Below are 225418 nucleotides of genomic sequence, written 5' to 3'. Positions count from 1 at the left end.
CGGGCGCGTGGTGGCGTCCGGGGCCGGCGACAGGTCGTCGGTGTTGGTCTCGCCCGGCACCTTGAAGACGGTGATCGTCAGCGATTGCGGCAGTTCCGGACGGCTCGTGAACCACTCGGCGTCGGCCCAGCTCTGCAGCACGGCCTTTGCGTTGGCGTTGCCCTTGTCGGCCTTTTCCTTCACGTCATGGAAGGCGTCAAACATCAGCAGCGTCTTCTTCAGCGCGTCGGCGGCCACGGCGCCCACTTCGGCGTCGTCCAGCAGTTCGATCAGCGGCGAGATGTTGTAGCCGCCCAGCATCGTGCCGAGCAGTTCGGTGGCGCGGGCGCGCGAGATCAGGGCGGTCTTTTCCGAACCCAGGGCCACGGCGGCCAGGTACGAAGCCTTGACCTTGGCAGCGTCGTCCACGCCGGCCGGCACGCGGTACGTAATCAGGTCCACCAGGGTCTGCTCTTCACCCGCCGGCGGGTTCTTGATCAGTTCGATCAGCTCGGCCGTCTGCTTGGCGGTCAGCGGCAGAGGAGGAATGCCAAGCGCAGCGCGTTCGGCGACATGGGCGCGATAGGTATCAAGCATGGGAACCTGCTGTTAATAGGGTTGTAACGGGTACTGCCTTGTCTCTTGTGGGCCGGCGGCGCAATACCGCCAGCGGCCGCGTGATTGTAATCCGAAGTCCGCCGGAGATCAAATGTCTTATATCTTATATAAGAGTTAAATTGGCCGAAACACGATACGACAAGGGTTCGCGGGTGCAGGACTGTTGCAAAGCTGCAGATTAGAACGGTTCCCGCTGCATGCAAGGCCGTTCAGCATCGCCGGAGTAAAAGCGGCTCATGCATTACATTTACGTCAGGATCCACAGGAATCCCGGCACGCACGTCTTAAGTTCCGCGCCCCGTTATCGTTAACCAGCGTAGCAGGCGCAAATGGCGCGCCAATGCGCCCCTGCGCCCGATGCCCGCTGGCTCAAACGGCCAAGCTAAGCGGGTTTCCCCCTTTTTATCGGCCCTTTGCTTACCTGCGATTCAGGAAGAATGGCAGGCATTCCGACACAGGCATCTCATGGCGAACACGCTTTCCCCCTCCCAGACTGGCGGCACTTCGAGCAAGCGCGGCCGACTGCTGCTGATTGGCGGCGGCGTGCTGGTAGTGGTGCTGGCTGCTGGCGGCTTTTTCCTGGGCAGCATCCTCAGCAGCAATCACCAGCCGGCAGCTCCGGCTGCCCCGGTGGTGCCGCCGCCGATCTTCGTGCCGCTGGATGCGTTCACCGTCAACCTTAAGAGCGAGGACGGCGACCGCTTCCTGCACACCGGCCTGTCGCTGAAGGTGGCGGATGCCGACACCCAGGGACGTCTGGCCCAGTATCAGCCGGAAGCACGCAGCCGCATCCTGCTGCTGCTCTCTGCACGCCAGCCGGCCGATCTGGCCACGGTGGAAGGCAAGCGCAAGCTGGCCCAGGACATTCAGGCGGCAATCAGCCAGCCGTTTGCCCCGGGTCTGCCGCCGCAGAAGATCCTGGATGTCTTGTTTACTTCGTTCGTGGTGCAGTAACACTGCTGTCCGCACCGCGAACCCTGAGCCAAACCGATAGATATGAAACTGCCCGCCGAACTTCTTTCCTGCCGTCGCGTGACGCGCGACGTCTGAAGCCGGGCATGGACAGTTTCATCCTCACAGCCGTTCACGGGGCAGGACACTAGATGGCCTACGACAAGTTCCTCTCGCAGGACGAGGTAGACGAACTACTGAAAGGCGTATCCGGCGAAGCCGATACGCCAGCGGCCAGCGCACCGGTCGTCGAAGAAGGCGGTGTGCGGCCGTACAACCTGGCCAACCAGGAACGTATCGTCCGCGGCCGCCTGCACACGCTCGAAATCATCAACGAGCGTTTTGCCCGGGCACTGCGCACCGCGCTGTTCAACTTCATCCGCCGCGGCGCCGACATCTCGGTGGGCACGGTCAGGATCGAAAAGTACGGCGACTTCGTGCGCAACCTGCCGGTGCCGACCAACCTGAACCTGGTTCACATGAAGCCGCTGCGGGGCACCGCACTGTTCGTGTACGACCCGAACCTGGTGTTCCTGGTGGTCGACAACCTGTTCGGCGGCGACGGACGCTTCCACACCCGCGTGGAAGGCCGCGACTTCACCCAGACCGAGCAGCGCATCATCCGCCGCATGCTCGACCTGACGCTGAACAGCTACAGCCAGGCGTGGCGCACCGTGCATCCGATCGAGTTCGACTATGTCCGCTCGGAGATGCACACCAAGTTCGCCAACGTGGCCGGCCCGAACGATGCCGTGGTCACCACCGCGTTCCACATCGAACTGGGCGCCGTGGGCGGGCAACTGCATATCTGTATCCCCTTCTCGATGATCGAGCCGCTGCGCGATCTGCTGATGAATCCGCTGCAGGACGAAGTCGAGGTGGACAAGCGCTGGCTGGGCCAGCTTTCCAACCAGCTGCGTGCCGCCGAAGTGGAACTGGTGGCCGAATTCGCGCACCTGCGCAGCACCGTGGCCGAGGTTCTGGCCATGCGTGAAGGCGACGTGCTGCCGATCGAACTGCCGGAAAAGATCTTCGGCAAGGTTGACGGCGTGCCCGTCATGCAGTGCGGTTTCGGCTCGATGAACGGCCAGTACGCACTGCGCGTGGAACGAATGATCAATTACCAAGACAGCGATCCCAACAAGGAAACCGATCATGACTGACGGCACTCAGGACAAGCCGGTCGATCCGATGGACGATTGGGCCAGCGCCCTGGCGGAGCAGACCAGCGTCGAACAGGCTGCGCCCGCTGCCGAAGCGGCCGCTACCACGGCGCCGGCAGCCCCGGCCATGCCGACCGCCACGCCCGCGGCTTCCACCGTATTCCCGCCCCTGGCACAAGATGCGCCGAGCGGCTTCCACAACGATATCGGGATGATTCTCGATATCCCGGTGCAGCTGACCGTGGAACTGGGCCGCACCAAGGTGCCCATCAAGAACCTGCTGCAACTGGCGCAGGGCTCGGTGGTGGAACTCGACGGCCTGGCCGGCGAACCGATGGACGTGCTCGTGAACGGCTACCTGATCGCCCAGGGCGAAGTGGTGGTGGTGAACGACAAGTTCGGCATTCGCCTGACGGACATCATCACGCCGTCCGAACGTATCCGGAAGCTCAACAAATGACAGCCGCCTCGCGCCGGTCAGCAGCTGCCGTGCGCATCGCCTCGGGCATGGTCCTCTCGGGCCTTGCCGTGACCAGCGCGCAGGCCGCTGATGCCGTGCCCGGCACTGTCCAGGCGGGCACCCCCGCCAGCAGTGCCGCCGCCAGCCACACGTTCGCCAGCAACGCGCCGGCGATCAGCAGCGGCGGCAGCCTGGCCCAGGCGGGTCTGGGCCTCTTCGCGGTCATTGCGCTGATCCTGGGCATGGCCTGGCTCGCCCGCCGCGTGGGCCTGGTGCGCCACGGTGCCGGCAACGCCTCGATCAAGGTCGTGAACAGCCTGACGCTCAGCACGCGCCAGAAGGTCGTGACCGTGGAAGTGGGCGATACGTGGCTCGTGCTCGGTGTCTCGCCCAACGAAATCCGCCCGCTCCATACGCTTCCGGCACAGCCGGACAGCGGCGCGCCCACCGGCATGCCGCCGACCCCGCCCATGCAGGGCGGCTTCGGCGAACGCCTGATGCGCGCCATGCAGGAAAACCTCAAGAAATGAACTCGCCGCGTGCCGCCGCTGTCCAGCGGCTACCCGTGAAGCCCTTCGTGCGCCCGTCGCGCGTGGCGGCCGCCCTGCTGGCCCTGCTGCCCCTGGCGCTGTGGCTCGCGCCCGACGCCGCGCTGGCGCAGTCGCTGCCGGGCGTCACCAGCCGCGCCGCCGCCGGTGGCGGCCAGGTCTGGTCGCTGTCGATCCAGACGCTGGTCCTGCTCACGTCGCTGTCGTTCCTGCCGGCGGCCATGCTGATGATGACGGGCTTCACGCGCATCATCATCGTGCTGGGCCTGCTGCGCAACGCGCTGGGCACGGCGTCGTCGCCGCCCAACCAGGTGCTGGTGGGCCTGTCGCTGTTCCTGACGTTCTTCGTGATGTCGCCGGTGCTCGACAAGGTCTACGCCGACGCCTACAAGCCGCTGTCCGAAAACCGCATCAGCCTGGAAACCGCCGCGCAGCGCGCCGCGGTGCCGGTACGTGCCTTCATGCTGCGCCAGACGCGCGAGAAAGACCTGGCGCTGTTCGCCCAGATGGCCAAGACACCTGAAATGCAGGGCCCGGACGACGTGCCGTTCTCGGTGCTGGTGCCCGCCTTCGTCACCAGCGAGCTGAAGACCGCGTTCCAGATTGGCTTCACGATCTTCATTCCGTTCCTGATCATCGACCTGGTCGTGGCCAGCGTGCTGATGGCGATGGGCATGATGATGGTGCCACCCGCCACCATTTCGCTGCCGTTCAAGCTGATGCTGTTCGTGCTGGTCGATGGCTGGCAACTGCTGCTGGGGTCCCTGGCGCAGAGCTTCATGAATTGATGGGAGCTTGAGATGACACCCGAGATGGTCATGACGATCGCCACGCAGGCGATGAAGATGACACTGATGCTGTCCGCCCCGCTGCTGCTGGTGGCGCTGGCGGCCGGTCTGGTGGTGAGCCTGTTCCAGGCCGCCACGCAGATCAATGAAATGACGCTGACGTTCATTCCGAAGCTGGTCGCGTTGTTCGTGACGATGGTGCTGGTCGGCCCGTGGATGATCAACACGTTCGTCGACTACATGCGCGAAGTGTTCCAGGGCATCCCCGCCCTGGCGCACTGATCCTCCGCCGCTTCCCCGCAGGACCCAGGCACCGTGTTCGAGGTCACCACCGACCAGATGTACGGGTGGATCGCCGCCTTCCTCTGGCCGATGTTCCGGCTGATGGCACTGATCTCGACCGCGCCCCTGTTCAGCGAATCCACCATTCCGCGCCGCGCGAAGATCCTGCTGGCGGCCGCGCTGGCCACGATCGTGTCGCCCACGATCGGGCACATCCCCAGCGCACCGATCTATTCGTACGAGGGTCTGCTGGTCGTCATGAACGAAGTGGGCATTGGCGTGGCCATGGGCTTCTCGATGCGGCTGATCTTTGCCGCCGTGCAGATGGCCGGCGAAATCATCGGCCTGCAGATGGGCCTGTCGTTCGCGGCCTTCTACGACCGGTCGTCGGGCGGGCAGACGATGGTGCTGTCGCGCTTTCTCAATATCGTGGCCACGCTGATGTTCCTGTCGCTGGACGGGCACCTGATGATGCTGGCCGCCCTGGTGGACAGCTTCCAGGGCGTGCCGATTGCCGCCGTGCCGCTGTCCGGGCACGGATGGGGCGTGGTGGCCCGTGCCGGCTCGATGGTCTTTTCCTCCAGCATGCTGCTGGCGCTGCCGATGATTGCCGCGCTGCTGACGCTGAACCTGGCCATGGGTATCCTGAACCGGGCGTCGCCGCAGCTGTCGATCTTCGCGGTCGGCTTCCCGGTGACCCTGCTCGGTGGCATGCTCGTGATGGCGCTGTGCATGCCGGAGATGGGCGTCTACATGCAGCACCTGGTCGACACCGGCCTGCAGACCGCGGCCCAGGTACTGGACCAGCTGGCGCCCTGATCCCCCGGCCGCCGCCATCCCTTCAGGGCAGCGCGCCCACCTGCCTGAGCACTGCGCGGGCAATCTCCTGCCGCTTCGCACCCACTTCGGGGCGCGGCATGTCCAGGTTCATCGCGAATACATAGGTATCGCTCCCGCGCGTGACCCAGCCCACCCACCAGCCCACATCGACCTTGCCCGATGTAGCCCAGCCCGTCTTGGCGCGTAGCGTATAGGCGGGCGTGCTTTCGATGGTCAGGATGTCGTCAAGCGCCGCGAAGCTCTGCTCCGAGATCAGCGGCACCTTGTGCGCGGCGGCGTTGCCGAGGAAATCGATCTGCTGGTACGTGGTGATCTGCAGACGGCCATTGAGCCAGAAGCGGTCCACCGGGCCATCGACAGCGGCATTGCCGAAATGCGCGGCGCGCAGGTACTTGCGGTACTGCGCTGTCCCCACGCGGCGCGCCAGCGCCTGGTAGGCCGGCACGCAGGAGTTCTTCAGCGCCGCGCGCAGCGCCACATCGCCATTGCAGACCTCCGGCAGGATCGGCTTGCCATGGTGCAGCCACACCTTGCCGTCCCATGGCAGCTTGTCGTTGTCGACATCGGCCACGGCGCCGGTCTCGAGCCCGATCAACGAATTGAAGATCTTGAAGGTCGACGCCGGCGAGTAGGCGGTGGCCGCGCGCTTCGGGTTGTAGGTCAGCATGCGCTGCTGGCGCACGTCGTAGACCACCATGGTGCCGTCCACGCCGGCGGCGTCGAACAGCGGTTTGGCATCGATCGGGACTTCGGCGGCCTGCACGGCCATGGCCGTGCAGGCCAGCCACAGCGGCATCAGGAAAAATCGGGCAAGTCTGTTTCGCATATCAACACGCTATGAGTTTTGTGGTTATCGGGGTTGTCGTCATGCAGACGGTCGGCAATCCAGGCCCGGATCGTGGTGCGGAGCATAGGCGCAGTCCTGTACGTCGCCAACCTTCTCGTCTGTAACACGCGTAACATGGCGGCCATGCACGCCCCCGCATCCTCCCGCTCCATCGTCGCCATCGACCTCCGATCCTTACCGGGTGGGCCAACACGCTGCGCGCTACCAGTCGGTCTGGTTGCTCGCGCGGATCTGGCTGGCCGCCTCGCGCGATCGCGAAGACCTGGGCGCGGCCACCGTGCGCGCCCGTTTTGCCGATGCCGCCAACGTGCGCATGATCGTCTCGCGCGCGTTCGGCGACTTCGCCCGGTGGGGTGTGCCAGTGGGCTGGGGCCACGACAAGGCGATCGGCATTTCCGCGTTGCGTGCCGACGGCCGCAGCCGTGGCCGTTCTGGATGTCGGCCGCCACGGCGGGACGGCTGCGCTTCACGGCGCACGGCAAGCCGCTGGGCACCGCAGGCGTGGCGCGCTGGCTGGGGCAGTCGCCGGCAGGCGATGCCACGCCGGCCGCCGAAGCCGCCGGCGAGGGGCTGCAATACGTGATGCGCGACATGGCGTTCTGGCGCCATCTGACCCAGGCGATGCGCGGCGCGCAGGATGGCTTCGCGGGCGTGCTCGACCACGGCGTTGCCGAGTCGTTCCGGGCCGCGCAGCGCACCGCGGCCGACGACTTCCAGCAGGCGCTGTCGCTGCTCAAGGAAAGCCTGGCCTGGCGCCGCAGCGATCGCCTGGACAAGAGCCGCGCGGCATTGCGCCGCTTCGAGCGGATCGTGGTGGCCGGCGGCGTCAACGCGGCGCTGCCCACGTTCGCGGCCATGGCGCACGTGGTGCGCGCCTGGGAACACTACGCGCAGGGAGAACTCGATGCGGCGCAGCGCGAACTGGGGCGCCTGTCAGGCGATGCGGAGCTGCGTCCCGTCGTCCGCTATAACCCGCGCATCCGGTTCGAGACGCTGAACCTGGAAGCCCTCATCCACAAGAGCATCGCGCTGCGGCCGGATTCGCCGAACGGACCATCGAGGCCGGATCGGGCCGGGCCAGCGACCGCACAGACCAGCGCGTCGCTGCGCCAGGACGCCGCACGTCAGGCACTCGATGCCTTCGCGGGCGCATTGCAGGCCGCCTACGAGGCCGACTCGGTCGACGCGGTACAGCACGCGGCGGCCAATATCGGCTGGTCCCTATGGCTGTTCTGGCTCTATCGGCTGGTCGATGTTGCGCGGGAGATGGCGCCTGGCGATGTCCAGCGGCAGGCCATGCGCTGGCTGGGCCTGTCGGAATGGATCTGCGACCGTTTCGGGGTGGGCGGCGGGTCCGCGTGGAACACGATCTTCCTGCTGCGCGTGGCGCGCGGCAGCGTCAGTGGCGGCGCGCCGGCGTCGCTCGCCGGGTTCCGCGCCCTGCAGCCTCTGACCGTTGCGGCGGCTATCGACGCCCTGCGACCGTTTCACGCGCCGTTCGCGCCGGCCAAGGGCTTTGTGCGCTGGTCGTCCGTGGCGGCGTTCGCGCTGGAAGAGCACGACACCGGCCACGTCTGCTACAACGCGCTGCAGTTGGCGAACCTCCTGCTGGAATCGGCCTGGTACCTGACCCACGAGCAGGGCGCGTCGGCACAGGCGTACGACGCCATGGAGCGGTTGGCGACGCAACTCGGCGTACTGCGCGCCGCCGAACGCGGCTTCTTCCACTCGGAAATCCGTGCCTTCCCGCCCGAACTGCGCGCGGCTGCTGCAGAGGCAGCGGCGCGCGCCAGGCGTTCCCGCTGAACTTCCGGGGGGATCGCGGGCGTCATATTTCTTTCACACCGCGCAGGTACGGTGTCGCCCCACACAGGGGAGAAACCACAATGCGCTCACACAAGACCTTCGGCTTGATGGCCGGAGTGGCGGCGCTCGCCACCGTGGCGGCTTTGCACGGCTGCGGCAGCGACGACAACAACAGCAATAGCGGCACCAACAATCCGCCCGCCACCACACCCGCGCCGACTCCCGCGCCCGATGCGGCCACGGCCAGCGCCAACATTCAGGCTGCGTGGGTCGAGATCGGCGATGGGAACCAGGCCATTGCCCGCGTGGTAACCAGCTACACGGCCCCGGCCGGCGGCGCCGCGAATGCGCAGTGCCCGCTGCTGACCATCGATGGCATCGCGGCACGCATGACGCTGCGCGTGGGCCCGGCCACCGTGCCGCTACGTACCACGGCCAGCGCGGCAGCCGACTCGAAGCCGTCCGAATTTCCCGTTTCCGTTTGCGAAGCCACGTTGCCCGCCACGGCCACCAGCGCCGCCATCGGCACGCAGGCGCTGCCGCTCCCGAAGGCCACGCCGCAGCGTATCGTGGTGCTGGCGGACACCGGCTGCCGCCTGAAGAAGGCCGACAACGCCTGGCAGTCCTGTACCGACACCGAAGCCTGGCCGCTGGCGTCGCTGGCCGCGACGGCGGCGGGGTTCAATCCTGACCTCGTGCTGCACATCGGCGACTACCACTACCGCGAGAACGCATGCCCGCCCGACGTCGCCGGCTGCCAGGGCAGCCCGTGGGGCTATGGCTGGGACACGTGGCAGGCAGACCTCTTCAAGCCGGCGGCGCCGTTGCTGGCCAAGGCGCCCTGGGTCGTCGTGCGCGGCAACCACGAGGAATGCGCGCGTGCCGGCCAGGGCTGGGCCCGCTTCCTGGATACCCGCCCCTACGATGCAACGCGTTCCTGCGACGATCCGGCCAACGACGCCATCGCCAACTACGCGGACCCGTATGCGGTGTCGCTGGGCGGCGGCTCGCAGGTGATCGTGTTCGACTCGGCCAAGGCCGGCAAGACCGCACTGGCTACCAGCGATCCGCAGTTCATTGCCTACCAGAAACAGTTCCAGACCGTGGCGACACTGGCCGCGAAGACGGGCATGACCACCACGATCTTCACGAACCATCACCCGATCCTGGGCTTCGCCCCGGTGGCCGGCGCAAATCCGGCGCCGGGCAATCTGGCGCTGCAATCGGTGATGTCGAACCTGAACGCGCAGGCGTACTACCCGACGGGTATCCAGCTTGCACTGCATGGCCACGTGCATGACTTCCAGGCCATCAACTTCGCGTCGGCGCATCCGGCGACCATCGTCTCGGGCAACGGCGGCGACAACCTGGATGTCGCCCTGCCGGATCCGCTGCCCGCTGGCAGTGTCCCCGCACCCGGCACCACGATCGACCGCATTACCCATCACGCGAGCTTCGGCTTCCTGGTGATGGACCGTCATGCTTCGCCGGCCACGGGCTGGCAGTTCAAGGCCTACACCAAGGCCGGCAAGCTGCTGGCCACCTGCGACCAGACCGGCAGCACACTTGCCTGCGACAAGACCGGCTTCCTGACGCCCTGATGCGGTATCTGCTTCGCCGAAGTGTCATGCCTGCCGTCCAAGCCATGCTGCTGGCATGGGCGGTGGCATCGCCCGTGCTGGCCGCGGAAACGGTGCTGCTGCCGGGCGCGCCGCCCGCCACGGTGGTGGCGACGATCGGCAGCGGCACACCCAGGGTGGCCGCGAAGGTGGATGCCACCGCTGCCGTATTTCGTCCGGACCCCGCCCTGGTGACGCTGGGTCGGCGCGCGTTCTTCGATGGGCGCCTGTCGATGCCGCGCGGGCAGTCGTGCGCCAGTTGCCACGATCCCGCTCGCGCGTTCTCGGCCACGCTGCCGGCCAATACACCGGGCGTGACGCAAGGCAGCCGCCCCGGTCGTTTCAGCCTGCGCAATCCGCCTTCGCTGCTGTACGTACGCTACGTGCCGCGCCGCCATTTCTACCAGGACGACGATGCGCCCGCCGCCTCGCCGTTCGGCGGGCTGTTTGCCGATGGCCGCGCCGATACACTTGCCGAGCAGGTGCGCGGGCCACTGCTGGACCCCAATGAAATGAACAACGGCACGCCTGCCGGCCTGCTGCGCAATGTCAATGGCACCGAACTGGCGCCCGCCCTGGCCGCGCAGTTCGGACCCGAAGTGCGGCGCGACCCGGAGGCAATGCTGCGCGCGCTGGGCGCCGCGCTGCAGGCCTACATGCAGAGCGAAGAGATGGCGCCGTTCACGTCGCGCTTCGATGACTACCTGCGTCGCCGCGCGCCGCTCACCGTTCAGGAAACCCGCGGGCTGGCGCTGTTCAAGAACCCGGACAAGGGCAACTGCATGAGCTGCCACACGTTGTCCGATACGGCGAGCCGCCCCGAGCGTTCCTTGTTCACCGACTTCGGCTACGACGCGATTGCCGTGCCACGCAACCGCGCGCTGCCCGCCAACCGCGACCCGAAGCGTTTCGACAACGGCCTGTGCGACACCGCGCGGCGCCTGCGCTGGCCCGAGCCCACGCAGTGGTGCGGCTATCTGCGTACGCCCGGCCTGCGCAACGTGGCGGTGCGCCAGCGTTTCATGCATAACGGCGTATTCACCACGCTACGCGACGCCGTGGCGTTCTACAACACACGCTCGATCGATCCCGGCAATTGGTATCGCGACGGCAAGGTCTTCGACGACGTTCCTGCCGCCTACCGCGACAACATCAACGTGAATTCCCCGCCGATGAACCGCAAGCCGGGCATGCCGGCCGCACTCACCGACGGCGAGATCGATGACATCGTGGCATTCCTGCGTACCCTGACCGATGCCGCTTACGTCAACGCGATGCCGCCCGTCGACGCCAGGCGCTGACCTGCCGCCCGGGCGGCCTGGGCGCGCTGAACGCCGCTGCCCGGCAGCTTGAAGAAAGCCACGGCATCGGTGAGCATCTTGCCCTGCTCTTCGAGGGACTTCGACGCAACGGCCGCTTCATGCACCAGCGACGCGTTCTGCTGCGTCACCTGGTCGATCTGCACGATGGCCTGGTTCACCTGCTCGATGCCACGGTTCTGCTCGGCCGACGCCGCCGCGATTTCGCCGACGATATGGGTCACCCGCGCCACGGCCTCGGTGACTTCGACCATGGTCTGGCCTGCCTCGCTGGCCAGCGTCGAACCGGCCCGCACCTGCGCCACCGAGGCGTCGATGAGTTCCTTGATCTCCTTGGCGGCGTTCGACGACCGCTGCGCCAGACTGCGCACCTCGCTGGCCACCACCGCAAAGCCACGGCCCTGCTCGCCCGCGCGCGCAGCCTCCACCGCCGCGTTGAGCGCGAGGATGTTGGTCTGGAACGCGATGCTTTCGATAATCCCGGTGATGTCGGCGATCTTCGACGAACTGGCGCTGATGCCCTCCATCGTATCGACCACGAGCCCCACCCTGCCGCTGCCCTGCTGCGCCACTGCGGCGGCATTGCGCGCCAGTTCGCTGGCCTGCCGGGCGTTCTCGGTGTTGTGGCGTACCGTGGCGGTCAGCTCCTCGATGCTTGCCGCCGTTTCTTCCAGCGACGCCGCCTGCTGTTCGGTACGGCTGGACAGGTCCATGTTGCCGCTGGCGATCTCGCCGGTGGCAACCGCGATACTGCCGCTGCTTTCGCGCACGCGCACGACCGTTTCGGCCAGCCGGTCGTTCATGTCGCGCAGCGCGGCCAGCAGGCGGCCCGGCTCGTCCTGCGAATTCACCTCGATCCGCATGCCCACCTCGCCCCGGGCCACCGTGCGCGCCACCTCGACCGCGCGCTGGATCGGGCCGGTAATGGCCCGCGTCAGCAGCAGCCCGCCGAAGATGCCGAACGCCACGGCCGCGATCGCCACCACGATCAGGAACGCGCGTTGCCGCGCGTAGTCGTCGTCGAGGTTGCGGATCATCTCCTGCTGGCGCTCGTGCGTGAAGTCCGCATAGTCGCGCGTCGCCTTGACCAGCGCGGCCAGCAGCGGCCGGCATTCGGCATTCATCTTGGCGATAGCGGCGTCCTTCTTGCCATCCAGCGCCAGCCCCACGATGTCGGTCGCCACGGGGCCGTAGCGCGACTCGATGCGGTCGATCTCGGTCACCAGGTTGCGCGCGCCTTCGGCGACTCCTTCGGCCGTGATCATCTGCTTGAGCTTGCCCAGGCGCGCCACCACATCGCCGTGGGCCTTGAGTACCTCGGCCCTTTCCACGTCGAGATCGGCCTGCGTCGTCACCAGCACGAGGTTACGCGCGGCAATGGCCCGACGGTCCACGGCGGTGCGCACCTGCGCCGCCACTTCGGCCCGTGCATTGAGTCCGTTGATATAGGCAGCAAAGCCTTCGGTAGACCGGCTGAGCGCACGTAGCGACAACCCGGAGACCACCAGCACGACGAGCGCCAGCGTGCCAAACCCCGCGAGGAGCTTGGTCTTGATCGAAACATCTCTGAATTTCACGGTCCTTCTCCCTCTTTCCCGATTCAGCGGCCCAATGGCAGGCCAAAACACGATTGGAGCCACGGCGTGCGCCATGACCGGCATCGCTGAGAGAACCCGTTCTTTTGGTATTGGCGGGCGTCGTGGCGCACCGCTCTGTTTCATGTCTGCCTTGTCTGGCTAACGGGTAGACAAGGCATCGATTGACCCCTACGCGAGGAGGGGTTGAGGGGCAAATCGCATCGGTGTTTTCACTTACGCAACGGATTGCATGCGGCATCGCATCAATAAATTGCATTTCACATGCATCTTTCCTAGAATCGATTCCGCCACACCGCACGTTCTTGCACGCCTTCACGCCTTCACGCCACGCCTTCACGCTTCTCACCATGTCCGTCCTGCTGCAGATCTCCCCACCGTCGCGCGCGCCCGCCTATCGCGGCCTGCCCATCCTGGCGCTTGGTTTCCGCCCCTTCTACCTGTTGGCGGCGGCATTCGGCGCGATGGCCATGGCGGCCTGGGTGGCGATGTATCTGGGTTGGTGGATACCGGCCACGCAACCGTGGCTGGGCAGCATGGCGTGGCACGCCCACGAGATGGTGTTCGGCTTCTCGGCCGCCGTCGTGGTGGGATTCCTCTTTACGGCGGGCAAGAACTGGACTGGCCTGCAAACCCCGCAGGGTGCATGGCTTGGCGCGCTGGCGGGCATCTGGCTGCTCGCCCGCGTGCTGATGTGGACCGGGCCGGACTGGGCGGCCCTTGCGGCCGATGTGGCCTTCCTGCCGCTGTGCAGCCTGAGCTTCTACAGCATCCTGCGCCGGGCCGGGAGCCAGCGAAACTACGGGCTGGCTATCGCTCTGGGCATCATGGGGGCGCTCAACATCGGGTTTCACGCCGCCATACTGGCAGGCCGCATCGATTGGGCACTGCGTGCGGTCGAAGCGGCCACCGGTCTGGTGGCGATTTTCGTGACCGTGATCGGCGGACGCGTGATTCCGATGTTCACCGCCAATGCGATTGCCGGCGTGCGCATCCGACGGTGGCAGACGGTGGAACGCGGCGTGATCGCGCTGACCCTGCTGGCCACGGTCGCCGCCGCACTGCAGGCGCCCGCGGCGCTGACAGGCGTGCTGGCACTGGGGGCGGCGGTTGCCCATGGCGTCCGGCTATATGGATGGGATTCGCATCGCGCACTGCGCAAGCCCATTGTCAGCATCCTGCACGTCGCCTACGCGTTCCTGCCAATCGGCTTCGTCCTGATCGCCGCAGCCGCTGCCGGCTGGCTCGACCGCTCCACGGCACTGCATGCACTGACTGTCGGCGTGATCGGCTGCGCCATCATCGCGATGGTCACCCGTACCGCCCTCGGCCATACCGGCCGCCGGCTCGAAACTGGGCGCATGGAGCACCTGGCCTACCTGTCCATGGCACTGGCCGCCGTGTTCCGGGTGGCTGGCCCGCTTGCGCTGCCACAACTGAAGGCACCTGCTGTCGCACTCGCTGGCGCACTGTGGGTGCTGTCACTGATCCTGTATCTCATCAAGTACACCCCCTTCCTGGTTCGCCCGCGCCTGGATGGCAAGGAGGGCTGACCCGATGTCCCTCCGCCGCAACCCCGCGTTGCGGTTTCGGCGCGCTGTGATACGATGACTTACAACCGTCAGCGGTGCGATGCCAGACGGCGGTTGCCTTATCGACCCACCATCCACAACAGAACAAACGGGAGACATCATGCGTAAATTCACCGCGGCGCTGGGCGCCGCCATCTTGCTGGGCATCGCCGCCACGCCGGTTCTGGCGCAGTCGGCCGACCAGGCCGTCACCTCTGCTGCAGAGAAGCTGCGCGTGGCCATGGTCGACCCCGACCAGGCAACGCTGTCGGGGCTGGTGGCCGATTCGCTGAGCTATGGCCACTCGGGCGGCCGTATCGACACCAAAAGCAGCTTTATCGGCGACCTGCTGGACAAGAAGTCGGACTTCGTCAGCATCAACATTACCGACCAGACCGTGCATGTGTCGGGCGACGTCGCGGTGATTCGCCATACGCTGTCCGGCGAGACGCTCGACAACGGCAAGCAGGGTACCGTGCTGCTCAAGGTGCTGCAGGTATGGCAGAAGCAGGGCGGTCACTGGAAGCTGATTGCCCGCCAGGCGGTGAAGGCGACTGCCTGAGCCGGACGCTACCTGTCTGGAAGTCCGAACATTGATAGGATGTCTGACATCCTCTGCTAGTATCCGGATGATGGCAAAGGGGCGCACCCGCAAGGAGTAGCGCCCTTTTTCATTGCGGGTCGGCGTGCAAATGCGCAGAACGCCGCAGCATCCGTGCGTTGGAGGACTTCCTGTACCATGTGGGCTCGCATCCTAATGCATCGCTCCATGGCTACGCCGGGCGGTGCGCTCGCCGCGCCTTTCGGGACCATCGGATCATCACCCGCGTGACTGAACACTCGACCCCATCCAGCCTTGCCTCCGAATCGCCCCCTTCGCGTGACGTGCTGGCTGCACTGCGCGCCGCCACTTCGGCGCAGCACGCCCGGCTGGATCAGGCCATGCCACTCTCCCGGGCCAATCCCACGCTCGAAGATTACCGGGATCATCTGCTGATCCTGCGCGCGTCGCTGGCGCCGCTGGAGCACTGGCTGGCGCGCTTCGACGATGGCCCGCAAGATGCCGCCCGCCTGGCGCCGGTGGTCCGCATGCCAATTCTCGAACACGATCTGGCCCACCCCGCCACGCCGCCGGGCGGCCTTGTCGTTGACGATATCGATGTGGCCACCCTGCAACACGACGCCGCCTACCGCTGGGGCCTCTGCTACGTCATCGAAGGTTCACAGCTTGGCGGTGCTGTGCTGTACCGGCAGTTGTCCGGCCACTTCGCGCCGCATCCGCTGGCATACCTTGGCGCGGGCAAGACGCCTGGCCCGCGCTGGCAGCAGTTCCTGCACGCGCTGCGGGCCAGCGTGCGCGAGCCGGCCGACATCGCGCTGGCTTGCGCCGGGGCGCGGCGGGCGTTTAACGATCTGTTGGCCCGCGTTCCCGCGCACGCCGAGTCCGGCGCGCAGTAGACGCGCGAGACGCTCATGCCTGACGCCCTCGAACAACGGCCACCCCTCCAACGTGCGTTTGATACGGGGGCGCTGTTCGACGCCCTGCCCGAGTCCTATCTGGTGCTCAATGCGGCGTTCGAAGTCGTGGCCGTCAATGCCCGCTATCTGGCCATGGCTGGCCGCACGCGCAACGATGTCATGGGCAAATCGGTGTTCGACATCAATCCTTCGCTATCCGAACCCCAGATGGCGGCACGCCGGGACTGGCTTGCCAGCACACTCGACAACCTGCTGGAAGGCGAGTCGCGCCTGTCGCCGCTGATCCGCTACGACGGCCACCCTGCCGGCACCGGCAATACCGAACGATACTGGCAGGCCAAGGCGACGCGGCTGGACAGCGTATCCGATGCGGCATTCGTGCTGCAGGTCATGGACGTGACCGATCAGATCGTCAAGACCGAACAGACCCGCCGCGAGCACGCCAAGCTGCGGTCGCAGGCGCGACTGCGCCAGGTACTGGTGGAAGAAGCCAATGCGGCACTGCAAACCCACCGCAAGCAACTCGAAGAACTGCTCTCGTTTGCCAAGGTCGGCGCGTGGGAACTCGACGTCGCCACCGGGTTCATGGCCTGCACCGACCAGTGCAAGGCCAACATGGGGCTGCAACCGGACGACACCATCAACGAGGTGCGGGTCTTTGGCGAACTGATGCACGTCGACGACCGCGAGATGGTACGTACCGCCATGGCAGCGGCCATCGCCAGCCACGCACATTTCGAGGTGGAGTACCGCGTACTCTGGCAGGACGGCACCATGCGTTGGCTGATGTCGCGCGGCGCCGCACGCTATCTCGAAGACGGCTCGGCCCAGTCACTGATCGGCTTCACGATCGACATCACGGCGCGCAAGGCGTCGGAACTGCACTACCAGGCAGTGGCCCAGGAAGAACAGCGCGCCCGCGAAGTGAGCGAGCGCGGTGCCCGCGCCATGGACCATTTCGTGGCGGCGGTCAGCCACGAGCTGCGCTCGCCGCTGCACGCCATCCTGTGGTGGACCACGCTGCTGGAGCGCGGCACCGACCCTGCCCATGTGCGGCGCGCCGGGGAAGTCATCGAACGCAATACCCGCCAGCTGGCCCGCATGGTGGACGATCTGCTCGACAGCGGTGCCATCGCCACCGGCAAGCTGTCGGTGGATCTGCGCCTGCTGGACATGTCGGCCCTGGCGGCCACCGTGGCCGAGGATCTGCGTCTCGATGCGGAGTCGCGGGACGTGACGCTGGTCGTGGCGCCAGCGCTGCCCTGCCTGGTGATGGCCGATGAGCACCGGATCAAGCAGGTGGTGCTGAACCTGCTGACCAATGCGCTGAAGTTCGCGGAGCGTGGCACCGTGGAACTGGCCGTCGCGTCGGACGGCGCGGACGTCGTGCTGTCCGTGCGCGATTCCGGCGTGGGTATCGCGCCCGAAGCACTGGAGCGCATCTTCGAGCGGTTCGAACAGGCACATCGCGAACACGCCAATCGCGCGCCTGGCCTGGGCCTGGGGCTGTGGATGGTGAAGAATCTGGTGCTGATGCACAACGGCAGCGTAAGCGCGCACAGCGACGGACTGGGCAAGGGCTCGATGTTCCGCGTGCAACTGCCGCTGGCGCAACTGGCTGGCGGCACGCGCTAGCGGCGGGCAGCCGCGCAGGCTAGCGCGAGTACGGTGGCGGCTCGTTCAGCACCGCCCAGAATACGCCCAGGTCGTTGATGGCGGCCATGAAGTCGTCGAACTCGACCGGCTTCACCACATAGGCATTCACGCCCAGGTCGTAGCTCCTGAGCAGGTCGCGTTCCTCGCGCGACGATGTCAGCATCACGACCGGCACGCGACGCAGACGGTCGTCGGCGCGCACCTCGCGCAGTACCTCGTGGCCATCCACCTTCGGCAGCTTCTTGTCCAGCAGGATCACCGCCGGATTCTCTTCCGGCCGATCGGCATAGGCGCCTTCGCGGCGCAGGAAATCCAGCGCCTCGGCACCGTCGCGCACCGACACCACCGGGTTGGCAAGGCGGGTTCTCTGCAGCGCGATCAATGTCAGCTCGATGTCGTCAGGATTGTCTTCCACCAGCAGGATCGGCCTCAGCACGCTCGTTCTCCAGGATTCTTGCATCTTTCAACACGGGCCGGTACGGCTGGCCCGACGACACGGCCGCCAGCCGGGCTGCCGCCTCGGCGGCCGTTTCATTGACACCCGCGGTGCCCTCCGGCACGAAATCGCGCGGCAGCGAAAACCAGATGGTGGCCCCGCGATCGATCTCGCCTTCGGCCCAGGCCTTGCCGCCGTGACGCTCGACAATGCGCCGCACGCTGGCCAGCCCGATGCCGGTGCCGGGAAATTCCTCCACGCGATGCAGGCGCTGGAACACGCCGAACAGCTTTTCGGCGTAGCGCATGTCGAAGCCCACACCGTTGTCGCGCACGAAGAACAGGTCCTGGCCTTCGAACGCTGCCTCGCCAGGCATCGTGCCCACCTCGACCATCGCGGCAGGGCCCTCGGCACCGACGCCGCGCGTGCCGGTGAATTTTATCGCGTTGGCGATCAGATTCCGCAGCACCACGTCCATCAGCACCGGATCCGCCGTCACGTGGCCGAGCCCGCCGACCTTGTATTGCAGGCGCCGCGTGCCAAGCTCCTTCGTTTCCTCGGCCAGCAGGCGCTCCGCCAGCACCCGCAGGTCCACGCGCTGCGGACGCAGGGCGGCGCGCCCCATCTGCGAGAACGCCAGCAGGTCATCCACGAGCTTGCCGCCGAAACGTGCCTGCGCAATGATGCGCTCGACAAAATGCCGGCCGCGGTCCGACAGCCGGTCCTGGTCCATCTCGCGCAGCAGATCGGCGAAACCGACGATATGACGGAGCGGCGCGCGCAGGTCATGCGACACAGAATACGAGAACCCTTCGAGCTCGCGGTTCACGCGGCCAAGCTCCAGCGCCAAATGGGCCAGTTCCTCGGCACGCCGCAGCACGATGCCCAGCAGCGCGCCGCGAAATTCGGTGGCAATCTCCAGTTCTGCCGCCCGCCACGGTTCGCTGCGGCCGCGCACCGTCTGCGTCCACACTTCGAAGCTCTCGCGCGGCGACAGCGACGCCGACAGGCCCGCCAGCTTGGCGCGCGGGTCGCCCGCCCAGCGGAGCGTACGCACCACCTCGGCCCGGAACCAGATCACGTAGTTGCGGAACATGCGCGACAGCGGCACCACCAGCATGCCGGCAGCCTCGGGGCCCACGCCTTGCGCGGCGGCATCGGTCCACTCGGCCGCAAGCTGGTCGGTGGCATAGACGTCTTCGCCGCGCGTGTCGAGCCACGCCAGCAGCCCTTCGATGGCCGCGTCGGTCGGGGCATCGCCGATCCGGACGATACGCCCCTCGAACACAGCCGCCGCGCCGGTGGCGCCCACCAGCGCCAGCAGGTCATCGGCATCGCCCGAGATGGCCTCGATGAAGTCGTCGGTATTGGCCATCGAGGCCAGCAGCCCGGTCTGCCGCCGGCGCAGCGCCAGGCGGTAGCTGGCCTCGTCGTGATCCTCCTTGGCTTCCACCTGCAGCGAGAGCACCTGTGCGATGTGCTCGCACGCCGTGCGCACTTCGAAAGACGGCACGCGTGCCGTGGCGTGATGGCAAGAAATCAGGCCCCATAACCGCCCGCGCACGACGATCGACATCGACATCGACGCCCAGGTCCCCATGTTCTTCATGTACTGCACGTGCACGGGCGAAATGCTGCGCAGCGATGCATAGGTCAGGTCGGTGGGCTGGCCCGTGGCGGGATGCAGCGTCGGCACCAGCGGGGCCGCCGCGTAGTCGGCATCGGCGATCAGGCGAATGCGGTTGCGCACGTACAGCGCGCGCGCCTGCGGTGGGATGTCCGAAGCCGGAAACCGCTGCCCCAGATAACTGGCGTAGCCGGCATCCATCGACTCGGCCAGCACATGGCCGTGCCCCTCGTCGTCGAACGCATACACCAAGGTGCGGCCGAAACCCGTGATGCGATGCACTTCTTCTGCGGCAAGGCGCGCCAGCCCCTGGACGTTAGCCACGTCCTGCAGGCTGTTGATGAAGGTCCGGACCAAGGGATAGATCGATGCGAAGACGTCGGCGGTGCCACGGGCAGGCTCGAATTCGACGATGCGCACGCCCTGCCAGATGTGGACGGTGATGGCCAGCGGCGAATACAACGCAGCCGCCGCGCCGTCGCGCACGCTGCGCGGATCCGCCACCGATCCGGCATAGAGCGGGATGCCTTCGGCTTTCAGGGTGGCCAGCGCATCGAGCGCCAGCGCGGCACCGTCACCGACAAGCGCCGCCAGCGGCTGGCCCAGCAACGGGTCGATCTCGCCGGGCGCCCTGCCAACCAACAACGCCGTATTGGCGCTGGCCTGCACGACATTGCCCACGTTGTCGACACTGACCAGAAAGCCATGCGGCTGGATGCCGCCAGGAATATGAATCGGTTCCTTGGCGCAACCCTCGGCCGCTGCCGCCGCCGTGGAATTGGAGTGGTGAACCATGCTTGCTCCGCCTTGAGGCATGGCGCCGATTTTGGCACAGGCACGCGCCCGGCGCCGGCTTTGTGCGGAATTGACAGCACATTGGGGCGCCGCCGGTAAAAACTGCAAGCGCCGTGGGCGGCGCCTAAGGCAGCCGCCCGCTCGGTGTCTACCCGCATTCGGCCGGCGTTATGTTGACAATCATAATCCGGTGACCTACAACTCCGTACACAAACAAAAACGATTTTGTAGACAATTTTGTCGTCACATCGAAATCAGTGATGACCTGCGCACGCACGCAAGGCCACCAACGGAGACCCGAAATGCCAGTGACAGCTTCGCCCGCCGTCGATACCATCGGCACGCACGCCCCCGAAAGCAACGCCGTGATCAAGCCAGGCTACGACGAGCGGCTGACCAATGAGGACCTTGCCCCGCTGCGCAAGCAGACCTGGGGCACGTACAACATTTTTGCGTTCTGGATGTCCGACGTGCACAGCGTGGGCGGCTACATCACCGCCGGCAGCCTGTTCGCGCTGGGGCTGTCCAGCTGGCAGGTGCTGGTGGCACTGCTCATCGGCATCCTGATCGTGCAGTTCTTCTGCAACCTGGTGGCCAAACCCAGCCAGCTCACCGGCACGCCCTATCCCGTCATCTGCCGCGCGTCGTTCGGCGTGCTGGGCGCCAATATCCCCGCCATCATCCGTGGCCTGATCGCCGTGGCCTGGTATGGCATACAGACCTACCTGGCCTCCAGCGCGTTCCTGGTGCTGGCGCTGCATTTCTTCCCGCAGCTGGCGCCCTACGCCGACCTGAAGCAGCATGGCTTTGCCGGGCTGTCCTCGCTGGGCTGGGCCGCCTTCATGACGCTCTGGGTGCTGCAGGCGCTGGTGTTCTGGACGGGCATGGAGACCATCCGCAAGTTCATCGACTGGGCCGGCCCCGCCGTGTACGTGGTGATGATCGCGCTCGCCATCTGGCTGATCAACAAGGCCGGCATCGAGAACGTCAATTTCACGCTGAGCTTCCTGAAGTACCAGGGCTGGGACTCGGTGCCCGTGATGCTCAGCGCCATCGCACTGGTGGTGTCGTACTTCTCGGGTCCGATGCTGAACTTCGGCGACTTCTCGCGCTACGCCAAGGACTTCCGGTCCGTGAAGCGCGGCAACTTCTGGGGCCTGCCGGTCAACTTCCTGGGCTTCTCGCTGCTGGTGGTGGTAACCACGTCGGCCACGCTGCCCGTGTTCGGCAAGCTGATCACCGACCCCGTGGAGACCGTCAGCCATATCGACAGCACCTTTGCGATGCTGCTGGGCGCGTTCACGTTCATGACCGCCACCATCGGCATCAACATCGTGGCCAACTTCGTGTCCCCGGCCTTCGACTTCTCGAACGTCTCGCCAAAGTACATCAGCTGGCGGACTGGCGGCATGATCGCGGCGGTGGCATCGATCTTCATCACGCCGTGGAACCTGTACAACCACCCGACGATGATCCACTACACGCTCGACGTGCTGGGCGCCTTCATCGGACCGCTGTTCGGCATCCTGATCTCCGACTTCTTTCTGGTGCGCCGCCAGCGCGTGGTGGTGGACGACCTCTACACGCTGCGCAAGACCGGCACCTACTGGTACCGCCGCGGCTACAACCCCACCGCCGTCGCCACCATGATCCCCTCGGCCATCGTCCCGGTGCTGTGCGTGGTGATTCCGTCGTGGCAGTGGCTGGCCAGCTACAGCTGGTTCATTGGCATGGGCATTGCTCTGGTGCTGTACCGCGCGCTCGCGCCGCGGCTGATGCCGGCCCACCTTGCCGATGCCCGCCAGGCCTGATTTCCCTGTGAACGACACCATGAAAATCAAGATCATCAATCCGAATACCACGCAGAGCATGACCGACAAGATCGGCCAGTGCGCCCGGGCCGTGGCCCACGGCGACACCCGCATCGTGGCGGTCAGTCCCCGCATGGGGCCGGCCTCGATCGAGAGCCACTACGACGAGGCGCTAAGCGTGCCGGGCATACTGGACGAAATCCTGATTGGCGAGCGCGAAGGCATCGACGGCTACGTGATCGCCTGCTTCGGCGACCCCGGCCTGTTCGCCGCGCGCGAACTGGCACGCGGGCCCGTGATCGGGGTAGCTGAAGCGGCCATGCATGCGGCAAGCTTCATCGGCACCAGCTTCAGCGTGGTCACGACGCTGTCGCGTACGTGCAATATCGCCTGGCACCTGGCCGAACGCTACGGCATGGCGCGATTCTGCCGCAACGTCCGCGCCAGCGACCTGCCCGTGCTGGACCTGGAAAAGCCGGGCTCCGACGCACGCCGCATCATCACCGAAGCGTGCCGCCAGGCGCTGGCCGAAGACCGCAGCGACTGCATCGTGCTGGGCTGCGCCGGCATGACCGACCTCTGCGACGAGATTGCCGACGCGATCGGCGCGCCCGTCATCGACGGCGTCACCTGCGCCGTGAAGATGGCCGAGGCGCTGGTCTCGGTACGTCTGGCCACCAGCAAGCGGGGGGATTGGGCGCGCCCGCTGCCCAAGGCCTACGCCGGGATGTTGTCGCATTACGCCCTGAACGCGTGATCCCGCCGCACCGGCCTGGTGCCATCCGGCCCGGTGCATCGCCATTTTTGTGTACGATATGCGTAATTTTTGTCTTCATTCGCTGCATCTGCAGCGGGATATCGTCCCCGACATGGCAACCCGACGCAAAAAATCCGCGGATTCCGAGCCGCCCGCCGCGCAGGATGGCGGCGAGCCCGCGGCGTCCGAAGCCGCCGAATCTTCCGTCAATGAAGGTATCTACCAGGATCTGCTGAACGCGATCATGGAGCATCGGCTGCTGGCCGGCACCAAGCTTGTGGAAGAGCGGCTGTGCGAGGTCACCGGCGCCAGCCGCGCCAGGATCCGACAGGTATTCGCCCGTCTGGCGCATGAGAAGCTCGTCACCCTGGTACCCAATCGCGGCGCGTTTATCTCCAGCCCCAGCATCGAGGAAGCGCGTCAGGTCTTCCAGGCGCGCCGGCTGGTGGAACCGGAGCTTGCCGGCCTGCTGGCCACCACGGCCAGTGCCACGCAGATCCGCAGCCTGCGCCGGCATATCAGGCAGGAAGACGACGCCCGCACGCGGGGCGACCGCGCCGCCGTGATCCGGCTGTCGGGCGAATTCCACATCGTGTTGGCCGAGATGGCCGGCAATGCGATCCTGGAAAAGCTGATTCGCGAGATGGTGTCGCTGACGTGCCTGATCATCACGCTGTATGACCGCCCCGGCGCACCGGCCTGCCCCGAGGACGAGCATCGCGTGCTGGTGGACGCCATCGAGCAGCGCAATGCCGCGCAGGCGCAGTCAGTGATGGCCGAGCACCTGGCCCATATCGAGGGCTCGCTGGACCTGACCGTGCGCGATACCGGCGCCCCCGATTTCTACAGCATCTTCAGCAAGGGCTGACCGCCCGCTCCGCTGCCCATGGACAAGCTGCTCGCTCTGAAGATGTACGTCGAGACCGTCGATGCGAAGGGCTTCTCGGCCGCCGCGCGACGCATGAACCTGGCCACCTCGTCGGTCACGCGCACGCTGGACGGCCTGGAGGCCTCGCTGGGTACGGTGCTGCTCAACCGTTCCACGCGGCAGGTCACGGTGACGGAGGCCGGCGCCAGCTACTACCAGCAGGCGCGCCGGATCCTCGAAGCCGTGGCCGAAGCCGATGCCTCGATCGCCGATCATGGGGACCAGCCCGTGGGACAGTTGCGCGTATCGCTGCCGGTGGCGTTCGGGCGCTGCTGCATTTCGCCCCATCTGGGCGCATGGCTGGCGCGCTATCCGCAGCTCGAACTCGATGTCGAACTGACCGACAGCATCGTCGACCTGCTTGGCGCCCGCGTGGATGTCTCCGTGCGGCTTGGCAGCGCGGCGGCCTATGACAACGTGATCGCGCGCGAGATCGGCCGGTTCCGCCGCCTGGTGGTGGCCAGCCCTGCCTGTCTCGACCAGCACGGCACGCCCGCCGAGCCGGCCGATCTGGTCAACCATCGCTGCCTGCGCTTCAGCTTTGGCGCGCGCGACCAGGTCTGGCGGTTCCGCCCCGAGGCCATTGACGGCGGCGAGGCCAGCGAGCCGATCACCGTGCCCATTGGCGGGCCGTTCCGCAGCAACAATATCGAAGTGTTGCGCGACATGGCGCTGGCCGGCAGCGGCATCGCCCTGCTGCCGGACTGGCTCGTCGATGCCGATATCGCGGCGGGCCGGCTGACCGTACTGTTCGACGACTGGTCGGTCACGCCGAACCAGTCCAGTTCGGTGGTCACCGCGCTTTACCTGCCAAGCCAGCGCGGCTCGCGGCGCATCGCGGCCTTTCTGGACTTCCTGGCGACGTTGCCCGGACCGACACGCCGGCGCGACTGATTACGCAGACAGATTTCGGTTTGGCCCGCTTTGCTTGCGGCGCAACGCTGAGTTGCGCCACATTGTGATTCCCGCAACGCCCCCGGGCGCCTACGCTCTGGACATCGCAACCCGATCTCCATCCAGAGCCATGCAAGTCCAAACTTCTCCCAATGCCGGCGCTTCCAGCGCCGCACCCATGTCCGGCACGCTGGTCGCGCTGTTCTCGCTATGCGCCGGCGTGCTGGTGGCCAACCTGTACTACGCCCAGCCGATCATCGAACTGATCGCGCCTGCCGTGGGCCTGTCCGCGCAGAGCGCCAGCGTGATCGTGTCGCTGACCCAGATCGGCTATGCCATCGGCCTGTTCTTTCTCGTGCCGCTGGCCGACCTGCTCGAAAACCGCCGGCTGCTGATGGTCAGCGGCGTGGCCGCGGCGGCCAGCCTGGTGGGCGCGGCGCTGTCTTCGCAACCGGGCGTGTTCCTGCTGGTGTCGCTGCTGCTGGGCCTGAGCTCGGTCAGCGTGCAGATCCTGATTCCGCTCGCGGCGCATCTGGCGCCCGAGGCGCTGCGCGGCCGTACCGTCGGCACCATCATGGGCGGCCTGCTGTCGGGCATCCTGCTGTCGCGGCCACTGTCGAGCATGGCGGCGCAGTGGTTCGGCTGGCGCGCGGTATTCTTCATCGCCGCCGCCATGACGCTGGGCACCGTGGCCATCATCGCGATGACGCTGCCGCGCCGCGTGCCCCAGCACCGTGCCAGCTACGGCAGCCTGCTGGCCTCGCTGTGGCACCTGTTCGCACGCTTCGCGGTGCTGCGCCAGCGCGCGCTGCTGCAAGCCCTGCTGTTTGCCGCGTTCAGCCTGTTCTGGACCGCCGCGCCGCTGGAACTGGCCGCGCGCTATGGGCTGTCGCAATCGCAGATCGGCCTGTTCGCCCTGGTGGGCGCGCTCGGCGCCGTGCCCGCGCCCATTGCCGGCCGCCTGGCCGACGCCGGCCACACCCGCGTGGCATCGTTCGCGGCGCTGATCGTCGCCGCGCTGGCGTTCGTCCCGGGCCTGATCCATGGCCACGCCGGCCTGTACGGCCTGGCACTGACCGGCATCGTGCTCGACTTCGCGGTGCAGATGAACATGGTGCTGGGCCAGCGTGCGGTCTACGCGCTCGATGCCCACAGCCGGGCGCGCCTGAACGCGCTGTACATGACCGCGATCTTCGCGGGCGGTGCGGCGGGCTCGGCCATCGCCAGCGCGCTGTACACGCATGCGGGCTGGCACGGCGTGGTGGCGGCAGGCAGCGGGCTGGCAGTCGTGGCGCTGGGCGCGCTGGCCGTCTCCGCCCGCCGCTGAGCGCGGGATTCCTCTGCGCCCCTGCGCCTCCGGTCCGCGTCCGGGGCAGTGGGCGCAGAGCCGTCAGCACCTGCGCAGACAGTGGCTTTGCAGTGGATCAGGCCTCAATTGAACTTTGCGCGGGCGTTTCATAGAATCCAGCGCGATGCCGTTCCGGCCGTGTTGCACGTCCCCTTGCAACCCCCGCGCGGAGATTGCCGATGAAAGCCGTGCTTGCCCACATCATGCGGAGAAAAGTGGCGTATGCGGACTTGCCGCTGTTCGTGCATATGCGCGACGAAAGCCTGCCCCCGCAGATCCGGCTCAGCTTCATGCGCGGCTTCGCGTTCTTCGTCATGGCCTTCGGCGACCTCAACCGCCACGTGCTGCGCCGGACGCCGCCACGCGACGCCTGGCAGGAACAGGTCAACCGTCATACCTTCGAAGACGACCATCACTGGCCGTGGTATCTGGAGGATTTCGAGACGCTCGGCTGGGATCGCGTCACCACCACCACCGACGCCATGCGCGAGCTCTGGAGCGACGATACCTGCCGCTGCCGCGTCCTGATGTACGACCTCTGCGCCATCGTGGCCGATGCCCACGGGCCCGAGCGCCTGGCCGTGATCGAAGCCATCGAGGAAACCGGCAATGTCCTGTTCTCGCTTACGACGCCGCTGGCAGACGCGCTCCAGGCACGCCTGGGCGCCGAACTGCGCTATCTGGGCGCTTACCACTTCGCGCTCGAATCCGGCCATATGCAGCACGCCGACCATCGGGCGCTGGCGGCCATCGCGCTGTCAGCCGCGCAGCGGCAGCACTGCGTGGCGCTGGTGGACAGGGTGTTCGACGCCTTCACCCTGTGGACGCACGAGGCCGACGACCAGATCCACCGGGCGGCTGCCCTTGCCGCCTAGCCGCCGTCGCGGCCGAATGCGCTGAACTGCTTCGCCAGGAAATCCACGAACAGCCGGATGCGCGAGGACAGCTGGTGCCGCTGCTGGTACACGGCGTAGATATTGGCTTCGGGCGTCGCATACTGCGGCAGCACCTGCACCAGCCGGCCGCTGCGCAGGTAGCGATCGACATCCCACTCCGCGCGCAGCACGATGCCGTGCCCCTCCAGCGCCCAGTTCACGGCGATCTCGCCGTCGTTGGTCGTCAGGTTGCCCCGCACGTGGATCGATTCGGCGCGCGCCTTCGCCCCCTTGACCGGCGCCAGCCGCCATACCCCGTAGGCGTCGCTGCCCTGCCGGATGCCGATGCAGTTGTGGCGCGGCAGTTCGCCCGGCGTCTGCGGCGTGCCGTGCTCGCGCAGGTAGCGCGGCGATGCGCACAGCAGCCGGCGGTTCGGTGCCAGCAGCCGTGCCACGATCCGCGCATCGGGCGGCTCGCCAAACCGCACGCAGACATCGAAAGCGTCCTCGGTCAGCGGCGGCGGATCGGCCGAAAGCTGCAACTGGACATCCACGTCCGGGTACATCCGGCTGTACTCGGAGATCACCGGCGCCACGTGCATGCGACCGAAGCCGAGCGTGGCGTTTACACGCAGCAGGCCGCTGGGCCGGCCCCGGGCACTGGTCAGCAGTTGCTCCAGGTCGTCCAGCTCGCCCAGGATGCGGCGCGCGTGCTCCAGCAGGACCTCGCCCTCCGGGGTCAGGCTCATGCGCCGTGTGGTGCGTGTGACCAGCGGCATGCCGATCCGCGTTTCCATCTGGCCGAGCCGCTTGCTGACCGCCGCCGTGGTGATGCCCAGATCCCGCGCCGCCGCGCTGAGGCTGCCGGCCGTCGCCAGGGCCGTGAAAAAGCCCAGCTCGGCCGGCTGGATCGCGCTGTTCGATGCCATGCCGCACCTTTAACCAGAAAGTTAAGAATGGTTTAACTTTAGTGCCGATCCAAAACTTCGTCCACCGTCCAGAATCGTTCCAACGCTCAACGCAGCGGTGTGCAGTGGTGAACCGATTCCCAGACCAGACAGGAGACGAAAGATGAAGACCTACAAGATCGCAACCATCCCGGGCGACGGCATTGGCAAGGAAGTGGTGCCCGCCGGCCGCGAAGTCATGGAAGCCCTGGCCGCCGCCGGCGGCGGCTTCCGCTTCGAGTTCGAGAACTTCGACTGGGGCGGCGACTACTACCGCCAGCACGGCGTGATGATGCCGGCCGACGGCCTCGACGCGCTGCGCGACAAGGACGCGATCCTGTTCGGCTCGGCCGGCGACAACCAGATTCCCGACCACATCACGCTCTGGGGCCTGCGCCTGAAGATCTGCCAGGGCTTCGACCAGTACGCCAACGTGCGCCCGACGCGCATCCTGCCCGGCATCGACGGCCCGCTCAAGCGTTGCGCGCCCGAAGACCTGAACTGGGTCATCGTGCGCGAGAACTCCGAGGGCGAATACTCGGGCGTGGGCGGCCGCGTCCATCAGGGCCATCCGATCGAGGCCGCCACCGATGTGTCGATGATGACCCGCGTCGGCGTGGAACGCATCCTGCGCTTCGCCTTCAGGCTGGCGCAATCGCGCCCCCGCAAGCAGCTGACCGTCATCACCAAGTCGAATGCCCAGCGCCATGCCATGGTGATGTGGGACGAGGTGGCCGTTCAGGTAGCCAAGGACTTCCCCGATGTCACGTGGGACAAGGAACTGGTCGATGCCGCCACCGCGCGCATGGTGAACCGCCCCAAGACGCTGGACACCATCGTCGCCACCAACCTGCACGCCGACATCCTGAGCGACCTGGCCGCCGCGCTGGCCGGCAGCCTGGGCATCGCCCCAACCGGCAATATCGACCCCGAACGCCGCTATCCATCGATGTTCGAGCCGATCCACGGCTCCGCGTTCGACATCATGGGCAAGGGCCTGGCCAACCCGGTGGGCACGTTCTGGTCGGTGGTCATGCTGCTGGAACACCTTGGCGAGAACGAGGCCGCGCAGCGCGTGATGGCCGCCATCGAGGCCGTGACAGCCAACCCGGCCCTGCACACGGGGGACCTGGGCGGCAAGGCAAAGACGATCGACGTCACCAAGGCCGTGTGCGACTTCCTGGCCGGGAACAAGCAGCCCAAGGCCGCGTAAAGCCCACCCTGAGCCCCCCGCGCCCGGCGGCATGCCGGGCTCCCAGCAGGCGCCCGCCGCACGCGTGCGCCTGCTCCCTTGCGGTGCAAGACAACGGCCACCAGAGCCCCGACCGCAGGCGAATCACCTCGAATCAGCAGGAGACAGCCATGATTCAAAGGCTATTGGGCAAGCTGTATGTGCAGGTATTGCTCGGCGTATCGGCCGGCATTGCGCTCGGCGTGTTCTACCCGGACCTCGGCAGCAGCCTCAAGCCATTCGGCGACGTGTTCATCAAGCTCATCAAGATGGTCTTCGCGCCGATCATCTTCGCCACCGTGGTGCTGGGCATCGCGCGCATGGAGAACATGAAGGAACTGGGCCGCGTCGGCGTGCGTGCCCTGCTCTATTTCGAAGTGCTGTCCACGTTCGCGCTGGCCCTGGGCCTGATCGTCGTGAACGTGGTGCAACCGGGTGCGGGCATGAACGTCGACCCCGCGCACCTCGACGCCAAGGCCATCGCCGCCTACACCCATGCTGCCGAAAAGCCCCACTCGTTCATCGACTTCCTGCTGAACATGGTGCCCACCAGCGTGATCGATGCGCTGGCCCGCAACGACATCCTCCAGATCCTGGTCTTCGCCACGCTGTTCGGCATCGCGCTGTCGCATATCGGCCCGCGCGCCCGGCCGGTGGTCGATTTCCTGGATTCGTTCACGCACGGCATCTTCTCGGTGGTCGGCATGATCATGCGCCTGGCCCCGCTGGCGGCCTTCGGCGCCATGGCCTTCACGGTGGGCAAGTACGGACTGGGCTCGGTGGTATCGCTGGGCAAGCTGATGGCCACGATGTACCTCACGTGCCTGCTGTTCGTGGTCATCGTGCTGGGCGGCGTGGCGCGGATGTCGGGCTTCAACTTGTGGAAATTCCTGCGCTTTATCCGCGACGAGCTGTTCACGGTGCTGGGCACCAGTTCGTCGGAATCGGTGGTGCCGCAGTTGATGCGCAAGCTGGAGAACGCGGGCGTGTCGAAGCCGGTGGTGGGCCTGGTGGTGCCGTCCGGCCTGACGTTCAACCCCGACGGCCAGTGCATCTACTACACGATGGCCGCCATCTTCATCGCCCAGGCCACCAACACCCCGCTGACGCTGACCGACCAGCTCGTGGTGCTGGGCGTGCTGCTGCTGACGTCGAAGGGATCAGCTGGCGTGACCGGCTCGGGCTTCATCACGCTTGCGGCGACGCTGGCTTCGATGGGCAAGATTCCGGTGGCCGGCATGGTGCTGCTGCTCGGCGTGGACCGCTTCATGTCCGAGGCCCGCGCCATCACCAACACCATCGGCAACGCCGTGGGCACGCTGGCCATCGCCCGATGGGTGGGCGCCATCGACCAGCAGCGGCTTGACGACGCACTCGACGGCAAGCTGCAGGACGACCCGGAGGTGCTGGCCGATCCGGACCCGACTGCCGCGCCGGCCCCTGCGCCGTCGATCGGCACGCATCTGACCCGCGCCGCCAATGCCCACGCCAGCCTGATGCACTGAGAGAGACAACGTCGCCATGGAAACCTCACAGGCAAACGCGCTGCTGCGCCGGATGTTCGATGCCGCCATCTCGGCGGCGCAACCGTCGCTCACGCTGGCCCGCCACCTGCCCGAACCACCAAGGGGGCGCACCATCGTGATCGGTGCCGGCAAGGCATCTGCGGCGATGGCCCAGGCCTTCGAAGCCGCCTGGACAGGGCCGCTCGAAGGGCTGGTGGTCACGCGCTACGGCTACGCGGTGCCTTGCCAGCACATAGAGATCGTCGAAGCCGCGCATCCGGTGCCCGACACCGCCGGGCACGACGCCGCGCGTCGCATGCTGGAACTGGTTTCCGGGCTGACCGAGGATGACCTCGTGGTCAGCCTGATCTCGGGCGGCGGATCGTCATTGCTGCCGCTGCCGCTGGCCGGCGTGACGCTCGAAGACAAGCAGGCCGTGAATCGCGCGTTGCTGAAGTCCGGTGCCACCATCACCGAGATGAACTGCGTGCGCCGCCACCTGTCGGCCATCAAGGGTGGCCGGTTGTCGGCGGCGTGCTATCCGGCGCGCGTCTGCAACCTGCTGCTGTCCGATGTGCCGGGCGACGACCCGATCGACATTGCGTCGGGGCCTACGGTGGCCGATCCCACCACGCGGCACGATGCGCTGGAGATCATCCGCCGCTACGGCCTGGACCTCCCCGCGCACGTCCTGCGCGTGCTCGGCTCCGAGGCGGCCGAATCCGTCAAGCCGGGCGACCCGCGCCTGCCACGTATCGACACCACGCTGATCGCCACGCCGCGCATGGCGCTGGAAGCGGCGGCGGCGGTGGCGCGCGACGCCGGGCTGTCCGTTCACCTGCTCGGCGATGCCATCGAAGGCGAGGCCCGTGACGTAGGCCTGGTGCTGGGCGGCATCGCGCTCGAAGCGGCCGACCACCGGCTGTTTCCGCCGCCCTGCGTGCTGCTGTCCGGCGGCGAGACCACGGTCACCCTGCGCGGCAACGGGCGCGGCGGCCGCAACGTCGAATTCCTGCTGGCGCTGGCCATGACGCTACGCGGCCACGCCGGCATCCATGCACTGGCCGGCGATACCGATGGCGTCGATGGCCAGGAAGAGATCGCCGGCGCCGTCATCGGCCCCGACACGCTGCGGCGCGCGTGGGCGCTTGGCGTCCGGCCACAGGACGCGCTGGCCAACAACGACGGACACGGCTTCTTTGCAACACTGGGCGATGCCGTCATCACCGGCCCCACCCTCACCAACGTCAACGACTTCCGCGCGATCCTGATCGCGCCCTGATGGAGCAACACCATGAGACGCCTTCGCAATGCGAAGATCGTGGCCACGCTGGGCCCCGCCAGCACGTCACCCGAGATCATCGATGCCTTGTTCGAAGCGGGCGCCGATGTCTTCCGCCTGAACTTCAGCCACGGCAGTCATGACGACCACCGGCTGCGGCTCGACAGGATTCGCGCCATCGAACAGCAGCGTGGGCGCCCCATTGGCGTGCTGCTAGACCTGCAGGGCCCAAAGCTGCGCATCGGCACGTTTGCCGATGGTCCGGTCCAGCTCGCAGCCCAGGCAAGGTTCCGGCTTGACCTGGACCGCGATAACCCGGGGTCGGCCACGCGCGTCAGCCTGCCGCATCCCGAGATTTTCGCCGCGCTGCGCGAAGGCGCGGAATTGTTGCTCGACGACGGCAAGGTCCGCCTGCGCGTGGACCGCTGCGGCGCCGAGTTCGCCGAGACCACGGTCATCAACGGCGGGCCGCTGTCCGACCGCAAGGGCGTCAATGTGCCCGGCGTAGTGCTGCCGCTGTCGGCGATGACCGAAAAAGACCGTCGCGATCTCGAATTCGGCCTGACACTGGGGGTCGACTGGATTGCCCTGTCGTTCGTCCAGCGCGCCGAGGACATCCAGGAGATCAAGGCCATCGTGCAGGGCCGTGCCGGCATCGTCGCCAAGCTGGAAAAGCCCGCCGCCATCCAGAGCCTGGAGGCCATCGTGGCCGAGGCTGACGCCGTGATGGTGGCGCGAGGCGACCTCGGCGTGGAAATGCCGGCCGAACAGGTGCCCTCGCTGCAGAAGCAGATCGTGCGCGCCTGCCGCAAGGCAGGGAAGCCCGTGATCGTGGCCACGCAGATGCTGGAGTCGATGATTGCCGCGCCGGTGCCTACCCGCGCCGAGGCCTCCGACGTGGCCACCGCCGTCTACGACGGTGCCGATGCCGTGATGCTGTCGGCCGAGTCGGCATCGGGCCGCTATCCGGTGGAGGCCGTGAAGATGATGGACAGCATCATCACGCGTACCGAGTCGGACCCGCTCTATCACGACGCAATCCAGGCATCGCATACGCCGCCGCGCGCCGAGGCCGCCGACGCCATCGGCCATGCCGTGCGCCATGTGGCAGGGCTGCTCAAGGTGCCGGCCACCGTGGCCTACACCAGCTCGGGCTACTCCGCGCTGCGCATGGCGCGCGAACGCCCCGAGGTGCCGATCCTCGGCATGACGCCGCGCATGGCAACCGCGCGCCGGCTGGCGCTGGCCTGGGGCGTCCATGCGGTGCTGTGCCATGAAGTGGTCGACGTGCTGGAGATGACCGAACTGGCCAGCCGCACCGTGCTCGATGAATGTTTCGGCGAACGCGGCCAGTCCATCGTGATTTCCGCCGGCTTGCCGTTCACGGTGGCCGGCACCACCAATCTGCTCCGCATCGCGCAGGTGCAATGACCCCAACCGAGCCCACAACTGCAACAAGGACAATCCTATGTCAGTGATCCAGGAAGTGCGCGGCTACGAGATCCTCGATTCGCGCGGCAATCCCACCGTGGCGGCGCAAGTGCTGCTGGCCGATGGTAGCGATGGGTTCGCGGCTGCGCCGTCGGGCGCCTCGACCGGCTCCCGCGAGGCCGTCGAACTGCGCGACGGCGACGCGCATCGCTACGGCGGCAAGGGCGTGCGCCGCGCCGTCGGCCATATCAACGTCGATATCGCCCGCACGCTGGCCGGCATGCCAGCCGCGGACCAGGCAGACATCGACCAATGCCTGATCCGGCTCGATGGTACTGCGGACAAATCGCGCCTGGGCGCCAACGCGCTGCTGGCCGTCTCGCTGGCCACCGCGCGCGCAGCCGCCGCATCGGCGGGCATGCCCCTGTACCGGACCATCGGTGCCGCCACGTGTAATAGCGGCGCGTTGCGCCTTCCCATGCCGATGATGAACATCATCAACGGCGGCGCGCACGCGGACAACAGCGTGGACATGCAGGAATTCATGATACTGCCCGTGGGTGCGCCGTCGTTCTCCGAGGCGGTGCGCTGGGGTGCGGAGGTGTTCCACACGCTCAAGTCGCTGCTCAGGCAGCGCGGCTTTTCCACGGCGGTGGGCGACGAAGGCGGCTTTGCCCCGGACCTGAAATCGAACGAACAGGCGCTCGAAATCATCATGCAGGCCATCGGCGCCGCCGGATTCCACGCCGGCCGCGATATCGCGCTGGGCCTGGATGTGGCCAGTTCGGAGCTCTACCGCGACGGCAGCTACGTGCTGCATTCGGAGCACCGCCGTCATGACGCGGCTGGCTTTGTCGACCTGCTGGCCGGCTGGGTGTCGCAGTATCCGATCGTCACCATCGAGGACGGCATGGCCGAAGGCGACTGGATGGGCTGGAAGCTGCTGACAGAGCGCCTCGGCAGGCAGGTGCAGCTGGTTGGCGACGACCTCTTCGTCACCAACACGGCGATCCTCAAGGAAGGCATCGACTGCGGCGTGGCCAACGCGATCCTGATCAAGCCGAACCAGATCGGCACGCTGACCGAGACGCTGGCCGCAATCGACATGGCCCACCGCGCCGGCTATGCCTCGGTGATCTCGCATCGCTCGGGCGAGACCGAGGACACCACGATTGCCGACCTGAGCGTCTGCACCGCCGCCACGCAGATCAAGACCGGCTCGCTGTCGCGCTCCGACCGCGTGGCCAAGTACAACCGCCTGCTCTACATCGAAGCCGAGCTGGGCTGCGCGGCCACGTTCGCGGGCCGCCAGGCGCTCTCCGTATCGATCTGATATCCGCATTTTTTCCCAACCACCACTACAAGAAGAGGAGACAACCATGCGCAACTTCAACCTTCGGACGATCCGCCGGGTCTGCGGCCTGTCGCTGTACGCCATCGGGCTGGGCGGTGCGTCAATGGCCACGGCGCAGGAATGGCCCGCCAAGCCGATCAGCCTCGTGGTGCCCTTCCCGTCGGGCGGCACCACCGACATCCTGGCGCGCGCGCTGGGCGACCAGCTGTCGAAGAACCTCGGCCAGCCCGTGATCGTCGAGAACCGGCCCGGCGCAGGCGCCACGGTGGGGGCCGACTACGTGGCCAAGGCCAAACCCGACGGCTACACGCTGCTGATGGGCGCCGTGCATCACACGATTGCCACCTCGGTCTATCGCAAGCTGCCCTATAGCTTCCAGAAGGACCTGACGCCCGTGTCGACGCTGGCCATGGTGCCCAACGTGCTGGTCATCAACAGCGCGAAGACGCCCGCGAAGAACGTGGCCGATCTGGTGGCGCTGGCAAAGAAGGCGTCGCCGGAGCTGTCGTACGGCTCGAACGGCAACGGCACCGCGCAGCACCTGATCGGCACGCAGTTCCAGGCGGCCACGGGCACCCAGTTGCTGCACGTGCCTTACAAGGGCAGCGGCCCGCTCACCACCGACCTGCTGGGCGGGCAGGTCACGATGTCGTTCGACACGCTGACCACGGTGCTGCCGCATATCAAGGCTGGCAAGCTCAAGGCGCTGGCGGTGACCACGGCCAAACGGTCCAGCGTGTTGCCCGACGTGCCTACGCTGGAGGAAGCCGGCCTCAAGGGTTTCGATATCGGCACCTGGTTCGGCGTGCTGGCGCCGGCTGCCACGCCCAAACCGATCGTCACGCGCCTTAACGCCGAGATCGTGAAGATCGTGAACTCGCCCGACTTCCAGCAGCGCATGGCCGCAGCCGGCGCGGAGCCCATGGCAAGCGCGCCCGAGGCGTTCGCAAAGCGCATCAACGACGAGACATCGAAGTTCGCCGTGCTGGTCAAGGAAGGCAAGGTGACGATCGAGTAACCGGGCACGGGCACAGGCAAGCGGCGGCTCCGCAGCAACCCGAAGCGGGTTTTCCCGCACTGTCCCGTCAAGCAAAACGGATGTCCCGATAAGTCAAACCGTGAACCGTCATTCCCCGATACTTCGCTGGGTCGCGGCCACTCCGCGACAAGCCAGCGGGCCCCCGGCATTGTGCGGGGCGCGGCTGAGAATATCAGGAGACGGTTCATGTCGGGACTTCGTATTTCACGTCCTCAAATTTTTGCCGGCGCCCCGAGCGTCCGGGCTTCGCGCTACTACCCGTGGCTGGTCTTCGCGCTGAGCTTTGGCCTGCTGCTGTCCGACTACATGTCGCGGCAGGTACTCAACGCACTCTTTCCGCTGCTGAAGGCGGAATGGGCCCTCACCGACGCCAATCTTGGCGCGCTGGGCGGCGTCGTGGCGCTGATGGTGGGCGTGCTCACCCTGCCGCTTTCGATCCTGGCTGACCGCTGGGGCCGCGTGCGCAGCCTGACGCTGATGGCCGCGCTCTGGAGCCTGGCAACGCTGGGCTGCGCCATCGCCAACTCGTTCGGCGAAATGTTCATCGCCCGGCTCTTCGTCGGGATCGGCGAGGCCGCCTACGGCAGCGTCGGCATCGCACTGGTGCTGTCGGTCTTTCCGCGCCATCTGCGCGCCAGCCTTAGCGCCGCGTTCATTGCCGGCGGCGCATTCGGGTCGGTGCTGGGCATGGCGCTCGGCGGCGTGATCTCGGCACATTTCGGCTGGCGTATCGCGTTTGTCAGCATGGCCCTGTTCGGCCTGGTGATGGTGGGCTTCTACCGCCTGCTGGTCACCGAGGAGCGCCTGAAGATCCAACGCGAGGCGCTCAATGAACAGGCGGCCGAGGCACCGCGCCTGGGACCGATGCCGCTGCGCGCCCTGTGCAGCGCCCTGGTGGCGTCGCGGTCGATCATCTGCGCCTATGTCGGCAGCGCCCTGCAGCTGTTCGTGATGGGTTCGCTGCTGGCGTGGATGCCCAGCTTCCTGGGCCGCTACTACGGCCTGGCCACCGCGCAAGCCGGCCTGGGCGCCGCGTGCTTCGTCCTGGTGGGTGGTGCCGGCATGATCATGTGCGGCGCGCTGACCGACCGCGTGGCCCGCCACGCCCCGGCACGCAAGTGGCTGATGGCCGTCACATACAGCGTGCTGTGCTTCGCACTGCTTGGCACCGCGTTCCACCTGCAGGCAGGGACCGCGCAACTGGCCCTGATCGCCGCCGGCATGATGCTGGCGGGCGGCAGCGCCGGCCCGGCCAGCGCCGCCGTCGCCAACCTGACCGATCCCCGCATCCATGCCAGCGCGTTCGCCACGCTGACGCTGGTGAACAACCTGCTTGGCCTGGCGCCGGGCCCGTTCTTCACCGGCCTGATGGCTGACCACATCGGTCTGGCAGGCGCCCTGCAGTGGATGCCCGTCGCCGGCCTGATCGCCGCGGTCTGCTTCCTGCTCGGCCGCCGCACCTATACCGCGGATCTGCAGCGCCTGGCTCAACGCCGCGCCGCAGCGTGACGCGCATTCCCCAACACGCAAGCGATTCAACGATGTTCTTGTCCCCCGAAATCACCGTGCTGCTGGTGCCCGGGCTGCGCGACCACGTAGCCGACCACTGGCAGACCCTGCTGCAAGCCGAACTGGAGGCCCAGGGCCAGAAAGTGGCATCCGTGCAGCCGCTGGAACACGAGAAGCTCAGCTGCGCCGCGCGCATCGTCGCCCTCGACGAGGCCATCGCGGCCATCGACGGCCCGGTCGTGCTGGGCGCTCACAGCGCCGGTGTGATGATCAGCGTGCACTGGGCCCGGCACCTGCACAGCCGAGTGCCGGCCGGCAAGATCCTTGGCGCGCTGCTGGCCACGCCTGCCGACCTGGAAACGCCGCTGCCGCCCGGATATCCGGAAGTGGCCACGCTCGACCAGCACGGCTGGCTGCCGGTGCCGCGCCAGGCGCTGCCGTTCCCGACGTTGCTGGCGGCCAGCCGCAACGATCCGCTGGCCTCGTTCAAGCGCGCCACCGCCATGGCGCAGGACTGGGGCAGCGAACTGGTCGATCTGGGCCACGTTGGCCACCTGAACCCTGCGGCCGGCTTCGGCCCGTGGCCCGAAGCGATGGCGCTGCTGGCACGGCTGGCACGCTGAACCGCAGGGCCACAGCAGGAAGCGGCTCCGGGCCGCGACACAACAACATTTTCACAACACCGTAGTACCCATTCCGACGGGAACCCCCACTACACAAGACGTAAAAAAGGAGACTGTTTCATGAAGCTCAAGGGCATGGCCTTAGCCGCGTTGTTCGCCTGTACCGGCAGCGCATTCGCGCAATCCACCGTCACGCTGTACGGCGTGATCGACGCCAGCGTGGAATACGCGAACCACGTTGCCCCGTACTCGGCGGCAGGCTTTACCCCGAATCCGGGCGCCGGCGATACCGTGTATCGCATGAACTCGGGCGGCCTGTCCGGTTCGCGCTGGGGTCTGCGCGGCACCGAGGACCTGGGCAACGGCCTGAAGAGCCTGTTCGTGCTGGAAAGCGGTTTCAGCGGCGACAACGGCACGATGCAGCAGAGCGGCCGTCTGTTCGGTCGTCAGGCATTCGTCGGCCTGCAGCACCAGACCTTCGGGCAGATCACGCTGGGTCGCCAGTACACGTCGCTGTTCGCGGCGATGGCCAACTTCATGCCGACGGCCTACGCCACACAGTACGAGCCGGCAGCCCTCATGGCAGGCAACAACTTCCGCGAGGACAACGTGCTGGCCTACAACGGCACGTTCGGCCCGCTGACGGCCATGGCCCACTTTTCGTTTGGCGCGGGCGTGCCCAACCTGCCGGCCGGCACGATCGCGTTCGGCGGCAACGGCGAGGTGCCCGGTGCCTTCCGCCGCGACAATGCCTACGGCGCAGGCCTGGTGTACTCGGCCGGACCGTTCGGCGCGGCCATCGCCTATGACCAGTGGAACCCGTCGATCAACAACGTGGCGGGCATCTACCAGGGCAACACCGCGACGCTGAAGAAGGCTTCGGTGGCGGCCAGCTACACGATCGGCGCGGTCGCCAAGATCATGGGCGGCTACCGCTGGGGCAAGGCCGAGAACAACGGCACGAACGCCCAGATCCAGCGTGACGACTACTACTGGATCGGTGTGAACTATCAGGTGACACCGGCCATCGGCCTGACGCTGGAGTACGACTACGACGACCTCAAGCGCGACTACTTCAACCGCACCAATGCGCCGAATCCGTGGCAGGTCGCCTTTGTGGCCAACTACGCGTTCTCGAAGCGCACCGATCTGTACCTGAGCACGGCCTACGCCAAGCATGCCGGCCTGACGCTCGATGGCGCCAGCACGAACCAGCTGGCATCGACCGGTGCCACGGGCAACAGCTACATCCTGGGCAACGGCCAGAGCAGCATGGTCGGCGTCAGCCTCGGCATCCGGCACAAGTTCTGATCATGTAGGGATCGGCACAGCCGGACGGGATACTCCTGCACCCCGCCGTCCGGTCGTGTCGAGCTTCGTTTGGCCACCCCGGCGTGCGCGCTGGCGTGGCCATTTTTTATGGCGCCGACGCCTCGTCCGCCCGTACCTGCCGCGCGCGCCACTTCGATACGCTGCAGCCGTACTGCGCGCCGAACCAGCGCGAGAACGCGCTCAGCGACGAGAAGCCCAGCAGCGTGGCCACCTCGGACAGCGGCCGTGCGCGGTTTTCGATATAGCGCGTGGCCAGGCTGGCGCGGGCGTCGTTGAGGATGTCCGAATAGGTGACGCCGTCCTGTGCCAGCCAGCGATGTACGGTGCGCCGGTCCACGTTGAGCTGCTGGGCCACACGGTCGACCGAGCACATGCCACTGGGCAGCAGCGCATGCACCAGCTTGCGGACCTTGTCGGTCATGCTGGTGTCGGACTGCGCCAGCAGCGTGCCCAGGTAGAGCTTGACCTGCTGGGCCATGACCGGATCGTAGGACGGCAACGGCGCTTCCAGGTCCCTGGCCACGCAGACGATGCCGTCGAAATCCTGCCCGTAAAGCGCCGGCATGCCGAACACGCGCATGCAGGCGGCCTGGCTGTCGGGCGCCGCATGCGTGAAGCAGATGCTGCGCGGACGCCAGGCCGGGCCCAGGAACAGCGTCAGCATGCGGAACATCACGCCTGCCGCCAGTTCGGTGGCCTGGCGCAGGCTGCCGGGGGTATCGCTGAGGATGTGCAGGCGGATCAGCACCACGTCGTCGGCATCTTCCACGCGCATGACCAGCGCCTCGTTCTGCAGGCCCATGTAGCGCACCATCGACTCCAGCGCGCGGCGAAGCGTGGGTTCCTCCCGCACTACGAAGGCGAGCGGCCCCAGGTTCGCGAACGGGCGCAGTTCGGCCATGCGCAAGCCGAAATCGTCCACCTGTGCGGCGCTGGCCGACGCCTCCAGCAGCTTGCCCACCAGCGCCGCGGGAATGCGGATGTCGGGATCCAGCAACGCGTTACGGCTGATGCGTGCGGCACGCAGCATCTGGTGTGGATCGAGCCCCACGGCCCGTGCCACATCAACGTAGTTGGTAAGGCTGGCACTGCGCAGAAAGTAGGACATCGCGTTTTCCCTGACTGTCCCCAAATGTAAATCGAGCGTCCCCGATCGTCAAATTGCGGCACACCGTTCGCCGATACTTCCGTCACCGCAGCACGCACCCTACACAGGAGACCAACATGCAATTCCTCGACGATTCCCTGCACCCCGAAAACATGGACAAGGTGGTCATCACCGTGGCCCCGTACGGTCCCGAGTGGATGCCCGAAGATTTCCCGGAAGACATTCCGGTCACCATGGAAGAGCAGATCCAGAAGGCCGTTGACTGCTACAACGCCGGCGCCACCGTGCTGCACCTGCACGTGCGCGAACTGGACGGCAAGGGATCGAAGCGCCTGTCCAAGTTCAACGAGCTGATTGCCGGCGTGCGCGCCGCGGTACCCGACATGATCATCCAGGTGGGCGGCTCGATCTCGTTCGCCCCGGAAGACGAAGGCCAGGCCGCCGTGTGGCTGTCGGACGATACGCGCCACATGCTGGCCGATCTGACTCCGGCCCCCGACCAGGTTACCGTGGCGATCAACACCACGCAGATGAACATCATGGAATTGCTGTACCCCGAGTACCTGGCCGGCACGTCGCTGTCGAACCCGGCGTATATCGAGGCGTACCGCGAGATGACCGTGCCGGCCGGCCCGGGCTGGGTGGAAGAACACCTGCGCCGCCTGTCGAACGCAGGCATCCAGCCGCACTTCCAGCTGACCGGCATGCATGCCCTGGAAACGCTCGAACGCATGGTGCGTGCCGGCGCGTACAAGGGCCCGCTGAACCTGACCTGGATCGGTATCGGCGGCGGCTTTGACGGCCCGAATCCGTTCAACTTCTTCAACTTCATCCACCGCGCGCCGGACGGCTGCACGCTGACCGCCGAGTCGCTGCTCAAGAACGTGCTGCCGTTCAACATGATGGCGATGGCCATGGGCCTGCACCCGCGATGCGGCATCGAAGACACCATCATCGACCAGCACGGCAACCGCATGACGTCTGTGCAGCAGATCGAGCAGTGCGTGCGCGTGGCGCACGAGCTGGGCCGCGAGATCGCCACGGGCAAGGAAGCGCGCGAGATCTATCGCATCGGCACCTGGTACGACAGCGTGGACGAAACGCTGGCGGCCCACGGCATGCTGCCGAACCGCCAGTCGGGCCAGAAGAACCTGCCGCTGCGCCGCGCAGCCTGATCCACCCCTGAGCCCGCGACCGCCATGTCAAAGTCCACGGATACCCGGCCCGCCAATCCCTGCATCAATATCTGCCGCATGGACAGTGCGCGACGTTACTGCCAGGGATGCGGCCGGACCTCGACCGAAATCGGCCTGTGGGACGGCATGACCGCCGCACAGCGCGCCTTCATCATGGAGGCGCTGCCTGCGCGGCGCGGTCGACCGGCGGCAGGCAAGGCCTGACCGCCCCAGCATTCCCGGCGATGCGCCGCACGACGTATGCGGCGCGCGCCAGCTGTTTCACCGGGTCTGCCGATTCCAACGCGAAGACACGTTCCTCTACAGCCCAACGCGGGCGGGTCCGGCTTTCTATACCTACAAGACCTATCATGGAGACAAAGATGCCGAACCAACCTGCCCCCCTCCGCATGCGCCGTGCGATCCTTGCGGCCATCATGACGCTGGCGATGCCGGCCGCCATGGCCTGGACCAGCAAGCCCGTGCGCGTGCTCGTGCCCGCGCCTGCGGGCGGCACCATGGACGTCATGGCGCGCGTGCTGGCCGAACAGCTGGCCGCCGACCTTGGGCAGTCCGTAGTGGTCGACAACAAGCCGGGCGGTGGCGGTGCCATCGCCATCAACACGATGCTGGCCGCGCCCGCCGATGGCCAGACCATCATGGTGACGGCCACCAATGTGCTGACCGAAGTGCCGCAGGTGCAGAAAACGCCGTACGACACCATGAAGGACGTTCGTCCGCTGGCGGCGGTGGGCCGTTCGCGGATGGTACTGGTCGGCGCGCCGAACCTGCCGGCCAAGGATCTCAAAAGCCTGATTGCGTACGCCAAGGCCAATCCGGGCAAGCTCAGCTTTGCCTCGTACAGCGCTGGCACCGCATCGCACTACGCCGGCGCCATCATGAACCAGGAAGCCGGCATGGACCTGCAGCACGTGCCGTTCGCCGGCTCGGGCCCCGCACTGGCCCAGGTGATGGGCGGCCAGATCCCGCTGATGTATGACGGCATGGTGACCTCGCTGCCCATGATCCGCGCCGGCAAGCTGCAGCCCTACGCCGTGGCGTCCCGGACGCGCTCGCCGCTGTTGCCGCAGGTGCCGACGTTTGCCGAGCAGGGCTATCCCGATATCGACTTCAGCAACTGGGTGGGCGTGATCGCGTCCGCGCAGATGCCGGCCGACGTGGCGCAGAAGATCCAGAGCGCGGTGTACAAGGCCGCGGCCAATCCCAAGGTGCGTGAGCGCCTGGAGGCGCTGGGCTACGAACCGATGCCGGCGCAGTCGCTGCAGGACCTGAGCCAGTCGCTGCACGCCGAATACGACCGCAACGCCGGCATCGTCAAGACGTTCAACATCAAGCCCTGACCCCATCTCCTCATTACCCGCAACCACAAGCCGTCATTGCCACGGCCTGCGTCTTGCCCTATAGTTAGCTGCATGGCTAACTATCAAGTCTCGGTGAGCGACGTATTCCATGCGCTTGCCGATCCCACGCGCTGCGCCATTGTCTGCGCGCTGGTTGGCGGCGCGCAGACCGTGTCGTCGCTGGCGGCGCCGTTCGACATGGCGCTGCCGTCATTCATGAAGCACGTGACGGTGCTGGAACGCAGTGGCCTGATCCGCACCAGCAAGGCCGGGCGCACCCGCACCTGCGAACTCGTGCCGGAAACGCTGTCGCAAGCCGAGCAATGGCTGGCCGAGCAGCGCGCCGTGTGGGAAGCCAGGTCCGACCGCATGGTCGATTTCGTCGAGCGACTGCATCAAGAGGAGCAAGCCCATGCCGGAAAACGCCGCTGAATCCCGCGATCTCGTGATTTCCCGCGTGCTGCGCGCGCCGCGGTCCGTACTCTGGCGCGCCTGGTCGGATCCCGCCCTGCTCAAGGAATGGTGGTGCCCCAAGCCATGGACCACGCAGGTGCGCGACTTCGACCTGCGGCCGGGCGGCAACTTCCATACCTTCATGCAGGGGCCGGACGGAGGCACCAGCGACAACCCCGGCTGCTTTCTCGAAGTCGTGCCACAGTCTCGCCTGGTGTTCACGTCGATGCTGACCGGCGGCTGGCGTCCGCACAAGCCGTGGCTCGGCTTCACCGCGATCATCACGATGGAAGACGACCCCGGCGGCAGCCGCTATGTCGCCCGTGTCATGCATCCCGACGACGCCACGCGCGACCAGCACGAGAAGATGGGCTTCTTCGAAGGCTGGAACACCGCCATCACCCAGCTCGACGATTTCGCCTTGACGCTGCGCTGAGGCCGTCGCGGGCTCGCGGCCCCGACAGTTGTTCAGGGCGGCAGCAGCGCCGTCCGCGCAGCGGCCAGCACTTCGGCGGTCAATCCTTCCAGCAGGCCCGAAGCGGCACGCGCATGCTGCCAGTGCAGCGGCACATCGAGCGGCGTGTCGGGCACCAGTTCCACCAGCATTCCGGCCTTCAGATAGCCATCGATCATCGACTGCGGATGCATGCCCCAACCCATGCCAGCCAGCGCCGCCGTGACAAACGCATACGATGACGGCAGCGTGTGATGGGGCAGCTGCACCTGCCGGTGGCATAGCCGGCTCACCCAACGCGCCTGGAGTTCGTCCTTGGCGTTGAAGACCAGACTCGGCGCCTGCGCAAGACTGCCCGCCCCCACCCCGGCCGCGAAATGGCGCGTCACAAACGCCGGGCTGGCCGCCGCCACATAGCGCATGGCCCCCAGCGGGCGGCTGTTGCATCCTGTCGCCGGTCGCGCGGTGGCCGTGACGGCGGCCAGCACCGCGCCGCTGCGCAGCCATTCCGTCGTATGGTCCTGATCGTCGACCGCCACTTCCATCAGCACCGGATGCCGCGCGGCAAACGCGGCAATCGGCTGCGCCAGCCAGGTGGCCAGGCTGTCGGCGTTCACGGCCACCGGCAGCGGCACGCGGGTCTCGCCCTGCGGCGCCAGGGCGGGCAAGGTGCCGTGCAGCTCCTGTTCGAGCAACCGGACGTGATCGACGTGCTGGCACAGACGGCGGCCTGTTTCGGTGGCCCGGCATGGGTTGTCGCGGATCACAAGCGCGCAGCCGACGCGCTCCTCCAGCATCCGGATGCGCTGCGAAATGGCCGATGGCGTGACATGAAGCGCGCGGGCGGCGCGCTCGAAACTGCCTTCGCGCACAACGGCGGCCAGCGCGGATAGCGCCGCGTAGTCGAGCATGCTTAAGCCTGGCTAATGTCAATGAAGATTGTTTAGTTTGGCTTCATCGCCGCACGATGGCAAGCTTGCGTCATGTACTCGACCGACCTCCTGACTTCGGGCATGCCGCCCGGTATCGCCGTCCTGCTGCAGGGCCTGGCCCTTAGCCTGGGCCTGATCGTCGCCATTGGTGCCCAGAACGCCTTCGTCCTGCGCCAGGGCCTGCGCCGCGAACACGTGGGGAGCGTGGTGCTGCTGTGCGCGCTGGCCGATGCGCTGCTCATCGCAGCCGGCGTCATGGGCATGGCCCGCGCACTGGGCGAACGGCCCGCACTGGCGACCGCGCTGGCTTTGGCCGGCGCGGTCTTCCTGGCTTGCTACGGCTGGCGGGCGTGGCGGCGCGCCCACGGGCAGCATGTGCTGCGGGCTGCCGACGGCCCGTCCAGCACCACGCGCGGCGCTGTGCTGGCGCAGGCCCTGGCCTTCACGTTGCTCAATCCCCATGTCTACCTGGACACCGTACTGCTGGTGGGCAGCATCGGCGCACAACAGCCGGCCGCCATGCGCGGCTGGTTCGTGGCCGGCGCCAGCGTCGGCAGCCTGGCCTGGTTTGGTGCCCTGGGTTTCGGTGCACGATGGCTCGCGCCGTGGTTTGCCAATCCGCGCGCCTGGCAGATGCTGGACCGCCTGGTCGGCGTGACCATGCTGGTGCTTTCGGCGCTGCTGGCGCGGCATGCCATCGGCGGATTCCGGGGAATGGACTGGCTGCCAGGGGTGCTGCCGGCGGCGTAAACGCAAAAAGGCCGCCCTCCGAGCCGGGGAGGGGCGGCCATCAGTTTTCCCTTTCGCCTCAGGCTGCCTTCTTTTCCCGCAGCAGCTTCTTGTCAATCTTGCCCACGCTCGTCTTCGGAATCGCCGTGACGAACGCGATACGGTCGCCCTCGGGCACCGCGAACTTGCTCAGCCGCTGGGCTTCGACGTGTCCAAGCAGCACCGCGCGGATCTGCTGGGCATCCACCTCGATGCCAGCCTTGCGCACCACGTAGGCCATCGGCCGCTCGCCCCAGCGCGCATCGGGCACGCCCACCACCGCGCATTCCTGCACGCCGGGTACCTGGGTGACCAGGTTCTCGATCTCGATCGACGACACCCATTCGCCGCCGGTCTTGATCACGTCCTTGAGCCGGTCCACGATCTGCACGAACCCGTCCTCGCCCATCACCGCCACGTCCTGCGTGTGCAGGTAGCCATCGGCCCACAGGTCCTCCGACGCGGACGGCTTGCGGAAGTACGACTTGGTCAGATACGGCCCGCGCAGCACGATCTCGCCCTGCGCCTTGCCGTCGTGCGGCACTTCGCGCATATCGGGGCCGACGATGCGGAAGTCGGCCAGCGGCACGGGACGGCCCGTGGCGCTGCGCATGCGCACTTCCTCCTCGCGGGTGAGCGGCACATGGCCCGGCGGCAGCTGGGCCAGCGCGACGATGGGGCCCGTCTCCGACATGCCGTAGCCGGCAAAGATGTCGATGCCGCGCGACAGCGCCGCCTCGCACAGCACCGGCGGCAACGCCGAGCCGCCGATGATCATCTTCCAGCCCCACAGGTTGTATTCCCCTTCGTCCGCCGCCTGCAGCAGCATCTGCAGGATGGTCGGCACGCAGTGCGAGAACGTGACCTTCTCGGTCTTGCGCAGTTGCAGCAGCGTGGCCGGCACATAGCGGCCCGGCAGCACGGTGCGCAGGCCCAGCATGATCGCCACGAACGGCATGCCCCATGCCATCACGTGGAACATCGGCGTGATCGGCATGTACACGTCTTCACGGTGCATGCGCTGGCCTTCGCGCGGCGAGCACAGGCTGGTGGCCGTGGTCAGCGTGTGCAGCACGATGTCGCGATGGCTGTAGCACACGCCCTTGGGGTCGCCCGTGGTGCCCGTGGTGTAGAACGTGGTGGCCTTGGTGCGCTCGTCGAAGTCCGGAAAATCGAACGCGGCCGGCGCGGCAGCCAGCAGGGCCTCGTATTCGCCATCGAACGGCACGGTGCCGGCGGGCACGTCCTGGCCGTCGGCCATCAGCACGAAACGCGGCTGGCGCACCAGGCTGTCGCGGATCTGTTCGAGCACCGGCAGGAAGTCCGGATGCACCAGCACCACGTCGGCGCCGGCGTCGTTCAGCGTGTAGAGGATCTGCTGGGGCGACAGGCGCACGTTCACCGTGAATAGCGTGGCGCCCATCATCGGCACGCCGAAGTAGCACTCCAGGTACCGATGGCTGTCCCAATCCATCACGGCCACGGTGCTGCCGTGACGCACGCCCAGCGCCCCCAGCGCATTGGCGAGCCTGCCCAGACGCTGGTGGAAATCGCGATACGTGTAGCGCATCTCGCCGCGATAGCTGATTTCCTGATCACCATACAGGCTCATCGCGTTGGTCAGCAGCTGCTTGACCAGCAGCGGGTAGGCGTATGCCGAGGGGGTGGTAACGACGAGGTTGTCCTTCATGCCAGCTCTGTCCTTCATGTCCATCATGTCTTGCGGGTTCTGCCTGATCCGCATGCGGATCAGTACGGCACGCTGCCGATGATGCCGGCGCGTTCCATCTTGCGGTGGCACGGCGCGTAGTCCATTACCGCGTAGTGCTGGGTGGCCGTGTTGTCCCAGATCGCCACGCTATTCGGTTCCCATCGCCAGCGCACCTGGAATTCCGGGATGTACGCCTGCGACACCAGGTAGCGCAGCAGATCGGCCGCGCCCGGGTTGGCATCCTGGCCGTAACGCACGCGCGCCGGGGTGTGGAAGTTGGTGAAGTGCGTGGTGAAACCGTTCACGTACAGCACCTTCTCGCCGGTATCGGGATGCGTGCGTACCACCGGATGCTCTGCGTCGGGGAACTGGGCCTTGAGCGCCAGCCGCTTTTCGATCGGCATGGCCGCCCCGAAGCTTGCCTCGATGCTGTGGCGGGCGCGCAGGTCGGCAATCTGTGCCTTGACCGTGTCGGGCAGCCGCTCATAGGCCAGCGCCATGTTGGCCCACATCGTGTCGCCGCCCACGGGCGGGCACTCGATGCAGCGCAGCACCGCGCCGAACTGCGGCGCCTCGCGCCAGGTGGTGTCCGAGTGCCAGCAGTTCTCGTAGCGGTCGTTCGGCTGGTCCGGCCGCTTGTAGATGCGCACCAGCCCCGGATGCTCGGGATCGCTGCCCGCCACCGGGTGGTCTTCCAGCGCGCCGAAGCGGCTTGCAAATGCCACGTGCTCGGCACGGCTGAACTGCTGGTTGCGCAGGAACAGTACGCGGTGCTTCAGCAGTTGCGCACGGATCTCGCCAAACAGGTCGTCGTTGCGCACCGCTTCGCCCAGATCCACGCCCACCAGTTCGGCGCCCAGCGCACAGCTTAGTTGTTGTACTTTCATCACTGTCTCCTCAAGGTCTTCAGACGACGAAGATCGACGAACCGGTGGTCTTGCGCGACTCCAGGTCGCGATGGGCCTGCACCGCGTCTTCCAGCGCATAACGCTGGTTGATCTCGATGCGGATGCGGCCCGACCCCACGTGGTCGAACAGCTCGCCTGCCAGTTCGGCCTTCTCGGCCGGGTCGGCAATGTAGTCGGCCAGCGCCGGACGCGTCACGTAGACCGAGCCCTTCATCGCCAGGAGCACCGGGTCGAACGGCGGGATCGGGCCCGAGGCCGTCCCCACGCATACCAGCAGGCCACGGCGCTTGAGCGAATCCAGCGATGCCATGAAGGTGCTCTTGCCCACGCTGTCGAACACCACGTTGGCGCCCACGCCGTCGGTCAGTTCGCGTACCCGCGCCGCCACGTCCTCGTGGCTGTAGTTGATGATGTGCTGGCAGCCGTGGGCCCGCGCGATCTCGCCCTTCTCTTCGGTCGATACCGTGCCGATCACGTTCAGCCCCAGCAGGCGCGCCCACTGCGAGACGATCAGCCCGACGCCGCCGGCCGCCGCGTGCAACAGGATCGTGTCGCCCTTGCGGAAGGTGTGGATGCGGCGCATCAGGTAAGCCGACGTCAGGCCGCGCATGGTCATGGCGGCGGCCGTCTCGAAGCCGATGCTTTCCGGCAGGCGGATCAGCGGCGCGGCCGGCACCAGGCGCTCGGTGCTGTAGGCACCCAGGGTGTTCAGGAAGCCGGTGTACGTCACACGGTCGCCCACGGCCACATTGGTCACACCGGCGCCCACCGCCTGCACCACGCCCGACGCTTCCACGCCCATGCCCGCGGGCAGCGGCACCGGGTAGGTGCCATTGCGGAAGTACGTGTCGGCGTAGTTGAGCCCCACCGCCACGTGGCGGATGCGGACCTGACCCGGACCCGGGTCGCCTACCTCGACGTCTTCGTAGCGAAGCACCTCGGGTCCGCCGGTTTCATACATACGCACTGCCTTGGCCATGGGAATCGTCTCCTGAGTTTGGGGGCGGCACCACTTGCGCCGCCATGCCCTCAATGTAGGAGTCGGAGGCTTCGGCTGCTTTGCAGCGCAATCCGGACACTTTGCATTTCATGCCATCGCCGCCTATCATCGCGCCAACGACGCGTCATGGCACCCTGCATGTGACGCGCGCAAAACGACATCGGGAGACTCGCTTGAAAACCCTGGTACGCGCTGCGGTGATGACCAATTTCTTCGACGTCGCGAATGGCCTCGGCGTCAATCCGCTGCCGCTGCTGCGCACGGCCCGCCTGAGCCAGGCGCTGCTGGCCGACCCGGAGCAGCGCATTCCGGTGCAGGCCTGCGCCACGCTGCTCGAAGCCGCTGCGGAAGCCACCAGCTGCCCCACGTTCGGCCTGCGCATGGCGGAGTCGCGGCAGTTGTCGGACTTTGGCTTGATGAGCTTGCTGATCAGCCAGCAACCCACGTTGCGCGACGCGCTGGAAACCATCATCCGCTACCGGCATCTGGTCAACGAATCGGTGGCCATCCTGCTGGAAGCGTCCGACAAGATCGTGCTGATCCGGCAGGAAGTGGTGCTCGAAGCGCCCTCGCGCCAGGCCACTGAACTGGCGCTGGGCGTGGTATTCCGGCTGTGCCGCGCACTGCTGGGGCCGCAATGGCATCCGCAAAGCGTGAATTTCACGCACGCGGCGCCGCCGGACCTGCAGGTGCATCGGCGCCTGTTCGGCTGCCCGCTGGAGTTCGGCAGCGAGTTTAACGGCATCGTCTGCCTGGCGGCCGACCTGGACACGCCGAACCCGACCGGCAACCCCGCCATGGCGCGCCACGCGGAGCGCGTGGTGGAATCGCTGCCGCGCGTGAACGACGCGTCGGTCGGGCGCGAGGTACGCAATGCCGTCTACCTGATGTTGCCGATGGGGCGCGCCACCAGCGAAGCCGTGGCGCAGGGGCTGGGCATGAGCCTGCGCACCATGCAACGCCAGCTCGACGCCTCCGGCGAGACTTTCTCGGACATCGTCAATGGCGTGCGGCGCGACCTGGCGCAGCGATACGTCGCCAACCCCGACTATTCCCTGCTGCGGGTGTCGGAACTGCTGGGCTACGGGTCGGCCGCGGCGTTCACCCGCTGGTTCTCCGCACAGTTCGGCGAGGCGCCGATCGTCTGGCGGCGACGGCACGCCAACTCGCGCTGACGGAGACGGAGGGTCTCTCATGCTGCCCTTGCGGCACGGGACGGCTGCGTCTAGGCTAAGGAAACGTCACTGCGCGTCACTACGCGTCACTACGCCACCCGAACATCCCGAAGCATCAGCTATGTATGCCACACCAACCTGAGGTCCAACGCGGAGCCCGCATGCCGAACGCCATGAAGTCGTTGCAGTGCGTGATCGCCGCCTCCGGCGCGCTGAGCATCAGTCTGGGCGCGATGCCCGCGCAGGCGCAGCAAATGCCGAGTTCGGGTGCCGCGGCCATCTCCGATGCGGTACGTGAAGGCGGCAACCCCTACCGGCCTCCTTCGGCACCGACCGCGAGTCCGGCCGACGCCAAACGCGAACGCTGCGACGCGCTGTTGCAGGAGCTGAGCGGTACGTCGAAGCAGCGCGCCTACACGTCGCCCGGCACGGCCACCCAAAGTGCGCAGGGCCGTGCCGTTCCCAAGCTTGAGCGCGACGATTCGCGCAAGCAGCTGGAAGAAACCTACCGCGCCAACTGCACCTGATCACAAACCGCGATCGATGGCCCCTGCGTCATGACGGCCCCGCCTCCCGCAGGCGGGCCATCTGGCTCTTGACCACGTCAAGTACCGCGGCCGTCATCAGCGCCGTGGACAGGCCGAACATCAGGATGCCCAGCGCCGATTCGATCGGCCCGAGCATGCGCCAGCGGGGCGACATCACGATATCGCCGTAGCCCAGGGTGGCGAAGTTCACCGCCGAGTGATACAGCGCCGCCCCGAGCGTGTCGAACTCGCCCAGCACCATGAACAGCCCCGCCCACACCACCATCTGCGCGAAGTTGCAGAACAGCGTCAGCAGCATCACGGACGTCAGCAGCACGGCGTCCATCCACAGCGGTTCGCGCCCCTGCCACTTGTTCTGGAACCTCGCATAGCGCCGCAGGCACAGTGCCACGGCCCCGCACTGCAGCAGCAGGCAAAGCAGCATCACGGGAGCGGCAACCAGCAGGTGCAATTGCATGACGGTCTCCCTCAGCTTACGCGGGCACCGGCGCGGCGCGCCGGTCCAGCAGTGCGATCATCAGCCAGGCGTACAGCGACACGCCGACAAACAGCCCCATGCGCACCATGAACGCCTGGTAGACATCCTTGCCCGCCGCGCTGTCCGCCACGGACTGCCCCAGCAGGATGATCATCGTGACAAGGCTGTTCAGCCAGAAGCCTGGCGACATGCGCCCCGGCCGCAGCCGGAACAGCCGGCGCGCCACCCATAGCCCGAACAGCAGCATCCAGAGAAAGAACATCCAGATGTGGACGAACAGCCCCAACGCCAGCCAGCACAGAATGGCCAGTGCCCCGCCCATCAGCGTGGAGCCCACCAGTTCCAGCGCCGCACCCCGCGCCGTCGTGCTGCAGCTTTGCCGCCCCAGGCTGACCGCCTTCATGATGATGGGCAGGTACGCGGCCGGGTCCGCCATCGCCAGCAGGAACGGCGGCATCACCACCAGCGTGGCGCGCAGGGCCATGGCATCCGCATCCCCGGGGGCGACGCTGGGCTTCTGCGGCATGCGCAGGCCGCCCGGTTCGGGAATCAGCTGGTAGCAGATACCCAGCATCAGCACCGCGCACAGCAGGCCGCGCACCAGCGCGCCGATCACGGTCAGCGCCAGCGCGCTGTTGGCGGTGCCCGCCGCCGAAATCAGCGTGACGCCCGCTACCAGGAACGTCGACACGAGATTGTTGCCGCCCCGCAAACCATGGCGAAATGCCAGAAACAGGCACAGGCCCGCCATCAGTACGCCGGTCAGCGGCGCATGGCGCAGGAACGGCACCAGCAGCATGCCGCTGCCGGTCGTCAGCATGACCACCAGCGCCAGGCCCACGCCTGCCTTGAACGGCAACGGACGGTCCAACGTCGCAAACAGGAAGACGGCCAGCACCGGCGCCATCACGGGCACCGCCCACTGCATGCCGAAGCTCACGGCCAGGCAGGCCGCCGTGCCCAGCGCCAGCCGCAAGGCACGGCGCGCCAGCATCGCGCGCATGGCCAACGCGGCGGCGTCAGTAGACATACGAGACCCAGCTCATGAAGCGCAGGAACGCACGGCCCAGCAGGTTCAGCGGATTGCCTTCGGTCGGAAATGCCATCACCTCGGCCTGTCCGCCCACGCGCACGCCGCGCAACGTGGACAGCTGCCCCGGGTCGATGTCGACGATCACCGGGAATCGCTGTGCGGGACGCAGCCAGTCGCGGCTGTTCTGGATCGTCGGCAGCGTGCCGGGCGGCGTACTCTGACCCGCGCTGATGCCATAGCCGATGCTGCGCACCTTGCCCGTGAGCACGGTGCCCGGCAGCGCGTCCAGCACGATGCGCACCGGCGAGCCGGGGACCAGATGACCCAGGTTGTTCTCGGTCATGTCGGCGCTTATCCAGACATCGTGGATGGCGATCAACGTCATCAACGGCGCGCCCGCCGCCGCGTACTGGCCCGCCTCGGTGCGCAGGTCCGTAATCAGGCCGGCCGTACGCGCCCGTACCTGCGCGTTGGCCAGGTCCAGCTCGGCCTTGTCGACGGCGGCGGCAGCGCTGCGAAGCTTGGCGTTGTCGTCATCGCTGCCGCCCTGCTGCTCGCGCGCACGCTCCACCTCGGCACGTGCCGCGGCAACCTGGCTGATGGCCTGCGTATGCGTGGCCCGCGCCACTTCCAGGCGGCGTACCGACACGGTGCCCGGATCCTCGCGATACAGCCGCTCCAGCCGCTCGCTGTCCTGCTGGGCCTTGAGTTCGTTGGCCTGCGCGGCGCGCAGCGACGCCCGGGCCGAATCGATGCCGGCGGTATTGGCGCCGATACCGCGCCGCGTGGTTTCCAGGTCGGCCCGAGCGCGGTCCAGCGCGATCTTGTAGTGCTGCGGATCGACATCGAACAGCACGGTGCCGGCCGTCACGTTCTGGTTGTTCTGCACGTAGACGCGCGTCACACGGCCCGGCACTTCGGAGGCCACCGGAATCACGAACGCCTGCACGCGCGCCTGCTGGGTGTAAGGCGTGAAGCGGTCGGCCAGCAGATACCACGCCAGGCTCAGCACGATCAGCGCCACCACCCAGCGCAGCGCCTTGTGCGACGGATCGGCCGCGGCCTCCTTGACAGGCGGTGCGAGGGTGCCGCCACCCTCGGCCGGCTTGTCGGCGGCGCGCTTGTCGTCGAGGGTGGAGTCGCCAGTGCGCGTATCGTTCATGGGCGTGCGCTCCCCTTCTGCGCCGGAAGGCTGGCCGCCGGCGGCGGCGACACTTCGTCGATCAGCCCACCCCAGTTGATGCGCTGCTGCATCTGGGTCCGCGTGCCGGCGTCAAGCAGCGGCGCCGTGGTGTCCCAGCCGCCCCCAAGTGCCTTGTAGAGCCCGATCAGGTAGTTCACGGCGTTGCCTCGATTCACCAGATATGCGTCCTGCTGGGCGAACAGCGCGCGCTGTGCGTCAAGCACGCGCTGGAAATCCGAATATCCTTCGCGGAACACCGTGTTCGCCAGCGAAAGCGACCGCTCGGCCGACTGGGCCGCCTGGCCCAGGATGCGCTCGCGCTGCAGCGCCTTGTCCAGCCCGCTGGCCGCATCGTCGGCTTCGCGCGCGGCCTGCCGAACCGCCGCCTGATAGTCGACGATCAACTGCTGCAGCCGCGCATCCTGTACGCGCACGTTGTTCACGATGCGGCCGTAGTCGAAGATGTTCCAGCGCACGCTGGGCCCGCCCACCAGCAGCAGGCCGTTCTGGGTGCCGGGCAGCGACGCCGCTGTCCAGCCGATGCTGCCCATCAGCGTGACGGCCGGATACAGGTCGGCCTTCGCCACGCCGATCAGCGCGGACTGGGCCGCGATGCGAAATTCGGCCGCACGGATGTCCGCCCGGCGCAACAGCAGGTTGGCCGGTACATCCTGCAGCACAGCGCGATCGATCAATGGCAGCACGCCCTCTCGCTCGGGAGCCTCCGCCAGTTCAGGCAGCGGACCCGGTGGCCGGCCCAGCAGCAGTACCAGCGCGTTGCGTGCCTGCCCGATCTGGTTTTCCAGTTCCGGAATGCTGCTCAACGTGCCCAGGTACTGGGTACGCGCCTGCTGGAAGTCCAGTTCGTCGCTCTCGCCGCCCTTGAACAACCGTTCCGTGATCTCGAAGCTCCGCTTCTGCAGCCGGGCGTTGTCGCGCGCAATGCGCAGCCGGGCCTCGGCCGTGCGTACGGCGAAGTACGTCGTGGCCAGCTGGGCATGCAGCAACACCAGCACCGACTCGCGATTGGCCTGGGCGGCAAAGTACCCGGCATCGGCCGATTCGATGGCGCGCGCAAAACGACCCCAGAAATCAAGCTCCCAGCCGACATCCACGCCCGCGCTGTATTCCCAGAGCCGCGCGCTCTGCGCCGTGGGACCGGACTGGCGGCTGTGGACATACATGGCCGACGCGCTGGCCTGCTGCATCTGCGGATAGCGGCCCGCGAGCGCAATGCCCAACTGCGCGCGCGCTTCCATCACGCGCAGGCCGGCAATCCGCACATCGGCATTGCCGGCGTCGGCTTCCGCCATCAGCGTTTCGAGTACCGGGTCGCCAAACACCTGCCACCATTGGCGCAGGTCCGGCGTCGCCTGCTGAACGCTGGCCTGCTCGATGGCATCGCTGCGCCACGTGGCGGTCCATGGCTCGGGCTGCGGCTGGAAATCGGGCCCCACCCGCGCGCATCCGCCAAGCACGGCGGCCAGGGCCAGCCAGGCACGGGCGGATGCAGCCACGGTTATCCCCTGGTGATGTCTGCACCGGTGATGTCGGGCACGCTGCGCGGCGCTTCGGTTTCCACCTCGATACGCGGCGGCGGATCTTCCACCCATTGCCAGAACAGCTGATAGCCCACCGCCAGCACGATTGGGCCGATGAACAGGCCGATCACGCCCCCGGTGACCATGCCGCCCAGCGCGCCGATCAGGATGACCGGCATCGGCACGTCCACGCCTCGCCCCAGCAGCAATGGCTTGAGCACATTGTCCGACAGCCCCGCGATGAACACGTAGATCGCAAAGACGATGTTGGCGCCGGAAGCACCCTCGGCCGCGAAAACCAGCACGATCACCGGCACCGTGATCAGCGTGGCAGGCAACTGCATGATGCCCAGCAGCAGCACGGCCAGCGCCAGCAGCCCCGCGCCCGGCACGCCCTTGATGATGAACGCGACGCCGATCAGCAGCATCTGGATGAAGGCGATGCCCACCACGCCCTGGGCCACCGCGCGCACGGTCGCCGTGCACAGCGCCGTGATGCGCGGCCCGCGTTCCGGGCTGGTGAGACGCGTGGCGATCTGCTCCGCGCTGCGCGTGCCCAGTTCGCCATAGGCCATGATGATCCCGGCGATGATCAGCGCACCGACGAAGACCAACAGCCCCACGCCCACGCCACCCATGGCCCCCAGCAGGCCCAGGCTGGCCGTCTTGATCTGCGGCCCCAGCTTCTGGATCAGGCCGCCCGCATCAGTGGATGCCATCTGCCAGGCGTCATGGAGCCGCTGTCCGATCACGGGCCAGCCGGCCACCGTCTCGGGCGGCGGCGGGATCGTGAATTCGCCGGTCTTGGCGATTGCCATGGCATGCTCGACCGATTCGATCAGCGCAATGCCCAGCAGGTAGGTCGGAACCATCACCACGGCGATCACCAGCACGATGATCAGCGTGGCGGTGCGCCCTTCGCCGTCAAAGACCTTGCCACGCAACCGCACCTGCAGCGGATACATCGTGATGGCAAGGATCACCGACCACAGCAGCAGGTTCATGAACGGCTTGAAGATCTGGAAGCAGAAGACCGAGAGCAGCGCGATCAGGCCAAAGCGGATCAGCGAGTCGATCAGCGTGCGCGACGCGGTCGCGCTGGAATACGGGGCTTGCAGCATGGGATGACCTCCCTTGTGCGGCGGATTGCGAGCGGGACAGCGGGCACGCCATCAGGCGACCTGGCGCCGGCGCGCGATCAGGAACACGACGGCACCGACGGCGAACAGCACCACGCAGCCGATCAGCCAGTCGCGGGCGAGCACGTTCACCAGGTAGCGTGGCGGGTCGCTGCCAGTCCGGAACATCTGCACCTCCAGGCCGCGCATTGCCAGCCTGAACAGGTTCAGTTTGTCCGGCATCTGTCCGCTGGGATCGCTGAAGAAGATGCCCACCACGGCCAGCCACAGCGCCCCCGCCATCAACACGACACCGCATTTATGCATGATGGCAAACTCGAACAGGTTCTCCAGTTAGAGTCAGCCAAGCACCGGCGCAAAGCAATTGGTCCTTGGGCCAAGCATTGGACCAAGGTCCATTGCCAAAGCCCGACCCAGTGTCCAGATTGATACTCGGGGGAGAGTATCCCCATCAAGACTCCGGGAGCTGACATGGCAAAACAGGCACGGCGCGCCGAAAGCGAGGCGGGGGCCAGCACCGAACTGGGCCGCAAGGACTATGACGAGGCGCTGGCCGGGCTGCATGTGGAACTGGTGCACATGCAGAACTGGATCAAGGCCAGCGGCACCAAGGTATGCATCGTTTTCGAGGGACGGGACGGCGCCGGCAAGGGCGGCACCATCAAGGCCATCACCGAGCGGGTCAGCCCGCGCGTGTTCCGGGTGGTGGCGCTGCCCGCACCCACGGAGCGCGAGAAGAGCCAGATGTACATGCAACGGTACATCCCCCATCTGCCCGCCGCCGGCGAAGTGGTGATCTTCGACCGCAGCTGGTACAACCGGGCCGGCGTGGAACGCGTGATGGGCTTTGCCAGCGAAGAACAGGTGGATGCGTTCCTGCGTGCCGTGCCGCTGATGGAACGCGCCATCGTCGGGTCCAACGTGCTGCTGCTGAAATACTGGCTCGAAGTCACGCCCGAAGAGCAGACGCGCCGGCTGCAATCGCGCATCGAGGACGGGCGCAAGACCTGGAAGCTGACGGACATGGACCTGAAGTCGTACAGCCGCTGGTATGACTACTCCCGCGCCCGGGACGCGATGTTCGCGGCCTCGGATACCGACTTTGCCCCGTGGCATGTGGTGCGCTCCGACAACAAGCGGCGCGCGCGGCTGAACATCATCAGCCATCTGCTCGCCTCCGTGCCGTACGAGCACGTCAAGAGCAAGAAGGTCACGCTGCCGGCGCGCCAGAAGGCGGGCAACTACAAGGCACCCGACTATCCGTACCGCTACATCCCCGAGAAGTTCTGAGCCCACCGCCGTGCGGCGGTGGGGCCAGGTCCGCCGCCGGGCGGCGCGCGGTCAGTCCTTGATCATCGTCTTCTTCCAGTCGCCGTCCGATTGCTGGCAATACCAGCCTGTCCAGCGTTCCGGCTGCCGGCCCGGCTGACGCAGTTCGCTGCGCACCTTGCGGCAACGCTGCCCGTTCTCCGTACGCGTCTTGAGCGGCGTGAACGTGCCATCGGTGGCTTTGCTCTTGGCGTTGCTGGTGCTGGCGTCCAGGTGGAACGGCACGCTGGCACCGTCATCGGAGTCGGTCAGCGCCTTGCCGAATGTGGTGCGCAACGCCGCCACCTGGTCCTTGTCCAGGGTGCCGATGATGGTGCCGCTGAGGAAGTGATCGTAATACGCATGCGCTGGCCAGGCCAGGCCCAGCAGCGCGGCCGCGCACAGGCCGTGCCATTTCGCAGTGAGCATCGAGGCTGCCTCCTTCACTCCTTGCCGGACTGGATCGGGAATGCCGTTACTTCGCGGCGCCCGGTGTGACAGATACCGCGACTGCCTCAGTATAGACAGCCTGCACGCGGTCCCCCTTCTTCACGGCCTTCATCTGCTCGGGGTCTTCCACCAGCAGATCCACCGTGTGGCCACGGGGCCCCTTGACCGTGACGATGTTCTTTTCCTTGTCGACCTTGACAACCTGTGCCACCACGGTTACCTCGCGCCCGAGCCGGCCACCCGGCTTGGCGCCGGGTTCGGAACGCTCCGAAATCTCGCGTTCCTGCATGGTGGACGCCCCGCTGCCCTTCTTCAGGCTTACGGTCAGGGCCTCGGTGTACTCGACGGCAACCTTGTCGCCCACGCGCAACTGGTCGAAGTTGCGCGCCTCGTCGCCCACGGTCATGTCCACCACCTTGCCGGCCTGGGTCTTGAGCGTGACCTTGCGCGACGCCGCGTCGATGGCGGTGATGGTGGCGTTGACCTTGGCCGTGCCGGTGGCCGTGGTCTGCCCGGGCGACCGTTGCACGTCCGTCTTCACGTCCGGCTGGGCGTACGACGCTGCCGACAGGCTCAGCAGCACTGCAGCTGTAATGGCGACTCGCTTGAACATATGACCTCCTTGGTTATTGGATCGTGTAACCGCGCCCCTGCATGCAGGCCGAATAGGCGCGGTAGTAGGTATTCATGGCTCCCGACTGCTGCGATTGCGCATTGGCCTGCGCATTGCGCTGGTTCTGCCTTGCCCGGTGACCGCCCGCCATCGTGCCCACGGCCGCACCGGCCGCGGCGCCCTTGCCGGCATCGCCCGCAATGGCGCCCACCACCGCGCCCCCCGCAGCGCCGCGCGCCGCACCGCCCACCCGTTCGCCGCCCCCTACGGCGGGGCCGCTGGGCGCGGGCGGGGGCGCGGCGGCCACCTGCGCCGGATCGATGCCGGTGTTCGACTTGGCCCACGAGTAGCAGTAACCGTCATCCTCCTGCTGCTTGGCCTGGCTTTGTCCCTTGGCCGGATAGGCGATCGGTTTCGATTGCGCGAGGGCGCCGGCGCTGAGGCCAACCAAAACGGTGGCGGCTAGCAGCGCGGCCGGAATGCTGGATCTGGACATGAATCACTCCTTGGCGGGGCTGGCCGGCTGGTTGACGCTGGCCTGGGGTGCGCCGTCGACGGGCCAGCCGCCGCCCAGCGCCTTGTAGAGCTGGACCAGTTGGCCGAACTCCGTGCCGCGCAACGTCGATTGTTCGAGTTGCGCGGAAAACAGCGAACGCTCGGAATCGAGCACTTCCAGGTAACTGGTGTAGCCGCCTTCGTATCGGTCGCGCGCCAGCAGCGCGTAGCGCGACAACGCATCCACCTGGTCGTTCTTGGCCAGGAGCTGGCTGCGCGTGTACTGCACGCCAGCCAGCGCATCGGCCACCTCGCGGAACGCGGTCTGCACCGCCTGCTGGTAGCCGTAGAGCGCCTGCTTCTGGCGTGCCTCGGCCTGCTTCACGTCACCGGCAATCGCACCGGCGGTGAAGATCGGCACGCTGATCAGGCCACCGTACGACCACGCCCTGGATGAACCCACCCACAGCCCGGACAGCGCGGTGCTGGCCGCGCCGAACATGCCGGTCAGCGAGATCGTCGGGAAATACTGCGCGCGCGCGGCGCCGATCTGCGCGTTGGCCGCCACCAGCGATTGTTCGGCCTGCAGAAGATCCGGGCGCTGTTCCAGCAGCGACGACGGCAATCCCACCGGCACCACCGGAAGAATCAGCTCGTCGATCGACTTGCCACGCGGCATGGCACGCGGGTTGTCGCCAACCAGCACGGCCAGCAGGTCTTCCTGCTGCGCCACCAGCTGCCGGAACTGCTCGACCGAAGCCTGCGCCGACGCATACTCGGAGCGCGACTGCGCATACTCGACCTCCGACACCACGCCACCCTGGAACCGTTCGCGGAACACCTGCAGCGCGCCCTCGCGGCTGGCCAGCGTGTCCTGCGCGATGCGCAGGCGGTTGTCGAGATCGCGCAACGTGATGTAGCCGCTGGCCACCGCCGCCACCACGCTGATCTCGGTGCTGCGGCGCGCCTGTTCGGAAGCCGCCCAATCCGCCCGGGCCGCTTCGGTCATCCGCCGGATGCGCCCGAACAGGTCGATCTCCCACGACGCGTAGACGTCGGCCTTGACCGAGTTGAACGGGTTGTCGATGGGCAGCACGGTGCCGCCGCTGGTGCTGATGCGCTGCCGCCCGCCGCCCGCCTCTGCCCCCACCTGTGGGAACAGGCCGGCCCGCGTGGTCATCACGCGTCCGTAGTATTCCTCTACGCGCGCCGTGGCAATCAGCACGTCGTAGTTGTGCGCGCGCGCCGCGGCGATCAGGTCGTCGAGCACCGGATCACCGATCTGCGACCACCAGTATTGCGTGGTGACCACGTCGGCCGCCTGCGGCGTTTCGGGCGCGAAGCGGTAGGTCTCCGGCACGGCCACGTCCGGCCGCACGTAGTCGGGTCCGACGGTACAGCCGCCGGCCAGCAGCGTCATCGCCGCCAGCCCCGGCACCAGGGCTCGCGCCCGCAAGCCGCGATGGCTCATAGCGTGCCTCCGGTGGGCGCGGCGGGGTCGGCGCCTGGCCCGGCATCCTTCTCGGCCTGCTTGGCGAGCTTCTTCTTGCTCTCGCGCTCCAGCCCCCAGAAGAACATCGGGATAAAGAAGATGGCGATCACCGTGGCGCCAAGCATCCCACCGATCACGCCCGTGCCCAGCGACTGGCGGCTGGCCGCCGACGCACCGCTTGCGATGGCCAGCGGGATGCAGCCGAGGATGAACGCCAGCGACGTCATGATGATCGGGCGCAGCCGCATCTTGGACGCCTTGACCGCCGCGTCATACGGGCTGAGTCCCTCCTTGACACGCATCTCCACCGCGAATTCGAAGATCAGGATGGCATTCTTGGCGGCCAGGGCGATCAGCACCGTCAGGCCGATCTGGAAGTACACATCGTTTTCCATGCCCCGCACCAGGATGCCCACCAGCGCGCCGAACAGCGCGAACGGCACGGCCAGCAGCACCCCGATCGGCAGCGACCATTTCTCGTACTGCGCCGCCAGGATCAGGAACACCATCAGCAATGCGAACGCGAACACCATCGCCGCCGTGGACCCGGCCTTCTTTTCCTCATAGGCCTGACCGCTCCACGCATAGCTGTAGCCTAGGCCCAGCACCTCGGCCGCCACCTCCTCCATGGCCTGCAGCGCCTGGCCCGAGCTGTACCCCGGCGCGGCGTCACCGGTGATCTTGGCCGCCGGGAAGTTGTTGAAGCGCGTCACCAGATCGGCGCCGGCCACATAACGCGCCGTGGTCACGGCCTTGATCGGCACCATTTCGTTGCGTGAATTGCGCACGTAGACCTTGTCGATATCCTCGGGCTTCGACCGGTACTCCGGTTCGGCCTGCAGGATCACCTGGAACAGCCGGCTGTTTTTCGGGAACTGGCTCACGTACAACGACCCAAACATCGTCTGCAGCGCGGAATACACCTGCTCCACGGGCACGCCCTGTGTTTCGGCGCGCTCGCGGTCGAGGTCGACCAGCAATTGCCGCGACCGCGTGTTGATCGTCGTGCTCACGCCGCGCAGTTCCGGCCGCTGCCGGGCCTTGGCAATGAACGCCCGCGTGCGTTCCTCAAGCTGCTGGTAGGTACCGTCGCCGGTGCTCTGCAGCCAGAACTCGAAGCCGCCCGTGGTGCCGAGCCCCGGTATCGACGGCGGATTCACGGGAATCACCAGCCCTTCCCGATAGGTCGAAAACTCCTTGTTGGCCTGCGCGATCAGGTCAGCCGCGCTTTCGCCCTTGCCGCGCTCATGGAAGCCCTTCAGCGTGATGAACAGCGTGCCGGCGTTCGACTTGTTCTGCGAATCGATCAGGCTGTAGCCGTCGGGCACCGCCACCGATTTCACCGCCGGCTGCTTCTCGAACCACTCGGCAGCCCGCTTCGATACCGCGCCGGTGCGGTCCAGGCTGGCCGCGTCGGGCATGATGACCGCGCCGAGCAGATAGCCCTGGTCCTCCACCGGCAGGAACGATGACGGAATGCGCATGAACATCAGCACGGCGGCCACGATCAGCGCGATGACGATGCCCACCGAGATCGCCGTGCGCCGGATCACGGCCTGCACGGTCGAGCCATAGCCTTCCACCAGCCGGTCGAAACTGCGGTTGAACCAGCGGAAGAACCGGTTCTTCTCGTGGCTGCCCGGCTTGAGCAGGATGGCCGCCAGCGCCGGCGACAGCGTCAGCGCCACCACCCCGGACAGCAGCACCGATACCGCCAGCGTGATGGCGAACTGCTTGTATAGCTGGCCCGTGATGCCCGACAGGAACGCCACCGGGATGAACACCGCCAGCAGCACCAGCACGATGGCGATCACCGGGCCGCCCACTTCGTCCATGGCGGCCTTGGCGGCCTCCTTGGGCGGCATGTGGAACTCCATCATGTTGCGTTCGACGTTCTCGATCACGACGATGGCATCGTCCACCACGATGCCGATGGCCAGCACCATCCCGAACAGCGTGAGCATGTTCACCGAGAAGCCGAACGCGGCCATGGCGGTGAACGTACCGATGATCGACACCGGCACCGCCAGGATCGGCACCAGCGTGGCGCGGAAACTCTGCAGGAACAGGTACACCACCAGAATCACCAGGATCACCGCGTCGCGCAAGGTGTGGACCACCTCGTTGATCGATTCATGCACGAACTCGGTGGTGTCGAGCGCGATCTCGTATTCCAGCCCCGGCGGAAACGTCTTCTTGGCTTCCTCCAGCGCCTTGCGGACCTGGCCGGCCACTGCCAGCGCATTGGCGCCCGGCTGCTGGTACACGGCCAGCAGCGTGGCCGTCTTGCCCTTGTAGCGGCTGCGCAGCGAGTAGTCCTTCGAACCCAGCTCGGCCCGGCCGACATCCTTGAGCCGCACCAGCGCGGCGTCGCCCGATGCCGCGCGCAGGATGATGTTCTCGAACTCGGCCGGCTCGGTCATGCGGCCCTTGGTGGTCACCGGGAACGTCTGCTTGACCGGCTCCGACGTGGGCGAACTGCCGATGCGGCCCGCCGAGAACTGCTCGTTCTGGTTGGCCACGGCGTTCTTGACATCCTCGGCCGTGATGCCCAGCTGGGCCATGCGGTCCGGCTTGAGCCAGATGCGCATCGCGTAGTCCGGCGTGCCGAAGATGGACGACTGGTTGGCACCCGGGATGCGCTTGAGCGAATCGAGGATGTAGATGCTGGTGTAGTTGTCGACGAAGGTTTGCGGGTAGCTGTTGTCAGGCGAATAGACGGCAATCACCATCATGAACGCCTGCGAACGCTTTTCCACGGTCACGCCCTGCTTGGTCACGGCGTCGGGCAGGGTCGGCAGGGCCAGGTTGACCCGATTTTGCACGTCAACCTGCGCCAGTGCCGGATCGGTGCCGATCTCGAAGTACGTGGTCAGCGTGATATTGCCCGTGGACGAACTGGTGGACGACATGTACAGCATGTTGTCCGCGCCGTTCACCTGCTGCTCGATGGGCGCCGCCACATTCTGCGCCACCACTTCCGAGCTGGCGCCCGGATACGTGGTCGACACCGTGATGCTGGGTGGCGTGATGTCGGGAAACTGCGCGATAGGCAGGTTGAACAGCGCCACCATCCCGCCCACCACGATGATGATCGACAGCACCGACGCAAAGATCGGCCGGTCGATGAAGAAGTGGGACAGTTTCATGACGCGGCACCCTTGCCGGCTTCCGCCGCACCGGGGGCGCCCGGCGCCGCTGGCCGCGCGGGCGGCGCCGACGGCGGCACCGGTGACGGCCCGTCGCTGGCCGGGCGCGGCGCAGCCGCCACCGGCTTGACCGGCGCGCCCGGCGCGAGGCGTATCGCACCATCGACGATGACGGTATCGCCCTCGCGCAGGCCCGAACGGACCACCCAGTTGCCCTGCGACCATTCGCCCACGTCGATCACGCGCGACTCGGCCTTGTTCTCCTTGCCCACCAGCCAGACGGACTGGCCGCGCTGGCCCTGCACGACGGCTTCCTGCGGCACGGTGATGGCCTTGGTACGCACCGCGCCGATCAGCCTCACGCGCACGAACTGCCCCGGCCGCAGCATGCCCTTGGTGTTCGGCATTTCGGCGCGGATCAGGTAGGTGCCGGTCTCGGAGTTGAACGACGCATCGGCGAAGGCGATACGCCCGCGCTGCGGATACGTGGTGCCGTCGGCCAGCACGATCTCGACCTCCATCGCGCCGCGCTCGGGCATGCGGAGCGTGCCGGACGCGGTCTGCGACTGGTATTGCAGCACCTCGTTCTCGGACAGGCTGAAGTTGATCCAGATCGGATCGAGCTTGGCCACATAGGTGAGCAGGCTGTTGGTGGCGTCGATGTAGGACCCCACCTGCTTCTTGGCGTAGCTGGACAGGCCATCCACCGGCGACGTGATGGTCGTGTAGCCGAGATTCAGTTTGGCGTTGGTGACGTTGGCCCTGGCCGCTTCCACGGCGGCGGCGGCGGCCTGTTCCTGCCCGGTGGCTTCATCGAGGTCCTTCTGGCTCAACGCGTTCTTGGCAGCCAGCGGCTTGACGCGTGCCAGGTTGGACCGCGCGGTGGTCAGCCGGGCCTGCTGCTGGGCCAGTTCGGCCTGCGCCGCATCGAGCGCGGCCTGGAACGGCTTCTGGTCCATGCGGAACATGACCTGGCCGGCCTTGACCATCGAGCCCTCGGTATAGAGGCGCTGCTCCAGGAAGCCGCTCACCCGGGCCCGGATTTCCACCTGCTGCGAACTCTGCGTTTCACCCACGAACTCGTAGGTGAGGGGCACGTCGTGCAGCGTCACCTTGACCACGCCCACTTCGGCCGCCGGCGGTGCCGCCGGCGCCTTGGCCTCCTGCTTGTGGCAGCCGGTCACCGCCAGTGCGGCCAGGACCAGCAATGCCCACCGACCGCGCTTGGATACCAGACCGCTTGCCATCGTCGTATCTCCTGCCCGCGCCGGCCGTGGGCCACGCGAGACTTTTGCGATTACCTGAAGTGTTCGCGCAGGATCAGCGCATTGATCTTGTGGCCATTCCAGAACACGCCGTGGATACGCGGTACGAGCTGTTGCAGCGCGCCCATGTCCACCGTCCGGAACGTCAGCGTCATCGACGGACGCGTGCCATCGCCCTCCTGCCGTTCGATCTCGTCTGCCGCCGGAAAGCCATAGCGGCCAAGGAATTCCTTGACCTGCTCCTCCGTGGTGTCCGGGTGGAGGTTGGAAATCATCAGTAGCGACATTTGCCGGTCCTCCTGTTCGGCCCGCGAAACACGCGTATGGCAGGGTGCCTGCCGCGTGCCCTGATAAGAGTGTGCCTGTTGCGGCCTGAATGACAATTGGACCAAGGACCAAAGGCATGGGGCTAAGGCATCACGCTACGTACCAGATCCACCAGCTGCGCGGCGTCGAAAGGCTTGCGCAGATAGCCGACGGCGCCGGCCGCCAATGCCTTGTCACGTGCCTCGGGCACCTCGTGCGCGGTGATGAAGATCAGGGGCAGGTCCAGGCCGGCCAGTTGCTGCTGCACTTCCAGCCCGTCAATCCCGGGCATGCAGACATCGAGGATCACGCAGAACGGCCGATAGCTCGCCTTGCCGTGGATGCGGGAAAGAAAATCGGCGCCGCTGGTGAAGGTGTCGACGGTGATCCCCGCGGCACGCAATAGCCGCGACGTGGACCGCGCCACCGACGCGTCGTCGTCGACAACCACCACGAAGTTTCCCGTCGCACCCATTTGCACGTTGCGCAGCCGATCGTAAGCACGTACTGATTAGGCTACGAGACACGCGCGGCGGGCGATATTGGCCCATGGTCCAGCGGGCATGCAGGATTTTCGCCGGACCGGCGCGGGAATGGCCCTGGGATGGTATCGGGGAGCGCGCCGCGGGATTGCGCCCCCGGGCTGACGAACCGTGTTCAGGCGGCCGGATCCGCCACCATGCCCATGCGGTCGGCAATGCGGACCAATGCCGGCAGGGAATCCACTTCGAGCTTCTGCATGACGTGGGCGCGATGAACCTTGATGGTTTTCTCCACCGTGCCAAGCCGGTTGGCCACCTGCTTGTTGCGGAAGCCCGTGACGATCCACGCCAGCACCTCGCGCTCGCGCGGCGTCAGGCGGTCGATCTTCTTTTTCAGGTCGCGCAATTCGCTGGCCTGTGCAAACAGTCGCGTGGCACAGTCGCAGCCCTTGCTGACCGCAGCCAGCAATTGCACGTCGGATACCGGCTTTTGCAGGAAGTCGATGGCGCCCGCCTGCATCGTCAGTACCGCGCTGGCCACGTCGGCATGTCCGGTCAGGATGATGACCGGAATCCGGCTGCACAGCGCCTGCTGCAGGTCGATGCCGCTGATGTCGGGCAGCTGCAGGTCCAGCAGCATGCAGCCAGGAGCGGTGTCCAGATCGGCTTCTTCCAGGAACTGGCTGGCTGACGCAAACCCGGCAGTCAGGTAGCCATGCGCGCCCAGCACACGGCCCAGCGCGCGGCGAACGCTATCGTCATCGTCAACGATGTAGAGGGTGGTCCTGGTAGCGAGCATGGAGTCCTACCTCCGGGAAAATGCAGTCCTGAACCGGGCCGCAACGACCGCAGGGCCGCGATGATGCGCCGTGGCCGAGGCGGGAAGTTCGGTGCGCAGCAGGCATTCGAACGTCATGCCCCTGTCGCTGTTTCGGATGGCGCGCAGCCGGCCGCCATTGCGTTCCATGAGCGCGCGGCTGAACGACAGGCCCAGGCCCATGCCCTTGGGCTTAGAGGAAAAGAACGGGCGGAAGATCTTGTCGAGGTCGCCCTCGGCGACGCCGCAGCCGTTGTCGCGGACGGTCAGCTTCAGCACGCCGTCCTGCGCGGACGCGCCGACCGATACCTTGCGCGCGCCACGGGCGTGCGCTGCCTCGACGGCATCCAGCGCATTGACCAGAAGGTTCAGCAGCACGAGCTGGATCTCCATCGGATCGCCCACGGCGCGCGGCAATTCGCCATCCGCCGTGCCATCCACGGTCACCTCGCGCGCCCGGGCTTCGTCGCGCACCAGTTCCAGCGCACGCGCGATCACCTCGCCAATCTGGAACGGCACCAGGTGAGGGGCCTCGCCGCGGATCAGCGCCCGCACGCCCTTGACGATATCGCTGGCGCGCGAGGCGTCGCTGACGATGTCATCGAGGATTTCGCGGATCTCGCCCTGATCCGGCGTGCCCGACATCAGGTACTCGCGCGCGGCCTGGGCGTTGCTGGTAATGGCGGTCAGCGGCTGATTGAGTTCGTGCGCCAGCGACCCAGCCAGTTCGACCATGCCGGGGCGGCTGGCGATGTCGGAGAACGGACTGGTATCGATCACGCGCAGGGTATCGCTACGGCGCCTCGGCGCGGCGCGCGGGCGCGGCAGCACGCCCGTCGCCAGCGCGACGGACGCCCCCAGCAGCAGGATCGTGACCCATCTCATGGTCGGACGCGCACGCTCAGATATCGAGCTTGCTGATCTTGGTGCCTTCGAGCGACAGGTTGGCCATCAGCCCGGCGTTGGTCAGCACGAATCCGACGATGGGCGCGCGGGCCGTGTTGGTGTCGATCTGCCCGTTCGCGCCGATGGTCGCCAGCGCAACCGATCCGTCCACGCCGGCCGTCCAGCCGCTGCTGGCCTGGAACGCCTGCAATGCGGCGTCGGTCATGAACATCAGGATGAGCGCCTTGGACTGTGCGCCGGCCAGGAAACCGAACGATGCGGTCGTGGTGCGGTAATAGCCCACCGGCGCATTGGCCACCCGGAGCGACCCCTCGCCATACTCGGCACCGACGATAAAGCCGGCGGCCAGGATCTTGGGAAAGACCAGTATGCCCTTTGCCTGCTGCGACAGCGCCTGCGCCGAACTGGCGGACGCGAACAGCTTGCTCATGGTGCCGTCCACGCCGGCATCGATCTCACGCCGCTTGGCCACGGCATCGCTGCCAGACATGTTGGTGGTACAGGCAAATAAAGCCGGTGCCAATGCCAGTGAAGGCAGGCTCATGAACAACCGTCGATTCATCATGGTCTCCCAAACAGAACGGGGAGCAAGCCAGGGCGAGCGGGCCCTACAACGGCCAGCGGCGAGTTGCGTGCCGCTGCGCCAGATCCATGGAACGTCCCTGGGCGTGCCTACCCCACGCCAATACGATTGATGCTTATTGCTTTTTCTGGATATTCCGTTAGTGCCATATCAAAGTAGGTCGATGGCCCCGCGATTGCAATCTTTACTTCCCTTGTTATGTAAAGATGAAACACGGCCGAAAAAAATATCAGCACACGGCCTGCTTGTCATTAATCAAGCGTTCATATTCAAGCGCCGCCAACGGTACCCAATCCTGCCGGGCAGCACGTTTATTCGAGGTTTTTGGCGGGATCTCGGCGCAAATTAAAAAGCCTGCTTAGCATCAGCCGCGCAATCCACACGCACCGGTGCGCACCCATTGCCAGATAAGGAAAGCCGGAAGAAAAAATGCCCTGGCCCGGTGTTCACACCGGCCAGAGCATTGTGGGGATCGCCCGCGTAAGCCGGCGCCGGCCAGCTGCCTAGTCCGCGTTGCCCGCCGTCACGGGCTGCAGCAGTTCAGGGGCCACCTTGCTCCATCCCGAGCCGGGATCGAAAGTATCGATGGCGGCAGCGCGCGCGCCGGTGTCGCGTCCGAGGTCGCGCTCGTAGACCTGGCCGTCGTGACTGACCATGAAGCTCTTGATGCCGGTATCGCCATAGCGGGCCGGCCATGCCAGCACCGCAAACCCGCCGAACAGCTTACCGTTGACCAGATACGTGTACTTGCCGCCGGGCGCGGTCGGGCCCTGGCCGTTGAGCAGCTTGTAGCGATAGCCGTTATAGCCGTCCGATGCACTGCGATGGCTCGACACGGCATCGATGAACGCCGGCCCCAGCGGACTCTCCGGTTCGCCCGGGCGGGTGGGCCAGTAGAGCCCGTCCTTCTTGCCCGGCGAACTGACCAGCTTGCGCGCATAGACCGTCAGGCCATTGCCTTCATGGTTGCCCAGCGCGTAGTCGTGCTGGGCGTCGTAGATGGCCAGCATGGTCTGGATGGTAGACAGTTCGTTCCGGCCGATGCGCCGCAAGCGGATCTCGCCGATGCCCTGCTTCGCATCGAAATGCCAGCGGCCGTTGGCTGCCTTGACCAGCGGTATCGGCAGCGTCCAGCCGTTGTTGCCCACCACCACACGCGCAGTGCCGTCTTCGCCACCTTCGATGCGGTGCGACTGGCTCCAGGCCGACAGGAAGCGATAACGCTGCTCCGCGCCCACCGGCGGGATCATGCGGCGGGCCTCCGGGCCCAGCAGCGCCGTCATGGCCGCGTCATTGCTGGTGGCCACGGCGTCACCAAAAGCATTCATGGCGGCCTCGGGCGTATCGAACGGCTTCTGGGCCTGCGCAGCCGACATCAGCGCCGCGCCCAGCACCAGCGGCAGGACGGTACGCGCGATGCGCGACGGCAGGATTGCTTTCATTGCACGCATGCCTGACACCTCGTGGTTGTCATCGCCATTTCCCGCTACCGACGGCCGCCGCCGCCCCCACGGCCACCGCCGCCGCCAAATCCGCCGCCGCCCCGGCCGCCTCCGCCACCCTGGAAGCCACCGCCGCCGCCACGGCTTGCCCCGCCGCCCTGGAAGCCGCCGCCTCCGGCACTGCGCTGGGCCGCGCCCTGTCCGCCGCCGTAGCCACCGCCCGAGCTGGCACGTCCGCGATCGAAGTCGCGCTGCGATGATGCGCCGCTGCCGCCCACGCCCTGGAAAGCGCTGTCCCGGCCGCCGCCGCTGTAGCTGGTGCGATTCGCGCCGGCGCCGCCGCGATCTCCGGCGCCCCCGCGATCCGTGGACATCCTGTCGCCGGTACTGGCGCGGTCGCCGCCCACACCCTGGCCACGATCGCCGCCACGGTTACCGCCCCGGTCAGCCGAGCGGTCTCCAGCCCGGTCTCCAGCCCGATCCCCCGCACGATCCGCACTGCGGTCGCCGGCCCGATTGCCCGAGCGATCTCCTGCACGGTCTCCCGCGCGATCACCGCCCCGGTCTCCCTCGCGGCCCCGGAAATCGTTGCGCCGGTCCGCGCCCCCAACGTTGTTGCCGAATTTCTCGCGCGTGGCGTTGTCGCGATAGGCCACACCCTTGCGGTGGCTGGAGTCGTGCTTCCACTTGCCGCCTTCGACGCTGTTGCGGTTGAAGCTGCGGTCGATGTTGGTGGCACGGTTCACGTTGACGTTCACGTCGCCGCCGCCCCAGTTGCAGTTGCCGAAGATCGCGCCGGCGGCCGCCAGCCCCACGCCCCAGGCAAACCCGGTTGCCAGCGCGGCGCCCGGATAGTAGGCCGGATACGGCGGCCAGTAGTACGGCGGATAACTCGGATAGCCCCAACTGCCGTAGACCGTGGCCGGGTTGTACGCCGGCACGTAGATCACCTGCGGATTGGCGGGCTCGATGATGATCGTCTGCTGCGAGCCGCTGCTTTGCGTGGCCGGCTGGACCGTCACGTTCTGCTGCTCGTTCGACTTCAGGTTGCCGGACTGCTGGGCCTTGTTGCGCAGCCGCTGCACGGCCGCGAGCACGTCCTTTTCCTGGGCCAGGAAGGCATCGCCAAGCTTCTGCGTCCAGTCGAGCTTGTCGTTCATCGGCTCAAGCACCTGCGGAAACGCCACCAGCGACTTCACGCTGACGTCCCACGGCTGGTCCTGCACGGCCTTCACGGCATCATCGCCCTTGAGGCTCGAATTGGATTTCTGCCAGCGCGCGGCCTGCACGATTTCCAGCGGATAGGTCGACGCCATCAGCACCTGCGACAGCACCGAATCCGGATATAGCGCGATGGGCGCCACCAGTGCCTCGATCTCCTCGGGCTTGAAGGTCTGCTGCCCCGCTGTCGCCTGCGCGCCCTGCGCGGGCGGCTGGGCCGGCTGCTGCCCGGGCGCCTGCTGCGCCAGGGCGCTGCCCGTGGAGACCAACAGGCCGGCAAGCATCCAGTGGCCGATGCATCGCATGCGCCGAATTTGTCGCCCGCTGCCACGCCTCATGGCATCCCTCCGCAAAATGGTGCCGACGTCCCCTTCTCCGGCTGTCAGCACAACATATAGATGGCAGCCAGACACGCCGCAATGGAACCTTGGGCCAATAGGCCGCTTTCCGGGCCCGGTATCGCGTGGCCCATACGGCTTTGGTCCAATTCGCAAGCCGCCCCGCGCTGGCGTACGCTTTGCAGCATTGCCGATCGCCGCCGGGCCTATCCGGCCGACCCCATGGGCCGCATGACGCTTCCAGGATCCGGTTTCGTCCGTCGGCGCTGCCTGACCGCGCTGGTGCTCGCCGTGCCCGCCGTGCTGCTATGGGGCGGCGCGGGGGCGGCGCATGCGCAGCAATCTTCCGATCTCCAGGTGGTATTCGGCCCGGCAGTGCAGCGGCAGGCCAATGCGGTGCTGACCCTGATGAGCTTTTCGGTGGTGCCCGACCTGGCGTCGAGTTCCCTGTCGATCTCGAACGGGCAGACCGCCAATCCAGGCATCATCATGTCGCAGCTGGGCGGCGGCTTCACCCTCAGCAAGACCACGCCGATCTACATGGAAGGGTCGATTGCCTACAGCCGCTACGACCCTACGTTCGTGGCCTCGAACGGCACGGAGTCGCGCGAACTGCCCACGCGCTGGAACACGGTGGCCGGCACCGTCGGCATCGGCTGGGACTTCCCGCTGACCGAAAGCAAGGAACTGGTGTTCCGCCCGATCTTCAACGCCTCGCTGGGCAATGTGTCCAGCGACCTGCGGCTGGCGCAAGGCTTCGTCAACCGCAAGACCGACCGCACCATCAACTTCCTCGATGGCGGATCGCTCAATGCCTACGGGCTGGGTGGCTCGGTGATGATCGACTGGGAACACTACCGGCCCGAGCACGACATCGACGTCGAACTGCGCTATACCAATATCCACCTGAAGAGCTTCGGCGGCTCGTCCGATGCGGTGCAGGGCTCCGCCATCGCCCAGACCGCCAACCTGTACGCGCGCTGGCGCGCCCCCACCGGCTATTTCGCGATGGATCGGCCCGTGCGCTACGTGCTGGAACTGTCGCACTCCCACTACCTCGGCGCGCAGGCTGGGGCGCTGGGCTTCAACTACCTGACAACGCTCGGGATGGGCCTGGAACTGGACACCACGGCGCACGAGGTCTTCGTCACGCGCGTGCGGGCCGTGGTGCGCTACGTCTTCGGCAACAACGTGTCCGGGGTGTCGCTGGGCCTGGCGGCAAGCTTCTGAACGCTTGCCCCTCACCTCCCACGCACCGCCTGACCGGCTCGGAAACCTCCGAGTCAGTCATTCTTTGTGAGATTTTCGAAGTTTTCCGAAATATCTCGTCCCTCCCGATCTTCGATTGACCCACCGTAGCCGGATGGCTTACGTTGGCGCCCGTTGTTGAAGAAACACAGGCGCCGGGTCGGGCCATGTCGATGCCGAAAGCGCATCCGCCCGCCCATAGCCAGCCATCGCCCCCAGCGACCAGCAAGCCTCCGCGTCACACCTACTCCGCCCCCCTTCGACCGCCCGCGCGCCTGTCGCCTGACAGGCGCAATGGATGCCTGCATCCGCCCCGATTGTTGTCGTCAACGCTGGAGTTCAGTTGTGCAGCAGAAAATCCTATCGTCTTCGATCCGCGTGCTGGTGTCCGGCGCGGCAAGCACCGGCACCGTCCTTACGATCACGGCGCTTCCACAGATCGCCCACGCCCAGCCCGCCACGGTGCTCCCGGCGGTCACCGTGACCGGCAAGGGCATCGAGAACACCAACGAAGCGCTCACCGGCATCGCGCGGCTACCCGATACCGTGAAAGAGACGCCCAAGACCATCTTCGTCATCCCGCGCGACGTGCTGGAGCAGCAGCAGGTTACCTCGCTGGAACAGGCGCTGAAGAACGTGCCCGGCATCACGGTGTCCACCGGCGAAGGCAACGGCGGCCAGAACGGCGACCAGTTCCGCATTCGCGGCCTGTCGGCCAAGGGCGATGTCTATATCGACGGCCTGCGCGACTTTGGCGCCTACCGGCGCGACATCTTCAACACCGAAAGCGTCGAAGTCATCAAGGGCCCCGCCGGCGAGAGCTTCGGCGTGGGCAACCTGGGCGGCCTGATCAACCAGACCTCGAAAAAGGCCGGCAAGGGCACGCGCACCAGCATCGACCAGAACTTCGGCTCCGGCCCTACGTACCGCACCATGCTGGATGGCAATTACCAGCTCGGCGAGACCACGGCCGTGCGCGTCAACGCCATGTTCCAGGATGGCAGGACACCTGACCGCGATCACGTCGACGATGACCGCCGCGGCCTGTCCGTGGACTTCGGCACCGGCCTGGGCACGCCCACCGAGTGGCATCTGAACTACGCCTACCTGCACCGCAGCGGGCCGCCCGACTATGGTGTGCCGATGGCGCAGGGCGCCGACGGCGTGTACCGGCCGATCACCGAGTACGACGTACCGGGCCTGTCGCGGTCCACTTCCTATGTGCGCAACACTGACCGCGACACCAGTGATGCCCATGTGGTGACTTCGCTCTTCCAGACGAAGTTCGGCAATGGCATCACCCTGAACAACGACACGCGCTTCAGCTACTACGACCGCGACTTCTCGGGCACCAACCCCGCCGGGGTGAACCAGGCCACGCTGCAGAAGCTGCTGGCTGGCGGCAACGCGCGGCTGCGGTACGGTGCGCGCGGCGGCATGACCTACATGCAGCGCGGCTGGGGCCTGCAGAACGTGCTGACCGCGAAAGGCGAGTTCCATACCGGCACCATCCGCCACCGCGCCATGGCCGGGCTGGACGTCAACTACCAGCGCGATCATCGCGACATCGGCAGCTGGACCGGCCGCCTGAACAACCAGACCATCGTCGATCCGGTCTTCGACGCCAGCAAGAATGCCAGTGTCAAGTACGTGGCCACGCGCGACGCCAATTCCACCAACGTCGGCGTGTTCGTCAACGACCGCGTCTGGCTGACGGACCAGGTCTCGCTGCTCGGCAGCCTGCGCTGGGACTACTTCCGCAGCGAATACGAGACCAGCGCCTCGGCGGCGGGTGGTACGGCGGATTCGAAAAAACTCAGTCCGGCCATCAGCGCGATCTGGGAACCGACGAAGAACGCCATGTTCTACGCGATGTTCTCGCGCTCGTACCGGCCCGTGGGCACCGACATCGCACTGGCCGTGGGCGGCGTGCAGTCCGAGGTGCCCAAGGCCGGCGCCGCCAACGAGCCGGAGCGGTCCGACACCGTGGAAGTAGGGACCAAGCTGGACTTCCTCGACAAGCGCCTGGGTGTGACGGGGTCGCTGTTCCAGATCCGCAAGTCCAACGCCTACACGGTGGACCCGGTGACGGGGGCAGTCGCCAACGGCTTCTCCGACAGCGGCGAAGGCCGTCGCATACGCGGCGCGGAGCTTGGACTGACCGGCAGGATCACCACGAACTGGTCGGCCAACTTCGCCTATGCCTATCTGGATGGTGAGGTGACATCGGCCTCCCGGCCGGCGCTGGTCGGCAACGTGGCGCCCGGCGTGCCGCATCACAACCTGACGCTGTGGACGGCGTATGACATCCCGCACGCGCTCGTGCCACTGCCGGGCAAGCTGACACTGGGCGGCGGCGTGCAATATGCGTCGGGCTACTGGGCGAATTCGGACAACACGGGCCGCGTGCCCGATACCTTCTCGTTCGATGCCATGCTGGCCTACCAGCAGGGCAAGTTCCGCGCATCGCTCAACGGCTACAACCTGACCAACAGCCTGAACTACGCGTCGGCGTTCAACGCCACGCGGGCAGTTCCGGCCTCTGGCCGCACCGTCCTGCTCAATGTTGGCATGACGTTCTGATCCTGCCGACACCGGGCCGGCTCCTTCACCGTTCGCCGGGGGCCGGCCGCCCTCCCCGAGAAATCCCCACCATGCTGATCCGCATCCCCGATGTCCTGACCCCCGACGAAGTGCGCGCGCTAAGGCGACGTCTGGAGGCGTCATCCTGGGTCGATGGCCGCGTCACGGCCGGCGACCTGGCCGCGCAGTCCAAGGCCAACCTGCAGCTGCCGACGCACACCGCCGAAGCCCTGGAACTGGCCGATTTCGTCCTGCAGGCGCTTGGCCGCAGCGCGGCCTACCATTCGGCCGCACTGCCGCTGCGCGTGCTGCCCCCGATGTTCAACCGCTACGAAGCCGGCATGACGTTCGGCACGCACGTCGACAACGCCATCCGCACCATGCCCGGCACCGGCGGCCTGCGCATGCGCGCCGACGTGTCGACTACGCTGTTCCTGTCCGATCCCGACGAGTACGACGGCGGCGAACTGGTCATCGAAGACCTGTTCGGCACCCACGCCGTCAAGCTGCCGGCCGGACATATGGTGGTGTATCCTGCCTCGTCGCTGCATCGTGTCACGCCTGTCACGCGCGGCTGCCGCTGGGCCTCGTTCTTCTGGGCCCAGTCGATGGTCAAGGACGATGGCAAGCGCACGACGCTGCACGAACTCGACATGACGATTATCGGCATCCGCACGCGGCTCGGCGACGGCGATGACGCGGTGCTGTCATTGGTAAACCACTATCACAACCTGCTGCGGCGCTGGGCCGAGCTTTGACGATGATTCCTGCCGATACCGTTTCCGCGCGCGACTACGAACGCCGTTTTCACGAACGCGTGCATCCGTCCGTTGCCGCGTATATCGCCGGTTACGCGGCAGACGGCATCACCCAGCGCGACAACCAGGCGGCCTTCGAGCGCCTGCGCCTCATGCCGCGCGCCCTGGTCGACATGTCCCAGGCGTCGGCGCGCTCGGAACTGTTCGGCCAGGTGCTCGACTATCCGGTGCTGATCGCCCCCACCGCCTATCACAAGCTCGCGCATCCCGATGGCGAGCTGGCCACGGTCCATGCAGCATCGCTGACGCGCACCTGGATGACGGTCAGCACACAGGCCAGCGTCACGCTCGAAGACATCGCCCGCACCTCCACCACCACGTTGTGGTTCCAGCTTTACCTGCAGCCGCGCCGCGAAGACACCCTGACCCTGGTGCGCCGCGCCGAGCAGGCCGGCTACCGGGCCATCGTGCTCACCATCGATGCGGTGGTCAACGGCATCCGCAATGTCGAGCAGCGCGCGGGATTCCGCCTGCCCGACGGTATCAGCGCTGTCAACCTGGCCGAATTGCCGCCGCAGTCGGCCCACGACGCCAGCCACGGCAGCCCGGTATTCCGCAGCATGCTGCGCCATGCGCCAACCTGGCAGGACGTGGCATGGCTGTGCAGCCAGACGGCGCTGCCTGTCCTGGTCAAGGGATTGCTCAATCCGGCCGATGTCCGCCCCGCCCTCGATGCCGGCGTGGCGGGCATCATCGTCTCGAACCATGGCGGTCGTACGCTGGACACGGTGCCGGCCACCATCGACGCGCTGCCGGCCGTGGCGCAGGCCGTGAACGGTGCGGTGCCGATCCTGCTCGACGGTGGTATCCGGCGCGGCACCGATATCGCAAAGGCCCTCGCGCTGGGCGCCAGGGCGGTGCTCGTCGGCCAGCCGGTGCTGCATGCGCTGGCCGTGGGCGGCATGCCCGGCGTGGCCCACCTGCTGACGATGCTGCAGACCGAACTGGAAGTGGCGATGGCCCAGTTGGGCTGTCCACGCCTCGATGCGCTGGACAGCGCCGCCGTCCAGCAGCGATAGATCAGGTTGCCACCCATGCCCCAATCCAGACCGGCGGCGCCGCTGCGCCCGCGCAAGATGCCGCGCCAGGCACGTGCCGGCGAGACCGTGGCCGCCATTGTCGAGGCCGCCGCCCAGGTGCTGGAAGCCCACGGTGTCGAAGGTTTCAACACTAACGCGGTGGCCGAGCGGGCCGGTGTCAGCATCGGCTCGCTCTACCAGTACTTTCCCGGCAAGGACGCGCTGACCGTGGCGCTGATCCAGCGCGAAACGGAGCGCTTTCGCGCCGACATGGCCTTCGCGCTGACCCGGCGCGGGGGCAAGGCCGCGCTCGAATACCTGCTGGGCGCGTGTGTGCGCCAGCAACTGCAGCGGCCCATGCTGGCCAAGCTGCTCGACATCGAGGAAGCGCGCCCGGCCTTGCGGGACGAAGTGGGCTCGGCCGAACTGCAGGCCCTGTTCACCACCATCGTGGGCCGCGTGGTTGCCGATCCGGCCCAGGTCGAAATGGTGGCGGGGGACCTCTTCGCCATGATTCGCGGCATGGTCGATGCCGCCGGCGAGCGCGGCGAACGCGATATCGAGAGCCTGGAACACCGTCTGCAGGCGGCGGTTTTCGGCTATCTGGCCCGGGTCCGCAAACGCCGAATGTGAGCACGCCCTGAACTCGGGCCTGCGCCACCAGCCGGAAATCCATGGCTGGCGCGGGTTTTGCGGCCATCCGGCGCATGCCGCCGATGCGAGTTGTGGCTGCGGGCCGCTGCCAATAATCTGAAGTCCTCGGGCGAGCCGGGCAATGGTGCCCGCCGCCAGCATGAAAGACCGACGATGACTGATGTGACCCATACCATGAAGCTCAACCACCTGAGCTTTCCCTCCGCCAACGCCGCGGCCACGGCCCGCTTCTTCGAGCAGTACCTTGGATTCACGATCGCCGGGACGTGGGACAAATCCTTCATCCTCAAGCGCGCCGGCTTCGACGTGGTGATCGACCACGCGAGCGATGACGTGCCCGCATGGCCCGGCAATTTCCACGTGGGATTCGAACTGCCGACGCTCGACGCGGTGCGTGAACTGTACGCGCGCTTCCAGAACGATGCCGTGAAGCTCGAGACTGGCGTCTTCAACAACGGGCGGGGTTCACGCTTCTTCTGCCGCGCACCGGGCGGCGTGATGTTCGAACTCAATACGCGCTCGGACGCCGCCCCCGAGTACCAGGGGACGTTCGACGACTGACCCGCGCGCGCCGTCCCGGCTTCAGTTTCCGGCCGATGCTGCCGTTATACCTACCGGGCACATGTCACCCGCGCATCCGCGCCGACCCCATGCGGAAATGTGCGCCTGATCTAGCTGAACGGAGCCAGTCGTGAGTATTGACAGCATCATGTCGAAACAGGTGGCCACCGTGGTCTTCGATGACACGTTGGCAACGGTGAAGGACATCTTTGACGCCGCGAGCTTCCACCATCTGCTGGTGGTGGAAGACGGCAGGCTGCATGGCGTGGTGTCCGATCGCGACCTGCTGCGGGCCATGAGCCCGTTCATCGGCAGCAACGTGGAATCGGCCAGGGATCTCAATACCCTGAACCGGCGCGTCCATCAGATCATGTCCCGCCAGCCGATTACCCTGCGCCCGGAAGCCGCCATCGCCGATGCGATCGACCTGTTCCTGACGCACCAGGTGTCCTGCATTCCCGTCGTGGATGCGCAGTTCCGGCCGGTCGGCATCGTGAGCTGGCGCGATATCCTGCGCGCGCTGCGCCCAGAGACACCGCAGCCCGCAGACGGCGCGGAAGCCACCGGCGCGGCCTGATCCGGGTGAAAGCGCGCCTGTCGACTAGGCGGCCGCGTACAACGGCAGGGTCACCGTCACCGTGGTCTCTCCATGGCCCGAGGCAGCGGCAATGGTGCCGCCGTGCAGTTCCACGATCGAGCGGCAGATGGCTAGCCCGATCCCCATGCCATCGTCCTTCGTGCTGAAGAACGGTTCGAAGATCCGGGCCAGTTGTCCCGATTCGATGCCACGCCCGTTGTCGATGACTTCGATCACGGCCATGCCGGCCGCGCCTTGCCGCGTGCGCAGCGTCACCCGGGCACTGCCCGGCGGGCCATCGCGCCTGGCTTCCACCGCATTGAGCAGCAGATTGAGCATGACCTGCTGGATCTGCACGCGGTCGCCATGTACCGGCGGCAGGGTCGTATCCAGATCGAGCCGCAGATCGACGCAGGCGACACTGATCCGGCAATCGGCCAGTGGCAGCACCTCGCGCAGCGCGTCGTCCAGCCGGAACGGCTGGGGCGGCAACGGCTCGCGGCGCATCAACGCGCGCAGGCTGCGGATCACGCGCTCGGCACGCTCGGATTGTTCCTGGATGCGGCGGATCCCTTCGCTGACTTCCGCGGCCATGGGCGCGTCACGCTTCATCCAGCGTTCGATGGTGCCGGCTTCGATGCGGATGGCGGTCAGCGGCTGGCGGATTTCGTGGGCGATGGACGCTGCCAGCGTGCCCAGCGTGGCCACGCGCGACAGATGGACCATCTGCTCCTGCAGGCACTGGATGATGGCCGTGTCGCTGCGGCATGCGCCAGCGTCCGCCCCGGCACCGCTGAGGTTTTCCTGAATACGCCGTTCGATGGCCTGAGCCACGTCACGCACCATGCGGATGGCGTCCAGCTGGAATGCCGCCTCCAGGGGCGGGTCGCTCTGCGGTGTCACGGCGGCATCTCCATTTGGCAACAATCAAGCACCGCCGGCGGCCGGGGCAGAAGCTCGTGGCTCCTGCTGGCGCGCCATGCGGCCGTCAGACGCAATCTACGGCATGCATCGGAAATTGACTTGTCGGTTTGTGCCGCGCCTGGAACGTCTGTGCGCCGAACTGCCGCGCTATATGTGCCTGAAATGCCACTGAGGCGACACCGATGCCGCGGGGCCCGCCCAGCGGCCCCAGCTGTCGTCAGCCCAGGCAGCGGCGACGCCAGATACCGGGTGCCATGCCCATGTGCCGCGTAAAGACGCGCGTGAAATGGCTCTGGTCGGAAAAGCCACAGGCCACGGCCACCTCGGCCAGTGGCACGGCGGCGTCCCGCAGCAGCGCGCAGGCGCGTTCCAGCCGCTGGGACTGCAGCCACTGATAAGGCGTCTGTCCGGTGGTATCGCGAAAGGCGCGCGTGAAATGGCTGCGTGACAGCTGGCAGGCGTCGGCCACGTCGGCAATCGACAGGTCGCCGTCGAGCTTGGCGGCCAATAGTTCCTTGGCCCGGGCCATGCTGCGCGGCGACAGCAGGCGGTTGACCCTGCGCGATGCCACCGGCTCCTCGCCATACTGGCTCACCAGATGCACGCCGATGGTCAGGCTCAACTGGTCGACGAACAGCCGGCAGGCATGTTCGGGGTGGCTCAGCGCAGGCACCATCGCCTGGGCCAGGTGCGCCAGCACGGGGTCGGGCTGACCGGCGGTCTCGCGCAGGGCGCGTTGACGCACCCGGCCCATCTCGCTGCTGGTGCGCTCGATGAAGCTGCGCGGCAGCTCCATCAGGATGAAATCGAAACGGGTCTGGTAATCGGCCTTGTAGTCCTCGGACAGGCTGCGGACGTAGATGTCGCCCGCCGCAAAATCGTGCGTGCGCGCGTGGCGCCCGGCAATGATGCGGCGGCGGTGGCCAGCCTCCAGGGCAATGCCCGCGACAAAGCCGCGCTCGGCCGCCGGCATGGCGATCTGGCCCGACTGCAGGCGCGAGCTCTTGCGATAGAACTGGATGTCGCCGCCGGCCAGGGCCTGGTCGGCGCCCAGCTTGTCTGCGGAGCAGCCGAACGTATCGACCAGACCTGGCTTGACCATCGGGGCGGATGTGGTTTGGGTTGTCGACATGGCGAAAGTCCGCGATGAATCACGATGATGCCGCCTGATTCTTACCAGATCCTTGCAGAAGCAGGCCGGCGCAGCATAGCACGCAGGCCGCGGCCGCCGCATGGCGCCGCCGCCGGCTATCGCACAATTCCGGGGTCCGCGCCTGGCGGCAAGATCTTCGGCATCCCGGGCGGTCCTGGTTGGAGTAGGCTTCATCCTTGACCCATTTCACAGCCCGCTCTGCCCGTGCTTTCATGAAGCCCTTTGTGCGCGTGGAAGACCGCCACGCCTTCGACACCATCATCGACGCGCGCTCGCCGGCCGAATTCGAGATCGACCATATGCCGGGCGCGATCAACTGCCCCGTGCTCGACAACGAGGAGCGGCGCATCGTCGGTACGCTGTACAAGCAGGCAGGCGCCTTCGAGGCCCGCCGGCTGGGCGGCGCCATGGTGGCCGCCAACCTGGCCCGACACCTGCGCGGCCAGTTTGCCGACCGCCCGGCTGACTGGCGGCCGCTGGTCTACTGCTGGCGCGGCGGGATGCGCAGCGGTGCGATGACCACCTGGATGCGCATGGTCGGCTGGGACGCCCAGCAGCTGGCGGGCGGCTACAAGTCGTGGCGGCGGCATGTCCTCACCACCCTGGAAACCCTGGCGCTGCAACTGCCGCTGGTGGTGATCTGTGGCGCCACGGGCAGCGGCAAGACCCGCGTATTGCAGGCCTTGGCGGCCCACGGCGAACAGGTGGTCGATATCGAAGGGCTGGCGCGGCACAAGGGATCGCTGCTGGGCGCGCTGCCGGGCGTGCCGCAGCCCTCGCAGACCCGTTTCGAGACGACACTCGCCGACGCCATCGAGCACATCGACCTGTCCCGTCCGCTGTTTGTGGAAGGCGAAGGCGCGCGCATCGGCCAGCTCAACCTGCCAGTACCGCTGGTGGCACGCATGCGCGACAGCCCGTGCCTGGAAATCGACGTGCCGATGCCTGCCCGGCTGGCCTTCCTGCTGCGTGACTACGCCTACCTGGGCGACCGTCCGGAATGGCTGGCCGCGCAGATCGGGCGGCTCAAGGCGCTGCACGGCAAGACCACCGTCGACGCCTGGCAGGGCATGGCGCTCGCCCGCAACCTGCCGGAACTGTTCGCCGGACTGGCCGCCCGGCACTACGACCCGTCGTACGCGCGCTCGCAGCGCAGGCACTTTCATCGCTGGAACGATCGCATGACGATCGCGGCGGACACCCTGTCGGCCGACGGCATCGACGCGCTGGCGGCCAGCATTGCCGAACGGGTCAACGCGCGCTGGCCGGGGTAGATACCGCCTGCATCACACCGCGCCACGGCCCGCGCCCGGAACGAAAGATGCGAGTCCTCGCCCATACGGATCAACCGGAAGGCTGTAATGGATCGCATGCGGTATAGCGACGAGGACCTGGAGGCGCAACGGCAACAGGCCCTCCTCGAACGAGAGATATTCCCGGTGGACCACCGGATACAACGCCTGCGCAGCGAGATTCGCGCACGGCTGAGGCATTTGCGAAATCTGAAGCAGAAAGGGTATCCGGTGGCGCATGCCGAGCGGCTGCTTGGACTGATGTGCCGGACGCTGGCCGTGGACCGGGCCTATCGGCGCGCAATGTTGAAGGCGATCCGGGGCCGCATCCGATAGTTCACGACCGCCTGCGGCCACGCTGCCGTCCCTTGTAAGCCCTACAACAGACCGGCAAATATGGGGGCCTGCGCCACACCGGCCGACGGCCCGTCTTCCCCCTGGCCGGCTCTGCGAATCGCGTGCCATGGGCGCTGGCAGCCCCACAGGTGCTTTGGCAGGAAACTTGCGGAGCGCCGTGCATGTGAATGCACCTTCCCGCCGCCATGGTCCCCGACGACACGCTCGGATCGCTGATCGCCCGCTTTGACACGCCAGACGGCATGCCGCCGCCCGGCCACGGCCAGACGCTCGCCCGCTGGCGAGTCTTCTCGGACGTTGCCGCGACGCACGGCGCCGTCGCCATCAAGCTCTTCGAGGCGCATGCCGATGCGCTGGCCATTCTGCTGGAGGTCGCGCAGGCCCGCCCCCCACGCGATACGCGCTGGGCCGTGTGGGCCGCCGAGCCGCCCGATGCCCGCGTGCAGGCGCGTGCCGCCATGGACACCGACATCCGCCCGCTGGCGGCGCGCACCGGGCTGGCAGGCGGCACGCCGCTGCGGCTCGATGGCCGCAAGGCTTGGTGCTCGGGCGCGCAAGCCGTGTCGCATGCACTGGTCACCTGCCACGACGGCAATGGCGGCGCGCTGATGGCGGCCATCGACCTGCACGGCCCCGGCGTGCGAATCACCGACGAGGGCTGGCATGCCGTGGGCATGCGCGACACAGGCAGCGGCGACGTCATGCTGGATAACTGCCCCGCGCTGCAAATCGGCCCGGCAGGCGCCTATCTGGACCGCCCTGGTTTCTGGCATGGCGGCGCGGGCATCGCCGCCTGCTGGTACGGCGCCGTACTGCCGTTCGAACACGCCGTGCGGCACACGGTATGCCGCCATGGCGACCCCCATGCTGCCGCCCACCTGGGCGCCATCGACAGCGACCTGCGGGCATCAGCGGCATTGCTGCGTGAAACGGCGGCCTGGATCGACGCGCATCCCAAAGACGACGCGTACGTGCCGGCCATGCGATTGCGCGCCACGGTCGAGGCCACCGTCCAGCGTGTGATGCAGCGCGCCGGCAACGTGCTGGGCGCAGGCCCGCTCTGTCGCGACGCGCGGCTGGCCGCCCTGTTCGCGGACCTGCCCGTACTCCTGCGGCAAAGCCACGCGGAGCGCGATCTGGCGTCGCTGGGGGACAGGCTGAGCCAGGGCAATCGCGGCGGCAAAGCCGGCGACGCCGGCAGCGCCAACGATGTCGGCGAGCAGGGCTACCGGCTATGACACCACCGGACGCCACCACCGACTTCAGCGCCATCTTCGAGCAGGACGACCCCTGGGGCTTCGCTTCGCTCTGGTACGAGGCGCGCAAGCGCGATCTGCTGATGGCTACCCTGCCGGAGCCGCGCTATGCCCGGGCGCTGGAAGCCGGCTGTGCCACGGGCCTGCTGACAGAGAGGCTGGCCGCACGCTGCGACGCGCTGCTTGCCATCGACATGATGCCGCGCGCCATCGAGCGTACCCGTGCGCGCGTGGCGGGCCTCCCGCAGGTCGAGACGCGCGTGGCAAGCCTGCCCGACGCGTGGCCAGGCGGCTGCTTCGACCTGATCGTGCTGAGCGAGCTTGGCTATTATTTCGATCGCGAGCCGTGGCTGCGGACCGTGGCAGACGCCGCCGGGGCGCTCACGCCTGCCGGCACCATCGTGGCCTGCCATTGGCTGCACCCGTTCTCCGAGCGGCGCCAATCCACCCGCCACGTGCACGCCGCGATTGCGCGCCGGCCGGGCCTGCATCGGCATGTGCGGCATGTCGAGCCGGACTTCCTGCTCGAAGTCTGGTCGCGCAACCCGGAACCGCTGCGCAGCCGGGAGCCCATGCGATGATCGGCGTCGTGGTGCCCGTCCACAACGAGGAAGCCAGTCTGGAGGCGTGCCTGCTTGCGCTGCGCGCCGCGGCGCTGCACCCCGGCCTGCAGGGCGAACCGGTGATGCTGGTCGTGGTACTCGACGACTGCAGCGACCGTTCGCCTGACATCGCCCGCCGCCATGCGCCCGCCCAGGTTACCTGCCTGACCATCGCCGCGCGCAACGTGGGCGTCGCCCGCCACGCCGGCGCAGAACTGCTGCTGGGGCTGGGCGCACGCTGGCTGGCCTTCACCGATGCAGACAGCCGCGTGGCACCGGACTGGCTGGTGGCGCAACTGGCGCTCGCCGCCGATGCCGTGTGCGGGCTGGTCACCGTCGACGACTGGAGCGAGCATCCTCCGCACGTCTCAGTGCGGTTTGCCGCACGGTATCAGCGTACCGACGATCATCGCCATGTTCACGGCGCCAATCTTGGCGTCTGCTCGCGGGCCTACCGCCGTGCGGGCGGATTTCCGCCCCATGCCAGCAGCGAGGATGTGGCGCTGGTGCAGCGCCTGATCGCGCTGAATGCGCAGATTGCCTGGAGCGCGCTGCCGCGCGTGGTGACCAGCGCCCGCAGCAAGGGCCGCGCGCCGGGCGGATTCGCCGATCACCTGACGATGCTGGCAAACCGCTGCAACGACCCCACACCTAGCGCGTGACGTCGCGAAATGCGGCCTGCCAGTCGGCAACAAAGCGCTCGATGCCAAAACGCTCGCGCGCCGTCCGGGCGGCCGCCTGGCCCCAGCGCGCCGCCATGCCTGGGTCTTCCAGCAATGCGCGCATGACTTCGACAAGGCCTTCGACGCGCGTATCGACATGGCCGTTGACGCCGTTGCGGATCACCGTCACCAGTTCGGTGGTGGCCAGGCCGACCACGGGCATGCCGATGGTCATGGCTTCCACTACCGCGAGTCCCAGGCTCGTATAGCGGATCGGGTGAAAGAAGAAGCGGTAGCGCGCCATGAAGGCGGCAAGCTCGTTGTTGGGCACCTCGCCGATGCCGCCGGCCGCCTGCGCGTCCATCCCCACCAGGTCCACCGGCACGCGCCGGCTGACGTGCGCGAACACATCCGCACCGAGCCGCCGGCCACGCCTGGCCAGGTGATTGACCACGCTGATGCCGCGCGCCCGATGGCCGGTGTAGCGAACCGCCGGATCGACCACCACGCCATGGTCGATCACACGCGTCGGCGTGATGCCGCTGTCCCACATCAGCGCATTGAACGGCGTGACGTGCACCAGCAACATCTTCGGGTCCTGCACCGGGTGCCGCGTGTTGGTGGGATGCTCCTGCGGCGGGTCGTGCTCAAGATAGATGGCCGGCAGCCCGCGCTGGGCGTCGGTCAGCAGGACTTCCCTGTCGCGGGCGTAGTGGTCCCGGTGCTGGTAAAGCACGCAGTCGAACGCCGTGCGCGGCACCTCGTCATAGGGCACTTCGCGCACGTTCCCGCCCCATGGCAGCTGCCCGCCCACGCCAGCGTAGCCGGGCGGATAGCCGGGCCGCGTTACCAGCAGGAAGTCGTGCGGCACCTGCGACAGGTAGTACAGGTAGTTGCCGTGGACGTGCCAGGTCAGGATGCGCAGTCGCCTAGACATATACGGTCTCCCGATCCGCGAGGCGCCGTGCCGCGGCGGCCACGCTGTCGACGTCGATGTGCATCGCACATTCATGGCCATACGGGCACGCCTGCCAGGCGCAGGGGCGGCAAGGCGGATAGTCGGCCAGCACGTGGTGCAGCGTGCGGTCGAGCGGCGCCCATCGCTCGCTGTCGCTGCCGCACGACACCACCACGCTGGGCGTGTCCATGGCCGCGGCAATATGCGACGCCCCGGTGTCATTGCAGACCAGCAACCTGGCGTGGGCGATCAACGCGGCCATCGCGCCCAGCGAGGTCTGGCCGCACAGGTTCACCACCGGCACCGCGGTCAGCGTACAAAGCCGGTCGGCCAGGTCCCTCTCGTCCGGCGCGCCCGTTACCACGATCCGCCATGGATTGCCCAGACGTTGCGCCACCTCGGCAAAGCGCTCCACCGGCCAGCGCCGCGACAGCATGCGCGCACCGGGATGGACGCAGACATAGCTGCCCGGCTCCAGCCCATGGGCATCGGCCAGCTTCCGCCAGTCACGCAGGTCGTCCGGGTGGAGGGGAAAGGAAAGATGGGTGTCCGCGTGCGGATAGCCCAGCGCGTGCATCAGGGCAAGCAGTCGCTCGATCTCGTTGCCGTCAGGCCAGGCAATCCAGAACTCGCCCGGTGCGGTGGGCTGTGCGCCGTCGGACCCGTCGCAGAATCCGGCCACGCGCTGTGCGCCCAGCTGGCGGACCAGCGGATTCGTGATCGCCCCGCTTCCATGAAGCTGAATGGCGAGATCGAATCGCCGTGTCCGCGCATCGGCGAGGAAGCGGTCCAGCGCCTGCGCATCGGCGCCCTGCTCCGGCATGCCTGGCGCGCCGGGAAAGGCCATGAAGTCGTCGATCAGCCCACAGTAGCGCGCGGCGAAATCGCGTGCCCACGGCAAGCCGACAAGGGTGATGTGCGCGTCCGGCTCGGCCGCGCGCAATGCCTTGAGCGCGGGCACGGCGCAGAGCATGTCGCCTAGTTGCAGCGCGCGAAAAACGGCGACCTTGCGCGTATTGGCCGGCATCACAGGAAGCCCGTGCGGAATGCCAGCGCCCCGCGCAGGCGCCAATAGAGCGACAGCGGCGGGATGACGATCGACGTCGCTACCATCTCGCAGACATGGCGCGGCCGCCACGACGCACCGCGCAGCCGGCGCGCACAGAAGGCCGCCGTCAGCAACGCCCATCCGGCTGCCGCGACCGCCGCCACCTGCGCGGCGCCGGCAAGCGCGCCGACCAGCGCCACACCGGCACACGCCACGATCGCGTAGTAGTGCCAGGGCGGCACCCGCCGGATACGCTGGCGATAGAGCAGCGGATGCTTCTTGTACAGCAAGGCATCGAAGAAGACCTTGGCCTGTGCCCGCGCGCTCGCGCCCCATTCGGCGGGGCGCACGGGATGCTCGACCACCGCATCGGTCGCGCGGCCCACCGGGCCGACCTGCCCTTCGAGACGGAACTGCAGGTCGGAGTCCTCCCGCCATGCGCGCGTGAAGCGTTCGTCAAAGCCACCGACCCGCTCGAACGCCGCGCGTCGCACGAAGCAGTTGGCGGTAACGAATTCCGCGCTGGCAAGCCCGGCCGTATCGCGCTCGTGGTCGGTCGGCCGTGCCGGCGTGGGCACCACGACCCGGCCCGCCGCCGCGCACCATCCGGGCGCGCCGGCCAGGGCCAGATAGCCGTTGCAGACCCAGTCGGGCGACGGGATCGTGTCGTCGTCGGTGAAGGCCAGGATCTCGCCCCGTGCAAGACGCGCGCCCGCATTGCGGGCACCGGCCGGCCCCTGCGTGGCCGGCACCGCCGTGTAACGGAACGCCACGGCGCGATACCGGGCCGCCAGCGTCGCGACCAATGCCGCGATGGCCGGCTCGCAACCGTCATCGGCCACGATGATCTCAAACGCGCGCGCGTCCATCCGCTGATGGCACAGCGCCAGCAGACAGCGTTTGAGCAGCGCCGCACGCCGGTAGGTAGCGATGACGACCGAGACCAGCGGTTCAGACGCTTGCATCGGCGGCCTCCTTGTGGCCGGCCTTCACCGCCGGCGCGGCGGCTGGCTTCTCCAGCAGGAACGAACCGATCACCAGCGCGTCCAGCGGAGACGTCCAGAAGCACTCCACGGCATCGCGCGGCGTGCAGACAATCGGCTCGCCGCGCGTGTTGAACGACGTGTTGACCAGCACGGGCACGCCGGTCAGCCGCTCGAAGGCCGCCAGCACATCGTAGTAGATGGCATTCTGGTCGCGACGGATCGTCTGCACCCGCGCCGTACCGTCCACGTGCGTCACCGCCGGGATGCGCTTAGCCTGCTGGGGAATCACGTCATAGACGAACAGCATGAACGGGGCGGCGCCGTCGCCAGGCTTCTTCGCGCGGAACCATTCGTCCAGGCGCTCCTGCATGACCACCGGCGCCACCGGCCGGAAGTCCTCCCGGTCCTTGATTTCGTTAAGTCGCTGCTGCATGCCTGGATCGATCGGCGATGCCAGGATCGACCGGGCCCCCAACGCGCGCGGGCCAAATTCCATGCGGCCCTGAAACCATCCGATGATGCGGTTCTGCGCCAGCAGCTCTGCCGCGCGTGCGGCCACGTCATCGAGCCGGCGATAGGGCAGCTTGGCCCAGTCCAGGAACGCCGCGATCTCGTCGTCGCCGAACGCGGGCCCCAGGTAGGCGTGTTCCATCTTCCAGTGCCGCGCCGGCCGGCCGCGTTCGGTGAAATCCACCCACAAGGCCGCGCCCAGCGCCGTGCCGGCGTCGCCGGCGGCCGGCTGCACCCACACCGCGTCGAACGGTGCCTGGTCGCGTACCCGCGCGTTCATCACGCAGTTGAGCGCGACACCGCCGGCCATCGCCAGATTCGCTTCGCCGGTGGTCTCGGCGAGCCAGGCCGCCATGCCGACCACGGTCTCTTCGAGCACCTGCTGCAGCGAGCGCGCAATATCGAAGTGCCGGGCATCGAAGGTATCGCCGCGCAGGCGCGCCGGACCCAGCACCGTTTCGAGATCGACATCGGCCACGTGGTAGCCGCCCTCGCCATCGCTGGTCACCATCCTGCGGAACACATCGAGATGGGTTGGCTTGCCGAATGACGCGAGCGCCATGACCTTGTACTCGTCCGACGAATGCAGGAAGCCCAGATGACGCGTCACCTTCTCGTACAGCAGTCCCAGCGAATCGGGCAGGTCGATCTGCTTGATCCGCCGGTACTCGCGCCCGTCGAACATGCCGTAGCTCGTGGTGGCCGATTCGCCGCGGCCATCCATCGTCAGCACGGCGCATCGCTCGAACGGCGCCGCCAGGAACGCGCTGGCTTCGTGCGCCATGTGGTGCTCGACGAAATGCCACCGGAACGGCCCATCGTGGCTGACCTCGCGAAAGCGGGCCGACAGATGATGCGGGGCGCCCGATGCCAGTTGCCGCGGCGCGTTGACCACGTACGACAGGAACAGCGGATCCCAGGGCGATGTGCGGGCATCGGGCTGCCGGTCGCGCGAGGGCTCCAGCGGCAGCACCACCGATTCCTCGCCGTGCAGCGCGCCAAGCAGCAGCGCCGGGTCATAGGAATACGCCACGTGATCCACGTCCGCCAGCGTGATATCGGCCTGGCGCAGGCAGTATTCGATCGCGTGCCACGGCAGCTCCCACGCGCTGAAAGGCACCGGCCGCTTGCCGTGCTTGATATGCGTGAAGCGTTCGTCTTCCGCGGCCGCCACCACCACCCCGTCATGCACGAGACAGGCGGCGGAGTCGTGATAGGCAGCGTTAATGCCGAGCGTGTACATGGACATCCTCCTTGGCGATGGCTTGCACGGGCATTTCCTGCCCGGGCGAAACGGGCGGCGGCATTGGCACCCGCCTGGCATGGCAAGCCCACGGCATCGTCGTTCGTGCGCCGGCCTCGCCGTCGAGGAGCGCCATCGATGCCTCCACCACCTGCAGCACCGACACTTCGCGCAAGCAGCGATGATGGCCTTGCGGGCATGCGCTCTTGTAGCAATAGCGGCACGGCACGTCCTGGAACAGCACACGGTGCGGCACCATCCATGGCGTGTGCTGCGGGTTGGTCAGCGCGTACAGATCCACGACCGGCGTGCCGAGCGCGGCCGCCATATGCACCGGGCCGCTGTTGTTCGAAACCAGCAGATCGCTCGCCGACAGCAGCGCACCCATTTCGCCGATGGACAGCCGGTCGGCCATCGGCACCACCGCCGGGTGACCCGCCCGCCTGCAGACTTCCTCCACCAGGCTGCGTTCGCCGCCATTGCCTGTTACGAGTACCAGCGCCCCGACGCCGATGGCCAGTTCCCGCGCCACATTGGCGAAGCGTTTCGCAGGCCAGCGCCGCGATGCGGCCGTGGCGCCGGGATGCACCACCACGCGCACGGCGGCGCGATGCTTGCCAGCCAGGTCCGTCAGCAGCCCGCCTGCCATCGCTCGGTCAGCGTCGGTCAGCAAAAACCGCAGGCGCGGATCGCCAGTGACCGCGCCCACCTGCGCCACAAGATCCAGCTGGCGCTGCGCTTCGTGCCTTGGCGGCGCCTCGGTCCTCGTGTCGGGCTCGGTGTCTGGCACCCAGTCGGTCAGCAACGCATAAGGGTTCTCGCGGCAATGGGCCAGCCGCAGCGGAATGCCCGCCATGCCGCAGAGCATGGCCGCCGGCAGCGCGCTCTGGCTGTATACGGTGAAGATCGCCGCCGCGTCGAAAGACTGCGCCGCGAGCTGTGCGACACCCTCGCCGATGGCGGCAGCCATGCCGTCGCCATCGTGCGCATGCCGGACCCACGGCGCATCCCACGCGATCACGTCGTCGATCATCGGCAGGTGCGGCGCCAGCATGGCCGATGCGCGCGATGTCAGTAGCGTCAGGCTGCGCCCGGGAACGCTTTCGGCAAGCGCCTGCATCGCCGGCGTGGTCATCAGCACGTCGCCCATGTTGTCCAGCCGGACGCAGAGCACGCGCCGGGCTTGCTGCCATGTCAGCATGGCCGCTCCGTCATCATCGGAGGCGATGGCGAAACCGGCAGACCCGCCGCAATGACCTGGGCAGCGCGATCGAGCGTCGGGACGATAAAGTCCGGCGTACGCAGCGCACCGCCAATCCACTCGGTTTCGTTGCCGCAATCGACAAGCACCGTGCCGCACCCGGCGCGGCGCCCGGCTTCCACATCGTCGAGGATGTCGCCCACCATCCATGACTTTCCCGGATCGCAGCCCAGCGCCGTGCAGGCCTGCCGCAGCAGTCCGGGCGCCGGCTTGCGGCACAGGCAATGCACCGCATAGGGCCTCACCTGGCCAGCCGGGTGATGCGGGCAATAGAAGAAGCCCGATAGCCTGGCGCCATGCAGGGCAAACAGATCGCTCAGGTGCTCACGGACGGCATCGAGCGCCTCCGCGTCGAACCGGCCCAGCGCAACGCCCGGTTGATTGCTGACCACCGCAAGCGGCAACCCCAGCCGCGAGAGCCGGCGCAGCGCATCGCCGACGGTATCGGCCAGGCGGATCTTTGCGGGGTCCACGTTGTAGGGCACGTTCTCGAGCAGCGTGCCGTCCTTGTCCAGCAGCACTGCGCCGCCACGGTCGACTATGGCCATGAGGTCTCCTTCATCGGCAGCACCATGACCTCCGGGATCACGGTTTCTTCCGGCTGCGTCAGCACGAAGCGGACGGCGCGCGCCACGTTTGCGGGGTCTTGCAGGTTCGAGGTGTCGATATCGGGAAACCTGTCGAGCAGGAAGGGGGTGCGCATGCCGCCTGCCACCACGGCGGACACCTTGATCCGATGCGCGCGCAGTTCGGCGTGCAGCGCGTGCGACAGGCCCAGCAGCCCCCACTTCGTCGCATGGTACGCCGACGCGTTCGGCCAGGCGCGCTTGGACGCCGTGGAGGCGATGTTGACGATATGCCCGCCGCCCTGGGCCTTCATCAGGGGCACCGCGGCATGCGTCAGCAGGTAGGGACCGTACAGGTTGACCATCAGCACGCGCCGCCACTGTTCGGTATCCACTTCCTCGACGGGCAACGTGATGTCGATGGCCGCGTTGTTGATCAGCCCGTCGAGCCGCCCCCCGCCATCCGCAATGCTGGCGAACAGCCGCTGTACCGCCGCCGGATCCGAGACGTCGGCACAGCGCACCGTGGCCTCGGCACCGGCTTCACGCAGCGAGGCCGCGCAACGCTCGCCAAGCGCCTCGTTGACATCGGCAACGATCACATGCGCGCCGGCTTGCGCGAGCATTCGGCAAATCTCGGCACCGAGTCCGCCCCCTCCGCCAGTCACCAGATACCGTTTGCCTTCCAGCAGTGGATGCCTGTCTTGCTCGAAGTCTCGCATGTTGCCCTCCCCCTCGCGTCGTCAATGAATGGAGCCGTCGCAGCGAATTGCATGCCACCCCGTAGTCGGCGGCTGTCATCCCTGCGTGTTGCCGTGCAGCCGTTCGCGCACCACGGCGCGAAGCAGGCTGGCAATGCAGCGCGAAAATGCCTCGTCATACCATCCGTTCGCGCCGCTGGCGGCCACGACGATGCCGTCCAGCACGATGGCGCCTGCCAGCACCGTATCGCCCGTGCAGAGCAGGTGTGGCGCGAGATCCATCAGTTGGCCGCTATCGATGGCCGTGCGCCACGTGATGCGCGCCTTCTCGCGTGCGTAATGGGCATAGTCCGCATCCCAGCGGTCGCGCGACGGCAGCGAGTGCTCGTGCAGGATCGCCTGCTCGAACGCGCACGAACCGTACGGCTTGCCCGGATCCATGATGACAATGTGCAGGCAGTGGCTCTCGCCAACGCCCTTGTCGTCGAGACTGGCCTCGAGCATGGGCAGCGCGAGCGCGATGGCGCGGCGCGCGGCGTCTGCATCGGCCAGCGGCCGGCGGCCGGCTTCGGTTTGAGCTGACATGGCATTCCCCGACAGGTATGGGTGCGTCTGGCATGCAAGCTTTGCGCCGACCCCTGACCCCGCCGCTGCAATCGACCTGCCCGGCCGCAATCGCCCTCGCTGCACGAGCGGCGGACCAACGCTTCTACACGGCGTCAGTAGAAACGGCTCTCTCGAACTGCAAATCCGGGATTGCCCGCGCCGGCGCCCCACAGGTGCGAGGTGACGCCGAGAACCGTTATAACGCTTCTCCGTAAGGACGCCGTCTCCTGACCACCGATTGGCATGCATGCTGCAGACGGCCGGTTTGAACAACGACCACAACGCGGAGTCCGCCATGCGAAGAATTGCCCTGATCAGCGAACATGCCTCGCCGCTTGCCAGCATCGGCAGCGTCGATAGCGGTGGACAGAACGTCTATGTAGCCCACCTGGCCCGGCAGCTGGGCAAGAGCGGCTACCCGGTGGACGTCTTCACGCGGCGCGACAAGGCGCTGCTGCCGGACGTCGTGGCCTTCGCGCCGAACGTACGGGTAATCCATGTCCCGGCGGGGCCCGCCATGCAAGTGCCGAAAGAATCGCTGCTGCCGCACATGCCGGCGTTTGGCGACTACATGGTGGAGTTCATGCGCCATGACGCCATCGGCTACGACGTCTTGCACGCCAACTTTTTCATGTCCGGCGTGGCGGCACTACGGGCCAGACAGGCGCTGGGCATCCCGCTGGTCATGACGTTCCACGCGCTGGGCAAGGTACGGCGGCTGCACCAGGGCAGCGCCGACGGCTTTCCCGACGCGCGTTTCGATATCGAGGACGCGCTCGCGCGCGAGTCCGATTGCGTGATTGCCGAATGCCCGCAGGATGCCGAAGACCTCGTGACCTTGTGCGGGGCGCAGCGGTCACGCATCGAAACCGTGCCGTGCGGCTTCGACGACGAAGAGTTCGCGCCGGTGGAACGCGCGCAGGCCCGCGCCACGCTGGGGTGGGACGGCGGCGAGTTCACGGTGCTGCAACTGGGCCGCCTGGTGCCGCGCAAGGGTATCGACAACGTGATCCGGGCCATCGGGTATCTGCGCCACACGCTCGGCATGCGTGCCCGGCTGTACGTGGTCGGCGGTAACGCCGAATCGCCGAGTGTCGCGGCCACACCCGAGATCGGACGCCTGCAACAGGTGGCCGACGAGGCCGGCGTGGCCGACAGCGTCACCTTCGTGGGCCGGCGGGGCCGGGAACAGTTGCGCCTGTTCTATGGCGCATCGGACGTCTTCGTCACCACGCCGTGGTACGAGCCATTCGGCATCACCCCGGTAGAAGCCATGGCCTGCGGGGTGCCGGTGGTGGGCGCCAACGTCGGCGGTATCCGCTCCACGGTGCTCGATGGCGAAACGGGCTTCCTGGTGCCGCCCAATGCACCAGAACCACTTGCCGAGCGGCTTGCGCAGCTTTGCGCCGACCCCGCCCTGATGCAACGCATGGGCGAGGCCGGCCGCCAGCGGGCGCAGGCGCTGTTCACGTGGGCGGGCGTGGCGCGGCAAATGGAGCAGGTCTACGCCCGGCTGGCGATTCGCGCCGCAGGCGCGGGCCGCGTGGCGGCCTAGGAGATGAACCATGAAGGATCCCCACCACAAGCGCATCCTGGTAACGGGCGGCGCCGGCTTCCTCGGTTCGCACCTGTGCGACCGCCTGGTGGAAGCGGGCCATGATGTACTTTGCGTCGATAACTTCTACACGGGTGGCAAGGAAAATATCGCTCACCTGCTGCCACGGCCCAATTTCGAATTGCTGCGTCACGACGTGACGTTCCCGCTCTACGTCGAGGTCGACGAGATCTACAACCTGGCCTGCCCTGCGTCGCCGGTGCATTACCAGAGCGACCCGGTGCAGACGACCAAGACCAGTGTGCATGGCGCGATCAACCTGCTGGGCCTGGCCAAGCGTGTCAAGGCCCGCATCCTGCAGGCTTCCACCAGCGAAGTCTATGGCGACCCCGACCACCATCCGCAACAGGAAAGCTACTGGGGGCACGTGAATCCCGTGGGCCGGCGGGCGTGCTACGACGAAGGCAAGCGCTGTGCGGAAACGCTGTTCATGGACTACCACCGCCAGCACGGCGTGGACGTGCGGATCGCCCGGATCTTCAATACCTACGGGCCTCGCATGCATCCGGCCGACGGCCGCGTGGTGTCGAATTTCATCTCGCAGGCGCTGGCCGGCGAGCCGCTTACGCTTTATGGCGACGGGTCGCAGACGCGCTCTTTCTGCTACGTGGACGATCTGGTCGAAGGGCTGATCCGCCTGATGGCATCGAATGCGGCCGGCACGCCGGTCAACCTGGGCAACCCGTGCGAGACCACGATGCGCGACATCGCCACAGAGATCCTCCACGCCACGGGCTCGGCCTCGACGCTGGAGCATCGACCGCTGCCGGAGGACGATCCGCGCCAGCGGTGCCCCGATATCACCCTGGCCCGCACGCTGCTGCAGTGGCAGCCGGCCGTGCCGTTGGCACAAGGATTGCGTTTGACCGTGGCCGCGTTCGTATCCCGCCGGGCGGCGCAGCAGCGCGCGCGGTCCCGCGGGAGCCTGTGGCAACCGACCGCGGGCGAGGCAACCGACGCGGCGCCCGCGCCAGACTGGCACCCGACCGACTTCCGCTGACTTGCGCTGATATCGATGCCTTTTCTTCAGATCCCCGAGCCGCTCACCGTCATCTCTCCCCACCTGGACGACGCCGTATTCAGTTGCGGTGCGCTGCTTGCCGCCGCCCCGGATGCCGTGGTCGTCACCGTGCTCGCGGGCGTGCCCGACGCTCGCGCCGACGTGCCGGACTGGGATCGGGCCGCAGGCTTCTGCAGTGTCACGCAAGCCGTTTCGCAACGGCGCCGGGAGGACGCGCGCGGCCTGAACATGCTCGGTGCCCGGCCCGAGTGGCTCGACTTTCTCGATGGACAATACGGCCGCCAGCACAGCGCGGAAGAGATCATGGCCGGGTTGGCCGCTTCGCCGGCGATGCAGCGCGGTGGCACCGTGATCGCGCCGATGGGGCTGTTCCATAGCGATCACATCCTTGTCAGCAGGGCCTGCATGCTGCTGCGTGCCACGGTATCAAGCATGCAGACGGTCGATACGGCGGAGGGCGGTACGCCAACGCCGCCCGTGCAATGGCTGTTCTATGAAGACGCGATCTACCGCAGGCTGCCTGGCATGGTGCAGAGCCGCCTGATGGGCTGGTGGCAGGCCGGCCTGATCGCCGCACCCGTGCATTTTCCACTCACACCGTGGCAGAGCATGAAGATGGCGGCCGTCGAGGCCTACGAAAGCCAGTTGCCGCTGTTCAACGCCGGCCAGCTCGCTGACATCGGCGCGCCCGAGCGGTACTGGACGCTCGACATCGTGCCGGCCAAAGGCGCGTAACCGGGCGCACAAGCCAATGCGTGGGTGGGCACCCCAGCCGACACACTGACGGTCGCGCAGATGACAATGGACGCTACCCCGTGGCACGCCGGCATCAGCGTGGTCGTGCTGACCTACAACCGCCGCGACACGCTGTGCCGGACGCTGCGCCATCTGCAGGGCTTGCCCGAACGGCCCCGTATCGTCGTGGTGGACAATGGGTCCACCGATGGTACGGTGGCCATGGTGCGAGAGGTCTTTCCGCAGGTCGTCTGCCTGCGTAGCGACACCAACCTGGGCGCGGCGGGCCGGAACCTTGGCGCGCAATGGGTGGCCCAGGTGGCCGGCACCCCATACGTGGCGTTCTGCGATGACGACTGCTGGTGGCAGCCCGGATCGCTCGCCCGGGCCTGCGCACTGCTCGACGCCTATCCCGCCGTGGCATCGTTGACCGCGCGCATCCTGGTGGGCGCTTCCGGCCGCGAAGACCCCACCAGCACCCTGATGTCCCACAGCCCGCTGCCCTCCGCGGGCCTGCCGGGTCGCGCCATTCTTGGCTTCATGGCCGGCGCAACGGCATTCCGTGTGGATGCCTTCCTGGCCGCCGGCGGTTACGACGAACGGTTCTTCATCGGGGGCGAAGAAACCGTGCTCGCCTGGAAGCTCGCCGCCCGCGGCTGGCTGATGGTCTACGCCCCGGAACTGGTGGTTCATCATCATCCCAGCCCGTTGCGCGACAGCCGCGCCCGCCGCGCGCTGCTGGCACGCAATGCCGTGTGGGCGGCATGGCTGCACCTGCCCGCCACCATGGCGATCGGCGATACCGTGCGCGCCATGCCGTCGCTCGCCATGCATCTGGGCGTGGCGGGATGGCGCGAACTGGCGCAAGGGATGCACTGGGTGCTACGTGAGCGGGCCGTGGTGAGCGACCATGTGGTGGCGGCGCTGCGGCTCACGCGCCGGCAACGCTGACGCCGGATCAGTCAGGACGACTCATTGCGCGAGCCAGGCGGCAGCCGGGAGGATCCCGCGGGAAGCGGGTCGGCCGGTGGGGCCGCCGGCCCGGTCGCGGCGTGCCGGTAGTGGGCCGATATCGCCGCAATCAGCTCTGCCATCTGCACCGGTTTCGACAGATGCAGCTGGAAGCCCGCCATCATCGCGCGGATGCGGTCCTGCGGCTGCGCGTGCCCGGACAGTGCAATGGCGGTGACGCGGCGTACCAGCGACACTTCGCGCTGGGATTCCAGGCGCCGCACGTCGCGCAGCACGGTGTAGCCGTCCTCATCGTCCAGTGCGATGTCGCAGAGCAGCACCTGGGGCCACTGGCCCGGCGCTGCTTCCGACAGGTGCTGCAACAGGTCGCGCCCGTGCGCGAATGCCAGCGCCTCGGCACCAAGATCTTCAAGCGCATCGACCAGCACGTCGCGCGTGGGCGCATCGTCGTCCAGCACCAGCACGCAGCAGCCGCGCAGCGTCTGCGGACCCAGCGCAAGCGGCGGCGCGTCTGTCAACGACACCTGGGGCGTCGCCAGCGGCTCGCCCAACGGGCGCATCGGCATGCGCAGCTGCCACATCTGCTGGGCCGTATCGGCCTTCAACGTGATACCGGCCTCGGCAAGCTCTGCCTGCAGCCGCTGGATCTCGGCGGCCGACACCGGATGACCCTGCGCCGACGCCGTAGCCGACAGCGTCAGCGCCGCGTCGCCGTTGCTGCGCTCCAGGCGCAATTCGATGCGGCCACCCGCTTCCACCGCATCGACGATGCGTTCGCAAAGCTCCCATATCACCTTCTGCAGCAACCCCGGATCGCCGGTTACACGCAGCTCTGCCTCTCCCACGACCGTGAACAGGTGGATATGGCGGGCCGCGATGCGCTCGCGCAGGCCGTCCACCACCCCCGCGACAATCGTTTCGAGCCGGATCGGTTGCAGCGCCAGGCGCTCTTCGGTGCGCTCCAGTTCGCGCTGCTGCTGCTGCAGCCGCCACATCTGCGCGTAGACGCCGCCGCGCGCCAGCAGCGCCTGGTGCGTGCCGGCCTCCACCACCCGGCCGTGTTCCATGACCAGGATATGGTCCGCATCCGTGATGGTCGATAGCCGGTGCGCGATGATGAATGCGGTACGGCCCTTCGCCACGCGCGTCAGTTCCAGCTGGATGGCGCGCTCGGTACGCGTATCGAGCGCGGACGTGGCTTCGTCGAACACCACGATCGGCGGCCGCTTGAGCATGGCGCGCGCGATGGCCACGCGCTGGCGCTCGCCGCCGGACAGGCGCACGCCGCGCTCACCCACCATGGTCTCGTAGCCGTCCGGCAGACGATCGACAAACGCATCGAGCTGGGCCGCGCGCGCGGCTTCCACCACATCGGACCGCGAGGCGCCCTCCAGGCCATAGGCGATGTTGTAGGCAATCGTGTCGTTAAAGAGAATGGTGTCCTGCGGCACGATGCCCACCGCCTCGCGCAGGCTGCGCTGGGTGACCAGCCGCAGGTCCTGTCCATCGATCAGCACGCGACCCGAGTCCGGTTGATAAAGCCGGAACAGCAGGCGCGCAAGCGTCGATTTACCGGAGCCGCTGCCGCCCACCACCGCCACGGTCTGGCCCGCGCCCACGCGGAAGCTCACGTCCCACAGCGTCTGGCGGCTGGGGTCGTAGCTGAAGTTCACGTGCTCGAACGCAATGTCGCCCTGCCTGACTACCAGCGGCCGCGCGCCGGGCGCATCGTCGTCCTCGCCGGCACGGCCCTTTGCGTCGAGCAGCGAGAACAGGCGTTCCACGTTGGTCATCGCGTCGTTCGACTCGCGAAAAATGAAGCCGAGCGTATTCAGCGGCAACACCACCTGGATGATGTACGCGTTGATCAGCACCAGGTCGCCGACCGTCAGCGTGCCCTGCGCCACCCGCTGCACGCCCAGCAGCATGACGCTGGCAACCCCGATGGCAATGCACCCGCTCTGCGCGATATGCAGCGCCGACAGCGCGTGCTGGTTTTCCACGCTGGCCTCGACCCAGCGGTCCAGCAGGCGGCCGAGGCGCCGCGACTCGAACGATTCGCGGGCGAAATACTTGACGGTGTCGTAGTTGAGCAGGCTATCCACCACCTTGCTGTTGGTCTGCGCCTCCACGGCGTTGACACGGCGCTGCACCCGCATGCGGCGCCGGGTCAGCAGTGCCGTACAGGCCGAATAGAGCACGAAGACGAGCAGGATGATCGCGGCGAACTGGCCGCCGTAGCCTGCCACCATGATGACCAGCACGGCCGCGATCTCCAGCAGCGTCGGCACGATGGTGAAGACGGCAACGCCAAGCAGGAAGCCAATGGCGGCGGTGCCCTTGTCCATGTCACGGATGATGCCGCCGGTCTCGCGCTGCGAATGGAATCGCGCACCCAGCCCGTGCAGGTGCGAGAACGCGCGGGCCGTGAAGGCGGCCACGGTGCTTTGCGCGACATGCGCAAACACCACGTCACGCAGTTCGTTGAAGGCGTTGCCGAGCAGTCGCAGGAGGGCGTAGGCCAGCACCAGGAAGACCGGGATCGTCACGATCAGACGCACCAACGGCCCCATGCTGGCGGCGCCGGCGGGGTTGACCAGCGTCTGGGCCGACGCCGCCTCGTCCACGATGAGTTTCAGGATCAGCGGGACGGACACCGTGGCGGCCTTGGCCAGCAGCAGCAGGACGACGGCCACCACGACACGGACGCGATGGCGCCAGATGGCCGTCCAGAGTTCGCCGGCAATCCGCCGGCGCGATACTGGCATCGCGGTCTGTGGCATGCGCTTGCCCTCCGCAACCGAAAGTTCGGGAACGGTATCGCCAAGCGCAAGGAGTATGCCTATCGCCACGCCAGCATTCACGCAAGGTCACAGGCAGCGGGCGGGCAAGAATTGCATCGCGCCACGCCGATCGTACATGGCGCGCGGGCGCGGCGTCACTCCGGGTGGACGTCCCGGATCCGCATGATGGTCTGGCGCGACACCTTGAAAGTGCGTGCCAGTTCGCTGACCGAGGTGCCCCGGCGCAGCGCCGCCCGGATTTCATCGTGCATGTTGGTCGCCAGCGCCGGACGCCTGCCCAGCCGGCTACCGCGCTCCACGGCCTGCTCGGCACTGGCCTTCATCCGGGCGCTGCGCGCGTCGCGTTCCAGGCTCTCCACGGCCCGCAGTGTCCGGAATGCCGTTGAGCCGGCGTCGGTCAGCATCGCTTCGCCGGTTTCGACGCAGTGAAGTTTCACACCGAGCGCCCGGAACCGCTCCACGGTGGCGACCACGTCGCGCACGGAGCTGCCAAGACTGCAGAGCCGCAGCGTTGCCACCACATCCCCGGCACGCAGACGCCGCAGAAGCTGCTGCATACGGGGGCGATCGAGCGCAGCAATCGACGCCGGGCTGCATTCCCACCAGGCCTGTCCGAAATCCACGACATAACCGGCGGCGTCAAAGCTGACGCATTCGCTTTCGAATTCGCGAAGGGTGGAAGCCTGATTGGTATAGACGTGGGTCGAGGGCATGGCGCGGCGCGTGACCGATAGTGAGTGCAAGCATATCAGGATGTCCTGAACCTGGACATTCCGGACAACGCTGCAATGTATCGCCGCTCGGGCGGTCTTCTTACAATTTTTCCACAGGCAATCGATATGCCTGGGTATCTGGAAGCAAGGAGACCGCCATGGCAATGCAACAGTACTATGGGCATACCGTCGAAGGCGCCGCGCTGTTTCTGGGCGAAAACAACTGGCAGGCATCAGGGCGCGTGGCGCAAGGCGGCGCGGTCCTGGTGCAGTCGTGCGACATTGGCGTTTTCCGAACGTGCGAACGGGCCATGGCCGAAGGGCTGGCCTGGGCCAAGGACTGGATCGACCGCAACCAGTGTCCCGGCTACGGCGAGCCGCTTCCCTCCGGGGCGGGACATCCCGCGCCACTCCATGCATGATCCGTCTCGTACCGGGCAGCGTCGCGTCTTCGACCCTGCAGCGGCGCTGGCGCAGGTAGACCGTCACATTTCCGAAGGTCGGACGATTATCCGCCGGCAGATTGGGGTGCTGCGCCAGCTGAAGCAGGACGGGCTGCCCACCCGCAATGGGCTGGAACTGCTGGATGCGCTGCGCGCGACGGTCGAGGCACTACGCCGGCACCGGCGCTTCGTGCTCGAAGCCATGCCGCCCGACCCGGCTGACCATGTGCCGCGGCCGGATGGCGCACCGGCGCCTGTCAGGCAAGCCGAAGGCGCATGAGCGTGGACAGCAGGTCATCCAGCATGACCGGCTTGGGCAGATGCGCGTCGAATCCCGCCTGCAGGGCCGCGTCGACGTCACTGTGGCGGCCATAGCCGCTCAGCGCGATAGCGGGCACTTCCTTCAGCGCGGCCTGCCCGCGCACCCGGTGGACCAGCTGATAGCCGTCCATGCCGGGCATGCCGATATCCGACAACAGCAGGTCGGGCTTGTGCATCTCCATGGAAGCCAGCGCCGACTCGCCGTCACTGGCCACATCGACCAGGGCGCCTTCGGCCTCGAGCAGCATGCGGAAGGTATCCACGGTCTGCTGGTCATCGTCCACCAGCATTACATGCATGCCGCGCAGCAACGATGCCGGCAGCGCCTCGGCCTCGTCATCGGCGGTCGCGGGCGTGCCGACCGGCAGCGTCACGGTGAAGGTACTGCCCTGACCGGGGCCGGCCGATGCGGCTTCCGCGTTGCCGCCATGCAGGGTCGTGATTTCCTTGACCAGATTCAGGCCGATGCCCAGCCCGCGGGACCGCGCCCGCATGGCGACGCCCTGACGGAACATGTCGAAGATATGGGGCAGTGTCTGGGCATCGATGCCCATCCCGGAATCTTCGACGGTCAATCGCGCAACGCTGGCATCGCTTTCCAGCACCACCTTGATGTGGTCGCCTGACTCCGTGAATTTCAGCGCATTGCTGAGCAGGTTCCAGACCACCTGCTCGATGCGCGTCACGTCGGCATGAATCCACACGGGCTGATCCGGCAATACCGCTTCGAGCGTCGTTCCCCGCTGGCCTGCCTCTTCGCGCACCGCATCGCTGACATGCCGGACGACCTCCGCGAAATCGATCGTGGCACGCGCGACCGACAGCTTGCCAGTGCGCACGCGGGACATGTCCAGCAGGTCGTCGATGATCTGGGCCTGGCCCAGCACCGTACGCCGGATCGTTTCCGTGGCGCGGGCGATCATCGGGTTGCGGCGCGCCTCGGCGGAGCGTGCGATCAGTTCGCTGCTGGCGCTGATCAGGTTCAGCGGATGCTTCAGCTCGTGCGACGCCACAGCCAGGAACTCGTCACGATGATCCTGGACGGGCGTGGAGCGGAAACCGCCATCCAGGCGCAGCGCGCCGGCAGGCAGCGCCTCGTTCATGTCGCGGCAGATCTTGGCATAGCCGCTGACGCCGGACTGTTCCAGCCGGGACAGCACCCCGGTGGAGCGGAAGCGCGTGCCGTCCTTGCGCAGGTGCCAGCGATCCTCCTCTACCCGCCCGAACTTGCGTGCCTGCGCCCTTTCCTCCGCCGGCACACCGCGATCGCGATCCTGCTGGAGGTAGAGCACATCGGCCGGCTCGCCCAGCAGTTCGGCCTCGGTGTAGCCGAAAATGCGCTCGGCGCCCATGTTCCAGCTGGTAATGCGGCCGTCGTCGTCGAAGGTGATGATGGCGTAGTCCCGCGTGCTTTCGGCCACGATGCGCATGCGCCGTTCGCCCTCGCGCAACTGGGCCTCTGCCGCCTTGCGCGACGTGATGTCGATAAACGACAGCACTGCGCCGTCGATGCGGTCTTCGGTCGTGCGATAGGGCAGAAAGCGCGCCAGATACCAGCGGCCATCGCTGCTTTGCACCTCGCGTTCGATCAGTCGCAGCAAATCGAAGGCCTCGGCCGCATCGTCGGACAGCTTGTCGTAGTCGAGCCGGTGCGTGATGTCCAGCAGCGAGCGGCCAATGTCGGACGGAATGATGCTGAACACGTCGGTGGCACGCGGCGTGTAGCGTTTGATACGGATGTTCCGGTCGACGAAGATCGTGCCAATGTCGTTGGCCATGATCAGGTTCTGCAGATCGTCGTTGATCTTGCTGGTTTCCTCGACCTTCGACTTCAGTTCGGCATTGACCGTGGTGAGTTCCTCGTTGATCGACTGCAGCTCTTCCTTGCTGGTCTCGAGTTCCTCGGTGGCCGAGCGCAGTTCCTCGTTGATGGCCTGCAGTTCCTCGTTGGACGCCTTCAGTTCCTCGGTGGACGTTTCCGACTGCTCGATCGTCGCCTGCAGTTGTTCCTTGGTGCGATGCAGTTCGCGTTCGAGCTGGCTGACGATCGGGTCGGGCTGGCGCTTCTGCGGGGTGTCGGACGACTCGCTCATGCTGTCCTCCACCTCGTGGAACAGGATCAGGACGAAGTCCGCATTGGCCTCGGCGTCATGTACCGGGCGCGCGATCATGTTGACGAAGTAGTTGCGCCCATCCCGCGTCAGCTGAACGCGTCGCGCCTCCACGCTATGGTTGGCCTGCAGGGCCTGGAAGATGGCGGTGCGCAATTCCAGACGCAACTCGGGCCGGACCGCCGCGATGACGTTGTGCGACGGCTCGCCGCCCGCATATTCCAGGAAGCGCCCGGCGCGATCCGACAGGTGAACGATGTCCGACTCGCGGCTGACCAGGACGCTCGGGGGGGCATGCTGCTCCACCAGACGCTGGTGCAGGTCGCCGAACGAGAACTTGCGTCGCCCAGGCGGCTGCATGATGGCAATCGGCATGCGCATGTTCTGCATCGCGGCCGACATCGGCACCGGCGCCTCGCCACGCACCGCCACATTGGCCCGGTAGACGCGCGCCTTCTTGTCCACCACCGAGAACAGGGAGCTGACGCTGTCTGCCGCCTCCGAACTGCCCAGGAACAGATAGCCGCCGGGACGCAGTGCAAAGTGGAAGGTGCGCAGGACATCGAGCTGCGCCTCGCGATCCAGGTAGATCAGCAGGTTGCGGCAACAGATCATGTCCAACCGCGAGAACGGCGGATCGCGCAGCACGTTGTGCAGGGCAAACAGCACGTGTTCGCGCAGTTCCTTCTTGACCCGGTAGTGGGCGGCGTCCTTCACGAGGAACTGGCGCACGCGGCCAGGATCGACATCGGCCAGGATCGATTCCGGATACAGCCCGGTGCGCGCGTAGGAGATGGCACGCTCGTCGATATCGGTGGCAAACACCTGGAATGGCACGGCTTCCGCGTTGCGCGACGAGGCCTCCGCCAGCAGCATCGCCAGCGAGTAGGCTTCCTCGCCCGTGGCACAGCCGGCAGACCAGACGCGAATCGGCTCGTTTTCGATGCGATGCTCCAGCAGCTGCGGCACGACATCGTTCTGCAACAGGTCGTAGGCGTCCTTGTCGCGGAAGAAATTGGTCACGCTGATCAGCATGTCCTGCAGCAGGTGCGGCGTCTCGTCGGGGTGGTCGTGCAGGAAGTCGCGATACTCCTGCAGTTCCGACAGCCCGCTGACCTGCATGCGGCGTTCGATGCGGCGCAGCACCGTGGCGCGCTTGTACTGGCGGAAGTCGTGGCCGGTGCGCGTGCGCAGGATGACCATGATCTCGCGCAGAATCCGCTCGTTGTCGGTGGCAACGGCGTCGTCGGCGTCGGACTCGGCCTCCACGGTGGCCCGAATGCGGCGCTTGTTGGACCACATCTCCAGCAGGCGCTGGGGCATGTCTGCCACGGGCAGCACGAAATCGACCTGCCCCGTACCGATTGCGGCGCGCGGCATGCTCGAGAACGCCGCGTCCTCGGGTTGCTGGGCCAACACGATGCCCCCCAGCTCCTTCACCCGCGTGATCCCGACGGCACCGTCGGCACCGGCGCCCGACAGTACGATACCAACCGCCCGGTCACGGTGGGCTTCCGCAAGCGAACGCAGGAACAGGTCGATGGCCATGCGCCGGTCATCATGCGACGCAGCCGGCTGTACCTGCAGGTAACCGTCCACCATCGTCAGCACCATCGACGGCGCGATCAGGTAGACGTGATTGGGCTCGATGACGATGGCTTCGTTGACCTGCTGCACCGGCATCGAAGTGACGCCGGACAGGATGCCCGGCAGCGAGCTGGCGTGATCCGGCGACAGGTGCAGCACAATGACGTATGCGGCACCCGTCCGGCCTGGGAGGGCTTCGAAGAATAACCGCAGCGCCTCGATCCCGCCGGCGGATGCGCCAATTCCCACCACAGGAAAGTGAAGTTGACTGGGAATGGATTTCACCTTGGACCGAGCCATGAACGAGGACGCGCCGATGCTGGATAGAGAGCGCAATGATACTACGCAGGAAGTTCCCCAACCCATGGCGTCCGGCTTCCCCGGCCGGAGGGTGCCGCACAAAAAAAGAAGCCGCTCTCAAAGGAGCGGCTCGAATACGAACTGACTCTCTTGCATGGCGCGAATAGTGCAAGAGCCCCCGAATATATGTCGAGCCGTGATGCAATCGATTGTACGAAATGAATGCAATTCGGACAGTCCCTGGCGGCTGTTTTGTGCCGAGTTAGGCCGCGTGCGCGCCATTCGGGCCGATATATTGAAGTGAGTCATTCCTCCATCCCCTCTGACAGCCATGCAAAAAGGAAAAACACTGCGGGATCTGGTGATTCTTGATCGCTATATCGCCGAGCGCGAGGCTGAATTGCGGCGCGCGGAAGTTGCGGCGCGGCTGGCCTCCGGCAGCGGAGAGGCCCACGCTGCAGGAACGCTCGCCGTCTTGCGCCAGTCGATCCACGTCCTGCGGGCCCGCCGCGAAGTACTCGGCGGCAACGTGAAGTAGCGCATCCGCGTACCGTCACGGTATCCGCAGCCGGATCGACAGCCGGCATCGTCACGGGAAGGGCGCCGGTTTTCCGGAGGCCTTGCGGCTCCACATGTCGGCGCGGGCGTTGGCGGCATCGGCCAGCGCGCACTCGCCGCCATCGGACACTTTCAGTTTGCCCTGACATACCCAGTCGAACAGTGTGGCCGCGCGCGAACGCAACAGGTCGGGTGTACGCACGTGGTCGGCGAACACCGCTTATCCAATGCTGATGCTCTTTGGCAGCCTGCACAGTTCTATCGTCCTGGAAGCCTCCAGCACCGGGCCCGACCAGCAGATCGTGCCGGCATAGCGCAGGACATCGACGGACGCCTGGAACGTTGCCGGGCCTGACCGTCGTACACCACAATGCCGATCCTCAGTGCTTCGCGCCGTCGGTATAGGGATCGGGCTTGCCGGTCCTGGCGCCATCCAGATACGGATCGGGCTTGCCAACCTTGGCGCCGTCCGTGTACGGGTCGGCCTTGCCGATCTTTGCGCCGTCGGTGTACGGATCGGCCTTGCGAGGGGCCAGGTCCGTGCGGGTCGATGTCTTGGCGCCGCCGGCGTACGGATCGAACTTGTCGGCCTTTGCGCCGTCCAGATACGGATCAGGCTTACCGACCTTGGCACCATCGGTATAAGGGTCCACCTTGCGCAGCGTGCGGCCCGAGTTTGTCTGCGCGTGGGCCAGTTGCACGGCGCTCACGGCCGTCAGCGCGGCAACGATCAGCATCGGTACGGTCTTCTTCAGCATCTTCATCCTCCTCAAGTAAAGGCCAGACGGGTACAGCCGGCCAGAAAAGAAACCCGCGAACCCAAAACAGGGAACGGCGGCGCGGGTGAAGCTTGAACGGTGTCGGCGCGGCACCTTGTCGATACCGCCCGCATATTTCGAAATCGCACGATGTATCGATGCCGCGGCGCCCGGCCGCCCGGCTGCCCGGCTGCCGATTGACCGCTGGGCGGAGACGGCGCGATCAGGATGGGATCACGGCGCAAGTCGCGTGAATACGTAGTCGCGGTTCTTCACGAGCGCGTTGTGGCAGGCAAAACACGTTTGATGCTGTGCCAGGTCGGCGGGCTTGCCATCGATAAAGCGCCCGTAGCCCCAGCCACCCGAGGCGGCGTATTTTTTTGAGTCCTTGACCATCACCTGCACGGTGGTGGCGTGTCCGGGCACCAGGGCAGACTTGAACTCAGGCGATTGCGTGTACTTCCAGGCCAGCTTGACCAGTACCGCGCCATCCGGAAACGGTAGCTCGCCGCGCTTGTATGCATCGATGGCGATCTTGTTGCCCACGACCGTGCGCAGTTCGTTCAGCGGCTCGCCCTCCAGGGCGGGGGCCACCAGTTGCCAGTTGCGGTAGCCCTCGGGCAGGGTTACGCCGTAGATGGGCGACGCATTGGGATTGCCAGTGGCGCCGGGATTGGGCGTCGCGCCGGACTGTGCGGCAGCAGCAGTGGCGCCCGTGAGCACGACAGTGGCGACCGCGGTCAGGGCTACGACAGACATCAGCTTCATGGTGGCTCCGCGAATTCGGTATCGGGATTCCATTAGGCGGCGAGGACGTATCGCAGGTGTGTCACCGGGGCAGCGTCCTCGTATCAGCGTGCGTCAGTCGTCTGGCTCGATACGTAGTGATACAAATCCCCGCATCCTGTCGCGGGGCCGGGCTTACTCGCTGGTGGGCTGCGCCTCCAGCGAAGCGCCCTTGGTCTCCGGCAGCAGCAAGACCGTCAGCAGCACCACGCCGTAGGCCGCGCCGGAAAAGATGGCAATGGCTGTCGCAAGACCGGCCGTATGGCTCAGTATGCCGACCAGACCCGGAAACAGTGCGCCAATGCCCCGACCGAAGTTGTAGGTGAAGCTCTGGCCGTTCGCACGCGATTCCGAGGGATACAGTTCCGTCAGGTAGGCTCCCACGCCGCTGAAGATGCCGCACGACGAAAAGCCCAGCGGAAAGCCCAGCCACAGCATCTGCTGGTTCGATAGCGGCAGCGTCAGGTACAGGTACACCGACACCATCGACAGCGCCGAGAACATGATGAAGTTGCGCCGCCGGCCCCAATAGTCGGCCAGGTACGCCCCCACGACATAGCCACAGAACGAGCCCGCGATGATCACGAAGAGGTAGGCGCCGGTGTTGAATACCGACAGATGACGCTCGAGCCGCAGATAGGCGGGCAACCACGTGGACATCGCATAAAAGCCGCCCTGGATGCCGGTACACAGCAACGCTCCCAGCAGCGTGCGGCGCAACAAGGGCGGCGCAAAGATGGCCCAGACGGAAACCGGATGGCCGCTGATCCGGCGGGCAGACTCCGCCACGAACACCTGCGGTTCCGGCACGTGCTTGCGGATATAGAGCACCAGCAGCGCAGGCAGGATGCCCACCCAGAACAGGCTGCGCCATGCGATGGTTTCGGGCAGCAGCGTGAACGCGATGCTGTAGAGGATGGCCGCCACGCCCCAGCCGATCGCCCAGCCACTCTGCACCAGACCGACGGCCTTGCCGCGATGTTGCGGCGCGATGATCTCGCCGATCAGCACGGCGCCAACCGCCCATTCGCCGCCGAAACCCAACCCCTGCAGCGCGCGCAGCACGAAGATTTGCTCGAAATTCTGCGCAAACCCGATGGCCAGCGTGCAAAACGAGAACCAGAGGATGGTCCACTGGAGCACCCTGACGCGTCCGTATCGATCGGCCAGCATGCCGGCAATCCAGCCGCCGATCGATGAAAAGATCAGGGTCACTGTGCCCAGCAGGCCTGCCTTGCTGCGGTCCAGCCCCCATAGATCGATCAGCGAGGCCAGCACGAAGCTGAACACCATGAAGTCGAACGCGTCGGTCGCCCATCCGGCAAACGACGCCTTGAAAGCGCGCTTGCCATCGGCGCCGAGTTCCGCATACCAGCCCGGGATTAACGCCGCGGGCAACGAGGTCTGACTGATGTTATTGGTGGTTGTCATCGTTCGATGCCGTCATGAAGTGACGCATTGGGCGATCGGTGATGATACAGCCAGCGGATTCTCCCCGGCAATCAGGGATGCGCTCATCTTCCCATTGGGACCGCGGCCTGGGCGCGCACATCCGCAAGATCTCCTTCGCCGGGAACAGGTCCAGGCAGTTCGGGACGCCCGGGAAAGCGGTGGAAGTCGATGCGCTGCTGCGCAGACCCGTCCTCCCGCCGGTCGGGCAGCCGATGCGCTACCGCACAATCGTGAACCCGTAAGCGCGCGGACGTGCCCGGCGCTTACGTGCATCCATCCATGCCATCACAGGGGCAACGACAGCCGCGCCTCGAGCCCGCCCTCATGCCGGTTCTGCAGCGCCAGGTCGCCGCGAATCGCCTGCGCCAGCCGCCGGGCGATGGCCAGGCCCAGGCCGCTACCCGGCCCGCGCGCCGCGGTTTCGGGCGATCGATACCAGGGCATGAACACGGCGTCCAGTTCGGCCGGCGCAATGCCGGGCCCGGAGTCGAGCACGGCCAGATGCAGGCGCCCCCCGTCGGCACGCACCCGCACGCGGACGTTGTTGCCATAGCGGAACGCGTTGTCGACCAGGTTGACGAGGATGCGGCGCAGCGCGTGCGGACATGTCACGACAGGCCGGCCCACCAGCCCATCGAGCGTCAGTGTGCAGCCGGCATCGCGATAGTTCTGCACCAGCGCGGCCAGCATGCCGTCGGCGTCGACATTCCGCAGCTTCTGCGCAAGGCCGCTTTGCATGCGGGCACAGGCCAGCCCGGCCTCTGCCAGCTCGCGCATTTCGTCGAGATCGCGTTCCATCGCCGCGCGCAGCGCCGCGTCCTCGATCAGGTCGCAACGCAGGACCATGCGCGTCAGCGGCGTGCGCAGGTCGTGCGCGCAAGATGCCTGCATCGTCAGCCATTCCGATTCGCGCTCGGCGCACCGCCGGCGGGCGCCGTTGATGGCGCGAACCAGTCTGTCCATCCCGGGGAAGCCCATCTCCGGCAATGGCTCGCTGCGGCCGGGGTCCGTGTCGGACAGCTGCTCCAGCCGGGCGGCCAGCACCACCACGGCGGCCCGCAATTTGAACATGCGGTGCACGCAGACGCCCGCCACCAGCACCACGCCGGCGCCGAAGCACAGCACGACAATCAACGGAATGCCGCTGCGTGACGGGGTAGCCAACGTGAGGCCATGTCCGCCCGCCTGCCATTCCGCGGCAAGCAACAGGAGCAGCACGGCCAGGGCCACCGCGTACCACATTCGGCCGATGCGGGACCAGTACCGGCTCCACAGGGCTATGGCGGCCCGGTGGGTCGGGCCCGCGTACAGGGAAGACTGGGAAGAAGCGTTTGGCGGCGCAGCCGTGTCCAAGGTCATGGTCATTCTCCGATTGCCGTTTCTCCGAACGGCGCGGCGGAATGACACCATGGTTTGCCTGCAACACACCATAGGCCCGGCAGGTGAGTGGGCCCATACCAGCATTTGCGCCGGCATTTACAAAATGAAGATTGGCTAAACGGCGCCGACGGCCGCGCACGCCTGCATCAGAAATACGCGCGGTGGTCCGGCCATGCCCCTGGGCGGGTCTGGCGGCGCACATGACCTGCAGGGGCCGCGCATACCGCCATAGGCGGACAGTCATACCAACGTATGGTCATATCGGCCATGACAGGAGAACGGCGCGGGATCGGCGGCATGCGGAGGTAGCATGCCGCGCGCTACGGCACTGGCCATGCACGCTCGCCGGCCTGCTGCCGGCAACCTCCCGACCGCTCGCGGCCTTTCATCCCGCACTTCATACAGGGAACACTACATGAGCGAACGGATCATACCCGGCAGGTCCGCGGTCGGCAATACGAATATACGGCCCATGTCTTTCAATGGCTGCAGCGGAATATCGCCACGCAGGAACGCGCCGGGCCAGCAAAAAACGGGGATCTTCCGATTGTCACGGCAAGGCGGCTGGCGTAGCCCCTCCGGCATCCCGTGGTTCGGCACCGTCAGGGCCTTGCCTTCAATTGATGATCGGATTTTTCTTCTGCATATCGTCCTGGATCATCTTTGACCAGGCTGCCCCCACCTGACGCTCGGTCACGTAGCCGTGCTTCCGGGTATCGATCTTGTCGAATCGCTTGTAGACCTCCGGCATGCCAGCGCGTGCCTCCTCACGGGTCAGCTTGCCGTCGTGATCGGTGTCGGCCGCCTTGAACCGTTCCATGAACCACTTCTTGCGCTCGGCCGGCGTCATGCCTTGCGGAGGCTGCGGGACTTCGTTGACATCGGTGGTGGCGGGCGCCGGCGCCGGTGCCGCAGGTTGCGAGGCCTGCGCGCTGGCGACGCCGCTCGCGATGCTGATCGACAAGGCCAAGGCAGCAGCAAGGCAGTTCATACGGTCCATTTTTTCTCCTCGATTCTCGTTGTGTGAGATGCCCGGGCCGGGAGACGCCGCCATTCGCGGAATGGCGGAATTCCACATGGGTATCCGTTGCAGTATTGGCGAAATTTCGGCCGAGCATTTGACATTTTGGGACCGTCGTTTGATGGCTGGGGACATCGTCGCGGAATCTCGCTCCCCGTCATGTGATTTGGCAATGGCTTGCGGGTTGCCGAAACGGTCCGGCGCCGTCCGCCCATAGGATCGTTCTCGACCGGACGGCTACGTTGCTTGCCCACCGGCCCAACCCATCCCATGCGACGTCCCAGGAGCCCACATGAAACGCCTGATCCTTTCCCTTGCCATCGCCGCCCTCTCCACCCCGCTCGTCGCCGCGGCTGCGACTGACGACGTCAAGACTGTGAAGCCTTTCAAGATGACCTGCGAAGAGTTCCTGTCGGTCAGCGAAACCTACAAGCCGGCGGTGATCTACTGGATCGCCAGCGTCGACAAGCTGGGCGTGCGTGAGAACGACCAGATCGTCGTCGATACCCCGCACACGGTCGCCCATGTGGTCGATGAATGCCGGAAGGCGCCCACCCGGAAGCTGTCCGACAAGGTCCGTACGTCGCTCGACAACCAGACGCTGAAGATCAACTACAACGGCGCCTGAGCACCTCCATGCCCGGCATGGCGATACCTGGCGGGCATCCCCAACTGCGTTGACAGGAGCGTTCATGTTTTCCAACCTCAATCGGATGCGCGTCACGGCGGCGCTGGTGGCCGCCGCAGGGCTCGCGTCAGCTTGCGCGAGCATCGGTCCGTCAGGCACCGTCTACGACGCCGGACAGCTGCAGCGGCCGGAGTCGGTGAGTACCGCGGTGGTCGAGCGGGTACGGTCGGTGCAGATCGACGACAGCAGTCCCACGTCCACGCTGGTCGGCGAACTCGGCGGCGGATTGCTGGGCGCCGTCGCGGGCAGCGCCATTGGCGGCGGGCACGGTTCGTGGATCACCGGTGTTGCGGGCGGACTGGCCGGCGGCGTTGCCGGGCACGAAATCGAGGATCACATCGACCGCAAGGCCGGATACGAAATCACGGTGCGCCTTCGCGATGGGCGACTGCAGGCCATCACGCAACCCGCATCCGAAGGCAACTTCTATCCGGGTGAGCACGTCAGGCTCTTGCGGTCGGACAACGGCACTGTGCGTGTCACGTTCTGATTCCGCACGCATGGCAGTGCGCTCGCCCTTCATGCCGACGGGCCAGGCCGACAAACCATCGTATAGCGCCGCCATGGTGATGGTCTGATAGGCGAGGCCCGCTGCGCTGCCTAACCTTGAATCACGGCCCGCCGTGTTTCGTGATGCCAATGCGACGGACTGTCCCATCGAAGAAAAAGGAAATCCATCATGACTGACCTGACCAGGCGAAAGGTAATGATCGGCGCGGCCACCACCGCGTTTGCAGCAGCTGCCGCGTCGGCGCACGCCGCTTCGTTCGGCAACCCCGACCGCCCGCCGGAAGGCGCGATCAATGCGCGCAACCGCCAGGGTCTCACCGATCCCGGTCCGCGCAACGATGCCCTGGCGGAGCAGTTTCCGTCGTTCCAGGATGCGCCGGCCACCGACGTCAACGGCATGCCGCTGTTCTGGTCGTCGTTCAACAATGCCCACAAGCGGATCCAGAACGGTGGCTGGGCGCGCGAAGTCACGCAGGAAGACTTTGCCATCTCCAAGGACATTTCCGGCGTGAACATGCGGCTGTCGGCCGGCGGCATTCGCGAGATGCACTGGCATCAGCAGGCCGAGTGGGCCATCATGCTCGACGGACGATGCCGCATCACGACGCTCGACGAAGAAGGGCGCCCCTCGGTGCAGGACGTCAAGGCGGGAGACCTCTGGTACTTTCCTCCGGGCCTGCCCCATTCGCTGCAGGGAACTGGCACCACGGGCGCGGAATTCCTGATCGCGTTCGATAATGGCATGGCATCCGAGTTCAACACGCTGCTGGTCACCGACTGGATCGCCCATACGCCGCCGGAAGTGCTGGCAGCGAACTTTGGCGTGCCGGTCGAATCGTTCAGGAATATTCCTGTCGACAATCTCTGGATTTTCCAGGGGAAAGATCCGGGGCCCCTGGCCGCCGCCCAACGCGCGTCGGCGTCGAAGAAGGGGCCGCCTGCGTTGCCGGTGACGTTCTCGCTGTCCGAAGCCAAGCCGGTGCGCGAGACGCGCAGCGGCCGCGTACAGATTGCCGACAGCCGGAATTTCCGCATCTCGCAGAACATTGCGGCGGCGCTGGTCACGGTGAAGCCGGGCGGTCTGCGCGAGCTGCACTGGCACCCGAACGCCGACGAATGGCAGTACTACATCAAGGGCAAGGGCCGCATGACGGTATTCGACACGGGCCCCAAGGCCATGACCGCCGACTTCAACGCCGGCGATATCGGCTACGTGAAGAAGGGGCTGGGGCACTACGTGCAGAACGTCGGCAACACGGACCTGATCATGGTCGAGGTCTTCAAGGCCGACCACTTTGCCGAGGTGTCGCTGTCCGACTGGCTTGCCCATACGCCGCCCGAGATGGTCATGCAGACGCTGAACATCAGCGCCGAAACCCTGGCGCAGTTTCCGCGCGATCGCCCCGATATCGTGCCGGAGTGAACCCGCGCCGTGCGTCGGCGGTTCGCGGGTCTGCAGCGTGGCCTATGGCAGTGGCTTGACGATGATCTTGCCGATCATCCGGCCAGTTTCCTGGGCTTCGTGCGCGTCGACAATCGCGTCGAGCGGCACCTGCATCCCGATCGTCGGCGTGTAGGCGCCGTCCTCCAGACACTGGGTGATCGCTGAAACGGCTGCGGATTTTGCGGCTGCCGGGACGGTGTAGATGTAGACGAACCGGAGCAAACAGCCGGCGATCATGGCTTTCAGCAATGGCAGCGACAACTGGTCGGCGGCCGCGCCGACGGCATAGGCGCTGATGATGCCGCCGCCAGCCAGGCTTGCCATATCGATATCGAAGTTATCCTGCAGGCTGACGTCCACGATCCGGTCGACACCGCGCTGCCCCGTATGCAACTTCACGATGGCCGCCACGTCTTCCGACCATCGATCGATCACCAGATCTGCACCCGCGCGTCGCGCGGCATCGGCCTGGTCAGGCGTTGAGACCGTTGCCGCCACCCAGGTGCCCGCCCATTTGGCCAGCAGGATCGCTGCCGTGCCGACCGCCCCCGCACCGCCCTGGACGAGAATGGCGCGGTCCTTGATGTCGCCGTCCGCAAACAGGCAGCGATGCGCGGTGAGCGCCGGAACGCCCAGACAGGCGCCGACTTCGAATGACACGTTGCCGGGTAACGGCACGGCCTGATGGGCCGGCACGACGGCATATTCCGCGGCGGTTCCGAACGGACGACGATACTGCGCCTCGAACACCCACACCCGCTCGCCAACGCGAGTGGGCGCAACGCCAGGTCCGACCGCGTCGATGACCCCGGCGCCGTCCTGATGCGGAATGACCAGCGAGAATGCGGACGGACCGGAAAAACCCGTGCGCGCCTTGATATCGCTCGGATTAAGGCCTGATGCATGGATGCACACCCGCACCTCGCCAGGCCCGGGCAGTGGAACAGGAAGGTCTCCGAGCCTCAGCACTTCCGAGGCCCTGCCCTGTCGTTCGTAATATGCGGCCTTCATCAATCAGACTCCTGGTATCGACGCGGACGTCCCCGATCGACGGCCAGCGCAACTGAGCCGAACTATCGAGGGCCGGGCGCTTTTCCACAAGAAGGCACATCTTTGATATATAGGGATAAAAAGTATCCTATTGGGACCCGCCATGACCTCTTCGGTTACCACCTACCAGTGCTCGGTCGCTGCGACAGTCGACGTCGCAGGCGGCAAATGGAAGCCTCTGATCGTCCATTACCTGATGGACGGCACCAAACGGTTCGGCGAATTGCAGCGCCTGATCGGCACCGTGACGCAACGCTCGCTGACGCTGCAGCTGCGCGAACTGGAGTCCCACGGCATCGTGACCCGCGAGGTCTTTGCCGAAGTTCCGCCTCGCGTGGAATACACGTTGACGCCGTTCGGAAAGACGCTCGCGCCGGTACTTGAGGCCATGAAGAAGTGGGGCGACGCCTATATCGAACGACTGGAACAGCCGGGCTGTCGCTGAATGCCACATCGCCGCGCGCCCTGCTCATCCTCGCCGCTGCGTCAGATCTCTCCGCCCGCTCCCGCCAGCTCCTTTCTCATCCGCCACGTTGCGCCGACCCGTTTGAGCGGGTCGGGTGGCATCCACCCGGGCCGGCTGTTGGCAAGGATGAAGTCGATGGCAGGACCCGGGATGCCGGACATGAACTCGGCCATGTAGTGGCCCAGGTAGGTGCCCTTGGCCACCCCCACGCCATTGCAGCCCACCACGCTGAACAGGCCCGGCGCTTCCTCACGAAAGATCGAATGGTGATTCAGCGTCATGCTGATCATTCCGCCCCAGGTGTATGCGAACGGCCTGGCGGCCAATGCTGGAAAGCGCGCTTCGAAGGACAAGCGATGCTGGCGCATGGCAGCGCGCAGATCCCGGTCGGACGCGCATAGCGCGGGACGGTAATGGAACGTGTTGCGCACGAAGATCCGCCGGTCGGGGGTGTAACGGACGGTCGTGCCCGCCGGATGCGCGGACGTGGTGCCCCACGGCGCTACGCCATCGAACTGGGCCGCTTCATCCTGCGTCAGCGGCTCGGTCAGACTCGCATAGGTGAAGATCGCGGCCAGGCGGTTGCGGACCTTTCCAAAGGTCTCGCTGAAGCTGCCGACCGTCAGCGCAAGCTTGTCCGCTTGCAAGGTACCTCCAGCGAAGGTCAAGGTATGCCGGCGGCCAAATTGGCAGGCCGTGACCGGACTGCGCGTGAACAACGTGACCGACTCGGGCAATGCCGATGCGAGGCCACGCACCAGCGCGGCCGGATTCACCAGCACGTTGCCGGGCGTATGGATTGCCGCCTTGTAGTAGGACGTGCCCAGCCGCTCCGCCAGCGCACTACCTTCGACAAGCTCGTAGTCGAACCCGGCCCGCTTCAGACCCTGTGCGAAATGCTCCAGCGCCCCGATGTGGCGTGCCTCGTGGGCGGCCATGTACTTGCCGGCGTCATGCCATGCGCAGTCGATGCCATGGCGATCCTTGATGGCCCGAAGCCGTTCGATGGCGAACAGGTTCAGCGCATGCAGCTGGCGGTTCGATTCCGCGTCGGCCTCGCCACCGTCCACATTGTGCGGAATGTCGATGATGAAGCCCGCGTTTCGTCCAGAAGCGCCCTGCCCCACTTCGAGCGCTTCCACGAGCGCAATGCGCGCTTGCGGATGCAGTTCGGCCAGACGCCTTGCCAGCGCGACGCCGGTAAAGCCGGCACCAACCACGGCGAAGTCGAAATGATGCTGGCCGTGCAGCGGCTGGCCAATGGCGGAGTGACGGGAAGCGGACGTTTCGAACCAGCCAAGCTGGCCGTCGATGGCGGGAAGTTTGTGAATCTGGGGCATGGCGTCGATCTGCGCATAAGGCGCACGCGGCATTTTAAGGCCTTGTTGCGCTGCAGCGTTCCGTCCGCAACATATGATGGAATGAATCCGATTGCGCTACGGTTTACAGGTCGTCGCGCGTCGTCCGTCAGCCGGGCGCGGCGGATCGCCCCGCCAGCATTGGACCCAGTCAGCCAAGCGAGGACACATCATGAACGGGCGCAGGTTTCGCAAGATCGTCCTGGCACTGGCGGCGGGCGCGGCGATGGCCATCGGCGGCCCGTCCGTTGCCGGCGGCCGAGGCGGCGTCGCGGGCGGCATGCACCGCGGGGGCATCCAAGGCGGCGTCATCCAAGGCGGGGGCTTTCATGGCGGCGGGTTTCATGGCGGAGGCTTTCATGGCGGCGGGTTTCAGGGCCACGGTGGCTTTCGTCACGGCGGGTTCCGCCCCAGCCATGGGCACGTGGTCTACTTCGCGGTAGGCACCGCATGGCCTGGCTGGTGGGAATACTCATACGACGGCGGGCCATACTACCCCGCGGACGACACCTTGTCCGGCTATGACACGCCGTCGGCGCCGGCCACCCGCCGGATGGCCGCAAATACTGACAGTGCGTCAGAGAACGGGTGGTCGTATTACTGCGACCACCCCGGCGGTTATTACCCCCATGTCAAACGCTGCCCGGGAGGCTGGCAAATGGAGCCAGCCCGGCCGCGCCCCTAGCAACAAGGCCTGGCATCGCATTAATCGACCGTTTATGCGGAGCATGACACCCGGATGCCTTGACGATCCGGCACCCTTCCTTTCATTATCGGCACCCCATGCTTGATAACCGAAGGGAATGCCATGCGTCTTGAGGATCTGAACTACTTTGTTGCGGTGGCGCAGGCCGGTCAGATCGCACGTGCGGCAGAACAGGTGGGACAAAGCCAGCCCGCATTGACCAAGGCCATTCAGCGCCTGGAGCAACAGTTGGGGATCCAGCTGTTCGTGCGCTCGTCCCGGGGCATGGATCTGACCAGCTCGGGCAATGTCTTCCTGGAACGCATCCTCACGGTCCGGAGTTCGCTGCACGATGCGATCCGGGAAGCCAACGATCTCCACCTGGGCAAGCTCGGGGTAGTCCGGGTCGGTGTGCCGTCTTCGCTTGTCGGCTCGGTTTTCTCGGACGCGTTCGCCGACCTGATCAAACAGCGTCCGGCGGCCCGGGTGCAAGTGACGATCGGCCTGAACGACCCGCTCGTCACCGGATTGCGCCGTGGCGAGCTTGACCTCTGCATCGCCACGCTGTCACGCAAGCCGGACGCCGAAATGGAACAGACGCTGCTGTTCGACGACGATCTGGTCGTGGTGGCCCGTGACCAGCATCCGCTTCATGGCAAGCGTTCATTGCGACTGGCCAGTCTCGGGGACTATCCGTGGTTGCTTCCCAATGCCGACGTCATCGCCCGCAAGCTGGTCGATGCGTCGTTTACCGATGCTGGCCTGCCGCCACCCACTGTCGCGCTCGAAACGAACTCGTCGGCAGAGGGCCTGATGGCGGCGATTCGAAAGACCGACCTGCTCACGGTAATCGGGCGCGCAACACTGGCGCAGTCCACGCGCGGGTTGCGCGCGCTCGACATGCCCAGCCTCAGGTGGCCGCGAACTGTCGGCATCCTGCGTCGCAAGGACGGCTACCACTCACCGCTTGCCGACCGTCTGGTGGAGATACTCGTCAAGCGCGCGGCCGGCTTGCGGCCAACCGGCGCCAGGCCTTGATGTCGCCTTCGCCATCCACCCCTCATCATTCACCGCAATCAATCGCCATAGACACCGACGCGCCGGACCAGCTCTCCCCAGGCCGCGGCCTCGCCCTGCATCTGGCGCGCGATCTCGTCCGGTGCCATCGGCTGCCAGCTTGACCACACTTCGGCGCGCTTGCGGCGCCATTCGTCGGTGGCGCTTGTCCTGTCCATGGACTGGTTGAGCCGTTGCACCACGTCTCGCGGCGTGCCATGGCGCGCCATCAGGGCCGTCCAGCCGGTGCGGTCGTATCCGGTGAAGCCCTGCTCCTTGAACGTGGGCACGTCGGGCAGGTACGCGGATCGTTCATTGCCGGTCACGGCCAGGAATCTGACCTGCTGCTTCGCCAGCAGGGGACGCAGGTTCACGATGTCGAGCATCATGAACGAAATCTGCCCGCGCAACAGGTCCATCAGCCCTGCGCCAGCCCCCTTGTACGGGATGTGCGTGGCATCGAAGCCAACGTCGTTGGTGAGCTGAAATCCGTACAGATGGGGAACGGTGCCGTTGCCAAGCGACGCGTAGTTCAGCGCACCACCCTGACGACGCGCCCAGGCCGCCCATTCGCGCAATGTCCGGCTCGGATTAGAAGCCGGGATGGCCAGGCCGACCGGTGCGGCGCCCGTCATGGCCACCGGCGTGAAATCCACCATCGGCCGGTATGGGAGCTTGCGGAAATAGCTTTGCGTAATGGTGAAGCTCGCGCTGGCCAGCAGCAGGTCATACCCTTCCGGCGGCGCCAGCAAGACCGACTGCGCAGCGATCTGGCCGGCTGCGCCCACCTTGTTGTCGACGATCATCGGCACGTTGCCCAGTGCAGGTGACAAGGCTTTCAGATACTCGCGCAACTGCAAATCCACCGGGTCGCCGGCACCCGATGCGGTGACGAAGCGGATCGGCCGGGAAGGCCATTTGTCCCCCAGCGCAGGACCGGCGATGGCCATCGCCATGGTGCCGCCGGCCAGCGCGAGAAAGCGGCGCCGGGTCAGGTTCGTGTCGTCTGTCACGCAATGATTTCCCACCGTCAAACTCCTTCCGTCTTGCTTCATGTTGCTGGCGACCCTTGACCGATACCCGCCGCTTGGGCAAGGCCGCCGTCGTGTTCCAGGCTTCGATGTATGGCCAGCGCGGCTGCGATCAACGCAGCGGACGTCTCCAGTGCCCGGGCAGCATCCTCACACCGCCTGATGTCGGCCGCGCTCGTGGGGCGTGCGGCGTCGTCCGGGCTTGCCGAGAACTTGACCGCGACGAGGTCCTTGTCCGGGTTGATGTAGATGCGTTGCCCGAACCGGCCGCTGGCCTCGACGCTGCCATCGCCATCGTTGCACTGGAACCAGTAGTTGCGATAGCCATAGCCATCGCGGCCCGACACAAGGTTGCCGCTGGCGAAACGCGACTGGTTGCTTGCCGGCTCGAACGCGATGCGTGCCGCCGCTGGCGGAATCGGACCCGAGAGGTCGCCCTGCATCGCGCGGCGTACCGCCTCCGCAAAGCGTGCGGCGTCGCGCAGCGTCGAATTCAGGCCGCCGCTTGCCATCTCGGTACCCAGACGGTCCACGCTGGCGTAGGCGTCGTCATCGGCCAGCCTTGACCAGATCCGGTCCGTCACCAGTTGCGACCATCGCTGGCCCGTTATCCTGCGCAGCGCCCAGGCCATCGCCTCGGCCGAACCATTCTGGTAGTACCAGACAGGCGCCTCGGCCGCGGTGCCGGTGGCATGCGCGATCTTCAGGAAGTCGTAGATATTGTCGGGGGCATCGTCCTTGCGCGGCACGATGCCGACAGCCCCAAATAGGCCCAGGTCGGGAGGCAACGCCTGCGGATAGCCGACGGGTACCTCCATGTCCAGGTTGCGTCGCACGGTGGCGTCGCCAAACGGATTGCCTTTGAGTTCCGGCACGTACTGGCTCAGCGGCGCGTGCGGGTCGAGCTTGCCTTCATGGATCAGCATCGCTGCCAGCAGCCCGGTCACCGACTTGGTCATCGACGCCCAGATATGCGGTTGATGACGATGGAAATCACCGAAGTACCGCTCATAGACCACGTTACCGCGATGCAGCACGACGAAGCCGTCCGTGTGCGTCGCACGCAGGTAGTCGTCCAGACCCAGGCTTCGGCCCGCCACCATCAGCGGCAACTCGTCGAATGGCAGGCCTGGTGCGTCTACCAGCGGCATGGGCCGTGAAGCGTGCCGGATCCCCACCGTAGGCGCCAACTCCCGGGTGTGGCTCAACGCCCATCGCATGAATGGCGGACGCAGCCCACCGCCGCGCACCACCTGCTTGTCGGGGGGCGGCGGAAAACCCTTCATGACGCCGTCGTCGGCATCCGCCGCTACGTTCGGCGCTGGCTTCGGCGCTGCGTTCAGCGCTGGCTCCGGGACCGCGCGTGTCATTGCTGGCCCACGGGGCATCGCCCGCAATGCCGGCGCAAGGAAAGTGAGTTTCATGAATGCTCCACAAGAAACAAGAGGCACGGGACAGCCGGCGCGCGACTATGCTTGTCCATGCATGTGGACATAGTGGGGGACCGGATGCCGGTTCGATATGCCGAACTGGAATGGATCGATAGATTTCCGGAAGCCCGGGCCGTTGCCTCATCAATCATCGGCGTCGGAATCGACCGCCGACGCGCCACACGTGCGTGCGCCAGCAGACAGATCGAAGCGTCAGGGTGGCATTCCATGCAAGCGAAGAGCGTGAAACCGAAACGCCAGCAGCCATGAACTACCCATAAAAACAAGGAGGAGGCGGCAGACATGAGACTGAGACTTCTTGCACTTGTGGCGTTGCAGGCTCTTGCCTGGCAGGCGCACGCGCAATCGAACGTGACGCTCTATGGCGTTGTCGACGTCAACGTTGAATACGTCAATCACCTTGGCGCCGTACCCACATCCGCAAATGGCTTCAACCCTGGCCCCTCGCACAGCCTGGTGCGGATGGACTCCGGCGGTGTATCCGGGTCGCGCTGGGGTCTACGCGGAACGGAGGCCCTGGGCATGGGCCTCAAGGCGGTCTTCGTTCTGGAAAGCGGCTTCAATGCGGACAGTGGCACCTCGCAGCAAGGTGGCCGCCTGTTTGGCCGGCAAGCGTTCGTGGGGCTGCAAAGCGAGTATGGCCAGTTGTCGATCGGCCGCCAGTACACGTCGATGTTCGAGTCGCTGGCGAACTTCGTCCCGGCTGCCTATGCCACGCAGTACGAGCCTGCGGTGGTGCTGGCCGGGGCCAATTTCCGCGAGGACAACACCATCAAGTACACCGGCAATTTCGGGCCCGTCACGGCACTGGCCCACTTTTCCTTCGGCACCGGCCTGGCGCTGCCGCCGACGGTTGGTGCACCGTTCATTCTTGGCGGCAACGGCGAAGTACCGGGCCAGTTCCGGCGCGATACCGCCTATGGTGGGTCGGTGGTCTATACGGCAGGGCCGGTGGGTCTGGTCGTCACCTATGACCAGTTCAATCCGACCATCGCACCCGCCGCAAACCCGGCCAATGCGGGCAGCGGCACGTTCAAGAAGGCTGGTGCAGGCGCCAGCTATGCATTCGGTGCCGCCAAGATCATGGGTGGCTACCGCTGGGGCCAGAACAAGAATCAGGTAGGTGCCGAATTCTTTCGCGACAATTTTTACTGGATCGGCGGGACGTATCAGCTGACACCCTCAATCGGCCTGATGCTTGAGTACAACTACGACGACGTCAAGAACCAGTTCGGCAATGCCAGCCAGCCCAATCCCTGGCAGATCGCCTTCATTTCCAACTACGCATTCTCCAAACGCACCGATGTCTATATCAGTGCCGCCTATGCAAAAAATGCCGGCCTTGGTCTGGAATCCGCCGCCATCTTCTATGCCAACAGCCTGTCGCTCGGCAACAGCTATGCCCTGGCCAACGGGCAAAGCTCCATGCTGGGCATCGCCTTGGGACTGCGCCACAAGTTCTGAGCGACAGCGCGCGGTTTAGCCGGCTCCTATACGCCGGAATAGCGACTAATATGAACGAGCGCAGGGCTGCGTGGAGTAATGGCAACACTGATGGAGACCGCAATGGCAAATAGACTAAGCCGGCTCGCAGTGACGGCTGGGGCACTCGCGACACTGGTATTGGCAACCGGCGCCCGTGGCGACGAAATTCCACTGGTTACCGGCAAGCAATGGACAGCCTCCACCGAGCAGACCAAGAAGGCCTACCTGGTAGGCATCGCCAATATGGTCCAGGTGGATATCGCCTATCACGAGGGCAAGCCGCCGCCCGACGCGCAAAGCATTCTTCCGCGCTTTGCCCAAGGGCTCAAGAGCCATTCGCTCGATTCGGTGAGCCAGGGGCTGGATCGCTGGTACGCGGCACATCCCGACCGATTGCAGCGGCCGGTCATTGAAACCATCTGGTTCGAAATGGTTGTTCCTGGGCTGAAGACCAGCAAGTGAGGTGACGCCATGAAACGACTCCATCTGGCTGGCGCGATCCTGATCGTCGTCAGCGCCGCGGGATGCACGAACATGACCCCGCAGCAGCAAGGCACCGTCACCGGCGCTGGCCTCGGTGCCGCGGCCGGTGCCGGCATCGCCGCCATTGCCGGCGGCAGTGGCTGGACAGGCGCGGCGATCGGCGCCGTGGCCGGCGGCGTGGCGGGCAACATCAAAGGCAAGCAACAGCAGCAGTGGTAGCCTCCGGGCGCCGCGCTGAAACGCCTTTCGGAAGCTGGCGGCCAGCCCCGGCGAAACGCCTGACACGTTATTGCCGAAGGCCTAGCGGCCGCTCGTGCGCACTAGGTATCCAGTTCCAGGCCGATGCCAAGTGACGTCAGCCGACTGAAACCAGCACACCGGCCTCGCTACCCAGATGCCACCGTATTCGGATAAACGGCCTTGCGCCGCGCGGCCACCCACATCGACTTTCGCTCGTGTCACGACACGGGCGCTCCTGTTCTTGCCCGGGATGGCGTACGAATCTGTCCTGGCCTGCCGGATCCGTCCGTTGGACAAAATGCCCTGCTGCCACCCGGCAATTTCATTAGTTAGCCCTTTGGGCCAATTGAGCGTCCCATCAAGACCGGCTAGCTTGGCAACTGGAGCGTGGCGTGACCGACAACCGCACGGCAGAGCGAAGGCGTGAATGATGAAGGCGATGCAAGAAGGTAGTCGCTTCGATGGGGGCGATATCAAGCTGCCTTTCTCAAGGCTTGGCGGGACGCGGCTCGGCATTGCGCTTTGCCTGGCTATCGCCGCCGGTGCCGGACATGCCGAGTCGCCCGATGCAAATAGCTGGAGGTTTGCGGTCGCGCCGTACCTGTGGCTGCCCAACGTGAGCGGGGCGTTCAGCTTCTCCGGGAACTCATCCACCGGCGGCGGCAGGCTCGACCTTGGCACCGGTCCGGACAGCTATCTCTCGAACCTGAAGTTCCTCTTCATGATGCAGGCCGAAGCCAGCAAGGGGGACTGGACGGTCATCGCCGACGCGGCCTACCTTGACTTTAGCAACCACCAGACTACGCTCAACACCGTCGGCTCGGTAGTCATTCCGCGGGAACTGGCGACCAACACAGGCAGCAGCCTTAGCGGCGGACTGCTCGGGCTCTACGCCGCCTACACGGCGGTGCGCGCGCCATGGGGAACCGTCGAGCCGCTCGGCGGGCTTCGTTACCTCAACCTCAGCGCCAGCGCCAACTGGACGCTATCCACCACGTTCACCCAACAGGGCGCCACGCTGGCCACGCAGGGAAGCGTGTCGCAGACCGAGAACATCGTCGACGCGATCATTGGCGTGCGCGGGCGAGTCCGCCTCGGCAACAGCGACAGATGGTATCTGCCGTACTACCTCGACGTGGGCACCGGCGCTTCCCGATACACGGTTCAAGCGTCGGGAGGCGCCGCCTATGCGGCCAGGTGGGGCGACATACAACTGACCTATCGCTACCTGACCTACCAGCTCGGCAGCGGCGAACTGGTTCAAAGGCTGACGCTGAAGGGCCCCATGGTTAGCGTGGCGTTCCGCTTCTGAGCGCAATGCTGATTCCTGTAGACCATCCCAAATGACGGTTTCACGATCGGTCAGCCCGCCGTCAGCCTAGCCTGGTTCCCGCCAGATTCCACAGCGTCGCCGAGCGGGTACCCGTACGGCAGTACGCGAGCACGGGCTTCGGCAGTGCTGCCACCAGCGAGCCGAAGGCTGCGGCATCCTCTGCGGTGACACTGTCCGATTTCACCGGCAGGTAGTGCGCAGCCATGCCAAGCGAACCCGCAACCTCGGCGATATTTGCAAACCGGGCCTGACCGGCAGCCTCTTCATCGGGCCGGTTGCACACGATGGAGCGGAACCCCAGTGCATGCGCGGCCCGTACGTCGGCATCGCTCAGCTGCGCCGCAACGCTGACGTCGTCCGAAAGATGCCGGATCTGCATCTCCGGTCCCCCCGCTCCCGACTCCCGGCACCGGGCAATGACTTGCTGGAAGCAGTCGACCGCAACGTCCACATCTGCCTCCGTTGTGAACCGTCCAAGGCTCAGCCGCACCGTGCGTTGCGCAGCGTCTTCATCCAGCCCGATGCATGTCAGCACGTGAGAGACTTTGCCAGCCGCCGAATTGCAGGCCGACGTGGAGGAGACCGCCAGGCGATCGGCCAGCATAAATGGGAGGAAGTCCGGCAGATTCACGGTCAGACTGAGTGTGTGTGGGATGCGGATCGCGTTGGCGACGTTCTGCGTGACGACACCCGATGCGCGTACACCATTCAGCAGGCACTCGCTCAGTTGCGCGATACGCTGATTGTCGGACGCCATTTGCAGGCGCGCCAGTTCGCACGCGGTGCCCATGCCGACAATCTGGTGCGTGGCAAGCGTGCCAGATCGTAGTCCTTGTTCGTGCCCTCCGCCGTGCATCTGACAGGCAATGCGCGACGCCACCTCGCGGCTGACATAGAGTGCGCCGATGCCTTTTGGCCCATAGAGCTTATGTGCCGACATCGACAACAGATCGATCCCCATCGCCTTGACGTCTATTTCCGTCTTGCCCGCAGCCTGTGCTGCGTCCACGTGAAGTAGCGCGCCCACAGCATGTACGACCCGCGAGATCTCGGCGATGTTGGTCAGGGTGCCAATTTCGTTATTCACCATCATCAACGAAACGAGGCCCGTACGATGGCTGCAAGCCGCTTCCACGGCGGCCACCGAAATGTCTCCCGACGCATCGGGAGCAAGGTAGGTGACCGAAACATCAAGACGCTCGAGATGCGCCGCCGTATCCAGGATCGCCTTGTGCTCCAGCTTGCTGGTAATCAGATGGCGTCGTCCCTGTTCGTAGTCGAAGAAACCCTTGAGAGCCAGGTTGTTCGACTCCGTTGCACCGGACGTCCACACAATCTCGCACGGCTCCGCGCCAATGAGATCGGCAACCTGCGCACGAGCCTGCTCGACGAGGTCCTTCGCCGATAGGCCCGCGGCGTGAGAATTCGACGCAGGGTTTCCGAAGACGCCGTCGGCCCCGAGACAGCCGAACATCGCCTCCATGACGCGAGGGTCCGCTGGTGTGGTTGCAGCGTAATCGAAGTACCGCAGGGTGGTCGCACTCATTTCCAGTCATCCTTGAATAGGAAGACCATGCTACGACGAACACTCTAAAAACTGCTTCTAAAATCCTGCTCTGGCCGCTACCTCATTAGCATCCAATGCTATCGAATCTAGTTTTGTTGAAATAATCTTCCGGAATAGGCATCCGGACAGGAAGCGCGGGTGTCCGGTTCGGACAACCCGCGAACGGGTGGTCCAGTTCCGGCTGAAATCCTGTGATCGAGACCCGGACCGCAGACAATGAGGACTTCTCCACGCCGCCGCCTCGCGTCCCCCACCCCGCGTCAGCGCGTCGAAAGTCATTTCACAAGTCGGTATGAAACTTTTCGCTCCACCCGAAGACCGGTTGTGGATGCAAGCGGCGCTCGGTAATGTGGCGAGGAGTCACCCCATTTTCTAAAGAGGGTACGCGCGATGACCGGGACTGTAATTGTTGTGGACAACGACGAAAGCATCCGCAAGGCTTTAGGGCGGCTGCTGCTTGCAAAGGGATTCTCATCAAGGACTTTTGGTTCGGCCGAAGAATGTCGGGCTGCCCTTGACGGCATCCGCGGCCCGACCTGCGTGGTGGCGGAGCTGATTCTGCCTGGCATCAGCGGTCACGAACTGCTGAAACTATTGCCGTCGCATGTGCCCTTCATCATGCTGACAGGCTGTGCAGATGTGAAGCAAACCGTCGAGACGATGACGGCTGGCGCCATCGATCTTCTTGAGAAGCCCGTGGCTGAGGACCGTCTGGTCACGGCGGTGGTCCGTGCGCTGGAGCTGGCCGCGCAACGCGGTATGGAGCGGAGCATCAAGGCAGCCCTCGATGCAAAGATGCAGCGGCTGACAAATCGCGAGCGAGAGGTCATGGCCATGGTCACGACCGGACTCCGAAACAAGGAGGTCGCCAACTTCCTCGGCATCGTCGAGAAAACCGTGAAGGTCCATCGCGCCCACATCATGGACAAACTGGAGATCGACTCGCTCGCGGAACTTGTGCGATGCGCCGACAAGTTGGGAATGACGTACATTCCACCTGCGACAAGTCGGAATGCGAGTGTGCGAAGCGCCCTGGAGGTTGGCTCCGTAAATTGACGGGCGGGTCTTCACCGTTACCCGCCGGGCGACACTCCCCATTTTTCGGCACGTCTTTCAAAAATGGGGAGTGTGATCGGTGCTATCCCGATTCATCGAATCGAGGACGCCGGCGTCGATGAGCCTTTCCCCCCGCGACACCGCTCCGACGGCTCGTCCTACCAAAGCGCGTTTTTTCCGATCCCGCGATTCTCATCGTACCGACCAGTCAACCTGCCAAGGAGACGTTTTGAGGTCCACCAAATCTGATTACGAGTGCGCAGAATCGTTGTATGCCTTGCTTAGAGGCGGAGAGTGCCTCACCCGCAAGGAAATCGTTGCACGAAACCTGCTGTCCAACCACGATTTCGGAAGAGCCCGAAAAGTCCTGGTGGCGACAGGAATGCTCCAGCATGTCCATAAATCGGGATATACATTGTCCATACATGTATTGGGCGGTCCGCCTGAAGCGTACCTGCGTGGCGCGTCGCCTGTGGAGGACGAATTCGACGCGCTGCTGTCTGTATGGAAAATCGAGCCACTCAAATCCGCTGTCGGGACGAGCAGCCGCATCAATAGGAGATTCTCGCGGGACGAGCAATCGGAAACCTGCGAACCGGTATCCGTGGCCTGAGACGGGGTCTCTATACGGTCCGGCCAGGGACATCGCCCCAAATGGCTGGAAGGCGGGGAAGATGCGTACCGCTTCGGTGGGTTCCGACGGGTCGAGACCTTGAGTTCGACACCGTTTCAAAGACGGAAGCGTTATGAAAGCCAGGGAGCCCGACCTTTCGGGGCGCCCCCTGGGCCTTGCACGACGCTGTACGGGAACGACAAGAGGTGTTGTACCGGAAGAAAGTTCTGCAAGGCTTGCAAGATTCTTGATCGGTTGGCCGGAAACCTAGAGCTGGAGCGCCATTCCGAGCAGACTCCCCCGCCCGAGTCATGCAAAGGGGCGCAGTCCTGACGGAGAAATTTTGGCCCAGATGCAAAACTCTCGCCGACGGATCAGAGTTTTGCAAATGCTCACTTAGCCTCGCAGACATCCGAGCAGCGTAGAGCGAGGCGCATCCTTCGATTCTGGCGACGAGCCGCTTCCACTATGCACTCTGGGACGCAATCGACTCTTACCGGTTGAATCCGCAGTCGGAAATGGCCTCTGGCTCCGGCAAGCGCGTGCCCGGGTTGGCCGAGGGCCGAGTTCGGCCACATTCGGTCGTTCGACATCGCCAGCAAAATCGTTGACAATGCCTTGACCTATCTCCAACCGGAAGCGTGATGAGTCCACGTGTTGTTTCCGTGAGTGCAAGCCCGACGCACTCTTTCTCGAAATTCCGGCAAGACCATATCGAGCTACTGACCGATCTTGGTGTGAAAGGGGATGCGCATTGCGGGGAGACGGTGAAGCATCGCTCCCGTGTAGCGGTTGACCCTTCGCAGCCAAACCTTAGGCAAGTTCACTTGATTCATAGCGAACTGTTTGATGAATTGGCGGACAAGGGACTTTCGGTCGGCCCCGCTGAGCTTGGTGAAAACATCACAACGGTGGGATTATCGTTACTTACTTTGCCCGTCGGAACCCGGCTTCATATAGGGTCCAATGCCGTTCTAGAACTTACCGGATTACGTAACCCGTGCTCACAGATCGATGCGTTTCAGCCTGGCTTGCTTAAGGCTGTCTTGGACCGCTCCTCGGCGGGCAAGCTAATCCGCAAGGCCGGTGTAATGGGCGTCGTCATCTCCGGTGGTGCTGTTTGTCCGGGCGATGAGATTCGTGTGTTCCTTCCTCCCGAGCCCCATAGAGAATTAGATAGGATCTAGGTCAAGTTGCAGTAAATGCCACCCGACGAATGGCTGTTAGAGGCAAGGCTTAAGGGCCGTTGGGGGTCGGGAACCGGCGGTCACGGTAGAGGCCAGCCAACGGAAGGCGTTAGTCGGCAAAAAACCGTCAGCCATGGGATGGTGCAGATCTGGGTGTATGTGATCCAGTCACGTGGCGTCATTCCAAATGCCAGAGTAGAGATCGTACACGCGTGCATGACTGAGCGCGGCTCTGATCCTCTCTTCCCCGACAGAGTCCAGCAACAACGTTGGAATGGAAACCCCAATGTTGTCCATATCGATAGCGAATACTTCGACAGCGCTGCCGCAGGACGCAGAAAGCATGGTCTCTACTTCGGCGACAGTGCCGCACTGAACGATGAGCTGAAGACTCATGATCGCTTCACCTTAACCTCAGCGAGGTCCTGAAGAGCATTAGTCAAGCGCGCTTCGAGGTCGCCCCCGACCTTTTGCCCGCGCACATCGTAGTACGCCACAAAACTCGCTGCGGGCGATGTGACGTGTTGACGCCCGTAATGGACACGAGCGCGAACGAAAGCGAGACTCAACTTGAGCGCTTCCTCCGTCTCGATAAAATGATTGACGATTAAAACATGTTCAGGTCGATCACGGGCCGAAAACTCTGGGGTGAACATGGCGTGATTATCCGTACTGTGTGCTTAAGCTATTGACCGCTTTCGAGGATTCTAACTGACCGCTTCGGGTCGGCTCCCGCCCGATGCCACCCAGCTAACGGCTCGCCGAAGCGATCGGGCACTTCCCGGCCAGAAGCCGCCGTTGGACAACGAGGCCGAGATTGTTGAGAATTCCCATTTCCCTGAACCAATCGGTACTTCTATGACGATTCGGCGACCTGTTGCGCTTATCACTGGTTCGACCTCCGGTATAGGCGCTGCCGTTGCCCGGCGACTCTCAAGCGATGGATATTCGGTTGTCTTGCATTCGCGAAGCTCCCCGGAAACAGGGCACGCGATGGCTCGTGAACTGGGCTCGGCAATCTACATTCAGGCCGACCTCGCCAATGACGCTGACAGAGTGCGACTCATCCGCGAGTCTGTCGCTCCTTGGGGACGGCTCGACGTGCTCATTAACAATGCGGGGATCAGTCGTGTCATCCCTCATGCGGACCTGATTGCGGCAACGCCAGCCATTTGGCAAGAGTTATACGAGGTCAACGTGATCGCGCCATTTCGTTTGATTGCTGAAGCGGAACCCGCATTACGTGAAGCAGCTCGGCGAGGACGCCCGGGCAGCGTCATCAACATCAGTTCGCACGCGGGTGTCCGGCCCAAGGGCGCGTCAATTCCATACTCGGCGACCAAAGCGGCACTCAACACATGACCCGACTGCTGGCGCTATCACTTGGGCCCGATATTCGAGTTAATGGAATTGCTCCAGGCCTGGTAGACACACCTTTGACCGCAGATTGGACGCAAGCACAAGATCTGTGGAAAACACGCGCTCCAATGCGGCGGTCGGCGAAACCTGAAGATATTGCACAGGCTGTTGCCGTGCTTGTCGCATCAGATTATCTGACCGGAGAAATCTTGCTATCAGACGGCGGGTTGAACCTCACGTAATGGCGCCAGGCGGAGGCCTTTTTTTGGATCGAGAGTTGTGAATCAAATCTAGCGTTCGGTCCCGGCGATGGTTGTGCCTCTGACGATCTCGCGACCGCGGCGATACGCCTCGCAAATGACCGCTCACGGGAATCGCTGTCGTCCGCTATGGGTTGCGAGCCGCCTATTGAGGTGTGCCCAGCCTGTGAACGAGGTCCGGCTTCCGACTCCGGCTATGTAGGGGCATCCGTGACTCATGTTCAACATGCCCCCAAAATCGGCGGATCGCCGTGCTTATCGTTGTTTCTTCGTCCGGTATGTCGATTTAGACGCCGCAAGGACTGTGTTGCGCGCGTGAAGCAAGACGGATTTGTGTTCGTCCGAGTCGACTTCTACGAACCCGAGTCCCTGAAGCAGAAAGATGCCTTCGACCGCCAGCAGCGCCTGACGAACCTCCTCAAACTCGCCGTGTTCCGATCGAAGCAAATCGAGCAGCGCGCGATAATGGCGTCGCACAGGCTCTAGCATCTCAGGAGCGTGCACCAAGGCAGTTACTAGGAACGCCGCCTTCTGGGTTGTGGCGTCATCCTCGTCCAACGCTTCCTCGATATACGCGAGGATCCATTCGACTGGCCCCGTTCCTCCACTCCCTAATCGCCGTCGTACCGCCTCCTGAAACCGCGACACTTCTCTTTCCAGCGCCGCAAGTATCAGTTGGTCCTTGGTCGCAAAGGTATAAACAAGACCGCCCTTACTGATTCCCGAGCGTTCCGCGACGGCATCGAGCGTGAAGTTCTTACCTCCGGATTCAAGGATGACGGCTTCGGCGGCGTCCAGGACGCGTTCCCTATCGATTTCTTTCTTGCGTGCCACACCCTCCCCCTTGATTTTCGACTGGTCAGTCGTATAGTATTTCCGACTGATCAGTCAGATTAGTGCAGAGATGCACGCGGTGCAACTTTTTTTCCAACAAGCAGGCTAGGCAAGTGATGAACGAACATGAGACCGATACCGATGACGGATTGCCGGCTGTAGCGCTCGGTCACTTCGTCATGAAGGTGCAGGATGTCGATGCCAGCTACCGCTTTTATGCCGGTCTGGGTCTGCGAGCGCTCGGTACCTTTCCCGGGATGGCGATCGTTGAAATGCGCGGCGGAACGCATCTGCTGCTGTTTAAGAAAGGTGATGATCAGGTTGGCGCGTTGCTGAACAGCCAGAGCGGTCAGAGAGCGGATTTCAGCAGCGAACGAATAGACCTGATGATCGCGGGGCATAGTAGGGCCGAGCTCGAATCGTACAGGGCCAGACTGATTGGCAAGGGATATTCGCCGTCGGCCATTGCGGATGGCGAGCTGTACGGCCACCACTATTTCTCCATGCTCGATCCCGACGGATATGGCGTCAGCTTCTACACCAGCCACTGCGGTGATCAGCCCGTTTGATGTAACAGCCGGCTAATCGCACAGCATCAGCCATTACGCTACATCGCCGTTCGGCTGGCCGCTCTTGGCAGTCAGGCTAGCGGACCGCCGGGTTGGCCGGGCGATTCTCGGCCATTTTTTGGCCCTTGGAATAGCGGCTGACAAACGACTTCTACACGGTACAGGACGGCTCTTCAATCTGTGTCGCAGTGCGACGCGTTGCGTGCAAGGGAACGCGCCAATCAGCGCTTCCTGCAGGTTCGCGCTGCTGGCTTGTGCAAGGCCTTTGGGCGCGAGCACACCCTAGTCGTGAAGCACATGTCACTCGTCTGGCGCCACAGAAGAAAGGGCTAGTCGCCAGACGATGCCAGGCCGCCGGCCATCCTCCGCAGGTCGACAAGGCGATCGTATTCGTCGCCGCTCAACAGGCCCAGGGCGATAGCGGCGGCGCGTGGCGAGGTTTGCTGCTCCCGGGCATGGCGTGTGATGGCAGCGGCTTTGTCATATCCAATTGCCGGGTTCAGCGCCGTAGCGGCCAACAGCGGGCTTTCGAGGTTGCGGGCCAGTTGATCCCGCCGCGGCTCCAGGCCGGGAACAACACGTTGCGCCACCACGCGGGCGCTGTCCGCCAGCAACCGGATCGACTGCAGCACGTTGTGGATCAGCACTGGCTTGGCCACGTTCAGCTCGAAGTTGCCGGAGGCGCCCGCCATCGTCACGGTTACGTGATTGCCGGCCACCTGCATGCCGGCCTGCACCATGACTTCGGCGATGGTCGGGTTGCGCTTACCGGGCATGATCGACGAGGTCAGGCCATCCTCCGGCATCTGCAGCTCGCCGATGCCGCTGTTGGGGCCCGAACTCATCCAGCGCAGGTCGTTGGCGATCTTGATGAACGACGCGGCGATCACGTTAAGCACGCCGGACAGCTCCAGCAGGGCGTCATGGGCGGCCATGCCCTCCACCTTGCACGGGCTGGCACGGAACGCGTGCCCGCTGAGCACGCTCACGGCTTCGCAGTACGCTTCGGCAAAGCCGGCCGGCGCATTGAGCCCCGTCCCGGCCGCCGTGCCGCCCTGGGGCAGCACCAGCAGGTGCGGCATCACGGACTGCACGCGTGCCAGGGCGTTGTCGATCTGCAGCGTGAACCCCTCGAAGGCCTGCCCCAGCCGCATCGGCACCGCATCCATCAAATGGGTGCGTGCCAGCTTCAGGATGTCGGCGAAGGCCACGGCACGTTCCTGCAGGCTATCGCGCAACGTGGTCAGCGCAGGCAACAGCCGCGACTCAAGTTCCAGCACCGCCGTGAGGTGCATCACCGACGGAAAGCTGTCGTTCGACGATTGCGACGCGTTGACGTGGTCGTTCGGATGCACGGGCAGCCGACCACCCAAGGGCTGGCCCAGCCGCTCGTTGGCACGGTTGGCGATCACCTCGTTGGCGTTCATGTTGGTCTGCGTGCCTGAACCGGTCTGCCAGACCGTCAGCGGGAAATGCGCGTCGAAAAGACCCTCGCGCACTTCGGCCGCCGCCGCGACGATAGACCCGGCGATGTCTGGCGCCAGCACCCCGCAGTGCAGGTTGGCCTGCGCTGCGGCCATCTTGTGCAGGCCGAACGCGTGGACCAGCGCCGCCGGAAAGCGTTCGTCGCCGATCTCGAAGACCGCCAGCGCGCGTTGGGTCTGCGCGCCCCAGTAGCGGTCGGCCGGAATTTCCACCGGGCCGAACGCGTCATGCTCCATCCGTACGTCTTGCATCGATTCAATCCAGCGAGATATTGGCCTTGGCGGCCAGCACTTTCCAGCGTGCCACTTCGGCGGCGGTGTGCTTGCCCAACGCACTTGCCGTGTACTGATCCGGCGGCAGCATCTGGATGGCCTGCCCCGCTAGCTTCGCGGTGAAGTCCCGGTCGCCCATCGCCTTCAGGTAGGCCTGCTGCACTTTGTCGAGAGCCGCCTGGGGGGTGCCCTTAGGTGCATAGATGCCGTACCAGGTGGCCGCTTCGAAGCCCGGCAGCACGGTCTCCGCCAAGGTCGGCACGTTCTTGAGTTGCGGCACGCGCGCGGCCGACGTTACCGCCAGCGGCCGCACCTTCGATTCGGTGATCTGCGGCAGCGCCGTATTGGTCTGGTCGAACATGCCGTCCACCTGGCCGCCGATCACGTCGATCAGTGCCGGCCCGGCGCCCTTGTACGGCACCAGCGATACCTTGATGCCTGCCGACGACGCGAACATGGCTGCCACCAAGTGCGACGTGGAACCCATGCCCGCATTGCTCAGGTTCAGCTTGCCGGGATGCTTCCTGCCGTAGTCGACGAACTCGCGCACATCGCGCGCCGGGTGGTCCTTGCGCACCATCAACACCATTGGCGTGTCCGGGAAGCGGAAGACCGGCGCGAAGTCCTTCACCGGGTCGTAGGACAGCTTCTTGTAGAGCGCCGGCGCCGCGCCCATGTAGCCCATATGCCCCACCAGCATCGTGTAGCCGTCCGGCTGCGCGCGGGCGCCCTTGGCAGCGCCGATGGTGCCGCCCGCACCGGGCGAGTTGTCGATGATGATCGACTGGCCCAGCTCGCGCGACACGCGGTCGGCGATGGTGCGCGCCAGCGCGTCGGTGGGCCCGCCAGCGGCGAACGGGACGATCCAGGTGATGGGCCGGGACGGGTAGGTCTGGGCGTGGGCCGAGGCGGCCAGTAGCGTGCCAATGGCCGCGGCGATGATGGGTTTCATGTTGTCTCCGTTGGAATTCTTGGTCTGATCCGGCCGGTGCGTATGGGGGAGGCTGGCTTCCCCGGCGCCCGTCAGGTGGCCGATGTGCGCAGCTTCATCGATTCGCGGCCTTGCACGGCAGGGTTGTCGGCCTGTTCGTCGTCGAGTGCCACACCGGGATACAGCTCGGGATACAGGTGCCGTCTGGCGGTTTCCGCATCGAACGTGCCGGACCACCTGGCCACCACGACCGTGGCCACGCTATTGCCAATGGTGTTGCAGGTGGAAATGGCCATCGACAGGAAGCGGTACACGCCGAAGATGACGGCCAGCCCTTCCACGGGCAGCAGGCCGGTGGAGGTGACCGTGGCGGCGAACACCACGAACGAACCGCCCGACACCGTGGCCGCACCCTTGGACGTCAGCAGCATGAGCACCAGGATGCCGATCTGGTGGTCCAGCGTCAGCGGCACGCCATAGGCATGGGAGATGAACATCACGCCCATCGCCATGAAGAGCGATGTGCCGTCCAGGTTGAACGCGTAGCCCGTGGGCAGCACCAGCCCCACCGTCTGCTTGGCGCAGCCCAGGCGCTGCAGCTTGATCAACAGGCGTGGCAGCGCGCTTTCGGACGACGCAGTGCCCAGCACGATCAGGATTTCGTCCTTGATATAGCGCAGGAAGCGCCACAGGCTGAAGCCGGCCAGCCGGGCCACGATGCCCAGCACCACGGCGATGAACAGGAACACCACGGCGTAGAAGCTCAGCACAAGTTGCGCCAGCGCGATCAGCACGGCCGACCCGTTGCTGCCGACCGAATAAGCCACCGCGCCGAACGTGCCGATCGGGGCCAGCTTCATCACGAGATTGATGAACGAGAACAGCACCTCCGAGATCATGTCGAGCCCGGCGTTGACCTTCTCGCGGCGTGCCTCGGGAATCGCCAGAATGCCGATACCCACCATCACGGCCAGCACCACCACCTGCAGCAACTCACCCTTGGCAAAGGCGCCGACGAAGTTGTCGGGCACGATATGCATCATGAATTCCAGGAAGCCCTGCGGCGCGGCGGCCTTGGCGGCCTTGGCGGCGGGCGCGGCGGCGCTGCCGGCAACGTGGCTCATGCCCTTGCCGACCTCCAGGAGGTTGCCCGCCAGCATGCCCACCATCAGCGCGATGGTTGAGATCACCTCGAAGTAGACGATGGACCGCCAGCCCACGCGGCCGGCGCTCTTCACATCGCCGGCCGACGCAATGCCATGGACGATGGTCAGGAAAACCAGCGGCGCCACGCCGGCCTTGATCAGCGACAGGAACATGTCGCCCAGCAGTTTCAGCTTGGCCGCGAACTGCGGCAGCGCGAACCCCACCACGATGCCAAGGATCAGCGCCAGCAGCACCTGCATGCCGAGCCGGCGATACCAGGGCAGATGCTTGCGAGCCGGCGGTGCGGCGGGACTTTGTGTCGATGTGTGCTGCATGGTGTCTTCCTCCACCCGGGCCGTTCGGCCTCAGGCAACTTCTTTGGACAGGGCAATCGCGCGGTCAACCATCTGCGGCGCCAGGCCCAGGTAGTTGGCCGGGTCCACCATCTGCTCGACGGCGGCGCGATCGAAATGGCGGGTGACCTCGGGAAGCGCCAGCAGCGCCTCCGCCAGCGTGCCGCCGGACGCGTTGACGGTACGGCAGGCGTCGTAGACCACGTCGTGGGCCTGCTGGCGGCCAATATGCGGCGCCATGCGCATCATCACGGCCTCGGCCACGATCAGGCCCTTCGAGATGCCCAGGTTGTGCTGCATGCGGTCGGTGTCGACGATCAGGCCGCCCAGCGCAAACCTGGCCTGGTGCAGCGCGCCGGACGTCAGGATGAAGCTCTCGGGAATGGCGATCCATTCCGCATGCCACGGGCCGGTGGCGCGCTCAAAATCCTGCACCATGGCGTCCACCATCAGCCCGGCATGCTGGCGCACGGCCTTGGAGGCGGCCAGCATCAGTTCGCTGGAAATCGGGTTGCGCTTCTGCGGCATGGTGCTGCTGGCGCCACGGCCTTTCACGAACGGCTCGTAGACCTCGGCAAACTCGGTGGACGCCATGATCATGATGTCGAGCGCGATCTTGCCCAGCGATCCGGTGACCAGGGCCAGCAGGTTGACCGCCTCGGCAAATCCGTCGCGAGCCACATGCCAGGTGGTGGCCGGCACGCCCAGGCCCAGCTCCTGGGCCAGCGCCTGCTGCACGTCAAAGCCCTTGTCGCCCAGCGATGCCAGCGTGCCGGCGGCCCCGGCAAACTCGACCACGGCCACGCGCGGACGCAGTTCGGCGATGCGCTGCTGGTGGCGGTCGAACATGGCCAGCCAGATCGCGGTCTTGTAGCCGAACGTCACCGGCAACGCCTGCTGCAGATGGGTGCGGCCCGCCATCGGTGTGTCGCGGTGCCTGATGCTGAGGTCGGCCAGGATGCCGCGCAGTTCGCGGATATCGGCATCGATGCTGTCCAGCGCGTCGCGCACCTGCAGCGCCACGGCCGAGTCCATGATGTCCTGCGTGGTGGCGCCCCAGTGCACGTAGCGGCCAGCTTCGCCACACATTTTCACGAGCTGGTGTACCAGCGGCAGGATTGGATAGCCGACAATGTCGGTTTCCTCGCGCATGTGGTCGAAGTCGATGCGGTCGATGCGCGATTCGCGGGCGATGACTTCGGCCGCATCGGCCGGGATCACGCCCACGCGGGCCTCGGCGCGGGCCAGCGCCACTTCGACGTCGATGTAACGCTGGACCAGCGCGCCATCGGAAAAGATCTGCCGCATTTTCTGCGTGCCGAAGGCATCGCGGAACAGCGCGGAGTCGACAACGGTACTGGCGGCGGGGATGGAAATCGGGGTCATGGTGCTACCTTGTGGCGATCAGACAGGAGTCTTAATATGTTCGAACATATCGAGCATTAAATATGTTCGAACATATTAAGAAAATGAGGGTTAACCCGCGTCAGCGTTTGTGCGCCGCCGCAAAAATGCGATGCGTCAGGCTTGTATGAGCAGATCCAATTCCGCTGAAATCACCCGCCAGTTGCTGGATGGCATTACGTCGGGCCGCTACCCGGTGGGCGGGCTGCTGCCCACCGAATTCGAGTTGTGCGAGCAGTTCCAGGCCAGCCGCTACACCATCCGCGCCGTGCTGCAGGAGTTGCAGGATCTGGGGCTGGTGTCGCGCCGCAAGAACGTCGGTACGCGTGTGGAGACATCGCGGCCGCGCGCCGCGTTCCGCCCGACGCTGGCGTCGGTGGACGACCTGATGCAGTTCAGCGAGGAGCACCGGCGCGTGGTGCAGTCGGTGGAAATCGTGTCGGTCACCGGCGATGCGGCCAAGGACATCGGCTGCGCGGAAGACACCCGGCGCCTGCGCGTGTCCAGCGTGCGGATGCGCGACGCCGCCAGCGCCACGCCCATCGCGTGGACGGACATCTATATCGACCCGGTCTACACCGACATTGCCGAGGCCGTGTACCAGTTTCCGGGCGAACTGGTCAGTTCGCTGCTTGAGAGCCGGCACGGAAAACACATCGCGGAGATCGAGCAGGTCGTGCGCGCGTCAACGCTGGCCGACCCGCGCATCAGCAGCGCATTGCATATCGAGCCCGGTGCTTCCGTGCTGAAGATCGTGCGGCGCTACATAGACGACGCAGGCGAGACGTTCGAAGTATCGGTGACCGTGCATCCGGCAGACAGCTTTGCCGTGTCGATGCGGCTCAAGCGTTCGACCGGCTAATTCTAGGCTCAAGGCCCTCATCGCGATCTAAGCCGCTTACGATGACTCATCTGGGATCCTGGGCAGTCATCCCATGACTCCTGCTCCGATGGCCGAGATGGGTTCGGTAGCGGCCCCCGGCTTCAGGAAGCCCACGCCCCGACTCGCACAGGGCCGAGATCGGCGAGGAGCGGCCGCTCGACGGACCACCCGATATGGTCAACAATGTCGGCACTCTTCGGGCCGATAGGCGGTAGACAAGTGTGCGTTATCGTTGCGTTGCTTGCTATGCTAGTTAGCAGCCTTGCTTGGGCTGGCTACGATGTTCACATCACGCGAAAGGCGTTTTGGGCGAATACTTCGGGCGAGAAAATTTCACTCGAGCAGTGGAAGGCGTATGTCCTTGTCGACCCGCAAGTGGTGAACCCCGAAAAAAAACGGGTCAACAGAAGGACGTCCGTCGGCAATCCGACCGTCTAGTCGTCGCGCGGCGTGCAAAATTCATGGACCCAGTGACGGGGAAGACGTGGACAGGCCAGGGACGTCGTCCCAAATGGCTCGAAGGTCGGGAAGATGCGTACAGAATCGGGGGCTTCTGAAGGCGTAGTCCTAGTACACGCCAACAACTCGAAACTGTCCTATATTTTGCGGTAGCGGACTGCAGATTGCTCCGTCTTGGAGCGCGGAAACATGCTCTGGAAGCGCTGAAAATTTCGGGCGGGCAAGACCCTCCGGGAGGATCGCCGCCAGCAGCGCAAGAATCCTGCAAGCCCTAGAGCCGGCGCGCCTTTCCGGGCGATTTCGCCGACATTTGCAGAGCTCTTTCTAGGGCTTTGCATAACCCTGTTCCGGCACGACAACAAGAGGTGACGCCAGGCCACCTCACGACATCATCCCAGGAACCTGAACAGGTTCATTTGCTGGATCTGCATGAAGGATTGCTGCGCACCCTGCAGTGCCGTCTGGCGCTGGTAATACTCGGTAATGGCCGATGCGTAATCCAGTTCGGTCAGGTCGGAGAGCGTCTTGGAATTGCTCAGGTCGCGGTTCGAACCGATGGTGTCCAGCGCATCGAGTTCGTTCATGCGCGAACCCACCGACGCACGCACCGTCAGCACGTTGTCCAGCGAATTGTTGTTCTGGCGCAGGCCGGTCGAGATCGCGTTCTGCAGGTTGGCCGCGGCCACGTCCTGGGCAGTGCCCGAGTCGATCGGCGTGCGCAGCGCGGTGATCACGTCCTTCAGGTTCGTGAACATGTCGGCGCCTGCCTGCTGGGCCGGTTGTACCAGGAACGTGTCGTTATTGGCGGGCGTACCCTTGATCGAGAACGACACGCCGGCCACGTTGATGGAGCCGCCATCGACGTAGTTCGTCGCGGGGCCGACGGGGTTGCCCGTGGTCTGGTCGTTGACGGTGTATTGCGTGACGCCGGCAGCGACCGAGAACGTCACGCTCAGCTTGTGGCCGTACAGTGCGTTGCTCGGATCGGTCACCGAAATCGCGCTGAAGGTGCCCGTGCCGGCGTTGGCGCTGTTGCCCTTGATGACGTAGCCGGCATTGGCCGTGACGGTCTGGAAGATCTCCGCACCGTTGTTGCCGGCTTCCATCTGGCGCGCCACGTCCACCTGCAGCAGCTGGTGGCCGGTGTCGCCCTGGTACGTGAGGTTGCCGGCGGCATCGGTCACGAATGGGGCGGTGCCAGTCTTCAGGCCCGCGAACAGGTAGTTGCCGTTGCCGTCATCGGCGTTGGCCAGGCCCACCAGCTGGTCGTACTGGCCTTGCAGGGCCGTTGCCAGCGATGCGCGATCGTTGTCGCTCAGCGTGCCGTTACCGGCGTTCACCAGCAGCGACTTGATGTTCTGCAGCACGGTGGTTACCGTCGACAGCGTGTTTTCTTCCAGTCCCAGCGAAGCATTGGCCTGTTTGCGCGATGCGGTGTACTGGCCGTTCACGGCGACCGATTGCGACACGCCCAGGGCGCGCGTGGCCGCGACCGGGTCGTCCGACGGCGTCAGCACGCGGCGGCCGGTAGCCAGTTGCTGCTGCACGTGCAGCAGGTTGGACTGCTGGCTGTTCATCGAGGACAGGCCCTGGTGATACAGGGTGGAGGTTGCGACGCGCATGGCGTGATTCCTTCTTTTCCGGTGTTGTCAGGGGAGTCCGCGATCAGCCGATGCTGACCAGCGTGTCGAAGATCGTGCTGGCCGCCTGAATGACCTTGGCGTTGGCCTGGTACAGCTGCTGGAACTTCAGCAGGTTCACGGTTTCCTCGTCCATGTTCACGCCCGACACCGACTGCTGGGCCGTGTAGATCTGGTCCGTGATGCTGTCCTGCGATGCCGACGCGATGTCGGTCGACTTGGCCTTGCTGCCCACGTCGTTGACCAGCTGGGCATACGCGTCATTGAAGCTCGACGTGCCGTTGATGGTCTTGGCGGTCTGCAGCTTGGCCAGCTTGAGCATGTTGCCGTTGTCGGCCACCGCGCCCGTGTTGTTCGACAGCGTGAACTGGTCGCCATTCTTCGGCGTGCCGTTCAGGCTGAACGTCATGTTGTTGATCGTGATATCCGTACCCGTGGCCGTCGTGGTCACAACAGGCGCAGGGGCCAGCGGATTGCCGGTGACGGAATCCACGATCACGTAGGCGCCAGCGGTGTACGTGACCTTGACCGGGTTGGTCAGCAGCGAGTAGCCCGGCGTCACGTTGGACAGCGACGCCTTGACCGTGCCGGTGTTCTGCGTGTTGGCGTCCACGCGTGCCGGCGATGCCGCGGCGATCTTGGCCGGATCGGTGATCAGCGAGTTGAAGCTCGACGCAACGTTGCGCGTTGGCTGGATCTCGAACGAGTCGTTCGGATTCATCGGCGCGCTCAGCGTGATGTTCATGCCGTCCGCCGTGAAGGTCGGCAGCGCCGGCCCCGGGAAGCTCTGCACGACCACATTGTCGGTCTTGCGCGTCAGCGAGTACTGGCCGCCCACGAAACTCAGCGTGTAGTCGCTGGTGGTCAGATTACCGGCGTTGGTGATCGTCGCGGTGACCACCGAGTTGGACGTGTTGTTGTCGTTCGCGTAGACCACCGGCGAACCCATGGCAAACATGTCGGTGCCGATGGCGCCGTTCAGGTCGATACCGAGCTTGTGCTGGGCATTGAACGTCTGCCCGATGGCCAGCGAGATGCGGCCGATGGCGCTTTGCGCCGTATCCAGCGTCTCGCTGCGGAAGCGCATCAGGCCGCCGATGGAGCCGCCGCTGATCGCGCCGGGTTCGGCCTCGATCGAATTCGACGTGCCCGGAATCGTGTAGGCGATGACCGTGCGGCTGGGATCGGCTGCCGAAGCCACGGCCTTGATGTCGTACGAATCGCTGCCCATCACCAGCGGCTGGCCATTGCCCACGAACACGTTGTACGTGCCGCCGTCCTGCACCACCACCTTGGCGCCCACCAGTTCGGTCAGCTTTGCTACGGCCTGGTCGCGCTGGTCAAGCAGGTCGTTAGGGGGCTGGCCGCCGGCGGAGGCGGTCATGCGCGTGATTTCCTTGTTCAGGCTGGCGATCTGCTTGGTGTAGTCGTTGACCTGCGTGACCGACGACTGCAGCTGGGTGTTGATGCCGTCCTGCAGCTGCTTGAAGTAATCGCTCGACGACTTGATCTGGCCGGCCAGTGCCTGCGCCGACGAGATCAGGCCCTGGCGCGTGGCCGGGTCCGAGGGCGTGTCCGACACGGCCTGCACGGCCGCGAAGAACTTCTGCATCAGCGGCGCCAGGCCGCCCTTCTCGTCTGCCAGCAGGTTGTCGATCTGGCGGATCTGATCCGAGTACGTCGACAGGTCGTAGCTGGACGACGTGGCACCACGCAACTGGCCGGTCAGGAAGCTGTCGTACACGCGCTGCACGGTGACCGTGTTCGAGCCCATGCCGTAGAAGCCCGAACCAGTGGCCTGGCCGCCGGCCGACGCGATGATCGTGTTCTGGCGCGTATAGCCCGCGGTGGCCGCGTTGCTGAAATTGTGGCCGACCGTGGTAAGCCCGTTCTGGGCGACGTTCAGGCCCGACAGACCGATATTAAACAGAGACATGTTTGTCTGACTCCGGATCGAATGGCTAGCCAGCGGCGAACGGCCGACGGCGGTGGATGTGTTGGTTATCGGCGGAAATGCCGCGCGACTTTAGCGGCGCAATGCTTTGAAATACACGGCATTTGTGAGCAATCACTCTCATGAGAATGCAGTGCAGAAGCGCAAACAGCGCGACCGCTAAACGGTCACGCTGGATGGGGAACGGGGCGGCGACGTATGCTGCAGTCATCACCGCCGGCGCCGTCAGGTCGAGACTTTCTTCATGATCCGCACGAGCTTCTCGCCGTAGGCCGGATCGGTGGCGTAACCCGCGCGCTGCAGGCCATGGGCGGCTTCCTCGGCGTTCGAGGCGGTCACCACGCCCGCATAGCGCGGGTTGTTGCTGATCAGCTTCGCGTAGTCGTTGCAGGCTTCCTCGTACGAACCGTAGGCGCGGAACTTCGCGCGCACCTTTTGCGGCTGGCCGTCCACATATTCGGTGGTCAGGATCTCGGTGGTCGGTCCCTTCCAGTTGGCGCCTGCCTTGATGCCGAACACGTTGAAGGTGCTCGAACCATCGGGATTGCGGATTTCCCGGCGGCCCCAGCCCGACTCCAGCGCGGCCTGGCCCACGATCAGCTTGGCCGGCACGCCCGAGGCGCGCGACGCCGCCATGGCCGGCTCGGCCATGCGATTGACGAAGTTGCTGATGTGCTCCGGGGAGTCGTCCGGCAACTGGCCAAGCTGGTTCTGGCCATTGCCTTGCCAGTCGGCCTGGTTCTGGTACTGGCGCACGCCGGCGGTCGGGTTCCATGCCGCGCCCGGCAGCGTGGTGCCGATGGGCGGCGGTCCGTCGGCGTCGGTGGCGCCGCGGCTGTCGAGCATCTGCGCCATTTGCGCGTCGCGCAAGCTCGCGCCCGTGATCCCGCCGGCGCCGTTCATGCCTGCGGGCAGTTGCGTGCCCGTGGCGCGCGCCAGCTGGCGAATCATGACATCGGCCAGGCCGATGCCGCGCGACGACAACTGCTGCGACATCTGCTGGTCCATCATCGACATGTAGAGCTTGGTCTGCTCGTTGTCGAAAAGGCCATCGGACGGCGTGGCGTCGCGCATGCTCTTGAGCACCATCTGCGTGAACACCGCCTCGAACTGTTTGGCAGCGGCCTGCAGCGTCGTCGAATTGTTGCCGGCGCGAGCCTGGTTCTTGAGCGACTCGAACCCCTGCGTATCCAGGGCGAATCGCTGCGAGATATCGGCCTGGCCGCCAAGCGTGGTACCCGCCGACATCAGATGATCTCCAGTTCGGCGCGCAACGCGCCGGCGGAGCGCATGGCCTCCAGGATGGTCTGCAGGTCGGCCGGCGTGGCGCCCAGCGCGTTCAGCCCCTTGACCACGGCAGCCAGAGAAGCGCCCGCCTTGACGATCTGCAGCGAACCGCCGTCACGCTTGAGGTCGATCTGCGACACCGGCGCCACCACGGTCTGGCCCTGACTGAACGGTGCCGGCTGGCTGATCACCGGCTGCGTATTGATGACCACCGACAGGTTGCCGTGCGCAATCGCGCAGTCTTCCACGGTGACCGCCTGGTTCATCACGATCGAGCCGGTCCGGGCGTTCAGGATGACCTTGGCGGCGGCCTTGGCCGGCGTCACGTCGATGTTCTCGATACGTGCCATGAAGCCCACGCGTGCGGTCGGCGTCTGCGGCATGCGAACCTGCACCACGCGGCCGTCCATCGCGGCGGCGGTGCCCGGGCCCATATTGCGGTTGATCGCCTCGACCACGCGTTCGGCCGTGCCGAAGTCGGTGTCTTTCAGCTCCAGGTTCGTGAAGCCGTTTTCGGGCTGGAACGACGCCACGGCACGTTCCACAATCGCGCCGTTGGCGATACGGCCCACGGCCAGCTGGTTGATCTGCACCTTGCTGCCGTTGGCCGACGCGCCCGCGCCGCCCACCAGCATGTTGCCCTGGGCGATGGCGTAGACCTGGCCGTCGGCGCCCTTGAGCGGCGTCATCAGCAGCGTGCCGCCGCGCAGGCTCTTGGCGTTACCCATCGACGACACCACCACGTCCATCTGGCTGCCCGGCTGGGCATAGGCCGGCAACGTGGCGGTGACCATCACGGCGGCCACGTTTTTGAGCTGCATGTTCTTGCCGGCGGGCAGCGTAATGCCCAGCTGCGACAGCATGTTGCTCAAGCTCTGCGTGGTGAACGGCGTCTGCATGGTCTGGTCACCGGTATTGTCCAGACCCACGACCAGGCCATAGCCCACCAGCGGGTTGTCGCGCACGCCCTGGAACGTCGCCAGGTTCTTCAGGCGTTCCGCATGCGCGGCGCCTGCGCCCAGACCCAGCACGAGCAGGAGCAGCAGGCAGGCAAAAGATACCGCGCGACCTGAGCGGGAAAGACGGCCGGGCGGGTTGCCAAAATACGAGCCTGGCTTGTGGAAAGGCATCGGAGGCAGAAACATGGCGGGATCAGTACGGTAAGACATTGAGGAAGAAACGCTGCAGCCAGCCCATGTTCTGCGCCTCGTCGATATACCCCTTCGCGGTGTATTCGATGCGCGCATCCGCCACCTGGGTGGACGGTACTGCGTTGTCGCCGGTGATCGTGCGCGGATTGACCACGCCCGAGAAACGAATGAACTCCGCGCCCTGGTTGATCGCCATCTGCTTCTCGCCGGACACCACCAGGTTGCTGTTGGGCAGCACCTCGATCACCGTCACGGTAATCGTGCCGTTGAAGGTGTTGGCGGCGCTGGCGCCGCCCCCGGCCTTCAGCGAGTTGGCGCCGTTGATGTCGGCGTTCTGGCTCGTGCTGAACAGCCCGCTCAGGGCGCGCGGTACCGCATTGAACGCCAGCGCGGTGCTGCCGGTGCGGTTGGCGTTGGTGGCAGAGTTCTTGCTCGCGTTGACGTTCTCGCTGATCACGATCGTGAGAATGTCGCCAACGTTACGCGGCCGCCGATCCTCGAACAGCGGATTTCCCGCGTACGAGGATGCGTAGATCGAGCCCGTGGCAGGGGCCATCGCGCGCGGCTCGGCGCGCGCGGTGGTGGGCATCTGCACAAGCGGCTCCCTGGGCATCATCGCGCAGCCGCCGCTTGCCAGCGCGGCCAGGCCGACGATGACACGAACGACGATTGTGCTGATGCGATACTGCGTGGCGGCCATGATCATTCCCATTCTTAGCCCATCTGGCTCAGACGCTGCAGCATCTGGTCCGAGGTCTGCACCGCCTTGCTGTTGATTTCGTAAGCGCGCTGGGTCTGGATCATGCTGACCAGCTCTTCCACCACGTTCACGTTCGAAGCTTCGACGTAGTTGTTCTGCAGCGTGCCGGCGCCGTTCAGGCCAGGCACCGACGTGTTGGGCGCGCCCGAGGCATCGGTCTGCACGTACAGGTTTTCGCCCAGGCTTTCGAGGCCGGCCGGGTTCGGGAACGTGGCGACCTGGATCTGACCCACCGTAGCGGCGTTGGTCGAGCCCGGCTGCATCACGGTCACCGTGCCGTCGCGTGCGATGTTCACCGACGTGTAGTTGGCCGGCAGCGTGATGGCCGGGTTCAGCACGAAGCCGCTGGACGTCACCAGCTGGCCGTTCGGATCCACCTGGAACGAACCGTCACGCGTGTACGAGGTGGTGCCGTCCGGCATCGTCACCTGGAAGAACCCCTGGCCGATGATGGCCACGTCGCGCGAATTGCCCGTCTGCGTCGGGTTGCCTTGCGTGTGGATGCGTTCCGTGGCCACAGGGCGCACGCCGGTACCCAGCTGCATGCCCGACGGCAGCACGGTCTGGTCCGACGACAGCGCGCCCGGCTGGCGGATCGTCTGGTACATCAGTTCCTCGAACACCGCGCGGCTGCGCTTGAAGCCCGTGGTCGACACGTTGGCCAGGTTGTTCGAGATCACGTCCATCTGCGTCTGCTGCGCATCGAGGCCGGTCTTGGCGATCCAGAGAGAGCGAATCATGGAGTTTTCCTGGTTCGAGAGTTCGTTGTGCGCGCGACGGGTGCCGCGCGCGTCATCAGTTGTTCGACAGCAGCGAATTGGCCCGCTGGTCGTTCGTATCGGTGCTCGAGATCATCTTCATCTGCATCTCGAAGCGGCGCGCGTTGGCGATCATGTCCACCATGGCCTCGACCGGGTTGACGTTGCTGCCTTCGATCGCGCCGGAAATCACGCGCACGTTGGGGTCCTGCTGCAGCGCGTCCACGCCGGGACGCAGGCGGAAGTAGCCGTCGTCGCCACGCGCCAGCCCTTCGGGCGGCGGCGTCACCACGCGCAGCTTGCCCACCTGGGCCAGGCCGTTGGCGGCCTCGCCCGGGCCGCGCGCCACGATGCTGCCATCGGTACCGATCGACACCGTCGAGCCGGGCGGCACGGCGATCGGGCCGCCGTCGCCCAGCACGGGCCGGCCGGCCGACGTCTGGAGCTGGCCGTCGGCCGACACCTGCAGCGAACCGGCGCGGGTGTAGGCCTCGGAACCGTCAGGCATCTGCACCGCCAGCCAGCCGTTGCCCTGCAGCGCCACGTCGAGATCGCGGCCGGTGTAGGTCAGCGGGCCGGCCTTCATGTCGGCGCCGGGCGTGGACGCAAGCGTGAACGCCCGCGTCTGCATTTCCTGGCCCTGCACCGGGACGGCCCGGTACAGGTTCACCTGCGCCTTGAAGGCGGGCGTCGAGGCGTTGGCCAGGTTGTTCGATACCGCGGCCTGCTGGTCGAGTATCTGCTTGGCGCCCGACAGGGCGGTGTAAAGCATGCGGTCCATGGCGAGTGCGTCTGGCTAGGCGTCGATCAGATGTTCACCAGGGTCTGCAGGACGGTGTCCTGCGCCTTGATGGTCTGTGCGTTGGCCTGGTAGTTGCGCTGCGCCACGATCAGGTTCACGAGCTGGCCGGAAAGGTCGACGTTCGACTCTTCCACGGCGTTCGACTTCAACGTACCCATCGCACCGCCTGCCGTACCCAGCAGTTCCTGGCCCGACGCGCCGGTGGCGGACCACACGTTGTCGCCTTCCGGCTTCAGGCCTTCGACGTTGCCGAACGATGCCATGGCGATCTGGCCCAGCGACTGGGTCTTCTCGTTCGAGTACGAGCCCAGGATCGTGCCGTCTTCCTGCACCGAGAAGCCCAGCAGCGCGCCCGATGCATAACCGTCCTGGACGATCTTCTTCGGGTCGTTGTCCGAACCGAACTGCGTGGAGCCGGTCAGGTCCAGCGTGGCCGACATCGCGGCAGCGCCGTTCTTGGGCGGCAAGGCAACCGTCGCCAGCGCGGCCGGCGTGACCATCTTGCCGTTGTTGTCGAATTCGACGGGAATGGCCGCGGGCGCCGCAGGCGTGGGGTTGCCCACGGGCGTGCCGTCCGGCAACGTCAGGTACATGTTCCAGATCGTGCCCTGGGTGTTAGGGGCGGCAGGCGTGGTGTTGGTCTTGGCGAAATACGCCGTCAACTGCTGCTTGTTGCCCAGCGAGTCGTACACCGTGATCGACGTGCTGTAGTTGAACATCGCCGAGGTCGGCGGGTTGCCCGCACTCGAGGTAAACGCCGGGTTGGTCGGCAGCGCGCTGCGCGAATCGAGCTGGAACTGGGCTTCGATCTTGGTCGTCGGCTGCGGATTCATCTGCGCGTTGCTGATGACGATCGGTTGCGGTGCCACGCCGCCGGCGGTGGTGCCTGCCGGGTAGCCCGTCACCTGCAGGCCGGTGGCGTTCACCAGGCGGCCGTCGTCCAGGCGGTTCAGCTGGCCGTTACGCGAGTAGAACACCGAGCCGTCGGTGTTCGTCAGGCGGAAGAAGCCGTTGCCGTTGCTGATGGCCACGTCGAGGTTACGGCCCGACGTCGAGATGTTGCCGTTGGTGAACGACTGCACGACGGCGTTCACACGCGTGCCCAGGCCGATCTTCGAACCTGCGTACACGTCCGCGAACTGCGCGGTCGATTGCTTGAAACCAACGGTGTTCGCGTTGGCGATGTTGTTACCGATCACGTCCAGGTTGGACGCCGCGGCGTTGAGGCCGCTTACCCCTTGACCAAAACCCATGATGTTTCCCCTAAGTAGGCTGTCGTTCGTGAAATGCCCGCGCGTATGCCCGGACCGGGTGATTCGTTATCAGGAAATGCGGCGCACGTCGTCCACGTTGGCTTTCTTGCCGTCGCCCAGTTCCACCAGCACGCCCGAGCTGTCGCCGCTGATGGCCTGTACCTTGCCGTAGACCAGCGCGATCGGCGCCACGTCCTTGCCGTTGGCGGTGGCGGCCACCTTGAAGGTGTAGTCGCCGTTTTCCACGGCGTTGCCCTGGTCGTTCTTGCCGTCCCAGGCGATGTCGTGCACGCCGGCGGTCTGGCCCTTCATGTCGATGTTGCGCACCACGTTGCCGTTCTTGTCCAGCACCTGCACGGTGACGGCATCGGCCGTCGACGGAATGTCCACGCCGATCTTGCCGACGGCACCGTCGGCCACGCTCACGGTGGAGCCCGGCACCATCACGGTCTTGCCGATCAGGCTGGCGGAATCCATGGCGCGGCTGGCGGCGGTCTGCGTCAGCAGCTGCGTCATGGTTTCGTTCATGGTCTGCAGGCCGCTCACGGTGCTGATCTGCGCCAGTTGCGACGTCAGCTGCGCGTTGTCCATCGGATTGAGCGGATCCTGGTTGTTCATCTGCGTGACCAGCATCTTCAGGAAGTTGCTTTGCAGGTCGGCGGCGCTGGCGCTGCCGCTTTGCAGGGCCTGGTTCACACCCGAGTTGGAGGTGCTGTTGCCTACGGAGGAAGTTGCCATGGTTGTGCGGTTGATTCCGGAAGAGATTTCGATCGGGACTTGCTGCCGTTACTGACCGATGGTCAGCGTCTTGAGCATCATGTTCTTGGCGGTGTTGAGCACCTCCACGTTGGCCTGGTAAGAACGCGACGCCGAGATCATGTTGACCATCTCTTCCACCGGGTTCACGTTGGGCATCGTCACGTAGCCGTTGGCGTCGGCCAGCGGATGCGTGGGGTTGTGGATCATCCGCGCGGGCGCGGAATCCTCCATTACGCCGGCCACCTGCACACCGCCCACGTCGGACTGCCCGGGCGTGGGTGCCATCTCGAAGATGACCTGCTTGGCGCGATAGGGCTGGCCGTTCGGCGCCACGGCGCTGTCGGCGTTGGCCAGGTTCGACGCCGTGACGTTCATGCGCTGCGACTGCGCGGCCATGGCCGAGCCGGCCACGTCGAAAATGTTCATGGAAGCCATGGTGTCTCTTTCCTTACTGCTGGATCGCGGACAGCATCGTCTTGATCTTCGAGCTCATCACCGTCAGGCCCGCTTCGTAGTGCACCGTGTTGTCGGCAAACGCCACGCGCTCGGTGTCCATTTCCACGGTGTTGCCGTCGATGCTCGACTGCAGCGGAATGCGGTACTGCAGGTCGCGGTCGCTCGTGCTCATGGCCGGCGCCTGGGCGGGCAGATGACGCGCGGACGTGGTCGACAGCGACACGCCGTCGCGCTGCTGGTTGCCGCGCTCCACCGACTGGGCCAGCGTGCTGGCGAAGTCGAAATCGCGTGCCTTGTAGCCCGGCGTATCCGCGTGGGCGATGTTGGAGGCAATTACCCCTTGCCGCTGGGTCCGCAGGCTCAGTGCTTCCTGCTGGAAGCGGAACGCCGCATCGAGTCTGTCCATGATGTCTGCCTTTCCTGCAATGGCTTCATTTCGGGGAGAGAGCCGCCGTAGACCTGGGTATACCTGCTGGACACCGCCGGTCGGGCTTCTTCAGGGTTGCCATCTTAGGGGCCGGGTTGTCACGCCAATCGTCTGAATAGGGACGAGAAACCTGTGCATTTCCGGTTCGGCTTCTCGCGCGAGCCTGCCTACAATGGGTCCCACTGACTGGCATGGCCGGGCGCCGCATCGCGGTGCCAGGCGGCGCCGCGCAAGGCGCTCCGGTCAGCGCGCGGCACGGCTCCATTCACGGTGGGCACGCGGCGCGCGACGTTTACAGATGTTCAACTGTTGTGCGACGGCATCGCACGCCTGACGGGTATACGCGGCACGCCGCCAGACGCCCCGGCAATCGCTGCCGTCTCCATCCTTGCTGGGATGCCCTATGAATTTCCATCGACAGGCCGCCGCGCTGATGGCACTGACCGGCATGGCGCTGGCGGGTCCGGTACTGGCCGCCGCGCAGGTCACGCCGGTCACGCCGGTCACGCCGGTCGCGCCGCCGGGCGCCGCCCAGGCGCAGGCCGCCCGCAATCCTTTTGCCAACGACGATCCCGCGCGGGTTGCCGTCGAACAGTTCCTGCTGCGCCAGTCCATCGGGCTGCCGGGCAAGGTCAGCGTGCAGGTGGTGCCGCCCTCGGGCGGCCGCGCGCCCGAATGCGTGGACCCCGAACCGTTCCTGCCCGCCGGTGCCGCGCCGTATGGCCGCGTCAACGTGGGGCTGCGCTGCGGCGGCGAACGTCCCTGGACGCGCTATATGCAGGCCCGAGTGTCAGTGCTGACTGACTACTACGTGGCCGCGCGCGCCATGGGCCCGGGGGAAACCGTTACCGTGGCGGACCTCGAATTGCGCCAGGGCGACCTCGGCGCGCTCCCGCGTGCGGTGGTGACGGATCCGTCGCAACTGGAAGGGTCGGTCGTGGCCAACCGCATCGCGGCCGGCTCGCCGATGCGCACCGACCTGATCAGGAAGCCGATCGCCGTGAAGTCCGGACAGACCGTCAACGTGACCGTGATGGGGGATTCGTTCCAGTTGTCGAGCGAAGGCAAGGTGCTGACCGACGCTGCCACGGGCAACCCGGTGCAGGTGCGTCTGCGCAATGGCCAGGTGGTCAGCGGCGTAGTCCGCAGCGGCGACACGGTCGTGCTGCAGCAGTAAGCTTCAAGCAGCCAATAAGTCACTTTTTTTGGCGTTTCGCAGTAACGGGAAGTTAGTCATCACACGGGCTGGGATCCCCGAAACAGCAGGAAGCAGACAGCCGTTTCAACCGGCGCAGGCGGACCGTGCGAGAATGCGGGCCAACTGCTCCGGGATCGACCCGAATACCCGCGAGCCCTCCGGCGAACAGCCTAAAGTTTCCGGTGGTCAGGTCGATAACCCAGAGGAACCCAGCAAGGATTTCACCGTGAAGATCAACAACTCCACTCCGTCCCGGCCCGCCGACACTGCGGCTACCGAAGGCAACGCCCGTGCGGGCGCCAACGGTGCCACGTCTACGGACCCCTCCGCCCTGACCGGCGTGCGCGTCAGCCCGCTGGCCGCACAGGTGCGCGACATCGGTACGCGCCTGATGCAGGACAGCGATAGCGACATCGACGCTGCCAAGGTTGCGGAAGTCCGTCAGGCCATTGCGGAAGGCCGGATCAAGATCGATCCAAGCAAGATCGCCGATGGCCTGCTCGCCTCTTTGCATGAGCTGAGCCAGGGCGGTAGCCAATCCTGAACCTGACATGAGCCAAGCTGCGCTGATCCAGTCCCTTTCGGTTGAAGCCAACGCCATCGCCGCTTTCGGGCGCGCCCTCTCTGAAGAGCGCGACGCCATCAAGCGGCAGGATTTCCAGGCACTGAGCGAACTGCTCAACAAGAAGATGGAACTGGCTCAGGCGCTGACCCGCGCCTCGGCCTCCCGCGAGGCGCAGATGATCGCGCTTGGCCTGCGCGTCGGCGACGGCGGCCTGCTGGTGGGCCGCGAAGTCGAACCGGCTGTCACCGAGGCATGGCGCAAGGTGGTGTTCTTCGCCCACAAGGCCAACGACGCCAACGACCTGAATGGCGCCATCGTCAATGCCCATCTGGAATTCACGCAGGAAGCCATTCAGGTGCTGCGCCAGGGCGGCATGGGACCGAACGAGATGTACGGCCGCGATGGGAAGGCCCAGGCGGCCGCCAGCGGCGTGAGCCTGGCGGCAGGCTGAAGCGTCATCTCGCGCCCTCGGCGCGTCAGAGCCTGCCTACGTCAGGCTCGGCCATTGCCTGATCGCAAACGGCAGGCATCCTCCCTACATTGACATTGAGCCACCCGCTGTTGCCTGCCCGGCGCAGCGGAGTGACGTCCGGCAACCAAAACAACCTCCGGAGGTACAGCCATGTCATTCCTGCTCTATGTAATCGGCCTCGTGGTGCTGGTAGGCGGCATCGCCTGGGGGCTGTCCGTGGCCGGCGTCGCGCACGTCTACATCGGCATCGCCTGCGTGATCGTGCTCGGCATCGGCATCATGATGGCGGTGTCGCGTACCCGCGCCAAAGACCCGTCCTGATTGCCACGGCTGGCTGACACCGCCGTGGATCTCGATCGCCCGACGCCGGGGCTTGCCCGGCCCGCCCAGCCGCAGAATGTAAACATTGCGGAACATGGGCCCCGCTCTATACACTCGAAGCGTTCAGATCTCCGCACGGTGATCGCCGCCATGTTCGAGGCACTGCGAAAAACAACCAGCGCGCTGCTAGACCCCGACCGACGATTCCGGCAGGCCCGCATCTTCCACGCCACGCGCGTGGCGCTGGCCCTGCTGGTGTCGATTGCGCTCACCACCGGCATCGACATCCCCCACGGCGAATGGGCCACCATTACCGTCCTGGTGGTCATCGGCGGGCTGCAGCACCATGGCAATATCCGCCGCCGGGCGGCCGAACGTGGTGCCGGCACGCTGATCGGCGCGCTGATCGGGCTATTTCTGATCATCCAGGAAACCTACTTCGGCATCCCCACACTGACATGGGGCCTGATGGCCGTCATCTGCGGCTACTGCGCGTACCACGCCGTAGGCAAAGGCGGATACATCGCCCTGCTTGCAGCGGTGACCGTGGTCATCACCGCAGGCCACGGCAACCAGGACGTTTATGACGCGCTGTGGCGCACCGTGGACGTCCTGATCGGCACCGCCATCGCGCTGGTCTTCTCGTTCGCATTTCCGGCGTATGCGTCATATTCCTGGCGGTTCAAGCTGGCCAGTCTGCTGCGTGCCTGCGCTGCGGTGCACGCGAAGATCGAGCGCGGCGAGCGCGACGAGAAGGAGCGGCAGCAGGACATGATGAAGCTGTCGGGCCTCCTGGTGCAAATGCGCAGCCTGATTCCATCGGTGTCAAAGGAAACCAAAGTGCCGACAGCCGATCTGGAAGAGGTTCAGCACAGCGCCCGGGTCTGCATCAGCGCCCTGGAGATGCTGGCCGCCATCGACCCCGACGCCACCGAGGAAACCCGCGGCGAGCGCAATATCCGCGACCTGCTGCTGGAAATGGCGTCCGCGCTGGAAGCCGCCGACGAGACGATGGTGCACCAGCACGCCTCGCTGCCGTCCCCGCACCCCGACGACCCGTCGATCGGGCACAGCTCCCATGCCTTCCTGACGCTGCAGCTTTCGGCCGAACTGGCACACCTGCGCGATCACCTGTCGAGAATGGCCGCGCAAACCCGGTTTCCGTACGGAGGCCACTGAACGGCCGCCGCCACGCTGGCGGGCCATGTCAGACAACATCCCCTTGCCTTGTGCGCTGCCCTCGGCCACATTGAGGGCACCCCGTCCCGGTGTGCCGCCATGCAACTCCTCGACGCCCGCATCCGCCTGGTGCTTCGGCACCCCTGCCGTTTCCTGCTCGATGCACTGGTCCACTTTCGCGCCAACCAGGGCCTGCTGCTGGCCGGCGCCGTGGCCTACTACGCGCTCCTGTCCATCGTGCCGCTGCTGATCCTGATGCTGATCGGGCTGTCGCAACTGGTGGACCCCGTCGAACTGCTGGAAACCGTGGAGCGCTATCTCGAATGGCTGTTGCCGGGGCAATCGCACGCGCTGGTCACGGAACTGGCCCGGTTTCTCAACAATCGTGGCGTTATCGGCTGGGTGCTGGCAATCACCATGGTTTTCTTCAGTTCGCTGGCATTCACGGTGCTGGAGAACGCGATGTCGGTGATCTTCATCCATCGCGTGGCCATCCGGCGACGCCATTTCCTGGTGTCCGCGATCCTGCCCTACTGCTACATCCTCGTGCTCAGCGTAGGCCTGCTGATCGTGACCATCGTGGCGGGCGGCCTGCAGACCATCGGCGAACGGCATCTGGAGGTACTGGGTCACGACTGGTCGCTGGGCCGCCTGTCCGGCTGGCTGCTGTATGGGCTGGGTTTCCTGGGCGAGATCCTGCTGCTGACGTCGATCTACCTGGTGATGCCGGTCGGCCGGCTATCGGTGCGGCATGCGCTGGTCGGCGCGGTCTTTGCAGCCGTCCTCTGGGAAATCTCGCGCCATGTGCTGGTCTGGTACTTTTCGACACTTTCCCAGGTTGGCAAGGTCTATGGATCGCTGACCACAGCCATCGTGGTGCTGCTCAGCCTGGAGATCGCCGCCACGCTGCTGCTGTTCGGCGCGCAGATCATTGCCGACTTCGAGCGGGGCGGCGACGCGCCCCGGATGGCTCACGGCGGCGGGACCTTTCACACGTGACCACTATCGCAATAAGTTGCTTAACGATCACACAACGCGTTCGAATACCCGAGCACCTTACTCGAACTCTTCTATAAGACATAAGAATCGAGAATTTTGCAGGTTCCGGATTCCGACCTAAATTAATGAACTTGCATGCAATTGCTTGCTGAAGCCGGAAAGATACGCAAAGCAACGTTGAATGCCACTGCATACAGCACACAAATTTCACATGAAGGAGCGTACCTCCGCCATGCAAAATCAGGCAAAATTCAAATCTTGCCCCGCACCGCGACCCGGGCGTGGCATTTCCCAACCCGAATTTGATGCGAGATAAGCGATGAGTAACCAGCAGCCCACCATCATCTACACCCTAACCGACGAAGCTCCGCTGCTGGCCACCAGTGCCTTCCTGCCTATCATCCGCACGTTCACCGGCCCGGCCGGCGTTAACGTGGTAACCAGCGACATCTCGGTGGCTGGCCGTATCCTGGGCGAATTCCCCGAATACCTGACCGAAGAACAGCGCGTGCCGGACAACCTGGCCGAACTGGGCCGTCTGACGCAAGACCCGGACACCAACATCATCAAGCTGCCGAACATCAGCGCCTCGGTGTTCCAGCTGGTCAGCGCGATCAAGGAACTGCAGTCCAAGGGCTACAAGATTCCCGACTTCCCGGAAGATCCGAAGACCGACGAAGAGAAGGCCATCCAGAAACGCTACTCGAAGTGCCTGGGCAGCGCCGTGAACCCGGTGCTGCGCGAAGGCAATTCGGATCGCCGCGCCCCGGCCGCCGTCAAGAATTACGCGCGCAAGCACCCGCACAGCATGGGTGAGTGGAGCATGGCCTCGCGCACGCACGTGGCCCACATGAAGCATGGCGACTTCTACCACGGCGAAAAGTCGATCACGCTCGACCGCGCACGCGAAGTCCGCATGGAACTGGTGACCAAGAGCGGCAAGACCGTGGTCCTGAAGCCGAAGGTCGCGCTGCAGGACGGCGAGGTCATCGACAGCATGTTCATGAGCAAGAAGGCCCTGCTGGCCTTCTACGAAGACCAGATGGAAGACGCGCGCAAGACCGGCGTCATGCTGAGCCTGCACGTCAAGGCGACCATGATGAAGGTGTCGCACCCGATCGTGTTCGGCCACGCCGTCAAGGTCTTCTACAAGGACGCCTTCGCCAAGCACCAGAAGCTGTTCGACGAACTGGGCGTGAACGTCAACAACGGCCTGGTGGACCTGTACACCAAGATCGAGGCGCTGCCCGAGTCGAAGAAGGAAGAAGTCATCCGCGACATGCACGCCTGCCACGAACATCGTCCGGAACTGGCGATGGTGGATTCGGCCAAGGGCATCTCGAACCTGCACGCGCCGAACGACGTGATCGTCGACGCGTCGATGCCCGCCATGATCCGTATCGGCGGCAAGATGTGGGGCGCCGACGGCCGCACCAAGGACACCAAGTGCCTGATCCCTGAATCGACGTTCGCCCGCATCTATCAGGAAATCATCAACTTCTGCAAGACCAACGGCGCATTCGACCCGGTGACCATGGGCACGGTGCCGAACGTCGGCCTGATGGCGCAGAAGGCTGAAGAGTACGGTTCGCACGACAAGACGTTCGAGATTCCCGAAGACGGCGAAGCCCGCATCGTCGACAACGCCACCGGCGAAGTGCTGACGGCGCTGACGCAGCAGGTCGAGCAGGGCGACATCTGGCGCATGTGCCAGGTCAAGGACGCGCCGATCCGCGACTGGGTGAAGCTGGCCGTCACGCGCGCCCGCAACTCGGGCATGCCGGCCGTGTTCTGGCTGGACCCGTACCGTCCGCACGAGGCCGAGCTGATCAAGAAGGTGGAGACCTACCTGAAGGATTACGACACCAAGGGCCTGGACATCCAGATCATGTCGCAGGTGCGCGCCATGCGTTACACGCTGGAACGCGTGATCCGCGGCCTGGACACCATCTCGGTTACCGGCAACATCCTGCGCGACTACCTGACCGACCTGTTCCCGATCATGGAACTGGGCACCAGCGCCAAGATGCTGTCGATCGTGCCGCTGATGGCCGGTGGCGGCATGTACGAAACGGGCGCGGGCGGTTCGGCACCGAAGCACGTGCAGCAGCTGGTGGAAGAAAACCATCTGCGCTGGGATTCGCTCGGCGAATTCCTGGCCCTGGCCGTATCGCTGGAAGAACTCGGCATCAAGTCGGGCAACAACCGCGCGAAGGTGCTGGCCAAGACGCTGGACGCTGCAACCGGCAAGCTGCTGGACAACGCCAAGAGCCCGTCGCCGAAGACCGGCCAGCTCGACAACCGCGGCAGCCAGTTCTACCTGGCCATGTACTGGGCTCAGGAACTGGCCGCGCAAACGGAAGACGCCGACCTGGCGAAGACGTTCGCACCGCTGGCCAAGACGCTGACGGAAAACGAGAAGACCATCATCGGCGAACTGGGCGACGTACAGGGCAAGCCGGTGGACATCGGCGGCTACTACAAGCCGGACGAAGCCAAGCTCGAAGCCATCATGCGCCCGAGCAAGACGCTGAACGCCGCACTGGAAGCGGTCAAGGGCTAAGCGCCTGATCCGACCAGCCGTCATGCGGGCTGCCCGGCAGCCTGCAAGACGGGGAAGCACCCAACGAAACGCCCCGCGGCAGAGATGCCCCGGGGCGTTTCTTCTGGCTGGCCGCCTGCCTGGCCTGGCACCCGACGGCTTCACCCGGCTGGGCCAGTTTCACTTCACGCCGGCCGTCACCGCCGCCCGGAAACAGTCCTCGGCCAGCCTGGGCCCTCCTGGCAAGACGCCCCGGGCATCGCCGCGCCGGGGCGTTCAGGCATCGCTCATGTCGTGCTTCGGCGTCAACCGGACTTGCTGCACTTGCCCTGGACCAGCGCTGCTACCGTCACGTTCGTGTCGACGATCGGCACCTGGATCTCGGCGAAATAGGCCATCGTGGTGGCGTCGAGTGGCAGAAATACCTGCGAGCGTGTGCCGACGGTACCCACTGGCACCGTCCATTCGGTGGACATGATGCCGTTGATGGCTGTCAACTGCGCGATTCCGCCTACCGAGTTCCTGGCGACATTCGTATGGAGCGGGGTCGCGGTATGGGTGGCCATGTCCGTGACTTCGCCATCGGCGGAAATCGTGAACACGTTGGACTGCATCGCGCCATCCAGGTAGACAGGCAAGCCAAGCCCTGCGGGCCGCAGATATGACACTGCCGGCTGCGAGCACGTCCAGCGCCCTGCCACCTGCGCGGCGGTCAGCGTCTGCACGGGGCGGAAGATCGCGGTACCGGTGATCGGGTTGCCCATGTTGTTCGGGTAAATCATGTCCAGGTAGAGCGTCTGTATGCCGCCGTTGGTCTGCAGCGTGAACAGGCGCCCCTGGAACTGGCCGCCCAGCGTCAGCTCGTACGCGCCGGGGTAGCGGGTCTGGTCTGCCAGCGTCAGACTGCCGGGCAGCCCGTTGACACAGGTGTCGCTGTAGTCGGCCTGGCACATGCGAACCGACCCATCGGCGTTCACCCGCATCTGGCTGCCGATACCGTTCTGCCCCTGCAGGTTGCCGCTTGTCGCGTAGTACGTGGATTGCGTGGTGATCAGGCTGTACGTGCCGGCCAGGCTGGCCGGCGTGGAACCCGCCGATACGCTGCTGGCGCTGATATGCCCCGACAGCTTGCCCCCGCCCAGCTGTTTGGGCAACCCGGCAATCTCGCCGGTCAAGGTCGTGCCCGACACCGTGAACGTCGCCGTGATCGATCCGAGCAACGCCGACACGAAAGCCGGCGGCGGATCGGCGCCGTCTGCGGCGAGATTGGCAACGGTGTAGACACCGCCATTGTTCGTATAGTCGCCAATTAGCGTGCCGCTCAGGCCGAAAGCGGAATCCGCAAAGCGGATCTTGAGCTTGCCAGCCGCCGGGGCATCGAGCGTAATGGCGATCGTGTCCCCAAAACTGATGACGCCCAGGTAGGTGACAGCAGCGGGCGTCACCGATCCGCCGCCATCTCCGGTGCCGCCCGTACCGCCGTTGCTGCCAGTCCCGCCCGTGCCCCCGCCGCCGGATCCCGTCGATCCATTGCCGGCATTGCCGGCATTGCTTCCGGCCGCGCTGCTTCCCCCATCGCCCCCGCCGCACCCGGCCAAAGCCAGGCTGACGATCCATGCACCCGCCAGTGCAACCAATGCCCGTTGCGTCGTCGCAATCTTCATGCTGCCCCTCTTCCCCGTCTGTTGTTTTGGTGCATGCACGTTTTGCGCCGTGGTTTCGCATCCGGGCAACGCGTGCAACAATTCGGACGCATCGTAGCGTTACCCTCGCGGCGTGTATGTCCCCCGAACAAGTGACATGAGGCCGCTTCCCCTCTTGCGTGGGGGACGTTCGCGGTTGCACGAGCCGCTGCCAGTGTCGTGCGCAGCCTTGTCGACTTCGCAACCCAACGCATCATGACGAACACTCGCCCGCCTCCGCCTGTCCAGCCCGCCCAGACCATTCGCGTCGCCCTGATCGAGGACGATCCACGTTTCAGCACCGCGTTCACGCAGGCGCTCGCAAGCGCGCCGGACATGCGCGCGGCCGGTGCAGCCGCCACGCTGTCCGCCGGGCTGTCGATGCTGCGCTGCGCGACACCCGCCGATATCCTGGTGATCGACCTGGGCCTGCCGGACGGCTCGGGCGTCGATGCCATCCACGCCGCCCGCGCCGCATGGCCCTGCTGCGAAATCATGGTGGCCACCGTATTTGGCGACGAGTCCCACGTCATGCGTTCGATCGCCGCAGGTGCCACCGGCTACCTTCTCAAGGACAGCAGCGCCGCGGACATCGTGCGCGAGCTTCGCTCGCTCCATCAGGGGGGCAGCCCGATGAGTCCCCTGATCGCCCGGCAGGTGCTGCTGCGCATGCGCGCACCAGCGTCTGCCGCCCCCACCGGATCGCCGCCCGCGGCCCCGGTCGCCGCTACGTCAACGTTGTCGCCGCGCGAATTTCAGGTGCTGACCGATATCACGCGCGGCTTCTCTCACGACGAAATCGCCCAGCGCCTTGGCGTGTCGCGCCATACCCTGCTGACCTACGTACGCCGCATCTACGTCAAGCTGGACGTGCATTCGAAGATCGAAGCCATCAACGTGGCACGCACGCAGGGCCTGCTCGATGAACGCGCCCGATGAATGCGCCCGATGAACCGGCCGCTGACCATTAAGCGTGCCTGGCATCGCTGGCTGGCGTTGGCACTATGCCTGGCGGCCGCTTTCGTCGGCACATGCGCCCAAGCCAGCAGCCCGCCGCTGCATGTCACCCGCGCGGAAGTGCGTATCACGCCGGCCGGTTCGCTCGACTCGCCGCCAATGCAGCTGGCCATGTCCGAGCGTGCCGGGCCCTGGCAGCCCACCCCCCTGCCCATCGTGGTGCCGCGCCAGATTACGCCAGATTCGCTCGACAACGGCGCTGTCACTACCGTCTGGGTGCGCGTGCCGGTGCCGGATGCCGCCGAGAGCGGCGAGGCTGGCGATCAACTGTATCTCTACGCGCCGCGCTGGCAGACGGTCGGCCGCCTGGCCGTCTATGTCGATGGCCAGCTGCGCTGGCATTCACGCGCCGGCCCGGTCTGGAACAGCTACAACTATCCGCTGTGGATTCCGCTGGGACCCAACCCGCACGAAATCGTCGTGCGCATGGACATGGCCGGGCAGATTGGCGGCGCCTTGTCGACGATGCGCATCGGCACCAACGGGCAATTGCTGTGGCGCTACGCGCTGCGCAGCTTCCTGCAGACCCAGTTTCCTTATCTTTCCAGCGGTGCGTTGCTGGCCATCGGCATCTTCTCACTGATGATCTGGTGCCGGCGCCGCGCGGAATCCCGCTACCTGCTCTGCTTCCTGGCCGCCGGCAGCTATTTCCTGCATACGCTGCAGTATCTGGTCGGGCAGGACCCGCTGCCGATTCCCGAAGCGTGGTTCACCTGGCTGGCGTTCAACAGCATCGCCTGGCTGATCCTCACGTGCTACGTCTTCATCTTCCGGTACCTTGATGTCCGCTACCGGCGGCTCGAAGCGGCACTGATCTGCATCGTAGTGTTCCTGGCCACCAGCACGCTGCCGCTGTCGTGGTTCACGCACGCGGTCTTCCTGTTCCCGCTGTCGCAGTTGCTGCTGGTCTGCCTGAACCTCACCGCATCGATCGCCGCGCTGCAGGCAGCGTGGCGCGCCCGTTCGCGCGAGGCGCTGCTGTTCTCGATCTGGAACGCGATGAGCACGCCCATCGCCGTCCACGACGTGCTGCTGCAGAACTACCGCCTCAGCATCGAAGGCATCTACCTGCTGTCGTACCTGGGCTGCGTACAGCTGCTGCTGTTCATGTACCTGATGTACCGCCGCTACATCGGCGCGCTGGAACAGGTCGCACAGGTCAATGCGAGCCTGGCGACGCGGCTGGCGCAGCGCGAGGCCGAACTCAACGAAAGCCATCGCCAGCTACGCGAGATCGAGCGTCGCGAGACGCTGGCGCAGGAGCGCCAGCGCCTGCTGGAAGAAATGCACGACGGGCTGGGCTCATCGCTGATGAGCGCGCTGCGCGTGGTGGAACAGCGTGGCGTAGCGATAGACGTCGCACAGCTGCTGCGCGAGTGCATCGACGACCTGAAGCTCACCATCGACTCGCTGGAGCCCGATTCCGCCGATCTGCTCCTGCTGCTGGCCACGTTGCGCTATCGGCTGGGCCCACGCCTCGAAGCCGCCGGCATCCAGCTGGTGTGGGAAGTGGAAGACGTGCCACCGCTTCAGTGGCTCGACCCGCAAGGCGCGCTGCACGTGCTGCGAATCGTCCAGGAGGTGTTCACCAATATCCTGAAGCACGGCAGCGCCACCGCGATCCGCGTGCAGACCGGCGCGGCGGACGCCACCGTGACGGTCCGCATCCACGATAACGGCGCGCCGTTCGACCCCAGTGCGGTCTCGCCCGCGCATGGCGGACGCGGGCTGGCAAACCTGCACCGCCGCGCCCAGGCCATCGGCGCCGCCATCGGATGGCAGGCGGACGGAAGCGGCACGTGGTTCGCCCTGCACCTTGCCGTAGCGCGGCCAGCAACGACCGACGCCTGAGCGGCGTCACCGCAACCGCCCCGGCGACGGCGCGACGGCGCTAACGCGCGTCGTGCGAATGCACCTGCAGCGCTTCCAGGAAGCGTGACACCATGTTGTAGGCCGCGATGGTGGCCGTCAGCTCCACCACCTGCCGGTGCGGGAATCGCTGGCGGATGGCCTCGGACACCGATGCCGGCACCTGTATGTCGCGGGTCATGGCATCGGTGTAGGCCAGCACCGCACGTTCCGTATCATCGAACAGGCCACTGTCCTGCCACGACGCCAGATCGTCCAGTTGCGCCTGCGTCATGCCCTCCTTGAGCGCGATGGGCGCGTGCTGGTCGGCCTCGTACGGCGCGCCATTGAGGATGGCCACGCGCATGATCACCAGTTCCCGCAGTGCGCCCGGCAAGCTCGATTTCTGCCGGATCGCCGTCAGATAGGTCAGCCAGCCCTCGGCCACGGGCGGCGCGTGGAGCAGCATCTGGTACAGATGCAGCACGCCGCCGCGCTCGGCCGTGATGCGGTCCACCAGCGGACGTACCGCCGGATCGGACAGATCGGCATAGGGAATGTTGGCCATGTTGCTGTGCTCTCCTGTGTTCCTGTTTTCCTGTGTCCCTGTACGCGCGGCTTATTCCGCCACGATGATCTTGCGCTTGACCAGCTCGGCCATCACGTCAGAATCCTTCCTCACGCGCGCCGAGAACGCCTCGGGGCTGTTGTTGACAATATCGAACGCATTTTCCGCGAACCGTTTCGACACCTCGGGATCATGCATGACTTCGCGGGTGGCGGCCAGGATCTTCTCGCGCACGTCGGACGGCAGCCCCTTGGGCGCCACCAGGCCGATCCAGGTCGGATATTCGAAGCCCGGGATCGACTCGCTCATGGTCGGCACGTCGGGCAACATCGCCGACCGCCTGGGCGAGCTGACCGCCAGCGCGCGGATCTTGCCTGCCTGGATATGCGGCAGCATCACGGACAGCCCGGCGAACGCGTACTGGATATGCCCGCCGAGCAGGTCGGTCAGCAACGGCGCCGCCCCCTTGTACGGGATGTGCGTCGTCGACAGTTGCTTTGCGATGTTCAGTTGGGCACTGTTCACATGGCCCGCCGATGCCGTACCGGCCGATCCGTATGACGTCTCCGGATGTGTCTTGAGGTAGGTCACCAACTGGTCGACGTTCTTCACCGGCATGTCGCTGCGCACCACCAGTACCTGCGGCGTGGTCACCAGCAGGCTCAGGTAATCAAACGAGTTGAATGTGTCGAAGCGCAGGTTCTTCACTGTGTAGTGGTTCACCGCCTGGGAATCCAGCGCCAGCATCAGCGTGTATCCGTCGGGGCGGGCCCGGGCCAGTTCCCCTGCACCGAGCGATCCGCTGGCGCCGGGCTTGTTCTCGATCACCACGGTTTGCCCGAGTTGCTTGCCGAGCGCGTTGGAAATGGTGCGTGCGGTCTGGTCGACCGCACCACCGGGCGCGAACGGTACGATCAGCCGGATGGGCTGGGTCGGATAGGGTTGCTGCGCCTTGACGGGCGCCATACCGAGCATTGCCGCCAGGGCCGTCGCGACCAGTGCGGCGGCACCAGACAGACGTCGGGAAATGCGTGTCATCGTTGTCTCCTTTCTTGATTGGGTGATGACTCGATGCCGGCGGACTCTGCGGTCCGTCCCGGCGGATACGCGCGGCGGATTGCCGCCTGTCAGCGCGTCGCGGCCACCAGCCCGCCATCGACGACGATTTCGGTGCCGGTGACATAGCGGCTTTCGTCCGCCGCCAGGAACAGCACCGCATGCGCGGTATCCCAGCCGTCGCCCATGCGCTTCATCGGCACCTGGTTGTTGCGATGCGCGATAAAGCCTTCGGTGTCGCCCTTCGCGTATTTGGCGGCCAGGCCCTCGATCAGCGGCGTGTGCATCAGCCCCGGCACCACGCAGTTGAGCCGGATGTTGTCGGGTGCGTGAATCACGGCCGTGGTGCGCGTGAAATGCATGAGCCCCGCCTTGGCGGCCGCATAGGCAACCTGCGGCTTGCCCACATAGCGCAGGCCCGCCACCGACGCCACGTTGATCACGGATCCGCCACCCTGATGCTGCATGATGGGCAGCACATGCTTGCAGCCCAGGAACGCACCCTTGAGGTTGACCTGCATCTGCGCGTCCCAGACCGCCTCGTCCATGTCGACCGGGCCGCCGGGCTGCGACAGGCCGACGTTATTCACCAGGATGTCGATCCGGCCATAGCGCGCCATGCACGCCTGCACAGCCTTTTCCACCTGCTCCGCCCGCGTGCTGTCGCAGGCCATGATTTCGGCCTCGAAGCCTTCCGCCCGGATCAGGTCGCGTGTCTCGTTGGCGTGCCCGACATGCAGGTCGGTGCCGAACACGCGGGCACCCTGGCGCGCCATCAGTACCGCCGTGGCGCGGCCGTTGCCCCAGCCCCTGGCCACCGCGCCACAGCCCATCACCAGTGCCACCTTCCCATGCAGATCCAGCATGCCGCGTCTCCGTGTCATCGTTGTCGTGAAATTTGCCGGCCCATTCTAGGCAGGCTACATTTATTGCGGAAATTCCATTTATCGATAAATTGATAGGTGCCAGGAATGAATGTCACACCGCGCCAGCTACGCATCTTCCTTGCGCTGGCCCAGTCGCTGAACTTCAGCCGCACGGCTGAACAGTTCTTTGTCACCCAGCCCTCGCTGAGCAAGACGGTGAAGGATCTGGAAGACGAACTCGGCGTCGCGCTGTTCGAGCGTTCCACGCGCAGCGTGCGGCTGACGCCCGCCGGCGAGCAACTGGTGCCGATGGCACGCCGCATCGTTGGGGAATTCGACACCGGCCTGCAGCAGATGCAGAACCGGGCCGAACAGGAGGCGCACCGGCTGGCCGTGGCGGCGCTGCCGTCACTGGCCAACGTGCTGCTGCCCGGCGTGTGCGCAGCCCTGGAGCGGCGCTATCCGCAGCCGCATCTCACCGTTCACGACTGCGCGGATCAGGCAGCCGTCCGCCGCGTGGTCAGCTATCAGGTGGACTTTGCGCTGGCGTCGGCCTCGCCGTCCAATCCCGACCTGCACTACGAGGAAATCCTGCGTGACCGCTTCGTGCTGCTGGCGCCGGCAGCGTGGCGGCAGCGGCTGGGCGCGCGAACGCAGATGGAGAACCTGAACGACCTGCCGCTGATCAGCATGACCGATGCCAGTACGGCGATGAAATACATGAGTGCGGCCTTCCTGCAGCGGGGCGTGGTGTTCCGCCCGAAGCTGCAGTTGGACCAGATCGGCACCATCGCGGGCTTCGTCAAGCAGGGGTTGGGCATTGCCGTGCTGCCGTACCTGGGCATCATGCCGTTGCTGTCGCTCAAGGGCATGTCGGTGACGGAGATCGTGGACGGCCCGGTGCGGTCGGTGGGCATCGTTAGCCGCAAGGCGTCCACCGCGTCGGGCATCGCCAGCCAGGCCATGGCTGAAGTACGCACCGTCGCGGATCGCCTGATCCAGCAGGCGCCGGAATGGATCTGGCCGCCGGGCGGCGCCTAGCGAATACCGTTACCCGGTTGTCCCGCTATTTGAAGGCCGCCATCCAGTACCCAGGCGGATCTGTTTCACCACGTTTCCGGCTGCGGCCCGGCCTGGCCGATTCGTCAGCACCTGATGGAAGTCCTGCTGCGGATGCCATTCCGCTGCAGCCGCGCCGAATGGCTCACGCGACGACTGCACGCCACGACTGCACGCCACGACTGCAGGCCCTTACGTTGCGGATATAGACCGCAACGCCGTGATTGCCGCTAGCCCCCGTGCCCAGTGGCCGTTTCACCGCAGTGCCGGCACCGGCCGCGTCTTGCCATGGCCCATGCTTCGCGCGTCAGCCGGTAGAGCACATGCCGTTCAAGCCGATGGCCGGGCGGCAGCGCGGGATGATCGAAATCGCCGGCGGCGTCATGGTGCATGCCCAGCCGCTGCATCACGCGTTCGGACCGCCGGTTGATGGCCGCCGTGAACGATACGATCTCGTCGATCTGCAGGACATCGAATCCATAGGCCAGCGATGCCCGTGCCGCTTCCGTTGCATAGCCTTGCCCCCAATGGTCATGGGTCAGGCGCCAGCCAATCTCCACGCGGGGGCCGAAGGGCGTCTGCCATGCCGGAATGCTGAGTCCCGTAAAGCCGATGAACGTGCCGGCCCCCGACGGTTCCTTCCGCGCCAGCGCCCACAGGCCGAAGCCATGCTGCGCGTGATGGGCCACGATGCGGTCGAACAGCGCATCGCTTTGCACATCGGTCAAAGTGGATGGAAAGCATGCCATGACGCGCGAATCGGCATTCATGGCACGAAACGGCGCACGGTCCGCCTCGCACCAGGCCCGCAGCAGCAGCCGCGCCGTGGGCGCCGGCCCCTGCACGGTCATCGGGAATGCACCTTGAAGGCGTCGCCCTGCATCCCGGCGCGATCCACGGCCGCGATGCGATTGCGGCCGTTGTCCTTGGCGTGGTAAAGCTGTGCGTCGATCAGGTTCAGGAAGGCCGTGGCGTCGCTGCGGTCGTTCGGCACCATCGTGCCCACGCCAAAGCTGGCCGTCACGCGCTGATCGTAGGGCGAGCGCAGATGAGGGATGGCCGCCGCCGCAATCAGCTCGCGGCAACGTTCGGCCACTTTCACGGCCGTATCGGCATCGGTATTGCCGAGCACCATCGCAAATTCTTCGCCGCCAAAGCGGCCCAGGAAATGATGCTCGCCCAGCGCGTCGCGCAGCACCGACGCAATTCGCTTCAGGCAGCCATCGCCCTGCACGTGGCCGTAGTAGTCGTTGAAGGACTTGAAGAAGTCGATGTCCATGATGATCAGCGACAACGGCATGCCCGTCACCGCCGCCGCATCCCATTCCGCCTGCAGGACGGCATCGAACTTGCGGCGATTGCCCACGCCGGTCAGGCCGTCGGTGAACGACAGGCGCTCCAGTTCCTGCTGCAGCTGGGCCAGCATCTCCTCGGTGCGCTTGCGCTCGCTGATGTCGAACATGAAGCCGACCAGCGAATCCACCTCGCCCTGCGCGTTGCGCACCACGTGGACCACGTCGCGCAGCCACACGTAGCCGCCATCGCGCGTCAGCGCGCGATAGTCCGCCTCGTGATCCGTGCCGGCCTGTGACTGCGCCACGCAGAAATTGACCACCTGCTCCCGGTCATCGGGATGCATGCGGTCGGCCCAGTCGTTGACGGTCTTCCATGTCGACGGTGCCCAGCCCAGCAGCGTTTCGATCTGCGGGCCGATATAGGCAAACTCCATCGTCGCCCAGTCGATCTTCCAGGGAATGGCCTTCGTCGATTCGAGCAGCGTGCGGTAGACGGCGTGGTCGTCCTCGCCAGGCGCATGCCCCGGCGGCGCAAGCGATTGCTCATGGCGCACGAACGCGGCCTTGAGGACGCTGCTGGCGGGGTCGTTGGCGGGATGTGGATGGTCGTCCTGCGCGGCGGTCATGACTTGATCGGATGACAGAGGAGAAACTGAAGGCGGCTATGATGGCACGAACACGAAAAGGAAAGGAGACACCCATGCTGGAACTGCGCCCCACGTGCGAACACTGCAACACCGCGCTGCCGCCGGCCTCCACGCAGGCCCGCATCTGCAGCTTCGAATGCACGTTCTGCGCCGATTGCGTGGACAACGTGCTCGGCAACGTCTGCCCCAACTGCGGCGGCGGCTTCACGGCGCGCCCCATTCGCCCGTCGCGCGACTGGAAGAACGGCAACACCGTGGGCAAGTACCCGCCGTCCGCCACGATAAAGCACCGCCCGGTGGACGCGGCCACACATGAGGCGTTCGCGGCCAACATTCTCGGCGTCGCGCCGCAGGATCGGTAGCACCCGCTGCCTCCCCTGCCGGATCGCAGTACTTCGGCCATGAGCGGCATCCCGCGCCGCTTGACAATCTCCTGCCTTTCGGCGCAGCATTAACGGAACAACGTTCTAAACAATAGAACGAAAAAATTTCAGATGCTGCAGGAGACTCCATGACACGCCGCGCCTTCCTGGGTGCCGTTGCGCTGGCCGCCGCCAGTGCAACGGTGGCCCCTATCCACGCCATTGCCGCCGAAACCTTCCCGTCCAGGCCGATCACCGTGATCGTGCCGTACGCCGTGGGCGGCTCGGCCGACCTGATCACCCGCCTGGTCACCACGGGCATGAGCGCCAATGGCACCAGCACGGTGGTGGACAACCGTACCGGCGGGGGCGGCGTGATCGGCTGGAGCACGGCGGCGCGTGCCAATCCGGACGGCTACACGCTGCTGACCATGGAGATGTCTTACGCCATCGCGGCTACGCTGCAGCCCAAGCTGCTGCCGTTCGACCCGAAAACCGCCTTCCGTCATATTTCCGTCGTCGCATCGGTCCCGCACGTGCTCGTGGTCAATCCCAACGTGCCCGCCAAGACCGTGCAGGAGTTCATCGCACTGGCCAAGGCCAATCCGGGCAAGTACTACTACGGTTCGGGCGGCAACGGCACCAATACCCATCTGGGTGGCGCGCTGTTCAACAGCGTGGCCGGCACCAACCTGGTTCACGTGCCTTATCGCGGCGCCGGGGCCGCGCTGCAGGACGTCATGGGCGGCCAGATCCAGGCGCTGATCACGTCACTGCCGACGGCACTGCAATACATCAAGAGCGGCAAGCTGCGTGCGCTGATGCTGGCCAACGATGTGCGCTCGCCCGTGCTGCCCGACGTGCCTGCCGCGCCTGAAGTGGGCATGCCAAAGATGGTGATGAAATACTGGGTGGCGTTTTCGGCCCCGGCCGGCACGCCGCAGCCCGTGATAGACCGCCTGAACAAGGACATCGTGGCCGCCGTCAACACGCCCGAAGTCAGGAAGCAGTTGCAATCGCAAGGCCTGGACCCGGAAGGCAGCACCCCCGCGCAGGCGGCCAAACTGGTCGACGACGAGATCAAACGCTGGGCCGCCGTGATCAAGGCCGCCAACATCAAGGCAGACTGACATCGCCATGTGGAACGTCAACTTCACGCCACCGCAGATCATCGAAGCGCGCGTGCTCACGCGCATGCCGGACCCACTGCGGCTGCCGCAGCGCAGCGCGTGGGCCGACGCGAACAAGCCCGGACAGATCGCCGACAGCTTCCTGGAAGGCCCGACCTTCGACCACGACGGCAACCTGTACCTGACCGATATCCCGCACGGCCGGCTGTTCCGCATCACACCGGACCTGCAATGGCAACTCGTCGGCGATACCGGCGGCTGGCCGAACGGCATCGCGCTGCATCGCGACGGCAGCCTGTGGATTGCCGACTATCGTCGCGGCATCCTGCGAATGACGCCTGGCCAGGGCGATGTCGAAGTGGTGCTGGGCCATCGCAATTCGGAAAGCTTCAAGGGCGTCAACGACCTGACGTTCGACACGCAGGGCAACCTGTATTTCACCGATCAGGGCCAGACCGGCCTGCATGACCCGTCCGGGCGCGTCTACCGCCTGCGTCCATCCGGCCAGCTCGACCTGCTGCTGTCTAACGTGCCGAGCCCCAACGGCATCGTCATCGATCCGTCAGGCCGCTTCCTGTTCGTGGCCGCCACGCGCGGCAACGCGGTATGGCGCATGCCGCTGCTGCCAGATGGATCGGTGTCGAAGGCCGGCGCCTTCCAGACCTTCTTCGGCACCAGCGGCCCAGACGGTTTGGCGATGGATGCCGACGGCCGGCTGGTCGTGGCGCACGCCAGTCTGGGCGGTGCGTTTGTCATCGACGCGCACGGCTGGTGTACCCATTTTGTGCGCAGCCCGCTGGGCGGCACGGTGACCAACGTGGCGTTCCGGCCCGGCACGAACCGCCTGGTCTTGACCGAATCGGCCAGCGGCTCCGTACTGGAAGCGGAGCTGCCAGGGGTTGGGGCGGTGTTGTTTGGGGATGGCGCGAAGGCCTAGCGCTGCCGCCTGGACCACAAAAAACCCGGGTGCCGCGACGGTTCAGAACTCCACCATCGCAAAGTCTTCCTTGCCGACATCGCACTCCGGACAACGCCAGTCGTCCGGAATGTCTTCCCACCGCGTGCCGGGTGCGATGCCGTCTTCGGGCAGGCCGGCTGCCTCGTCGTAGACCCAGCCGCAGATGATGCAGACCAATTGCTTGAATTCGGCCTCGGCTGCGGTCGACGCCGGCTGCTGGTCCGGGCTGGGAGCTGCCTTCGATTCCGGCACCGCCGGCCCTTCGAGACTGAACACCAGCGGCGCGGCCGTGCCTTCGGTGGCCTGGGCCAGATGCGCCTGCAGGCGTTCGAGCAGCGCCTGCGCCTCATCGATCGACAAATCCAACCAATAGGGGTCGCCGGCGGCGTCGTTCAGGCGTTGCGGGGGAAACTGGATTTCGACGGAAGTGCCTTTCTGGTACATGCGGGGGGCTGTGAAAACTTGAGGGCGTGAAAAAGCAAACAGGCCCCATCTGGGGCCTGATCGCCAAACTTCAAGACGTCGGTGGACGCCGTGCCGCGTCCGGCTCACAGTCTCGCTGGCGTGGCCCCCACTGGCAATGCCGCACAGGCCACCCGAAACACATTGCCCTCGGGGTCTTGCAGCACCACCTGCCACTGTCCATAGTACGTGGCAAACGCCGGCTTGATCACGGTGCCGCCCAAGGCTTCAACGGACCTGCCGGCTTCGTCCACGCGTGCAGGGGTTTCCACCATGAAGGTCGCATAGGCAATGACCGGCGAGACGCATTCCGGCGCTGGACGCCGATCCGCCAATCCCAGCAGCTCATACGCCGCCGCAGCATTGAACCCCAGCTGAAACGTTGGCGTTTCCAGCGCGCGGTAGATGGCCGACTGGCACTGTACGGCCTCGGGGAGGTCGAGCATCTGCCGGTAGAACGCAAACTGCGCGTCGATATCGCGGCAGAGCAGGTTGAACCACAGCTTCATGCGGGCACCTCCGGGACATACGTCTTCCGGTACATCTCGGTCAGATGCTCTCCGGCGGTGCACGGTGCAAAGCGCGGCGTCTCGCCATCTCGCAGGGTGCCAGGCACCGGCTCGATGCGGGCCAGGTAGTCAGGCTCGTAGAAGAACGGAATCGAATAGCGTGGCGCGCCGCCGGAGTGGACATTGCGCACGCGGTGAGGATTCGAGTGGTAGCGGCCGTTGGTCCAGCGGGGCACCATGTCGCCCAGGTTGACGACAAAGCAGCCGGGCATGGGCGTGGCCGGCACCCAGTCGCCATTCGGCATCTGGACTTCCAGCCCACCATGCGCGTCCTGCGCCAGGATCGTTACGGCGCCCCAATCCGTATGCGCCCCCGCGCCAAAGGTCCGCGCGTCGGCATCGGCGGGATGCGCGGGATAGCGAATCATGCGCAGCGTCACCATCGGGCTTTCGCTGGTGTGGTCGAAATAGTGTTCCGGCAGATCGAGCGAGAGGGCCATCAACTGCATGAGCCTGCGCGACAGCACAAGCATCGCGTCGATATAGGCCTGGCACTGCGCCGGCGCTTGCGGCAGTTCCTGGGGCCACTGGTTATGGCCGTAGGTCTGATATCCCGCCTTCACGTAAGGGTGATCGTCCGGATAGGCCATGCCGCAGTAGAAGCTCTCCTTCAGGTCGGGCCTTGCCGCGGCATCGAGCCGTTGGTCCCCGAGGTTTTCGAAGCCGCGCATGGTGGGCGAATTGGCCATGGCCAACGCGTGCCGCGTGGCAACCGGAAGGTCGAGCAGCGCCTGGGCCAGCGCGAATTGCCGGGCGACCATTTCCGCCGCCACGCCGTGATTGCGGACATAAAAGAAGCCCGACGAAATGGCTGCCGCACGGAATGTCTGCGCCACCTCGGCGCTGCGCGCTCCACCGGGGAGCAACGCATCGGTGAGATCGATGACAGGAATCGACATGGGCGCTCCGCGTCAGGCCTTGAGCTTGCGATCCGCCGCCGACGGCAGGAACTGATCGGTCCAGATATCGGTGACGGTCATGCCCGGCTTGATCCCGAACGCGCCCACCGTCTCGTCCACCGTGGCTTGCAGCCGCGGCTGCGTGGCCGCGCCCCATCCGTCGCGCAGCGTATCGGGCGTCCGCATTGCACCGTCGACGATCAGCTTCAGACGCTCGAACTCCAGCGTCTGGTCGGCCAGCGGCTCCCGGGCCTTGACCGCCGCCGCGCCGGCCTTCGGATCCGCCATGGCTTCGATCCAGCCGCGCGTCGACGCCTTGACGAACGCCTTCATGGCCTCGGGCTGTTCCGCCATGCTTCTGCGATTGGCCACCAGACCGTTGCCGTACGATTTCATGCCGTAGTCCGAAAAGCGGAACACCGTCAGCTTCTCCGGCCCCATGCCCCGCGCCTTCAGGTTCAGCAGGCCCGTAAAGTAGAAGTAGGCGGCGGCGTCGAAGTCCCCTTTCACAAAGCGCGTGTCGCCAATGTCCGGGGTCACGCTTTCCCACTTGACCGTCGACGCATCGAAGCCCTGCGCCTTGGCAAACACCGGAAACAGCTTGCGCGACGCATTGAACGGCTGGCCGAGAATTGACTTTCCGGCCAGGTCGCCCGGCTTGACGATGCCGCCGCCCTTGCGCACGATCACCGCGTTCGGGTTCAGGTCGTACTGGATGGCCACCGCCTTCAGGGCGGAGGCCGGGTTGGCGGCGTTGAATTCAATCATCGCCGCCAGGTCGGCCGATGCACAGTCGTAGGCACCGCCGGCCACCAGGCTGATGGCCGACGCCGACCCGTTGCCGGTATCGATCACGACATCGAGTCCGGCGTCCTTGTAGTACCCACGCTGCAGCGCCAGCAGGAAGCCCGCGCCCGAGGCTTCCACCTTCCAGCCAAGGTTGAACTTGAACTTCTGCAGCGAACCGCTGGCGCGCACGATGGCAGGCGCGGCGAACAGCGAGGAAATGGCGGTGGCGCCAGTGGCGCGCAGGAAGGAACGACGGCGCATGGAGAGCTCCGGAAAAAGATGCGTGGGCACATTGGCGAGCAATTTCCGGGCGGCGCGGGGCCGCTGAACGCTTCTACTCTCCGGTGTCCTGTCCAGCAGGTTCCGTGCCACCCGCATTCACGGATTTGGCGCGCGGATTGCACCGCGATGCGCCAATACGCATGCCGGCATGCGCCGGGACGGCGCAACCGCTTGCCCTGTGGCGCATTAGGCAGTACCTTGTGGCGCCATGACAGCCCCCTCCCCTGCCCCCACCCCTTCCGCCCCGCGCATCGCGGTGATTGGCGCCGGCATCGTCGGCAATTGTATCGCGCTCACGCTGCGCAAGCGTGGCGCCACGGTGACGCTGATGGACCGGGAGGGGCCGGCCAGTGGTTGCAGCTTTGGCAACTCGGGGGCGATCAGCGTCGTTCCATCGCGCCGCTGGCCATGCCGGGCGTGCTGGCGTCGGTGCCCAAGATGCTCGTCGATCCGGACAGCCCGCTGCGGCTGCCGCTCAGCTATCTGCCTGCCGCCATGCCATGGCTCACACGCTTCGTACTGTCTGCCGCCCCGCAGCGCGTCGAACGCGCGGCCGCCGCGCTGGCGGCGCTGCATGCGGGCGCCGTGGACAAGCACGAGGCGCTGACACACGAAATCGGCGTGCCTGAACTGTTCATGCGCCGCGGCCACCTGCATCTGTATCCCAGCGCCGCGGCCCTGCAGGCCGATAGCGCGGCATGGCAACTGCGGCAGCGGTTCGGCTTCCGCTTCGAGACGCTCGATCGCGCCGGCATCGATGCGCTGGAGCCCGGCGTGGCGGCGCGCTATCAGGCGGCGATCTACCTGGCCGATCACGGCACGATCCTGAACCCGGCGCGCTATACCCGTGCGATTGCCGATGCGTTCGTGTCGCGCGGCGGCCAGCTGGTGCGTGACGATATCCAGCGGATGACCTCGGGCGCCGATGGCTGGACGCTGCACGGGGCCAACGGCATGCATGTCGCGGACCATGTGGTGGTGGCGGCCGGCGCCTGGTCGCGTCGCCTGCTCGATCCGCTCGGCGTGCGGCTGCAGCTCGAAAGTCAGCGCGGCTACCACGTCCAGTTCACCGGCAGGCGCGATGTGGTGACGCGCACCGTTGTGCTGACCGACCACAAGATCTTCGTCACGCCAATGGAAGACGGGCTTCGGGTCGGCGGCACCGTCGAAATTGCCGGCCTGAAGCGGCCGCCCGATCCGCGCCGCGCCGCCATCCTCGAAGGAATCGCGCGACAGACCTTCCGGGGCCTGTCGGACAGCGCCGTCACCACCTGGATGGGCCATCGCCCCTGCATGCCCGATTCCGTGCCAGTGGTGGGCCAGGCCGCTGGCCATCGGGGCTTGTGGCTTGCCGTCGGCCACGGCCATCTGGGGCTGACCGACTCCATCCCCACCGCCGAACGCATTGCCGACGCGCTGCTTGCCGATTGACGCTCAGGGAAATCGCTGATTCGGCCGCCGTCAACTAGTTATACAGTAGAACAATGCGGCGGCGGCGCCGGGGAGGAAACACATGAAGATCGCGATCGCCGGCGGCGGTATCGGCGGGCTCACGCTCGCCCTGCTCTGTCATCAGCAGGGGTTCGATGTCGAAGTCTGGGAGGCCAGCGAACAGCTGCGGCCGCTGGGCGTCGGCATCAATCTGCTGCCGCACGCGGTGCGAGAGCTCTCGGTGCTGGGCTTGCAGGACGATCTGGCGCGCATCGCCATCGAGACCTCTTCACTGTCCTACTACAACAAGCTCGGCCAGCAGATCTGGCATGAGCCGCGCGGGCTTGCCGCCGGCTACGACTGGCCGCAGTTTTCCGTACATCGCGGCGAGTTCCAGATGCTGCTGTTCCAGACCGCCCTGGCCCGGCTGGGTGCCGATCGCGTCCACACCGGTCACGCGCTGGAGTCGATTGCCAGCACTGGCGGCAACGGCGAGCCGGCGCGTTTCACGCTCAGGCGCCGCAGCGACGATACCCTGGTCGAAGCCAGCGCGGACGTGCTGGTGGGCGCGGATGGCATCCACTCGGCGGTACGCCGCCATTTCTACCCGACCGGCGATGCGCCCCGGTTCTCGCGGCGTCTGCTGTGGCGCGCCACGACCGACGCCGCACCCTATCTCGACGGCCGCTCGATGTTCATGGCGGGCCATCAGGACCAGAAGTTCGTGGCCTATCCGATCTCCGAGCCGCTGCGCACGCAGGGCCGGTCGCGCATCAACTGGATTGCCGAACTGCGCGTGCCCGACGACTATCCGGACACCCCGCCGCGCAGCGACTGGAACCGCCAGGTCGACAAGTCAGTCTTCCAGGCGGCGTTCGAGCGTTGGCGTTGGGACTGGATCGACATCCCTGCGCTGATCGACGGCGCCGAAGCCATCTATGAATTCCCGATGGTCGACAAGGACCCCTTGCCGCGCTGGACCTTCGGTCGCGTCACGCTGCTGGGCGACGCGGCGCACCCGATGTATCCGATCGGTTCGAACGGCAGCGCGCAGGCCATCGTGGATGCGCGCTACCTGACCGACTGCCTGCTGGCAGAGCGCGACCTCGACTACGCGCTGCGCGAGTACGAGGCCGAGCGGCTGCCGCGCACAGCCGGCATCGTATTGCGCAACCGCATGAACGGGCCCGAGCAGGTCATGCAGTTGGCCGAAGTCCGTGCGCCCCAGGGCTTCGCGCGCATCGACGATGTCATTCCGCGCAGCGAACTCGAAGCCATTTCCCAACGCTACAAGACACTGGCCGGCTTCGGGCAGCAGCAGCTGCGGACCCGAAAGCCATAAGCCGCAAACCCTCAAAGAACAAGATCGCAGGAGACCTCGCCATGCCCCATTTCCGTATGCCTCGCACCAGCCTTGCGCTGGCCGCCCTTGCCCTCGTTCTGGCCGCCGGCGCGGCGCAGGCCGACGTGACCGTTGGCGTCAGCATCGCTTCTACAGGACCGTCGGCGTCGCTCGGCATCCCGCAGAAGAACACCATGCCGTTCCTGCCTGCGTCGATTGCCGGCGAGAAGATCCACTACATCGTCATGGACGACGGATCCGACCCGACACAGGGCACCAAGATCGCCCGCCGCTTTGTCACGGAAGACAAGGTCGACGTCATTCTGGGGTCGTCCGCCGTGGCGCCTTCGATTGCGATCTCCGAAGTGGCCGATGAAAGCCAGACCGTGCAACTGGCCTTCTCGCCGATCGAACTGAAGCCCGGTCGCGGTGCGTGGACGTATCGGCTGGCACAACCGGTGCGGCTGATGGCCGATGCGGTGGCCGGCGCCGCCAAGGCGAACGGTGTGAAGACCGTCGCATTCATCGGCTTTGCCGATGCCTACGGCGAGACCTGGCTCAAGGAGTTCACCTCGGCCGCGCAGGCCAACGGCATTCGCGTGATCGCCACCGAACGCTATGCGCGCTCCGATACCAGCGTCACGGCCCAGGCGCTGAAGCTGATTGCCGCCCGCGCCGATGCCGTGCTGATTGCCGGGGCCGGCACCGGCGCCGCGCTGCCGCACACCACCTTGCGCGAGCGCGGCTATACCGGGCCGATTTACCAGACCCACGGTGCGGCCACGCGCGACCTGATCCGGATCGGCGGCAAGGCCGTGAACGGCGCGATCCTGCCGGCCGGCCCCGTCATCGTGGCCGAGCAGTTGCCCGCGTCCAGCCCCGTCAAGAAACCCGGCATGGACTACGTCACGCGCTACGAAACCCAGTATGGCCCCGAGACCCGCACCCAGTTTGGCGCGCATCCCTACGATGCCGGCCTGGTTCTGCAGCGCATCGTGCCGGTCGCGCTGAAGAAGGCCAAACCGGGCACGCCAGCGTTTCGCAAGGCCCTCAAGGACGCCCTGGAAAGCGAGCGCGACATCGTGGTGTCCCACGGCGTGCTGAACTACACCGCCGAGGACCATTTCGGTTTCGACCAGCGCGGCCGCGTGCTGCTCACCATCGACAACGGCAACTGGAAGCTCGTCAAATGACCCGAGTCTCTCCGGCCATTGCGATTCCCACACTGGAACCCGTGGCTGACTTCAGCCTGCAGGTGGCCGCCCCCACCGAGGTGGGCGTCACGGCGCTAGGCCAGCGGCGTGTGATCCCGATCCTGTCGGGCACGGTGCGCGGGCCGCGCCTGAACGGCCGCATCCTGCCGGGCGGCGCCGACTTCCAGCTGATCCGTCACGACGACGGCAGCGACGTCACCACCGCCGATATCGAAGCGCGATACGTGCTGGAAACCGACGACGGCGCCCGTATCTACATCGTCAATGCCGGCGTGCGCACCGGCAGCGCCCACGTGATCGCGCGGCTCAACCGGGGCGAGCAGGTAGACCCATCCGAGATCTACTTCCGTACGACGCCGCGCTTCGAGACCGCCGCGCCGCAGTATCGCTGGCTGATGCAGCACCTGTTTGTGGCAGCCGGCGCGCGCTACCCGGATCGCGTCGAGCTGCGCTATTTCCTGGTCAACTAGGCATGACGTCACCCCGCAAACAACGCGACACGCTCGCGCCCGACCCCAACGGCAGCCACTTCGAACCGCACTTGCCAAACGTCGACTACGGCGTGCTTGACTCGCTGATCGGATACGCGATCCGTCGGGCCCAGATTCGCGTCTACGAAGACTTCGTGGCATCGCTCGCCGCGTGGAACATCACGCCGCCGCGCTTTTCGGCGCTGCAGATCATCGCGCGCAATCCCGACCTGAAACTGACCGACCTGGCCCGGATCCTGGGCATTGCACGCTCCGGTGCCGTGCTGCTCGTGGACGCGCTGGAGTCGATGGAACTGGTGAAGCGATTGCCGTCGCCCACCGACCGGCGCGCATTCGGCCTGGTGCTGACAGAGGCCGGCCGCAACACGCTGAAGGAGGCCACCGCCGCCGTATGCGCGCACGATGCGCGCATCGCGGCGGGGTTGTCCGATGCAGAGCAGACGGTGCTGAAGGGGCTGCTGGAGAAGCTCGGGCGCTAGCTACCTCGGGCGGCTGCCGTCAGGCCACCACCGGCATGCCCGCCAGCAGCTTGTCCAGCGTTACCGGATAGTCGCGCATGCGCACGCCGGTGGCGTGATACACGGCATTCACCACCGCGGCCGCCACGCCACAGATGCCCAGCTCGCCCACGCCCTTGGCCTTCATCGGTGACGAGATCGGATCGGTCTCGTCGAGGAAGATCACTTCCTGGTGCGGGATGTCGGCATGTACCGGCACCTCGTAGCTGGCCAGGTCGTGGTTGGCGAAGAAGCCCACGCGCTTGTCGACATGCAGGGCTTCCATCAGCGCCGCGCCCACACCCATCGTCATCGCCCCGATCACCTGGCTGCGCGCCGACTTCGGATTCAGGATCCGCCCCGCCGAGCACACGGCCAGCATCCGCTGTACGCGCACTTCCGCCGTAGCCAGGTCCACGGCCACTTCCACGAAGTGCCCGCCGAAGGTGGACTGTTGGTATTTCTTGTCGAGGTCGCCAAATTCGATCGAATCCTCGACCGATACCCCCGCGAACTGCGCCAGCGGCACGCTGCGCCCACCGGCGCGCACCTGTCCCTCCTCGAATACTGCGTCTTCCGCCTTCAGGCCGGCGCGTTCGGCAATGGTCTGGCGCAGCTTCGCGCACGCCGCGTAGACACCAGAGGTGGAACTGTTGCCGCCCCACTGGCCGCCCGACCCGGATGACACCGGGAAGGCGGAATCGCCAAGCCGCACCACCACGCGGTCAAGCGGCACGCCCATCATTTCAGCAGCGGTCTGCGCGATGATCGTGTAGCTGCCGGTGCCGATATCGGTCATGTCGGTTTCCACGACGACCATGCCGCTGGAATCGATCCCGGCCCGCGCGCCCGACTTCGTCACCAGATTGTTCCGGAACGCGGATGCCATGCCCATGCCGATCAGCCATTGGCCTTCGCGCATCGACCCCGGCTGCGGGTTGCGACGGCTCCAGCCGAAACGTTCCGCCCCCAGGCGCAGGCATTCCACGAAGTGGCGCTGCGAGAACGGCCGCTCAGGCTTTTCCGGATCAACCTGGGTGTCGTTGAGGATGCGGAACTGCACGGGGTCCATGCCCAGCTTCACGGCCATCTCGTCGATGGCGATTTCCAGCGCCATCAGGCCCGGTGCCTCGCCAGGCGCGCGCATCGCATTGCCTTCGGGCAGGTCCAGCGTCGCGAGCCGCATCGATGTCATGCGGTTGGCGCCCGCATAGAGCAAGCGCGTCTGCATCACGGCGGTCTCGGGCTCGCCGCCTTCGAGATCGCCAGACCAGCTCTCGTGGCCAATGGCCGTGATCCGACCGTCTCGATTCGCACCAATGCGGATGCGCTGGATCGTCGCGGGCCGGTGCGTGGTGTTGTTCGGCATCTGCGGCCGCGTCAGCGCCACCTTGACCGGCCGGTGTACGGCGCGCGCGCCCAGCACGGCCAGCAGCGATTCGGCGCGCAGGAAGAGCTTGCCGCCGAAGCCGCCGCCGATGAACGGCGAGACGATGCGTACCTTTTCCTTTGGGATGCCCAGCGTGGTCGCCATATCCTCGTGAGCCCACGCCACCATCTGGTTCGATGTCCAGATCGTGACCTCGTCGCCGGACCAGGCTGCCATCGACGCATGCGGCTCCATCATGCAATGCGACTGATCGGGCGTGGTGTAGCGGGCATCCAGCTGCACGGCGGCAGCCGCAAACGCGCCAGCGAAATCGCCGACCGCCGTATCGGGCGTCGCGTCCTTCTTTGGCTTGGTGGCAAAGCAGCACGCCTCGTCCAGGTCGAACCGGCCTTTCTCGGGCGCGTAGTCCACGCGAATCAACTGCGCGGCGGCGCGTGCCTGCTCGAACGTGTCGGCTACCACCAGCGCGATGGCCTGGTGATAGTGCTGGATTTCGGGCCCGCCCAGCAGTTTGGCGGTATTGCGCTTGGCCTTGCCCAGATTGCCGGCATTCTGCGCGGTAACGATGGCCAGCACGCCCGGCGCGCGGCGCGCATCGTCCAGATGCATGGCCCGGATGCGGCCCTTGCCGATGCCGGCGCCCACGACGTAGCCGTAGGCGGGGTTCGGCGCCACGTCATGCCATTCATAGGCATAGGTGGCCGTGCCAGTGGTCTTGCGCGCGCCGTCGATACGGTCCACCGCCTGACCGACCATGCGGCCCGTGTCGATGGGATTGGTAGTGGCGGGTGTGTCGAATTTCATGGCTTGACCCCGTTTGCCTGCGTCATCACGGCGGCCAGCGTCCGCCGCACCAGTTGCACCTTGAACGCGTTGTCGGCCTGCGGCGTGGCGCCGTCCAGCAGCCGCTGCGTGACGGCCGTGGGCCCGTGCGGCAGTTCCGCATCGGCGGCATCCACGCGCCATGGTTTGTGGGCCACGCCGCCCAGCGCCACGCGTCCGGTGCCGTCCGGCTGCAGGATCGCGGCCACGGAGACCAGCGCGAACGCGTACGAGGCCCGGTCGCGCACCTTGCGATACAGCTGCGCGCCGCCCACCGGCGGCGGCAGCGTCACCGCCGTAATCAGCTCGCCAGGTTCCAGCGCCGTTTCGATGTGTGGCGTATTGCCTGGCAGACGATGGAAATCGGCGATCGGGATCACGCGGTGCTGCCCGCCGGGGCGAACCGTCTCCACACTGGCATCGAGCACACGCATGGCCACTGCCATATCGCTGGGATGCGTGGCTATGCAGGCGTTGCTGCCGCCGATCACGGCCAGTTGACGGCTGAAGCCGCCAATCGCCGCGCAGCCGCTGCCCGGCTGGCGCTTGTTGCACGGCTGGGCCGTGTCGTAGAAGTAGGGGCACCGCGTGCGCTGCAGCAGGTTGCCCGCCGTGGTGGCGCGGTTGCGCAACTGGCCAGACGCGCCTGCCAGCAGTGCGCGCGACAGTACGCCGTAATCGCGCCGCACGCGCGCATCCGCAGCCAGGTCGGTATTGCGCACCAGCGCGCCGATACGCAGGCCCCCTTGCTGCGACGGCTCTATCTTGTCCAGCGCCAGACCATTCACGTCGATCAGATGCGTTGGCGTTTCGATGCCGAGCTTCATCAGGTCGAGCAGGTTGGTACCTCCGGCGATGAAGCGGGCACCGGGCGTCTTCATGGCTGCCGCCGCCGCGTCCGCCGGCGTGGTCACGCGCTCGTAGGTGAACGGGTTCATGTCTGGCTCCCCGCGACCTCGGTGATGGCGTCGAGGATATTCGAGTACGCGCCGCAGCGGCAGATATTGCCGCTCATCCGCTCCCGGATCTCACCGGGCGACAGATGCGGCCGCGTGTTCAGGTCGGGCGTGACATGGCTCGGGATGCCCGCGCGCACCTCGTCGAGCACGGCAACGGCCGAACAGATCTGGCCGGGCGTGCAATAGCCGCACTGGTAGCCGTCATGCTTGACGAAGGCCACCTGCATCGGATGCATGTTGTTCGGCGTGCCTAGCCCTTCCACGGTGGTGATTCTGGCACCCTCGTGCATGACGGCGAGGGTCAGGCAGGAATTGAGGCGCCGGCCGTCGACGATCACCGTGCAGGCGCCGCACTGGCCGTGGTCGCAGCCCTTCTTGGTGCCGGACAGGTGCAGGTGCTCGCGCAGTGCGTCGAGCAGCGTGGTGCGCGTGTCCAGCGTCAGTGAGCGCGGCTGCCCATTGACGATGAACGATACGTTCGACGCCACCGGCTTGAGGGCGCCGGGGCTGACCCGGGATGGCGGGGCGGTGGCGGCGCCGGCGGGCAAGGCGGCGGCGCTGACCGACGCCGCGCCTGCCATCACGAATTCCCGCCGCGAAAGCTTGATGTCGCTGAATTCTTCCATGTCGTTGGATCCTTTCTGGCTGACAGATGACGGACAGAGGACGGCAACGTGGCGGGACTTGCACGTAGGAATTACATGGCGCCAGCGGACATGGCAGACACAATGCCGCCGGGGATACGCAAAGGGATACCGCGCAGCGGACAAATGTCGCGCTTGCCGCACGTTGCTTGGGCGGAAAGGCGCAGGAAGCGTGCCACCGGCCGCATCGGGACGGTGGCAAGGGGGAATGCAGGGAAGTCCCCGGAAGTATCGGCGTGGATCAGCCGGCCCGGAAAAAGCCGTGGTGGCCGTGGTGGCCGTGGTGGCCGTAGTGGCCGTGGCGGCCGTGGCGCTCAGCGGTAGCTGACGGTCACCTCATTGCTGCGGCCCTGGAGCATTGGCGTGAGGCCGCCCTGGCCCGGTACGCGATAGGCAAAGACAAAGCCCTTGGTGGCATCGTCGCCGACGAAGGCATCGGTCTTGCCCTCGGCGCCGGCCAGCAGCACGCAACGGTCGGCATTGCACAGGTACGCCTGCAGGTCCACGGGCGGGGTGCGCGTGAAGCTGTAGCGCCAGCGTACCGACGTGATGCGGCCCATGGCCTGCGGCATCGTTGCCAGCGGCATCACAGGCGAAGACAGTGCGCGCTGTCCCTTGTTCGTGATCTGCGGCCCCACCGACGATGCCGTCCACGCAAACCGCGAGCCGGTCAGTTCATAGGTGGCCTTCGTGAAGACCGGCGCGTAAGTTTGCGCGTGGGCCGCCGCCGGACCCATCGCACACGCCGCGGCCAGGACCAGGGCGCGCCGCATCACAGCATCCCGCGCAGTTGGGTGCGCAGGCGCCCGATGGCCTGGCTGCGGATCTGGCACACGCGCGATTCCGTCACTTCCAGCACCGCGCCGATTTCGCGCAGGTTCAGTTCCTGGTCGTAGCACAGCGACAGCACCAGCTTTTCGCGCTCGGGCAGCTTGTCGATGGCGCGGATCAGCGCCTCGCGCATGCCCGATTCCATCAGCACGGTCAGCGGGTTGCCGTCGTCGGTGACGCCCAGGTGGCGATCGAGGAAGTCTTCCTCGCCCGAGCGTTCGAAGTCTTCATAGTGCAGCAGCTGGCAGCCGTAGACCTCGTTCAGCAGCTCCTGGTATTCCTCGAGCGGCATTTCCAGTTCCTTGGCCACCTCCGAATCGATCGGCGTGCGGCCAAGCTTCTGCTCCAGCTGACGCTGCGTACGCTCGATCTTGCGCGTGAACTGGCGCAGGCTGCGCGATTGCCAGTCGTTGGCACGCACCTCGTCGAGCATGGCGCCGCGAATGCGCTGGCTTGCGTAGGTCTCGAACCGGGCGCCATGGTTGTCTTCATAGCGTTTGGCAGCGTCGAGCAGGCCGATCATGCCGGCCTGTATCAGGTCGTCGATCTGTACGCTGGCGGGCAGCTTGGCCGCCAGCTGCAGCGCGATGCGCCGCACCAGTGGCGCGTGTGACTTGACCACGTCGGCCTGCTCGAGCTTTCCCTGAATCGTATACATGGTGGAACTCTCGTTAAATGCTTACTGTTTGTGCCAGCGCCGGAGAGGCTGAAAATCGGCGGCTGGCAGGCTGAGTTTCCGGTCTTGTCGAGACTTCTTGTTCTTCGCGTTTATGCGGCAACGGCCGAGGCCATTCCCAGGGGCGATGCTTCGTGACGCAGCGGCCAAGCGCCGATACCGCTGGCGATGTGCCGCAATGCACCGGTGGCCGCAGCGGCGGGATACGCCTCCACCACGCACCGCCCAAGCTGGAGCGCACGCGCCACCAGCGGGTCCATCGGCAGGTACCCTGCCAGGCTGGCCTCCACGCCCAGGTACTGGCTCGCCGTGCGGGCCAGGTTGCGCGCGAGCGCCGTGACCGTCCCCTCAGCGGCCGCCAGATTGACGACCAGCTGGAAGTGACGGCATGCGTATTCGTGATGCAGCCGCTTGATGCATGCATAGGCGGCGGTGATCGACGTGGCCTCCGGGCGCATGACGATCACAAAGTTGTGGGCCATGCCCGCCAGTGGCGACAGCGCCCCGGTGACGTCCCGCCGCGTGTCGATCAGCATCGAGCGCACGTCTGCCAATCGCGCCGCCAGCCCACGCTCGTCGGGACGGACGGTGATCGGGCCCGCCTGCAGCACGGCAATGCCGCTGGCACCGCGCGTGCCGGCCGCGGCGGCCAGCGCTGCCCGGCCATCGAGCACATCAGCCAGCGTGGCTGCCGGCGCGGCGCCAGCGAGCCGCATCGCCCGGGCGCCGTACATGTCTTCGTCCGCCAGCAGCACGCGCTCGCCCTGCATCGCCAGCGCGTTGGCCAGACCCAGCGCCACCGTGGTCGTGCCGACGCCCTGTTCCGCCCCTACCACGGCGATCCGCCGCGTCACGCGCGGTGCCAGCAGGCGGCGCAGGCTTTCGGCCTGATCGGTGGCCATCGTGTTCAACACTTACTCCCCGGCGGCCGCAAGCTGCGGCGTGGCGTCGATGGTATCCAGCGCGTCCATGGTGTCCATGGTCGCCATTGCGTGCATGGCCGACGCGGCCGGCTCCGGCGCGTCGGTCATCGTCGGCGCAGCAGCCGCCATGCCACGGCCCGGATAGTTTTCAAGCACGTCCAGCAGTGCCAGCAAACGGCCCATGCCTTCGTTGAGCACGGCACCCGGCACCGGCGCATTGACGCGTGCCGAAGCCCGGCCGGCCAGGCGCGACAGGAAAGCAGGCGCCGTGGGCGTGGGCGTGTGTTGCAGGCGCAGCGCGGTCAGGCCCAGCTGTACCGCCACCATGCCGGCGCACAGCGACGCGTCGGCATCGCCTTCCTGAGCGAAGTGCTCGATGGCGTGGCGCAGCGTGCGGAACTGTTCTTCGGCGGCAACCGTCCAGTGCGACCAGCGTGCCACCTGCGCGGCATCGCCGGCCAGCGCCGGATCGCACAGCACATATTCGACCGACAGCGTGTCGCCGGTTTCGTGGTCGATCATGCGCGACACCACCAGGCAGGCCTCGATGCCGGCCTCGGCGGCATTGCCACGGCCGCGCGCGGCGGTGCGCACCTGGCCTTCGGGAATGCGGACCGTGCAGTGCGCCAGCCAGTGCGCGGCGGCGCGGTCGCGGCAGGTCACGTCGCCCACGGCATGGAACGTCAGCGTATCGGCAACGGTGTCGAGCTTGTTGGCCAGGCCCTCTGCAATGACTCGCATGGTCTTGCGCGTGCCGGCGATCCAGCGTTCGCCCAGCTGCTGCCAGCGTGCCAGCGTCGCCGGGCTCGGCAGTGACGTGTTCAGGTTGACCACGGTCCGGGCGGCGGCCAGCGTGGCACGCACGGTGGCGGCTTCGGCATCGGCCTCGGCTTCGGCCAGAGACTGACGGGCGCGGCCCGCCGGCACGACGGTGCTGGCCAGCGGCATGCCGTCACGGTCGGCCAGCCACAGCGTGTGCTGCATCATCTGCGGCGCGCGTCGGCCCTGCACGGTCTGCGCCACGCTCTGCGTGACGGCCAGCACATAGCGGTCGCACGCGCGGCTGGCGTCGCGGCACATGGCCAGGCGCACTTGCTGCACCATCGGGCGCAGCGCCGACACACCGGCCGCGCGATGCTGCCAGAGCTGGCGGGCCACGCCGAAGCCGTACTGGGCCGCATTGAGTTCGTCGACGCAAACCCCCACCGCGTTGGCGCTGTCGGTCAGCGAGCGCAGCATGTCGTCCGCGCCGCTACGTTCGATCCTGGCCGGCGCGGCGGCCTCGGCGCTGCCCGCCTGGCGGCGCGCCACGTCGGCGTCATTGAACAGCGATCCACGGCGCGGCGTCAGGAATGCGCGCTCGACCAGCGCGCCGGCCTGTGCCAGTTCCAGGTGTTCGGGCACGCGCTGGCCGGTAGACGCGTAGAACACGGGCAGGCGATGGCGGATCACCACGTCGAGCACCGATCCCAGGTGCGTGGCTTCGTCGAGCTTGCTGATGATGCATCCGTCGATGCCACCGGCCGCGCCGGCTGCGTCGTTGCGATAGGCATGCACCACCTCGTTAAGCGTGTCGCCGTGGGCTGCGCCGTTGAGCAGCAGCACGCGCTGCATCGGCGCCTGCACGCCGGCCAGCATGCCGATCTGGTCGGACAGGCTGCGGTCGCGCTGGCTCATGCCGACGGTGTCGATGATGACCAGGTGCTTGTCCTTCATGGCCGACAGCGCAAAGCGCAGATCGGCGGCGTCCTTCACCGCATGCACGGGCACGCCCAGGATGTCACCGTAAATGCGTAGCTGCTCATGGGCGCCGATCCGGAACCGGTCCGTCGTCAGCAGCGCCAGGCTTTGCGGCCCGTGGCGCAGCACGAAGCGCGCAGCCAGCTTGGCGGTGGTGGTGGTCTTGCCCACACCGGTCGGGCCGATCAACGCCAGCACGCCGCCCTGGGCAAACAGCGAATCCTCGTCGGTCAGCACCGGCACCTTGCTGGCCAGCTCCTGGCGGATCCAGGCCATAGCCGCCGGGCGGTCGGTGCCCACCGGCAGGCGCGACAGCAGCGTGCGCGACAGCTGGCCGGAGAAGCCTGCATTGACCATCCACTCGAACAGCGATTCACGCAGTGGATCGCCAGCAGCCACGCCGTTCGTACCTTGCGACAGCCCGGCAAACTGGCGTTCCAGCATCGAACGCATCGACGCCAGCTCACCGCGCAGGTCGCCCAGCATCGCCTCTTCCTGACCGATGCCGGCGGACAAGGCCGATGGCGCGGACGGTGCCGTCATGGCGCCCAGCGGCATGAACGGCTCGGGGCTGGCCGGATGCAGCGCGTGCAGAGACTGGAGCATTGGCACCGGCGACGGCGACGACGGCGACGAAAGCGACGAAAGCGACGACGGCGGCATCGGCTGCGACAGCGAAGGCGGCAGCGCGGACGGCTGGTACATCTGCGCGCCAGCGCTCACGGCGCCCAGGTCCGCGTCGCGCATCGCCACGATTTCCACGCCGCCCTCGATGGAGCGGTTGGAGAGCACCACGGCGTCGGGGCCCATGGCCTCGCGCACCTTGCGCATCGCTTCGCGGCCGTTGGCCGCCACAAACTTTGCCACGCTCATTGTTCAGTCCTCACGCTGCGCCGCCGATCATGGCGGTGATGCGAATGTTGCGGTTGTCCGGTACTTCGGCGTGCGACAGCACCTTCAGCTGCGGCAGCGTGCGGCGCAGGAAGCGCGCCATCAGCGGTCGCATCGGGGGCGGCACCAGCAGCACCGGATCCAGGCCCAGCTGTTCCTGGCGCACCACGGCGCCCTGTGCCTGCTGCAGCAGCGCATCGGCCAGGCCCGGCTCGATGCCGCCGCCGTTGGCCAGCGCCTGCGTCAGCACACGTTCCAGGCCCGCGTCCAGGCCGATCACCTGCATGTCGGCGTTGTTGGGGAACAGCTGCTGCGTGATCGCGCGGCCCAGCGACACGCGCACCAGCGTGGTCAGCTCGGCCGGATCGTTGATCTTCGGGGCGTTGTCGGCCACCACATCCAGGATGGTGCGCATGTCGCGGATCGCCACACCTTCGTCGAGCAGGTTCTGCAGTACCTTCTGCAGGCCGGTCAGCGAGATCGTCTTCGGCACCAGATCCTCGGTCAGCTTCGGGGCTTCCTTGGTGATGCGGTCCAGCAGCGCCTGCACTTCCTGGCGTCCCAGCAGTTCCGATGCATGCATCTGGATCAGGTGGTTCAGGTGCGTGGCCACCACGGTGCTGGCATCCACCACCGTGTAGCCGTAGGCCTGCGCCTGCTCCTTGAGTGCGGCATCGATCCACACGGCCGGCAGGCCGAAAGCGGGGTCGCGCGTGGCGGCGCCGGGCAGCGTACCGCTGACCTGGCCCGGGTTGATGGCCATCCACTGGCCCGGATTGGCCTCTCCGCTGCCGATCTCCACGCCCTTGAGCGTGATGCGGTACGCGTTGGGCTTCAGTTCGAGGTTGTCCCGGATATGTACCACCGGCACCAGGAAGCCGATGTCCTGCGCCATCTTCTTGCGGATGCTCTTGATGCGGCCCAGCAGTTCGCCGTTCTGCGCGCGATCCACCAGGGTAATGAGGCGATAGCCCACTTCCATGCCCAGCGGGTCGACCATCGTCACGTCTTCCCACGTGGCTTCGGCCACTTCGGCCTGCACGGCCGGGCTGCGCTCTTCCTGGGCCTTGGTTTCGGTGGCCTTGACCTCGCGGCGCATCTGATAGCGGCCGAACCAGATCAGGCCGCCGGCGAGCAGCAGGAAGGCAAAGTGCGGCATGCCCGGGATCAGGCCCATCGTGCCGATGATGGCGGCGGTGATGAACATCACGCGCGGGTTCGAGAACAGCTGGCCGGTCAGCTGCTGGCCGACATCCTGCTCGTTCGACACGCGCGACACGATCACACCGGCGGCCGTGGAGATCACCAGCGCCGGGATCTGCGCCACCAGGCCGTCACCGATCGTCAGCAGCGTGTAGTTGTGAACGGCGGTGCCGAAGTCCAGGTCGTGCTGCACCATGCCCACGACCATGCCGGCCGCCACGTTGATGAACATGATCAGCAGGCCGGCAATGGCATCGCCGCGCACGAACTTCGACGCGCCGTCCATGGCACCGTAGAAGTCCGATTCCTGTGCCACTTCGGAGCGGCGCTTGCGGGCGCCTTCCTCGTTGATCAGGCCGGCGTTCAGGTCGGCGTCGATGGCCATCTGCTTGCCGGGCATGGCATCGAGCATGAAGCGCGCGCCAACTTCGGCGATACGGCCCGCGCCCTTGGTAATCACCATGAAGTTGATCACGACCAGGATCGCGAACACCACGATACCGACCGCGAAATTGCCCCCCACCAGGAAGTGGCCGAAGGCCTCGATCACCTTGCCGGCGGCATCGGGGCCGGTATGGCCTTCGAGCAGCACCACGCGGGTGGACGCCACGTTCAGCGACAGGCGCAGCAGCGTGGAGAACAGCAGCACGGCCGGGAAGGCGGCAAAGTCCAGCGGGCGCTGGGTGTACATGCCCACCAGCAGCACCATGATCGACAGCGCGATGTTGAAGGTGAAGAGCAGGTCCAGGATGAACGCCGGCAGCGGCAGGATCATCATGCCGAGGATCATGACGATCAGCAGCGGGCCAGCCAGCGCCTTCATCTGGGCGCCACCCCGCAGTGCGGGCATGTTGAAAAGGTTGGTCAGTGCGTTCATGCGCGGCTTTCCGGTACGGCAAGTTCATCCGGCACCAGCAGTTCGGTCGGCGAATCGGGCTGCGGACCGTAGCTGTAGTGCCAGTTCTTCAATTGATAAACCCAGGCCAGGACCTCGGCCACGGCGGTATACAGGCCCGCAGGGATTTCGTGGCCCAGTTCCACATGCCGGTGCAGCGCCCGCGCCAGCGGCGGGGCGGACAGCACCGGCACGCGATGCTCGTTGGCCAGCTCGCGGATGCGAGCCGCCACTTCGTCGGCGCCCTTTGCCACGACGCGCGGCGCGTTCCAGCGCGCGCCTTCGTCGTATTTCAGCGCCACGGCGAAGTGGGTGGGGTTGGTCACCACCACGTCGGCCTTGGGCACCTCGGACATCATCCGGCGCCGCGCAATGGCCCGCTGCTGCTGGCGGATACGGGCCTTGATGTGCGGATCGCCATCGGTTTCCTTCATCTCCTGCTTGACCTCTTCCTTGGTCATGCGGAGCTTCTTGTAGAACGTCCAGAGCTGCCACGGCGTGTCGATGGCCGCCACCAGCAGCAGCGACCCGGCCACCATGCCGCACACGTACAGCACCATCTCCATCATGTGCAGCAGCGCCTCGTGGACCGGCGCATTCATCAGCGCGATGGCCTCGGGCAGCATGTGCCAGACCATCCATGCGCCCACGCAGCCCACCAGCAGCGACTTGGCGATGGCCTTGATCAGTTCCACGAGCGTGTGCGACGAGAACATGCGGCCAAGGCCCTGCAACGGCGACAGGCGCGAGAAATCGGGCGAGAACGACTTGGTCGAAAAGCTCCACCCGCCCAGCGCCAGCGGTGCGATCAGGGCCGCCACGCCAAACATCAGCAGCAGCGGAAAAAACGCCAGCAGGCTATCCCAGATCGCCATGCCGAACTGCGACAGCATGCGGTTGGTGTCGAAGGCCGTGGCCGGCTCGAAGGCCAGCGTGGCCTGCATGACCGAATTCAGCTTGCGGCCGAGCGTGCCGCCCATGACGTACAGGCCCAGCACGCCCGTCATCAGCATCACGAACGTGCCGAGCTCGCGCGAACGCACCACCTGCCCCTCCTCGCGCGCCTTTTCAAGGCGCCGGGGTGAGGCGGGTTCGGTTTTCTCGAGATCGCTTTCCTCGGACATGAATGCTCCAGTGCAAAGCGCGCGGGCGGCACTTCGTCACCGAGGATTATCAAATCCCGAGGGGCAAGGCATTGGGGGGAAAAGGCGGGGAAACAGGTGCCTGTTTCAGGAATGAGGGGGGCAGCGGAAATAACGGCCCGGGGGATGGCGATCTTTAGGGCCGGAACGCCAAATTGTGCCGATCTCGTCCGGTTCGGACGGGATCGGCACCGATGATGTCACAGATCGCGCGTGACATCCAGAACCGACGGCGGCGCCGAGGGTCCTGTGCCTGTATACATATGGGGTTACATGCCGCGCCGGCCGGCCGGCGATCGCTTAGCGGACCACATCGTCATGGTCGGTCGACACCGACAGCTCGCGCCACGCGGCCAGCTCGGCCTCCACCGCCTGGTGCTTGGCTTCGATCCGGGCCACGGCATCGGAACCCAGCGGCAGGCGCAGCGGCGGCTGCTCGCTGTCGGCCAGGCGCAGGATGGCCGCGGTCAGCTTGTTCGGGTCGCCCGGCTGTGCATGGTTGGCGCCCTTGGCAAAGACCCGCATCTGGCCCACCGTTTCGGCGTAGTCGTCGATGACGGCCTTCGTCGACACCAGCGAGTTGTCGTTGAGGAAGTCCGTGCGGAAGAAGCCCGGCTCCACGACGGTCGCATGGATGCCAAGCGGTGCCAGTTCCTGCGACATGGCTTCCGTCAGCCCTTCCACCGCGAACTTCGACGCACCGTAGACACCCCAGCCGTAGTAGGCCGAATACCCACCAAGCGACGAGATATTGATCACATGGCCGCTGCGCTGCTTGCGCATCTGCGGCAGCACGGCCCGCGATACGGCCAGCAGGCCGAACACATTGGTGTCGAAGTTAGCCTTCGCTTCGGTTACTGCCGTTTCCTCCACGGCGCCAAGGAGCCCAAATCCGGCATTGTTGACGAGCACGTCGATACGGCCAAAGCGCTGGACACCCTGACGCACCGCCTCGACGGCGTCTTCCTCCCGGGTGACGTCAACCTTGACCGCCAGCAGGTTCGGCTGCTCGCCGAAGGCTTCGATCACTTGCTGAGGATTACGTGCCGTTGCAATCACACGATCACCGCGCTGCAGCGCGGCACGTACGATCAGCGTGCCGAAGCCACGCGACGCGCCGGTTACAAACCACACCTTGCTACCGTTGTGTTGGGACTGGATCGATTGGGACATGACTGACTCCTGGATATTCGGATCGGTTAGCGTTCCGGAGCCGTCTTGCCTTGTCAGGTGTGCAGCGGCGCCGTTGAGACCCATGGTAGGCAGGCTGTCGCTCCCAAACAATGGTGATGTGAATTGCTCCAATAGCAACCAGAAGTTGTTAGTACGCCCACCGCTTCGACCGCATAAGCGCAGGTATTCGGCATAGCATCGGCGCAGCCGCGCCAGGCCGTCGTGCCGCGTTGAGAAGGCCACCCCAGGCAGCAAGCCCGGCCCGCAGCGTGGGTTCCTGGTGCGAGCAGGCAAAGGCGCCAATCAGGTAGCCCAGCATCCGCGATGCCTGCGGCGTGATTTCCTCTTCCAGTGCTGGATCAGTGCGCTGGCATCTTCCGCACGCTGGCGACGGTGCCGGGCCTGCAGCGATTCCCGCGCCGACCTGACCACACGCTGCAGCGCCGGGGCGATGCGTTCATCCAGCGTCTGCGCAGTGTCGACACCAGCGATCGGCATCCGGACTGTCGTGGAACCGGGGTTCCGCATTTCCACCGTGACCTCCTTCGCTTGAACACGCGAAGGTGGCTACCACCGCATCAACCGCCGCGGCCCCTTTGGACACACGTTGTGACCGTTTCAGATTCGTCTCAATCTAGCCTGCCGGGCTCGACCTCGATGCCGAGCTGGCCGGCCATTTCCAGCACCAGGGCCTGCAGCCGTGCCACCTTGTCTTCGAGCGCGCGATGGCTGATGCGCAGGGCCTCGAATTCCGATGGCGATGCGGTGGCTTCCGCGCCGCCGCGCGGCGACGCCGCCACCAGTTCCGGCATGGCCACTTCACCGCAGAGCAGGTGCATCCAGCGGCTTTCGCGCTCGCCGGGCGCGCGGGGCAGCTTCACCACCAGCGCCGGCGAGCGTTCGACCAGTTCGTCCAGAAAGGCCTCTACCGAGGAAATGTCCGCGAAGGCATGCAGCCGTGCCGAATTCAACCGCAGTTCGGCAGCCGTTTGCGGACCGCGCAGCATCAGCGTGGACAGCAGCGCAGCGGACTGGCTCGGCACGCCCAGCACCTTGCCCAGGTTCTGCTCGAAGCGCGGCACGCGGCTGCTGCTGCCCTCGAAGACCAGGCTCAGCGACTTCAGGCCATCGATCGCGGTCAGGATCTCGGCCTCGGTCACGCTCATCACGGGCGAGCGCGCGGTTTTCTGGTTGCAGCCGGACGCCAGCGCGTTCAGCGACAGCGGGTAGGTATCGGGCACGGTGTACTGCTTTTCCAGCAATACGGCTACCACACGCGCCTCAAGCGGCGTGAGCGTGCGCAAGGCGGGACGCGAGGGGGTGTCGGGGGTCTGGTCCATGAATGACATCGGCAGGTTGCGGGCCCGGAGGGCCGAGGCGCCCATTGAAGCGCAAGGGCGGCGGCGATGCAACCGTCACGGGCCGCCGGGCTTTGTGTCGCAATGTATCGGCCGGGTGCCCCGAGACAAACGCATACCGGGCGCGCGTCCGATGACACAACGCCGATACGCACGGCGATCACGCTACGCCCATCGTCCTGTTTCGCAAATCGGCACCCTCTGGAGAATCGTCATGAAGCTGTATGCCAACGAGGTTTCATCGGCCACATCGCGCGTACGGATTGCGCTGGCCATCAAAGGACTGGCGGTGGATGTCCAGCCCGTCACGATCTTCGGCGACGCGGCCCAGTCGCGCCAGGCGGCGTACCGTGCGATCAACCCGCAGGGGTTGGTGCCGGCACTGGAGACCGACACCGGCGAACTGGTCACCCAGTCGCTTGCCATCATCGAATACCTGGATGAACGGTTCCGCACGCCGCCGCTGCTGCCCGCCAACCCGGAAGACCGCGCGTTTTCTCGCGCCATTGCGCTGGCCATTGCCAGCGAGATCCACCCGCTGCTGCCGCCGCGTGTGGCGGCGCGGCTATCCCAGGTTCCAGGCATGGATGCCGACGGCATCACCGCGTGGGCACGCCATTGGGTCGATGTCGGCCTGACCGCCGTCGAAGACCGCCTGGCCGCGCGCCGCACGGGGCCCTATGTAGCGGGCAATATGCCGACGATTGCCGACATCTACCTGTTCCCACAGGTCATCAGCGCGGCGCGCATGGGTTTCGACGTGCCGCAACGCTGGCCAAACATCGCTGAAATTGTGGGCCGCCTGCATGACATCCCCGCCTTCGCGCAGAACGCGCCGGCGCCGCGCACGTAGCGGCCGGCACGGCAGGCGGCAGGCCGGCGCGGCAGCGTGGCCGCTGCCGTGCGAAGCATAAGAAACCGCGAAAACATTCGTTGGTCCGCGCCGGGGGCAAGCGTACGGTCTGGCTTTCCGCCATTGATTTCGTACGCACGCATGTCCAGCTCCCGCCGCCAGTTCCTGCACGCCGCCAGCGCCGGCACCTTGTCTGCCCTGTTGCCCGCCGCCGCGCGGGCCCAACCCCGCCCGGTATTGAAGGCCGGCGACCAGAAGGGCGGCCTGCGCGCGCTGCTGGAGTCGGCCGACGCTCTCAAGGGGCTGGCCTATGACATCCAGTGGACCGAATTCCCGGCTGCTGCACCGCTGGCCGAAGCGCTCAATGCAGGGGCCGTGGACAGCGGGCCCATCGGCGATGCGCCCGCCATCTTCGCGCTGGCCGCCGGTACACGCATCCGTCTGATTGGCGCCAACCGCTCGGATCCCTACGGCACCGCCGTGCTTGTGCGCCCCGATTCGCCGCTGAAGACCGCGGCCGACCTCAAGGGCAAGCGCATCGGCACCAATCGCGGATCGATCGGTCATTTCGTCGCGCTCAAGGCGCTGGCATCGGCCGGCCTGAAACCGGAGGATGCCGACTTCCGCTTCCTGCCGCCCGCGGACGCCAAGCTGGCCCTGACCAACGGCTCGGTCGATGCGTGGTCCACCTGGGAGCCCTATACGGCGATGGCCGAAACCAGCGGCCATGCGCGCGTGCTGGTGAGCGGACGGGGGCTGTGGTCGGGCCTGAGCTATCTTGCGGCAACCGACGCCGCCCTGGCCAGCAAGCGGGCCGTGCTGGCCGACTTCCTCCAGCGCGTGGTGCGCGCGCAGGTCTGGTCGTACCAGCACGTGCCCGAGTTCTCGGCCACGCTGGCGCGCATCATCGGCATTCCGCCGGAGGCGGCGCGGCTGCAGTTCGAGCGCCGCCGCACCCAGTGGCAGCCCATCGATGCGGATGTGGTGGCCATCCAGCAGCAGACCGCCGACTTCTACCTGAAGGCGGGGCTGCTCAAGCAGCGGCTGGACGTGGCCACCACGTTCGATCGCGGCTTCGCGCTCAGCGCGTAGCCGTCGGCCTGGCCGGCCGCTTTGCCAGCAGCGGGTCGCCGACGCCGTCCACGCCCACCAGGCCGAGCACCGTGGTCAGCCCCCATTGCGCGCCTTCATGGGCATTGGTGGGGTCGAACCACTCGTCGCGCGAATGCGATCCGCCCGACTTGCCGCCGCTGCCGATGATGATGGCCGGAATGCCCAGCGCCATCGGCACGTTGGCATCGGTGCTGCCGCCGCGCAGCGACGGGGCTTCCTTGCTGTGCGCCTTGATCACGCGCACGGCCGACTGCACGATCACCGAGTCAGTGGGCGTGATGCCGGCGGGCCGATCGCCGATCATGCGCGCCTGGTACGTGATTTCCTGCCCCTTGGCCGGCTTCCAGCGCGCATTTTCCTCGGCCACGCCTGCGGCGATCGCGTCCATGATGTGCTTCTCGGTTTCCAGCAGCGACGGCGTGCCGTTCGAGCGGATATCGATGGCCATGCGGGCGTCGCCGGCAATCGCGTTCACCGACGTGCCGCCGCCGACCGTGCCCACCGTGAACGTGGTCTTGGGGTCGGTGGGCGTCTTCACGTCGCCGATCTTGCCGATGGCGCGGCCCATCGCATGGATGGCGCTGGGCAGGCCGAAGGCGCCGAAGCTGTGGCCGCCGGGGCCCTTGAACGTCACTTCATAACGATGGCTGCCGGTACCCTGCGTCAGCACGCGTTCGCCGGTGCCCGGCTCAATGCCCACCATGCCATCGATATCGGGGTGATCGCGGAACACCGCCTTCATGCCGCGCAGGTTGCCCAGCTCCTCTTCGCCGACGTTGCCGACAAAGACCAGGTCACCGACGGTACGCACCTTGTTCTCGTTGAGCACCTTGAGCCATGACAGCAGCACGGCAAGCCCGCGCGTATCGTCGCCGATACCGGGCGCGTACAGCTTGCCGTCACGCGACTTCACCGTGACGTCGGTGCCTTCCGGAAAGACGGTATCGAGGTGGGCGGAGACCAGCAGCCGGGGGCCGTTGCCGGTGCCCTTGCGGATGCCGATGGCGTTGCCTTCGGCATCGATATGGGCATCGGTCAGGCCAAGCGCCTTGAGCCGGGACACGAAATACTCGGCGCGCGCCTTTTCCTTGAAGGGCGGCGCCGGGATCTCGGTCATGGTCTTGAGTTCCGCCAGCGCGCGCGCGTCGTCGGCGCGCACGTCGGCCATCAGCTTCTGGTAAAGCGGCGCGGCTTCGAGCCGGGCATAGGCACTGTCAACGTTGGGGGAAACCTGCGGGACGGTCAGCGTCTGACCCTGGGCGATGCCGGCGAATGCGCAAAGTGCGGCGGCAACGGAGACTGCAACGACGGTACGGCGAGCATGCATGGGGGCGACCCTCTGGCGGTAGGAAACCGTGGTTGCCCACGATTGTGCCAGCGAATGCGCCGCCATGTGACGGAAAACGCGCGTACGGCGCATCCTCGCGACAAGCCCGGGACGCACCGGCGAGCTTGCCGGCGCGTCCCGTTTGCCGGGGCTCAGAAGCCCAGGCTGGCCAGCAGGTCGTCCACCTGCGACTGGTCCGACACCACGTCGGTCTTGCCTTCGGGGTTGATCTGCGGACCGTTCATGAGCGTGGGGGGCGCTTCGACGCGCCGCTCGGCCGGCACGTTGTCGATCAGCACCTGCAGCAGTTCCTGCTCCAGGGTGCGGATCATGTCCATCATCTTCTTGATCACCTGGCCGGTCAGGTCCTGGAAGTCCTGGGCCATCATGATTTCAAGCAGGTGGCTGCCGGTCGCCTTGGCCTTCTGCGGAACGTCGGTCAGGAATTCTCGTGTGTCCAGCACCAGTGCGCGGGCGTCGCCCAGCTCCACGGGTTGCGCGAACCACTCGTCCCAACGCTTGTCCAGCGCGGTGGCCTTGCTTTCCAGATCTTCCTGCAGCGGCTGCGCCAGTTCGACGGCGGTGAGCGTGCGCTCGGCCGCCTGCTCGGTCATGGCGGCAATGTAGCTCAGGCGGTCGCGTGCATCGGGAATGGCCAGGGCGGCCTTCTCGATTTCCTTGTCGAGCCCCAGCTCCCGCATGTTGTCGCGCAGCATTCGCGTCAGGTTGCCGATGCGATGGATAATCTGCTCGGCCGATTCTTGGCTGAAAGTCGGAGTCGTCGACATGTCGCGTACCTCTTCTTATTGAGCCAGCTTCTCGAAGATCTTCGTGATCTTTTCGTCCAGCGTCGCGGCGGTGAACGGCTTGACCACATATCCATTGGCGCCAGCCTGCGCGGCCGCAATGATGTTTTCCTTCTTGGCCTCGGCCGTCACCATCAGCACCGGCGTCTTGGCGATCTCGGGAATCGCACGGATCGATTGCAGCATGGTCAGGCCGTCCATGTTCGGCATGTTCCAGTCCGACACCACGAACTGGAAGCTGCCGTCCTTGACTTTTTCCAGGCCGGCGGCGCCGTCTTCGGCTTCCTCGACGTTGGTGAACCCCAGCTCCTTGAGCAGGTTGCGAATGATCCGACGCATGGTCGGGAAGTCATCGACCACGAGGATCTTGATGTTCTTGTCCACTTTACGGCTCCAAAACGGTTGCGGATGACACGGCCATCCGGTTGTTGTTGCTGATCTGACCTCTCGCGCGCGAGATCCAGGACTACACGCGCTGCGCCCGTGCGCCAAACGTGGCCAGGTGCGCCATGACGCGCTGGCTCATCTGGTTCAGGGGCACTACTTCATGCACGCCGCCGGTGGCGATAGCCTCCTTCGGCATGCCAAACACGATGCAGGACTGTTCGTCCTGCGCCAGGTTGTACGATCCGGCCTCGCGCATGCGCAGCATGCCGCGGGCGCCGTCCTTGCCCATGCCGGTCAGGATCACGCCCGTCACGTTCTTGCCGCCGTGGATCGCAGCGGAATCGAACAGCACGTCCACCGATGGACGATGCCGGTTAACCGGCGCTTCCTGCGACAGGTGCGCCACGTAGTTGGCACCGCTGCGCGCCAGCAGCAGGTGGGAGTCGCCCGGCGCGATGTACGCGTAGCCTGGCAGCACGCGCTCGCCGTGCTCCGCTTCCTTGACCGTGATGCGGCACAGGCCGTTCAGGCGCTGCGCGAACGACTTCGTGAAGCCGGCCGGCATGTGCTGCACGATCATGACTGCCGGCGAATCGGGCGGCAGCGGCATCAGGAATTCCTTGATGGCTTCGGTGCCGCCGGTCGATGCGCCGACGATGATCAGTTTTTCGGTCGACAGCAGCGGCGCGCGCAGCATCGGCGCCGCCGGCGCGCTGCCCGCGGCAGCTTCGGACCGGGCGCGCACGCGTGCCCGTGACGCCGCGCGCAGCTTGTCGGCGATCGTGTCGGTGTATTCGATCAGGCCCTCGCGGATGCCGAGCTTGGGCTTGGTCACGAAATCGACCGCGCCCAGCTCCAGCGCGCGCATCGTGATTTCCGACCCGCGTTCGGTCAGCGAGGACACCATCAGCACCGGCATCGGCCGCAGGCGCATCAGGCGTTCCAGAAAGTCGAGCCCGTCCATCCGTGGCATTTCCACGTCCAGCGTCAGCACGTCCGGGTTCAGGCGCTTGATCATGTCACGCGCCACCAGCGGGTCGGGGGCGGTACCCACCACCTCCATGTCCGGCTGGCTGTTGATGATCTCCGTCATCAGGCTGCGAATCAGCGCGGAATCATCCACGCACAGCACCTTGATCTTCGCGGCGGTCATGTTCGTCTCTACGTCTTCAGTTTTCAGGTCGGCAACTTGGCCGATGCCTGCCGCGTAAACAAAGCCACGGCACCACGGGTGGGCGCCTTTGTGGATGTGGACAGCGCGCGTGCCAGGGCACGCTCGTCGCGCTCCACGCCAACGGTATCGTCCGAGCGGGTCAGCCGGCGCACCAGCGCCAGACCCGTGCCGGGAAAATAGCTGACGCGTCGCGCATGCGGCCCGCGCAGGTCCTGCGCGGCCACCCGTATCTCTTCGGTGCGCAAGTACTTCAGTACGAAATCGGCATTCCGGTCCCCAATATTGAGGGTCGTCATGTTTGCCAGTACCGCGCCGCCGCCAAATACCTTGGCTTCCAGGCGCTCGCGCCGGGCGCCCATCTTCAGCAGTTCATTGATCAGCACTTCCAGCGCGTAGCAGCCGTAGCGCATCGACGCCGACAGCATGCGGTCGGGGCCGGCGTTCTCGTCATCAGGCAGCATGAAATGGTTCATGCCGCCCACGCCGGCCACTTCGTCGCGGATGCATGCGGCCACGCACGATCCCAGCACCGTGGTCAGCACCACGTCATCGCCGGTCACGTAGTATTCGTTGGGCAGCAGCTTGATGGCCTGCTTGCCGAATTCGCGATCGAAGTACTTTCGCGTGGCAATGGCCTCGGGCATCTGGGGGGTGCCGCGCATCATGCGCCTCCGCCTTTGCCCGCCAGTTCATACACGGTCTGTCCGCGCAGCTGGAACGCGCGCGTGACATACGAGAAATTCTCCGAATGGCCGGCAAACAGCAGGCCGTTCGGCTTGAGCAACGGTGCAAACCGCTCCAGGATGCGGCCCTGGGTCGGCTTGTCGAAATAGATCATCACGTTGCGGCAGAAGATCGCGTCGAACTTGTCGCGAATGCCCCAGTCGGGCGCCAGCAGGTTCAGCGGCTCGAACGCGATGGTCGATGCCAGCTCCGGCTTGACCTTGACCGAGCCCGCGCGCGCGCCCGTGCCCTTCAGGAAGAAGCGCTTGAGCTGCTCCTGCTGCAGCCGGGACACCTGCTCGGTCGTATAGACGCCGGCGCGGGCCTTGGCCAGCACCTGGGTGTCGATATCGGTGGCCAGCACGGTCCCGGCGCGGTCGCCCAGCGCCTCGGCCAGCGTGATGGCAATCGAATACGGCTCCTCGCCGGTCGACGCCGCCGCGCACCAGACGCTGTAGGGCCGCCCAGTCTTCTTTGCGTGCTCGGCCAGCAACGGGAAGTGGTGCGCCTCACGGAAGAATGACGTGAGGTTGGTGGTCAGCGCGTTGGTGAAGTACTCCCACTCGTCGGAGCGATCGTCCGATTCGAGCAGTTCCAGGTAGGAGCCGAAGTCGCTCAGCTGCAGCGAGCGCAGCCGCCGCGCCAGACGGCTGTACACCATCTCGCGCTTGTGGCTGCCCAGCGAGATGCCGGCGCGCTTGTGGATCAGCGCGCGCACCTTCTCGAAGTCGCGCTCGGTCAGCAGGAAGTCACGCATGTCGTCGCGCAGGGGCGCCAGCACCGGCGTCGCCGTGCTGGCGGCCGCGCCTGGCTTCCCGGTGGCGCTGGAGGAAGAACGGAGCGGCGTCATGAGTGTATGTCGTCAGGGTTGCCGATGATCGGCGGTACAGGCAGTTGGGGGCGATCCGGTGCGCGCTCAGGCGAACTCGGCTTCGATCAGTTCCATCTCGGCGCTGGTCATCATGCGTTCGATGTCGATCAGGATCAGCATCCGGCCTTCCACCGAACCGAGGCCGGTCAGGTGCTCGTTGGATACCGACACGCCGAATTCCGGCGCGGCCTTGATGTCGTCGCCGGTCAGCGTGAGCACGTCCGACACGCCATCGACGACGATGCCGACCACGCGCCCCGCCACGTTCAGGATGATCACCACGGTCTGGTGGTCATAGCGCACGTTGGCGAGGTTGAACTTCAGGCGCAGGTCCACGATCGGCACGATCACGCCGCGCAGGTTCGTCACGCCCTTGATGAAGTCGGGCGCGTTGGCAATGCGGGTTACCGTCTCGTAGCTGCGGATTTCCTGCACCTTGAGGATGTCGATGCCATATTCCTCGGTGCCCAGCGTGAAGACCAGGTATTCCTGGCCAGAGGCTTCGCTGCCCTGGGTATCGATGTGTCCGATGCCGGCCATGTCTGTTCTCCTTGCTGTCGATTACAGTGCCACCGCCATGTCCTGGCGGCGCACGCCGGTGCGCTGCAGCGCGGCCACGTCCACGATCAGCGCGACGCTGCCGTCGCCCAGGATCGTCGCAGCCGAAATGCACGGCACCTTGCGGTAGTTGGTTTCGAGGTTCTTCAGTACCACCTGGTGCTGGCCGATCAGCTGGTCCACCAGGAGCGCAAAACGCTTGCCTTCGGCGGCCAGGATCACGGCGATGCCCTGCGTGGGTTCCTGCACTGCGTTGGCCACGTTGAAGACCTTGTGCAGTTCCAGCAACGGCAGGTATTCGCCGCGCACGTTCATCACACGCTCGCCGTTGGCGGCGGTGTGCACGTCGTCGGCCTTCGGCTGCAGCGACTCCATCACGCAGTTCAGCGGCAGGATGAACGTCTCTTCGCCGGTGCGCACCGACATGCCGTCCAGGATGGCCAGCGTCAGCGGCAGCACGATGCGGGTGGTGGTACCCAGGCCCTGGCGCGAGCTGATCTCGACATGCCCGCCCATTTCCTGGATGTTCCGCTTGACCACGTCCATGCCGACACCACGGCCCGACACGTCGGTCACCACCTCGGCAGTCGAGAAGCCAGGCGCGAAGATCAGCTGCCAGACTTCGTCGTCGGGCATGCTTTCGGACACGCCCGGCAGGTTGTTCTGCAGGGCCTTGGACAGGATGCGGTCGCGGTTCAGGCCGCCACCGTCGTCGCTCACTTCGATGACGATGTTGCCGCCGGCGTGCTGTGCCGACAGGATCAGCTGGCCGGTCGGCTCCTTGCCAGCCGCCACGCGCTTCTCGGGCGTTTCGATGCCGTGGTCGAGGCTGTTGCGCACCAGGTGCGTCAGCGGGTCGATGATCCGTTCGATCAGGCTCTTGTCCAGTTCGGTCGCCTTGCCGAACGTGACCAGGTCGATCTGCTTGTTCAGCTTGCTGGCCAGGTCGCGCACCAGACGCGGGAAGCGCGAGAACACGTAGTCCATCGGCATCATGCGGATCGACATCACCGCTTCCTGCAGGTCGCGCGCGTTGCGCTCCAGCTGGCCCATTCCCGAGAACAGGCGGTCGAACAGTACCGGGTCCAGCGACGAAGCGGTCTGTGCCAGCATCGATTGCGTGATGACCAGTTCGCCCACCAGGTTGATGATCTGGTCGACCTTCTCGGTCGGCACGCGGATCGAACCCGAATCGGGGCCATGCGCGGCGGCGGCTGCCGCAGGCTTGGCCTTTTCCTTTTCCTTGTCCTTGGCTGCCGGGGCGGCGGCCGGCGCAGCAGCGGCCGGGGCCGGCGCGGCAACGGGCGCAGGCGCCGGTGCGGGCGCGGCGGCGGCCGGAGGATCGCCGGCTGCCACCGCTTCCACGACGATCTGCTTCTCGTCGATCACGAAGCAGCAGACCGCGATGATGTCGTCGGTGCCGCACTGGCTGTTCAGCCAGATGGTCAGGTCGCCGTCGGCCTCTTCCTGGCCCGTGATCTCGCCCAGGTTGGCCAGTTCCTCGCGCAGCAGTGCCTGGTCACCGGCCGACACCTTGATCAGGCGAACCTTCAGGTTGCCGCCGGCCGTTGCGGCGGCCGGTGCGGGTGCTGCCACGGGCGCGGGTGCGGGGGCCGGAGCGTGGGCCGCTTCGCCGCCGGCTTCCTGGGCCAGCTGCTGCAGGACGGCGCAGATGCGCTTGAACGTTTCCGGATCGGGTTCGGTGCCGTTGCGATAGGCGTTGAGCTGGTCTTGCAACACGTCCTTGGTTTCCAGAAAGGTGTCGATGATGACCCGCGTGAGGGCCAGTTCCCGCCGACGCGTGCGGTCGAGCAGGTTCTCAAAGATGTGCGTGGTCTCGGTCAGGGCCGTGAAGCCGAACGTCGCGGCACCGCCCTTGATCGAATGCGCGGCACGAAAGATCGCATTGAGTGCTTCGGCATCGGGGGACTCGATGTCCACCTCCAGCAGCAGCTGCTCCATTTCTACGAGCAGTTCTTCTGCCTCCTCGAAGAAGGTCTGGTAAAACTGCGTGATATCGATATCGACAGACATGATCGTCCTGGCTCGCTAGATTTCTGGGAAGACACGCCACCCACCGCGGCGGCGCGCCCTCGTTCCTACTTGCCCTTGGGCGCGTTGGCGGGGCTTGCCGCGGGCGCCGGTGTGGCTTCCGCCTGCGACGGCACCTGCGACTGAAGCTCTTCGGCCATGCGTCCCTTCTGCGCCTGCACCGAAACGTCCGCCGCGCTGGCGTTCTCGGACTCGAACTGGGCCTGCGCACGCTTGTTGAGCACCACAATGCTGATGCGACGGTTGGTCGGCGCCAGCGGTTCGTTCTTCTCCAGCGGCATGGTGTCGGCCAGGCCCAGCACGCGCAGCACCTTGCCTTCCTGCATGCCACCGGCGATCAGTTCCTGGCGCGACGCGTTGGCGCGGTCCGCCGACAGTTCCCAGTTGCTGTATGCGCGCTCGCCCATCATGTAGGTGGCCGAGTCGGTATGGCCCGACAGGCTGACCTTGTTCGGCATCTCGTTGAGCACCGGGCCGATTTCGCGCAGGATGGCACGCATGTACGGTTCCACGGCGGCGCTGCCGGTACGGAACATCGGCCGGTTCTGCGTATCCAGGATCTGGATGCGCAGGCCCTCGCTGGTGATGTCCAGCAGCAGCTGCGGACGGAACTGGCGCAGCGTGGGGTTGTTGTCGATGATCTGCTCGAGACGGCCCTTGAGCGCGCGCAGGCGCTCGCTGTCCATCTGGTCGCGGCGGCGCTGGGCGTCCGCCGGATCGTTGGTCAGGGCCTTCATGACCTCGCCGTCCTTGGCCATCGGATCCTTGCCGCCGCCGGGGATGACGCTCTTCGACAGGCTGCTCTTGTCGCCGCCGACCACCGCCACCTTCAGCGGCGTCTTGAAGTACTCGGCCACGCCCACGAGCGTCTTCGGTGAAGACGAGCTCAGCAGCCACAGCACCAGGAACAGCGCCATCATGGCCGTCATGAAGTCGGCGTAGGCGATCTTCCAGCTGTGGTTGCCGTGCGGCTTGGCGTGTGACTTCGCCTTCTTGATGATGATCGGACGCAGGTCCTGGGCGCTGCTCATGGCTGCTCTCCCGTCAGGTCAGGCTCTTGACTTCACGCACGTGGTCGTCGAGCTCGAGGAACGACGGACGTACCGTGGAGTACAGCACCTTGCGGCCGAATTCCACCGCCACCAGCGGTGCGTAGCCATTGAGCGATGCCAGCAGCGTGACCTTGATGCACTCGTACATCTTGATGCTCTCGGACACCTGGTGCTCGACCCGCGACGCCAGCGGCGACACGAAGCCGTAGGCCAGCAGAATGCCCAGGAACGTACCGACCATGGCGTGGGCGATCAGGGCGCCCAGTTCGGCCGGCGGCAGGTCGGCCGAGGCGAGTGCGTGCACCACCCCCATCACCGCGGCCACGATGCCGAAGGCGGGCAGGCCGTCGCCGACGCGCGACAGCGCATGGGCGGGAATCTCGGCTTCGTGGCGGAACGTTTCGATTTCGTGGTCCATGAGCGCCTCGATCTCGAAGGCGTTCATGTTGCCGTTGACCATCATGCGCAGGTAGTCGGTCAGGAACTCCATCATCTTGGCGTCGGCCAGGATGCGCGGGTACTGACTGAAGACACTGCTCGATGCGGGATCGGCAATTTCCTTTTCGAGGAACAGGATGCCCTCGCGGCGTGCCTTGGACAGCAGCACGTACAGCAGCGCCATCACGTCCAGGTACAGTTCCTTCTTGTACTTGGAGCCCTGCAGCAGCGAAGGCATGGCCTTCATCGTGGCCTTGATGGCCTTGCCGCTGTTCGAGCTGATGAATGCGCCGACGGCGGCACCGCCGATGATGATGAGCTCCGCCGGTTGATAAAGCGCGCCCATATGTCCGCCGGTGAGGGCGTACCCGCCCAACACCGCCACGACTACGACGACATAGCCAATAACTACTAGCACGATCGGATCCCCGTCTGAAAAACACGCGTCAGGCACGCACTGGGCATCCGGTGCGGACGAGCGGGGTCACCGCCCGCCGTTACCGGGGCCCACCTGCCACGCGGACGTCAGGCCCGGTGAATCAGGCTTGCGTCTGCGCGGATGCGGCGTCCTTCGAGAGCTTCTTCACCTTTCCGGCGCGCGAAGGCGGGCGGCACAGGCTGCAGACGAAGTTCGCGTGCGGCTCATAGGCATGCGTCACGAACTGACCGCCGCAACAGGTGCACGAGGAAAGCTGCAGCATGTTGCTCTCGAAAAACCGTACTAACGTCCAGGCACGGGTGAAACTTAAGACGATTTCGCCACCGAGCAGCGAAACGTGCTCGAGGTACAGACGGTAAGCGGCCACTACGGCACGAATGCCCGACGTCTCGCCTTCCTGCACCATGAACTGGTACGCGGAGAAGAACAGCGACGAATGGATATTCGGCAGCCAGGTGGTGAACCAGTCCGTCGAGAACGGGAGCATGCCCTTGGGCGGCGATGCGCCGCGCAGCTCCTTGTAGAGGCGGATCAACCGGTCGCGCGAGAGCGTGGTCTCGGCTTCCAGCACCTGCAGGCGCGCGCCCAGGCCGATCAGCTCGATGGCAAGCTGGGTCTGGTTGGCATCCTGCAGGACGCTCTTGCGGTTGGGGACGGGAGTGGCCGTGAAACTGCGGGCCGGCTGGGCCTGGAGAAGCGCGGTCAATTGAGCGACTCCACAGGTTGCCGGGCCAGCAGGATAGCAGCGTGGATCTGCTGCATATCATGGCTCTTGGCCGTGTGTGTGAGGGTGGACAGCAACGCGTGATCGTCGAAGCGGAAACGGCACAGCACCATGTTCGATGCAGCCAGCTTGACGAGTTGCGCCGAGGTCAGCTTGGCGAGGATCTCAGCAATTTCCTTGCTGACACCAAGCCTGAACATGGCTTCCACCTGGTTTTCGCGCACCAGTCGTTGCGCAAGCAGAAGATAGGCGAGGTTGACCTCCCTGATCTCCTGGAGAACTTCACTGCTTTCCAATTTTTCCCCGCTACCAAAAAACCCCTCGACCGCTTGTCCGGCGCTTACCAGCAAGGAAACCCCTGCCGGCGACCAGATCGTTTGTTGCGTGTTCGAGTGGGTACGACGTACTACGAAAGGAACTTCGCCCGGTTACACCTAAACTCTGAAACGTTACAGATGTTACAGAGTGTAAGTGAAACTGTTACGTTTATATCGGCATTCCGCCTTCGATGCCAATCCCTACTTACGTTGGGGATTGGCGAATGTCGTAAAGAAAAGACATGGACCCCGAAGTTTGTAACAGCCAATGTGACTATCTTCTGATTTTCATCAAAGCTGTCACAGTTTGTGCACTGAACGGAAACGGGTTTCCGACGGTGGACACGCAACGCACGAAAGGGGGGTTGCTGGTTTCCACTATTGACGAACGAGCGCACCTTGGCTAAACACGCGACGCAACCACGCGGCCAGCCGCGCAAACACGTCATCGGGTGCTTCCCGGAACAAATGCGGACGCGCGCGCTCTACCTGCTCCAGCACGCGCGCGGCCTCCTCTGCGCTCACCGACCCATACTCCAGCGCCAGCCCCAGCAGCGCGCGCAACTCGCCCACCTTGCTGCGGCCAAGCGCCTCGCTCTCCTCGGTCTGCAACGCGTACATGACGTCGTAGGCGCGCTGCCGCAAGCTGTCCGCGATGCGCCAGGCAGGCGTGCGCATGCGCTCTTCGATCGTGCGCACGTCGACGGCAGAGGCCGATATCTGGGCCGCCAGCGCCTCGGTGAACGCGGCATCGGCGCCCGCTTCGGACAGGATGTTCGCGGCCCACTCCCGCGCATGCTCCACGCGCTGCTGGGACGTCCAGTCAGGCTGCACGGCCAGCGCGAAGCCGAAGCGCTGCGCATCGCGCATGAGCGCGGCCAACGCGTTCGGCAACTGCTTGTCGAAGACCTTCCGCGCCCAGCCGTACTCGCCGCTGGCCAGCAGGCGCATGACGGCGCGTTCGGTGAGTGGGCCGTCCTGCTGGATCAGCCGCGCGCGCAGGAAATCGTCGAACGCAGGCGGAATGAACTGCGGGTCGAGTCCTGTGGAAACTTTTACAAACGCATCGAAGTCCGCGCGCAGCCGCGCTGCGGCTTCGGCCGACAGGGACAGACTGATGTCGGTGTTCATGGTGTTCTGCAGACGAGTGAACGCCCCGGCGCAACAATTACAACGCTGTGCCGGGGCGCTGTCGTCTTTTCAGACGACGATTATTTGGCGGTCGGAAGTCGTCCCGATGACGCTCAGAAGGCGCTCCAGTCGCCGTTGTCGGATGCCGGGCTGGCGGACGCAGCCGCCGTCAGCGCCGGGCGCTTCTTCTGTGTATCGGCATCCTCGCCGGCAACTTCAGCCACAGCCGGTGTGGCGGCCACCAGCGCGGTGCCGGCCCTGGCCGGCTTGCCCCGCTTGCTGCCCTTGGCCACACGGTTCACCGGGGCCTTGGCGGCGGGCTTGACCACCGAGCGCACGGCGGGCGCCGGGGCGGCGAGCATCGGCGCCGAGGCCGCCGCTGCATCGTCGTGCGACAGGCGGAAGCCCGACACCGAGTCCAGCAGACGCGAAGCCTGGTCCTGCAGCGAACCGGCTGCCGCCGCCGCCTGCTCCACCAGCGCCGCGTTCTGCTGCGTCACTTCGTCCATCTGGGCCACGGCCTGGTTGACCTGCTCGATGCCCGAGCTCTGCTCGGCCGATGCGGCGCTGATCTCGCCCATGATGTCGGTCACACGCTTCACGGCCTGCACGATCTCGTCCATCGTCGTGCCGGCCTGGCTCACCAGTGCCGCGCCGGTGTCCACCTGCGCCACCGAGTTGTCGATCAGCGTCTTGATTTCCTTGGCCGCATTGGCGCTACGCTGCGCCAGGCTGCGCACCTCGCCGGCCACCACGGCAAAGCCGCGGCCTTGCTCGCCCGCACGGGCGGCTTCCACGGCAGCGTTCAGCGCCAGGATGTTGGTCTGGAAGGCGATGCCCTCGATCACGCCGATGATGTCGACGATCTTGCGCGATGCGTCGTTGATCTCGCCCATGGTGTCCACCACGCGGCCCACCACCTCGCCACCGCGCACGGCCGTGTCCGACGCATTGGCCGCCAGGCCGCTGGCCTGACGGGCATTGTCGGCGTTCTGGCGCACGGTGCTGGTCAGCTGCTCCATGCTCGAAGCCGTTTCCTCCAGCGAGGCAGCCTGCTGTTCCGTGCGCTGCGACAGGTCGTTGTTGCCCGCGGCAATCTCGCGCGAGGCCGTGCCGATCGATTCGGCCGATTCCTTGAAGTCGCGGACCATTGACGACAACTGCTGCTGCATCTGGCTGATCGCGTGCAGCAGGCTGTGGTCGTCGCCACGGCGCAGCTCCACCCTGGCCGAGAAGTCGCCATCGGCAATCTGCGCGGCGATCGACGCGGCATAGGCCGGTTCGCCACCGAGCTGGCGCGACAGCTGGCGTGCCAGGAACCAGCCCAGCAGCACCGAGATCACCAGCCCGCCCAGCACCAGCAGCAGCATCAGCACGCGCGAGCTGTTGTAGACGCTGGTCGACTCTTCCATGTTCGACCTGGCGCGGTCGTCGCGCCGCTTGACCATCTTGAACAGCACATCTTCCAGCGCGCGGCTTTCCTTGAGCAGGTCGGCGCTTTCCGTGAAGACCGTGCTTTCGAACTGCGACGTGTCCAGCGGCTGCTTGCTCACCAGTTCCACATACTTGGTCATGCGGTCGCGGAACGGCGGCACCAGCGCTTCATACTGCTTGAACAGCGCCTGGCCTTCCGGCTGGCTGAACGATTCCTTTGCAGTTTTTACGCGCGCCTCCATCGTCGTCAGCGATTTCTGGATCTCTTCCTTCTCGGTCGCGCGTTCGCCCATGGTCGATGCCGACAGCAGCGCGATCTGGGCGCGGCTGGCATAGACCAGGTTGATGTTGCCGTCCTGCACGGCCTTCAGCGCCTGCAGGTCGGTGTTGTAGATCTTGCCGGTCCATTCCGCCATGCGCCCCATGTTGACCACGCCCAGCAGGCCGATGACGGCGCCGATCACCGATACCACCAGGAAGCCGGCGATCAGCCTGGTCGTAACGCGTAGTTGATTGAACCACTGCATAGAACTACCCCCTTCTTCTGTCAGAAATGACCGGGATGGGCGATGCCACCCGGGTTGTTGTCGCGGCCGCCTGCGTGGGCGGCTGTTCTACCCCGTTCCTGATGCCGCGTGTTTTGGCGCGGCCCTTTTTGAAACGGCCCTTGCCCTGCCGGGCGCGGGCCTGCTCCCCACTTCAGCCAGCCGCCTCCGCCATCGTCTCCATCTGGCGCTGGCGCGCGGGCCGGACCTCGGCCTGCGTGCTCACGCGGAAGGTGGAGATCGACTCGCGCAGGCGGTCGGCCTGTTCTTCCAGTGCGCCGGCCGCCGCAGCGGCCTGCTCCACCAATGCTGCGTTCTGTTGGGTGCCTTCGTCCATCTGCGCCACGGCTTCGTTGACCTGCTCGATGCCGGCGCTCTGCTCCGCCGATGCCGAACTGATGTCGCCCATGATGTCGGTCACGCGTTTGACGGCCTGGACGATCTCGTCCATCGTCGCGCCGGCCTCGCCTACCTGCGCCGCGCCGTTTTCCACGCGCGACACGGTGTTGCCGATCAGGCCCTTGATTTCCTTGGCCGCGTTGGCGCTGCGCTGCGCCAGGCTGCGCACCTCGCCTGCCACCACGGCAAAGCCGCGGCCCTGCTCGCCGGCACGCGCCGCCTCCACGGCTGCGTTCAGCGCCAGGATGTTGGTCTGGAAGGCAATGCCCTCGATCACGCCGATGATGTCGACGATCTTGTGCGATGCCTCGTTGATTTCGTTCATCGTCTGCACCACCCGCCCCACGGCCTCGCCGCCGCGTACGGCCGTCTCCGACGCATTGGCGGCCAGGCCCGTGGCCTGGCGCGCGTTGTCGGCGTTCTGGCGGACCGTGCCGGTCAGCTTCTCCATGCTCGAAGCCGTTTCCTCCAGCGAGGCGGCTTGCTGTTCGGTGCGCTGCGACAGGTCGTTGTTGCCGGCGGCCACCTGGTGCGTGGCCGTCGAGATGCTGGTCATGCCTTCCTGAATGTCATGCACCACCGACAGCAGGCTGCGCTGCATCGTGCGCATGGCGCGCGCCAGCGCACCCACTTCGTCGCCGGCCTTGTGCTCGAACGTCGTGGTCAGGTCACCGGCGCCCATGCGCAGCGCAAAGTCGAGCATCTCGCCGACCGGCTTTTCCACGCGCGACACCAGCATCGCGGCCGAAGCCATCGACGAGATCACGGCCAGCGCGAAAGTGCCCCAGAGCCACGGCCACATCTGGGCGGCAGCGTCGGCGGACATCCAGTGCACGCCGGCCAGCGCCAGCAGGAACCATGCGAGCCCGGCCACCTGGGCCCAAAGAATGCGGCGGCGCAGGTTCAGGCGGGTCAGGCGCCCGAATAAGCCGGCCACGCCGGTCCGCACCACGGCCCCGTCGCGGATTGCCAGCCCGGCGGCGCGATGCTCGCGAAACCGCTTGTAGGCGGCCTCGGCCGCGTCGATCTGCTCGCGCGACGCCATCGACCGCACCGACGTATAGCCGATGATGCGGCCGGCCACGCGGGTCGGCGTGACCGTGGCCTGCACCCAGTAGTGGTCGCCGTCCTTGCGGCGGTTCTTGACGATGCCGACCCACGACTTGCCGGCCTGGATCGACGTCCAGAGATCGGCAAACGCTTCGGGCGGCATGTCCGGGTGGCGCACCAGGTTGTGCGGTGCGCCCAGCAGCTCTGCCGACGAGAAGCCGCTGGTCTCCACGAACGCCCGGTTTGCGAACGTGATGCGACCCTTGAGGTCGGTTCGGGAGATCAGGTAATCGTCCGGCGAGAGCGGATGCTCGCGCTGCGTGACAGGCTGGTTGTTGCGCATGGGTACTCGAACTGCGTTGAAGGCTCCGGCACCGGCGCCCCGCATTCGCGCGGGCGCTACGGGCCGCTTGTTACGGTGTGGGTCAGGCGGTGCCGGCCGCGGCGTCGAGCGCCGCGAGGTCGTCAACGTTCATCAGCTTCTCGATATCGGTCAGGATCAGCATGCGACCCTCCAGAGAGCCAAGCCCGCGGATATAGTCGGTGGCCACGCCGCCGGACAGCGTCGGCGCCGGCTTGATCTGCGACGGGGTCAGCGTGAGCACGTCGGATACGCCGTCAACCACGATGCCCGTCGTGCGTTCATGGATATCGACGATGATCACCACCGTGTACTGGTCGTAGCTGATTTCGGCCTGGTTGAACTTGATGCGCAGGTCGATGATCGGGACGATGGTGCCGCGCAGGTTGACCACGCCCTTCAGGTAGTCAGGCGCGTTGGCGATCTGCGTGACCGATTCGTAGCCACGGATTTCCTGGACCTTGAGGATGTCGATGCCGTATTCCTCGCGGCCGAGCCGGAAGGCCAGGAATTCTTCTCCCGCGCCGTCCGCGCGGTTGTTGCTGGTATTCATGTTGCCCCCGCTGGCAAGGTTGGTCGTGGCCGGGGTAAGCGTGCCCCTGGCTGCTGGCGACCCGAGGCGGTCTGCCGGCCTGCAGCCCAATGGGCCGAGCCGGACCACCTGCTATGGCCCTCCAGTATTTACGGCACGATGCGGGGTGAATTAAGGACGACTTGGCGCCCGGCTTACCCCTCCGTGGGAGGGTCCAGCAGCGCGTGGACGGAGGCCAGCAGGTCTTCCGGATCGAAGGGCTTGGCCAGGAACCCCGACGCGCCGGCCTCGCGGGCCTGGTCCAGGATGCGTTCGTCGTGCTCGGTCGAGAGCATCAGGATCGGCATCGACGCATAGGCCGGGGTGGCGCGCAGCGCGCGGATCAGCGACAGGCCGTCCATGACGGGCATCACCTGGTCGGTGACCAGCATGCCGAACTGCCCTTCCATGGCCACCTCGTGTGCCTCCTTGCCGTCGGCCGCCTCGGTCACCGTGAATCCGCCCGCGCGCAGGCAGGCGACCGTCATGCGGCGCAGGGATGGCGAATCGTCAACGACTAGGATGTGCGGAAGGGACATCGGGGACTCCGTATGGGTTGGTCCGCCAGTGGCAAGGCAGCACGGCCGGCGACGGACAGGCCAGCAGGCCAGGGCGTGCGACATCCGGCCTGCGCCACTGCCCTGTCACCTTCATAACGACACGCCAGGCGCGCGCTTTAGCGTTATTGACAATTATTCACTTTTTGCAGGGCCGGATCAGGCGCGCAGCGGCTGGGCGCCATGCAATTGATCGGCAAACGCCGGAGCGTCGAGCGGCATGGCCATCAGGTAGCCCTGCACCTCGTCGCAGCCCATGCCGTGCAGGATGTCCAGCTGCGAAGCCGACTCCACGCCTTCGGCAACCACCTTCATGCGCAGTTCGTGCGCCAGCGCCACCATCGACCCGACGATCGCCCGGCCCTGCGGGTCGGCGTCCAGCCCGCCGATCAGCGTGCGGTCGATCTTGAGCGTGCCCACGCGCAGCCGCTTCAGGTAGCCCAGGCTCGAGTAGCCGCTGCCGAAGTCGTCCAGCGCCACGTGGATGCCCAGCGACTGCAGCTCGGCCAGCGTCTCCATCGACTTGCCGATGTCCTTCATGGCGGCCGTCTCGGTAATCTCGAGCGTGATGGCCGACGGCGGAATGTCGTGCTGGTGAATCTGTTCGAGCAGGTACTGCGGGAAGTTGCGGCTGGCAAAGCGCAGCCCCGACACGTTGATGGCCACCGGCACCGTCTGCAGGCCCGCGTCCTGCCACGCGCGCACCTGCGCGCAGACCGTCGAAATGACCCAGTCGTCGAGCTTGTCGATCTGGCCCGACTGCTCGGCCACCATGATGAACTCGGCAGGATTGACCGGGCCCAGCGTCGGATGCCGCCAGCGGCACAACGCCTCGGCCCCCACCACCCCACGCGACTTCACGTCGTATTTCGGCTGGTACATCAGCGACAAGGCATCGTCCTGGATGGCCGGCCAGAGATCGCGGCGGATGACGCGCATGCGGCGCGCCCGTTCGCCGGCGGCGGAATTGAACACGCGCATCTGGTTCGACCCGCTTTCGCGTGCCTCCGACAGGCTGACGCGCGCCGCCTGCATCAGCGATTCCGACGTGGCCGCGTCGCGCGGATAGATGGCGATGCCGATGTTCACGCCGATCTGCATCTGCAGCCCGCGCGCCGCCACGAATTCGGACAGCGACCCCAGCACGCGCGCGCCCAGTTCGTGCGCCCGGCTGTGCTGCACCAGTTCGGGCACGCCCACCGCGAATTCATCGCGCGCCAGCCTGGCCAGGAAATGATGCGGTTCCAGCGCGGCCTGGGCCAGCGCGCCGGCATCCTGGGCCAGGATGTCGTCGGCGCGGACTTCGAAGACTTCGTCGACTTCACGGAAGTCGGCAATATGGATCAACAGCACGGCGCAGGCGGTTTCCGACAGGCGGGCGTGCGCGATGGTCTGGTCCAGCCAGCGCGCGAAGGCGGTGCGGTCGGGCAGGTCTTCGTTGCTGACGCTGTATTCGCCCACGGGCGGCTGGTCGCGGCCCGACGAGCGTACGGTCAGCCCACCCATCCGACCGTGGCCGCGCCGCACCAGGCGCGGCTCGCCGGCACGCGCGGCAACCGGGAATTCGTCAGAGGCGTCGTCGGCGAGCGCCCCCTCGGCATAGGCCCCGGCCCATCTGCGCGACTGGATGCGATGCATCGCATAGAGCGCGGAGCACAGCAGCGCCAGCCCGCCGGCCAGCCACGCCGATCCATGCAGGCCGGCCACGTCCAGACAGTTGCGCGGCGACATGGACAGCCCGCCGCAGGCCCGGCCCAGCCGTGCGCCGGCCACCGCCACCAGGCCGGCACCCGCCAGCATGGCCGTGACGATGGCGACCTGCCAGCCACGGCTGCCCTGGCGCATCCAGTGCCAGGCAGGGGCAATCAGGTGCGACGCGGCCAGGCTTGCCGCCAGCGTCGCGGCGAAGGTTGCGGCCACGTCGGCGCCGCGGTTGGCCGCCGTCAGCGTGCCCGAAGCCACCGCCACCCAGAGCGGCATGCCCGTGGTGGCCTGCGACAGGAGCGCGGCCGACCACGCCAGCGATCGGACAGCCTTGCGCCCCGGCTCGCCATCCGGCTTGGCAGCGCGCATGCCTCGCGCGGCAACGACGCCGAGCGCGGCTGCAAGCAGCAACAGGAGGGTATTCGTGGCAATCATTGGGGCTGCGCGAAGGGAAACGGCAAGGGCGCGGGGAACACCGGGATGCGGGACAGACAAAACCCCGCATCATGGCATCTTGCGCGCTCCGTGTGAACCTTGTGGCACTCAGTCCGGATTATGTCGGGCTCGAAACAATCAGAAGGCGGCCCAGTTGTCGTCCGCGTTCGACGCGCCAGCCGGCTGGTTCAGCGCGGGGCGCAGCAGCTTTGGCTCGCGGGTCTTGCGCACCACGGGCGGACGCTTGGCGGCGGGACGCACGGGCGCACGTTCGTGAGCGCCGGCGACGGCGGTGGACCTGCCCGTTGCGGCGGGTGCGGCCGATGCGGCCGATGCAACCGGGGCGGCCACGGGCTGGGCCGGAGCCAGCGCATGCGCGGGCCGTGACGGCGCTGCCAGCAGGCGCGTCGCGCCGCCGTCGGACGCCAGCGAGAACACCGACACCACGCTCTTGAGCTTCTGCGCCTGTTCTTCCAGCGCGCCCGCGGCGGCGGCGGCTTCTTCCACCAGTGCCGCGTTCTGTTGAGTGACCTGGTCCATCTGGGCCACGGCCTGGTTCACCTGCTCGATGCCGGTGGTCTGTTCCTGCGACGCGGCGCTGATCTCGTTCATGATGTCCGTCACGCGACGCACGGCCTGCACGATCTCGCCCATGGTGTTGCCGGCTTCGGCCACCAGCTTCGTGCCGCTTTCCACGCGCTGGCCGGATTCACTGATCAGCGATTCGATTTCCTTGGCGGCATTGGCGCTGCGCTGCGCCAGGCTGCGCACCTCGCCGGCCACCACGGCAAAGCCGCGGCCTTGCTCGCCCGCACGGGCGGCTTCCACGGCGGCGTTCAGCGCCAGGATGTTGGTCTGGAAGGCGATGCCTTCGATCACGCCGATGATCTCGACCACCTTGCGCGATGCGCCGTTGATCTCGTTCATGGTGTCCACCACGCGGCCCACCACGTCGCCGCCCTTCATGGCGATCTGCGATGCCTCGCCGGCCAGCACGCCGGCCTGACGGGCGTTGTCGGCGTTCTGGCGCACCACGGTGGTCAGTTCTTCCATGCTGGCGGCGGTCTGCTCCAGCGAGGCGGCCTGCTCTTCGGTACGTTGCGACAGGTCGGTATTGCCCGCCGAGATCTGCTGGGTGGCCGAGGCAATCGAATCGGTGCCGGTACGCACCTCCGACACGATGCCCGACAGGCTGTCCTGCATCCTGGCCAGCGCCTGCATCATGCGGCCCACCTCGTTCTTCGACATGCTGCTGATGCGCGACGTCAGGTCGCCGGCGGCCATGCGCTCGAACACCGACAGCGCCTCTTCCACCGGTCGCACGATGGCGCGGTGGAGCATCATGGCGGCCACCACGGCAATGACCAGGCCGAAGACGATCAGCAGGATCGACATCGTGCGGATCGCTTCAAACCGGGACTGGGCCGCTTCGAAGTTCGCCTTGCCGGCTTCCATCTGGAATTTCTCCAGCTTTTCGTGCGCGGAGGACATGCTGCGCTGCAGTTCCGGCATGACTTCGCGCGCAATGCGCAGGGCTTCCTCTCGGTTTCCGGAGGTCAGCGCCTGCTGCCACCTGGCTACGCCCGCCTCGAAGAACTCCTGGCGTTTCGCGGCCAACGCGGTGGCCAGCGTCTTTTCCTCGTCGTTCTGCGGCAACGCCGAATAGCGCTTCCAGCCCTTTTCCGACGACTCGACGAAGACCTTCGAGCGTTCGACGTGCTTGTTCATGTCCTCGCCCTCGCTGCCGGGCATGACGGTACGGTCCAGCGCCAGGCGCAGGCGCGTGGTGCCGATCATCGCCTCGGCCAGTGCCTGGGACGAAGCCAGCTGGTTGGCGTAGGTCTCCTTCAGCGCATCATTGGATTGCGAAATACCGTGCAAGCCTGCCCCGCCCACAACCAGCAGGATGCCTCCCAACGCGGCCATGGCGCCCCGCAAGAGGGTCTTGATCTGAATATTCTGATGAAAGGACATGATGTGCTGATCATTAGGAGATAACCCGAAGCCACTCCCCTGCTTCGGTCCGGCAGACCGACACCCCGTACGGCCCGCTCAGGACTCGATAACGGCCAGCGCCCAGCCTTCCTTGAGTTGCGCGGCAAATGGCTTTCAGGCATGGCGGGTGATGCACTTTGCACTGTCCGGAATATGGCGCGTACGGCACCAGGGCGGGCTTCCCCGGCACAGGCGGCGCAAATGAATATCGCCACCCTGCGGAATTCAGCGTTCGCTGAAAGACCCTTGCATCAGAACGGAATGGTTATTTTCGGCATTAAGTTTCGATTCATGTTTTCCGATTGATGGGTGCGCCGTACACCGCCGTGCGGCCGGCGCCCGGCTGGGGCATTCCGCCACACCAGCACGCGTGCACAACCGACTATCGCCCTTGTCATAAGTTCAGTAATTCTTCCTAATTGAGATTTTTCGTATTTTTTGGCTTGCGGCCGCAAAGCATTTGCAGCACGGCCCACAGTGGTTATAATGCTTTTCGTCAATTCACGGACCCACCAGTAAATCGAGGGATACAAATGGCGACATATCAGGAAATCGTTCAGAAAATCAGCGAACTGCAGCGGCAGGCCGAAGAGATCAAGGCGCGCGAGCAAGCGACGGTGATCGCCGAGATTCGCGAGAAAATCGAACAATTTGGCCTGACCGCCGAAGATCTCGGATTTGGTGGCAAAGGCGTGGCCGGCAAGAAGGCCACTACCGCACGCAAGGTTCCGGTCCGTTATCGCGATAGCGCCGGCAATACCTGGACCGGCCGCGGCAAGCGTCCGGGCTGGCTGACCCAGGCACTGGCGAATGGCAAGTCGATGGAAGACTTCCTGATTCGCTAAGCCGCGACGCCACGCGCGCGAGCAAAGAAAAACCGGGCCAAGGCCCGGTTTTTTATTGTCGAGTGCCGCTCAGGCGGAAAACCCCTTGGGATTCATCGACTGCCAGCGCCATGAATCCTCGCACATCCGGTCCAGATCGTGGCGGGCCTGCCAGCCCAGCAGCTGCTGCGCCAACGCCGGATCGGCATAGCACGAGGCAATGTCGCCCGGACGCCGCTCGACGATCTGATAGGGTACGGCGCGCCCGCTGGCACGTTCATAGGCCTTCACTACCTCCAGGACGCTGTAGCCACGGCCCGTGCCGAGGTTGACGGTCATCCCGCGCGGGTGCTGGCGAAGGTAGTTCAGCGCCGCGACATGGCCATCGGCCAGGTCGCAGACGTGGATGTAGTCGCGCACCCCGGTTCCGTCGACGGTGGGGTAATCGCCACCGTAGACACTGAGTTTTTCGCGGCGTCCGCCTGCCACCTGGGCCACGTAAGGCATCAGGTTGTTCGGAATGCCGCCAGGGTCCTCGCCAATCAGGCCGCTTTCATGTGCCCCGACCGGATTGAAATACCGTAGAAAAGCGATACGCCATTCCGGATCGGATTTTTCCAGATCTCGCAGGATCTGCTCGCCCATCAATTTGGTCTGCCCGTAGGGATTGGTGGCCGATAGCGGGAAATCCTCGAGAATAGGCACCGTATGCGGATTGCCATAGACCGTGGCCGACGAACTGAACACCAGTTGCCGCACGCCAGCCGCCTGCATGGCGCTGCATAGCGTGATCATGCCTTCGAGGTTGTTTCCGTAATATTCGAGCGGCTTGCTGACCGATTCGCCCACGGCCTTCAGCGCCGCAAAATGAATCGCACCGGCAATCTCGTGCTCGGCAAACAGGCGGTCCAGCAGCGCGCGATCGCGCACATCGCCTTCGACGAAATTCGGCGTGGTGCCAGTAATGCGGGCCAGCCGGCTCACCACCTCGCGGCTGCTGTTACACAGATTATCAAGTCCGATCACTTGATAGCCCGCCTCATGCAACGCCACCCAGGTGTGCGAGGCGATATATCCGGTTGCGCCGGTCAGCAATAACGTTTCAGCCATGGAAATTGTCAGGTCGGTAAGTATTTCAGGACGCTGGCCGAATCCGGATCGGGATTCGCGCGTCGATCCGACATCTTATCCCACCCCTATTACGGCCGCGTCCGGCATTCAAATGATTCTCAGGATTCCGGGGCGCGCGCGGCCTGGGGCGCCATCAGAGGCAACCCTGCGCGGGCCTGCCACGCCTCGTAGGCCGCGTGCAGCCGCCAGCCCGATTCGAGATCGCGCATGCCCAGCAGCTGGGCCACGGCGGCCGGCGTGGTACCGGCATCGAAATGCATGGCGCCACACGTATTGCGCAGCGTTTGGGGGGACGCCCGCTCGCTGCGTCCGGCCAGCACGCCGGCCTCCTCCAGCAGGATTTCAATGCGGCGATAGATCGACGCTGCATGCATCGGCCGGCCGTTGGCCATCGCCGGGAATACCAGGTCGCCCAAAGAGTCCGCCGCCTGACGCACCGCCAGCCACCGGCGCAGCGGCGCATGGGCGAAGCCAAACAGCGGCACCATATAAGTACGCCCGTTATCGGGGCGAACCATGCGGATGGCCATGGCACCGCCGTCGATGCCTTCGATGGCATCCAGGCGCAACGCGCGCACCTCGGCAACCTTCAGGCCGCCGCCCAGCAAGGTGGCAAGCAGCGCCACATCGCGGGCACGCTTCCAGGCTGTCGGGGACATGTCGCCCCTGGCATCCTTGCCGCTTGGCAATTCCGGCTGGGGGGCCAGGATGCGGGCCACCAGCAGGTCGCGCTCGCCTGGCAGCAGGAAGGCGGTGGGATCGTTCTCGCCGTCGGCCAGATGCGCCTTGACCGCCTGGCTGGCCGGATTGTGCAAATTCTGTTGCAGTGTAGCCAGGTGATGGAAGATCCGCTCTATCAGTCGCGCATATCGATAGCGGTGTCGCTTGTGCAGATTCTGCGCATCGAGAAAGGCGCCGATCTGGGCGGCCGACCATTTCAGTGGCGGCAGACCCTGTTCGGCGGACCAGCGCAGCAACTTGCCCCACATCGCGCGGTACACGATGGCCGTGCCGGGGCGAAAGCCATGCCGCGCCAGCCAGCCATCGAATGCACGTTCGGGCTGCCGATACCAGGCGGCAAGGTCGGCATCGAACAGGTCGTCGGACACCGGCTGCGCCCCGCCGGCCTGGCGGGCGTCGATCGCGGGGTGAGTCACCACTTCTTCTCCTGCATGGCGCTAAGGCAATGGGGCCATTGTAGACAATGCGCCACTGGCCGCTGCGGCGGTGCCGCAAATAGTCATTGCAACCAGTTGCAGGTAGCCCGGCGAACGTGATACCTTGCGATTCATCATGCAACTGGTTGCATAACAAGTCCGATTGCCTGATCGCCTGCTTGCCTCGCCGCGTCGATGGCATGTGCCCCACCGATTTGCCGCCTCCTCCGAAGGAACCGTCATGGCCATTCCCGCCCTGCTGCAAAACCTGTCGCTGCCGGCCGTCTGCTCGCCGCTGTTCATCATTTCCAATCCCGATCTGGTCATCGCGCAATGCAAGGCCGGCGTGGTGGGCTCGTTCCCGGCGCTCAACGCGCGTCCTGCCGAGAAGCTGGAGGAATGGCTCGACCGCATCACGACCGAGCTGGCCGAGCACGACGCCAGGCACCCCGACCGGCCCGCCGCACCGTTCGCGGTCAACCAGATCGTGCACAAGTCCAACGACCGGCTCGAACACGACCTGGAAATGTGTGTGCGCTACAAGGTGCCCATCGTCATCACGTCGCTGGGCGCCCGTGTTGAAGTCAACGAGGCCGTGCATTCGTACGGCGGCATCGTGCTGCATGACGTGATCAACAATACCTTTGCCCGCAAGGCGATCGACAAGGGCGCCGACGGCCTGATCGCCGTCGCGGCCGGCGCAGGCGGCCATGCCGGCACGCTGTCGCCGTTTGCGCTGTTGCACGAGATCCGGGAATGGTTCGATGGTCCGCTGCTGCTGTCCGGCGCCATCGCCAGCGGTGACGCCGTGCTGGCCGCCCAGGCCGCCGGTGCCGACCTGGCCTATATCGGCTCGGCCTTCATTGCCACGCTGGAAGCCAATGCCCAGGACGCCTACAAGCAGATGATCGTCGACAGCAACGCCGACGACATCATCTATTCCAACCTGTTCACGGGCGTGCACGGCAACTATCTGCGCGAAAGCATCGTGCGCTCCGGCTTGGACCCGGAAGCACTGCCGACCTCGGATGCCACGGCCATGAACTTCGGTTCGACCCGCGTCAAGCCGTGGAAGGACATCTGGGGCGCCGGTCAGGGCGTGGGCGCCATCAAGCGCGTGGTGCCGGCGGCCGAGCTGGTGCGCCGTTTCGTCGAAGAATACGCGCTGGCTCGCCGCCGCCTGGGGCTGGCGCCGGCCGAAGCCGCCGCGCATGCGGCCAGCGTCGCCTGATTGGCGTTTTTCTGATGTATTCCTGACGTCTCCCTTTCCCGCGCCGGTGCAAGACCGGGCGGGAAAGGCGATCGTCAGCCGGTGATGTGCCGTTATCCTTCGCCGGGCTTTTCCAGCAGCGGCATCAAGTCGCGCCCCCACTTCACCCAGTCCTCCTGGAACCGGATGCCTCGCCGCAGCAGCGCATACTGGATTTGCTGGCGCCGATCGAGCGTGCCGCCGAAATCCTTGCGTTCGATATCGCGGTAGAGCGCCAGGCGATCCTCGTGCAGGGCGATCAGGCGTCGCATTTCCTCGTCCAGCCCGAGCGGCCCGATTGCAGCATCTGCACGTAGCTTGACCAGAATTTCCTCACGCTGGTCCAGCCCCGCACCGGGCGAGAGCACCCATCGCACCAGTTCGTCGCGGCCGGACGGCAGCACGTAATAGACCTTCTTGCGATTCCTTTTTTCCGCCGGCGCCCCGTCGGGGGTGCTGCCCGGGGCGGCCATGGCCGCCTGATCCTTGCCGCCGTCCTCGGCCGCAATCCAGCCCATTTCGGCCATCCGCCCCAGTTCGCGGTAAATCTGCTGGTGCGTGGCGTGCCAGAAATAGCCGATGGACTTGTCGAACCGGCGCGCCAGGTCGTAACCCGACGACGGCTTTTCAATCAGGGAAATCAGGAGCGCGTGCTGGGTGGACATTCGCCGTGGAATTGGTGGCCCGGGTTGGCATGAACGTTGCTGCCTTGAGCCGGGAATGTTCAGGGTGGCGCTATGGTAGCGCGCAAGTCAGGGCGCGTCATGCCGTTAACCCTTGCAACGCCTGTTGGGCGGCGCCGGCGCGGCACCCATCCTCCGGATATCGACAGCTCAACAGAATCCTAAATATGACAACTCAGGCAATTGTCCTGAAACTGATGTAAAAAAATCGAAATGGCTTTTCGCGACCGCTTGCAATACATTCCAGACATTGCCACCCGCATGCGCGCGCCTTTTCCTTGCCGGCCCAACGTTCAGCGCCATGCGTCTCCTGGGAGTCGTCGATGAACGCAAGACCGGAAATCACCGAAGGCACGGCAGCGGGCGAGTCGTCGGCGTCCATCAGCGCCGCGCGCGCACGTGCCGGAACGGCCCCGATCTACTACCGGCTGCCCGATACCCCGGACGGCCACCATATCAAGGAATACGCCAGCGGCCTGCGGCAGCTGGTGCGCTTCGTCGGTGTCGAGGAGCAGGTGGTCAAATACAGCCTGTCCTGATTGCCCGCGGGCTGCCGGGGCCTGCCCGGCGGCGCGCCGAAGCTGCAGCTTGTCTCCTCCTGTCCTTCACGGACCTGGGATTTGCGCCCGCGACAACCTCGCGGGCTTTTTCTTTGGCGCGCGGGCTTTGGCGCGGGCAATAAAAAACCGGCCGCCGGGCAGGCGCCCGGGGCCGGTTCCAGTACTGCTGTATGGCTTGCCTGCGGACTACGGACGCAGGCTCAGGCGATCAGTCCACCGTCGCGCCGGAAGCCTTCACCACCTTGGCCCACTTGGCGGTTTCGGACTTCATGAAGGCGGCCAGCTGGGCCGGCTTCTCCGGATTCGGCTCGGCGCCTTGCTCGGCCATCTGCTTCTTGACTTCCGGCATGGCCAGGATCTTGACCACTTCGGCGTTCAGGCGATCGACGATCGGCTGCGGCGTGCCGCCAGTGGCATACAGGGCGAACCACGACGTGGCTTCATAGCCCGGCACACCGGCTTCGGCCACGGTCGGCACGTCCGGCAGTGCCGGCGACCGCTTGCCCGAGGTCACGGCGATGGCGCGCAGCTTGCCAGCCTTCACGTGCGGGTACGACGACGGCATGTTGTCGAACATCAGCCCGATCTGGTTGCCCAGCAGGTCGTTCACGGCCGGGGCGCTGCCCTTGTACGGAATGTGCTGGATATGCAGGCCGGTCATCGAGTTGAACAGCTCGCCCGACAGGTGCATCGACGAACCGCTGCCCGACGAACCGTACGACAGCTTGTCCGGGTTGGCCTTGACGTAGGCGATCAGCTCCTTGATGTTGTGAACCGGCACCTTCGGGTTCACCACGACGATGTTCGGCACCATGGCCACGCGCGTGATCGGCGCGAAGTCCTTGACCGGGTCGTACGGCAGCTTCGAGTACAGCGACTGGTTGATCGCATGCGTGCCGATCGTGCCCATGAACAGCGTGTAGCCGTCGCCCGGTGCCTTGGCGGCCAGCGACGCGCCGATGTTGCCGCCTGCGCCCGGACGGTTGTCCACCACCACCGGCTGACCCAGCGCCTTGCCCAGTTGCAGGCTGACGATACGGGCCAGGATGTCGGTGGTGCCGCCGGCCGAGAACGGCACGATCATCGTGATCGGCTTGGTCGGATAGTTGCCCTGCGCCTGAGCGCCGGTCATGACGGCAAAGCCGGCTGCCATTGCGACGCCAGCGGCCAGCAGGCGTCTGCGCGCCTTCGAGGTTTGATTGGTGATGCTCATCTTGTGCTCCAGGAATTGATGCACACCCGCGGACGAACCTTGTGAGCGGCCGCGGGCGCAATGCTTGTGTATCGCTATTCCACCCCGTGCCTTGGGGCGGGCAACTTTCTTATACGGGTGCCACCCCCAGCGTGGTTCCGCCGCAGACGTACAGCACTTGTCCCGTCACGAAACCATTCTCGGGGGCGAGGAAGAACAGCGAGGCACGCGCCACGTCTTCCGGCGTTCCCATTCTCTTCACGGCGATGCTAGCCAGAATGCGCCGTGTCTGTTCGCTGCCCTCCGGATTGCTCTTTCGGAACAGCTCGGTGGCGATGGGACCCGGTGCCACGGCGTTGACGGTGATGCCGTCGCCGCCCAGCTCCATCGCCAGCGTTCGGGTCATGCCAACCAGCCCTGCCTTGGCCGCGGAATACACCACGCGCTCGGGCTTGCCCAGCGCCGCGCGCGAGGCCATGTTGACGATACGCCCAAAGCCGGCCGCACGCATGGCGGGCAGGCAGGCCTGGGTCAGCAGCATCGTGGCCTGCAGCGTGAGGCCCACGACGTAATCGAGATCAGCGGCGGTGGCCGTGTCGGCCGTACCGGGACGCGTGGCGCCGGCGTTGTTCACGAGCCGGGTCACCGCGAACTGCGAGGTCACCGTCTCCGCCACCGCGCGCGTGGCGTCGGCGTTGGTCAGGTCGGCCTGGAAAAAGGTCAGGTTCGGATGCGACCACGTCAGTTCTGCATAGTCGACATTGATCACACGGGTCACCCCATCGGCGAGCAGCATTTCTGCAATCGCACGGCCAATGCCGGAACTGGCGCCGGTGACAAGCGTGGCAACGGGAAGGGACATCTCAAAACTCCGCACCGGCACACATGAGCCGGGTCAGTCAGAAAAAAGATGCGGCAAGACCGGCGAGCCCGTCGGCCTGGCCGCAATGCTCTACCTCGTTGGGGAAGAGACACCACTGAAACTTCCCACCTGTATTAACGGCGGGAAGTGAAGAAAATTAAGCGCTTGATGAATTCATGACCTAGCGGCATCGGGTTGCCGTTGCTCCCCTCTCCCGCACGGCGGGAGAGGGGAGCGCATAACGACGGCACTCAGCCCTGAACGATCAGACCCGCTCGATCACCATGGCGATACCCTGGCCCACGCCGATACACATCGTGCACAGCGCGAAGCGGCCGCCGGTACGCTCCAGCTGGTACAGCGCCGTCGTCACCAGGCGCGCGCCGCTCATGCCCAGCGGGTGGCCCAGGGCGATCGCGCCGCCGTTCGGGTTCACGCGCTTGTCGTCGTCGGCGATGCCCAGCTGACGCAGCACGGCCAGGCCTTGCGCGGCAAACGCTTCGTTCAGCTCGATCACGTCGATCTGGTCCAGCGACATGCCCAGCTGCTTCATCAGCTTCTGGGTGGCCGGCGCCGGGCCGATACCCATCACGCGCGGTGCCACGCCGGCCGTCGCCATGCCGACGATGCGGGCGCGCGGCTTCAGGTTGTGCTGCTTCAGGCCCGCTTCGCTGGCCAGCAGGATGGCGCAGGCGCCGTCGTTCACGCCCGAAGCGTTGCCGGCGGTCACGGTGCCGTCCGGGCGCACCACGCCGCGCAGCTTGGCCAGGGCTTCCATGCTGGTGGCACGCGGGTGCTCGTCACGGTCGACCACGATCGGGTCGCCCTTCTTTTGCGGAATCGTGACGGCGGTGATTTCCTGCGCCAGCGTGCCGTCGGCCTGGGCGCGCGACGCCTTTTCCTGGCTGCGCAGCGCCATCAGATCCTGGTCTTCGCGGCTGATCTTGTAATCCGTGGCCACGTTCTCGGCGGTCTCGGGCATCGAGTCCACGCCGTAGGCGGCACGCATCGCCGGGTTGATGAAGCGCCAGCCGATGGTGGTGTCGAAGATTTCAGCCTGGCGCGAGAACGCCGAGGTGGCCTTGCCCATCACGAACGGGGCGCGGCTCATGCTTTCCACGCCGCCCGAGATCATCAGGTTGGTTTCGCCCGCCTTGATGGCGCGCGCGGCGGTGCCGGTGGCGTCCATGCCCGAGCCGCACAGGCGGTTGATCGTCGAACCCGGCACGGCCTCCGGCAGACCGGCCAGCAGCGCCGACATGCGCGCCACATTGCGGTTGTCTTCGCCCGCCTGGTTGGCGTTGCCGTAGATCACGTCGTCGATGGCCGACCAGTCCAGGCCGGCGTTGCGTGCCATCAGGGCCTTCAGGGGCACCGCACCCAGGTCGTCCGCGCGCACGCCGGACAGGCTGCCGCCGTAACGGCCGATGGGGGTACGGATGGCGTCAACGATAAATGCGTCGCTCATGTTCTGTCTCGCTCGGTTTTGGTGGTCTGGAGGATGGATCAGGCGGCTTGCGTCTGCTTCAGGGGCACGCCGGTCAGACGTTGCAGTTCGTCAAACGACAGGCCTTCCGCGAGGTCGCGGGCAACCAGGCCGTCCGGCGTCACGTCGAGGGTGGCCAGATCCGTGTAGATGCGCGTCACGCAGCGGATGCCGGTCAGCGGATAGGTGCATTCGGGCACGATCTTGCTCTCGCCCTGCTTGGTCAGGTGCTCCATCATCACGAACACCTGCTTGGCGCCGATCGCCAGGTCCATCGCGCCGCCCACGGCGGGAATGGCGCCAGGGGCACCGGTATGCCAGTTGGCCAGGTCGCCCTTTTCGGACACCTGGAAGCCGCCCAGCACGCAGTAGTCGAGGTGGCCGCCGCGCATCATCGCGAACGAATCGGCGTGGTGGAAGTACGAGCCGCCGGCCTTGATCGTCACCGGCTGCTTGCCAGCGTTGATCAGGTCGCCGTCTTCTTCGCCGGCTGCCGGGGCGGGGCCCATGCCCAGCAGGCCGTTTTCGCTGTGCAGCAGGATTTCCTTGTCGGCCGGCAGATGGTTGCCAACCAGGGTGGGCAGGCCGATGCCGAGGTTCACCACGGCACCGTCCGGAATGTCTTTGGCCACGCGGGCGGCCATCTGGTCGCGGGTCAGGCGTTGCATGTTCTTTCTCCTTCTACGCTCAGGCGGCCTGGGCAGCCGAGCCGCCCACCTTGACCA

Annotated in this window: 216 protein-coding genes and 2 pseudogenes (2 of these 218 only partly in view); 96 read left to right on the top strand and 122 right to left on the bottom strand. The window is 65.9% G+C overall.

Annotated features, from left to right (window positions below; all coding sequences use genetic code 11):
- Positions 1-576: the beginning of a bifunctional aconitate hydratase 2/2-methylisocitrate dehydratase gene (locus BLQ58_RS15050; protein ID WP_092599326.1), read on the bottom strand. It extends 2016 nt beyond the left edge of the window; 576 of the gene's 2592 nt are visible here — the first part of the coding sequence; the start codon lies at positions 574-576; its stop codon lies off the left edge, out of view.
- Positions 577-1062: 486 nt separating this feature from the next.
- Here BLQ58_RS15050 and fliL point away from each other — a divergent pair, with 486 nt between their 5' ends.
- The 7 genes from fliL (at position 1063) to fliR (ending at position 5608) form a co-directional block, all read left to right on the top strand.
- Positions 1063-1551 carry a flagellar basal body-associated protein FliL gene (gene fliL, locus BLQ58_RS15045; protein WP_066742072.1) on the top strand — a complete coding sequence of 163 codons (489 nt, stop codon included), beginning with the start codon at positions 1063-1065 and terminating at the stop codon, positions 1549-1551.
- A 149-nt stretch (positions 1552-1700) separates the two neighbouring features.
- Complete coding sequence (gene fliM, locus BLQ58_RS15040) at positions 1701-2711, top strand: flagellar motor switch protein FliM (protein WP_092599323.1); 1011 nt, start codon at positions 1701-1703, stop codon at positions 2709-2711.
- A complete protein-coding gene (gene fliN / locus BLQ58_RS15035) occupies positions 2704-3171 on the top strand; it encodes a flagellar motor switch protein FliN (RefSeq protein ID WP_066742077.1) in 468 nt (155 codons plus the stop codon). Before fliM ends, fliN begins: the two co-directional genes overlap by 8 nt.
- Positions 3168-3701 carry a flagellar biosynthetic protein FliO gene (fliO, locus tag BLQ58_RS15030; protein WP_092599320.1) on the top strand — a complete coding sequence of 178 codons (534 nt, stop codon included), beginning with the start codon at positions 3168-3170 and terminating at the stop codon, positions 3699-3701. Before fliN ends, fliO begins: the two co-directional genes overlap by 4 nt.
- Positions 3698-4507 (top strand): flagellar type III secretion system pore protein FliP, encoded by an 810-nt coding sequence (gene fliP / locus BLQ58_RS15025; RefSeq protein ID WP_254775959.1) that lies wholly within the window; start codon positions 3698-3700, stop codon positions 4505-4507. Before fliO ends, fliP begins: the two co-directional genes overlap by 4 nt.
- Before the next feature lie 12 nt (positions 4508-4519).
- On the top strand, positions 4520-4789 hold the full coding sequence (gene fliQ / locus BLQ58_RS15020) for a flagellar biosynthesis protein FliQ (RefSeq protein ID WP_061958832.1): 270 nt from the start codon (positions 4520-4522) through the stop codon (positions 4787-4789).
- A gap of 33 nt (positions 4790-4822) precedes the next feature.
- Positions 4823-5608: a flagellar biosynthetic protein FliR gene (gene fliR, locus BLQ58_RS15015; protein WP_092599317.1), complete on the top strand. Its 786-nt coding sequence runs from the start codon at positions 4823-4825 to the stop codon at positions 5606-5608.
- A 22-nt stretch (positions 5609-5630) separates the two neighbouring features.
- On the opposite strand, the gene BLQ58_RS15010 is transcribed toward fliR, so the two are convergent.
- Positions 5631-6455 carry an OXA-1206 family carbapenem-hydrolyzing class D beta-lactamase gene (locus BLQ58_RS15010; protein WP_092599314.1) on the bottom strand — a complete coding sequence of 275 codons (825 nt, stop codon included), beginning with the start codon at positions 6453-6455 and terminating at the stop codon, positions 5631-5633.
- Positions 6456-6911: 456 nt separating this feature from the next.
- Here BLQ58_RS15010 and BLQ58_RS15005 point away from each other — a divergent pair, with 456 nt between their 5' ends.
- From BLQ58_RS15005 to BLQ58_RS14995, 3 genes are all read left to right on the top strand, one after another.
- Complete coding sequence (locus tag BLQ58_RS15005; protein WP_254775958.1) at positions 6912-8282, top strand: hypothetical protein; 1371 nt, start codon at positions 6912-6914, stop codon at positions 8280-8282.
- An 80-nt stretch (positions 8283-8362) separates the two neighbouring features.
- The gene (locus tag BLQ58_RS15000; RefSeq protein WP_092599311.1) at positions 8363-9883 is read left to right on the top strand and encodes a metallophosphoesterase family protein; all 1521 of its coding nucleotides are present in this window, start codon (positions 8363-8365) and stop codon (positions 9881-9883) included.
- Positions 9884-9909: 26 nt separating this feature from the next.
- Positions 9910-11202 (top strand): cytochrome-c peroxidase, encoded by a 1293-nt coding sequence (locus tag BLQ58_RS14995; RefSeq protein ID WP_092599308.1) that lies wholly within the window; start codon positions 9910-9912, stop codon positions 11200-11202.
- Here the strand turns inward: BLQ58_RS14995 and BLQ58_RS14990 are convergent.
- On the bottom strand, positions 11163-12797 hold the full coding sequence (locus BLQ58_RS14990; protein ID WP_092599305.1) for a methyl-accepting chemotaxis protein: 1635 nt from the start codon (positions 12795-12797) through the stop codon (positions 11163-11165). The genes BLQ58_RS14995 and BLQ58_RS14990 overlap by 40 nt on opposite strands.
- A gap of 368 nt (positions 12798-13165) precedes the next feature.
- Here BLQ58_RS14990 and BLQ58_RS14985 point away from each other — a divergent pair, with 368 nt between their 5' ends.
- From BLQ58_RS14985 to BLQ58_RS14970, 4 genes are all read left to right on the top strand, one after another.
- A complete protein-coding gene (locus tag BLQ58_RS14985; RefSeq protein WP_092599302.1) occupies positions 13166-14368 on the top strand; it encodes an NnrS family protein in 1203 nt (400 codons plus the stop codon).
- Positions 14369-14507: 139 nt separating this feature from the next.
- Complete coding sequence (locus BLQ58_RS14980; RefSeq protein WP_092599299.1) at positions 14508-14948, top strand: nuclear transport factor 2 family protein; 441 nt, start codon at positions 14508-14510, stop codon at positions 14946-14948.
- Between the two features lie 266 nt (positions 14949-15214).
- A complete protein-coding gene (locus BLQ58_RS14975; protein WP_092599527.1) occupies positions 15215-15844 on the top strand; it encodes a biliverdin-producing heme oxygenase in 630 nt (209 codons plus the stop codon).
- A gap of 15 nt (positions 15845-15859) precedes the next feature.
- Positions 15860-17500 (top strand): sensor histidine kinase, encoded by a 1641-nt coding sequence (locus BLQ58_RS14970; RefSeq protein ID WP_092599296.1) that lies wholly within the window; start codon positions 15860-15862, stop codon positions 17498-17500.
- A gap of 19 nt (positions 17501-17519) precedes the next feature.
- Here BLQ58_RS14970 and BLQ58_RS14965 read toward each other — a convergent pair whose 3' ends face one another.
- Positions 17520-17957 carry a response regulator gene (locus tag BLQ58_RS14965; protein ID WP_092599293.1) on the bottom strand — a complete coding sequence of 146 codons (438 nt, stop codon included), beginning with the start codon at positions 17955-17957 and terminating at the stop codon, positions 17520-17522.
- Positions 17920-20379, bottom strand: a complete 2460-nt coding sequence (locus tag BLQ58_RS14960) for an ATP-binding protein (RefSeq protein ID WP_092599290.1) — start codon at positions 20377-20379, stop codon at positions 17920-17922. The genes BLQ58_RS14965 and BLQ58_RS14960 overlap by 38 nt, the downstream gene beginning before the upstream one ends.
- 302 nt (positions 20380-20681) lie before the next feature.
- Here BLQ58_RS14960 and BLQ58_RS14955 point away from each other — a divergent pair, with 302 nt between their 5' ends.
- The 6 genes from BLQ58_RS14955 to BLQ58_RS14930 all read left to right on the top strand — a co-directional run bounded on the left by BLQ58_RS14955 (position 20682) and on the right by BLQ58_RS14930 (position 26992).
- A complete protein-coding gene (locus BLQ58_RS14955; protein ID WP_092599287.1) occupies positions 20682-22190 on the top strand; it encodes an NCS1 family nucleobase:cation symporter-1 in 1509 nt (502 codons plus the stop codon).
- Positions 22191-22209: 19 nt separating this feature from the next.
- Complete coding sequence (locus BLQ58_RS14950; RefSeq protein WP_092599524.1) at positions 22210-22947, top strand: aspartate/glutamate racemase family protein; 738 nt, start codon at positions 22210-22212, stop codon at positions 22945-22947.
- Between the two features lie 112 nt (positions 22948-23059).
- Entirely contained in the window at positions 23060-23815 is a 756-nt protein-coding gene (locus BLQ58_RS14945) for a GntR family transcriptional regulator (protein WP_254775957.1), read from the top strand.
- 18 nt (positions 23816-23833) lie between these two features.
- Positions 23834-24769 (top strand): LysR family transcriptional regulator, encoded by a 936-nt coding sequence (locus tag BLQ58_RS14940; RefSeq protein WP_092599281.1) that lies wholly within the window; start codon positions 23834-23836, stop codon positions 24767-24769.
- Between the two features lie 130 nt (positions 24770-24899).
- Complete coding sequence (locus BLQ58_RS14935; RefSeq protein ID WP_217636009.1) at positions 24900-26096, top strand: MFS transporter; 1197 nt, start codon at positions 24900-24902, stop codon at positions 26094-26096.
- 200 nt (positions 26097-26296) lie between these two features.
- On the top strand, positions 26297-26992 hold the full coding sequence (locus tag BLQ58_RS14930; protein ID WP_092599275.1) for a hypothetical protein: 696 nt from the start codon (positions 26297-26299) through the stop codon (positions 26990-26992).
- On the opposite strand, the gene BLQ58_RS14925 is transcribed toward BLQ58_RS14930, so the two are convergent.
- On the bottom strand, positions 26989-27921 hold the full coding sequence (locus tag BLQ58_RS14925; protein ID WP_092599272.1) for a LysR family transcriptional regulator: 933 nt from the start codon (positions 27919-27921) through the stop codon (positions 26989-26991). The two genes, BLQ58_RS14930 and BLQ58_RS14925, sit on opposite strands and share 4 nt — an antisense overlap.
- A 142-nt stretch (positions 27922-28063) precedes the next feature.
- Here BLQ58_RS14925 and BLQ58_RS14920 point away from each other — a divergent pair, with 142 nt between their 5' ends.
- The 9 genes from BLQ58_RS14920 (at position 28064) to BLQ58_RS14880 (ending at position 39224) form a co-directional block, all read left to right on the top strand.
- A complete protein-coding gene (locus tag BLQ58_RS14920; RefSeq protein ID WP_092599269.1) occupies positions 28064-29152 on the top strand; it encodes a tartrate dehydrogenase in 1089 nt (362 codons plus the stop codon).
- Positions 29153-29301: 149 nt separating this feature from the next.
- Entirely contained in the window at positions 29302-30675 is a 1374-nt protein-coding gene (locus BLQ58_RS14915; RefSeq protein WP_092599266.1) for a dicarboxylate/amino acid:cation symporter, read from the top strand.
- A 16-nt stretch (positions 30676-30691) separates the two neighbouring features.
- Entirely contained in the window at positions 30692-31957 is a 1266-nt protein-coding gene (locus BLQ58_RS14910) for a glycerate kinase type-2 family protein (RefSeq protein WP_254775956.1), read from the top strand.
- 12 nt (positions 31958-31969) lie between these two features.
- Positions 31970-33388, top strand: a complete 1419-nt coding sequence (gene pyk / locus BLQ58_RS14905; protein ID WP_092599263.1) for a pyruvate kinase — start codon at positions 31970-31972, stop codon at positions 33386-33388.
- Between the two features lie 37 nt (positions 33389-33425).
- Entirely contained in the window at positions 33426-34721 is a 1296-nt protein-coding gene (gene eno / locus BLQ58_RS14900; RefSeq protein ID WP_092599260.1) for a phosphopyruvate hydratase, read from the top strand.
- A 46-nt stretch (positions 34722-34767) separates the two neighbouring features.
- Entirely contained in the window at positions 34768-35760 is a 993-nt protein-coding gene (locus tag BLQ58_RS14895; RefSeq protein ID WP_092599257.1) for a tripartite tricarboxylate transporter substrate binding protein, read from the top strand.
- A 207-nt stretch (positions 35761-35967) separates the two neighbouring features.
- On the top strand, positions 35968-37290 hold the full coding sequence (locus BLQ58_RS14890) for an MFS transporter (protein ID WP_092599254.1): 1323 nt from the start codon (positions 35968-35970) through the stop codon (positions 37288-37290).
- Positions 37291-37322: 32 nt separating this feature from the next.
- Entirely contained in the window at positions 37323-37913 is a 591-nt protein-coding gene (locus tag BLQ58_RS14885; RefSeq protein ID WP_092599251.1) for an RBBP9/YdeN family alpha/beta hydrolase, read from the top strand.
- A gap of 120 nt (positions 37914-38033) precedes the next feature.
- The gene (locus tag BLQ58_RS14880) at positions 38034-39224 is read left to right on the top strand and encodes a porin (protein WP_092599248.1); all 1191 of its coding nucleotides are present in this window, start codon (positions 38034-38036) and stop codon (positions 39222-39224) included.
- A gap of 106 nt (positions 39225-39330) precedes the next feature.
- Here BLQ58_RS14880 and BLQ58_RS14875 read toward each other — a convergent pair whose 3' ends face one another.
- Positions 39331-40353: an AraC family transcriptional regulator gene (locus tag BLQ58_RS14875; RefSeq protein WP_092599246.1), complete on the bottom strand. Its 1023-nt coding sequence runs from the start codon at positions 40351-40353 to the stop codon at positions 39331-39333.
- A gap of 116 nt (positions 40354-40469) precedes the next feature.
- Between BLQ58_RS14875 and BLQ58_RS14870 the strand changes: the two genes are divergently transcribed.
- From BLQ58_RS14870 to BLQ58_RS14850, 5 genes are all read left to right on the top strand, one after another.
- Positions 40470-41528: a beta-keto acid cleavage family enzyme gene (locus BLQ58_RS14870; protein ID WP_092599243.1), complete on the top strand. Its 1059-nt coding sequence runs from the start codon at positions 40470-40472 to the stop codon at positions 41526-41528.
- 24 nt (positions 41529-41552) lie between these two features.
- The gene (locus BLQ58_RS14865; protein ID WP_092599240.1) at positions 41553-41753 is read left to right on the top strand and encodes a DUF1289 domain-containing protein; all 201 of its coding nucleotides are present in this window, start codon (positions 41553-41555) and stop codon (positions 41751-41753) included.
- A 158-nt stretch (positions 41754-41911) separates the two neighbouring features.
- Positions 41912-42889 carry a Bug family tripartite tricarboxylate transporter substrate binding protein gene (locus BLQ58_RS14860; protein ID WP_092599237.1) on the top strand — a complete coding sequence of 326 codons (978 nt, stop codon included), beginning with the start codon at positions 41912-41914 and terminating at the stop codon, positions 42887-42889.
- A 72-nt stretch (positions 42890-42961) separates the two neighbouring features.
- Complete coding sequence (locus tag BLQ58_RS14855; protein WP_092599234.1) at positions 42962-43321, top strand: ArsR/SmtB family transcription factor; 360 nt, start codon at positions 42962-42964, stop codon at positions 43319-43321.
- On the top strand, positions 43302-43778 hold the full coding sequence (locus tag BLQ58_RS14850; RefSeq protein WP_092599231.1) for an SRPBCC family protein: 477 nt from the start codon (positions 43302-43304) through the stop codon (positions 43776-43778). The genes BLQ58_RS14855 and BLQ58_RS14850 overlap by 20 nt, the downstream gene beginning before the upstream one ends.
- A 32-nt stretch (positions 43779-43810) precedes the next feature.
- Here the strand turns inward: BLQ58_RS14850 and BLQ58_RS14845 are convergent, their stop codons facing one another.
- Positions 43811-44707 (bottom strand): LysR family transcriptional regulator ArgP, encoded by an 897-nt coding sequence (locus BLQ58_RS14845; protein WP_092599228.1) that lies wholly within the window; start codon positions 44705-44707, stop codon positions 43811-43813.
- Positions 44708-44779: 72 nt separating this feature from the next.
- On the opposite strand from BLQ58_RS14845, the gene BLQ58_RS14840 reads away from it, so the two are divergent.
- A complete protein-coding gene (locus BLQ58_RS14840) occupies positions 44780-45478 on the top strand; it encodes a LysE/ArgO family amino acid transporter (RefSeq protein WP_254775955.1) in 699 nt (232 codons plus the stop codon).
- 58 nt (positions 45479-45536) lie between these two features.
- On the opposite strand, the gene BLQ58_RS14835 is transcribed toward BLQ58_RS14840, so the two are convergent.
- Genes BLQ58_RS14835 through BLQ58_RS14825 form a run of 3 tightly spaced genes read right to left on the bottom strand, consistent with a single transcriptional unit; the run spans position 45537 to position 49094 of the window.
- On the bottom strand, positions 45537-47186 hold the full coding sequence (locus tag BLQ58_RS14835) for a fatty acid--CoA ligase (protein WP_092599515.1): 1650 nt from the start codon (positions 47184-47186) through the stop codon (positions 45537-45539).
- 59 nt (positions 47187-47245) lie between these two features.
- Positions 47246-48094, bottom strand: coding sequence for a TauD/TfdA dioxygenase family protein (locus BLQ58_RS14830; protein WP_092599225.1), 849 nt, complete (start codon positions 48092-48094; stop codon positions 47246-47248).
- A gap of 19 nt (positions 48095-48113) precedes the next feature.
- Positions 48114-49094: a quinone oxidoreductase family protein gene (locus tag BLQ58_RS14825; RefSeq protein WP_092599222.1), complete on the bottom strand. Its 981-nt coding sequence runs from the start codon at positions 49092-49094 to the stop codon at positions 48114-48116.
- A 194-nt stretch (positions 49095-49288) separates the two neighbouring features.
- On the opposite strand from BLQ58_RS14825, the gene BLQ58_RS14820 reads away from it, so the two are divergent.
- Together BLQ58_RS14820 and BLQ58_RS14815 are read left to right on the top strand one after the other, a co-directional pair.
- Entirely contained in the window at positions 49289-50290 is a 1002-nt protein-coding gene (locus BLQ58_RS14820; protein WP_217636007.1) for an AraC family transcriptional regulator, read from the top strand.
- A 161-nt stretch (positions 50291-50451) separates the two neighbouring features.
- Positions 50452-50817, top strand: coding sequence for a hypothetical protein (locus tag BLQ58_RS14815; RefSeq protein ID WP_092599219.1), 366 nt, complete (start codon positions 50452-50454; stop codon positions 50815-50817).
- Positions 50818-50845: 28 nt separating this feature from the next.
- Here the strand turns inward: BLQ58_RS14815 and BLQ58_RS14810 are convergent, their stop codons facing one another.
- The 6 genes from BLQ58_RS14810 to BLQ58_RS14785 are packed head-to-tail and all read right to left on the bottom strand — an operon-like array spanning position 50846 to position 56518.
- The gene (locus BLQ58_RS14810) at positions 50846-51295 is read right to left on the bottom strand and encodes an ion channel (protein ID WP_092599216.1); all 450 of its coding nucleotides are present in this window, start codon (positions 51293-51295) and stop codon (positions 50846-50848) included.
- Between the two features lie 16 nt (positions 51296-51311).
- Positions 51312-52346, bottom strand: coding sequence for a DUF2955 domain-containing protein (locus BLQ58_RS14805; protein WP_092599213.1), 1035 nt, complete (start codon positions 52344-52346; stop codon positions 51312-51314).
- The gene (locus tag BLQ58_RS14800; protein WP_092599209.1) at positions 52336-53511 is read right to left on the bottom strand and encodes an HlyD family secretion protein; all 1176 of its coding nucleotides are present in this window, start codon (positions 53509-53511) and stop codon (positions 52336-52338) included. The genes BLQ58_RS14805 and BLQ58_RS14800 overlap by 11 nt, the downstream gene beginning before the upstream one ends.
- Positions 53508-55049: an efflux transporter outer membrane subunit gene (locus tag BLQ58_RS14795; protein ID WP_254775954.1), complete on the bottom strand. Its 1542-nt coding sequence runs from the start codon at positions 55047-55049 to the stop codon at positions 53508-53510. The genes BLQ58_RS14800 and BLQ58_RS14795 overlap by 4 nt, the downstream gene beginning before the upstream one ends.
- A 2-nt stretch (positions 55050-55051) precedes the next feature.
- Positions 55052-56194 carry an AI-2E family transporter gene (locus tag BLQ58_RS14790; RefSeq protein ID WP_092599203.1) on the bottom strand — a complete coding sequence of 381 codons (1143 nt, stop codon included), beginning with the start codon at positions 56192-56194 and terminating at the stop codon, positions 55052-55054.
- A gap of 51 nt (positions 56195-56245) precedes the next feature.
- Positions 56246-56518 (bottom strand): hypothetical protein, encoded by a 273-nt coding sequence (locus BLQ58_RS14785; RefSeq protein WP_254775953.1) that lies wholly within the window; start codon positions 56516-56518, stop codon positions 56246-56248.
- Positions 56519-56683: 165 nt separating this feature from the next.
- Here BLQ58_RS14785 and ppk2 point away from each other — a divergent pair, with 165 nt between their 5' ends.
- Positions 56684-57502: a polyphosphate kinase 2 gene (ppk2, locus tag BLQ58_RS14780; protein ID WP_092599200.1), complete on the top strand. Its 819-nt coding sequence runs from the start codon at positions 56684-56686 to the stop codon at positions 57500-57502.
- A 51-nt stretch (positions 57503-57553) separates the two neighbouring features.
- Here the strand turns inward: ppk2 and BLQ58_RS14775 are convergent, their stop codons facing one another.
- The 13 genes from BLQ58_RS14775 to BLQ58_RS14715 all read right to left on the bottom strand — a co-directional run bounded on the left by BLQ58_RS14775 (position 57554) and on the right by BLQ58_RS14715 (position 71046).
- Positions 57554-57949 (bottom strand): hypothetical protein, encoded by a 396-nt coding sequence (locus tag BLQ58_RS14775; RefSeq protein ID WP_092599197.1) that lies wholly within the window; start codon positions 57947-57949, stop codon positions 57554-57556.
- Between the two features lie 46 nt (positions 57950-57995).
- Complete coding sequence (locus BLQ58_RS14770; protein WP_092599194.1) at positions 57996-58583, bottom strand: hypothetical protein; 588 nt, start codon at positions 58581-58583, stop codon at positions 57996-57998.
- Between the two features lie 13 nt (positions 58584-58596).
- On the bottom strand, positions 58597-59079 hold the full coding sequence (locus BLQ58_RS14765; protein ID WP_092599191.1) for a glycine zipper family protein: 483 nt from the start codon (positions 59077-59079) through the stop codon (positions 58597-58599).
- A 3-nt stretch (positions 59080-59082) separates the two neighbouring features.
- Positions 59083-60549, bottom strand: coding sequence for an efflux transporter outer membrane subunit (locus tag BLQ58_RS14760; protein ID WP_254775952.1), 1467 nt, complete (start codon positions 60547-60549; stop codon positions 59083-59085).
- Complete coding sequence (locus BLQ58_RS14755) at positions 60546-63719, bottom strand: efflux RND transporter permease subunit (RefSeq protein WP_092599188.1); 3174 nt, start codon at positions 63717-63719, stop codon at positions 60546-60548. Before BLQ58_RS14755 ends, BLQ58_RS14760 begins: the two co-directional genes overlap by 4 nt.
- The gene (locus tag BLQ58_RS14750) at positions 63716-64966 is read right to left on the bottom strand and encodes an efflux RND transporter periplasmic adaptor subunit (protein WP_092599185.1); all 1251 of its coding nucleotides are present in this window, start codon (positions 64964-64966) and stop codon (positions 63716-63718) included. Before BLQ58_RS14750 ends, BLQ58_RS14755 begins: the two co-directional genes overlap by 4 nt.
- A 50-nt stretch (positions 64967-65016) precedes the next feature.
- Positions 65017-65271 (bottom strand): RNA recognition motif domain-containing protein, encoded by a 255-nt coding sequence (locus BLQ58_RS14745; RefSeq protein ID WP_092599182.1) that lies wholly within the window; start codon positions 65269-65271, stop codon positions 65017-65019.
- 122 nt (positions 65272-65393) lie between these two features.
- On the bottom strand, positions 65394-65765 hold the full coding sequence (locus BLQ58_RS14740) for a response regulator transcription factor (protein ID WP_092599179.1): 372 nt from the start codon (positions 65763-65765) through the stop codon (positions 65394-65396).
- Between the two features lie 182 nt (positions 65766-65947).
- A complete protein-coding gene (locus BLQ58_RS14735) occupies positions 65948-66571 on the bottom strand; it encodes a response regulator transcription factor (RefSeq protein WP_092599176.1) in 624 nt (207 codons plus the stop codon).
- 6 nt (positions 66572-66577) lie between these two features.
- Positions 66578-67474: a sensor histidine kinase gene (locus BLQ58_RS14730; RefSeq protein WP_092599173.1), complete on the bottom strand. Its 897-nt coding sequence runs from the start codon at positions 67472-67474 to the stop codon at positions 66578-66580.
- Positions 67475-67490: 16 nt separating this feature from the next.
- Positions 67491-68057 (bottom strand): BPSL1445 family SYLF domain-containing lipoprotein, encoded by a 567-nt coding sequence (locus BLQ58_RS14725; RefSeq protein WP_092599170.1) that lies wholly within the window; start codon positions 68055-68057, stop codon positions 67491-67493.
- A 524-nt stretch (positions 68058-68581) separates the two neighbouring features.
- Entirely contained in the window at positions 68582-69520 is a 939-nt protein-coding gene (locus BLQ58_RS14720) for a DUF2950 domain-containing protein (protein WP_254775951.1), read from the bottom strand.
- Between the two features lie 44 nt (positions 69521-69564).
- A complete protein-coding gene (locus tag BLQ58_RS14715) occupies positions 69565-71046 on the bottom strand; it encodes a DUF3300 domain-containing protein (protein WP_092599164.1) in 1482 nt (493 codons plus the stop codon).
- Between the two features lie 264 nt (positions 71047-71310).
- Here BLQ58_RS14715 and BLQ58_RS14710 point away from each other — a divergent pair, with 264 nt between their 5' ends.
- From BLQ58_RS14710 to BLQ58_RS14680, 7 genes are all read left to right on the top strand, one after another.
- The gene (locus BLQ58_RS14710; protein WP_254775950.1) at positions 71311-72309 is read left to right on the top strand and encodes a hypothetical protein; all 999 of its coding nucleotides are present in this window, start codon (positions 71311-71313) and stop codon (positions 72307-72309) included.
- 363 nt (positions 72310-72672) lie between these two features.
- A complete protein-coding gene (locus BLQ58_RS14705) occupies positions 72673-74910 on the top strand; it encodes a TonB-dependent receptor (protein ID WP_254775949.1) in 2238 nt (745 codons plus the stop codon).
- A gap of 71 nt (positions 74911-74981) precedes the next feature.
- Positions 74982-75668, top strand: coding sequence for a Fe2+-dependent dioxygenase (locus BLQ58_RS14700; protein ID WP_092599155.1), 687 nt, complete (start codon positions 74982-74984; stop codon positions 75666-75668).
- Positions 75669-75670: 2 nt separating this feature from the next.
- Complete coding sequence (locus BLQ58_RS14695; RefSeq protein ID WP_092599152.1) at positions 75671-76747, top strand: alpha-hydroxy acid oxidase; 1077 nt, start codon at positions 75671-75673, stop codon at positions 76745-76747.
- 15 nt (positions 76748-76762) lie between these two features.
- On the top strand, positions 76763-77380 hold the full coding sequence (locus tag BLQ58_RS14690; protein WP_092599149.1) for a TetR/AcrR family transcriptional regulator: 618 nt from the start codon (positions 76763-76765) through the stop codon (positions 77378-77380).
- A gap of 174 nt (positions 77381-77554) precedes the next feature.
- On the top strand, positions 77555-77962 hold the full coding sequence (locus BLQ58_RS14685) for a VOC family protein (protein ID WP_175459916.1): 408 nt from the start codon (positions 77555-77557) through the stop codon (positions 77960-77962).
- Between the two features lie 130 nt (positions 77963-78092).
- Positions 78093-78539 (top strand): CBS domain-containing protein, encoded by a 447-nt coding sequence (locus tag BLQ58_RS14680; RefSeq protein WP_092599146.1) that lies wholly within the window; start codon positions 78093-78095, stop codon positions 78537-78539.
- A 24-nt stretch (positions 78540-78563) separates the two neighbouring features.
- Here the strand turns inward: BLQ58_RS14680 and BLQ58_RS14675 are convergent, their stop codons facing one another.
- Both BLQ58_RS14675 and BLQ58_RS14670 read right to left on the bottom strand, forming a co-directional pair.
- On the bottom strand, positions 78564-79442 hold the full coding sequence (locus BLQ58_RS14675) for a sensor histidine kinase (protein WP_092599143.1): 879 nt from the start codon (positions 79440-79442) through the stop codon (positions 78564-78566).
- Between the two features lie 238 nt (positions 79443-79680).
- Entirely contained in the window at positions 79681-80595 is a 915-nt protein-coding gene (locus tag BLQ58_RS14670; protein WP_092599140.1) for a helix-turn-helix domain-containing protein, read from the bottom strand.
- 233 nt (positions 80596-80828) lie between these two features.
- On the opposite strand from BLQ58_RS14670, the gene mnmH reads away from it, so the two are divergent.
- The 5 genes from mnmH to BLQ58_RS14645 all read left to right on the top strand — a co-directional run bounded on the left by mnmH (position 80829) and on the right by BLQ58_RS14645 (position 84785).
- Positions 80829-81890 (top strand): tRNA 2-selenouridine(34) synthase MnmH, encoded by a 1062-nt coding sequence (gene mnmH / locus BLQ58_RS14665; RefSeq protein ID WP_092599137.1) that lies wholly within the window; start codon positions 80829-80831, stop codon positions 81888-81890.
- An 87-nt stretch (positions 81891-81977) separates the two neighbouring features.
- Positions 81978-82244 (top strand): hypothetical protein, encoded by a 267-nt coding sequence (locus tag BLQ58_RS14660; RefSeq protein WP_092599134.1) that lies wholly within the window; start codon positions 81978-81980, stop codon positions 82242-82244.
- A 188-nt stretch (positions 82245-82432) separates the two neighbouring features.
- Positions 82433-83503, top strand: a complete 1071-nt coding sequence (locus tag BLQ58_RS14655; protein WP_175459915.1) for an acyl-CoA dehydrogenase family protein — start codon at positions 82433-82435, stop codon at positions 83501-83503.
- Positions 83500-84102, top strand: coding sequence for a class I SAM-dependent methyltransferase (locus BLQ58_RS14650; protein ID WP_092599131.1), 603 nt, complete (start codon positions 83500-83502; stop codon positions 84100-84102). Before BLQ58_RS14655 ends, BLQ58_RS14650 begins: the two co-directional genes overlap by 4 nt.
- Positions 84099-84785, top strand: a complete 687-nt coding sequence (locus BLQ58_RS14645; protein ID WP_092599128.1) for a glycosyltransferase family 2 protein — start codon at positions 84099-84101, stop codon at positions 84783-84785. The genes BLQ58_RS14650 and BLQ58_RS14645 overlap by 4 nt, the downstream gene beginning before the upstream one ends.
- Here the strand turns inward: BLQ58_RS14645 and BLQ58_RS14640 are convergent.
- The 8 genes from BLQ58_RS14640 to BLQ58_RS14605 form a co-directional block, all read right to left on the bottom strand.
- Positions 84775-85722: a glycosyltransferase gene (locus tag BLQ58_RS14640; protein ID WP_092599125.1), complete on the bottom strand. Its 948-nt coding sequence runs from the start codon at positions 85720-85722 to the stop codon at positions 84775-84777. The two genes, BLQ58_RS14645 and BLQ58_RS14640, sit on opposite strands and share 11 nt — an antisense overlap.
- Positions 85715-86770, bottom strand: a complete 1056-nt coding sequence (locus BLQ58_RS14635; RefSeq protein ID WP_092599122.1) for a glycosyltransferase family 9 protein — start codon at positions 86768-86770, stop codon at positions 85715-85717. The genes BLQ58_RS14640 and BLQ58_RS14635 overlap by 8 nt, the downstream gene beginning before the upstream one ends.
- A complete protein-coding gene (locus BLQ58_RS14630; protein WP_092599119.1) occupies positions 86770-87756 on the bottom strand; it encodes a glycosyltransferase family 2 protein in 987 nt (328 codons plus the stop codon). The genes BLQ58_RS14635 and BLQ58_RS14630 overlap by 1 nt, the downstream gene beginning before the upstream one ends.
- On the bottom strand, positions 87743-89530 hold the full coding sequence (locus tag BLQ58_RS14625; protein WP_092599116.1) for a carbamoyltransferase family protein: 1788 nt from the start codon (positions 89528-89530) through the stop codon (positions 87743-87745). The genes BLQ58_RS14630 and BLQ58_RS14625 overlap by 14 nt, the downstream gene beginning before the upstream one ends.
- A complete protein-coding gene (locus tag BLQ58_RS14620) occupies positions 89511-90731 on the bottom strand; it encodes a glycosyltransferase family 9 protein (protein WP_092599113.1) in 1221 nt (406 codons plus the stop codon). The genes BLQ58_RS14625 and BLQ58_RS14620 overlap by 20 nt, the downstream gene beginning before the upstream one ends.
- Entirely contained in the window at positions 90725-91339 is a 615-nt protein-coding gene (locus BLQ58_RS14615) for a D-glycero-alpha-D-manno-heptose-1,7-bisphosphate 7-phosphatase (RefSeq protein ID WP_092599110.1), read from the bottom strand. The genes BLQ58_RS14620 and BLQ58_RS14615 overlap by 7 nt, the downstream gene beginning before the upstream one ends.
- A complete protein-coding gene (locus BLQ58_RS14610) occupies positions 91330-92079 on the bottom strand; it encodes an SDR family oxidoreductase (RefSeq protein ID WP_092599107.1) in 750 nt (249 codons plus the stop codon). The genes BLQ58_RS14615 and BLQ58_RS14610 overlap by 10 nt, the downstream gene beginning before the upstream one ends.
- A 75-nt stretch (positions 92080-92154) precedes the next feature.
- Positions 92155-92643, bottom strand: coding sequence for a hypothetical protein (locus BLQ58_RS14605; protein WP_092599104.1), 489 nt, complete (start codon positions 92641-92643; stop codon positions 92155-92157).
- 316 nt (positions 92644-92959) lie between these two features.
- Here BLQ58_RS14605 and BLQ58_RS14600 point away from each other — a divergent pair, with 316 nt between their 5' ends.
- From BLQ58_RS14600 to BLQ58_RS14585, 4 genes are all read left to right on the top strand, one after another.
- Positions 92960-94219, top strand: coding sequence for a glycosyltransferase family 4 protein (locus BLQ58_RS14600; RefSeq protein WP_092599503.1), 1260 nt, complete (start codon positions 92960-92962; stop codon positions 94217-94219).
- Positions 94220-94229: 10 nt separating this feature from the next.
- Positions 94230-95279 (top strand): UDP-glucuronic acid decarboxylase family protein, encoded by a 1050-nt coding sequence (locus tag BLQ58_RS14595; protein ID WP_092599101.1) that lies wholly within the window; start codon positions 94230-94232, stop codon positions 95277-95279.
- 15 nt (positions 95280-95294) lie between these two features.
- Entirely contained in the window at positions 95295-96035 is a 741-nt protein-coding gene (locus BLQ58_RS14590; protein ID WP_092599098.1) for a PIG-L deacetylase family protein, read from the top strand.
- A gap of 66 nt (positions 96036-96101) precedes the next feature.
- Positions 96102-96986: a glycosyltransferase family 2 protein gene (locus BLQ58_RS14585; protein ID WP_092599095.1), complete on the top strand. Its 885-nt coding sequence runs from the start codon at positions 96102-96104 to the stop codon at positions 96984-96986.
- Positions 96987-96997: 11 nt separating this feature from the next.
- Here the strand turns inward: BLQ58_RS14585 and BLQ58_RS14580 are convergent, their stop codons facing one another.
- Complete coding sequence (locus BLQ58_RS14580; protein WP_092599092.1) at positions 96998-99790, bottom strand: ABC transporter transmembrane domain-containing protein; 2793 nt, start codon at positions 99788-99790, stop codon at positions 96998-97000.
- A gap of 155 nt (positions 99791-99945) precedes the next feature.
- Positions 99946-100524 carry a recombinase family protein gene (locus BLQ58_RS29175; RefSeq protein ID WP_175459913.1) on the bottom strand — a complete coding sequence of 193 codons (579 nt, stop codon included), beginning with the start codon at positions 100522-100524 and terminating at the stop codon, positions 99946-99948.
- 158 nt (positions 100525-100682) lie between these two features.
- Between BLQ58_RS29175 and BLQ58_RS29170 the strand changes: the two genes are divergently transcribed.
- Together BLQ58_RS29170 and BLQ58_RS28815 are read left to right on the top strand one after the other, a co-directional pair.
- Positions 100683-100946: a hypothetical protein gene (locus BLQ58_RS29170; RefSeq protein ID WP_175459912.1), complete on the top strand. Its 264-nt coding sequence runs from the start codon at positions 100683-100685 to the stop codon at positions 100944-100946.
- Positions 100939-101247, top strand: a complete 309-nt coding sequence (locus tag BLQ58_RS28815) for a hypothetical protein (protein ID WP_139186115.1) — start codon at positions 100939-100941, stop codon at positions 101245-101247. The genes BLQ58_RS29170 and BLQ58_RS28815 overlap by 8 nt, the downstream gene beginning before the upstream one ends.
- Here the strand turns inward: BLQ58_RS28815 and BLQ58_RS14565 are convergent.
- Positions 101225-105286, bottom strand: a complete 4062-nt coding sequence (locus tag BLQ58_RS14565) for a CheR family methyltransferase (protein ID WP_092599083.1) — start codon at positions 105284-105286, stop codon at positions 101225-101227. The genes BLQ58_RS28815 and BLQ58_RS14565 overlap by 23 nt on opposite strands.
- A 331-nt stretch (positions 105287-105617) precedes the next feature.
- Between BLQ58_RS14565 and BLQ58_RS28810 the strand changes: the two genes are divergently transcribed.
- Entirely contained in the window at positions 105618-105824 is a 207-nt protein-coding gene (locus BLQ58_RS28810; RefSeq protein ID WP_139186114.1) for a hypothetical protein, read from the top strand.
- A 51-nt stretch (positions 105825-105875) separates the two neighbouring features.
- Here the strand turns inward: BLQ58_RS28810 and BLQ58_RS14560 are convergent, their stop codons facing one another.
- The 6 genes from BLQ58_RS14560 to BLQ58_RS14525 all read right to left on the bottom strand — a co-directional run bounded on the left by BLQ58_RS14560 (position 105876) and on the right by BLQ58_RS14525 (position 111220).
- Complete coding sequence (locus tag BLQ58_RS14560; RefSeq protein WP_092599080.1) at positions 105876-106061, bottom strand: hypothetical protein; 186 nt, start codon at positions 106059-106061, stop codon at positions 105876-105878.
- Positions 106062-106224: 163 nt separating this feature from the next.
- Complete coding sequence (locus BLQ58_RS14555) at positions 106225-106602, bottom strand: hypothetical protein (RefSeq protein ID WP_092599500.1); 378 nt, start codon at positions 106600-106602, stop codon at positions 106225-106227.
- 234 nt (positions 106603-106836) lie between these two features.
- Positions 106837-107370 carry a cytochrome P460 family protein gene (locus BLQ58_RS14550; protein ID WP_092599077.1) on the bottom strand — a complete coding sequence of 178 codons (534 nt, stop codon included), beginning with the start codon at positions 107368-107370 and terminating at the stop codon, positions 106837-106839.
- A 153-nt stretch (positions 107371-107523) separates the two neighbouring features.
- On the bottom strand, positions 107524-108819 hold the full coding sequence (locus BLQ58_RS14545; protein ID WP_092599075.1) for an MFS transporter: 1296 nt from the start codon (positions 108817-108819) through the stop codon (positions 107524-107526).
- Between the two features lie 306 nt (positions 108820-109125).
- Positions 109126-110199: a sensor histidine kinase gene (locus tag BLQ58_RS14535; RefSeq protein WP_254775948.1), complete on the bottom strand. Its 1074-nt coding sequence runs from the start codon at positions 110197-110199 to the stop codon at positions 109126-109128.
- Positions 110200-110836: 637 nt separating this feature from the next.
- Complete coding sequence (locus BLQ58_RS14525) at positions 110837-111220, bottom strand: hypothetical protein (protein WP_092599063.1); 384 nt, start codon at positions 111218-111220, stop codon at positions 110837-110839.
- Positions 111221-111533: 313 nt separating this feature from the next.
- On the opposite strand from BLQ58_RS14525, the gene BLQ58_RS14520 reads away from it, so the two are divergent.
- From BLQ58_RS14520 to BLQ58_RS14510, 3 genes are all read left to right on the top strand, one after another.
- Complete coding sequence (locus tag BLQ58_RS14520) at positions 111534-111869, top strand: HdeA/HdeB family chaperone (RefSeq protein WP_092599060.1); 336 nt, start codon at positions 111534-111536, stop codon at positions 111867-111869.
- 64 nt (positions 111870-111933) lie between these two features.
- Positions 111934-112419, top strand: coding sequence for an outer membrane lipoprotein (locus BLQ58_RS14515; protein WP_254775947.1), 486 nt, complete (start codon positions 111934-111936; stop codon positions 112417-112419).
- A gap of 189 nt (positions 112420-112608) precedes the next feature.
- Positions 112609-113862 (top strand): oxalate decarboxylase family bicupin, encoded by a 1254-nt coding sequence (locus BLQ58_RS14510; RefSeq protein ID WP_092599057.1) that lies wholly within the window; start codon positions 112609-112611, stop codon positions 113860-113862.
- A 42-nt stretch (positions 113863-113904) separates the two neighbouring features.
- Here the strand turns inward: BLQ58_RS14510 and BLQ58_RS14505 are convergent, their stop codons facing one another.
- Positions 113905-114894: an NADPH:quinone reductase gene (locus BLQ58_RS14505; RefSeq protein WP_092599054.1), complete on the bottom strand. Its 990-nt coding sequence runs from the start codon at positions 114892-114894 to the stop codon at positions 113905-113907.
- Positions 114895-115036: 142 nt separating this feature from the next.
- Between BLQ58_RS14505 and BLQ58_RS14500 the strand changes: the two genes are divergently transcribed.
- Positions 115037-115378, top strand: coding sequence for a winged helix-turn-helix transcriptional regulator (locus BLQ58_RS14500; RefSeq protein ID WP_092599051.1), 342 nt, complete (start codon positions 115037-115039; stop codon positions 115376-115378).
- A gap of 41 nt (positions 115379-115419) precedes the next feature.
- On the opposite strand, the gene BLQ58_RS14495 is transcribed toward BLQ58_RS14500, so the two are convergent.
- Positions 115420-116739, bottom strand: coding sequence for an NAD(P)/FAD-dependent oxidoreductase (locus BLQ58_RS14495; protein ID WP_092599494.1), 1320 nt, complete (start codon positions 116737-116739; stop codon positions 115420-115422).
- 169 nt (positions 116740-116908) lie between these two features.
- On the bottom strand, positions 116909-117154 hold the full coding sequence (locus BLQ58_RS29165) for a hypothetical protein (protein WP_175459911.1): 246 nt from the start codon (positions 117152-117154) through the stop codon (positions 116909-116911).
- Positions 117155-117565: 411 nt separating this feature from the next.
- Here BLQ58_RS29165 and BLQ58_RS14485 point away from each other — a divergent pair, with 411 nt between their 5' ends.
- On the top strand, positions 117566-118480 hold the full coding sequence (locus BLQ58_RS14485) for a LysR family transcriptional regulator (RefSeq protein ID WP_092599045.1): 915 nt from the start codon (positions 117566-117568) through the stop codon (positions 118478-118480).
- Between the two features lie 38 nt (positions 118481-118518).
- Here BLQ58_RS14485 and BLQ58_RS14480 read toward each other — a convergent pair whose 3' ends face one another.
- Both BLQ58_RS14480 and BLQ58_RS14475 read right to left on the bottom strand, forming a co-directional pair.
- A complete protein-coding gene (locus BLQ58_RS14480) occupies positions 118519-119511 on the bottom strand; it encodes a Bug family tripartite tricarboxylate transporter substrate binding protein (RefSeq protein ID WP_175459910.1) in 993 nt (330 codons plus the stop codon).
- A gap of 38 nt (positions 119512-119549) precedes the next feature.
- Positions 119550-120680 (bottom strand): serine hydrolase domain-containing protein, encoded by a 1131-nt coding sequence (locus BLQ58_RS14475; protein WP_254775946.1) that lies wholly within the window; start codon positions 120678-120680, stop codon positions 119550-119552.
- A 582-nt stretch (positions 120681-121262) separates the two neighbouring features.
- On the opposite strand from BLQ58_RS14475, the gene BLQ58_RS14470 reads away from it, so the two are divergent.
- From BLQ58_RS14470 to BLQ58_RS14455, 4 genes are all read left to right on the top strand, one after another.
- Positions 121263-122444, top strand: coding sequence for a porin (locus BLQ58_RS14470; RefSeq protein WP_092599036.1), 1182 nt, complete (start codon positions 121263-121265; stop codon positions 122442-122444).
- 102 nt (positions 122445-122546) lie between these two features.
- Positions 122547-122927: a hypothetical protein gene (locus BLQ58_RS14465; protein WP_175459909.1), complete on the top strand. Its 381-nt coding sequence runs from the start codon at positions 122547-122549 to the stop codon at positions 122925-122927.
- Between the two features lie 9 nt (positions 122928-122936).
- Positions 122937-123167 carry a YMGG-like glycine zipper-containing protein gene (locus tag BLQ58_RS14460; RefSeq protein WP_092599034.1) on the top strand — a complete coding sequence of 77 codons (231 nt, stop codon included), beginning with the start codon at positions 122937-122939 and terminating at the stop codon, positions 123165-123167.
- Positions 123168-123615: 448 nt separating this feature from the next.
- Positions 123616-124500, top strand: a complete 885-nt coding sequence (locus tag BLQ58_RS14455) for a hypothetical protein (protein ID WP_254775945.1) — start codon at positions 123616-123618, stop codon at positions 124498-124500.
- Positions 124501-124561: 61 nt separating this feature from the next.
- Here BLQ58_RS14455 and BLQ58_RS14450 read toward each other — a convergent pair whose 3' ends face one another.
- On the bottom strand, positions 124562-126067 hold the full coding sequence (locus tag BLQ58_RS14450) for an aminotransferase class V-fold PLP-dependent enzyme (RefSeq protein ID WP_092599028.1): 1506 nt from the start codon (positions 126065-126067) through the stop codon (positions 124562-124564).
- 411 nt (positions 126068-126478) lie between these two features.
- On the opposite strand from BLQ58_RS14450, the gene BLQ58_RS14445 reads away from it, so the two are divergent.
- Both BLQ58_RS14445 and BLQ58_RS14440 read left to right on the top strand, forming a co-directional pair.
- A complete protein-coding gene (locus BLQ58_RS14445) occupies positions 126479-127144 on the top strand; it encodes a response regulator transcription factor (protein WP_092599025.1) in 666 nt (221 codons plus the stop codon).
- Between the two features lie 1257 nt (positions 127145-128401).
- A complete protein-coding gene (locus BLQ58_RS14440) occupies positions 128402-128944 on the top strand; it encodes an MOSC domain-containing protein (protein WP_092599022.1) in 543 nt (180 codons plus the stop codon).
- A gap of 168 nt (positions 128945-129112) precedes the next feature.
- Here the strand turns inward: BLQ58_RS14440 and BLQ58_RS14435 are convergent, their stop codons facing one another.
- Positions 129113-129340, bottom strand: coding sequence for a hypothetical protein (locus tag BLQ58_RS14435; protein WP_092599019.1), 228 nt, complete (start codon positions 129338-129340; stop codon positions 129113-129115).
- Positions 129337-129600 carry a hypothetical protein gene (locus BLQ58_RS14430; RefSeq protein WP_092599016.1) on the bottom strand — a complete coding sequence of 88 codons (264 nt, stop codon included), beginning with the start codon at positions 129598-129600 and terminating at the stop codon, positions 129337-129339. Before BLQ58_RS14430 ends, BLQ58_RS14435 begins: the two co-directional genes overlap by 4 nt.
- Before the next feature lie 202 nt (positions 129601-129802).
- Here BLQ58_RS14430 and BLQ58_RS14425 point away from each other — a divergent pair.
- Positions 129803-130545 (top strand): annotated as a pseudogene (locus BLQ58_RS14425) (SDR family NAD(P)-dependent oxidoreductase).
- Positions 130546-130818: 273 nt separating this feature from the next.
- Here BLQ58_RS14425 and BLQ58_RS14420 read toward each other — a convergent pair.
- Positions 130819-131397 carry a TetR/AcrR family transcriptional regulator gene (locus tag BLQ58_RS14420; RefSeq protein WP_092599013.1) on the bottom strand — a complete coding sequence of 193 codons (579 nt, stop codon included), beginning with the start codon at positions 131395-131397 and terminating at the stop codon, positions 130819-130821.
- 116 nt (positions 131398-131513) lie between these two features.
- Here BLQ58_RS14420 and BLQ58_RS14415 point away from each other — a divergent pair, with 116 nt between their 5' ends.
- The gene (locus BLQ58_RS14415; protein WP_092599010.1) at positions 131514-131966 is read left to right on the top strand and encodes a VOC family protein; all 453 of its coding nucleotides are present in this window, start codon (positions 131514-131516) and stop codon (positions 131964-131966) included.
- A 329-nt stretch (positions 131967-132295) separates the two neighbouring features.
- On the opposite strand, the gene BLQ58_RS14410 is transcribed toward BLQ58_RS14415, so the two are convergent.
- The 4 genes from BLQ58_RS14410 to BLQ58_RS14395 all read right to left on the bottom strand — a co-directional run bounded on the left by BLQ58_RS14410 (position 132296) and on the right by BLQ58_RS14395 (position 137539).
- Positions 132296-133702 (bottom strand): class II fumarate hydratase, encoded by a 1407-nt coding sequence (locus BLQ58_RS14410; protein ID WP_092599007.1) that lies wholly within the window; start codon positions 133700-133702, stop codon positions 132296-132298.
- A gap of 4 nt (positions 133703-133706) precedes the next feature.
- The gene (locus BLQ58_RS14405) at positions 133707-134675 is read right to left on the bottom strand and encodes a tripartite tricarboxylate transporter substrate binding protein BugD (RefSeq protein ID WP_092599004.1); all 969 of its coding nucleotides are present in this window, start codon (positions 134673-134675) and stop codon (positions 133707-133709) included.
- Positions 134676-134746: 71 nt separating this feature from the next.
- Complete coding sequence (locus BLQ58_RS14400; RefSeq protein WP_092599001.1) at positions 134747-136135, bottom strand: cation:dicarboxylate symporter family transporter; 1389 nt, start codon at positions 136133-136135, stop codon at positions 134747-134749.
- 30 nt (positions 136136-136165) lie between these two features.
- Entirely contained in the window at positions 136166-137539 is a 1374-nt protein-coding gene (locus tag BLQ58_RS14395; protein WP_092598998.1) for a class-II fumarase/aspartase family protein, read from the bottom strand.
- 145 nt (positions 137540-137684) lie between these two features.
- Between BLQ58_RS14395 and BLQ58_RS14390 the strand changes: the two genes are divergently transcribed.
- Complete coding sequence (locus BLQ58_RS14390; RefSeq protein ID WP_092598996.1) at positions 137685-138419, top strand: GntR family transcriptional regulator; 735 nt, start codon at positions 137685-137687, stop codon at positions 138417-138419.
- Between the two features lie 365 nt (positions 138420-138784).
- A complete protein-coding gene (locus BLQ58_RS14385) occupies positions 138785-138997 on the top strand; it encodes an H-NS family nucleoid-associated regulatory protein (protein WP_254775966.1) in 213 nt (70 codons plus the stop codon).
- 291 nt (positions 138998-139288) lie between these two features.
- Here the strand turns inward: BLQ58_RS14385 and flgL are convergent, their stop codons facing one another.
- The 11 genes from flgL to flgB form a co-directional block, all read right to left on the bottom strand.
- Positions 139289-140521, bottom strand: coding sequence for a flagellar hook-associated protein FlgL (gene flgL / locus BLQ58_RS14380; RefSeq protein WP_092598990.1), 1233 nt, complete (start codon positions 140519-140521; stop codon positions 139289-139291).
- Between the two features lie 43 nt (positions 140522-140564).
- A complete protein-coding gene (gene flgK / locus BLQ58_RS14375; RefSeq protein WP_092598986.1) occupies positions 140565-142475 on the bottom strand; it encodes a flagellar hook-associated protein FlgK in 1911 nt (636 codons plus the stop codon).
- A gap of 243 nt (positions 142476-142718) precedes the next feature.
- Complete coding sequence (gene flgJ, locus BLQ58_RS14370) at positions 142719-143741, bottom strand: flagellar assembly peptidoglycan hydrolase FlgJ (RefSeq protein WP_092598983.1); 1023 nt, start codon at positions 143739-143741, stop codon at positions 142719-142721.
- Positions 143741-144925 carry a flagellar basal body P-ring protein FlgI gene (locus tag BLQ58_RS14365; protein ID WP_092598980.1) on the bottom strand — a complete coding sequence of 395 codons (1185 nt, stop codon included), beginning with the start codon at positions 144923-144925 and terminating at the stop codon, positions 143741-143743. The genes flgJ and BLQ58_RS14365 overlap by 1 nt, the downstream gene beginning before the upstream one ends.
- A gap of 7 nt (positions 144926-144932) precedes the next feature.
- Entirely contained in the window at positions 144933-145637 is a 705-nt protein-coding gene (flgH, locus tag BLQ58_RS14360) for a flagellar basal body L-ring protein FlgH (RefSeq protein ID WP_092598977.1), read from the bottom strand.
- Positions 145638-145645: 8 nt separating this feature from the next.
- Positions 145646-146431, bottom strand: a complete 786-nt coding sequence (flgG, locus tag BLQ58_RS14355) for a flagellar basal-body rod protein FlgG (RefSeq protein ID WP_092598974.1) — start codon at positions 146429-146431, stop codon at positions 145646-145648.
- Positions 146432-146486: 55 nt separating this feature from the next.
- Positions 146487-147230, bottom strand: coding sequence for a flagellar basal-body rod protein FlgF (flgF, locus tag BLQ58_RS14350; RefSeq protein WP_092598971.1), 744 nt, complete (start codon positions 147228-147230; stop codon positions 146487-146489).
- A gap of 26 nt (positions 147231-147256) precedes the next feature.
- Complete coding sequence (flgE, locus tag BLQ58_RS14345; RefSeq protein WP_092598968.1) at positions 147257-148504, bottom strand: flagellar hook protein FlgE; 1248 nt, start codon at positions 148502-148504, stop codon at positions 147257-147259.
- Between the two features lie 69 nt (positions 148505-148573).
- On the bottom strand, positions 148574-149242 hold the full coding sequence (locus BLQ58_RS14340) for a flagellar hook assembly protein FlgD (protein ID WP_092598965.1): 669 nt from the start codon (positions 149240-149242) through the stop codon (positions 148574-148576).
- Positions 149243-149290: 48 nt separating this feature from the next.
- Complete coding sequence (gene flgC, locus BLQ58_RS14335) at positions 149291-149698, bottom strand: flagellar basal body rod protein FlgC (RefSeq protein WP_092598962.1); 408 nt, start codon at positions 149696-149698, stop codon at positions 149291-149293.
- A 13-nt stretch (positions 149699-149711) separates the two neighbouring features.
- Positions 149712-150128, bottom strand: coding sequence for a flagellar basal body rod protein FlgB (flgB, locus tag BLQ58_RS14330; protein WP_066742590.1), 417 nt, complete (start codon positions 150126-150128; stop codon positions 149712-149714).
- Positions 150129-150549: 421 nt separating this feature from the next.
- Here flgB and flgA point away from each other — a divergent pair, with 421 nt between their 5' ends.
- From flgA to BLQ58_RS14300, 7 genes are all read left to right on the top strand, one after another.
- The gene (flgA, locus tag BLQ58_RS14325) at positions 150550-151323 is read left to right on the top strand and encodes a flagellar basal body P-ring formation chaperone FlgA (protein WP_092598959.1); all 774 of its coding nucleotides are present in this window, start codon (positions 150550-150552) and stop codon (positions 151321-151323) included.
- 247 nt (positions 151324-151570) lie between these two features.
- Positions 151571-151888 carry a flagellar biosynthesis anti-sigma factor FlgM gene (flgM, locus tag BLQ58_RS14320; protein ID WP_175459923.1) on the top strand — a complete coding sequence of 106 codons (318 nt, stop codon included), beginning with the start codon at positions 151571-151573 and terminating at the stop codon, positions 151886-151888.
- A gap of 7 nt (positions 151889-151895) precedes the next feature.
- Complete coding sequence (locus BLQ58_RS14315) at positions 151896-152360, top strand: flagellar protein FlgN (protein ID WP_092598953.1); 465 nt, start codon at positions 151896-151898, stop codon at positions 152358-152360.
- A gap of 171 nt (positions 152361-152531) precedes the next feature.
- A complete protein-coding gene (locus BLQ58_RS29160) occupies positions 152532-152702 on the top strand; it encodes a hypothetical protein (RefSeq protein ID WP_175459908.1) in 171 nt (56 codons plus the stop codon).
- A gap of 150 nt (positions 152703-152852) precedes the next feature.
- Positions 152853-153881: an FUSC family protein gene (locus tag BLQ58_RS14310; RefSeq protein WP_092599488.1), complete on the top strand. Its 1029-nt coding sequence runs from the start codon at positions 152853-152855 to the stop codon at positions 153879-153881.
- Between the two features lie 99 nt (positions 153882-153980).
- On the top strand, positions 153981-154880 hold the full coding sequence (locus tag BLQ58_RS14305) for a YihY/virulence factor BrkB family protein (RefSeq protein ID WP_092598950.1): 900 nt from the start codon (positions 153981-153983) through the stop codon (positions 154878-154880).
- Positions 154881-155199: 319 nt separating this feature from the next.
- Complete coding sequence (locus BLQ58_RS14300; RefSeq protein WP_092598947.1) at positions 155200-157443, top strand: NADP-dependent isocitrate dehydrogenase; 2244 nt, start codon at positions 155200-155202, stop codon at positions 157441-157443.
- 284 nt (positions 157444-157727) lie between these two features.
- On the opposite strand, the gene BLQ58_RS14295 is transcribed toward BLQ58_RS14300, so the two are convergent.
- Positions 157728-159086 carry a hypothetical protein gene (locus BLQ58_RS14295; protein ID WP_092598944.1) on the bottom strand — a complete coding sequence of 453 codons (1359 nt, stop codon included), beginning with the start codon at positions 159084-159086 and terminating at the stop codon, positions 157728-157730.
- Between the two features lie 234 nt (positions 159087-159320).
- Here BLQ58_RS14295 and BLQ58_RS14290 point away from each other — a divergent pair, with 234 nt between their 5' ends.
- A complete protein-coding gene (locus BLQ58_RS14290; RefSeq protein ID WP_092598941.1) occupies positions 159321-160043 on the top strand; it encodes a response regulator in 723 nt (240 codons plus the stop codon).
- A gap of 9 nt (positions 160044-160052) precedes the next feature.
- Entirely contained in the window at positions 160053-161972 is a 1920-nt protein-coding gene (locus tag BLQ58_RS14285) for a sensor histidine kinase (RefSeq protein ID WP_092598938.1), read from the top strand.
- 40 nt (positions 161973-162012) lie between these two features.
- Here the strand turns inward: BLQ58_RS14285 and BLQ58_RS14280 are convergent, their stop codons facing one another.
- The 3 genes from BLQ58_RS14280 to BLQ58_RS14270 form a co-directional block, all read right to left on the bottom strand.
- On the bottom strand, positions 162013-162537 hold the full coding sequence (locus tag BLQ58_RS14280) for a carboxymuconolactone decarboxylase family protein (RefSeq protein ID WP_092598935.1): 525 nt from the start codon (positions 162535-162537) through the stop codon (positions 162013-162015).
- A gap of 51 nt (positions 162538-162588) precedes the next feature.
- Complete coding sequence (locus BLQ58_RS14275) at positions 162589-163575, bottom strand: Bug family tripartite tricarboxylate transporter substrate binding protein (protein ID WP_092598932.1); 987 nt, start codon at positions 163573-163575, stop codon at positions 162589-162591.
- Between the two features lie 89 nt (positions 163576-163664).
- Positions 163665-164459: an SDR family NAD(P)-dependent oxidoreductase gene (locus BLQ58_RS14270; RefSeq protein WP_092598929.1), complete on the bottom strand. Its 795-nt coding sequence runs from the start codon at positions 164457-164459 to the stop codon at positions 163665-163667.
- 105 nt (positions 164460-164564) lie between these two features.
- Here BLQ58_RS14270 and BLQ58_RS14265 point away from each other — a divergent pair, with 105 nt between their 5' ends.
- Complete coding sequence (locus BLQ58_RS14265; protein ID WP_092598926.1) at positions 164565-165500, top strand: LysR family transcriptional regulator; 936 nt, start codon at positions 164565-164567, stop codon at positions 165498-165500.
- A 248-nt stretch (positions 165501-165748) separates the two neighbouring features.
- On the opposite strand, the gene BLQ58_RS14260 is transcribed toward BLQ58_RS14265, so the two are convergent.
- Together BLQ58_RS14260 and BLQ58_RS14255 are read right to left on the bottom strand one after the other, a co-directional pair.
- Positions 165749-166369, bottom strand: coding sequence for a GNAT family N-acetyltransferase (locus BLQ58_RS14260; protein WP_092598923.1), 621 nt, complete (start codon positions 166367-166369; stop codon positions 165749-165751).
- Positions 166366-167439, bottom strand: a complete 1074-nt coding sequence (locus BLQ58_RS14255) for a sensor domain-containing diguanylate cyclase (protein ID WP_092598920.1) — start codon at positions 167437-167439, stop codon at positions 166366-166368. The genes BLQ58_RS14260 and BLQ58_RS14255 overlap by 4 nt, the downstream gene beginning before the upstream one ends.
- A 74-nt stretch (positions 167440-167513) precedes the next feature.
- Between BLQ58_RS14255 and BLQ58_RS14250 the strand changes: the two genes are divergently transcribed.
- From BLQ58_RS14250 to BLQ58_RS14240, 3 genes are all read left to right on the top strand, one after another.
- Positions 167514-167822: a DUF1272 domain-containing protein gene (locus tag BLQ58_RS14250; RefSeq protein ID WP_092598917.1), complete on the top strand. Its 309-nt coding sequence runs from the start codon at positions 167514-167516 to the stop codon at positions 167820-167822.
- Positions 167823-167971: 149 nt separating this feature from the next.
- Complete coding sequence (locus tag BLQ58_RS14245) at positions 167972-168952, top strand: Bug family tripartite tricarboxylate transporter substrate binding protein (RefSeq protein ID WP_092598914.1); 981 nt, start codon at positions 167972-167974, stop codon at positions 168950-168952.
- Positions 168953-168959: 7 nt separating this feature from the next.
- Positions 168960-169889 carry an SMP-30/gluconolactonase/LRE family protein gene (locus BLQ58_RS14240; RefSeq protein WP_092598911.1) on the top strand — a complete coding sequence of 310 codons (930 nt, stop codon included), beginning with the start codon at positions 168960-168962 and terminating at the stop codon, positions 169887-169889.
- A 42-nt stretch (positions 169890-169931) separates the two neighbouring features.
- Here the strand turns inward: BLQ58_RS14240 and BLQ58_RS29680 are convergent, their stop codons facing one another.
- The 4 genes from BLQ58_RS29680 to BLQ58_RS14220 form a co-directional block, all read right to left on the bottom strand.
- Entirely contained in the window at positions 169932-170354 is a 423-nt protein-coding gene (locus BLQ58_RS29680; protein ID WP_092598908.1) for a rubredoxin, read from the bottom strand.
- Between the two features lie 104 nt (positions 170355-170458).
- A complete protein-coding gene (locus BLQ58_RS14230) occupies positions 170459-170881 on the bottom strand; it encodes a VOC family protein (RefSeq protein ID WP_092598905.1) in 423 nt (140 codons plus the stop codon).
- On the bottom strand, positions 170878-171840 hold the full coding sequence (locus BLQ58_RS14225; protein WP_092598902.1) for an isopenicillin N synthase family dioxygenase: 963 nt from the start codon (positions 171838-171840) through the stop codon (positions 170878-170880). Before BLQ58_RS14225 ends, BLQ58_RS14230 begins: the two co-directional genes overlap by 4 nt.
- A 12-nt stretch (positions 171841-171852) precedes the next feature.
- A complete protein-coding gene (locus BLQ58_RS14220) occupies positions 171853-172890 on the bottom strand; it encodes an ABC transporter substrate-binding protein (protein WP_092598899.1) in 1038 nt (345 codons plus the stop codon).
- A gap of 229 nt (positions 172891-173119) precedes the next feature.
- On the opposite strand from BLQ58_RS14220, the pseudogene BLQ58_RS29730 reads away from it, so the two are divergent.
- The 6 genes and pseudogenes from BLQ58_RS29730 to BLQ58_RS14190 form a co-directional block, all read left to right on the top strand.
- Positions 173120-173242: pseudogene (locus BLQ58_RS29730) on the top strand (hypothetical protein); the annotation flags it as partial.
- 23 nt (positions 173243-173265) lie between these two features.
- Positions 173266-174342 carry an NAD(P)/FAD-dependent oxidoreductase gene (locus tag BLQ58_RS14210; RefSeq protein ID WP_254775944.1) on the top strand — a complete coding sequence of 359 codons (1077 nt, stop codon included), beginning with the start codon at positions 173266-173268 and terminating at the stop codon, positions 174340-174342.
- An 82-nt stretch (positions 174343-174424) separates the two neighbouring features.
- Positions 174425-175684, top strand: a complete 1260-nt coding sequence (locus BLQ58_RS14205) for a flavin-dependent oxidoreductase (protein ID WP_092598891.1) — start codon at positions 174425-174427, stop codon at positions 175682-175684.
- 41 nt (positions 175685-175725) lie between these two features.
- On the top strand, positions 175726-176877 hold the full coding sequence (locus BLQ58_RS14200) for an ABC transporter substrate-binding protein (RefSeq protein ID WP_092598889.1): 1152 nt from the start codon (positions 175726-175728) through the stop codon (positions 176875-176877).
- Positions 176874-177368 (top strand): DUF3237 domain-containing protein, encoded by a 495-nt coding sequence (locus BLQ58_RS14195; RefSeq protein WP_092598886.1) that lies wholly within the window; start codon positions 176874-176876, stop codon positions 177366-177368. Before BLQ58_RS14200 ends, BLQ58_RS14195 begins: the two co-directional genes overlap by 4 nt.
- 2 nt (positions 177369-177370) lie before the next feature.
- Entirely contained in the window at positions 177371-177868 is a 498-nt protein-coding gene (locus BLQ58_RS14190) for a MarR family winged helix-turn-helix transcriptional regulator (RefSeq protein ID WP_092598883.1), read from the top strand.
- Positions 177869-177887: 19 nt separating this feature from the next.
- On the opposite strand, the gene paoC is transcribed toward BLQ58_RS14190, so the two are convergent.
- From paoC to BLQ58_RS14130, 12 genes are all read right to left on the bottom strand, one after another.
- Positions 177888-180080, bottom strand: a complete 2193-nt coding sequence (paoC, locus tag BLQ58_RS14185; RefSeq protein ID WP_092598880.1) for an aldehyde oxidoreductase molybdenum-binding subunit PaoC — start codon at positions 180078-180080, stop codon at positions 177888-177890.
- Positions 180077-181036, bottom strand: a complete 960-nt coding sequence (locus BLQ58_RS14180) for an FAD binding domain-containing protein (protein WP_092598877.1) — start codon at positions 181034-181036, stop codon at positions 180077-180079. Before BLQ58_RS14180 ends, paoC begins: the two co-directional genes overlap by 4 nt.
- Positions 181033-181683, bottom strand: a complete 651-nt coding sequence (paoA, locus tag BLQ58_RS14175) for an aldehyde dehydrogenase iron-sulfur subunit PaoA (protein WP_092598874.1) — start codon at positions 181681-181683, stop codon at positions 181033-181035. Before paoA ends, BLQ58_RS14180 begins: the two co-directional genes overlap by 4 nt.
- Before the next feature lie 332 nt (positions 181684-182015).
- Positions 182016-182438, bottom strand: coding sequence for a flagellar protein FlhE (locus BLQ58_RS14170; protein ID WP_254775964.1), 423 nt, complete (start codon positions 182436-182438; stop codon positions 182016-182018).
- 35 nt (positions 182439-182473) lie between these two features.
- Positions 182474-183190, bottom strand: a complete 717-nt coding sequence (locus tag BLQ58_RS14165; RefSeq protein ID WP_092598868.1) for an RNA polymerase sigma factor FliA — start codon at positions 183188-183190, stop codon at positions 182474-182476.
- Between the two features lie 110 nt (positions 183191-183300).
- On the bottom strand, positions 183301-184110 hold the full coding sequence (locus BLQ58_RS14160; RefSeq protein ID WP_092599485.1) for a MinD/ParA family ATP-binding protein: 810 nt from the start codon (positions 184108-184110) through the stop codon (positions 183301-183303).
- A 12-nt stretch (positions 184111-184122) separates the two neighbouring features.
- Positions 184123-186744 carry a flagellar biosynthesis GTPase FlhF gene (gene flhF / locus BLQ58_RS14155; RefSeq protein ID WP_092598865.1) on the bottom strand — a complete coding sequence of 874 codons (2622 nt, stop codon included), beginning with the start codon at positions 186742-186744 and terminating at the stop codon, positions 184123-184125.
- 10 nt (positions 186745-186754) lie between these two features.
- Positions 186755-188842, bottom strand: coding sequence for a flagellar biosynthesis protein FlhA (flhA, locus tag BLQ58_RS14150; RefSeq protein ID WP_092598862.1), 2088 nt, complete (start codon positions 188840-188842; stop codon positions 186755-186757).
- Complete coding sequence (flhB, locus tag BLQ58_RS14145) at positions 188839-189984, bottom strand: flagellar biosynthesis protein FlhB (protein WP_029051687.1); 1146 nt, start codon at positions 189982-189984, stop codon at positions 188839-188841. The genes flhA and flhB overlap by 4 nt, the downstream gene beginning before the upstream one ends.
- A gap of 318 nt (positions 189985-190302) precedes the next feature.
- Entirely contained in the window at positions 190303-191175 is an 873-nt protein-coding gene (locus BLQ58_RS14140; RefSeq protein ID WP_049815998.1) for an oxidoreductase, read from the bottom strand.
- Positions 191176-191478: 303 nt separating this feature from the next.
- Positions 191479-191673, bottom strand: a complete 195-nt coding sequence (locus tag BLQ58_RS14135; RefSeq protein ID WP_029051685.1) for a hypothetical protein — start codon at positions 191671-191673, stop codon at positions 191479-191481.
- Positions 191674-191804: 131 nt separating this feature from the next.
- Positions 191805-192515, bottom strand: coding sequence for a YceH family protein (locus BLQ58_RS14130; protein ID WP_092599482.1), 711 nt, complete (start codon positions 192513-192515; stop codon positions 191805-191807).
- Between the two features lie 232 nt (positions 192516-192747).
- Between BLQ58_RS14130 and maiA the strand changes: the two genes are divergently transcribed.
- On the top strand, positions 192748-193386 hold the full coding sequence (gene maiA / locus BLQ58_RS14125) for a maleylacetoacetate isomerase (protein ID WP_092598859.1): 639 nt from the start codon (positions 192748-192750) through the stop codon (positions 193384-193386).
- A 141-nt stretch (positions 193387-193527) separates the two neighbouring features.
- A complete protein-coding gene (locus BLQ58_RS14120; protein ID WP_029051670.1) occupies positions 193528-194478 on the top strand; it encodes an ABC transporter substrate-binding protein in 951 nt (316 codons plus the stop codon).
- Here BLQ58_RS14120 and BLQ58_RS14115 read toward each other — a convergent pair.
- The 19 genes from BLQ58_RS14115 to BLQ58_RS14025 form a co-directional block, all read right to left on the bottom strand.
- A complete protein-coding gene (locus tag BLQ58_RS14115) occupies positions 194468-195826 on the bottom strand; it encodes a M20/M25/M40 family metallo-hydrolase (protein WP_092598856.1) in 1359 nt (452 codons plus the stop codon). The two genes, BLQ58_RS14120 and BLQ58_RS14115, sit on opposite strands and share 11 nt — an antisense overlap.
- Before the next feature lie 152 nt (positions 195827-195978).
- Complete coding sequence (cheZ, locus tag BLQ58_RS14110; RefSeq protein WP_029051668.1) at positions 195979-196614, bottom strand: protein phosphatase CheZ; 636 nt, start codon at positions 196612-196614, stop codon at positions 195979-195981.
- A 15-nt stretch (positions 196615-196629) separates the two neighbouring features.
- Complete coding sequence (cheY, locus tag BLQ58_RS14105; RefSeq protein ID WP_029051667.1) at positions 196630-197016, bottom strand: chemotaxis response regulator CheY; 387 nt, start codon at positions 197014-197016, stop codon at positions 196630-196632.
- 82 nt (positions 197017-197098) lie between these two features.
- Complete coding sequence (locus tag BLQ58_RS14100; RefSeq protein ID WP_092598853.1) at positions 197099-198172, bottom strand: protein-glutamate methylesterase/protein-glutamine glutaminase; 1074 nt, start codon at positions 198170-198172, stop codon at positions 197099-197101.
- Between the two features lie 23 nt (positions 198173-198195).
- A complete protein-coding gene (gene cheD / locus BLQ58_RS14095) occupies positions 198196-198855 on the bottom strand; it encodes a chemoreceptor glutamine deamidase CheD (RefSeq protein ID WP_092598851.1) in 660 nt (219 codons plus the stop codon).
- Positions 198855-199766 (bottom strand): CheR family methyltransferase, encoded by a 912-nt coding sequence (locus tag BLQ58_RS14090; protein ID WP_092598848.1) that lies wholly within the window; start codon positions 199764-199766, stop codon positions 198855-198857. Before BLQ58_RS14090 ends, cheD begins: the two co-directional genes overlap by 1 nt.
- A gap of 66 nt (positions 199767-199832) precedes the next feature.
- The gene (locus BLQ58_RS14085; RefSeq protein WP_029051730.1) at positions 199833-200327 is read right to left on the bottom strand and encodes a chemotaxis protein CheW; all 495 of its coding nucleotides are present in this window, start codon (positions 200325-200327) and stop codon (positions 199833-199835) included.
- A 21-nt stretch (positions 200328-200348) separates the two neighbouring features.
- The gene (cheA, locus tag BLQ58_RS14080; protein ID WP_092598845.1) at positions 200349-202379 is read right to left on the bottom strand and encodes a chemotaxis protein CheA; all 2031 of its coding nucleotides are present in this window, start codon (positions 202377-202379) and stop codon (positions 200349-200351) included.
- Positions 202380-202444: 65 nt separating this feature from the next.
- On the bottom strand, positions 202445-203428 hold the full coding sequence (gene motB / locus BLQ58_RS14075) for a flagellar motor protein MotB (RefSeq protein WP_029051525.1): 984 nt from the start codon (positions 203426-203428) through the stop codon (positions 202445-202447).
- A 13-nt stretch (positions 203429-203441) separates the two neighbouring features.
- Complete coding sequence (gene motA / locus BLQ58_RS14070) at positions 203442-204305, bottom strand: flagellar motor stator protein MotA (protein WP_049815961.1); 864 nt, start codon at positions 204303-204305, stop codon at positions 203442-203444.
- 121 nt (positions 204306-204426) lie between these two features.
- Positions 204427-205032 carry a flagellar transcriptional regulator FlhC gene (gene flhC, locus BLQ58_RS14065; protein ID WP_029051527.1) on the bottom strand — a complete coding sequence of 202 codons (606 nt, stop codon included), beginning with the start codon at positions 205030-205032 and terminating at the stop codon, positions 204427-204429.
- Complete coding sequence (gene flhD / locus BLQ58_RS14060) at positions 205029-205346, bottom strand: flagellar transcriptional regulator FlhD (RefSeq protein WP_008647543.1); 318 nt, start codon at positions 205344-205346, stop codon at positions 205029-205031. The genes flhC and flhD overlap by 4 nt, the downstream gene beginning before the upstream one ends.
- 399 nt (positions 205347-205745) lie before the next feature.
- The gene (locus BLQ58_RS14055; protein WP_029051528.1) at positions 205746-206498 is read right to left on the bottom strand and encodes a DUF4088 family protein; all 753 of its coding nucleotides are present in this window, start codon (positions 206496-206498) and stop codon (positions 205746-205748) included.
- Between the two features lie 113 nt (positions 206499-206611).
- Positions 206612-208459 carry a methyl-accepting chemotaxis protein gene (locus tag BLQ58_RS14050; RefSeq protein ID WP_029051529.1) on the bottom strand — a complete coding sequence of 616 codons (1848 nt, stop codon included), beginning with the start codon at positions 208457-208459 and terminating at the stop codon, positions 206612-206614.
- 172 nt (positions 208460-208631) lie between these two features.
- Complete coding sequence (locus tag BLQ58_RS14045) at positions 208632-210269, bottom strand: methyl-accepting chemotaxis protein (RefSeq protein ID WP_092598842.1); 1638 nt, start codon at positions 210267-210269, stop codon at positions 208632-208634.
- A gap of 82 nt (positions 210270-210351) precedes the next feature.
- On the bottom strand, positions 210352-210840 hold the full coding sequence (locus tag BLQ58_RS14040) for a chemotaxis protein CheW (RefSeq protein WP_092598839.1): 489 nt from the start codon (positions 210838-210840) through the stop codon (positions 210352-210354).
- 173 nt (positions 210841-211013) lie between these two features.
- Positions 211014-211397 carry a response regulator gene (locus tag BLQ58_RS14035; protein WP_029051761.1) on the bottom strand — a complete coding sequence of 128 codons (384 nt, stop codon included), beginning with the start codon at positions 211395-211397 and terminating at the stop codon, positions 211014-211016.
- 177 nt (positions 211398-211574) lie between these two features.
- Positions 211575-213554 (bottom strand): putative bifunctional diguanylate cyclase/phosphodiesterase, encoded by a 1980-nt coding sequence (locus BLQ58_RS14030; RefSeq protein ID WP_092598836.1) that lies wholly within the window; start codon positions 213552-213554, stop codon positions 211575-211577.
- 138 nt (positions 213555-213692) lie between these two features.
- Positions 213693-215528 (bottom strand): methyl-accepting chemotaxis protein, encoded by a 1836-nt coding sequence (locus BLQ58_RS14025; protein WP_092598833.1) that lies wholly within the window; start codon positions 215526-215528, stop codon positions 213693-213695.
- Positions 215529-216082: 554 nt separating this feature from the next.
- On the opposite strand from BLQ58_RS14025, the gene BLQ58_RS14020 reads away from it, so the two are divergent.
- Entirely contained in the window at positions 216083-216394 is a 312-nt protein-coding gene (locus BLQ58_RS14020; protein ID WP_029051751.1) for an H-NS histone family protein, read from the top strand.
- Between the two features lie 69 nt (positions 216395-216463).
- On the opposite strand, the gene galE is transcribed toward BLQ58_RS14020, so the two are convergent.
- Positions 216464-217483: a UDP-glucose 4-epimerase GalE gene (galE, locus tag BLQ58_RS14015; RefSeq protein ID WP_092598830.1), complete on the bottom strand. Its 1020-nt coding sequence runs from the start codon at positions 217481-217483 to the stop codon at positions 216464-216466.
- A gap of 119 nt (positions 217484-217602) precedes the next feature.
- On the bottom strand, positions 217603-218661 hold the full coding sequence (locus BLQ58_RS14010; RefSeq protein WP_254775943.1) for a tyrosine-type recombinase/integrase: 1059 nt from the start codon (positions 218659-218661) through the stop codon (positions 217603-217605).
- 241 nt (positions 218662-218902) lie between these two features.
- Here BLQ58_RS14010 and BLQ58_RS14005 point away from each other — a divergent pair, with 241 nt between their 5' ends.
- The gene (locus BLQ58_RS14005; protein ID WP_092598824.1) at positions 218903-219892 is read left to right on the top strand and encodes an NAD(P)H-dependent flavin oxidoreductase; all 990 of its coding nucleotides are present in this window, start codon (positions 218903-218905) and stop codon (positions 219890-219892) included.
- A 92-nt stretch (positions 219893-219984) separates the two neighbouring features.
- On the opposite strand, the gene BLQ58_RS14000 is transcribed toward BLQ58_RS14005, so the two are convergent.
- A complete protein-coding gene (locus tag BLQ58_RS14000) occupies positions 219985-220575 on the bottom strand; it encodes a PadR family transcriptional regulator (RefSeq protein ID WP_029051533.1) in 591 nt (196 codons plus the stop codon).
- A gap of 341 nt (positions 220576-220916) precedes the next feature.
- On the opposite strand from BLQ58_RS14000, the gene BLQ58_RS13995 reads away from it, so the two are divergent.
- A complete protein-coding gene (locus BLQ58_RS13995; RefSeq protein ID WP_029051534.1) occupies positions 220917-221132 on the top strand; it encodes a hypothetical protein in 216 nt (71 codons plus the stop codon).
- 229 nt (positions 221133-221361) lie between these two features.
- Here BLQ58_RS13995 and BLQ58_RS13990 read toward each other — a convergent pair whose 3' ends face one another.
- From BLQ58_RS13990 to BLQ58_RS13970, 5 genes are all read right to left on the bottom strand, one after another.
- The gene (locus BLQ58_RS13990; protein WP_029051535.1) at positions 221362-222366 is read right to left on the bottom strand and encodes a Bug family tripartite tricarboxylate transporter substrate binding protein; all 1005 of its coding nucleotides are present in this window, start codon (positions 222364-222366) and stop codon (positions 221362-221364) included.
- Positions 222367-222475: 109 nt separating this feature from the next.
- A complete protein-coding gene (locus BLQ58_RS13985) occupies positions 222476-223207 on the bottom strand; it encodes an SDR family NAD(P)-dependent oxidoreductase (protein WP_029051536.1) in 732 nt (243 codons plus the stop codon).
- Between the two features lie 265 nt (positions 223208-223472).
- Positions 223473-224675 carry a 3-oxoadipyl-CoA thiolase gene (pcaF, locus tag BLQ58_RS13980; RefSeq protein WP_029051537.1) on the bottom strand — a complete coding sequence of 401 codons (1203 nt, stop codon included), beginning with the start codon at positions 224673-224675 and terminating at the stop codon, positions 223473-223475.
- Positions 224676-224713: 38 nt separating this feature from the next.
- On the bottom strand, positions 224714-225361 hold the full coding sequence (locus BLQ58_RS13975; protein WP_029051538.1) for a CoA transferase subunit B: 648 nt from the start codon (positions 225359-225361) through the stop codon (positions 224714-224716).
- Positions 225362-225380: 19 nt separating this feature from the next.
- Positions 225381-225418, bottom strand: the final stretch of a protein-coding gene (locus tag BLQ58_RS13970; RefSeq protein WP_029051539.1) for a 3-oxoacid CoA-transferase subunit A. The gene runs 646 nt beyond the window's last position; 38 of the gene's 684 nt are visible here — the last part of the coding sequence; its start codon lies off the right edge, out of view — the gene reads right to left on this strand; the stop codon is at positions 225381-225383.

It is taken from the genome of Ralstonia sp. 25mfcol4.1 (assembly GCF_900104095.1).
Classification (GTDB): domain Bacteria; phylum Pseudomonadota; class Gammaproteobacteria; order Burkholderiales; family Burkholderiaceae; genus Cupriavidus.
This window is presented reverse-complemented; position numbering and strand designations above follow the sequence as displayed.

Excerpts from the sequence above, each read along its gene's own strand:
- fliL (WP_066742072.1), top strand. The coding sequence starts at position 1,063 with ATGGCGAACACGCTTTCCCCCTCCCAGACTGGCGGCACTTCGAGCAAG.
- fliM (WP_092599323.1), top strand. The coding sequence starts at position 1,701 with ATGGCCTACGACAAGTTCCTCTCGCAGGACGAGGTAGACGAACTACTG.
- fliN (WP_066742077.1), top strand. The coding sequence starts at position 2,704 with ATGACTGACGGCACTCAGGACAAGCCGGTCGATCCGATGGACGATTGG.
- fliO (WP_092599320.1), top strand. The coding sequence starts at position 3,168 with ATGACAGCCGCCTCGCGCCGGTCAGCAGCTGCCGTGCGCATCGCCTCG.
- fliP (WP_254775959.1), top strand. The coding sequence starts at position 3,698 with ATGAACTCGCCGCGTGCCGCCGCTGTCCAGCGGCTACCCGTGAAGCCC.
- fliQ (WP_061958832.1), top strand. The coding sequence starts at position 4,520 with ATGACACCCGAGATGGTCATGACGATCGCCACGCAGGCGATGAAGATG.
- BLQ58_RS15010 (WP_092599314.1), bottom strand. The coding sequence starts at position 6,455 with ATGCGAAACAGACTTGCCCGATTTTTCCTGATGCCGCTGTGGCTGGCC.
- BLQ58_RS15005 (WP_254775958.1), top strand. The coding sequence starts at position 6,912 with ATGTCGGCCGCCACGGCGGGACGGCTGCGCTTCACGGCGCACGGCAAG.
- BLQ58_RS15000 (WP_092599311.1), top strand. The coding sequence starts at position 8,363 with ATGCGCTCACACAAGACCTTCGGCTTGATGGCCGGAGTGGCGGCGCTC.
- BLQ58_RS14995 (WP_092599308.1), top strand. The coding sequence starts at position 9,910 with ATGCCTGCCGTCCAAGCCATGCTGCTGGCATGGGCGGTGGCATCGCCC.
- BLQ58_RS14985 (WP_092599302.1), top strand. The coding sequence starts at position 13,166 with ATGTCCGTCCTGCTGCAGATCTCCCCACCGTCGCGCGCGCCCGCCTAT.
- BLQ58_RS14980 (WP_092599299.1), top strand. The coding sequence starts at position 14,508 with ATGCGTAAATTCACCGCGGCGCTGGGCGCCGCCATCTTGCTGGGCATC.
- BLQ58_RS14970 (WP_092599296.1), top strand. The coding sequence starts at position 15,860 with ATGCCTGACGCCCTCGAACAACGGCCACCCCTCCAACGTGCGTTTGAT.
- BLQ58_RS14960 (WP_092599290.1), bottom strand. The coding sequence starts at position 20,379 with ATGGTTCACCACTCCAATTCCACGGCGGCGGCAGCGGCCGAGGGTTGC.
- BLQ58_RS14955 (WP_092599287.1), top strand. The coding sequence starts at position 20,682 with ATGCCAGTGACAGCTTCGCCCGCCGTCGATACCATCGGCACGCACGCC.
- BLQ58_RS14950 (WP_092599524.1), top strand. The coding sequence starts at position 22,210 with ATGAAAATCAAGATCATCAATCCGAATACCACGCAGAGCATGACCGAC.
- BLQ58_RS14945 (WP_254775957.1), top strand. The coding sequence starts at position 23,060 with ATGGCAACCCGACGCAAAAAATCCGCGGATTCCGAGCCGCCCGCCGCG.
- BLQ58_RS14940 (WP_092599281.1), top strand. The coding sequence starts at position 23,834 with ATGGACAAGCTGCTCGCTCTGAAGATGTACGTCGAGACCGTCGATGCG.
- BLQ58_RS14935 (WP_217636009.1), top strand. The coding sequence starts at position 24,900 with ATGCAAGTCCAAACTTCTCCCAATGCCGGCGCTTCCAGCGCCGCACCC.
- BLQ58_RS14930 (WP_092599275.1), top strand. The coding sequence starts at position 26,297 with ATGAAAGCCGTGCTTGCCCACATCATGCGGAGAAAAGTGGCGTATGCG.
- BLQ58_RS14925 (WP_092599272.1), bottom strand. The coding sequence starts at position 27,921 with ATGGCATCGAACAGCGCGATCCAGCCGGCCGAGCTGGGCTTTTTCACG.
- BLQ58_RS14920 (WP_092599269.1), top strand. The coding sequence starts at position 28,064 with ATGAAGACCTACAAGATCGCAACCATCCCGGGCGACGGCATTGGCAAG.
- BLQ58_RS14915 (WP_092599266.1), top strand. The coding sequence starts at position 29,302 with ATGATTCAAAGGCTATTGGGCAAGCTGTATGTGCAGGTATTGCTCGGC.
- BLQ58_RS14910 (WP_254775956.1), top strand. The coding sequence starts at position 30,692 with ATGGAAACCTCACAGGCAAACGCGCTGCTGCGCCGGATGTTCGATGCC.
- pyk (WP_092599263.1), top strand. The coding sequence starts at position 31,970 with ATGAGACGCCTTCGCAATGCGAAGATCGTGGCCACGCTGGGCCCCGCC.
- eno (WP_092599260.1), top strand. The coding sequence starts at position 33,426 with ATGTCAGTGATCCAGGAAGTGCGCGGCTACGAGATCCTCGATTCGCGC.
- BLQ58_RS14895 (WP_092599257.1), top strand. The coding sequence starts at position 34,768 with ATGCGCAACTTCAACCTTCGGACGATCCGCCGGGTCTGCGGCCTGTCG.
- BLQ58_RS14890 (WP_092599254.1), top strand. The coding sequence starts at position 35,968 with ATGTCGGGACTTCGTATTTCACGTCCTCAAATTTTTGCCGGCGCCCCG.
- BLQ58_RS14885 (WP_092599251.1), top strand. The coding sequence starts at position 37,323 with ATGTTCTTGTCCCCCGAAATCACCGTGCTGCTGGTGCCCGGGCTGCGC.
- BLQ58_RS14880 (WP_092599248.1), top strand. The coding sequence starts at position 38,034 with ATGAAGCTCAAGGGCATGGCCTTAGCCGCGTTGTTCGCCTGTACCGGC.
- BLQ58_RS14875 (WP_092599246.1), bottom strand. The coding sequence starts at position 40,353 with ATGTCCTACTTTCTGCGCAGTGCCAGCCTTACCAACTACGTTGATGTG.
- BLQ58_RS14870 (WP_092599243.1), top strand. The coding sequence starts at position 40,470 with ATGCAATTCCTCGACGATTCCCTGCACCCCGAAAACATGGACAAGGTG.
- BLQ58_RS14865 (WP_092599240.1), top strand. The coding sequence starts at position 41,553 with ATGTCAAAGTCCACGGATACCCGGCCCGCCAATCCCTGCATCAATATC.
- BLQ58_RS14860 (WP_092599237.1), top strand. The coding sequence starts at position 41,912 with ATGCCGAACCAACCTGCCCCCCTCCGCATGCGCCGTGCGATCCTTGCG.
- BLQ58_RS14855 (WP_092599234.1), top strand. The coding sequence starts at position 42,962 with ATGGCTAACTATCAAGTCTCGGTGAGCGACGTATTCCATGCGCTTGCC.
- BLQ58_RS14850 (WP_092599231.1), top strand. The coding sequence starts at position 43,302 with ATGCCGGAAAACGCCGCTGAATCCCGCGATCTCGTGATTTCCCGCGTG.
- BLQ58_RS14845 (WP_092599228.1), bottom strand. The coding sequence starts at position 44,707 with ATGCTCGACTACGCGGCGCTATCCGCGCTGGCCGCCGTTGTGCGCGAA.
- BLQ58_RS14840 (WP_254775955.1), top strand. The coding sequence starts at position 44,780 with ATGTACTCGACCGACCTCCTGACTTCGGGCATGCCGCCCGGTATCGCC.
- BLQ58_RS14835 (WP_092599515.1), bottom strand. The coding sequence starts at position 47,186 with ATGAAGGACAACCTCGTCGTTACCACCCCCTCGGCATACGCCTACCCG.
- BLQ58_RS14830 (WP_092599225.1), bottom strand. The coding sequence starts at position 48,094 with ATGAAAGTACAACAACTAAGCTGTGCGCTGGGCGCCGAACTGGTGGGC.
- BLQ58_RS14825 (WP_092599222.1), bottom strand. The coding sequence starts at position 49,094 with ATGGCCAAGGCAGTGCGTATGTATGAAACCGGCGGACCCGAGGTGCTT.
- BLQ58_RS14815 (WP_092599219.1), top strand. The coding sequence starts at position 50,452 with ATGCCGAACGCCATGAAGTCGTTGCAGTGCGTGATCGCCGCCTCCGGC.
- BLQ58_RS14810 (WP_092599216.1), bottom strand. The coding sequence starts at position 51,295 with ATGCAATTGCACCTGCTGGTTGCCGCTCCCGTGATGCTGCTTTGCCTG.
- BLQ58_RS14805 (WP_092599213.1), bottom strand. The coding sequence starts at position 52,346 with ATGTCTACTGACGCCGCCGCGTTGGCCATGCGCGCGATGCTGGCGCGC.
- BLQ58_RS14800 (WP_092599209.1), bottom strand. The coding sequence starts at position 53,511 with ATGAACGATACGCGCACTGGCGACTCCACCCTCGACGACAAGCGCGCC.
- BLQ58_RS14790 (WP_092599203.1), bottom strand. The coding sequence starts at position 56,194 with ATGCTGCAAGCCCCGTATTCCAGCGCGACCGCGTCGCGCACGCTGATC.
- BLQ58_RS14785 (WP_254775953.1), bottom strand. The coding sequence starts at position 56,518 with ATGCATAAATGCGGTGTCGTGTTGATGGCGGGGGCGCTGTGGCTGGCC.
- ppk2 (WP_092599200.1), top strand. The coding sequence starts at position 56,684 with ATGGCAAAACAGGCACGGCGCGCCGAAAGCGAGGCGGGGGCCAGCACC.
- BLQ58_RS14775 (WP_092599197.1), bottom strand. The coding sequence starts at position 57,949 with ATGCTCACTGCGAAATGGCACGGCCTGTGCGCGGCCGCGCTGCTGGGC.
- BLQ58_RS14770 (WP_092599194.1), bottom strand. The coding sequence starts at position 58,583 with ATGTTCAAGCGAGTCGCCATTACAGCTGCAGTGCTGCTGAGCCTGTCG.
- BLQ58_RS14765 (WP_092599191.1), bottom strand. The coding sequence starts at position 59,079 with ATGTCCAGATCCAGCATTCCGGCCGCGCTGCTAGCCGCCACCGTTTTG.
- BLQ58_RS14760 (WP_254775952.1), bottom strand. The coding sequence starts at position 60,549 with ATGAGCCATCGCGGCTTGCGGGCGCGAGCCCTGGTGCCGGGGCTGGCG.
- BLQ58_RS14755 (WP_092599188.1), bottom strand. The coding sequence starts at position 63,719 with ATGAAACTGTCCCACTTCTTCATCGACCGGCCGATCTTTGCGTCGGTG.
- BLQ58_RS14750 (WP_092599185.1), bottom strand. The coding sequence starts at position 64,966 with ATGGCAAGCGGTCTGGTATCCAAGCGCGGTCGGTGGGCATTGCTGGTC.
- BLQ58_RS14745 (WP_092599182.1), bottom strand. The coding sequence starts at position 65,271 with ATGTCGCTACTGATGATTTCCAACCTCCACCCGGACACCACGGAGGAG.
- BLQ58_RS14740 (WP_092599179.1), bottom strand. The coding sequence starts at position 65,765 with ATGGGTGCGACGGGAAACTTCGTGGTGGTTGTCGACGACGACGCGTCG.
- BLQ58_RS14735 (WP_092599176.1), bottom strand. The coding sequence starts at position 66,571 with ATGCTCGCTACCAGGACCACCCTCTACATCGTTGACGATGACGATAGC.
- BLQ58_RS14730 (WP_092599173.1), bottom strand. The coding sequence starts at position 67,474 with ATGAGATGGGTCACGATCCTGCTGCTGGGGGCGTCCGTCGCGCTGGCG.
- BLQ58_RS14725 (WP_092599170.1), bottom strand. The coding sequence starts at position 68,057 with ATGAATCGACGGTTGTTCATGAGCCTGCCTTCACTGGCATTGGCACCG.
- BLQ58_RS14720 (WP_254775951.1), bottom strand. The coding sequence starts at position 69,520 with ATGAAAGCAATCCTGCCGTCGCGCATCGCGCGTACCGTCCTGCCGCTG.
- BLQ58_RS14715 (WP_092599164.1), bottom strand. The coding sequence starts at position 71,046 with ATGCGATGCATCGGCCACTGGATGCTTGCCGGCCTGTTGGTCTCCACG.
- BLQ58_RS14710 (WP_254775950.1), top strand. The coding sequence starts at position 71,311 with ATGACGCTTCCAGGATCCGGTTTCGTCCGTCGGCGCTGCCTGACCGCG.
- BLQ58_RS14700 (WP_092599155.1), top strand. The coding sequence starts at position 74,982 with ATGCTGATCCGCATCCCCGATGTCCTGACCCCCGACGAAGTGCGCGCG.
- BLQ58_RS14695 (WP_092599152.1), top strand. The coding sequence starts at position 75,671 with ATGATTCCTGCCGATACCGTTTCCGCGCGCGACTACGAACGCCGTTTT.
- BLQ58_RS14690 (WP_092599149.1), top strand. The coding sequence starts at position 76,763 with ATGCCCCAATCCAGACCGGCGGCGCCGCTGCGCCCGCGCAAGATGCCG.
- BLQ58_RS14685 (WP_175459916.1), top strand. The coding sequence starts at position 77,555 with ATGACTGATGTGACCCATACCATGAAGCTCAACCACCTGAGCTTTCCC.
- BLQ58_RS14670 (WP_092599140.1), bottom strand. The coding sequence starts at position 80,595 with ATGTCGACAACCCAAACCACATCCGCCCCGATGGTCAAGCCAGGTCTG.
- mnmH (WP_092599137.1), top strand. The coding sequence starts at position 80,829 with ATGAAGCCCTTTGTGCGCGTGGAAGACCGCCACGCCTTCGACACCATC.
- BLQ58_RS14660 (WP_092599134.1), top strand. The coding sequence starts at position 81,978 with ATGGATCGCATGCGGTATAGCGACGAGGACCTGGAGGCGCAACGGCAA.
- BLQ58_RS14655 (WP_175459915.1), top strand. The coding sequence starts at position 82,433 with ATGCACCTTCCCGCCGCCATGGTCCCCGACGACACGCTCGGATCGCTG.
- BLQ58_RS14650 (WP_092599131.1), top strand. The coding sequence starts at position 83,500 with ATGACACCACCGGACGCCACCACCGACTTCAGCGCCATCTTCGAGCAG.
- BLQ58_RS14645 (WP_092599128.1), top strand. The coding sequence starts at position 84,099 with ATGATCGGCGTCGTGGTGCCCGTCCACAACGAGGAAGCCAGTCTGGAG.
- BLQ58_RS14640 (WP_092599125.1), bottom strand. The coding sequence starts at position 85,722 with ATGTCTAGGCGACTGCGCATCCTGACCTGGCACGTCCACGGCAACTAC.
- BLQ58_RS14635 (WP_092599122.1), bottom strand. The coding sequence starts at position 86,770 with ATGCCGGCCAATACGCGCAAGGTCGCCGTTTTTCGCGCGCTGCAACTA.
- BLQ58_RS14630 (WP_092599119.1), bottom strand. The coding sequence starts at position 87,756 with ATGCAAGCGTCTGAACCGCTGGTCTCGGTCGTCATCGCTACCTACCGG.
- BLQ58_RS14625 (WP_092599116.1), bottom strand. The coding sequence starts at position 89,530 with ATGTACACGCTCGGCATTAACGCTGCCTATCACGACTCCGCCGCCTGT.
- BLQ58_RS14620 (WP_092599113.1), bottom strand. The coding sequence starts at position 90,731 with ATGCTGACATGGCAGCAAGCCCGGCGCGTGCTCTGCGTCCGGCTGGAC.
- BLQ58_RS14615 (WP_092599110.1), bottom strand. The coding sequence starts at position 91,339 with ATGGCCATAGTCGACCGTGGCGGCGCAGTGCTGCTGGACAAGGACGGC.
- BLQ58_RS14610 (WP_092599107.1), bottom strand. The coding sequence starts at position 92,079 with ATGCGAGACTTCGAGCAAGACAGGCATCCACTGCTGGAAGGCAAACGG.
- BLQ58_RS14605 (WP_092599104.1), bottom strand. The coding sequence starts at position 92,643 with ATGTCAGCTCAAACCGAAGCCGGCCGCCGGCCGCTGGCCGATGCAGAC.
- BLQ58_RS14600 (WP_092599503.1), top strand. The coding sequence starts at position 92,960 with ATGCGAAGAATTGCCCTGATCAGCGAACATGCCTCGCCGCTTGCCAGC.
- BLQ58_RS14595 (WP_092599101.1), top strand. The coding sequence starts at position 94,230 with ATGAAGGATCCCCACCACAAGCGCATCCTGGTAACGGGCGGCGCCGGC.
- BLQ58_RS14590 (WP_092599098.1), top strand. The coding sequence starts at position 95,295 with ATGCCTTTTCTTCAGATCCCCGAGCCGCTCACCGTCATCTCTCCCCAC.
- BLQ58_RS14585 (WP_092599095.1), top strand. The coding sequence starts at position 96,102 with ATGGACGCTACCCCGTGGCACGCCGGCATCAGCGTGGTCGTGCTGACC.
- BLQ58_RS14580 (WP_092599092.1), bottom strand. The coding sequence starts at position 99,790 with ATGCCACAGACCGCGATGCCAGTATCGCGCCGGCGGATTGCCGGCGAA.
- BLQ58_RS29175 (WP_175459913.1), bottom strand. The coding sequence starts at position 100,524 with ATGCCCTCGACCCACGTCTATACCAATCAGGCTTCCACCCTTCGCGAA.
- BLQ58_RS29170 (WP_175459912.1), top strand. The coding sequence starts at position 100,683 with ATGGCAATGCAACAGTACTATGGGCATACCGTCGAAGGCGCCGCGCTG.
- BLQ58_RS28815 (WP_139186115.1), top strand. The coding sequence starts at position 100,939 with ATGCATGATCCGTCTCGTACCGGGCAGCGTCGCGTCTTCGACCCTGCA.
- BLQ58_RS14565 (WP_092599083.1), bottom strand. The coding sequence starts at position 105,286 with ATGGCTCGGTCCAAGGTGAAATCCATTCCCAGTCAACTTCACTTTCCT.
- BLQ58_RS28810 (WP_139186114.1), top strand. The coding sequence starts at position 105,618 with ATGCAAAAAGGAAAAACACTGCGGGATCTGGTGATTCTTGATCGCTAT.
- BLQ58_RS14555 (WP_092599500.1), bottom strand. The coding sequence starts at position 106,602 with ATGCTGAAGAAGACCGTACCGATGCTGATCGTTGCCGCGCTGACGGCC.
- BLQ58_RS14550 (WP_092599077.1), bottom strand. The coding sequence starts at position 107,370 with ATGAAGCTGATGTCTGTCGTAGCCCTGACCGCGGTCGCCACTGTCGTG.
- BLQ58_RS14545 (WP_092599075.1), bottom strand. The coding sequence starts at position 108,819 with ATGACAACCACCAATAACATCAGTCAGACCTCGTTGCCCGCGGCGTTA.
- BLQ58_RS14535 (WP_254775948.1), bottom strand. The coding sequence starts at position 110,199 with ATGACCTTGGACACGGCTGCGCCGCCAAACGCTTCTTCCCAGTCTTCC.
- BLQ58_RS14525 (WP_092599063.1), bottom strand. The coding sequence starts at position 111,220 with ATGGACCGTATGAACTGCCTTGCTGCTGCCTTGGCCTTGTCGATCAGC.
- BLQ58_RS14520 (WP_092599060.1), top strand. The coding sequence starts at position 111,534 with ATGAAACGCCTGATCCTTTCCCTTGCCATCGCCGCCCTCTCCACCCCG.
- BLQ58_RS14515 (WP_254775947.1), top strand. The coding sequence starts at position 111,934 with ATGTTTTCCAACCTCAATCGGATGCGCGTCACGGCGGCGCTGGTGGCC.
- BLQ58_RS14510 (WP_092599057.1), top strand. The coding sequence starts at position 112,609 with ATGACTGACCTGACCAGGCGAAAGGTAATGATCGGCGCGGCCACCACC.
- BLQ58_RS14505 (WP_092599054.1), bottom strand. The coding sequence starts at position 114,894 with ATGAAGGCCGCATATTACGAACGACAGGGCAGGGCCTCGGAAGTGCTG.
- BLQ58_RS14500 (WP_092599051.1), top strand. The coding sequence starts at position 115,037 with ATGACCTCTTCGGTTACCACCTACCAGTGCTCGGTCGCTGCGACAGTC.
- BLQ58_RS14495 (WP_092599494.1), bottom strand. The coding sequence starts at position 116,739 with ATGCCCCAGATTCACAAACTTCCCGCCATCGACGGCCAGCTTGGCTGG.
- BLQ58_RS14485 (WP_092599045.1), top strand. The coding sequence starts at position 117,566 with ATGCGTCTTGAGGATCTGAACTACTTTGTTGCGGTGGCGCAGGCCGGT.
- BLQ58_RS14475 (WP_254775946.1), bottom strand. The coding sequence starts at position 120,680 with ATGCCGCTGGTAGACGCACCAGGCCTGCCATTCGACGAGTTGCCGCTG.
- BLQ58_RS14470 (WP_092599036.1), top strand. The coding sequence starts at position 121,263 with ATGAGACTGAGACTTCTTGCACTTGTGGCGTTGCAGGCTCTTGCCTGG.
- BLQ58_RS14465 (WP_175459909.1), top strand. The coding sequence starts at position 122,547 with ATGGCAAATAGACTAAGCCGGCTCGCAGTGACGGCTGGGGCACTCGCG.
- BLQ58_RS14460 (WP_092599034.1), top strand. The coding sequence starts at position 122,937 with ATGAAACGACTCCATCTGGCTGGCGCGATCCTGATCGTCGTCAGCGCC.
- BLQ58_RS14455 (WP_254775945.1), top strand. The coding sequence starts at position 123,616 with ATGATGAAGGCGATGCAAGAAGGTAGTCGCTTCGATGGGGGCGATATC.
- BLQ58_RS14450 (WP_092599028.1), bottom strand. The coding sequence starts at position 126,067 with ATGAGTGCGACCACCCTGCGGTACTTCGATTACGCTGCAACCACACCA.
- BLQ58_RS14445 (WP_092599025.1), top strand. The coding sequence starts at position 126,479 with ATGACCGGGACTGTAATTGTTGTGGACAACGACGAAAGCATCCGCAAG.
- BLQ58_RS14440 (WP_092599022.1), top strand. The coding sequence starts at position 128,402 with ATGAGTCCACGTGTTGTTTCCGTGAGTGCAAGCCCGACGCACTCTTTC.
- BLQ58_RS14435 (WP_092599019.1), bottom strand. The coding sequence starts at position 129,340 with ATGAGTCTTCAGCTCATCGTTCAGTGCGGCACTGTCGCCGAAGTAGAG.
- BLQ58_RS14430 (WP_092599016.1), bottom strand. The coding sequence starts at position 129,600 with ATGTTCACCCCAGAGTTTTCGGCCCGTGATCGACCTGAACATGTTTTA.
- BLQ58_RS14415 (WP_092599010.1), top strand. The coding sequence starts at position 131,514 with ATGAACGAACATGAGACCGATACCGATGACGGATTGCCGGCTGTAGCG.
- BLQ58_RS14410 (WP_092599007.1), bottom strand. The coding sequence starts at position 133,702 with ATGCAAGACGTACGGATGGAGCATGACGCGTTCGGCCCGGTGGAAATT.
- BLQ58_RS14405 (WP_092599004.1), bottom strand. The coding sequence starts at position 134,675 with ATGAAACCCATCATCGCCGCGGCCATTGGCACGCTACTGGCCGCCTCG.
- BLQ58_RS14400 (WP_092599001.1), bottom strand. The coding sequence starts at position 136,135 with ATGCAGCACACATCGACACAAAGTCCCGCCGCACCGCCGGCTCGCAAG.
- BLQ58_RS14395 (WP_092598998.1), bottom strand. The coding sequence starts at position 137,539 with ATGACCCCGATTTCCATCCCCGCCGCCAGTACCGTTGTCGACTCCGCG.
- BLQ58_RS14390 (WP_092598996.1), top strand. The coding sequence starts at position 137,685 with ATGAGCAGATCCAATTCCGCTGAAATCACCCGCCAGTTGCTGGATGGC.
- flgL (WP_092598990.1), bottom strand. The coding sequence starts at position 140,521 with ATGCGCGTCGCAACCTCCACCCTGTATCACCAGGGCCTGTCCTCGATG.
- flgK (WP_092598986.1), bottom strand. The coding sequence starts at position 142,475 with ATGTCTCTGTTTAATATCGGTCTGTCGGGCCTGAACGTCGCCCAGAAC.
- flgJ (WP_092598983.1), bottom strand. The coding sequence starts at position 143,741 with ATGTCGGCGGGTACCACGCTTGGCGGCCAGGCCGATATCTCGCAGCGA.
- BLQ58_RS14365 (WP_092598980.1), bottom strand. The coding sequence starts at position 144,925 with ATGTTTCTGCCTCCGATGCCTTTCCACAAGCCAGGCTCGTATTTTGGC.
- flgH (WP_092598977.1), bottom strand. The coding sequence starts at position 145,637 with ATGATCATGGCCGCCACGCAGTATCGCATCAGCACAATCGTCGTTCGT.
- flgG (WP_092598974.1), bottom strand. The coding sequence starts at position 146,431 with ATGATTCGCTCTCTCTGGATCGCCAAGACCGGCCTCGATGCGCAGCAG.
- flgF (WP_092598971.1), bottom strand. The coding sequence starts at position 147,230 with ATGGACCGCATGCTTTACACCGCCCTGTCGGGCGCCAAGCAGATACTC.
- flgE (WP_092598968.1), bottom strand. The coding sequence starts at position 148,504 with ATGGGTTTTGGTCAAGGGGTAAGCGGCCTCAACGCCGCGGCGTCCAAC.
- BLQ58_RS14340 (WP_092598965.1), bottom strand. The coding sequence starts at position 149,242 with ATGGCAACTTCCTCCGTAGGCAACAGCACCTCCAACTCGGGTGTGAAC.
- flgC (WP_092598962.1), bottom strand. The coding sequence starts at position 149,698 with ATGGCTTCCATGAACATTTTCGACGTGGCCGGCTCGGCCATGGCCGCG.
- flgA (WP_092598959.1), top strand. The coding sequence starts at position 150,550 with ATGAATTTCCATCGACAGGCCGCCGCGCTGATGGCACTGACCGGCATG.
- BLQ58_RS14315 (WP_092598953.1), top strand. The coding sequence starts at position 151,896 with ATGAGCCAAGCTGCGCTGATCCAGTCCCTTTCGGTTGAAGCCAACGCC.
- BLQ58_RS29160 (WP_175459908.1), top strand. The coding sequence starts at position 152,532 with ATGTCATTCCTGCTCTATGTAATCGGCCTCGTGGTGCTGGTAGGCGGC.
- BLQ58_RS14310 (WP_092599488.1), top strand. The coding sequence starts at position 152,853 with ATGTTCGAGGCACTGCGAAAAACAACCAGCGCGCTGCTAGACCCCGAC.
- BLQ58_RS14305 (WP_092598950.1), top strand. The coding sequence starts at position 153,981 with ATGCAACTCCTCGACGCCCGCATCCGCCTGGTGCTTCGGCACCCCTGC.
- BLQ58_RS14300 (WP_092598947.1), top strand. The coding sequence starts at position 155,200 with ATGAGTAACCAGCAGCCCACCATCATCTACACCCTAACCGACGAAGCT.
- BLQ58_RS14295 (WP_092598944.1), bottom strand. The coding sequence starts at position 159,086 with ATGAAGATTGCGACGACGCAACGGGCATTGGTTGCACTGGCGGGTGCA.
- BLQ58_RS14290 (WP_092598941.1), top strand. The coding sequence starts at position 159,321 with ATGACGAACACTCGCCCGCCTCCGCCTGTCCAGCCCGCCCAGACCATT.
- BLQ58_RS14285 (WP_092598938.1), top strand. The coding sequence starts at position 160,053 with ATGAACCGGCCGCTGACCATTAAGCGTGCCTGGCATCGCTGGCTGGCG.
- BLQ58_RS14280 (WP_092598935.1), bottom strand. The coding sequence starts at position 162,537 with ATGGCCAACATTCCCTATGCCGATCTGTCCGATCCGGCGGTACGTCCG.
- BLQ58_RS14275 (WP_092598932.1), bottom strand. The coding sequence starts at position 163,575 with ATGACACGCATTTCCCGACGTCTGTCTGGTGCCGCCGCACTGGTCGCG.
- BLQ58_RS14270 (WP_092598929.1), bottom strand. The coding sequence starts at position 164,459 with ATGCTGGATCTGCATGGGAAGGTGGCACTGGTGATGGGCTGTGGCGCG.
- BLQ58_RS14265 (WP_092598926.1), top strand. The coding sequence starts at position 164,565 with ATGAATGTCACACCGCGCCAGCTACGCATCTTCCTTGCGCTGGCCCAG.
- BLQ58_RS14260 (WP_092598923.1), bottom strand. The coding sequence starts at position 166,369 with ATGACCGTGCAGGGGCCGGCGCCCACGGCGCGGCTGCTGCTGCGGGCC.
- BLQ58_RS14255 (WP_092598920.1), bottom strand. The coding sequence starts at position 167,439 with ATGACCGCCGCGCAGGACGACCATCCACATCCCGCCAACGACCCCGCC.
- BLQ58_RS14250 (WP_092598917.1), top strand. The coding sequence starts at position 167,514 with ATGCTGGAACTGCGCCCCACGTGCGAACACTGCAACACCGCGCTGCCG.
- BLQ58_RS14245 (WP_092598914.1), top strand. The coding sequence starts at position 167,972 with ATGACACGCCGCGCCTTCCTGGGTGCCGTTGCGCTGGCCGCCGCCAGT.
- BLQ58_RS14240 (WP_092598911.1), top strand. The coding sequence starts at position 168,960 with ATGTGGAACGTCAACTTCACGCCACCGCAGATCATCGAAGCGCGCGTG.
- BLQ58_RS29680 (WP_092598908.1), bottom strand. The coding sequence starts at position 170,354 with ATGTACCAGAAAGGCACTTCCGTCGAAATCCAGTTTCCCCCGCAACGC.
- BLQ58_RS14230 (WP_092598905.1), bottom strand. The coding sequence starts at position 170,881 with ATGAAGCTGTGGTTCAACCTGCTCTGCCGCGATATCGACGCGCAGTTT.
- BLQ58_RS14225 (WP_092598902.1), bottom strand. The coding sequence starts at position 171,840 with ATGTCGATTCCTGTCATCGATCTCACCGATGCGTTGCTCCCCGGTGGA.
- BLQ58_RS14220 (WP_092598899.1), bottom strand. The coding sequence starts at position 172,890 with ATGCGCCGTCGTTCCTTCCTGCGCGCCACTGGCGCCACCGCCATTTCC.
- BLQ58_RS14205 (WP_092598891.1), top strand. The coding sequence starts at position 174,425 with ATGAAGATCGCGATCGCCGGCGGCGGTATCGGCGGGCTCACGCTCGCC.
- BLQ58_RS14200 (WP_092598889.1), top strand. The coding sequence starts at position 175,726 with ATGCCCCATTTCCGTATGCCTCGCACCAGCCTTGCGCTGGCCGCCCTT.
- BLQ58_RS14195 (WP_092598886.1), top strand. The coding sequence starts at position 176,874 with ATGACCCGAGTCTCTCCGGCCATTGCGATTCCCACACTGGAACCCGTG.
- BLQ58_RS14190 (WP_092598883.1), top strand. The coding sequence starts at position 177,371 with ATGACGTCACCCCGCAAACAACGCGACACGCTCGCGCCCGACCCCAAC.
- paoC (WP_092598880.1), bottom strand. The coding sequence starts at position 180,080 with ATGAAATTCGACACACCCGCCACTACCAATCCCATCGACACGGGCCGC.
- BLQ58_RS14180 (WP_092598877.1), bottom strand. The coding sequence starts at position 181,036 with ATGAACCCGTTCACCTACGAGCGCGTGACCACGCCGGCGGACGCGGCG.
- paoA (WP_092598874.1), bottom strand. The coding sequence starts at position 181,683 with ATGGAAGAATTCAGCGACATCAAGCTTTCGCGGCGGGAATTCGTGATG.
- BLQ58_RS14170 (WP_254775964.1), bottom strand. The coding sequence starts at position 182,438 with ATGGGTCCGGCGGCGGCCCACGCGCAAACTTACGCGCCGGTCTTCACG.
- BLQ58_RS14165 (WP_092598868.1), bottom strand. The coding sequence starts at position 183,190 with ATGTATACGATTCAGGGAAAGCTCGAGCAGGCCGACGTGGTCAAGTCA.
- BLQ58_RS14160 (WP_092599485.1), bottom strand. The coding sequence starts at position 184,110 with ATGGCCACCGATCAGGCCGAAAGCCTGCGCCGCCTGCTGGCACCGCGC.
- flhF (WP_092598865.1), bottom strand. The coding sequence starts at position 186,744 with ATGAGCGTGGCAAAGTTTGTGGCGGCCAACGGCCGCGAAGCGATGCGC.
- flhA (WP_092598862.1), bottom strand. The coding sequence starts at position 188,842 with ATGAACGCACTGACCAACCTTTTCAACATGCCCGCACTGCGGGGTGGC.
- flhB (WP_029051687.1), bottom strand. The coding sequence starts at position 189,984 with ATGTCCGAGGAAAGCGATCTCGAGAAAACCGAACCCGCCTCACCCCGG.
- BLQ58_RS14140 (WP_049815998.1), bottom strand. The coding sequence starts at position 191,175 with ATGTCCCAATCGATCCAGTCCCAACACAACGGTAGCAAGGTGTGGTTT.
- BLQ58_RS14135 (WP_029051685.1), bottom strand. The coding sequence starts at position 191,673 with ATGCCGATCGCTGGTGTCGACACTGCGCAGACGCTGGATGAACGCATC.
- BLQ58_RS14130 (WP_092599482.1), bottom strand. The coding sequence starts at position 192,515 with ATGGACCAGACCCCCGACACCCCCTCGCGTCCCGCCTTGCGCACGCTC.
- maiA (WP_092598859.1), top strand. The coding sequence starts at position 192,748 with ATGAAGCTGTATGCCAACGAGGTTTCATCGGCCACATCGCGCGTACGG.
- BLQ58_RS14120 (WP_029051670.1), top strand. The coding sequence starts at position 193,528 with ATGTCCAGCTCCCGCCGCCAGTTCCTGCACGCCGCCAGCGCCGGCACC.
- BLQ58_RS14115 (WP_092598856.1), bottom strand. The coding sequence starts at position 195,826 with ATGCATGCTCGCCGTACCGTCGTTGCAGTCTCCGTTGCCGCCGCACTT.
- cheZ (WP_029051668.1), bottom strand. The coding sequence starts at position 196,614 with ATGTCGACGACTCCGACTTTCAGCCAAGAATCGGCCGAGCAGATTATC.
- BLQ58_RS14100 (WP_092598853.1), bottom strand. The coding sequence starts at position 198,172 with ATGACCGCCGCGAAGATCAAGGTGCTGTGCGTGGATGATTCCGCGCTG.
- cheD (WP_092598851.1), bottom strand. The coding sequence starts at position 198,855 with ATGCGCGGCACCCCCCAGATGCCCGAGGCCATTGCCACGCGAAAGTAC.
- BLQ58_RS14090 (WP_092598848.1), bottom strand. The coding sequence starts at position 199,766 with ATGACGCCGCTCCGTTCTTCCTCCAGCGCCACCGGGAAGCCAGGCGCG.
- BLQ58_RS14085 (WP_029051730.1), bottom strand. The coding sequence starts at position 200,327 with ATGGCCGGCATCGGACACATCGATACCCAGGGCAGCGAAGCCTCTGGC.
- cheA (WP_092598845.1), bottom strand. The coding sequence starts at position 202,379 with ATGTCTGTCGATATCGATATCACGCAGTTTTACCAGACCTTCTTCGAG.
- motB (WP_029051525.1), bottom strand. The coding sequence starts at position 203,428 with ATGAGCAGCGCCCAGGACCTGCGTCCGATCATCATCAAGAAGGCGAAG.
- BLQ58_RS14055 (WP_029051528.1), bottom strand. The coding sequence starts at position 206,498 with ATGAACACCGACATCAGTCTGTCCCTGTCGGCCGAAGCCGCAGCGCGG.
- BLQ58_RS14050 (WP_029051529.1), bottom strand. The coding sequence starts at position 208,459 with ATGCAGTGGTTCAATCAACTACGCGTTACGACCAGGCTGATCGCCGGC.
- BLQ58_RS14045 (WP_092598842.1), bottom strand. The coding sequence starts at position 210,269 with ATGCGCAACAACCAGCCTGTCACGCAGCGCGAGCATCCGCTCTCGCCG.
- BLQ58_RS14040 (WP_092598839.1), bottom strand. The coding sequence starts at position 210,840 with ATGAATACCAGCAACAACCGCGCGGACGGCGCGGGAGAAGAATTCCTG.
- BLQ58_RS14035 (WP_029051761.1), bottom strand. The coding sequence starts at position 211,397 with ATGTCCCTTCCGCACATCCTAGTCGTTGACGATTCGCCATCCCTGCGC.
- BLQ58_RS14030 (WP_092598836.1), bottom strand. The coding sequence starts at position 213,554 with ATGATTGCCACGAATACCCTCCTGTTGCTGCTTGCAGCCGCGCTCGGC.
- BLQ58_RS14025 (WP_092598833.1), bottom strand. The coding sequence starts at position 215,528 with ATGTCCTTTCATCAGAATATTCAGATCAAGACCCTCTTGCGGGGCGCC.
- BLQ58_RS14020 (WP_029051751.1), top strand. The coding sequence starts at position 216,083 with ATGGCGACATATCAGGAAATCGTTCAGAAAATCAGCGAACTGCAGCGG.
- galE (WP_092598830.1), bottom strand. The coding sequence starts at position 217,483 with ATGGCTGAAACGTTATTGCTGACCGGCGCAACCGGATATATCGCCTCG.
- BLQ58_RS14005 (WP_092598824.1), top strand. The coding sequence starts at position 218,903 with ATGGCCATTCCCGCCCTGCTGCAAAACCTGTCGCTGCCGGCCGTCTGC.
- BLQ58_RS14000 (WP_029051533.1), bottom strand. The coding sequence starts at position 220,575 with ATGTCCACCCAGCACGCGCTCCTGATTTCCCTGATTGAAAAGCCGTCG.
- BLQ58_RS13995 (WP_029051534.1), top strand. The coding sequence starts at position 220,917 with ATGAACGCAAGACCGGAAATCACCGAAGGCACGGCAGCGGGCGAGTCG.
- BLQ58_RS13990 (WP_029051535.1), bottom strand. The coding sequence starts at position 222,366 with ATGAGCATCACCAATCAAACCTCGAAGGCGCGCAGACGCCTGCTGGCC.
- BLQ58_RS13985 (WP_029051536.1), bottom strand. The coding sequence starts at position 223,207 with ATGTCCCTTCCCGTTGCCACGCTTGTCACCGGCGCCAGTTCCGGCATT.
- pcaF (WP_029051537.1), bottom strand. The coding sequence starts at position 224,675 with ATGAGCGACGCATTTATCGTTGACGCCATCCGTACCCCCATCGGCCGT.
- BLQ58_RS13975 (WP_029051538.1), bottom strand. The coding sequence starts at position 225,361 with ATGCAACGCCTGACCCGCGACCAGATGGCCGCCCGCGTGGCCAAAGAC.